This window comes from Xylophilus sp. GW821-FHT01B05 (assembly GCA_038961845.1).
Classification (GTDB): domain Bacteria; phylum Pseudomonadota; class Gammaproteobacteria; order Burkholderiales; family Burkholderiaceae_C; genus Xylophilus.
Genome location: CP152408.1, coordinates 3757404 through 3980700, shown reverse-complemented (window position 1 = coordinate 3980700; position 223297 = coordinate 3757404). Strand labels below are relative to the sequence as shown.

The 223297-nt window shown below is 66.7% G+C and carries 211 protein-coding genes, 4 tRNA genes, 1 pseudogene and 1 riboswitch (2 of these 217 only partly in view); of the genes and pseudogenes, 71 read left to right on the top strand and 145 right to left on the bottom strand.

What is annotated here, in order from left to right:
- Both AAFF27_18525 and AAFF27_18520 read right to left on the bottom strand, forming a co-directional pair.
- Positions 1 to 1375: the 5' portion of a GMC family oxidoreductase N-terminal domain-containing protein gene (locus AAFF27_18525; protein XAH22003.1), read on the bottom strand. 296 nt of this gene lie to the left of the window's left edge; only the first 1375 of its 1671 coding nucleotides appear in the window; it begins with the start codon at positions 1373 to 1375; the stop codon falls past the left edge of the window.
- Between the two features lie 4 nt (positions 1376 to 1379).
- Positions 1380 to 2867 carry an aldehyde dehydrogenase family protein gene (locus AAFF27_18520; GenBank protein XAH22002.1) on the bottom strand — a complete coding sequence of 496 codons (1488 nt, stop codon included), beginning with the start codon at positions 2865 to 2867 and terminating at the stop codon, positions 1380 to 1382.
- 257 nt (positions 2868 to 3124) lie between these two features.
- Here AAFF27_18520 and AAFF27_18515 point away from each other — a divergent pair, with 257 nt between their 5' ends.
- Positions 3125 to 4108 (top strand): tripartite tricarboxylate transporter substrate binding protein, encoded by a 984-nt coding sequence (locus AAFF27_18515; protein XAH22001.1) that lies wholly within the window; start codon positions 3125 to 3127, stop codon positions 4106 to 4108.
- Here AAFF27_18515 and AAFF27_18510 read toward each other — a convergent pair.
- Positions 4095 to 5048 carry a LysR substrate-binding domain-containing protein gene (locus tag AAFF27_18510; GenBank protein ID XAH22000.1) on the bottom strand — a complete coding sequence of 318 codons (954 nt, stop codon included), beginning with the start codon at positions 5046 to 5048 and terminating at the stop codon, positions 4095 to 4097. The genes AAFF27_18515 and AAFF27_18510 overlap by 14 nt on opposite strands.
- Before the next feature lie 307 nt (positions 5049 to 5355).
- Here AAFF27_18510 and AAFF27_18505 point away from each other — a divergent pair, with 307 nt between their 5' ends.
- Genes AAFF27_18505 through AAFF27_18490 form a run of 4 tightly spaced genes read left to right on the top strand, consistent with a single transcriptional unit; the run spans position 5356 to position 9154 of the window.
- The gene (locus tag AAFF27_18505) at positions 5356 to 6342 is read left to right on the top strand and encodes a tripartite tricarboxylate transporter substrate binding protein (GenBank protein ID XAH21999.1); all 987 of its coding nucleotides are present in this window, start codon (positions 5356 to 5358) and stop codon (positions 6340 to 6342) included.
- A 48-nt stretch (positions 6343 to 6390) separates the two neighbouring features.
- Positions 6391 to 7545: a CoA transferase gene (locus AAFF27_18500; protein XAH21998.1), complete on the top strand. Its 1155-nt coding sequence runs from the start codon at positions 6391 to 6393 to the stop codon at positions 7543 to 7545.
- Positions 7546 to 7589: 44 nt separating this feature from the next.
- Positions 7590 to 8180: a DUF2889 domain-containing protein gene (locus AAFF27_18495; protein XAH21997.1), complete on the top strand. Its 591-nt coding sequence runs from the start codon at positions 7590 to 7592 to the stop codon at positions 8178 to 8180.
- Positions 8177 to 9154: a tripartite tricarboxylate transporter substrate binding protein gene (locus AAFF27_18490; GenBank protein ID XAH21996.1), complete on the top strand. Its 978-nt coding sequence runs from the start codon at positions 8177 to 8179 to the stop codon at positions 9152 to 9154. Before AAFF27_18495 ends, AAFF27_18490 begins: the two co-directional genes overlap by 4 nt.
- A gap of 77 nt (positions 9155 to 9231) precedes the next feature.
- Here the strand turns inward: AAFF27_18490 and AAFF27_18485 are convergent, their stop codons facing one another.
- From AAFF27_18485 to AAFF27_18405, 17 genes are all read right to left on the bottom strand, one after another.
- Positions 9232 to 9567: a GFA family protein gene (locus AAFF27_18485; protein XAH21995.1), complete on the bottom strand. Its 336-nt coding sequence runs from the start codon at positions 9565 to 9567 to the stop codon at positions 9232 to 9234.
- Between the two features lie 124 nt (positions 9568 to 9691).
- Positions 9692 to 11203: an aldehyde dehydrogenase family protein gene (locus AAFF27_18480; protein XAH21994.1), complete on the bottom strand. Its 1512-nt coding sequence runs from the start codon at positions 11201 to 11203 to the stop codon at positions 9692 to 9694.
- Positions 11204 to 11556: 353 nt separating this feature from the next.
- Complete coding sequence (locus tag AAFF27_18475; protein ID XAH21993.1) at positions 11557 to 12531, bottom strand: tripartite tricarboxylate transporter substrate binding protein; 975 nt, start codon at positions 12529 to 12531, stop codon at positions 11557 to 11559.
- A 45-nt stretch (positions 12532 to 12576) separates the two neighbouring features.
- Positions 12577 to 12987 carry a PaaI family thioesterase gene (locus AAFF27_18470; protein ID XAH21992.1) on the bottom strand — a complete coding sequence of 137 codons (411 nt, stop codon included), beginning with the start codon at positions 12985 to 12987 and terminating at the stop codon, positions 12577 to 12579.
- Between the two features lie 39 nt (positions 12988 to 13026).
- Positions 13027 to 14004 carry a tripartite tricarboxylate transporter substrate binding protein gene (locus AAFF27_18465; GenBank protein XAH21991.1) on the bottom strand — a complete coding sequence of 326 codons (978 nt, stop codon included), beginning with the start codon at positions 14002 to 14004 and terminating at the stop codon, positions 13027 to 13029.
- Positions 14005 to 14329: 325 nt separating this feature from the next.
- A complete protein-coding gene (locus AAFF27_18460) occupies positions 14330 to 14731 on the bottom strand; it encodes a hypothetical protein (GenBank protein ID XAH21990.1) in 402 nt (133 codons plus the stop codon).
- Positions 14732 to 15466: 735 nt separating this feature from the next.
- Positions 15467 to 16429: a tripartite tricarboxylate transporter substrate binding protein gene (locus tag AAFF27_18455; GenBank protein ID XAH21989.1), complete on the bottom strand. Its 963-nt coding sequence runs from the start codon at positions 16427 to 16429 to the stop codon at positions 15467 to 15469.
- Positions 16430 to 16506: 77 nt separating this feature from the next.
- Positions 16507 to 17952, bottom strand: a complete 1446-nt coding sequence (locus AAFF27_18450; protein XAH21988.1) for an MmgE/PrpD family protein — start codon at positions 17950 to 17952, stop codon at positions 16507 to 16509.
- Between the two features lie 26 nt (positions 17953 to 17978).
- Positions 17979 to 18779, bottom strand: a complete 801-nt coding sequence (locus tag AAFF27_18445; protein XAH21987.1) for an SDR family NAD(P)-dependent oxidoreductase — start codon at positions 18777 to 18779, stop codon at positions 17979 to 17981.
- 36 nt (positions 18780 to 18815) lie between these two features.
- Positions 18816 to 19973 (bottom strand): ABC transporter substrate-binding protein, encoded by a 1158-nt coding sequence (locus AAFF27_18440; GenBank protein ID XAH21986.1) that lies wholly within the window; start codon positions 19971 to 19973, stop codon positions 18816 to 18818.
- Positions 19974 to 20034: 61 nt separating this feature from the next.
- The gene (locus AAFF27_18435; GenBank protein XAH21985.1) at positions 20035 to 20748 is read right to left on the bottom strand and encodes an ABC transporter ATP-binding protein; all 714 of its coding nucleotides are present in this window, start codon (positions 20746 to 20748) and stop codon (positions 20035 to 20037) included.
- Complete coding sequence (locus tag AAFF27_18430) at positions 20748 to 21563, bottom strand: ABC transporter ATP-binding protein (protein ID XAH21984.1); 816 nt, start codon at positions 21561 to 21563, stop codon at positions 20748 to 20750. Before AAFF27_18430 ends, AAFF27_18435 begins: the two co-directional genes overlap by 1 nt.
- Entirely contained in the window at positions 21560 to 22504 is a 945-nt protein-coding gene (locus tag AAFF27_18425; protein XAH21983.1) for a branched-chain amino acid ABC transporter permease, read from the bottom strand. The genes AAFF27_18430 and AAFF27_18425 overlap by 4 nt, the downstream gene beginning before the upstream one ends.
- A gap of 4 nt (positions 22505 to 22508) precedes the next feature.
- Positions 22509 to 23378, bottom strand: a complete 870-nt coding sequence (locus AAFF27_18420) for a branched-chain amino acid ABC transporter permease (protein XAH21982.1) — start codon at positions 23376 to 23378, stop codon at positions 22509 to 22511.
- An 85-nt stretch (positions 23379 to 23463) separates the two neighbouring features.
- The gene (locus AAFF27_18415; protein ID XAH21981.1) at positions 23464 to 24921 is read right to left on the bottom strand and encodes an MmgE/PrpD family protein; all 1458 of its coding nucleotides are present in this window, start codon (positions 24919 to 24921) and stop codon (positions 23464 to 23466) included.
- A 181-nt stretch (positions 24922 to 25102) separates the two neighbouring features.
- Complete coding sequence (locus AAFF27_18410) at positions 25103 to 26080, bottom strand: tripartite tricarboxylate transporter substrate-binding protein (GenBank protein XAH21980.1); 978 nt, start codon at positions 26078 to 26080, stop codon at positions 25103 to 25105.
- A gap of 116 nt (positions 26081 to 26196) precedes the next feature.
- Entirely contained in the window at positions 26197 to 27201 is a 1005-nt protein-coding gene (locus AAFF27_18405; GenBank protein XAH21979.1) for a LysR substrate-binding domain-containing protein, read from the bottom strand.
- 75 nt (positions 27202 to 27276) lie between these two features.
- On the opposite strand from AAFF27_18405, the gene AAFF27_18400 reads away from it, so the two are divergent.
- The 5 genes from AAFF27_18400 (at position 27277) to AAFF27_18380 (ending at position 32258) form a co-directional block, all read left to right on the top strand.
- Positions 27277 to 28425, top strand: a complete 1149-nt coding sequence (locus AAFF27_18400) for a tripartite tricarboxylate transporter substrate binding protein (protein XAH21978.1) — start codon at positions 27277 to 27279, stop codon at positions 28423 to 28425.
- 109 nt (positions 28426 to 28534) lie between these two features.
- Positions 28535 to 28876, top strand: a complete 342-nt coding sequence (locus AAFF27_18395) for a carboxymuconolactone decarboxylase family protein (GenBank protein ID XAH21977.1) — start codon at positions 28535 to 28537, stop codon at positions 28874 to 28876.
- Positions 28877 to 28946: 70 nt separating this feature from the next.
- Positions 28947 to 30023 (top strand): amidohydrolase family protein, encoded by a 1077-nt coding sequence (locus AAFF27_18390; protein XAH21976.1) that lies wholly within the window; start codon positions 28947 to 28949, stop codon positions 30021 to 30023.
- Between the two features lie 37 nt (positions 30024 to 30060).
- On the top strand, positions 30061 to 30954 hold the full coding sequence (locus AAFF27_18385) for an SDR family oxidoreductase (GenBank protein ID XAH21975.1): 894 nt from the start codon (positions 30061 to 30063) through the stop codon (positions 30952 to 30954).
- Positions 30951 to 32258, top strand: a complete 1308-nt coding sequence (locus AAFF27_18380) for an NAD(P)-binding domain-containing protein (protein XAH21974.1) — start codon at positions 30951 to 30953, stop codon at positions 32256 to 32258. The genes AAFF27_18385 and AAFF27_18380 overlap by 4 nt, the downstream gene beginning before the upstream one ends.
- 114 nt (positions 32259 to 32372) lie before the next feature.
- Here the strand turns inward: AAFF27_18380 and AAFF27_18375 are convergent, their stop codons facing one another.
- The 12 genes from AAFF27_18375 to AAFF27_18320 all read right to left on the bottom strand — a co-directional run bounded on the left by AAFF27_18375 (position 32373) and on the right by AAFF27_18320 (position 45329).
- Complete coding sequence (locus AAFF27_18375; protein XAH21973.1) at positions 32373 to 32699, bottom strand: NIPSNAP family protein; 327 nt, start codon at positions 32697 to 32699, stop codon at positions 32373 to 32375.
- Between the two features lie 20 nt (positions 32700 to 32719).
- Positions 32720 to 34033: an NAD(P)-binding domain-containing protein gene (locus AAFF27_18370; GenBank protein ID XAH21972.1), complete on the bottom strand. Its 1314-nt coding sequence runs from the start codon at positions 34031 to 34033 to the stop codon at positions 32720 to 32722.
- 4 nt (positions 34034 to 34037) lie between these two features.
- Entirely contained in the window at positions 34038 to 35105 is a 1068-nt protein-coding gene (locus tag AAFF27_18365) for an amidohydrolase family protein (protein XAH21971.1), read from the bottom strand.
- An 82-nt stretch (positions 35106 to 35187) separates the two neighbouring features.
- Complete coding sequence (locus tag AAFF27_18360) at positions 35188 to 36186, bottom strand: TRAP transporter substrate-binding protein (GenBank protein XAH21970.1); 999 nt, start codon at positions 36184 to 36186, stop codon at positions 35188 to 35190.
- 73 nt (positions 36187 to 36259) lie between these two features.
- Positions 36260 to 37246 (bottom strand): tripartite tricarboxylate transporter substrate-binding protein, encoded by a 987-nt coding sequence (locus AAFF27_18355; GenBank protein ID XAH21969.1) that lies wholly within the window; start codon positions 37244 to 37246, stop codon positions 36260 to 36262.
- A gap of 47 nt (positions 37247 to 37293) precedes the next feature.
- A complete protein-coding gene (locus AAFF27_18350; protein ID XAH21968.1) occupies positions 37294 to 38106 on the bottom strand; it encodes an alpha/beta hydrolase in 813 nt (270 codons plus the stop codon).
- Positions 38107 to 38199: 93 nt separating this feature from the next.
- Positions 38200 to 39486, bottom strand: coding sequence for a TRAP transporter large permease subunit (locus tag AAFF27_18345; GenBank protein ID XAH21967.1), 1287 nt, complete (start codon positions 39484 to 39486; stop codon positions 38200 to 38202).
- Positions 39483 to 40058, bottom strand: a complete 576-nt coding sequence (locus AAFF27_18340) for a TRAP transporter small permease (GenBank protein XAH21966.1) — start codon at positions 40056 to 40058, stop codon at positions 39483 to 39485. The genes AAFF27_18345 and AAFF27_18340 overlap by 4 nt, the downstream gene beginning before the upstream one ends.
- A gap of 71 nt (positions 40059 to 40129) precedes the next feature.
- Positions 40130 to 41605: an aldehyde dehydrogenase gene (locus tag AAFF27_18335; protein XAH21965.1), complete on the bottom strand. Its 1476-nt coding sequence runs from the start codon at positions 41603 to 41605 to the stop codon at positions 40130 to 40132.
- Positions 41606 to 41685: 80 nt separating this feature from the next.
- Positions 41686 to 42522, bottom strand: coding sequence for an SDR family oxidoreductase (locus AAFF27_18330; GenBank protein ID XAH21964.1), 837 nt, complete (start codon positions 42520 to 42522; stop codon positions 41686 to 41688).
- A complete protein-coding gene (locus tag AAFF27_18325) occupies positions 42519 to 43514 on the bottom strand; it encodes a tripartite tricarboxylate transporter substrate binding protein (protein ID XAH21963.1) in 996 nt (331 codons plus the stop codon). The genes AAFF27_18330 and AAFF27_18325 overlap by 4 nt, the downstream gene beginning before the upstream one ends.
- 144 nt (positions 43515 to 43658) lie before the next feature.
- Positions 43659 to 45329: a GMC family oxidoreductase N-terminal domain-containing protein gene (locus tag AAFF27_18320; GenBank protein ID XAH21962.1), complete on the bottom strand. Its 1671-nt coding sequence runs from the start codon at positions 45327 to 45329 to the stop codon at positions 43659 to 43661.
- 270 nt (positions 45330 to 45599) lie between these two features.
- Between AAFF27_18320 and AAFF27_18315 the strand changes: the two genes are divergently transcribed.
- Positions 45600 to 46373, top strand: a complete 774-nt coding sequence (locus AAFF27_18315) for an IclR family transcriptional regulator (GenBank protein ID XAH21961.1) — start codon at positions 45600 to 45602, stop codon at positions 46371 to 46373.
- Between the two features lie 205 nt (positions 46374 to 46578).
- Here the strand turns inward: AAFF27_18315 and mobH are convergent, their stop codons facing one another.
- The gene (gene mobH, locus AAFF27_18310) at positions 46579 to 48549 is read right to left on the bottom strand and encodes a MobH family relaxase (GenBank protein ID XAH21960.1); all 1971 of its coding nucleotides are present in this window, start codon (positions 48547 to 48549) and stop codon (positions 46579 to 46581) included.
- 316 nt (positions 48550 to 48865) lie between these two features.
- On the opposite strand from mobH, the gene AAFF27_18305 reads away from it, so the two are divergent.
- The 3 genes from AAFF27_18305 (at position 48866) to AAFF27_18295 (ending at position 50581) form a co-directional block, all read left to right on the top strand.
- Entirely contained in the window at positions 48866 to 49492 is a 627-nt protein-coding gene (locus AAFF27_18305; protein ID XAH21959.1) for an integrase, read from the top strand.
- 12 nt (positions 49493 to 49504) lie between these two features.
- Positions 49505 to 50137 carry an RES family NAD+ phosphorylase gene (locus AAFF27_18300; protein XAH21958.1) on the top strand — a complete coding sequence of 211 codons (633 nt, stop codon included), beginning with the start codon at positions 49505 to 49507 and terminating at the stop codon, positions 50135 to 50137.
- An 84-nt stretch (positions 50138 to 50221) separates the two neighbouring features.
- Entirely contained in the window at positions 50222 to 50581 is a 360-nt protein-coding gene (locus AAFF27_18295; GenBank protein ID XAH21957.1) for a DUF3742 family protein, read from the top strand.
- Here AAFF27_18295 and AAFF27_18290 read toward each other — a convergent pair.
- The 56 genes and pseudogenes from AAFF27_18290 to AAFF27_18015 all read right to left on the bottom strand — a co-directional run bounded on the left by AAFF27_18290 (position 50578) and on the right by AAFF27_18015 (position 102403).
- Positions 50578 to 52083 carry a conjugal transfer protein TraG N-terminal domain-containing protein gene (locus AAFF27_18290; GenBank protein ID XAH21956.1) on the bottom strand — a complete coding sequence of 502 codons (1506 nt, stop codon included), beginning with the start codon at positions 52081 to 52083 and terminating at the stop codon, positions 50578 to 50580. The two genes, AAFF27_18295 and AAFF27_18290, sit on opposite strands and share 4 nt — an antisense overlap.
- Before the next feature lie 15 nt (positions 52084 to 52098).
- A complete protein-coding gene (locus tag AAFF27_18285) occupies positions 52099 to 52458 on the bottom strand; it encodes a hypothetical protein (GenBank protein ID XAH21955.1) in 360 nt (119 codons plus the stop codon).
- On the bottom strand, positions 52455 to 53849 hold the full coding sequence (locus AAFF27_18280; GenBank protein XAH21954.1) for an integrating conjugative element protein: 1395 nt from the start codon (positions 53847 to 53849) through the stop codon (positions 52455 to 52457). Before AAFF27_18280 ends, AAFF27_18285 begins: the two co-directional genes overlap by 4 nt.
- A gap of 9 nt (positions 53850 to 53858) precedes the next feature.
- On the bottom strand, positions 53859 to 54806 hold the full coding sequence (locus tag AAFF27_18275) for a TIGR03756 family integrating conjugative element protein (GenBank protein XAH21953.1): 948 nt from the start codon (positions 54804 to 54806) through the stop codon (positions 53859 to 53861).
- On the bottom strand, positions 54803 to 55249 hold the full coding sequence (locus AAFF27_18270) for a TIGR03757 family integrating conjugative element protein (protein XAH21952.1): 447 nt from the start codon (positions 55247 to 55249) through the stop codon (positions 54803 to 54805). Before AAFF27_18270 ends, AAFF27_18275 begins: the two co-directional genes overlap by 4 nt.
- Positions 55250 to 55408: 159 nt before the next feature.
- The gene (gene radC / locus AAFF27_18265) at positions 55409 to 55903 is read right to left on the bottom strand and encodes a DNA repair protein RadC (GenBank protein ID XAH21951.1); all 495 of its coding nucleotides are present in this window, start codon (positions 55901 to 55903) and stop codon (positions 55409 to 55411) included.
- A 186-nt stretch (positions 55904 to 56089) separates the two neighbouring features.
- Positions 56090 to 56872, bottom strand: coding sequence for a thioredoxin domain-containing protein (locus AAFF27_18260; GenBank protein XAH21950.1), 783 nt, complete (start codon positions 56870 to 56872; stop codon positions 56090 to 56092).
- 13 nt (positions 56873 to 56885) lie between these two features.
- The gene (locus tag AAFF27_18255; GenBank protein XAH26263.1) at positions 56886 to 59768 is read right to left on the bottom strand and encodes a conjugative transfer ATPase; all 2883 of its coding nucleotides are present in this window, start codon (positions 59766 to 59768) and stop codon (positions 56886 to 56888) included.
- Positions 59765 to 60214, bottom strand: coding sequence for a TIGR03751 family conjugal transfer lipoprotein (locus AAFF27_18250; protein XAH21949.1), 450 nt, complete (start codon positions 60212 to 60214; stop codon positions 59765 to 59767). Before AAFF27_18250 ends, AAFF27_18255 begins: the two co-directional genes overlap by 4 nt.
- Entirely contained in the window at positions 60195 to 61625 is a 1431-nt protein-coding gene (locus AAFF27_18245; protein XAH21948.1) for a TIGR03752 family integrating conjugative element protein, read from the bottom strand. The genes AAFF27_18250 and AAFF27_18245 overlap by 20 nt, the downstream gene beginning before the upstream one ends.
- Complete coding sequence (locus AAFF27_18240; GenBank protein ID XAH21947.1) at positions 61615 to 62529, bottom strand: TIGR03749 family integrating conjugative element protein; 915 nt, start codon at positions 62527 to 62529, stop codon at positions 61615 to 61617. Before AAFF27_18240 ends, AAFF27_18245 begins: the two co-directional genes overlap by 11 nt.
- Positions 62526 to 63218, bottom strand: a complete 693-nt coding sequence (locus AAFF27_18235) for a PFL_4703 family integrating conjugative element protein (protein XAH21946.1) — start codon at positions 63216 to 63218, stop codon at positions 62526 to 62528. The genes AAFF27_18240 and AAFF27_18235 overlap by 4 nt, the downstream gene beginning before the upstream one ends.
- Positions 63215 to 63625 carry a TIGR03750 family conjugal transfer protein gene (locus tag AAFF27_18230; GenBank protein ID XAH21945.1) on the bottom strand — a complete coding sequence of 137 codons (411 nt, stop codon included), beginning with the start codon at positions 63623 to 63625 and terminating at the stop codon, positions 63215 to 63217. Before AAFF27_18230 ends, AAFF27_18235 begins: the two co-directional genes overlap by 4 nt.
- A gap of 12 nt (positions 63626 to 63637) precedes the next feature.
- A complete protein-coding gene (locus AAFF27_18225) occupies positions 63638 to 63997 on the bottom strand; it encodes a TIGR03745 family integrating conjugative element membrane protein (protein ID XAH21944.1) in 360 nt (119 codons plus the stop codon).
- 16 nt (positions 63998 to 64013) lie between these two features.
- Positions 64014 to 64247: a TIGR03758 family integrating conjugative element protein gene (locus AAFF27_18220; GenBank protein ID XAH21943.1), complete on the bottom strand. Its 234-nt coding sequence runs from the start codon at positions 64245 to 64247 to the stop codon at positions 64014 to 64016.
- Entirely contained in the window at positions 64244 to 64627 is a 384-nt protein-coding gene (locus tag AAFF27_18215; GenBank protein XAH21942.1) for an RAQPRD family integrative conjugative element protein, read from the bottom strand. Before AAFF27_18215 ends, AAFF27_18220 begins: the two co-directional genes overlap by 4 nt.
- A 98-nt stretch (positions 64628 to 64725) precedes the next feature.
- Positions 64726 to 65475 carry a TIGR03747 family integrating conjugative element membrane protein gene (locus AAFF27_18210; GenBank protein XAH21941.1) on the bottom strand — a complete coding sequence of 250 codons (750 nt, stop codon included), beginning with the start codon at positions 65473 to 65475 and terminating at the stop codon, positions 64726 to 64728.
- Positions 65472 to 67658: a type IV conjugative transfer system coupling protein TraD gene (gene traD, locus AAFF27_18205; GenBank protein ID XAH21940.1), complete on the bottom strand. Its 2187-nt coding sequence runs from the start codon at positions 67656 to 67658 to the stop codon at positions 65472 to 65474. Before traD ends, AAFF27_18210 begins: the two co-directional genes overlap by 4 nt.
- A 4-nt stretch (positions 67659 to 67662) precedes the next feature.
- Positions 67663 to 68211, bottom strand: coding sequence for an integrating conjugative element protein (locus AAFF27_18200; GenBank protein ID XAH21939.1), 549 nt, complete (start codon positions 68209 to 68211; stop codon positions 67663 to 67665).
- Entirely contained in the window at positions 68208 to 68798 is a 591-nt protein-coding gene (locus AAFF27_18195; GenBank protein ID XAH21938.1) for a transglycosylase SLT domain-containing protein, read from the bottom strand. Before AAFF27_18195 ends, AAFF27_18200 begins: the two co-directional genes overlap by 4 nt.
- A complete protein-coding gene (locus tag AAFF27_18190) occupies positions 68780 to 69505 on the bottom strand; it encodes a TIGR03759 family integrating conjugative element protein (protein XAH21937.1) in 726 nt (241 codons plus the stop codon). The genes AAFF27_18195 and AAFF27_18190 overlap by 19 nt, the downstream gene beginning before the upstream one ends.
- A 14-nt stretch (positions 69506 to 69519) precedes the next feature.
- On the bottom strand, positions 69520 to 70161 hold the full coding sequence (locus AAFF27_18185) for a hypothetical protein (protein ID XAH21936.1): 642 nt from the start codon (positions 70159 to 70161) through the stop codon (positions 69520 to 69522).
- Entirely contained in the window at positions 70158 to 70757 is a 600-nt protein-coding gene (locus AAFF27_18180; protein XAH21935.1) for a PilL N-terminal domain-containing protein, read from the bottom strand. Before AAFF27_18180 ends, AAFF27_18185 begins: the two co-directional genes overlap by 4 nt.
- A gap of 191 nt (positions 70758 to 70948) precedes the next feature.
- A complete protein-coding gene (locus AAFF27_18175; protein XAH21934.1) occupies positions 70949 to 73228 on the bottom strand; it encodes a helicase-related protein in 2280 nt (759 codons plus the stop codon).
- Between the two features lie 135 nt (positions 73229 to 73363).
- Positions 73364 to 73669 (bottom strand): hypothetical protein, encoded by a 306-nt coding sequence (locus AAFF27_18170; GenBank protein ID XAH21933.1) that lies wholly within the window; start codon positions 73667 to 73669, stop codon positions 73364 to 73366.
- An 88-nt stretch (positions 73670 to 73757) separates the two neighbouring features.
- Complete coding sequence (locus tag AAFF27_18165; GenBank protein XAH21932.1) at positions 73758 to 74078, bottom strand: methyltransferase; 321 nt, start codon at positions 74076 to 74078, stop codon at positions 73758 to 73760.
- Positions 74079 to 74129: 51 nt separating this feature from the next.
- Positions 74130 to 75263 carry a DUF6094 domain-containing protein gene (locus tag AAFF27_18160; GenBank protein XAH26262.1) on the bottom strand — a complete coding sequence of 378 codons (1134 nt, stop codon included), beginning with the start codon at positions 75261 to 75263 and terminating at the stop codon, positions 74130 to 74132.
- A gap of 40 nt (positions 75264 to 75303) precedes the next feature.
- Complete coding sequence (locus AAFF27_18155) at positions 75304 to 75954, bottom strand: hypothetical protein (protein XAH21931.1); 651 nt, start codon at positions 75952 to 75954, stop codon at positions 75304 to 75306.
- 76 nt (positions 75955 to 76030) lie between these two features.
- Complete coding sequence (locus AAFF27_18150; protein XAH21930.1) at positions 76031 to 76291, bottom strand: hypothetical protein; 261 nt, start codon at positions 76289 to 76291, stop codon at positions 76031 to 76033.
- 16 nt (positions 76292 to 76307) lie between these two features.
- Positions 76308 to 76715 carry a hypothetical protein gene (locus AAFF27_18145; protein ID XAH21929.1) on the bottom strand — a complete coding sequence of 136 codons (408 nt, stop codon included), beginning with the start codon at positions 76713 to 76715 and terminating at the stop codon, positions 76308 to 76310.
- Positions 76716 to 76817: 102 nt separating this feature from the next.
- Positions 76818 to 77159, bottom strand: coding sequence for a hypothetical protein (locus tag AAFF27_18140; protein XAH21928.1), 342 nt, complete (start codon positions 77157 to 77159; stop codon positions 76818 to 76820).
- Positions 77160 to 77253: 94 nt separating this feature from the next.
- Positions 77254 to 77946 carry a DUF3275 family protein gene (locus AAFF27_18135; GenBank protein XAH21927.1) on the bottom strand — a complete coding sequence of 231 codons (693 nt, stop codon included), beginning with the start codon at positions 77944 to 77946 and terminating at the stop codon, positions 77254 to 77256.
- A 57-nt stretch (positions 77947 to 78003) separates the two neighbouring features.
- On the bottom strand, positions 78004 to 78921 hold the full coding sequence (locus AAFF27_18130; GenBank protein ID XAH21926.1) for a DUF3577 domain-containing protein: 918 nt from the start codon (positions 78919 to 78921) through the stop codon (positions 78004 to 78006).
- Positions 78922 to 79184: 263 nt separating this feature from the next.
- Positions 79185 to 79654, bottom strand: a pseudogene (locus AAFF27_18125) (XF1762 family protein).
- A gap of 5 nt (positions 79655 to 79659) precedes the next feature.
- On the bottom strand, positions 79660 to 80502 hold the full coding sequence (locus tag AAFF27_18120) for a phosphoadenosine phosphosulfate reductase family protein (GenBank protein XAH21925.1): 843 nt from the start codon (positions 80500 to 80502) through the stop codon (positions 79660 to 79662).
- A 148-nt stretch (positions 80503 to 80650) separates the two neighbouring features.
- Positions 80651 to 81004: a DUF3085 domain-containing protein gene (locus AAFF27_18115; protein ID XAH21924.1), complete on the bottom strand. Its 354-nt coding sequence runs from the start codon at positions 81002 to 81004 to the stop codon at positions 80651 to 80653.
- A 77-nt stretch (positions 81005 to 81081) separates the two neighbouring features.
- The gene (locus AAFF27_18110) at positions 81082 to 81885 is read right to left on the bottom strand and encodes a GTPase (protein ID XAH21923.1); all 804 of its coding nucleotides are present in this window, start codon (positions 81883 to 81885) and stop codon (positions 81082 to 81084) included.
- 282 nt (positions 81886 to 82167) lie between these two features.
- The gene (locus AAFF27_18105; protein XAH21922.1) at positions 82168 to 82446 is read right to left on the bottom strand and encodes a uridylate kinase; all 279 of its coding nucleotides are present in this window, start codon (positions 82444 to 82446) and stop codon (positions 82168 to 82170) included.
- A gap of 93 nt (positions 82447 to 82539) precedes the next feature.
- Complete coding sequence (locus tag AAFF27_18100; GenBank protein ID XAH21921.1) at positions 82540 to 83277, bottom strand: ABC transporter substrate-binding protein; 738 nt, start codon at positions 83275 to 83277, stop codon at positions 82540 to 82542.
- Between the two features lie 209 nt (positions 83278 to 83486).
- Positions 83487 to 83879: a hypothetical protein gene (locus AAFF27_18095; protein XAH21920.1), complete on the bottom strand. Its 393-nt coding sequence runs from the start codon at positions 83877 to 83879 to the stop codon at positions 83487 to 83489.
- A gap of 21 nt (positions 83880 to 83900) precedes the next feature.
- On the bottom strand, positions 83901 to 84113 hold the full coding sequence (locus AAFF27_18090) for a hypothetical protein (protein XAH21919.1): 213 nt from the start codon (positions 84111 to 84113) through the stop codon (positions 83901 to 83903).
- A 332-nt stretch (positions 84114 to 84445) separates the two neighbouring features.
- Entirely contained in the window at positions 84446 to 85003 is a 558-nt protein-coding gene (locus tag AAFF27_18085) for a hypothetical protein (GenBank protein XAH21918.1), read from the bottom strand.
- Between the two features lie 245 nt (positions 85004 to 85248).
- Positions 85249 to 86859: a DNA cytosine methyltransferase gene (locus AAFF27_18080; protein ID XAH21917.1), complete on the bottom strand. Its 1611-nt coding sequence runs from the start codon at positions 86857 to 86859 to the stop codon at positions 85249 to 85251.
- A 537-nt stretch (positions 86860 to 87396) separates the two neighbouring features.
- Positions 87397 to 89409, bottom strand: coding sequence for a DNA topoisomerase III (locus AAFF27_18075; protein ID XAH21916.1), 2013 nt, complete (start codon positions 89407 to 89409; stop codon positions 87397 to 87399).
- A gap of 273 nt (positions 89410 to 89682) precedes the next feature.
- On the bottom strand, positions 89683 to 90135 hold the full coding sequence (locus AAFF27_18070) for a single-stranded DNA-binding protein (protein ID XAH21915.1): 453 nt from the start codon (positions 90133 to 90135) through the stop codon (positions 89683 to 89685).
- Positions 90136 to 90208: 73 nt separating this feature from the next.
- The gene (locus tag AAFF27_18065) at positions 90209 to 90736 is read right to left on the bottom strand and encodes a DUF3158 family protein (protein ID XAH21914.1); all 528 of its coding nucleotides are present in this window, start codon (positions 90734 to 90736) and stop codon (positions 90209 to 90211) included.
- Positions 90733 to 91515: a PFL_4669 family integrating conjugative element protein gene (locus AAFF27_18060; protein ID XAH21913.1), complete on the bottom strand. Its 783-nt coding sequence runs from the start codon at positions 91513 to 91515 to the stop codon at positions 90733 to 90735. The genes AAFF27_18065 and AAFF27_18060 overlap by 4 nt, the downstream gene beginning before the upstream one ends.
- A gap of 712 nt (positions 91516 to 92227) precedes the next feature.
- Positions 92228 to 93490: an STY4528 family pathogenicity island replication protein gene (locus tag AAFF27_18055; GenBank protein ID XAH21912.1), complete on the bottom strand. Its 1263-nt coding sequence runs from the start codon at positions 93488 to 93490 to the stop codon at positions 92228 to 92230.
- A gap of 3 nt (positions 93491 to 93493) precedes the next feature.
- Positions 93494 to 94054: a DUF2857 domain-containing protein gene (locus AAFF27_18050; GenBank protein XAH21911.1), complete on the bottom strand. Its 561-nt coding sequence runs from the start codon at positions 94052 to 94054 to the stop codon at positions 93494 to 93496.
- 15 nt (positions 94055 to 94069) lie between these two features.
- Complete coding sequence (locus AAFF27_18045) at positions 94070 to 95704, bottom strand: ParB family protein (GenBank protein ID XAH21910.1); 1635 nt, start codon at positions 95702 to 95704, stop codon at positions 94070 to 94072.
- A complete protein-coding gene (locus AAFF27_18040) occupies positions 95697 to 95948 on the bottom strand; it encodes a type II toxin-antitoxin system HicA family toxin (protein XAH21909.1) in 252 nt (83 codons plus the stop codon). The genes AAFF27_18045 and AAFF27_18040 overlap by 8 nt, the downstream gene beginning before the upstream one ends.
- Positions 95932 to 96822: a ParA family protein gene (locus AAFF27_18035; protein XAH21908.1), complete on the bottom strand. Its 891-nt coding sequence runs from the start codon at positions 96820 to 96822 to the stop codon at positions 95932 to 95934. The genes AAFF27_18040 and AAFF27_18035 overlap by 17 nt, the downstream gene beginning before the upstream one ends.
- A gap of 43 nt (positions 96823 to 96865) precedes the next feature.
- The gene (locus AAFF27_18030; protein ID XAH21907.1) at positions 96866 to 97078 is read right to left on the bottom strand and encodes an AlpA family transcriptional regulator; all 213 of its coding nucleotides are present in this window, start codon (positions 97076 to 97078) and stop codon (positions 96866 to 96868) included.
- A 118-nt stretch (positions 97079 to 97196) separates the two neighbouring features.
- On the bottom strand, positions 97197 to 97943 hold the full coding sequence (locus AAFF27_18025; protein XAH21906.1) for a hypothetical protein: 747 nt from the start codon (positions 97941 to 97943) through the stop codon (positions 97197 to 97199).
- Positions 97944 to 98604: 661 nt separating this feature from the next.
- The gene (locus AAFF27_18020; protein ID XAH21905.1) at positions 98605 to 100344 is read right to left on the bottom strand and encodes a UvrD-helicase domain-containing protein; all 1740 of its coding nucleotides are present in this window, start codon (positions 100342 to 100344) and stop codon (positions 98605 to 98607) included.
- The gene (locus AAFF27_18015; protein XAH21904.1) at positions 100337 to 102403 is read right to left on the bottom strand and encodes an ATP-dependent endonuclease; all 2067 of its coding nucleotides are present in this window, start codon (positions 102401 to 102403) and stop codon (positions 100337 to 100339) included. The genes AAFF27_18020 and AAFF27_18015 overlap by 8 nt, the downstream gene beginning before the upstream one ends.
- A gap of 1026 nt (positions 102404 to 103429) precedes the next feature.
- Between AAFF27_18015 and AAFF27_18010 the strand changes: the two genes are divergently transcribed.
- The 5 genes from AAFF27_18010 (at position 103430) to AAFF27_17990 (ending at position 106094) form a co-directional block, all read left to right on the top strand.
- Positions 103430 to 103503, top strand: a tRNA-Cys gene (locus AAFF27_18010).
- Between the two features lie 98 nt (positions 103504 to 103601).
- A tRNA-Gly gene (locus tag AAFF27_18005) sits at positions 103602 to 103677 on the top strand.
- Positions 103678 to 103922: 245 nt separating this feature from the next.
- Positions 103923 to 104147, top strand: a complete 225-nt coding sequence (locus AAFF27_18000; GenBank protein XAH21903.1) for a hypothetical protein — start codon at positions 103923 to 103925, stop codon at positions 104145 to 104147.
- 770 nt (positions 104148 to 104917) lie between these two features.
- Positions 104918 to 105550: a DUF6806 family protein gene (locus tag AAFF27_17995; protein XAH21902.1), complete on the top strand. Its 633-nt coding sequence runs from the start codon at positions 104918 to 104920 to the stop codon at positions 105548 to 105550.
- 10 nt (positions 105551 to 105560) lie between these two features.
- Positions 105561 to 106094, top strand: coding sequence for a YgjP-like metallopeptidase domain-containing protein (locus AAFF27_17990; protein XAH21901.1), 534 nt, complete (start codon positions 105561 to 105563; stop codon positions 106092 to 106094).
- Here AAFF27_17990 and murI read toward each other — a convergent pair.
- From murI to AAFF27_17975, 3 genes are all read right to left on the bottom strand, one after another.
- Positions 106056 to 106898, bottom strand: coding sequence for a glutamate racemase (gene murI / locus AAFF27_17985; GenBank protein XAH21900.1), 843 nt, complete (start codon positions 106896 to 106898; stop codon positions 106056 to 106058). The two genes, AAFF27_17990 and murI, sit on opposite strands and share 39 nt — an antisense overlap.
- 70 nt (positions 106899 to 106968) lie before the next feature.
- Positions 106969 to 108522, bottom strand: coding sequence for a fumarate hydratase (locus tag AAFF27_17980; protein ID XAH21899.1), 1554 nt, complete (start codon positions 108520 to 108522; stop codon positions 106969 to 106971).
- 90 nt (positions 108523 to 108612) lie between these two features.
- On the bottom strand, positions 108613 to 110778 hold the full coding sequence (locus AAFF27_17975; protein ID XAH21898.1) for an EAL domain-containing protein: 2166 nt from the start codon (positions 110776 to 110778) through the stop codon (positions 108613 to 108615).
- 224 nt (positions 110779 to 111002) lie between these two features.
- Here AAFF27_17975 and fumC point away from each other — a divergent pair, with 224 nt between their 5' ends.
- Positions 111003 to 112388 (top strand): class II fumarate hydratase, encoded by a 1386-nt coding sequence (gene fumC / locus AAFF27_17970; protein ID XAH21897.1) that lies wholly within the window; start codon positions 111003 to 111005, stop codon positions 112386 to 112388.
- Positions 112389 to 112500: 112 nt separating this feature from the next.
- Here the strand turns inward: fumC and proX are convergent, their stop codons facing one another.
- The 4 genes from proX to AAFF27_17950 all read right to left on the bottom strand — a co-directional run bounded on the left by proX (position 112501) and on the right by AAFF27_17950 (position 117027).
- Entirely contained in the window at positions 112501 to 113577 is a 1077-nt protein-coding gene (gene proX / locus AAFF27_17965; GenBank protein XAH21896.1) for a glycine betaine/L-proline ABC transporter substrate-binding protein ProX, read from the bottom strand.
- Between the two features lie 14 nt (positions 113578 to 113591).
- Positions 113592 to 114725, bottom strand: a complete 1134-nt coding sequence (gene proW, locus AAFF27_17960) for a glycine betaine/L-proline ABC transporter permease ProW (protein XAH21895.1) — start codon at positions 114723 to 114725, stop codon at positions 113592 to 113594.
- 117 nt (positions 114726 to 114842) lie between these two features.
- Positions 114843 to 116045 (bottom strand): glycine betaine/L-proline ABC transporter ATP-binding protein ProV, encoded by a 1203-nt coding sequence (gene proV, locus AAFF27_17955; GenBank protein XAH21894.1) that lies wholly within the window; start codon positions 116043 to 116045, stop codon positions 114843 to 114845.
- A gap of 382 nt (positions 116046 to 116427) precedes the next feature.
- Positions 116428 to 117027, bottom strand: a complete 600-nt coding sequence (locus tag AAFF27_17950) for a YqhA family protein (protein XAH21893.1) — start codon at positions 117025 to 117027, stop codon at positions 116428 to 116430.
- Between the two features lie 139 nt (positions 117028 to 117166).
- Here AAFF27_17950 and acs point away from each other — a divergent pair, with 139 nt between their 5' ends.
- Entirely contained in the window at positions 117167 to 119164 is a 1998-nt protein-coding gene (gene acs, locus AAFF27_17945; GenBank protein ID XAH21892.1) for an acetate--CoA ligase, read from the top strand.
- A gap of 336 nt (positions 119165 to 119500) precedes the next feature.
- Positions 119501 to 120004: a LapA family protein gene (locus tag AAFF27_17940; protein ID XAH21891.1), complete on the top strand. Its 504-nt coding sequence runs from the start codon at positions 119501 to 119503 to the stop codon at positions 120002 to 120004.
- A 6-nt stretch (positions 120005 to 120010) separates the two neighbouring features.
- Here the strand turns inward: AAFF27_17940 and AAFF27_17935 are convergent, their stop codons facing one another.
- Positions 120011 to 120325 (bottom strand): c-type cytochrome, encoded by a 315-nt coding sequence (locus AAFF27_17935; GenBank protein ID XAH21890.1) that lies wholly within the window; start codon positions 120323 to 120325, stop codon positions 120011 to 120013.
- Between the two features lie 75 nt (positions 120326 to 120400).
- Here AAFF27_17935 and AAFF27_17930 point away from each other — a divergent pair, with 75 nt between their 5' ends.
- Positions 120401 to 120637 carry a TIGR04438 family Trp-rich protein gene (locus AAFF27_17930; GenBank protein XAH21889.1) on the top strand — a complete coding sequence of 79 codons (237 nt, stop codon included), beginning with the start codon at positions 120401 to 120403 and terminating at the stop codon, positions 120635 to 120637.
- Between the two features lie 4 nt (positions 120638 to 120641).
- Here the strand turns inward: AAFF27_17930 and AAFF27_17925 are convergent, their stop codons facing one another.
- From AAFF27_17925 to ilvD, 6 genes are all read right to left on the bottom strand, one after another.
- On the bottom strand, positions 120642 to 122027 hold the full coding sequence (locus AAFF27_17925) for an efflux transporter outer membrane subunit (protein XAH21888.1): 1386 nt from the start codon (positions 122025 to 122027) through the stop codon (positions 120642 to 120644).
- A gap of 22 nt (positions 122028 to 122049) precedes the next feature.
- Positions 122050 to 125235 carry a CusA/CzcA family heavy metal efflux RND transporter gene (locus tag AAFF27_17920; GenBank protein ID XAH21887.1) on the bottom strand — a complete coding sequence of 1062 codons (3186 nt, stop codon included), beginning with the start codon at positions 125233 to 125235 and terminating at the stop codon, positions 122050 to 122052.
- Between the two features lie 15 nt (positions 125236 to 125250).
- The gene (locus AAFF27_17915) at positions 125251 to 126471 is read right to left on the bottom strand and encodes an efflux RND transporter periplasmic adaptor subunit (GenBank protein XAH21886.1); all 1221 of its coding nucleotides are present in this window, start codon (positions 126469 to 126471) and stop codon (positions 125251 to 125253) included.
- 243 nt (positions 126472 to 126714) lie between these two features.
- Positions 126715 to 128118: a sensor histidine kinase gene (locus tag AAFF27_17910; protein XAH21885.1), complete on the bottom strand. Its 1404-nt coding sequence runs from the start codon at positions 128116 to 128118 to the stop codon at positions 126715 to 126717.
- Positions 128115 to 128780 carry a response regulator transcription factor gene (locus AAFF27_17905; GenBank protein ID XAH21884.1) on the bottom strand — a complete coding sequence of 222 codons (666 nt, stop codon included), beginning with the start codon at positions 128778 to 128780 and terminating at the stop codon, positions 128115 to 128117. Before AAFF27_17905 ends, AAFF27_17910 begins: the two co-directional genes overlap by 4 nt.
- Before the next feature lie 9 nt (positions 128781 to 128789).
- Positions 128790 to 130484 carry a dihydroxy-acid dehydratase gene (gene ilvD / locus AAFF27_17900; protein XAH21883.1) on the bottom strand — a complete coding sequence of 565 codons (1695 nt, stop codon included), beginning with the start codon at positions 130482 to 130484 and terminating at the stop codon, positions 128790 to 128792.
- A gap of 99 nt (positions 130485 to 130583) precedes the next feature.
- Here ilvD and AAFF27_17895 point away from each other — a divergent pair, with 99 nt between their 5' ends.
- The 5 genes from AAFF27_17895 to AAFF27_17875 all read left to right on the top strand — a co-directional run bounded on the left by AAFF27_17895 (position 130584) and on the right by AAFF27_17875 (position 137941).
- On the top strand, positions 130584 to 131510 hold the full coding sequence (locus AAFF27_17895; protein ID XAH21882.1) for a LysR family transcriptional regulator: 927 nt from the start codon (positions 130584 to 130586) through the stop codon (positions 131508 to 131510).
- 87 nt (positions 131511 to 131597) lie between these two features.
- The gene (lgt, locus tag AAFF27_17890; GenBank protein XAH26261.1) at positions 131598 to 132410 is read left to right on the top strand and encodes a prolipoprotein diacylglyceryl transferase; all 813 of its coding nucleotides are present in this window, start codon (positions 131598 to 131600) and stop codon (positions 132408 to 132410) included.
- A gap of 129 nt (positions 132411 to 132539) precedes the next feature.
- The gene (locus tag AAFF27_17885) at positions 132540 to 134066 is read left to right on the top strand and encodes a malonyl-CoA synthase (GenBank protein XAH21881.1); all 1527 of its coding nucleotides are present in this window, start codon (positions 132540 to 132542) and stop codon (positions 134064 to 134066) included.
- 165 nt (positions 134067 to 134231) lie between these two features.
- Positions 134232 to 135524, top strand: a complete 1293-nt coding sequence (locus AAFF27_17880) for an HD domain-containing phosphohydrolase (protein ID XAH21880.1) — start codon at positions 134232 to 134234, stop codon at positions 135522 to 135524.
- Positions 135521 to 137941 carry an EAL domain-containing protein gene (locus tag AAFF27_17875; GenBank protein XAH21879.1) on the top strand — a complete coding sequence of 807 codons (2421 nt, stop codon included), beginning with the start codon at positions 135521 to 135523 and terminating at the stop codon, positions 137939 to 137941. Before AAFF27_17880 ends, AAFF27_17875 begins: the two co-directional genes overlap by 4 nt.
- A gap of 25 nt (positions 137942 to 137966) precedes the next feature.
- On the opposite strand, the gene AAFF27_17870 is transcribed toward AAFF27_17875, so the two are convergent.
- From AAFF27_17870 to AAFF27_17855, 4 genes are all read right to left on the bottom strand, one after another.
- Positions 137967 to 138338, bottom strand: a complete 372-nt coding sequence (locus tag AAFF27_17870; GenBank protein XAH21878.1) for a transcriptional regulator — start codon at positions 138336 to 138338, stop codon at positions 137967 to 137969.
- A 17-nt stretch (positions 138339 to 138355) separates the two neighbouring features.
- A complete protein-coding gene (locus AAFF27_17865) occupies positions 138356 to 138658 on the bottom strand; it encodes a type II toxin-antitoxin system HigB family toxin (GenBank protein ID XAH21877.1) in 303 nt (100 codons plus the stop codon).
- Positions 138659 to 139134: 476 nt separating this feature from the next.
- Complete coding sequence (locus AAFF27_17860) at positions 139135 to 139455, bottom strand: cell division protein ZapA (protein XAH21876.1); 321 nt, start codon at positions 139453 to 139455, stop codon at positions 139135 to 139137.
- Entirely contained in the window at positions 139452 to 139688 is a 237-nt protein-coding gene (locus AAFF27_17855; protein ID XAH21875.1) for a DUF904 domain-containing protein, read from the bottom strand. The genes AAFF27_17860 and AAFF27_17855 overlap by 4 nt, the downstream gene beginning before the upstream one ends.
- Positions 139689 to 139798: 110 nt before the next feature.
- Positions 139799 to 140037, top strand: a riboswitch (cobalamin riboswitch).
- Positions 140038 to 140128: 91 nt separating this feature from the next.
- Between AAFF27_17855 and AAFF27_17850 the strand changes: the two genes are divergently transcribed.
- The 15 genes from AAFF27_17850 to AAFF27_17780 are packed head-to-tail and all read left to right on the top strand — an operon-like array spanning position 140129 to position 157500.
- On the top strand, positions 140129 to 141952 hold the full coding sequence (locus AAFF27_17850; GenBank protein XAH21874.1) for a TonB-dependent receptor: 1824 nt from the start codon (positions 140129 to 140131) through the stop codon (positions 141950 to 141952).
- 8 nt (positions 141953 to 141960) lie between these two features.
- Entirely contained in the window at positions 141961 to 143274 is a 1314-nt protein-coding gene (locus AAFF27_17845; protein ID XAH26260.1) for a cobyrinate a,c-diamide synthase, read from the top strand.
- Positions 143271 to 143852, top strand: coding sequence for a bifunctional adenosylcobinamide kinase/adenosylcobinamide-phosphate guanylyltransferase (gene cobU / locus AAFF27_17840; GenBank protein ID XAH21873.1), 582 nt, complete (start codon positions 143271 to 143273; stop codon positions 143850 to 143852). The genes AAFF27_17845 and cobU overlap by 4 nt, the downstream gene beginning before the upstream one ends.
- Positions 143849 to 144727 (top strand): helical backbone metal receptor, encoded by an 879-nt coding sequence (locus AAFF27_17835; protein XAH21872.1) that lies wholly within the window; start codon positions 143849 to 143851, stop codon positions 144725 to 144727. The genes cobU and AAFF27_17835 overlap by 4 nt, the downstream gene beginning before the upstream one ends.
- Positions 144700 to 145731, top strand: a complete 1032-nt coding sequence (locus AAFF27_17830; protein XAH21871.1) for an iron ABC transporter permease — start codon at positions 144700 to 144702, stop codon at positions 145729 to 145731. Before AAFF27_17835 ends, AAFF27_17830 begins: the two co-directional genes overlap by 28 nt.
- On the top strand, positions 145728 to 146498 hold the full coding sequence (locus AAFF27_17825) for an ABC transporter ATP-binding protein (protein ID XAH21870.1): 771 nt from the start codon (positions 145728 to 145730) through the stop codon (positions 146496 to 146498). Before AAFF27_17830 ends, AAFF27_17825 begins: the two co-directional genes overlap by 4 nt.
- Before the next feature lie 18 nt (positions 146499 to 146516).
- Complete coding sequence (locus tag AAFF27_17820) at positions 146517 to 146981, top strand: hypothetical protein (protein XAH21869.1); 465 nt, start codon at positions 146517 to 146519, stop codon at positions 146979 to 146981.
- Positions 146978 to 147316, top strand: a complete 339-nt coding sequence (locus tag AAFF27_17815) for a DUF2149 domain-containing protein (GenBank protein ID XAH21868.1) — start codon at positions 146978 to 146980, stop codon at positions 147314 to 147316. The genes AAFF27_17820 and AAFF27_17815 overlap by 4 nt, the downstream gene beginning before the upstream one ends.
- Complete coding sequence (gene cobN / locus AAFF27_17810) at positions 147313 to 151350, top strand: cobaltochelatase subunit CobN (protein XAH21867.1); 4038 nt, start codon at positions 147313 to 147315, stop codon at positions 151348 to 151350. The genes AAFF27_17815 and cobN overlap by 4 nt, the downstream gene beginning before the upstream one ends.
- Positions 151351 to 151366: 16 nt before the next feature.
- Positions 151367 to 151936 (top strand): cob(I)yrinic acid a,c-diamide adenosyltransferase, encoded by a 570-nt coding sequence (gene cobO, locus AAFF27_17805; GenBank protein ID XAH21866.1) that lies wholly within the window; start codon positions 151367 to 151369, stop codon positions 151934 to 151936.
- 31 nt (positions 151937 to 151967) lie between these two features.
- A complete protein-coding gene (locus tag AAFF27_17800; GenBank protein ID XAH21865.1) occupies positions 151968 to 153449 on the top strand; it encodes a hypothetical protein in 1482 nt (493 codons plus the stop codon).
- On the top strand, positions 153446 to 154390 hold the full coding sequence (gene cbiB / locus AAFF27_17795) for an adenosylcobinamide-phosphate synthase CbiB (protein XAH21864.1): 945 nt from the start codon (positions 153446 to 153448) through the stop codon (positions 154388 to 154390). The genes AAFF27_17800 and cbiB overlap by 4 nt, the downstream gene beginning before the upstream one ends.
- Before the next feature lie 14 nt (positions 154391 to 154404).
- On the top strand, positions 154405 to 155376 hold the full coding sequence (locus AAFF27_17790; GenBank protein XAH21863.1) for an aminotransferase class I/II-fold pyridoxal phosphate-dependent enzyme: 972 nt from the start codon (positions 154405 to 154407) through the stop codon (positions 155374 to 155376).
- Positions 155377 to 155398: 22 nt separating this feature from the next.
- Positions 155399 to 155986, top strand: a complete 588-nt coding sequence (locus AAFF27_17785; GenBank protein XAH21862.1) for an NYN domain-containing protein — start codon at positions 155399 to 155401, stop codon at positions 155984 to 155986.
- Positions 155983 to 157500, top strand: a complete 1518-nt coding sequence (locus AAFF27_17780; protein XAH21861.1) for a cobyric acid synthase — start codon at positions 155983 to 155985, stop codon at positions 157498 to 157500. The genes AAFF27_17785 and AAFF27_17780 overlap by 4 nt, the downstream gene beginning before the upstream one ends.
- On the opposite strand, the gene AAFF27_17775 is transcribed toward AAFF27_17780, so the two are convergent.
- Complete coding sequence (locus AAFF27_17775) at positions 157436 to 158716, bottom strand: TRAP transporter large permease subunit (protein ID XAH21860.1); 1281 nt, start codon at positions 158714 to 158716, stop codon at positions 157436 to 157438. The genes AAFF27_17780 and AAFF27_17775 overlap by 65 nt on opposite strands.
- Positions 158713 to 159285, bottom strand: coding sequence for a TRAP transporter small permease (locus AAFF27_17770; GenBank protein XAH21859.1), 573 nt, complete (start codon positions 159283 to 159285; stop codon positions 158713 to 158715). Before AAFF27_17770 ends, AAFF27_17775 begins: the two co-directional genes overlap by 4 nt.
- A gap of 52 nt (positions 159286 to 159337) precedes the next feature.
- Between AAFF27_17770 and AAFF27_17765 the strand changes: the two genes are divergently transcribed.
- Positions 159338 to 159469: a hypothetical protein gene (locus tag AAFF27_17765; protein XAH21858.1), complete on the top strand. Its 132-nt coding sequence runs from the start codon at positions 159338 to 159340 to the stop codon at positions 159467 to 159469.
- On the opposite strand, the gene AAFF27_17760 is transcribed toward AAFF27_17765, so the two are convergent.
- On the bottom strand, positions 159460 to 159918 hold the full coding sequence (locus AAFF27_17760; protein XAH21857.1) for a type II 3-dehydroquinate dehydratase: 459 nt from the start codon (positions 159916 to 159918) through the stop codon (positions 159460 to 159462). The genes AAFF27_17765 and AAFF27_17760 overlap by 10 nt on opposite strands.
- 16 nt (positions 159919 to 159934) lie before the next feature.
- The gene (locus AAFF27_17755; protein XAH21856.1) at positions 159935 to 160939 is read right to left on the bottom strand and encodes a TRAP transporter substrate-binding protein; all 1005 of its coding nucleotides are present in this window, start codon (positions 160937 to 160939) and stop codon (positions 159935 to 159937) included.
- Between the two features lie 171 nt (positions 160940 to 161110).
- On the opposite strand from AAFF27_17755, the gene AAFF27_17750 reads away from it, so the two are divergent.
- Complete coding sequence (locus AAFF27_17750; protein XAH21855.1) at positions 161111 to 161893, top strand: IclR family transcriptional regulator; 783 nt, start codon at positions 161111 to 161113, stop codon at positions 161891 to 161893.
- Between the two features lie 18 nt (positions 161894 to 161911).
- Here the strand turns inward: AAFF27_17750 and AAFF27_17745 are convergent, their stop codons facing one another.
- The gene (locus tag AAFF27_17745) at positions 161912 to 162694 is read right to left on the bottom strand and encodes a GntR family transcriptional regulator (protein ID XAH21854.1); all 783 of its coding nucleotides are present in this window, start codon (positions 162692 to 162694) and stop codon (positions 161912 to 161914) included.
- Positions 162695 to 162926: 232 nt separating this feature from the next.
- Here AAFF27_17745 and AAFF27_17740 point away from each other — a divergent pair, with 232 nt between their 5' ends.
- From AAFF27_17740 to AAFF27_17730, 3 genes are read left to right on the top strand one after another with little or no spacing between them, the layout of a single operon-like run.
- A complete protein-coding gene (locus AAFF27_17740) occupies positions 162927 to 163697 on the top strand; it encodes an SDR family oxidoreductase (protein XAH21853.1) in 771 nt (256 codons plus the stop codon).
- A gap of 29 nt (positions 163698 to 163726) precedes the next feature.
- Positions 163727 to 164692, top strand: a complete 966-nt coding sequence (locus AAFF27_17735) for a tripartite tricarboxylate transporter substrate binding protein (protein ID XAH21852.1) — start codon at positions 163727 to 163729, stop codon at positions 164690 to 164692.
- 28 nt (positions 164693 to 164720) lie between these two features.
- On the top strand, positions 164721 to 165968 hold the full coding sequence (locus AAFF27_17730; protein ID XAH21851.1) for an enolase C-terminal domain-like protein: 1248 nt from the start codon (positions 164721 to 164723) through the stop codon (positions 165966 to 165968).
- A 112-nt stretch (positions 165969 to 166080) separates the two neighbouring features.
- Here the strand turns inward: AAFF27_17730 and AAFF27_17725 are convergent, their stop codons facing one another.
- The 16 genes from AAFF27_17725 to AAFF27_17650 form a co-directional block, all read right to left on the bottom strand.
- Positions 166081 to 167463, bottom strand: coding sequence for a diguanylate cyclase (locus tag AAFF27_17725; GenBank protein XAH21850.1), 1383 nt, complete (start codon positions 167461 to 167463; stop codon positions 166081 to 166083).
- A 67-nt stretch (positions 167464 to 167530) separates the two neighbouring features.
- A complete protein-coding gene (locus AAFF27_17720; protein XAH21849.1) occupies positions 167531 to 169693 on the bottom strand; it encodes a TonB-dependent siderophore receptor in 2163 nt (720 codons plus the stop codon).
- Positions 169694 to 169827: 134 nt separating this feature from the next.
- Positions 169828 to 170190, bottom strand: coding sequence for a hypothetical protein (locus AAFF27_17715; GenBank protein ID XAH21848.1), 363 nt, complete (start codon positions 170188 to 170190; stop codon positions 169828 to 169830).
- A 42-nt stretch (positions 170191 to 170232) separates the two neighbouring features.
- Positions 170233 to 171432, bottom strand: coding sequence for a PepSY-associated TM helix domain-containing protein (locus tag AAFF27_17710; protein ID XAH21847.1), 1200 nt, complete (start codon positions 171430 to 171432; stop codon positions 170233 to 170235).
- A gap of 38 nt (positions 171433 to 171470) precedes the next feature.
- On the bottom strand, positions 171471 to 173942 hold the full coding sequence (locus AAFF27_17705) for a TonB-dependent siderophore receptor (GenBank protein XAH21846.1): 2472 nt from the start codon (positions 173940 to 173942) through the stop codon (positions 171471 to 171473).
- Between the two features lie 94 nt (positions 173943 to 174036).
- Positions 174037 to 174999, bottom strand: coding sequence for a FecR domain-containing protein (locus tag AAFF27_17700; GenBank protein ID XAH21845.1), 963 nt, complete (start codon positions 174997 to 174999; stop codon positions 174037 to 174039).
- Positions 174996 to 175505: a sigma-70 family RNA polymerase sigma factor gene (locus AAFF27_17695; protein ID XAH21844.1), complete on the bottom strand. Its 510-nt coding sequence runs from the start codon at positions 175503 to 175505 to the stop codon at positions 174996 to 174998. The genes AAFF27_17700 and AAFF27_17695 overlap by 4 nt, the downstream gene beginning before the upstream one ends.
- Positions 175506 to 175595: 90 nt before the next feature.
- Entirely contained in the window at positions 175596 to 176516 is a 921-nt protein-coding gene (locus AAFF27_17690) for an SMP-30/gluconolactonase/LRE family protein (protein XAH21843.1), read from the bottom strand.
- 3 nt (positions 176517 to 176519) lie between these two features.
- A complete protein-coding gene (locus AAFF27_17685; protein XAH26259.1) occupies positions 176520 to 177464 on the bottom strand; it encodes a tripartite tricarboxylate transporter substrate binding protein in 945 nt (314 codons plus the stop codon).
- A gap of 80 nt (positions 177465 to 177544) precedes the next feature.
- Positions 177545 to 178474: a tripartite tricarboxylate transporter substrate binding protein gene (locus AAFF27_17680; GenBank protein ID XAH21842.1), complete on the bottom strand. Its 930-nt coding sequence runs from the start codon at positions 178472 to 178474 to the stop codon at positions 177545 to 177547.
- Between the two features lie 93 nt (positions 178475 to 178567).
- Positions 178568 to 179641: a cyclase family protein gene (locus AAFF27_17675; protein XAH21841.1), complete on the bottom strand. Its 1074-nt coding sequence runs from the start codon at positions 179639 to 179641 to the stop codon at positions 178568 to 178570.
- A gap of 16 nt (positions 179642 to 179657) precedes the next feature.
- A complete protein-coding gene (locus AAFF27_17670; GenBank protein XAH21840.1) occupies positions 179658 to 180590 on the bottom strand; it encodes an NAD(P)-dependent oxidoreductase in 933 nt (310 codons plus the stop codon).
- The gene (locus AAFF27_17665; protein XAH21839.1) at positions 180587 to 181273 is read right to left on the bottom strand and encodes an RraA family protein; all 687 of its coding nucleotides are present in this window, start codon (positions 181271 to 181273) and stop codon (positions 180587 to 180589) included. Before AAFF27_17665 ends, AAFF27_17670 begins: the two co-directional genes overlap by 4 nt.
- A gap of 44 nt (positions 181274 to 181317) precedes the next feature.
- Complete coding sequence (locus AAFF27_17660; protein ID XAH21838.1) at positions 181318 to 182307, bottom strand: tripartite tricarboxylate transporter substrate binding protein; 990 nt, start codon at positions 182305 to 182307, stop codon at positions 181318 to 181320.
- Complete coding sequence (locus AAFF27_17655; GenBank protein XAH21837.1) at positions 182304 to 183227, bottom strand: amidohydrolase family protein; 924 nt, start codon at positions 183225 to 183227, stop codon at positions 182304 to 182306. Before AAFF27_17655 ends, AAFF27_17660 begins: the two co-directional genes overlap by 4 nt.
- Positions 183228 to 183338: 111 nt before the next feature.
- Positions 183339 to 184346 carry a tripartite tricarboxylate transporter substrate binding protein gene (locus AAFF27_17650; protein ID XAH21836.1) on the bottom strand — a complete coding sequence of 336 codons (1008 nt, stop codon included), beginning with the start codon at positions 184344 to 184346 and terminating at the stop codon, positions 183339 to 183341.
- Between the two features lie 109 nt (positions 184347 to 184455).
- Here AAFF27_17650 and AAFF27_17645 point away from each other — a divergent pair, with 109 nt between their 5' ends.
- Both AAFF27_17645 and AAFF27_17640 read left to right on the top strand, forming a co-directional pair.
- The gene (locus tag AAFF27_17645; protein XAH21835.1) at positions 184456 to 185235 is read left to right on the top strand and encodes an IclR family transcriptional regulator; all 780 of its coding nucleotides are present in this window, start codon (positions 184456 to 184458) and stop codon (positions 185233 to 185235) included.
- Positions 185236 to 185449: 214 nt separating this feature from the next.
- Positions 185450 to 185920 carry a CHRD domain-containing protein gene (locus AAFF27_17640; GenBank protein ID XAH21834.1) on the top strand — a complete coding sequence of 157 codons (471 nt, stop codon included), beginning with the start codon at positions 185450 to 185452 and terminating at the stop codon, positions 185918 to 185920.
- A gap of 30 nt (positions 185921 to 185950) precedes the next feature.
- On the opposite strand, the gene nth is transcribed toward AAFF27_17640, so the two are convergent.
- Positions 185951 to 186592, bottom strand: a complete 642-nt coding sequence (gene nth / locus AAFF27_17635; GenBank protein ID XAH21833.1) for an endonuclease III — start codon at positions 186590 to 186592, stop codon at positions 185951 to 185953.
- Complete coding sequence (locus AAFF27_17630) at positions 186589 to 187536, bottom strand: LysR substrate-binding domain-containing protein (protein XAH21832.1); 948 nt, start codon at positions 187534 to 187536, stop codon at positions 186589 to 186591. The genes nth and AAFF27_17630 overlap by 4 nt, the downstream gene beginning before the upstream one ends.
- A 77-nt stretch (positions 187537 to 187613) precedes the next feature.
- Here AAFF27_17630 and AAFF27_17625 point away from each other — a divergent pair, with 77 nt between their 5' ends.
- The 4 genes from AAFF27_17625 to AAFF27_17610 are packed head-to-tail and all read left to right on the top strand — an operon-like array spanning position 187614 to position 190785.
- Positions 187614 to 188552, top strand: a complete 939-nt coding sequence (locus tag AAFF27_17625) for a prephenate dehydrogenase (protein ID XAH21831.1) — start codon at positions 187614 to 187616, stop codon at positions 188550 to 188552.
- Positions 188549 to 189376, top strand: a complete 828-nt coding sequence (locus AAFF27_17620) for an ABC transporter substrate-binding protein (protein ID XAH21830.1) — start codon at positions 188549 to 188551, stop codon at positions 189374 to 189376. Before AAFF27_17625 ends, AAFF27_17620 begins: the two co-directional genes overlap by 4 nt.
- Positions 189377 to 189400: 24 nt before the next feature.
- Entirely contained in the window at positions 189401 to 190093 is a 693-nt protein-coding gene (locus AAFF27_17615) for an amino acid ABC transporter permease (protein XAH21829.1), read from the top strand.
- On the top strand, positions 190090 to 190785 hold the full coding sequence (locus AAFF27_17610) for an amino acid ABC transporter permease (protein ID XAH21828.1): 696 nt from the start codon (positions 190090 to 190092) through the stop codon (positions 190783 to 190785). The genes AAFF27_17615 and AAFF27_17610 overlap by 4 nt, the downstream gene beginning before the upstream one ends.
- 77 nt (positions 190786 to 190862) lie before the next feature.
- On the opposite strand, the gene AAFF27_17605 is transcribed toward AAFF27_17610, so the two are convergent.
- The gene (locus AAFF27_17605) at positions 190863 to 192104 is read right to left on the bottom strand and encodes a sensor domain-containing diguanylate cyclase (GenBank protein ID XAH21827.1); all 1242 of its coding nucleotides are present in this window, start codon (positions 192102 to 192104) and stop codon (positions 190863 to 190865) included.
- Between the two features lie 148 nt (positions 192105 to 192252).
- Between AAFF27_17605 and AAFF27_17600 the strand changes: the two genes are divergently transcribed.
- Complete coding sequence (locus AAFF27_17600; protein XAH21826.1) at positions 192253 to 193440, top strand: PLP-dependent aminotransferase family protein; 1188 nt, start codon at positions 192253 to 192255, stop codon at positions 193438 to 193440.
- Here AAFF27_17600 and bla read toward each other — a convergent pair whose 3' ends face one another.
- Positions 193441 to 194325, bottom strand: a complete 885-nt coding sequence (bla, locus tag AAFF27_17595; GenBank protein ID XAH21825.1) for a class A beta-lactamase — start codon at positions 194323 to 194325, stop codon at positions 193441 to 193443.
- A 334-nt stretch (positions 194326 to 194659) separates the two neighbouring features.
- On the opposite strand from bla, the gene AAFF27_17590 reads away from it, so the two are divergent.
- Together AAFF27_17590 and AAFF27_17585 are read left to right on the top strand one after the other, a co-directional pair.
- Entirely contained in the window at positions 194660 to 196855 is a 2196-nt protein-coding gene (locus AAFF27_17590) for a transglycosylase domain-containing protein (GenBank protein ID XAH26258.1), read from the top strand.
- A 30-nt stretch (positions 196856 to 196885) separates the two neighbouring features.
- Entirely contained in the window at positions 196886 to 197203 is a 318-nt protein-coding gene (locus tag AAFF27_17585) for a DUF6172 family protein (GenBank protein XAH21824.1), read from the top strand.
- On the opposite strand, the gene AAFF27_17580 is transcribed toward AAFF27_17585, so the two are convergent.
- From AAFF27_17580 to AAFF27_17570, 3 genes are all read right to left on the bottom strand, one after another.
- Positions 197200 to 198453, bottom strand: a complete 1254-nt coding sequence (locus tag AAFF27_17580; protein XAH21823.1) for a DEAD/DEAH box helicase — start codon at positions 198451 to 198453, stop codon at positions 197200 to 197202. The two genes, AAFF27_17585 and AAFF27_17580, sit on opposite strands and share 4 nt — an antisense overlap.
- A 27-nt stretch (positions 198454 to 198480) precedes the next feature.
- Complete coding sequence (locus AAFF27_17575; protein ID XAH21822.1) at positions 198481 to 198708, bottom strand: hypothetical protein; 228 nt, start codon at positions 198706 to 198708, stop codon at positions 198481 to 198483.
- 206 nt (positions 198709 to 198914) lie between these two features.
- The gene (locus AAFF27_17570) at positions 198915 to 199517 is read right to left on the bottom strand and encodes a hypothetical protein (GenBank protein ID XAH21821.1); all 603 of its coding nucleotides are present in this window, start codon (positions 199515 to 199517) and stop codon (positions 198915 to 198917) included.
- A 116-nt stretch (positions 199518 to 199633) separates the two neighbouring features.
- Here AAFF27_17570 and AAFF27_17565 point away from each other — a divergent pair, with 116 nt between their 5' ends.
- Positions 199634 to 199969 (top strand): hypothetical protein, encoded by a 336-nt coding sequence (locus AAFF27_17565; protein XAH21820.1) that lies wholly within the window; start codon positions 199634 to 199636, stop codon positions 199967 to 199969.
- 74 nt (positions 199970 to 200043) lie between these two features.
- On the opposite strand, the gene serB is transcribed toward AAFF27_17565, so the two are convergent.
- From serB to mfd, 4 genes are read right to left on the bottom strand one after another with little or no spacing between them, the layout of a single operon-like run.
- Positions 200044 to 200757: a phosphoserine phosphatase SerB gene (serB, locus tag AAFF27_17560; protein ID XAH21819.1), complete on the bottom strand. Its 714-nt coding sequence runs from the start codon at positions 200755 to 200757 to the stop codon at positions 200044 to 200046.
- 39 nt (positions 200758 to 200796) lie between these two features.
- Positions 200797 to 201198, bottom strand: coding sequence for a PIN domain-containing protein (locus AAFF27_17555; protein ID XAH21818.1), 402 nt, complete (start codon positions 201196 to 201198; stop codon positions 200797 to 200799).
- The gene (locus AAFF27_17550; GenBank protein XAH21817.1) at positions 201198 to 201464 is read right to left on the bottom strand and encodes a hypothetical protein; all 267 of its coding nucleotides are present in this window, start codon (positions 201462 to 201464) and stop codon (positions 201198 to 201200) included. Before AAFF27_17550 ends, AAFF27_17555 begins: the two co-directional genes overlap by 1 nt.
- A 39-nt stretch (positions 201465 to 201503) precedes the next feature.
- On the bottom strand, positions 201504 to 204983 hold the full coding sequence (mfd, locus tag AAFF27_17545; protein XAH21816.1) for a transcription-repair coupling factor: 3480 nt from the start codon (positions 204981 to 204983) through the stop codon (positions 201504 to 201506).
- A 125-nt stretch (positions 204984 to 205108) separates the two neighbouring features.
- On the opposite strand from mfd, the gene ispD reads away from it, so the two are divergent.
- Together ispD and ispF are read left to right on the top strand one after the other, a co-directional pair.
- The gene (gene ispD, locus AAFF27_17540) at positions 205109 to 205900 is read left to right on the top strand and encodes a 2-C-methyl-D-erythritol 4-phosphate cytidylyltransferase (GenBank protein XAH21815.1); all 792 of its coding nucleotides are present in this window, start codon (positions 205109 to 205111) and stop codon (positions 205898 to 205900) included.
- A 10-nt stretch (positions 205901 to 205910) separates the two neighbouring features.
- The gene (gene ispF, locus AAFF27_17535) at positions 205911 to 206387 is read left to right on the top strand and encodes a 2-C-methyl-D-erythritol 2,4-cyclodiphosphate synthase (GenBank protein ID XAH21814.1); all 477 of its coding nucleotides are present in this window, start codon (positions 205911 to 205913) and stop codon (positions 206385 to 206387) included.
- On the opposite strand, the gene AAFF27_17530 is transcribed toward ispF, so the two are convergent.
- Positions 206373 to 207863, bottom strand: a complete 1491-nt coding sequence (locus AAFF27_17530) for an ATP-binding protein (GenBank protein XAH21813.1) — start codon at positions 207861 to 207863, stop codon at positions 206373 to 206375. The two genes, ispF and AAFF27_17530, sit on opposite strands and share 15 nt — an antisense overlap.
- An 81-nt stretch (positions 207864 to 207944) precedes the next feature.
- Positions 207945 to 208676: a two-component system response regulator OmpR gene (gene ompR / locus AAFF27_17525; GenBank protein ID XAH21812.1), complete on the bottom strand. Its 732-nt coding sequence runs from the start codon at positions 208674 to 208676 to the stop codon at positions 207945 to 207947.
- A gap of 178 nt (positions 208677 to 208854) precedes the next feature.
- Here ompR and AAFF27_17520 point away from each other — a divergent pair, with 178 nt between their 5' ends.
- The 8 genes from AAFF27_17520 to rimO all read left to right on the top strand — a co-directional run bounded on the left by AAFF27_17520 (position 208855) and on the right by rimO (position 215788).
- Positions 208855 to 209559, top strand: coding sequence for an SIMPL domain-containing protein (locus AAFF27_17520; GenBank protein ID XAH21811.1), 705 nt, complete (start codon positions 208855 to 208857; stop codon positions 209557 to 209559).
- Between the two features lie 168 nt (positions 209560 to 209727).
- On the top strand, positions 209728 to 210681 hold the full coding sequence (locus AAFF27_17515) for an alpha/beta hydrolase (GenBank protein ID XAH21810.1): 954 nt from the start codon (positions 209728 to 209730) through the stop codon (positions 210679 to 210681).
- Positions 210678 to 212894, top strand: coding sequence for a bifunctional (p)ppGpp synthetase/guanosine-3',5'-bis(diphosphate) 3'-pyrophosphohydrolase (locus tag AAFF27_17510; protein ID XAH21809.1), 2217 nt, complete (start codon positions 210678 to 210680; stop codon positions 212892 to 212894). Before AAFF27_17515 ends, AAFF27_17510 begins: the two co-directional genes overlap by 4 nt.
- A gap of 75 nt (positions 212895 to 212969) precedes the next feature.
- Positions 212970 to 213046 (top strand) — tRNA-Val (locus AAFF27_17505).
- 85 nt (positions 213047 to 213131) lie between these two features.
- Positions 213132 to 213413 carry a hypothetical protein gene (locus AAFF27_17500; GenBank protein XAH21808.1) on the top strand — a complete coding sequence of 94 codons (282 nt, stop codon included), beginning with the start codon at positions 213132 to 213134 and terminating at the stop codon, positions 213411 to 213413.
- A gap of 82 nt (positions 213414 to 213495) precedes the next feature.
- Complete coding sequence (locus AAFF27_17495) at positions 213496 to 213666, top strand: hypothetical protein (GenBank protein XAH21807.1); 171 nt, start codon at positions 213496 to 213498, stop codon at positions 213664 to 213666.
- 132 nt (positions 213667 to 213798) lie between these two features.
- The gene (gene phaR, locus AAFF27_17490; protein XAH21806.1) at positions 213799 to 214332 is read left to right on the top strand and encodes a polyhydroxyalkanoate synthesis repressor PhaR; all 534 of its coding nucleotides are present in this window, start codon (positions 213799 to 213801) and stop codon (positions 214330 to 214332) included.
- 49 nt (positions 214333 to 214381) lie between these two features.
- The gene (rimO, locus tag AAFF27_17485; protein ID XAH21805.1) at positions 214382 to 215788 is read left to right on the top strand and encodes a 30S ribosomal protein S12 methylthiotransferase RimO; all 1407 of its coding nucleotides are present in this window, start codon (positions 214382 to 214384) and stop codon (positions 215786 to 215788) included.
- A 323-nt stretch (positions 215789 to 216111) separates the two neighbouring features.
- On the opposite strand, the gene AAFF27_17480 is transcribed toward rimO, so the two are convergent.
- On the bottom strand, positions 216112 to 216294 hold the full coding sequence (locus AAFF27_17480; protein ID XAH21804.1) for a hypothetical protein: 183 nt from the start codon (positions 216292 to 216294) through the stop codon (positions 216112 to 216114).
- 528 nt (positions 216295 to 216822) lie between these two features.
- Positions 216823 to 216907 (bottom strand) — tRNA-Leu (locus AAFF27_17475).
- 32 nt (positions 216908 to 216939) lie between these two features.
- On the opposite strand from AAFF27_17475, the gene rnr reads away from it, so the two are divergent.
- Positions 216940 to 219210 (top strand): ribonuclease R, encoded by a 2271-nt coding sequence (rnr, locus tag AAFF27_17470; GenBank protein XAH21803.1) that lies wholly within the window; start codon positions 216940 to 216942, stop codon positions 219208 to 219210.
- 79 nt (positions 219211 to 219289) lie between these two features.
- Complete coding sequence (locus tag AAFF27_17465) at positions 219290 to 220054, top strand: SDR family oxidoreductase (GenBank protein ID XAH21802.1); 765 nt, start codon at positions 219290 to 219292, stop codon at positions 220052 to 220054.
- A gap of 2 nt (positions 220055 to 220056) precedes the next feature.
- Here AAFF27_17465 and AAFF27_17460 read toward each other — a convergent pair whose 3' ends face one another.
- Entirely contained in the window at positions 220057 to 221565 is a 1509-nt protein-coding gene (locus tag AAFF27_17460) for an NAD(P)H-hydrate dehydratase (protein XAH21801.1), read from the bottom strand.
- A 30-nt stretch (positions 221566 to 221595) separates the two neighbouring features.
- Positions 221596 to 222804: an FAD-dependent oxidoreductase gene (locus tag AAFF27_17455; protein ID XAH21800.1), complete on the bottom strand. Its 1209-nt coding sequence runs from the start codon at positions 222802 to 222804 to the stop codon at positions 221596 to 221598.
- 299 nt (positions 222805 to 223103) lie between these two features.
- On the opposite strand from AAFF27_17455, the gene rpsB reads away from it, so the two are divergent.
- Positions 223104 to 223297, top strand: partial view of a 30S ribosomal protein S2 gene (gene rpsB, locus AAFF27_17450; GenBank protein ID XAH21799.1) — the start only. It continues 562 nt past the right edge of the window; only the first 194 of its 756 coding nucleotides appear in the window; it begins with the start codon at positions 223104 to 223106; its stop codon lies beyond the right edge, outside the window.

The window sequence follows — 223297 nt, the reverse complement described above, 5'->3', positions numbered from 1 at the left end:
CGTCCGATTCGATCTGGCGGCCTGGCATGCGCTCTTCCGCGATGAGGTCGCGCAGCGGTGCCGAGGCCGCGATGTCACGCGCACGGCGCACGGCGGCGATGGCCGTCCGCCGGTCCTGCTCGGTGGCGAGGAAGCGGTAGCGGATGCGTGGCGGCGCAGTGGCGTCGGTCGATCGGATGTGGATGCTGCCCGTGCTCTCGGTCCGCTGCACGTGGGTGTACATGAAGAAGCCTTCGACCTCGGACATGCGCCGGCCCTTGCCGGCCTTCAGCTCGACGATGTAGGGGCTGACCACCATCATCACGTCGGGTTCCTGCCCGGCTTCTGTCGAGCGTGCGAACACGCGGATCGCGCCATGGCCCTGCGCGATCATTCCGCTGCGCAGCGCGACCCAGCGCAGTATCTCCACGGCCAGGCGCCAGCCGCGGCCCCTGGGCGCGAGCGAGATGCCGGGGCGGTTGAAGCGCCAGCTCATCACCGCTGCGTAGTGGTCACGCAGGTTCTCGCCTACACCTTCGAGTGCGTGCCGCAATGCGATGCCATGTTCCGCGAGCACGGCCGGATTGCCGATGCCCGACAGTTCCAGCAGCTTGGGGCTGTTGGCGGTGCCTGCGCAGACGATCACCTCGCGCAGCGCGCGGACGTTGTGGGTGCTGCCATCGCGCCGCAGGCGCACGCCCGTGCAGTGCTTGCCCTCGAACAGCAGCGTGGTGACTTCGGCGCCAGTTCGCACCGTGAGGTTGGGGCGCCCGCGCGAGGGGTGCAGATAGGACGTCGCGGTGCTTTGCCGTTCGCCGCGGTGTGCGGTGAGCTGCGCCATGGCAACCCCTTCCTGGCTGGCGCCGCTGTAATCGGCGTTGTAGGGAATACCGGCCGCGCCTGCGGACGCGATGAACAGGTCGAAGAACGGCGACAGCTTCTTGGTCTGCGTGACCTTGATCGGACCGCTGCGGCCGCGGAACTCGTCCGTGCCGAGATCGGTGCTTTCGAGCTTCTTGAGGTAGGGCAGCACCTCGCGGTAGCTCCAGCCCTTGCAGCCCAGCGCGCTCCAGGTGTCGTAGTCCAGCTTTTGGCCTCGGTTGTAGACGATGGCGTTGATGGAGCTGCTGCCACCCAGCATCTTGCCGCGCGGCGCTGCAAGCCGGCGGTCACCGTGGCTGGGGTCGGGCTCCGACTCGTAGCGCCAATCCACCAGGGGGTTGTCGACCAGGAATTGCAGGCCCAGCGGCGGCTTGGTCCAGATGTAGCCAGGCCCCTTGGTCCCGGCTTCGAGGCACAGGACGCGGTAGCGGCCATCCTCGCTGAGGCGGCTGGCCACCACACCGCCGGCCGAGCCGGAGCCGACCACGATGAAGTCGTAGGGTTCCGATGACATGGTGTCAAGCGCCATTGATGTAGACGCTCTTCTCGTACAGGAAGCCGTCGAGATGCTGGGCGCCGCCCTTCATGCCATAGCCGCTCTGTTTGCAGCCGCTGAAGCCGACGGCGGGGTCGGCAAGACCATAGCAGTTGATCCAGATCTTGCCGGCGCGGATGCCGTGCATCGCCTTCATCATGGTTCTGACATCGCTGGTCCAGACCGCGCCCCCCAGGCCGTACTCGGTCGCGTTCCCCAGGGCGAGCGCCTCGTCCACGGTGTCGAATGGGATGACCGACGCCACGGGCCCGAAGATCTCTTCGCGCGCGATGCGCATCCCGTTGTCCACCTCGCTGAACACCGTGGGAGCGACGAAGTAGCCTGCCGCGAGTGGGCCTCCAAGCCTTGCGCCGCCGGTGACCAGCCGCGCGCCTTCCTCGCGACCGATGTCCACGTAATCGAGCACGCGCTCCAACTGGCGGCTCGACACCAGCGGCCCCAGTTGCGCCTGCGGATCCATGGGGTCGCCGACCCGGATGCCGCGCGTGTATTCGGTGATCCGTGCGACGAACTCCTCGTGGATGCTTCGCTGCACGAAGATCCGCGTGCCGGCCGAGCAGATCTGGCCAGAGTTGTTGAAGACCCCCATGGCGGCGCCGGGCACCGCCTTGTCCAGGTCGGCGTCGGCAAAGACGATGTCCGGTGACTTTCCGCCCAACTCGAGCTGCACGCGCTTCATGTTGCCGGCTGAAGCCTTGATGACCTCGCGCCCGGTGACCGTCGATCCGGTGAAAGCGATGCGGTCCACGTCCATGTGCGCGGCCAAGGCGGCACCTGCCTCGGAGCCCAGACCCGTCACGACGTTGACAACGCCGGCCGGCACACCGGCTTCCATGAGGAGCTCGGCGGTCCGCAGCGTGGTGAGCGATGCGTCTTCTGCGGCCTTGATGACGCAGGTGCAGCCGGTTGCCAGAACCCCGCCGATGATCCACCACATGCTGATCAACGGCGCGTTCCAGGGAATGATCCCGCCGACCACGCCGACCGGTGCCTTGAGCGTCAAGGTGGTGTAGTTCCCCGCGAGCGAGTTCGGGATCGTCGTGCCGCTCCAGTTCATGGCCTGGCTTGCGAAGTACATGACGGTCTGGATCAGACCCTTCTTCATGGCGCGCGTGCGGGCCAGCGGCGCCCCCATGTCCAGGGACTCCAATGTGCAGAGTTCTTCGTAGTGCTGTTCCAGCACATCACACACGCGCAGCATCAGGCTGTAGCGTGCGTGGGGCGTGAGGCCGCTCCATGGGCTGTCGAAGGCACGGCGCGCCGCTGCGACGGCGGCATCGACGTCTGTCTGCCGTCCGCGTGCCAGTGCGGCCAGGATGCGCCCGGTCGCGGGGTTGAAGGTCGGGATGCTCTGGCCGTCGGCTGCGGGCAGCCATCTGCCGTCGATGAAGTGCTGCTTGTCCGGCCTTGCAAGGAACGGGTGAGCGGGCGGCTGGCTTGTCTCGGTCATGTTCGGGTCTCCAGGCATTGCGGTTTGCGGTGCGGTCAGCAGATGCCGGCGGCAGTTTAGGAACCGGGTGCCGCTTGAGAAAAATAGTCTTTTGCGTGCGCACCCATCACCGCAACTGATGCCCCGGGGAAAACCGAAATCGATCACCTGGCGCTATGGCCCCTGTCGGAATTGACTACTGCGCAGTTGTCGGCATCGCTGGCACAGTGCCTGCTGATGGGCGTGTGAGGCGCACCCACAACACAGGAGACGAGAAGATGATTCGACGACGGGGTTTCATGCAGGCCGGCCTGCTCGCGGTGCCTGGCGCGGGACTGGGAACGAGGGCTATCGCGCAGGAGCGGTTTCCTTCCAGGCCGCTGCGCATCATCGTGACCTTCGGCGCGGGGGGATCCGGCGATCTCGTGGCGCGCACACTAGCCCAGCAACTCGGCGAGATCCTGGGCCAGAGCGTGATCGTGGAGAACCGGGCCGGCGGTGCGGCCATGCCCGGTACCGAGCACGCGGCCAAGGCTGCTGCTGACGGCTACACCATCCTGCAGTACACCAACACGCTGGCGGTCAACATGGTGCTGCAGCCCAGCGTTCCCTACGATCTGTTCCGCGACTTCACGCCGCTCTCATACGCCTTCGAGGCACCGCTGGTGTTGCTCACGTCTGGCAGTTCACCGAACACCAGGTTGGCCGAGCTGCTCGCCTTCGCCAAGAAGCGGGCCAATGGCGTTTCGTTCGGCCACGGCGGTGCCGGTTCCATGAGCCATCTGTCAGGCGAGATGTTCCGACGGGCGACAGGCATCGATGCCGTGGCGGTGGCCTACAAGGGCAATGCACCCGCCATGGCCGATCTCATCAGCGACCGGCTGGACTACTACTTCGCCACCGTCAACGATGTCCTGCCCAACATCAAGGCCGGACGGTTGCGGGCGCTGGCGGTCACGTCGGCGCAGCGCGACCCCCTGCTGCCGCAGGTGCCGACGATGGTCGAGCTGGGCTTCAAGGACTTCACGCCAGTGGTCAGCTGGGGCTACCTCGTTCCCAGGCAGACCCCGGCGCCCATCGTGCGCCAGTTGCAGGATGCGCTGTCCAAGGCGATGGCGACGCCGGCAATGCAGGAACGGCTGTTGGGCGTCGGCGCCAGTTCCGCCCACGCCGGCGGTCCCGAGCTGATGACAGCCAGGATGCGCGCGGAGATCGCGCGTTGGGAACCGGTCATCCGGGATGGCAACATCAAGCCGGACTGAGCGCCCCATGCGTGAGCTGGACGCCTTGCCAGGACCCATCCTCGACCATCGAGCGTACGATGTGCCGCAGTTCGGCACGCACCACGGATGCGGCTGGGGACAGGCGCTGCACCGGCAACGCGTAGAGGTAGCTCGGCCGATGGATCGGCACGTCCGAGATGGGCAGGCAGCGCCAGTCTGCGGGTGTGCCCACGGTGCACGTACCGGCGATCGACTGGATGGTGGCGCCCCCGCCCTGCGCCACATAGCGCATGACCAGTTGCAGCGAGTCGATCTCGGCGACGAGCTCGGGCTGAAGCTGTACGCGCTCGAACTCGAACATCAAACGGCGGCGCAGATTCTGCTGGGGGCTGGAGAGCACCAGAGGCAGGCGCGCCACCTCGGCGAGGGTCAGCGAGGTCCGCTCGGGCGGCACGATCGGGCTGACGGCGGGCAACACCACGAACACCTCTTCGTCGAGCAATGGCTCGAAGGTGAGGTCGTTGGCGGCCGTTGTGCTGAAGAGGATCGCGACATCGAGCTGGCCTTGGCGCGCCATCTCTTCCAGTTGCGAGGGCAGCGCCACTGCCACGTTGAGCAGCAGCCGCGGATATTTTTCCTTCAACTGACGCAGCAGTGCCAACCCCACCATTGCCGATGTGGAGGGGGCCAGGCCGAGCGTCACGCGGCCTTGCACGCTGGCGTATTCCTGGCGTGCGACGTGTACCGCGGCATCGAGTTGACGCAGCACGAATTTGGCATGGTGGTAGAGCGCCTCCCCGTTGTCGGTGGGCTTCACCCCGCGCACCGAGCGGATCAGCAGCGGCTTGCCGACCTCGTCTTCCAGCCGGGCGATCTGCTGACTCAAGGCCGGCTGCACGATGAAGAGCTGGCGCGATGCCTTGGACAGGCTGCCGCTCTCGACGATCTGGACGAAGTATTTGAGTTGGCGGGTGTCCATGGGGTGTCTCCGGCGTCGCCGCTCCTGTTGTGCGTGGGTCCGTGCTCGGCGGCGTCGCCGGCCCGGCACCATAGCCGTTCCAAGAATCGTGCCGTCCCAAGGCCTGCTGCCTTGCATGGTCGCGGCACGCACATGTGTCCGCGACAACGACGCTGCGTGCCCGCTCGACAGGCACCTCGGCGCGCTCTGGCAACGCCGCTCGGGCCGGCCTGTCGATGCCTCGCTGGCACCGCGTTTGCAAACTTCACCACCACCGCGGCGACGTGAGACACCGGCGCCTCAACCACCACAACGGAGACGAGATTCCATGAAGCATCCATTTTCCAGGCGCCTGGCCTTGCGAGGCCTGGCCACGGCCGGTCTCGCACTGCTAGCGTCGGCGGCCACGGCGCAGCCGGCATTCCCGACCCGGCCCATCCGCATCGTGGTCAACACGGCGCCCGGAGGCCTAGTGGACATCGTGACACGGCTGGTGGCCCAGAAGATGGGCGAGACCCTGGGGCAGTCGGTGGTCATCGACAACCGCGCGGGCGGCGACGGCCTGCTGGGCATCCGTTACGTGAAGAGCCAGCCGGCGGACGGCTACACCTTGCTGTCCACGGCCGGGACCATCGCCATCCAGCCGGCCGTGAAGCAGGATGCAGGGTACGACCCCATCAAGGACTTCACGGCCATCGGTCCCGTGGTGCGCACGCCGGTGATGATGGTGGTCGGCGCCGACCAGCCAGACCGCTCGGCGAAGGACTTTCTCGCCCGTGCAAAGGCGCAGCCCAATGCGTTGAGCTATGCGTCCGCAGGCGTCGGAACGACGACCCACATCGGCGCGGCCATGTACTTGCAACAGGCAGGCGTTCAACTGCTGCACGTTCCCTACAAGGGCAATGGTGCGGCCATGCCGGATGTGATGGCCGGGCGCGTGGCGATGATCTTCGAGGCCTACGGCAGCGGCGCCGCCAAGGTCAGGGAGGGGCGTTTGAGGGCCTTGGGCGTGACGTCCAACCAGCGGATTCCCGGGCTTCCCGATGTCCCGACCCTGGCGGAGCAGGGTGTACCGGGCTTCAGCTACTACCTGTGGATCGGCATGTTCGCGCCGGCCGGTGTTCCGAAGGAGGCCGCGCAGCGCCTGTCCGACGCCCTGCGCGCCGCTGTCGCGAGCAAGGATCTGGCCGCGCGCATCGCATCCGACGGTGCCGAGGCGATGGCCATGACCTCGGACGAGTTCTCCAGCTTCGTGCGCGACGAGGTCCAGCTGATGAACCGCTTCGTGACCGATCTGGGAATGCCCAAGCAGTAGCGCGGCCATGGCCGCTTGCCAGTGGCATGCGGCTTGCACTGAGAAGACATGGAAACACGTGATGTCGCGGCCGCGCCTGCCGCACGGAGTGCACCGCTCGCCGGCGTGCGGGTCGTTGATTTCAGCACCTTGCTGCCGGGGCCGATGTGCAGCTTGCTGATGGCACAGGCCGGTGCCGAGGTGATCAAGATCGAGCGGCCCGGGCGTGGCGACGAGATGCGCTCGTACGTACCCCGGTTCGGGCCGGACAGCGTGAACTTTGCGTTGCTCAACCGGGGCAAGCGGTCGGTGGCGCTCGACCTTAAGCAGGCGGCCGACTGTGCGCAGGCGATTGCCCTGATCCGCAGCGCGGACGTGCTGATCGAGCAGTTCCGCCCGGGCGTCATGGACCGCCTGGGCCTGGGCTTCGAAGCCATGCATGCCATCCACCCTGGCCTGGTGTATTGCTCCATCACGGGCTGGGGGCAGGACGGGCCGCTGGCGGAGATGGCTGCGCACGACCTCAACTACCAGGCCGAGGCAGGTCTTGTCGGACTGACGGCCGGCGCGGACGGCACGCCAGGCCTGCCCAGCACCCTCGTGGCAGACCTGGCGGGCGGGGCCTACCCTGCGATGATGAATGTCCTGTTGGCGCTGCGCTCGCGTGATGTCGATGGGCGGGGATGCCACCTGGACATCGCCATGGCGGACAACTTGTTCGCGTTCACGTACTGGGGCCTGGGCAACGGGTTTGCTGCCGGCCAATGGCCAACCCCCGGCGGCGATCTCGTGACGGGCGGCACCCCGCGCTACCAGGTCTACCGAACGCTGGACGGGCGACATCTAGCAGTCGCACCGCTGGAGCAGAAGTTCTGGGAGAACTTTCTGCAGGTGCTCGGCGCGCCGGAACTGCTGGACGACGCGGTCGATCCGCCTGGCACGCGCTCGGCAGTGGCTGCCATCTTGCTCACGCGCACGGCGGAGGACTGGCTGCGGCGCTTCGAAGGCGTCGACGCCTGCGTGTCGCTCGTCAAGTCCTTGCAGGAGGCGGTGGCGACGCCGCACTTCGACGCCCGTGGTGTATTCCGAGCGCGCCTGTCGAGCGGCGACGGCGCGGAAATCCCCGCGCTGCCGCTGCCGATCGCGCCCGCATTCCGTGCGGACACTGGTGTCGGTGCGCCGGTGCTGGGCGAGTCCGCAGCGGATGGCTTCTTGCCATCCTGACTCCGTTCGCAGGTCCTGCGCCTTTTTGCATCTCCAAGGCCTCCATGCCACTCCCCACACCCGCCGCGCGCCGGGGCATCCACCGGCGCACCATCGACATGCAGGCCTATGTGCGGGACGATGGGCTGTACGACGTGGAAGCCCACCTGGTCGACATCAAGCCCTTCCTGTTCGAGAGCCTGGGCCGGCCGGCGCCGGTACCGCCAGGCCAGCCGCTGCACGACCTGTGGGTGCGGCTGACGGTGGACGGCAACTACGCCGTGCGTGACATCCGCGCGGCATCCGACGTGACACCTTATGCCGTCTGCAAGGAGGCAGAAACCACCTTGCAGGTGCTGGTCGGAGAGCGTCTGGTGCGAGGTTGGTCGGCAACGGTCAAGCAGCATCTGCGCGGGGCTGCGAGCTGCACGCATCTGATGGAGGTGCTGATCCCGCTGGCGACGACGGCCTTGCAGGGCATTCGGGGCCTGCGACCGGCAAGCGAGCGTAAGCGCAGTGGCGGCGGCGCGCCGGCGCAGCTCGACAGCTGCTATGCCTACAGCCGCGAGCGCGAGATCGTGCTGCGCTTCTGGCCGGAGCACTACCGTGCGCCGGGCGTACCGGGCGTGTCGGGCAGTGGCGGGGAGGCTGCATGAAGCGGCGCCTCCTGTTGGCTACACCGGCATGCGCTTGGGTGTCGCACGGCGCGGCGCGCGCCCAGTCCGCCTGGCCCGCCAAGCCGATCCGGATCATCGTGCCGTTTCCAGCGGGCGGCCAGACCGACGTCGCAGCGCGGCTGATCGGTCAGGCGCTCGGCGAAGCGCTGAAGACGCCGGTGTTCGTGGAAAACAAGGCCGGCGCCCACGGCTTCATCGGCGGTGCAGAAGCGGCGCGCGCGCCTGCGGACGGGTACACGCTGCTCGTGGCCAGCACCGGCGCCGCGGTCATCAATCCGCTGCTGCACAAGAGCATTCCCTACGATCCGCTACGGGACTTCCGCCCGGTGTCGCTGTTGATCAGCGTGCCGATCGTGGTCATGGTGAACACGCTGGCGCAATCGCCCCAGACCCTGCAGGCGCTGGTGGCCAAGGCGAAGGAGCAGCCGGGGCGCGTTAACTACGCATCGGCTGGCAATGGCGGTTCGTCGCATCTCGTCGCGGAATACTTCAAGTACCGCACCCGCACGGCCATGACACACATCCCCTACCGAGGCGAGGCGCCGGCAGCGGCGGATGTCGCGGCGGGCCAGGTGGACCTGATGTTCAACACGCTCGTGAGCACCCTGCCGCACGTGCGCAGCGGCAAGGTGCGCATGCTGGCCACTACGGGACGTGAGCGCCTGCCCGACTACCCCGACATGCCGACCGTGGCCGAGGCGTTGCGGCTCATGGACTTCGAGGCTTCCTCGTGGGCGGCGCTGTACGCGCCGGCCGGAACACCTGCAGACATTGCCGCGCGGCTGTCGGCCGAGGTTGACGCAGTGCTCAAGGGCCCAGGCGTGGCTCAGCGGCTGAGGGAGCTCGGGGCGGTGCCGATGGGTGGCGCGCCCGAGCGCCTGGCTGCCTTGCAGCGAGCCGAACTGGACAAGTGGCGTGGTGTGATCCAGGCCGCGGGAATCAAGCCGGACTGAACCGATTCAGCTCTGACCGGCGCATCCCGGAACCTGCGGCAGGTCTGGCGGCCAGCTGAACCGGCCGCGGTCCAGATCTACCGGCCAGGCGGGCCGAGCGCGTGGCCTTGCTGGAGGGCACCGACGCGCAGGGAGTAGCTGGCAGGGCTTCCCTCTGCGCAGGCATAGACCGGACCGCCGCAGTTTTCGCAGAAGGCGTGCACGCGCAGTGTCCCTCTGTCCGCGGTCTTGACGTAGCGACGCGGTGTCCCGCGCAGCAGGCGGAACCGGTCGGCGGCGGCCGGGACATTCGTCCGAAACGCCGAGCCCGATTGCATCTGGCAGTCTCTGCAGTGGCAGACCATGACCGTGCCGACCTCCACGTCGGGCTCGTATGCAATGGCGCCGCAGTGGCATTGGCCTTCGACCTTCATAGGGTCTCGTGTGTTGGTTCACTGGCGCACCGGCTTGGCCAGATGCGTCGCACCCTGGCACGAACCCTCGCGGTCGCGATGAAGGTCGTTCCCGCCGCGGCGCAGGCCGCGGCGGTGTCCGTCCTCACAGCCGCAGCAGCACCGACTTGGTCTGCGTGAACGCTTCCATCGATTCGGCGCCGAGTTCGCGGCCGTAGCCCGATTGCTTGTAGCCGCCGAAGGACATCACCGGATCGCCTTCGGCGTAGGTGTTGATCCAAACGCGTCCAGCCTTGAGCGCGCGTGCCACGCGGTGCGCGCGGCCGACATCCTTGGTCCAGACCGCTGCGGCCAGCCCGTACTCGTTGTCGTTGCCCTGGAAGATGGCGTCTTCCTCGTCCTTGAACGGGATCACGGACAGCACCGGGCCAAAGATTTCCTCGCGTGCGATCTTCATGGCGTTGGAGACGCTGCTGAAGACGGTCGGCTCGATGAAGAAGCCGACGTTGCCGCGGCGCGATCCGCCGAGCGACAGCGCGGCGCCGGAGCCGCGGCCCGCTTCGATGTAGCCGAGCACGCTGTCCATCTGGCGCTTGGAGATCAGCGGGCCGAGCTTGGTGTCCGCGTCGAACGGAGAGCCAACCTTGTACGTCGCAGCGAGGCGTGTCACGCGCTCCGTCACTTCGTCGTGCAGGCTCTCGTGGACGAAGAGCCGCGTGCCGGCCGAGCAGATCTGGCCCGAATTGCGGCAGAAGGTGTCAACTGCGCTCTGGACGGCCTTGTCGAGGTCCGCGTCGGGGAAGATGATGTTCGGCGACTTGCCGCCCAGCTCCAGCGTCACGCGCTTCATGTTGCCTGTCGACGCGGTCAGCACCTGGCGGCCGACCGCCGTCGAGCCGGTGAACGCGATCTTGTCGACGTCCATGTGCGCGGCCATGGCTGCGCCGGCGGTGGCACCGTAGCCCGGCACGATGTTTAGCACACCCGGCGGAATGCCGACCTCGTGGATGATCTCGGCCAGGCGCATCGTCGTTAGTGGGGCCTGCTCGCCAGGCTTGAGGATGGCCGTGTTACCGAAGGCCAGGGCGGGCGCGATCTTATTCGCCGCCATGACCATCGGCATGTTCCAGGCATTGATCAGCGCGCAGACCCCCATCGGTTCGCGCAGCATGTATTGGAAGCGGTCTGCATCCATGGGGTTGGTGGAGCCATGGACCTTGGTGGGCCAGCCTGCGTAATAGCGGAAGATCTCAGCCGTCTGCGTTGCGCGGGGCACGCAGGCGGACAGGGGGGCGCCCATGTCGAGCGCTTCGAGGACGGCAAGCTCCTGCGCGTTGGCCTCCACCGCATCCGCAATCTTCAGCAGCAGCCGGGTGCGTTGGTGCGGCGAGATACCGGTCCACGTGCGCGCCTCGAACGCGCGGCGTGCGGCGATGACTGCCAGGTCGATGTCCGCGCTGTCGGCTTCGGCGATGCGGGTGAGGACCTTCTCCGTCGACGGATTGACGACATCGAAGGTCTTGCCGGATTGCGCATCGACCCATTGGCCGCCGATCAACAGCCGCTTGGGACCGGATTCGAGCCAGGCCAGCGCCTTCTGGTACTCGGGGCTTTGCGTTGCGGGGGAGGGCGATACAGTGTTGGTCGATTGGGTCATGGGCTTACCAGGCAAGAGGTGAATTGGGCACAGGCGCGAGCGGGAGAGCAGACGGACCGGTGCAAGGTGCTTGCGTGTGCGTTGCATCCTGCCCAGCGCGGTCCGGCGGCGTTCGCTGACTGCCGTCACCGGTGTCTCCGGACGATGCGGCAGTCCTAGGGTCTTGTGCAAACGCTGTGCCAGCCGCTGCAGCCCCTGGGCGGGTGGCGCAGGGCCGGCAGCGCAGTGGATCTGTACGCCGAGCGCACAACCGTGCGTGCGCAGGAGACAGTGGCCAAAACGTCGCTGCCGATGTCCGGTATCGCGCAAACGGGAACAGGCAAATCGGGGGCATGGCTATGGTGCGGAAGCGCTCAGTCGGCCTTGGCGCCGGTCTCCCTGATGACCTGCGCCATCCGCGGAATCTCGGAACGGATGTACTGGCCCAGTTGCTCCGCGTTCATGGGGGCCGGCAGGCCACCAAGCGTGGACAAGCGCTCGATCATCTGCGGCGATTCGGCCACCTGCAGGCTTGCGACGCTGAGGCGGGTCACGATCTCCTGTGGCGTGCGCGCGGGCGCGACAAGGGCATACCAGGCCGAGAAATCGAAGCCCTTCAGCCCGGCCGCTTCGGCGACCGTCGGGACGTCGCGCAGGGTCGGCATGCGCTGGGCCGAGGTCACTGCCAGCGCGCGCAGCTTGCCGGTCTGCACGTAGGGTGCCGTGGCGGCCACGCTGGCGATGATGACCGGGATCTGGCCGCCGATGGCGTCGCTGAGTCCCGGGCCGTCGCCCTTGTAAGGCACATGCGTCATGCGCGTGCCGGTCTTCACCTTCAGGTATTCGCCGGCAAGGTGCGACGTGGTGCCGTTGCCTCCCGAGCCGAAGCTGTAGCGGTCGGGCTCGGCCTTGAGCAGCGCCAACAGCTCGGCCAAGGTCTTGGCTGGAACCGAGGGGTGGACAGCGATGACGTTCGGGACGAAGGCCACGCGCGCGATGGGCGCGAGGTCGCGGACCGGGTCGTAGGTCATGCTCTTGAAGAGCGCCAGATTGCCGGCGAGCGGGCCGTTGGTGCCCAGGCCGATCGTGTAGCCGTCGGGTGCGGCCCTGGCCACCATGTCGATGCCGATGTTGCCGCCGGCGCCGCCCTTGTTGTCGACGATGACCTGCTGCTTGAGCACTTCGGACAACAGCAGCGCGAAACCGCGGCCGAGTGCGTCGGTCGGACCGCCGGCTGCGAATGGCACGATCAGCCGGATCGGCTTCACCGGAAAGTCCTGACCGAACGCAAGGTGGGGCAGCACCAATGGTGCGGAAGAAATGGCGGCAAGAACGTGACGGCGTTTCATGAGGATCTCAGGTCTGGACACGGTGGTGGCGGGGCGTGGGGCGGTTCAGGTGCGTTCGGAGGCCGGTGCGGCGTACACGCCTTGTGCGGTGGCGACGAGCGCGTCGCCCGCAAGGACCGAGACCGTGGCGAAGTACATCGAGCGGCCTTTGCGGCCGACCTCGCCGCGGGCCTTGAGCGTGCGTGTGTCTGCGATGCGCACGGCCCGCAGGAAGCTGCAGCTGAGCGAAACGGTGGGGCAGACGGGGGCCTTGCCGCCATCCGTGCACGCCCACATGCCAGCGGTGTCCAGCAGCGTCATGATGACGCCGCCATGCACCGTGCCCAGCCGGTTGCAGTGGAACTGCGCGAGCGGCAGCTCGAGTTCGGCCACGCCCGAGGCGGGCAGCCGGATCTCGACGCCGAGCAATGCACCGAAGTCGGGGTAGTCCTTGCGTGCGTCGTGTGGCTCGGTCATGTTGTCTCCTGTGCTGTGGTCGTGATGGACGGCGGCGGCTCAATCGACGGTGATGCCGGTCTTCTTGATGATGGCGCTCCAGCGCGCCGTCTCTTCGCGGATGGTCCTGGCGGCCTCTTCGGGCGTACTGCCGACGGCTTCGATGCCGCGTGCCATGGTCGATTTCTGGAATGCCGGGTCCTTGCCGATGGCCATGAGTTCTTTGCTCAGGCGTGCGACGACATCTGCGGGCACGTTGGCCGGTGCGAGCACGGCATACCAGCCGAACACTTCGAAGTCCTTGACGCCCACCTCGCGCAGGGTGGGGACATCGGGCAGCTGGGAGTTGCGCGTCTTGTCCGCCACGGCGATGGCCCGCAGCTTGCCGCCCTCGATCAAGGGCAGCGCGCCGCCCACGGTGGCAAAGATGCTGTCGATGCGGCCGCCGACGAGCTCGGTGAAGGCGGGCGATTCGCCCTTGAACGGCACGTGCAGCATCTTCGTGCCGGTGACGTCGTTCAGCATGGCCATCGTCAGGTGCGCCGTCGACGCATTGCCGGCGGAACCGTAGGTCAGGGCGCCAGGCGTCTTGCGCGCCTGCTCGATCATCTGGGCAGCCGACTCGGGCTGGCGCGCCGGGTTGCTGACCAGCACCATCGAGAACTTGGCGACCAGGGAGATGGGCGTGAAGTCGCGCTGCGTGTTGTAGGGGAGGTTCGGATAGAGCGAGGTGTTCACGCTCGCCAGGCCCTGGCTCAGGATGGCCAGGGTGTAGCCGTCCGGTGCGGCCTTGGCGACGAAGTCCGCGCCGATGATGCCACCGGCTCCCGCGCGGTTTTCGACGATGACAGGCTGGCCGATGCGGTTGGACAGTTCCTGCGCCAGCGAACGCGCCAGGATGTCGGTCAGGCCGCCGGCCGCGTAGGGTGCGATCAGCCGGATCGGCTTGTCCGGGTAGGCTGCGTGGGCCGGCGCGAGGGCGGCAAGGCAAAGCGGGACGGCGGCAAGGGCGACACGCAGGCAACCGAAAAGGGGCATGGTCAATCTTCTGGACAGGGGTTAGACGGACAAGGCCCTGTCGCGCCCCAGGCGGTGTCCATCGACGCCGCCAAGCCGGGTTGCACGACAGGCAGACAGAAAATGCCTGTGCTGCTGGTGGGGCAAATGACATGCCACCCGACTTTGTCGTTCAAATTGGCGAATGGCGACGTTTCGCGGCCGTGGGGCCGGTTGTGCGTGTGCGCGCGACGGACACCCACGGCACGTGTCCCGGCGCAATGTGCTCGCCAACGACATCCGCCGGGCGCGCTGCCGGCCGCCCGCCGTCGATCAACCTTCTTTCCGAGAAGCCAGCTCGGGGCCGTCAGTTGGGCAGCGCGTAGGCCACCACGTAGTCGCCCTTGGCTGTGGTCGAGGCGTTCCCTCCAGCGCTGATCACCACGAACTGCCGCCCGCTGCGTGGCGCCGCGTAGGTCATGGGTGTGGCCTCCGCGCCGACAGGGAGCCGATGCCGCCAGAGCTCGCGGCCGGTGCGCACGTCGATCGCGCGGAAGTAGAGATCCTGCGCTCCGGCCATGAACACCAGGCCGGAGGAGGTCGTGATCGGCCCCCCACGCGTGGGCATGCCGATCGGCATGGGCAGCCGCGTGGCGATGCCCAGCGGCCCGGTCTCCTCGGTGGTGCCGTACGGCATGGACCAGACGATCTGGCGCGTGGCCAGGTCGATGGCGTTGAGCGTGCCGTAGGGCGGTTCCTTGCAGGGCATGCCCAGGGGCGACAGGAAGCGCTTCTGCTCGATGCCCCAAGGCGTGCCGCGCTGCGGTGCACCGCCGGTGTGGCTGCATCGGCGCTGGCGTTGGCATCGTATTGCGCGCGCGGCACCAGGCGGTTGACCACCGCGATGCGGGTGTCATTGACGACCAGGTAGCCCAGGTTCTCGGCGATGGAGGCCGAACCCCAGGTCGTGCCGCCCATCCAACCTGGGTACTGGATCGTCCAGCGGTCGCTGGGCGGCGTGAACTCGCCCTCGTAGCGGGCCTGGCGGAAGTCGATGCGGCACATCAACTGGTCCAGCGGCGTCAGGCCCCACATGCGGCGTTCGCTGAGTGGCTCCGTGCCGAGGGCCGGCATGCCCACGGAATAGGGTTGCGTGGGCGCGAGTCGGTGCCATCGCGGCCCGGGCATCCGGAAGGCGTGCGTCGGCAGGCCACGCTTGGAGAGCCGTGGCGAAGCGCGGCGGACGACGCTGCGAGACGGGACCCGATCAGACTCGGCGCGTCGTTAGATCGCGTGCTGTTGAATGTAGGCTGCGCAAGCGCGATGCACTGGATGGTCAAAAGCGTATGGACTTATACCCACAGCGCATAAGTCGGCGGCGCGGTGTTCCTGTCTCCGCTGCGGCCGACAGGGGGACTAGGGCTGGCTGGAAGGTCTTGCTGCTGCACCCTGGCGGCCTTGCGCGGCATGGAGGCAAAACCGGGACGGTCCCGCCGCCGGGACTTCACTGGATGCTAATCTTCTCGGCCTGGACGATGGCCTTCCAGCGCCGGTTCTCATCCAGCACCTGCTTCCTGAAGTCTTCCCCGACCAATGGCGAGGGGTCGGGGACCTCCTTGGACGAGTTGCGGTAGCGCGCGATGGCATCCGGATCCTTGAACACCGCGTTCAGTTCCTCGATCAGCCGCGCGGAGATGTTCTTTGGCACGTTCGGCGGGGCCAAGAAGCCGAACCAGGCGTCGTAGCTGGCATCCTTGAAGCCCAGCTCGCCGAGCGTCGGCAGATCGGGGTAGTAGGGGTGGCGGCGGGTGCCAGCCGGGCCCAGTACCTTGATGCCATCCGGCAAGGGTGCTGCGGCGCCCGTGGCGAAGTCGATGTCGCTGGCCAGCAGGGCAGTGTAGATCGCGGAGTTGCCGGCGTAGGGAACGTGCAGGCCCTTCACGCCGGCAGCGCTTTCGAACATGGCTGTGCCCAGGTGGTTCAGCGACGCCATGCCCGTCGTGCCGTAGCTGAGCTTGCCCGGGTTCGCCTTCATGTAGGCGATGAGTTCGTTCGGGGTGGTGAACTTGGACTTCGGACCGACCGCGATCAGCGTCACAGTGGTCCAGAACCTGGAGAGGTAGCTGAAGTTCTCGATCTTGTAGGACAGGTTGCTGCGCACCGCGGGCAGCACCGCCAGGTCGGCTGCGGCCAGGTACAGCGTGTAGCCGTCGGCTGGCGCCTTGGCCACATAGTCTGCCGCGATGGCGCCAGCGGCGCCGGGCTTGTTCTCCACGACGACCGGCTGGCCGAGGCGGCGCGACAGGAAGTCGGCCGTGATGCGGGCCAGCACGTCGGTCAGGCCGCCGGCGTTGAACGCCACCACGATCTTGATGGGCCGGGTTGGGAACTCCCGCGCAGCTGCAGGCTGCGTGGCCAGCGTGGCGCCAACGGCCAGTGCAAGGCCCAGGGTCTGTCTTCTCAACATATCGTCTCCGTTCGCTCAGGTCGGTAAGGGTGGGGCGGCCTGCTGCCTACGCAGCGGTGCTGGGGCGGTGGTCGGCCTCAGGGCGGTGTGAGCGCAGGCGTGCCAGCGGTGCCGGTCAAGCGCATGAGCGTCCCGACATCCGACAGGGCCTGCAGGTCCATCACGCACCCGACGATGGCGTCGATCACCGCTGGCGCGATGACGCCTTGCGCGTTGCATCTGAACTTGTCGGCCAGCTCAGCATCGGTCATGAGGGTCGCCGGGTCGGGCGAAGGGCTGCCCTTGGGGTACCGCTTCTCGGCGACGAAGCTCTGGCCGCGGGCGCGCAGCTCCACCCAGGCCGGCCGGCTGGCGCCGTGTGCGGTGAGCAGCTTCACGTAGTCGGGGTGCACCTCTGTCGTGACCTTGTCCATCAGCCCGAGGACCGAGCTGCCGAAGACCAGCGCCGGGTTCATCCAGGCACGCCCGTCGGCCGGCCGGTGCGCGGCCATCGCGATGCCGTGAGCCATGCTGAACTGGGCGTCGTAGACATGTGCGATGCTGCGGTTGAGCCAGATCGGCTGCTCGGCGAAGCCTTCGACGTAGACCTTGATTCCTTCGATCTCGTCGGGCCGGATGGCGTGCTCTTCGACCAGCTGCACCACGCAGTCGATCGAGGCATGCATGATCCGGCAGTGCGCGTGCGGCTTGTACGAGGTCAGCGCCGGGAACAGCCATTCGGCGCCCAGGTCCTTGGTGATGTGCTGCGGCTCCCACTTGGTGGTGCCGATGAAGCGCGGATAGCCCCATTCCCGGTCGTCCAGAATCTGCACGTCGCCCTTGTGGCCGAACTCGGCCAGATGTGCAGCCGTCATGGCCTGCTGCGACATCACGCCAGCGACCAGGTACTTGATGGTCGAACTCGGCAGGTGCTGGAACCACGCGCCCTGGGGATTGACTGGCGAGATGCAGCCCGCGATGCCCAGCCCGTGCGCCAGGCGGTTGGAACCCTGGCGCTTGAGCTTGCCGATGGCGGCCGTGCCGCCGAAGATCGCGCTGGCGTACCCGAACACCTGCGGGATCTCGCTCTTGCCGTCCCGCGTGTCGCGCAGGTTGTCCATGGCCTTGCCGATGCGCAGGCTCATCTCATGGGCAACGGCTACGGCCTCGATGAGCGACCTGCCGTCGGCTGCGGTGGCTTCGCCGACAGCCAATGCGCCGGGCAGGACATAGGGCGTGACATGGCCTGGCGGCACCACGCAGTCCATGTCCAGCGTGTTGATGAGTTCACCGTTGGCGAACGCAGCGCCGACGATGGACGCGCGCTCGGCCGTGCCGATGATGGTGGCGTTGCCGCCCGCGCCGCCGATCAGCCGGCCGTAGTCGATGCCGATGCGGCCCTTGGCCTGGCCGGTGCCGGCCAGCGCGCAGCCGATAGAGTCGAGCACGATGCGCTTGCTCTCGTGCACCACGCTGTCCGGCAGTTCGCTGAAGCGGGTGTGGGCGGTGAAATCGGCAAGTTGCTCGATGATGGTGCTTGGCATGCTGGCGTCCCTCCTCTCAAAGCGGGTCAGATGGCGAGCAGGCCGCCGTCGACGTTGATCACCGTGCCGGTGACATAGCGGGACTGGTCGGACGCGAGGAACAGCACGACGTCGGCGAGCTCCGCGGTGTCGCCGACCCTGCCAAGCGCGATCTGGCGCATCACGTAGGCGCGGTCGGTGTCTTCCCAGATCTTGTCGAAGCGGGGGCCACTGCGGATGAAGCCGGGGGCCACGGCGTTCACGCGCACGCCGTCCGGCCCGAGGTGCTTGGCCAGGTTGCGCGTGATGCCGATGATGGCGGCCTTGGCGGCGCTGTACTGCGGGCTGAAATGGCTCCAGCCGAACTGGCCTGCGGTCGACGCCATGTTGATGACGGCGCCGCGCGACGCCCTGAGCGCCCCGGCGGCGGCCTTGATGCACAGGAAGGTGCCGCGCATGTTCCAGTCCATCACCTTGTCGTAGTCGGCCTCCGTCACCTCGTCGAGCGTGGGCGGCGTGCCGGCACCCCCGCCTGCGTTGTTGAACAGGATGTCCAGGCGCCCGAAGTTGCCGGTGGCCTCGGCCACCATGCGCGCGACATCGGCCGAGATCGCCACGCTGCCGGTGACGGTGTGGACGCGGTGGCCCTGTGCCGAGAGCTCGGAGCGGGCGGCATCGAGCGCTGCCGTGTCTAGGTCGCACAGCACGACGCTGGCGCCCTCGCTGGCGAGCCGCTGGCCGATGGCCAGGCCGATGCCGCGCGCGCCGCCGGTGACCATGGCCACGCGGCCGTCCAACCGATATGGAGCGGCCGTTGCCGTGCGCGTTTCTTGGTGGGACGGATCCATGAGAGCCTTCCTTGGTGATGTCGTTGCCGGCCGCGGCTATTTGTCTTGCCAGCCTTTGAGCACGACGAGCTTGCCGTCCTGCCACTGGGCGTAGCCGAAGGTGCCGGGGCCCGCGTGCTTGCCGGGCTGGTAGGAGACGGGAGGGATCAGGCCGCTGGCGTGCGTGCCCATGCGTTCGAGCGACGCGATCAGCGACTCGCGCGTCAGGTCCTTGCCGGCCCCCTTGGCGGCCTCGACGAACAGCTTGGCGCCCGACATGCCGATGAACGACCAGTAGCCCGGTGCCGTCCCCGGCGCGTACTTGGCCAGGACGGTCTTGGCCTGCTGGATCTCCGGCGTCGTCATCGTCTCCACTCCGGCGTACAAGTTCGTGTAGAGCCTGTTCACGGCGTCGCCGCCGAGCTGAAGCGTGACGGGGTCGCCCATCACCTGCAGCGCGAGGAAGTTGCTCTTCCAGCCGAGCTTCTGCGCCGCAACCAGGAACAGCGTGCCTTGCTTGGGAATCACCGCCATGACCACCGCATCCGGGTTGGACTGGCGCAGGGCCAGGGCCTGCGCGCTCACGTCGACGTCGCTGGGCACGTAAGAGGCCTCGCCGACGATCTCCAGCTTGTGCGCCGCGGCGTACTGCTTTACGCCGGACAGCAGCTCCTTGCCCATCTGGTCGTCCTGGTAGAACACTGCGATGCGCTTGGCGTGCAGCGATTCGTGCGCGTACTGGACCAGCGAGGTGCCCTGCTGCGGGCCGGTGGGCGAGATCGGAAAGATGTTGCGATCGGTCGGCTCGTTGATGAGCGGGTGGCTGCCCAGCGGGCCGAGCAGGGGCACACCGCGCTGTTTCAGGAACGGCAGCATGGCCAGCGTGTTGGCCGTTCCAAGAGTGCCGACGATGGCGAAGACGCCGTCGCGGTCGACCAGCTTCTTGACGGCCGCGACCGACTGCTGCGGGTTGTAGGAGTCGTTCTCGGCGTTCCACGCGATCTTGCGGCCGTGGATGCCGCCCTGCTCGTTGGTCCATTTGAAGTACGCGTCCACACCATCGCGAAACTGCGTGGCACCGGCTGCGAAGCCGCCTTGCAGCGGCAGCACGGCGCCGAGCTTGATCTCCTTGTCCGAGATGCCGGGATCGGCGGCCATGGTCGCGGCACTGCACAGGGCCGCAGCGGTGGCGAACAGGCGGAATACGTTCTTCATGGATGTCTCCTTCGGTCGATGGGGGGTAGGGGAAGGGCGCGAGCGGGTCGCGGCATCGTGTTCAGTCGTCACCGGCCAGGTAGGCAGAAAGCACGCTGGGGTCGTTGGCCAGCCTGCGGGCGTCGCCCTGCATCTGCACCCGGCCCTTTTCCAGCACGTAGGCGCGCGACGAGATGCGCAGCGCCTGCCGAGCGTTCTGCTCGACCAGCAGCACCGTGACGCCATCCCAGTTGATGCGCTGGATCAGCCGCATGATGTCCTGCGTGATTCGCGGCGACAGGCCGAGCGAGGGCTCGTCGAGCAGCAGCAGGCGCGGCCGGGACATCAGGCCGCGGGCAATGGCCACCATCTGCTGCTCGCCGCCCGACAAGGTGCCGGCCAGCTGTGCGCGCCGCTCGCGCACTCGCGGAAACAGTTCGTACATGCGCTCCAGGTCGCTCTGCACGCCGGCCGCATCGCGCCGCAGGTAAGCGCCCATGCGCAAGTTTTCCTGCACGGACAGTTCCAGGAACAGCTGCCGGCCTTCGGGACACAGCGCGATGCCGCGCGACACGATGCGCTCGGTCGATTCGCGCGAAATGTCTTCGCCTTCGAAGTGGATCGAACCGGTGGCATGGCCGGAGCAGACACCCATGATGCTGGCGAGCAGCGTAGACTTGCCGGCGCCGTTTGCCCCGAGCAGCGAGACGATGCCACCGCGTTGGGCAGAGACATCGACTCCCATCAGGGCCTTGATGCCGCCGAAGTGGACCTGGAGATTTCGGATCTCGAGCATCACGCGGCCTCCACCAGTTCATCGCGCGTGGCCGGCGCGTCTTCGTCTTGCTCGTCTTCGCCCAGGTAGACCTCGATCACGCGCGGGTCCGTGCGGATCTGCGACGGGACGCCCTCGCACAGCTTGCGGCCCTGGACCAGCACCACAATGCTGTCGCATACCCCCATCACCAGGCGCATGTCGTGCTCCACCATCAGCACGGTGATGCCCCGGTCCTGCCGCAGCTTCAGGATCGTCTTGCCCAGTTGGCGGGATTCCTCGGGGTTCATGCCCGCAGCCGGTTCGTCCAGCAGCAGCAGGCGCGGCTCGCCAGCCAGCGCGCGAGCCAGCTCGACGGTCTTCTGCACGCCGTAGGCCAGGCCCGACACCGGGGCGTCGGCAAAGGGTGCGAGGCCGAGTTCATCCACCAGGGCCTGCGCCTGCGCGATGGCGGCCTGGCGGCTGCGGCGGGCATGCGGCAGGCGCAGCAGGTCGGCGAAGACGGTGCTGCGGTGCTTGTGGATGGCGCCGGCCAGCACGTTCTCCATGACCGTGGCCTGGGCGAACAGCTCCAGGTTCTGGAAGGTGCGCGCGATGCCCAGCGGCGCCAGCGCATGGATCGGCCTGGACAACAGGTTGACGCCCTCGAACGCGACAGCGCCGGAGGAGGGCGCGTAGATGCGGCTGAGACAGTTGAGCAGCGAACTCTTGCCGGCGCCGTTGGGGCCGATCAGGCCGACGATCTGGCCGGCCAACACATCGAAGCTCACATCCGCCACGGCCTTCAGGCCGCGGAAGGACAGGCTCAGGTTGCGGACCTGCAACAGCGGCTTCATGCGCGACTCCGGGATGAGAATGCCCGCACGCTGGCACCGATGCCCGCCAGCCCGCGCGGTAGGAAATGCATGAACAGCACCAGCAGCACGCCGTAGACCAGCATTTGCGCATCCTTGAGTTCGCGCAGGAGCTCCGGCGCCAGCGCGAAGAACAGGCCGCCCAACACAGCCCCGGCAATGGAGTTCATGCCGCCGATCACGGCCATGGTCAGGAAGCCCATCGACGTGGTGATCGTGAACGAGTCGGTGCTGAGCTGACCGATGACATGGGCGTACAGGCCGCCCGACACACCGGCCAGGAAGGCACTTAGCGCGAAGGCCGAGACCAGGTGGCGGGCGCGTCCGATGCCGCAGGTCTGCGCGGCCAGCGGACTCATCCGCAGCGAGGCCAGACCCAGCCCGTTCAGCGACGACTTGAAGTTGGCCGTGAGCCAGGCCGCCACCAGCGCGAAGGCCAGGATTACGTAGTAGAACGCGAAGTCGGTCTCGACCATGATGCCCACCAGCACCGGGCGCTCGACCAGGATGCCCTGGCGGCCACCGGTTACCGAGTCCCACTCGTACAGGATCTGCTGGATCACGACGGAGAAGCCCAGCGTGGCGATGGCCAGGTAGTGGCCCTGCACGCGCAGCGCGGGCATGGCCACCAGCACGCCGAACAGCGACGCCACGGCACCGCCCAGCAGCACGCCGGGCACGAGCGGCATGCCCATCCGGCCCACGAAGATAGCGGCTGCATAGGCGCCGATCGCCCAGAAGGCCGCCTGGCCGATGGAGATCTGGCCGCCGATGCCGAGCACGATGTTCAGGCTCAGGCCCACGATGGCGTAGATCAGCACCATGCACAGGATGTAGTGGCCGTAGGGGCCGAATGCGAAGGGCGCGCAGAGCGCAACCGCCAGCACCGCGCCGGCCACCAATGGTTTGGGTTGGGAATCCATGGCGTCAGACTTTCTTGATGGCGGCCCGGCCGAACAGGCCTGCGGGCCGAACCATGAGCACCAGGATGATGAGGATGAAGGCGAGGGCGTCCTTAAACGCGTGGGAGACGTAGGCGCCTGCCAGCGTCTCGACCAGGCCCAGGACCAGACCGCCCGCCGCCGCGCCCGGCAGGCTGGCAAAGCCGCCCAGGATGGCGCCGGCGAATGCCTTCAGGATGACCGACACCATCATCTGCTGGTCCAGGAAGGTCACCGGCGCGATCAGCATGGCCGAGATCATTCCGAGCGAACCCGCCATGCCCCAGGAGATCAGGCTGACGCGGGACACGCGGATGCCCATGAGCCGGGCCGACCGGGTGTTCATGCTGGCGGCCCGCATGGCCGTGCCTTCGCTGGTGTGCTCGAAGAACAGGTACAGCAGGCCCATGACCAACACCGCCACGGCAATGATGGCCAGGCTGTTGGGCGCCACCGCGGCGCCCAGGAACTGCACCGGGTTGGAACTCAGCAGCGACGGGAACCGGTACGGGTCGTAGCCCCAGATCAGCCCGGCCAGCGTGTTAAAGATGAACCACAGGCCGATCGTGACGATGAGCAGGCTCAGGTGGGAACCACCCTTCAGCGGACGGATGCAGACACGCTCGACGATGGCGCCGAGTACGAAGCCGCAAGGCAGCGCCAGCAGGAACACCAAGGGCAGCGCGAGCTGGAAGCGCGTGGAGATCGACAGCGCGACGAACGCCATCAGCATCGCCATCTCGCCCTGCGCGAAGTTGATGACGTCGGTGGCTTTGTTCACCAGGACCAGCGAGAGGCCCAGCAGCGCGTAGATGCTGCCCACGGCGATGCCGGTGATGAGCAGCGCGGTCAGCATGGCGCTGGCCTGCGGGTTCGCAGACGATGTGAAGGCAAGCGGCGCATGAGAGTCTCCTCCTTGTCGTTGTGTGGTGCCGCTGCGCTCAGGCGACTTGCGCCGGAGTGCGTTGCTTCGCGGTGGAGGCGCTGCCGGTCAGCCGCATCAGCGCACCGACATCCTTGAGGCGTTCCAGACCCATCACGGCGTCGACGATGGCCTGTGTATTCGCGGCGCTGATGACGCCGTCAGCGTTCTGCTGAAACTTGTTGATCAACTCCTCGTTGGTCATGTAGGTGCTGGGATCGGGCGATGGGCTGCCCTTGGGGTAGCGCTTCTCCGCAACGAAGCGCTGGCCGCGTGCGCGCAGCTCGACCCAGGCCGGCCTGCTGGCGCTGTGCGAGGTCAGCAGCTTCACGTAGTCCGGGTGCACCTCGGTCGTAACCTTGTCCATCAGGGCGAGCACAGAGCTGCCGAACACGAGTTCGGGGTTCATCCAGCCGCGTCCGTGGCCTGGGCGGTGGGCGGCCATGGCGATGCCGTGGGCCATGCTGAACTGGGCGTCGTTCACATGGCCGATCGTGCGGTTCAACCAGATCGGCTGCTCTGCGAAGCCCTCGACGTAGACCTTGATGCCGTCGATCTCGTCAGGCCGGATGTTGTGCTCTTCGACCAGTTGGATCACGCAGTCGATCGAGGCATGCATGATGCGGCAGTGCGCGTGCGGCTTGTAGGAGGTCAGCGCCGGGAACAGCCACTCTGCGCCCAGCCCGTTGGTGATGTGCTGCGGCTCCCACTTGGTCGTGCCGATGAAGCGCGGGTAGCCCCATTCGCGATCGTCCAGGATGTGCACGTCGCCGGTGTGGCCGAACTCGGCCATGTGCGCCGCCGTCATGGCCTGCTGGGCCAGGACGCCGCCCACCAGGTATTTGATGGTGGAGAAGGGCGGATGCTGGTACCAGGACATCTGGAAGTTGACGGGCGAGATGCAGCCCGAGATGCTCAGCGCATGTGCCAGGCGCGCATCGTCCTGGCCCTTGAGCCTGCCGATCGCTGCCGTGGCGCCAAAGATCGAGCTGGCATAGCCAAAGACCTTGGGGGGCGCGCTCTTGCCATCCTTGGTGTCGCGCAGGTTGTCCATGGCCTTGCCCAGGCGATGGCTCATCTCGTGTGCTACGGCGACCGCCGCGATCAGTGACCTGCCATCGGCGGCGATGGCCTCGCCCACGGCCAGCGCACCGGGCAGCACGTAGGGCGATACATGGCCGGGGGGCACCACGCAGTCCATGTCCAGCGCGTTGATCAGTTCGCCGTTGGCGAACGCGGCGCCCACCATGGAGACGCGCTCGCCGGACCCCATGATGGTGGCGTCGCCACCCGTGCCCCCTAGCACACGGCCGTACTCGATGCCGATGCGGCCCTTGGTCTGTTCGGTCGCCGCGATGGCGCAGCCGATCGAGTCGAGCACGATGCGCTTGCTCTCCTGAACCACGCTCTCGGGCAGGGATTCGAAATGGCTGTTGGCCGTAAAGCTGGCCAGTTGCTCGATGATGGTCTTGGTCATGCTCGCAAGTTCCGATTGATGAAAGAGATCCATGGAGTGCGTGCGCAGGGCGCGCGCAGCCGCTCGCCGCAGGCGCCCAGTCAGGGGGGCGCTTGCGTCGGCTGTTTTATGGGGGGTGCCGGAAGCGGCGGGTCAGCTACGGCTACGGTGATCAGCCGTCGCGCTGTGGCCTGTCCTGGTTTCAGTTGGCCTCGGCGCTCACCTTGACGATGGAGGAGCGCCATCGTTCGATCTCGGAGGCGACCAGCGCCTGCGTGGTGGCGGGCGTCGTCCTGGCTTCGGGCTCGATTCCCAGACCTGCAAGCTTGCTCTTCACCTTTTCGTCGGCGAGCATCGCGTTGATCGCGCTGTTCAGGCGGTCGACTACGGCCGGCGGAGTGCCCCGGGGAGCCGCCAGGAAAGCCCACCAGTTCATCTCGGCCTTGGGAAAGCCGGCCTCGGCGACCGTCGGCACATGGGGTGCGTGCGGGTGGCGCTTTGCGCTAGTCACGGCCAGCGGCACCAGCGTGCCGTCGTTCATGCGCTGGCCGCAGACGGTGAAGGTGCACAGGAACAGGTTCACCTGACCGCCGAGCAGGTCGGTGAGGGCCTGAGTCTCGCCCTTGTAGGGCACGTGCAGCGCCTGGATCCTTGCCTCACGCATGAAGGCGTCCGTCCACAGGTGGCCTTGGGCATTGAGGCCGGACGACGCGTACTGCAAGCGGCGCGGGTCGGCCTGGCCGAGTGCGATCAGGCTCCTCAGATCGCTGACCTGGAGCTTGGGGCTGGCCATCACCACAAAGCCGATCTGGCCGATCTTGCCTACGAACTCGAAGTCCTTCACCGAGTCGAAGCCGAGGTTCGTGCTTGCAGCCGCATTGATGGAATGCGTCGGGGTGCTCAGCAGAAGGGTGTAGCCGTCGGGCCTGGACTTGGCCACGTAGGCCGCGGCAACGCCGGTGCTCGCGCCGGGCCGGTTTTCGGTGATGACGGGCTGCCCCAGCCGCATGGCGAGTTCATCTCCGACAAGGCGCGCCAGCACGTCCGTGGCGCCACCCGGTCCGAACGGGACCTGCAGCTTGATCGGGCGGCTCGGGTAGTCTTGTGCCGCAGCCGGCAATCCTAGAAATGCCGCCGCGCATCCCAGTGACAGGGCGAGTTGATTGAATATTCGATGCATGTCACGTCTCCGCTATGTGTTCTCGAACTGGGGGTGGTTCGATCTGCGCGGGAGTGTAGGAAGCGCGACGATCCGGGTCTAATACCCGTTACGGATCGGTTGATCTGCTGCGACGATCATTGGCGGCCTGCTCGGCGTGATGTCCCAGTCCGACGATTGTCGTCTGCGTTCCCTGGAGGCCGGTGGGCCTGAGCCAGCCGCACTTCGCTCCAGGCCCCGCTCTCCACCAAGCCCCGAACGATGCTCCGCAGTCCTGCGCACACCAGGGCACCGCTCTTAGAGAGTTTGCCCGCAGGAAGCGCGTAGAGGTAGTTTGGCCTCTCCAACAGTACGTCGGCGATCGGAACACAGCGCCAGCCGCGGCGCGGCGTCAGGATGTGGGTGGCCGCCATGGTCTGCAGCGTGGCCCCCCCGCCTTCCGCCACGAAGCGCATGGTCAGGGGGAGGGAATCGACCTCCGCTGCAAGGTTAAGGGTGAGCTTGGCGCGCTCGAGTTCCGCCATGAACCGGCGCCGCAGGTGATTGTGCGGAGAGGACAGGACCATGGGCAGTGCCGCCACCTCGGCGAGCGTGAGGGAGGCTCTGCCACGCGGCACCAGTGGGGAGCCGCGTGGCACGATCACGAACACGCGTTCGTCGAGCAGCGGCTCGGATGTCATTTCGGTGGAGACCATCTGGGACGAAAGGATCGCCACATCCAGCTCGCTGCGCCGAACCATGTCTTCCAGTTGCAGAAGGCGTGCCGAGATCACGTTCAGGACCAGCCGGGGATATTTCTCCTTGAATTCCTGCAACAGCGGCAGCGCGACCATGTACTCGGTCGATGGCACCATGCCGACGACGACACGTCCCTGGATGTCCGTGCTTTCCTGCCGGGCAATGATCACGGCTTCGTCCAGTTGGCGCAGCATGAGCTTGGCGTGGTGGTACAGGGCCTCGCCGTTGGCGGTGGGAAGCACGCCGCGCGTTGAGCGCACCAACAGGGGCTTGCCTACCTCCTCTTCGAGCCTCGCCATCTGCTGGCTGAGCGATGGCTGTGCGATGAACAACTGCCGGGATGCCTTCGACAGGCTTCCGCTTTCGACAATCCGCGCAAAGTACTTAAGTTGCCGCATGTCCATGGGGTCGACTCCGTCTCGTGGGGCATAGGTGCATCCTATAGCGCGTATCGGAAAGCTGTATTTTGGAGAAGCCGGATGCTTGCCCAGAATGCGCGGCAGCAGGAGAGCAGCAACGCATGTCTCTCCGTTCTGAAGGAGACAGATGTGCTTGCAGTCAACGCGACAAAGATCGAAAACGTCCCTGGTGCGCCGCTTCATGACGGTGGTGTTTGGCTGTCCCGCACGGGCGGTGCTTGCAACCCAGGCATCCTCCGTCGTGGCCGGGGGAGACTTCTGCGGGCCCTGTCCCTGTCCCTGCTCACGGGGGCGGGCCTGGCGGGGGCGCAGACCTATCCGATCAAGCCGGTCACACTGATCATTCCCTTCGCGGCTGGCAGCACCAGCGACGTGATCGCCCGCCTTTTCGCGCCGCCGATGCAGGAACTGCTGGGCCAGCCGCTCATCATTGACAATCGTCCCGGCGCTGCTGGCACCATCGGCACTGCCGCGGTGGCGCGCGCACCGGCCGACGGCTACACGCTGATGCTCACCAGCCCGGGGCATGCCGCTGCCAAGAGCCTCTACCGCGGCATCACCTGGGATCCGGTAAAGAGTTTCGCGCCGGTCATCCTGGCCGGCGCCATTCCTAACGTGATCGCGGTGAAGAGCTCGTCGCCCTTCAAGACGATAGGCGAGTTCGTCTCCTACGTCAAAGCTCATCCCGGCAAGGAAAACTACGCCCATACCGGCATCGGCACGTCGCCGCACCTGATGACGGAACTGTTCAAGCAGCAGACCGGCATGGATCTGCAGCAGATTCCCTACAAAGGCAGCGGCGAGGTCGTCAACGCGTTGATCGCTGGCGACGTCGCGATGGCGCCGTTGGGCCTGCTGATCGCAGCGCCCCAGGTCGAGGCCGGCGTCCTGCGGGTGCTCGCGGTCTCCGCGCAGACCCGCTCCACCGTGATGCCCACCGTACCCACGCTCAAGGAAAGCGGGTTCCCCGACGTCGACGCCCGGCCGTGGCAGGGCATCTTCGCGCCTGCCGGCACGCCGCGTCCCATCGTGGAGAAGCTCAACGCTGCGTTCGCCAAGGCCATGAACTACCCCGACGTGAAGAGCCGCCTGGTCATGCTCGGCATGCAGCTGGACCTGGGCTCTCCCGAGGAGATGGGCAGGTTCATACAGGAGGACGTGGAGCGTTGGACCAGAGTCATCCGGCAAGGCGGCATCCGGGTGGAGTGAGGATGTCCTTGCTGTCCAGCTCTCGCCGCTTGCCGCAGACTTGTCACCATATCGCACAGGCGCCTGTTGGCGCCCGCAACTCAGTTCTCAACAGCATCAGGTGAACATCTTGGCCCTACCTAACGCATCGACCGATTCCGCCCGCGTGTACGAACACGTGCCCGAACTGGCCCGCATCCGCAAGGACGTGCTGCTGGGTGACGTCTGGAAGCAACCCGAGCTGGCGTACCGCGATCGCATCCTGGTCACCCTCGGCGTGCTTGCCGCAGGCGGCAAGATCGACGAGATGAAGGCTTGGATGGCCCGTGGCGTCGAGGCCGGCATCACGCTCGACGAATTGCGCGGCTTGGTGGTACAGGTCACCTTCTACGCCGGCTGGCCCGCCGGGCTGGCGGCTGGCAAGGCGGCACTGGGCCTGTTCGACGCCGGCAGGGACAAGGGAGCGGCATGATGACGGTCCGCAACGTGGGCATGGCTTGTGCGAAGCCATGGCCGGTGTCACTCTCGCCGGGGCCTGGGGTATGACCCTGAAGACGACCCCTGCCGGCTCGCCGGACGGAACGCCGTCGCCGTTCACCGCCACGCGGGCGCCCCGGCCGGAGTGGCTGGCACGCGCGACCGAGGAACCCGTGCTGGAGCCGGGCTTGCCCATCGTCGATCCGCACATCCACTTCTGGGACCACAAGTCCGGCTACAGCTACTTCCTGCCGGACTTCGCGCGCGACGTCGCCGATTCGGGTCACAGAATCGAAGCCTCGGTTTACATCGAATGCCACTCCATGTACCGCGCCACGGGACCGGCACACTTGAAGTGGGTCGGCGAGACCGAGTTCGCCGCGGGCATGGCCGCGATGGCGGACAGCGGCAAGTACACCTCCTGCCAGGCCGCGGCCGGTATCGTCGGATTCGCCGACCTGACGCTGGGCGAGGCTCTGCGCGAGACGCTGGAGGCGCACGTCGCGGCGGGCAACGGGCGTTTCCGCGGCGTGCGCCAGCGCGGCAAGTGGGACGCGGATCCGGCGGTCAACGGACCGGTCGGCGCACAGGGTCCCGCCCTTTACTTGGCCGAGGCGTTCGGCCGTGGGATCGACCAGCTCGGCGCGATGGGGCTGTCGTTCGATGCCAGCATCTTCCACACGCAGCTGCCGCAGGTCACGGAGCTGGCGCGGGCGCATCCGGGCACCAGCATCGTGCTGGTGCACACTGGCAGCCCCGTCGGGCATTCGTCGTACGCCGGCAGGCAAGACGAGGTACACCGCCATTGGCTCGCTGGCATGCGTGAACTCGCCACCTGCCCAAACGTATCGGTCAAGATGGGCGGGCTATTGATGTGCCTGGGCAATTTCGACTTCAGCCAGGCCGAAAGGCCGCCGACCTCGGAACGGATGGCAGACCTGTGGCGCCCCTACATCGAGCCATGCATCGAGATCTTCGGCGCCGGGCGGTGCATGGCGTCCTCAAATTTCCCGGTGGAGAAGGCGGGCATGGCCTACGGCACTTTGTGGAACACCTTTAAACGCCTCACCGCCGGCTGTTCCGACGACGAAAAGCAACTGATCTTCAGCGGCACGGCCCGGCGCATCTACCGCCTGCCGTGACTACCCACCACGACCAATTGACCCAAGAGAACACGAGATGACCGACCTGACGATAAAGAACCACGCCCCCGAAGACCGCAGGCCGCTGGATTGGATGAAGCGGTCCACCATCGATGGCTTCGCGGCCCTGGTCGTCGGCGGCGGCAGCGGCATGGGCGCTGCCTGCGCGCGCACGTGGGCCGCCAACGACGGGTTGGTGGTGGTGGCCGACCTGCGTCTGGAAAGCGCCGAGAAGGTGGCGGCCGAGATCGTCGCTTGGGGGGGGAAGGCGATCGCAGTGGCCATGGACGTTTCGAAGGAGGCCGACATCGCGGCCGCAGTGCAAAAGACCGTGGACACCTACGGCCGTCTGGATGCGCTGATCAACTCCGCGACCTGGAGCGCCAATGCGTTGCTCGAAGACGTGGACATGAACGACTGGGGCAATGCGTTCCAGACCAATGTGCACGGTCCCCTGCAGCTGGCGCGCGCCTGCCTGCCCTACCTGCGCAAGAGTCCCGCGCCCGCCATCGTGCACGTGGCGTCGCTGGCGGGCGTGGTGGGTTACGCCCGCAAGTCGGCATACGGCCCGACCAAGGCGGCCCTCATCGCGATGAGTCGTCAAATGGCCCTGGAATGGGCGGTCGACAACATCCGTGTCAACGTCGTGATCCCGGGCACGATCGACACCCCGTTGGCCCGCAAGATGATCAAGCCCGAAGTGCTGGCGGACCGCGAGCGCACCATTCCCTTGGGGCGGCTGGGTTTGCCCAGCGAAATGGGCGACCTGGCGGTGTTCCTGGCATCCCCGGCCGCCTCGTTCATCACCGGCCAAGCCATCACCTGCTGCGGTGGCTTCTCGATCAACGCCTTCGTTGTGCCGGCCGGCATGACGGAGACGCTGCGCGAGGCGAGGCAGCGGGAAGCTTTCGAGCGCAAGGAAACCCCGTGAGGATCGGATATGTCGGACTCGGCGCTATGGGGGGGGCCTTGGCGCGCAGGCTGCTCAAATCGCAGCCGCTGGTGGTGTGGGATCTGCAGCCGGATGCCGTCGGCCGGATGGCGAAGTTGGGTGCCACACCCGCCGCGACGCCAGCCGACCTGGCGCGCGGGTGCGATCTCATCTTCACCTGCCTGCCGCGTTCGGCCAACGTCCAGGAACTGCTGTTCGGCACCGGCGGGCTGGCAGCGGCCCTCACGGCCGGGACCATTGTGGTCGACCAGACCAGCGGCAATCCGCACGACACGGCCCGCATGGCACGTGAACTGACATCGCGCGGCGGCATCTTGCTGGATGCCCCGGTTTCGGGCGGACAGAGCGGCGCCGAGGCCGGGACCATCGCCATCATGGTGGCCGGCCCGCAGGACAGCTATGCACAGGTGCTGCCCGTGCTGCGGTCCGTCAGCCCCAACGTCGAATACTGTGGACCCCGCGTCGGCGACGCCCACGCGTTGAAGGTCGTCAACAACACGATGAGCGGCTCGACACGGTTGGCCACGGTCGAGCTTGCGGCTTTGGGCTGCAAGCTGGGGCTGCCACTGTCCGAGATCGCATCGGCGATGGACCAGGGCGACGGCCGCAACAGGACCACCGGCTTCAGCTTCCCGTCCTTGGGCAAGGGACAGCCGCCAGTCAATGCTTTCGCGCTCGCGCTGCTGCTCAAGGACTTGGACCTGGGTACCAGCCTCGGCATGGGCAGCGGCGTCCCCCTGCCGATCGCAAACCTGGTGCGCAGCCACCACGCGATGGCCCTGGGCGTGCTGGGACCGGACGCGCAGTTGCAGGAACTGTTCGGCCTGGTCGCGCGGATGGCGGGAACCGACCTGCTGCACGTGCCGGCATCACCGCCTGCCGCCCCGGATCACGCCGTTCCCGGCCTGCTTGCCACGGGGGTGGCCGTCTCCAACTTGCTGATGACATATGAATGCGCTGCGCTGGGCGTGAAATACGGGCTGTCGCTGGAACTGATGGCGAAGGTCATCCTCAAGGGTGGAGCATGGACCGGTGCAGCAGAGCGTGTGCTGCCCGTACTGTCGGCGGACCAGCCGGCCAGTGGCCGCAAGCTCACCCAGGCGCTGGCCGACCTGCGGCTCGTGGCCGACCTGGCCAAGCGATCTGGGACACCGCTGCTTGTCTGCGATCTCGCGCGAGGCCTGCTGGAGGCGGCCCTCAACAGGTTCGGAGACCAGGCCGATCTCGATGTGCTGGCGAAGCTGTACGAGGAATTGGCGGGCACGCGCTTCCTGGGTGCTTGAGCTCACGCGTCTCCGGCTTCGCGATGCCCTGGACCTGCCGCAGCCGCACGCTGGCGTTCCAGGGGCCTCGTATCCTGAGCGAGGGCGCGCCAGCCTGCGCCGTGCAGGCGCACCCTACTGCATGGCAGAGAAGCGCGTCGGTGCGAGGATGGAGTTGGTCACGGATTCCACCAGAACGCCGTTTTTCTCGGTCTCGGCCATCTTCGCCTTGAACTCCGGGTCGGTCGAGAACGCGGTGAACTTGCTCTCGCGCTCGGCCAGCGATTCCCAGACCAGGATCTGGTGCAGGTCGCGGTGACATTCGCCGATCACGGTGGTCCAGAAGCCAGCCGCGCGAATGCCGTACTTCTCCCACTGTGGAAAGACGACCTTCTCGAAGCGATCAAGCACGTCGGCCATTCGTCCGGGCATGACGCGGTACACCCGCAGTTCGTAGATCATCTGAAGTCCTCTTCAAGAAGTCATGGCTTGGCGTCAGCGAGGCCACTGGTCGTCGCATACCAACTGGAAAGGGCGCTCACGCCAGAGGCGCTGGGGTAAGAGCGGCATGCGATGTCGAGCATGCAGGCGAGACTGCTCGTGAGCAGCATGGGAACGCCATGCGCGATGGACAGGCCAACCAGCTCGCGAAGATCAAATTGCGTCGAGGGCAGAGGCAGTTCCGCACAGGTCTTGCCCTGCGACAGTGCTGGCAGGATCAGGTCGGCTGCAGCACTCCATCCGGAGCCCATGTGAACCATCTGTGCAACCGCAGCGAGATCCAGCTTCAGGCTGACCGCCAACGTTGCTGCCTCGCAGCTCAATGCAGCATTGAAGACTGCCAACGCGTTGTTCAGCAGGCGCGCTTTCTGGATCTGCCCGGCGCCATCGGGCGCTTCGTTGATCTCGGAGGCGGCGAAGCTCGTCCCGGCCAGGCTGGCCATGACGGCGGGGAGCTGCTCCACTTGCGTGGCCGGCCCGAGCATGTTGGCGGCCATCTGCAGCAGCCCGCGCGCGATGCCGGCCAGCGGGGTCGGGACGCCAGTGTCTGCGGCGAGCTGGATCGCTTGGTCGGTGTCCTTCAGAAGGAGGGATATGGCGGCACGGAACGGCAGGCGATCGCCTGACAACAGGAACGGAAGGACGCGAGCCGAGGTGCTGTTGCAGGCAAGCCCCTGCTGCAACGTCTCCACCACCATGGCAAGGGGAAGGCCCATCTTCCGTCCCAGGGCCGCGATCTCGAGCGTTGCGAGACGGTAGCCCGCATTGAGAAGGTTGTTGACGAGCTTGGTGGCCTGCGCGTCGCCGACCCGCTCGCCACAGGCCAGGATGTTGGGGCTGATGCATGACAGCAGTGGAAGCGCGGCGCGCTGATCGTCTACAGAGCCACAGATGACGATGGCGATCGTGCCTGCGTCTGCGGCGGGAACCCCTCCGGAGACCGGAGCCTCCAGAAACCGCAGGCCCCTGGCGGCCAGCTTGAGGGCGACCTCGCGTGTTTCTCCGGGCAGACCCGTGGTTTGGTCGATGACGAGCGTGCCGGGCGCCAGCACCTCGGCGAGCTTCGCCGTTCCGAACAGGAGATCATGCACGTCGGAAGTCCGCGGTAGGCACAGCATCACGACATCGCATTCGCGGCCCAGCGCCTGCGCGGACGGCGCGATCGCTGCGCCATGAGCCTCCAGGGCGGCAACCGCGCCGGCATTGATGTCCCATACCACCAGTGGGTGGGCGCGCAGGACCCTGCGCGCCAGCGCGCCGCCCATGGCGCCAAGGCCGACATAGCCTATCCGCATATGCTCAAGTCCTGCCAGCTTGTCCGAGTTCGGCCGGGAGCCTGTACGCTCGGATGGCTGTGCCGGCGAAGAGGTCGGACTGTTCGCTTTCCGAGTAGCTTTCGACGACCCGCTTGAACGCGTTCCAAAGGGTCCGCGCCGAAACGCCGCACTTGTCCGGAGGGAAATTGCTTTCGAACATGCAGCGTGCCGGACCGAATGCTTCGATGCAGGCCTCGATGGCAGGCGCCCATGCGGGCGCCAGTTCCTCGGAACTCGGGGGCATGTCGCGGTCGATGAAATCGAAACCGAAAACGCGCATGTTGAGGCCACCGAGCTTGACGAACACATTCGGCCGGAGCGCCAAGTCCCGCATGTGCGTCTGCCATTGCTGGAAGGCCTCGGTCCTGTGCTCGGCGTAGGGTCCTTTCCCTACGAGCCCGCCCATGTGGTCGATGATCACCGTGGTATCCGGGCTGGCGTCAACGAGCGCGAGAAGCTCGGGCAACTGCGGGTGGTAGCACCAGGCATCGAACGACAGCCCCAGTCTGCCGAGTTCGGCGAAGCCTGCGCGGAATCGGGGATCCCGCATGATCGCCGGCGCGGGCGGCTTGCGCAGCAAGTTCACCTCAGAGCTTGCATCCCAGGCCGTCATGTGGCGGATGCCACGAAATCGATCAGGGGCATGGGCGACGCAAGCCTCCAGTACCGGGCGGACTTCGGGCCCCAGCATGAGGTCGGCATGCCCGACGATGCCTGCCACGGCGCGGGTCGGGCCGTAGGCGCCGCTGGCGAAGCTGGCTGCCACGCCGTTGGCGTACTCGATCTCGCCGATGCTTGCAAACCGCGGATCGCCATCGGCGCGGTACATGAATGAGCATTCGACGTACACCGTGCCGCGGATCTGGTGACCGCAGCGCAAGTCTTGCAGGAGATCCGGAACCAGGTAGGCGTGATGACCTTCCCAGATGTGGTGATGTGCGTCGACGATGGGACGACCAGGGTCGATGACATCTTCGGTGCGCAGCGCCAGCCACTCGTGGTCGACGAAATGAAGAGGAGTGACGCCACGAGGGGGCTTGGTTGGATGCATGGACGTGACTTCTGTCTTGGTTGATTCCGTGGGACAGCCGGTGTGCGGGCGAGAAAGTGCTCTGGTTCGGGCGGCCAGAGGTTCAGTGCTGGAGGGTGCGCACGCGCTCGATCTCGGACCGGTAGATCTGGACGATGCTCTTGTCGTGGGAATCGACGAACTTGTCCGCAACATGCCGCGTCGTCTCGCGCATCTTGGCCAGCACCTCTGGCGGCACATCGTTCACCTGCATCTTCGATTCCAGGGCTTTTCGGTCGGCCGCAGCGTTCTCGCGGCTGTACTTGCGCTGAAAAGCCGAAGCCTCGGCTGCGGCATCCTGGACCAGCTTGCGATCCGCGCCGGAAAGCCTGTCCCAGCTCTTTTTGCCGATCAACACGACATTCGCCGTGTAGATGTGGCTGGTTACGCTGAGGTACTTCTGGACCTCGTAGAACCGGCCGGCGAGGATGGCGCTGTAGGGGTTTTCCTGGGCATCCATGGCACGCGATTCGAGCGCCGCGTACAGCTCGGTGAAGGCCATCGGCACCGGGTTGGTCTTGAGTGTCGAAAAGGTTTCGATGAACAGCGGGCTGGGCATGACGCGCAGCTTCAGGCCCCTGAGGTCGTCGACGGTGGCAATGGGCCGACGGCTGTTGGTGACGTTGCGAAACCCTGTTTCCATGATGCCGAGGCCGATCAGGTTCTTGGGCTGGAGCTTGGCCATCAGTTGCTCGCCGAATGGGCCAGCCATGAGTGCGTCGACCTGCTCGGCCTTGGTGAAGGTGAACGGAATGTCGAGCAGGGAGAAGTCCTTGACCACGGCCGAGAGCGTCGGTGTCGCCGTCACGGTCACGTCGATGAAGCCACCCTGCACCGCGCTCAGGATCTGGGCTTCGCTGCCCAGCGTGCCGCCACCCAACTCCTGCACGCGGATGCGACCCTCGCTCGACTTGGCCAGCAGTTCTGCGAACTTCTGTGCGCCTACCGTGAGCGGATGGGTGGGCTGCGAGACGTGGGCAAACTTGAGCGTGATGGGTTGCGCCCACGCACACGCACAAGCGGCTGTCAGGATGGCCGATGCAACCAGGCTGCGAATCTTCATGATGGTCTCCGTCTGAAATTCCCGCACAGGGCGGGCTTGGCGAAAGCTGCGGTACGGCGCGAGGCCTCGGATCTCAATTGGCGTTGACCAGATTGCGGTCACGTACCAGCTTGCCCCACCTCGCGTAGTCGTCGGCAACGAACTTCTGGAAGGCCTCGGGCGAGGCGGCGGTTGTGGGAATGACGGCCCCCTTGCGGATCTGGTCGCGGACATCTTCGCGTGACAGCACGGTGCCCAGGGCCGCATTGAGCTTGTCGATGATGGGGTGCGGCGTTCTGGCCGGCGCGAAAATGCCGTACCAGCTTTGCGCCACGAACCCGGGAACATCCTCATTGGCGGCCGGTACGTCAGGCAGGAACTCGGCGCGCGCCTCGCTGGTGACGGCAAGGGGGACCAGGCGCTGGTCCTTGAACATCGGAAGCAGGGGAGGGAAATCGGCGACCACGCCTTGCACGTGGCCTGCCACCGCATCGACGATGGCGGGCGCGCCGCCCTTGTACGCCACGTGCACGATATTGCCGTTGGAGGCTTGGTTCAGCATCTCGATCACGAAGTGCGTCATTCCACCCGCGCCCGCAGATGCGAACGAGATAGAGCGGGTCTGAGAGAGCTTGATCAGCTCCTTGAGACTGCGAACGCCGAGGCTCGGATGCACGGCGATCAGGAGTGGCGATTGGCCGACCAGATTGACCGGCGCGAAGTCGGTCAGTGTGTTGTAGGGGGGCTTGGCCGTGGCCTGAGGGGTTGTGACCATCGCGCTGGCCGGCGCGAAGACCAAGGTGTAGCCGTCGGGCGCGGACTTGGCAACGTGATCGCTGCCTATCACGCCACTGGCACCGGCCCGGTTGTCGATGACCACGGGTACGTACAGCGCGTCAGCCAGACGTGGCGCGATGACACGGGCGGTGTAGTCCACGCCGCCGCCGCTCGCGTAGCCAACGATCAGGCGAATTGGCTTCGCTGGATAGTCCTGGGCGAATGACGGCAGCGCCCACAGGCTGGTGAGTCCCGCCGCGACCACTGCGCGACGAGACAAGGTGAGAGGTACGACGTGTCGCATAGGAATCCTTCCGTCAGCATCGGTTGGGTGGACAAGGGGCGTGCGGCTCATGCGGGCGCTCCAAAATGCCAGCGCAGAAAGGCGAGGACGTCGGCCACGCAGCGCTCCGGAACGGCGTCCGTCAGATGGTGTGGGAGCCCTTCATAGGTCACCATCTGTACATTCGGGATGCGCTCGCCCATCAAGTCATACTCGTTCTCGTTGCCAATGCCGGCAGCGCCCGGCTTGGCGACCAGAGTGGGGCAGCGGACCTCGCCCAGCCGGTCGCTCCAGTCCAGGCTGCTCATGAGCGTGACCAAGCGACCGCCAAACGCCATGTCCAGCTTGTCCGCTTCGTCGAGAAACCACTCGATATGCTTGGGATCGAGCTGCTCCACGGGAAGCCGCCCCTTGAGGTTTTCCGCCAGGAACTGGCGCAGGCCGATCTCGGCAACGCGCGGCAGCCAGGAGGGCCACATGCTCTGGCGCAGACCCGGCGTCGAACTGAAGAGGAGCAGGCTCCTGACCCGCTCCGGGTGCTCCAGGGCAAGGTTCTGTGCGATGTAGCCGCCCGCCGATGTCCCGGCCATGTGGGCGCTGTCGCAGCCGATGTGGTCGAGCAACTCGATCACGTCCTGCATGAGCCGCTGCATCGACAGTTCGCGCTCCGGGCCTGGCACATCGGAGGCGCCATGGCCGCGCATGTCCATGCGCAGAACCCTGTAGTGCCCACACAGGGGGGGGATCCATGCGAAGTAGCGCTTTGCGCTTCCCATCGCTGGGTGCAGCAGCAGGAGTGTGTCGGGTTGGATCCAGGGCTTGGTGGCATCGTCGATGTAGTACGCGATGCGGGTCTTGTCGCTGGCAATGAAGTGTGGCACTTGTGTTGTCTCCAGGTGGTGAGGTTTGTCGTAGTCGCGGCTGGCAGTGCAACCATCTCTTCGCTCTCGCGCGTCCATTCCGATGCCGTGGGTCTAGCCGCCCCCGCCAAGCCAACGCGCCGGCACCGTCACCAGCTGAGGGAACAGCACCATGAGGAACATGATTGCGAACTCCGCCGCCATGAAGGGCAGCACGCCGCGTGTGACGTCGTCCATGCGCATGCGCCCGACACCGGCCACTACGTTGAGCACGACGCCCACCGGCGGCGTGATCAGGCCGATCGAGTTGTTGATGATGAACATCACGCCAAAGTAGACGGGGTCGATGCCGGCCGCCACCACCACCGGCATCAGAACCGGCGTGAGAATCAGGATGGTCGGCGTCATGTCCATGGCGGTGCCCACGGCCATCACCAGCAGCATGATCGCGATCATCAGCAGCACCTTGTTGCCCATGAAGGGTTCGAGCAGCGCCACCACCTTCGCGGGCAGGTCGGCCACCGTGATCAGCCAGGCACTGACCATCGCCGCCGCGATCAGGAACATCACGACCGCGCTGGTCTTGGCGGCGCTTACGAAGACCCTTTGGAGGTCGGCGAAGCGCAGTTCGCGGTAGATCACGGTTGCCACGAAGAGCGCGTAGACCGCCGCCACCACTGCCGCCTCGGTGGGCGTGAACACCCCCATGCGCAGGCCCACGAGAATGATCACCGGAAGAAGCAGCGCCCAGCTCGCTTCGCGGGCTGCTGCCGCAATCTCACGACCGGACTTTCGCGGCGGCGGCTTGATCTTCTCGTTCCGCACCAACCAGTCCCAGGTCACCCACAGTGCACCGCCGATCAGTAGGCCGGGCACGATCGCTGCGAGGAAGAGCTTGGGGATCGACACGTTGGCCGCCACTCCGAAGATCACCAGTCCGATGCTCGGAGGGATCACCGGGCCGATGATCCCGGTGGCCGCGATGAGGCCGCCGGAGCGTGCCTTCTCGTGGCCGGCCGCCACCATCATTGGCAACAGCAGTGCGGTCAGCGCCGCGGCATCGGCCACGGCCGAGCCCGAAAGCGCCGACAGGAGGCAGCCGGCCATGATCGTCACGTAGCCCAGGCCACCACGCACATGGCCCACCAGCGTGAGCGCGAGGTCAACGATTCGCCGGGACAGGCCACCCGCGTTCATGATCTCGCCCGCGAGCATGAAGAAGGGCACCGCCAGCAGCGGGAAGCTGTCGGCGCCGCCGATCAGGTTCTGCGCCAGGATTTGCGCATCGAACACGTCGAGCTGCCACATCAGCGCCACGCCGCTGACCAAGAGCGCGAAGGCAATGGGCATGCCAATGGCCATCGCCAGCAGCAGTGAACCGAGGAAGACGGCGATCGTCATGTCCGGCTGCCCTGTCCTTCCTCGCGTGGCTCAGCGCCTTCGCCAAGCACCTGCGCGAGTGCTGCCGCCTCTTCAGATTCCTGGATCGTCACCAATTGGTCGTCGGCGATGCGGCCGTTGATCAGGCACAGAAGTTCGAGACCGAGCAGCATTGCTGCCAGCACCGAGAACACCAGGCCCGAGGCATAGACCACCGCCATCGACGCCCCGGTGACGGGTGCCTGGACGTCCCAGTTGATGCGTGTTTGCTCCAGGCTGCCCCAGAACAGCAGCCACAGCACGTACAGCATCAGAAGGTGGCTTGCCCCCAGGCACAGCTTGCGGCCGAGTGGAGGCAGCCTCGCGACAACCATGTCCACGCCGAGGTGCGCGTGTTCGCGCAGCGCCACCAGTGCGCCCAGAAATGTGATCCAGATGAACAACCAGCGCGACACTTCTTCGGACACCGTGATGCCCGAGTTGAGGGCATAGCGCAGCACCACGTTGCTGAACACCAGCACCACCATGACCGCGAGGAAGGCGGCGATCAACGCCTCCACAGCCCGGCAGGCCGGGTCGATGATTCGATTCATGTCTTCGTCTCAGTCTCTTCTTGTGACACGCGGACCCTGGGAGTTCCGGATGGCGGCGAAGGCGTTCCGCCTCAAAGCTTCATGGCAAAAGGATCGCGCTCCTCGTCCGAATAGCTGACCATGACGTTCTTCGTAACGGTGTACGGGTCCAGCGCCTCTTCGCCGCGCTCGCGTCCGGAGCCGCTGTCCTTGACGCCACCGAACGGCGCCTGCACAGCCGCCGCGCGGTAGGTGTTGACCCAGACCATGCCTGCATGAATCTCGCGCGAGACGCGCAGGGCCCGGGCGACATTGGTGGTCCAGATGCCGGCGGCGAGGCCGTATTTCGTGTCGTTGCCGATGGCGATCGCCTCCTCCTCCGTGTCGAACGGAATGATGGAGAGCACGGGGCCGAAGATCTCTTCCTGGGCGACGTGCATATCGTTGCGGACGTCACCGAATATGGTGGGCTCGATAAAGAAGCCGCGGCCGAGGTCAGGACCTTCCGCCGCCTTGCCGCCGGTCAGCAGCTTTGCCCCTGCATGGATCGCGCCTTCGATCGAACTCATGATCCGCTCGAATTGCGGCTGATTCGCCGCGGTGCCCATCTCGGTTGCCGGATCGATGGGGTTGCCCATCTTGATCAGGCGTGCGCGCGCGACCAGCGTTTCGGACACCTCGCGGTAAACCTTGCGCTGTACCAGCAGACGAGAACCCGCGATGCACGACTGGCCCGTTCCGCCGAAGATGCCCGCGAGCGCACCGATCGTGGCCTTCCGGATGTCAGCGTCGTCGAAGATGATGTTGGGCGATTTGCCACCCAGCTCCATGGTGACCGGCACCAGCAACCGGCCCGCCGCTGCGGAGATCTCCCGGCCGACGCCTGGACTGCCTGTGAAGCTCACATGATCGACCCGCCCGCTGCTTAGCAGCGCCTTGCCGACAGGCGCGTCGCCCGTGACCACGTTGATGACACCCGGAGGAAAGCCGGCCCGTTCGCACAGCTTGGCGAACTCCAGCGTCGTGACCGAGGCATGCTCCGACGGCTTGATCACGATGCAGTTGCCTGCAGCGATGGCAGGTGCGAGCTTGTTGGACAGCAGGTGCATCGGCGAATTCCAAGCGGTGATCGCCACGACCACGCCGACGGGCTCGCGTCGCGTGAAGTCGAGCACATCGCGGTCGTCGAGCGGAATGCTCTTGCCCCACAGCTTGTCGGCAAAGCCCGCAAAGAAGCGGTAGGCGCGCGCTGCGAACAACTGTTGCGACCGCGTTTCGCGGATGACCTTGCCGTTGTCGGTGCTCTCCAGCGTGCCCATTCGGTCGGCGTCCGCCTCCAGCAGATCGGCCAACCGCTGCAGCAGCCGTGCACGCTCCAGGCCCGATGTCTTGCGCCAATGGCTATCGAAGCTGCGCCGTGCTGCGGCAATGGCCTGTGCCACCTGCGCGTCCGAGGCTTGGGGAACCATGGCCCAGGGCTCGCGGGTGTATGGATTGATAGCCGGAAAGTACTCCTGGCCGGGCTCGGCGACCCATTGGCCATCGATAAAGAGTTCGTACTTGGTCATGGTGGTTCGTGAGTGGTTTGAAACTGGTGTGGCGGCCTACACCGCATGCCCGCGGTTGCGCGCTTCCTGCAGGGTTTCGGTCATTCCGCTCGGAACGACGAAGGTGTTGATAGGAAAGCCGCCGCAACAGTGGATGACCTGGCCGGTGATGAAGGACGCCGCTGGCGATGCCAGAACAGGGCCAGGTCGGCCATCTCGCTGGCATGGCCGAGGCGGCCCAGCGGGATCTGCCGGAAGCGCTCGGCGCGCACGGCAGCCGGCTGCATCTTCTGCGCCAGCGGTGAATCGATCGTTCCAGGGATGACGACGTTCACACGGATTCCATCCACGGCCCATTCGAAGGCCATTTGTCGACTCATCGTGATCAGCGCTCCCTTGGTCGTGCCATAGGCCGAGTGCCGCGCGAAGCCATTTACGCCGGCCAGGGAGCCCACATGCACGATCGATGGGGATGGGCTGTTCCGCAAATGGGGAAGACAGGCGCGGGCCAGTTCGAGTGGCCCGTGCACGTTGGTCTGAAAGGCTTCGCGCCATTCGTCCATCTGCACGGACTCGAGCATGCCGTTCTTGCTCCACGTCGCGGTGTTGATCAGCGCATCGAGGCAACCATAGGTCGAGACGACTTGCGCCACGGCCTCGTGGCAGTCTTGATCGCTCGCAACGTCCATCTTGATGGCAAACGCGTCGCCGCCATCGGCGACGATCTCAGTCGCGACGGACTGGGCGTGATCGAGATTGAGGTCTGCTAGCGCGACACGGCCGCCGTTGGCCTCGATGGCTCTCGCACAGGCAGCGCCCATGCCGCTCCCCGCGCCAACCACGAGCATGGCGAAGCCCTCGATCGTGGATCTGCGCATCCAGTCGCGCGGACGCGTATCAGCCGGCATGGTGTACATGGCGGTGGCGTCGGGCTTCATTCCTTGATCACCACGCCGCGGTCGCGGATCAGTGCGCCGTAGCGTTGGTGCTCGGCGACGACGAACTTGCGAAAGGCATCCGCATTGGGCATGGACGCCATGCTGTAGCCGGACTTGGCGAACTGCTCGCGGACGTCGTTCCTCCCCACCACCTTCAGCAAGGCGGCGTCGAGCTTGTCGACCAGGTCTTTGGGCGTCTTTCCCGAGGTGAACACCCCCAGCCAGTTCGCCATGACCAGGCCGGGCACGTCCTCATGGATGGCCGGGACATCCGACAGTGTCTCCATGCGCTGCTGGGACGTGACGCCGAGGATCTTGAGCTTTCCCTCCTTGTGAAAGGGAATCACATTGCCGACATCGGAGACGATGGCATCGATATGGCCGGCGATGCAGTCGGTGATCGTAGGTCCCGTGCCTTTGTATGGGACCACGAGGACATTGGCACCGGTTGACTGGATCAAGGCCTCGATGACGAGGTGCAACGAACCGCCCAATCCGGAGGTGCCGATCGTCACCTGCCGCGTGCGCGAAAGCGCGACCAGGTCCTTGATGCGTTCGAGGCGCAGGCGCGGTCCGGCCGAGATCGCCATCGGCGTAGTCGACACCATGTTGATCGGTGCGAGCTGCGTGAGCGGATCGAAGCGCTGTGTTCCCATCGCCTGCGGCGCGACGATGACGGGCGTTGGCGTGGCGACCAGCAGGGTGTAGCCGTCCCCGGGTTGCTTGCTGACGTAGTCCGTGGCCAGGACGCCGGTGGCACCTGGCTTGTTCTCGACCACGACCGGAACGCTCAGGACATCTGACAATGCGGCGGCGATGACGCGCGCGCCGAAATCGGTCGACCCGCCGGGCACGAAGCCGACGATCGCGCGGATCGGCTTGGAGGGATAGGTGGCGGCCAAGGACAGCGCAGGGGCGAGACAGGCAGCGACGCCGACCTCGACCATGCGGCGTCGGGAGATGGTTGTTGGTCTTGCGGAGGAATGGTTCATCGTTGCTCCTGGGGCCGGGCCCAAGCCGGCAGTACCTCATGTCGTGCGCATGCGCGCGGGTGGTTTGCAGCCTGGTCGCGGCGCCCGCGGGCGCGCCAAGGTAGGCTGGTGTCCGTGTTGGCCGCCTTCCGAGTGCACATGGGGTCAAGCGGTAGCTGGATAAGCTTCGCGAGCAGGGCTCTGCGCCACTGGACGAGAGGCTTGGGCTGCATCGGCGAGCACCATGTCGGCGCACTTCTCGCCGATCATCATGCAGGGGATGCTGGTGTTGCCCGAGATGATGGTGGGCATGATCGACGCATCGGCGATGCGCAAGCCGCTCATTCCATGCACGCGCAGACGTGCATCTACCACCGCCATTGCGTCATCGCCCATCTTGCAGGTCCCCACCATGTGCTGGGTGATCGTTCCTGTGGTGCGGAGGTACTCCAGGATCTGCTCATCGCTCTGCACGTGGCGCCCGGGCTCCAACTCTTCCGCGATGAGGTCCTTGATCGGCGAGGCAGCAGCGATCTCGCGTGCGCGGCGCACCGCCGCGATGGCCTTCTCCCGATCGGTCGGCGTGGCCAGGAAGCGGTAGTTGATCGAAGGTGGTGCCAAAGGGTCTGCGGAGCGGATGTGGATGAAACCCGTGCTCTCTGTGCGCTGGAAGTGGGTGTACATGGAGTAGCCCTCGGTCGCGGCCATGCGCCGGCTCTTGCCGGCCTTGAACTCGATGATGTAGGGGCTGACCACCATCATCAGGTCCGGCTCTTGGAGTTCAGGGCGCGAGCGGGCGAACACGCGCATCGTGCCGTGACCCTGCGCAATGAAGCCCTTGCGCAAGAGGCCGTAGCGCAGGATCTCCAGCCACAGCCGCCAGCCGCGCCCCCGCTTGGCCAGGGAGATGCCGGGGCTGTTGAAGCGCCAACTCATCAACGCGGCGTAGTGGTCGCGCAGGTTCTCGCCGACGCCTCGAAGTTCGTGGACCACCTCAATGCCATGCGGCCGGATGTAGTCGGGATTGCCGATGCCCGAGAGTTCCAGCAGCTTCGGGGTGTTCGCGGTGCCGCAGGACACGATGACCTCGCGTCTGGCGCGTACTTCGTGTTCCACGCCATCGCGCTGGAACCGTACGCCGACGCAGCGTTTGCCTTCGAGGATCAGGGCAGTCGCTTCGGCGCCTTGCAGGATGGTCAGATTGCGACGCCCGCGGGCCGGGTGGAGGTACTGCGTGGCGGTGCTGTGGCGCAGGCCGCGGTGCGATGTCTGCTGCGCCATCGCCACGCCTTCCTGTGTCGCTCCGGCGTAGTCAGCGTTGTACGGAATGTCGAGCGTCTGAGCGGACTGGATGAAGATGTCGTAGAAGGGGCACACCTTGGTGGCCTGAACGACCCGAACGGGCCCGTGCCGTCCGCGGTATTCGTCCGATCCGATCTCGGTGCTTTCGATCTTCTTGAAGTACGGAAGCACGTCCCGGTAGCTCCAGCCCGAGCAGCCCTGCGCGGCCCAGGTGTCGTAGTCGATGAGTTGCCCGCGGTTGTAGACGATGGCATTGATCGCACTGCTGCCGCCGAGCAGCTTTCCGCGTGGCGCGTAGATGGGCCTGTCGCCGTGGCTCTCGTGCGGCTCGGACTGGTAGCGCCAGTTCACGGCTGGGTTGTCGATCATGTAGACGACCCCAAGCGGTGCGCGGGTCCAGATGTAGTGCGCACCCTTGCGGCCCGCTTCAAGGCACAGGACTTTGTATTGACCGTTCTCGCTCAGGCGGTTCGCCAGAACGCCGCCAGCGGAACCGGAGCCGATGACGATGAAGTCGTAGGTGTCGATGGACATGGATGTGGTTTGTGCTCAGAGGCGCGACGCTGGCCATCAGTGGCGAATGAGTGGATTGGAAGACAGGGAGATCCGTGGGTATTCCGTTAAACGGATATTGATGGAAATTTTCTTGATCACTCAGGGAAAACACTGAGGATCGATCGTGTAGAAGAGAAGAGTGAGAAAGGCAGCTTTTCCGTTGCGACCTCTCTGCCTCGCACTGCATTCATAGATGTTCCGTTAAACAGAAATATCGTTTACGCTTGCGCAAACTTCGAACCACTAGCGATGTACCAAGCTTCCGAGACCAACGCGCCGCAGAAGGTGTGCCGAATCCTGAGGGTCCTGTCCCACCCGGGCGCCTTGAGGCTGTCCGACATCACGGCCGGCGCTGGTTTGAGCGCACCAACGGCGCTACGTATTCTTGAAACCTTGATCGAAGAAGGGTTCGTACGACGCGACGATGTCAACCCGAAGCGCTACACGTTGGGCGATCAGGCGTTGCTGCTTGGGATTGCGATGCAGGGCCGAGAACATATTCGCGACCGCGCCAAGGCCTCCCTGATGCGACTCGCTGACCTTAGCGGCGATACCGCGTTGCTCTCGGTTCGACAGGGTACCGAGGCTGTGTGCGTCGATCGCGAGTTCGGCAGCTATCCGATCCGGTCCATGCATCTGGATGTAGGCAGCCGAAGGCCACTGGGTGTGGGCTCCGTCGGATTGGCGCTGCTCACATGGCTTCCGTCGGTCGAACGGGATCTGGCCATCGAGTTGGTGACACCTGTATTGAAGACGCGGTTTCCGCGATTGACGAGCGCGAGGCTGCGCGAAGAGGTTCAACGTTCACAGAGCAATGGGTACACGGTGCTGCTGGACGTTGTGGTGGAGCGGATTGGTGGCATCGCCGCCCCGGTATTTGGGGCAGATGGTCGACCGGTCGCCGCGATCGGCATCGCAGCCTTGAGTGACCGGATCACTTCGCGCATACCGATGCTCGCGAAGGCGTTGCAGCGGGAAGCTGCTTCACTCTCCGAGATGGAGGGATGGAGCGGGAATGCGTGAGTTCGCTGGCGAGTTGAAGGCGCGTGCGCTGACCAAGCGTCGGGTGCCTGGGTTCGGTAAATCCGATACGCCAGTGGTATCGAAAGCCGCGGACTGGATCCCGTTGCCTCGTGCACGATCCAGTGCTTGTGGGAGATGATCTATCTAGATTGACGTTGCAGAAGGAGGTTCCCTGAACATTGGTCCTTGAGCATGCCCGGTTGACCTATTGCATCATTGGGCGAGCAGGAACAGGTGTCGTTGCTTTGCCCGTCTCCTGAGGCAGTAAGAGGTAGGGATTGTTGGGTGGGGGCTCTGCGAACAGAACATGGACATCGTCCAGAAGGTAGCCGTGGAGGCGGCGGGACCTCCTGGGGCCGCTGACATCGCAAGTCCAGATGTTCCGTCCATTGGGATGCTTGCGATGAAGTTGTAGCCGCTCGAAGCGCTTCTGCACCCACTGCCAGTCCTGCAGGTCGTCCTGTCTGGCCAGGGAGCTAACCTGGGGATGCTCTTGCGCATAGCGTTGAAATATGCCTGGGCTGACCAGATAGGCCGTCTCACTCACCGTATGCACAAGTGCTTTCGCATCGTTGATGATGAGTCTTCGTGATGCGATTCCTCGCTTCAGCCATGTCATGAAATGCTCCCCGGATGGCTTCGCTGTCGCTGAATCCGATGCGGGCGCGGGCGCGGGCGCGGGCGCGGGCGCGGGCGCGGGCGCGGGCGCGGGCGCGGGCGCGGGTGCAGGTGCAGGTGCAGGTGCAGGTGACGGGGGTGTTGCTGAAGGCGTGGCCGGCTTGGGAGCGTCGATCACTTGCCCCGAGATTCCCTCCGCAGTCAGTTCCGCCCCAGTCGATTCGCCTAAGCCCACCACCGCCAGCATGTCCTCCACAACGTCATGCGAGTCCTGAACTGCGAGCGAGTGAACTGGAGCTGCAGTCCCGCCGCCTTCCTCCCATGGCGGGGATTTCCGATCTTCGGTGGCGGCCTTTGCCGAGATCAGTGGCGTGGTGACCGACGCGTCGGCGTCCTTGTCGGTAGGCGCGGCTTCGATCGCCACGGTGCCAGCAAACGACGCCGGCCGATCGCCTGGCTCCCAGATCAGCGCGGGTGACAGCCGCAGCAGAGTGAACGAATGGGACCAGCCGGTGGAACTGGTCACGGTCGCGCGCCAGACTGCCTTCCCGTCGGACGTGGGCTGCAACATGCCATGGTCCTGCAGCACGTTAAATACCGCGGTGTTGTTCGCAGGGATACCGTCGATACCTTGTGACAGCAGGTGCGCGCGTAGCTTGTCAGAGACCGTCTTGCTCACCAGCCATAGTGCGTCCTCGGTGAGCCAGCCATCGGAGGCTTCGGGCTGGTTCAGCTTCAACTCTTCCTTGAGCAGGTACCGCAGCCCGTCCAGCAGTTTGCGTTGCAGCGCGTGCTTGGGGGCAGCCATAGCGCGTGCTGGATCGCCGCCCAGCTCCTGGGCGACGGAAGCGCGATCAGCTTGTACCACCAGTTCGCCCAGCACCCCGGCGTGCTCGTACTGTCCGGCCAGGACATACAGTAGCGGCGCCCACAGAGAGGGATAGCCGCTGAGCCAGTCCAGGAGATCACGATCAAGCAGTTGCCGATAGAGCAAGCCTGTCGCGGCGCTGTGGAGCCGGTATTCGCGATCGTCGCGGTAGCGGAAACGGTACGGCTGATGCAGCGGGCCGTGCCACGGGTGCCAGGTGCTGCCATCGACCAGTTCGACGTGCAGATCGACAGCGATCTTGCCGATGTCGTGCAGCAGCGCGGCGTATGCGACGGCGGCGGTCCAGGCCTCGGACTGCGCCGCCTGGTCCTCGGGGCTGGCACCGATGGGCAGCAGATGGGACTGCCGCAGCTTCAGGCTGTAGGCGACGATTTCCAGGCCGTGGTCCAGCATGCCGCCCGGGTAAGCGTGGTGGTGGCTTTCGGAAGCGGGAAACTGCTGGACCAGCTCGGCGTAGCGTTCCAGCGGCGTGCGGTACAGGGTGGCGAACTGCTTGCGCGAGAGTGAGGTGCGCTGCCAGATATGTTCCAGCAGCTTCTGCCGGCGCGGCGTGGCCAGCAGCGATGCGGCCGCCTCGGGCCGCATCAACCCTTTCGGGAGGTCGGTGGCGGGTGCTGGCGACGGCGCGGCAGCGACCGGGGGCCGTTTTCGCTGGAACAGGGAGAGCATGCGGGTGTCCTGGTGGCGGGCCGACCGGGAGGCCTTTTGGCCATTTCGAGGTAGGGCCTTTCCCCTTGCACCCCATTCCCTTGCCATTTCGACCCTTTGGCCTTTAACCGTTTCGGTATAGCGGGGCCTGGGTTGCGGCTCCAGCGTCAATGGGGAACCCGTGCGAATGGATTGGATGGCGACTAGGCCCTGGCCGCGGCCTATGCTGCCGGGACGCCACCCTCGCCAGGTAGGCTCTCACTCATGCGACTAAGTTGACAAATGCGACAAAGGCGACTAGAGTGAACCCTGTCTCAAACCTACCTGGGAGATGACCATGCCCACCGCCATTGAATTCATTGCCGACCGTCTGCCCCGCGTCACGGTGGAGGATGTGCGACGCTTCGCCGATACCGTCGAAATCCGGGATGCCCCGGCTTTCGCAGCCGAGTTGCAGGCGTTTATCCACGAGCGCGTGGAGGCGGTGAAGCTGCCCGCCGGCCTGGAAGGTGAAACGGTGGCGCAGGCCTTGGAGCGAAAGGCGGCCGCGCTGCGCGCCGACACGCGCTGGGCACCGACTGAAACCGACGTCCAGCGAGGCCGCGCCGTGCTGCTGGAAACCTTCAACCAGCCGCACAACCTGACGCCACCCGAGTTCGCAAAGCTGGCGGACAAGTCGCGCCAGCAGATTTACAAGGACATCCTCGCCCGCCGGCTGCTGGCGCTGAACGTGGGGCCGCGCGGCCAGAAGCTGCCCGACTGGCAGCTCGATCCGGTGAAGCAGCAGTTGACCCAAACCGTGCTTCAGGAGGTCGAGGGCATCGACCACTGGACGATTTACCGTGCGCTGTCCGAACCGCTCGAAGGCTTGGGCGGTCGCTCGCCGGTGGATGCGGTGACGCATGGCACGATCGACGACGTTGCCGAGGCCGTGTTCAACGTGCTGGGCGTTCAGGTGCATTGAAGCGAGACCGCTATGAGCCGGGAGCTGCCTACGTTCTTGATCGATGCCGGTGAACTGCTCCAGCACGTGAGCCGCGTCGTCTATCGGGGCAGCTCGCTGTACTATGGCCGCAGCGGCACGAATCGCTACGATGACCCGGCGCGGGACTATGGCGTGCTCTACCTGGGGCGCGACCTGCCCACGGCGCTGATGGAGTCGGTGTTTCACAGGCACCAGTGGCTTGAAGAAACGAAGCGCTCCATCGCCCTGAAGGAGGTCAGCGCCCGGATGGTCCGTGCAGTAGGCGTGATGGACGACGTGTTCCTGGCCGATCTCACTGCACCGGGCGTCATGGCGGGCTACTTCGGCCTGAATCTGGAGCAGTTGGCCAGCCGCGACTACACGAACACGCAGCAGGTGTCCGCCCAGGTGCATGCGATGCGCAGAAATGACGGCCAGCCGCTGTTCGATGGGGTGCTCTACCCGTCGCGCAACAACTATCCCGCCAAGAGCATCGCCCTGTTCGAGCGTGCGGGAGCCAAGATCAGCGTTGTCGAGGACATCGACCTGGTTGACCATGTGGACTGGCCGCAGTTCGTTGCCACCTACCGCATCGGCGTGGAACCCGATCCCGGCCCGGTGGAGCCGGAGGACGAAGCGTCCTGAAGCAGCAAGAAAGCGCATTGAAGCCTCAAACCGAATGAATTGGAGCAAACTGGAATAGGCATTCCTCAACAGCAGGAGACGACCATGAACACGACGACCCGCACCAGCACCACAGAACGCCTCGGCCGCGCCTTTGGCCGTGGATGGCGCGCCTATGTGCGCGGCGAACGGCGGGCATCGAACTGGTTGGTTGCCAAGGGTGTGCCGCGGGCTGGTGCCACAGCACTCATATGGGTGGTCAAGCTGGCGGTACTGGGGGTGCTGCTCTATTCCGCATTCTGGCTGGCGCTGCTGCTTGTGTTCATGGCGATGGTTGCTCGAGCTGCCAGTAAATCGTCTATCGAAGAGGATGACGAGAAAGCGGAATGGCGTATGGGTTGGTCAGGCTATGGTCTATATCGGGGTGAAACTCGCGTTGATCCTGGTCAAGAGGACCATGACTAGACCACTTTGTTGACGGCTTTGCTTCCTGCGGCTTTGGCGCCATCGGTGGATGTCGCCATCATCTGTGCAATGTTGCCTGCCCGAACGCCAGCCCAAGCGAGCGTCCCAACCCAGAATGCGGGCAACACAATGAACATCGCTCCCATCACGAAGTTCAGCAGCATGTCACCGAAGGCGTTGTTCAGCCCCACCAGCGGATCGAAGTTGGTGTGCGGGCGGTTCCAGCCGAAGCCCCAGCCGTAGAGCGCGTCCAGGATCGTCGAATCGATCCAGCGTGCGAGCTGGAACCAGAAGTCCGTGAAGAACAGCGCGAACTGCACTACGCTGACGGTAACGACCGTCTTCAGGTCATAGGTGCCCACGACCAGCACGAGCGGGATGCAGATGACGAGCGCCATCTTGAGCAAGGCGAGGACCATGGGCAGCGCCTGCCGCACCACGTCCATGGCGGGAAAAGCGGCAATCGCGCCGACTGCCATGCCGACGTCGCCCGTGGCGCGCGTCACGATGTTCGGCAGGGTCTTGTCGATCTGACCGCCGTAGTCCGTATAGACGCTGCCCTGATTCAATTTCTGCTGCCGCGGTGACGCAATGGTGCGGATCACCGAGTCGTCCACCTCGGCCCGGGTCAAGAATCCGGCCCAGCCCGCCAGGCGATTCAACAAGCTGGGGTCCACCTGGCCCAGCAGCCGCGCGCGCAGTCCGTTGCTGCCATCGGCCCACCACTGCCTGCAGGTCGGATAGCCGCCGCCGCTGGCTACCTGAGCCAGCCCGGCATCGCGGTTGCTGTCGTAGGGCCAGTCGTCGCGCGGCGTGCTGGAGCGGTATGTGTCGTAGTAGCCGCCCGTGTCCGTGAAAAACCTCGATCCGATCCAGGTCACGTCGTGCATCTGCTGCTCATCGAGCTGAGGGCGCTGCATGAACAGTTTGGCCCGCGCAGGCCCATAGCAATCCCGCGAGAAATCCGCTACCTCCTGAGCCAGTACCGGGTCGTCGATGCGGGTCGCGTCGATCTCCATGCGCATTTGCCGAAGGTCCGTGCCGCACGGGATCGCCGCCACCGAGGCGCTTGTGACGGCGCGCGCGAGCGCGTGCATGAAGGCCCACCAGACCGGCACCTTCGCCGACTGGTTGTTGATGGTGCTGAAGGACTGCGACCAGCCGGTTTCCGTGGGCTGCGGAACGCTGACTTGGCACTGCGCCGAGCGCGAGCTGTCGTACTGGATGGTGCTAAGGTCCACGTCGATGAACGGGATGCCGGCGAACATCACCACCACGATGGCGACGAAGACCCGGTTCTCGATGCGCGCAGCCGAGAGCACCCCCTTGTTGCCTTCGTCGGCGCCTTCTGCACGGGCCTTCAGCCACTCCTGCACGACGATGGCGACGAAAGGCAGCGCGAATACCCCGCTGGACACCAGCACCGCCCAGATGCCGTTGTGGACGATCCAGGAGACCAGCGTCAGGTAATACTCCAGGTAGTCGGTCGTGAAAAGCGTCATGGCCGGAACCTCCCCTCAGCCCTGCATCAACAGGCTGGCTTCCAGCGCCACGATGGCGACGACACCAGCGACCTCGCTGCGCACCAGACGGCGCCGTGCCTGCGCGTCGTCGGCCTCGCGCGCCAGGAGCCGGCGGCGCATCCACATCCATCCGTATGCTGTCGCGCCGTACAAGCACAGCCGCCAGATGAAGAAATACCCTGCGGACGCCGCCAGCCAACGTTCCCAGGCCGCAACACTGCCGACCAGGTAGATGCCGGCGACGTTGACCCCTACGGCGACGGCCACGACCAGTACAAGCCACAGCAAGGTCTTCGCCGCGCGCCGGCTGAACAGCCAGCGCGCACGCAGCCAACTGGCGTGCATCGGGCTCATGGGTTGCCTCCCGGATTGCCCTTCTGCAACTGGTCGAGGCGGTCGGGCACCGGATCGCCTTCGTAGATGCCGCGCGAGCCGGCCGCGCGTGTGCCGTGGCGCTGGATGATGGCCATGGGCGAGTTGTTGGCCAGCTCGCGCCGCAGCTCCAGTTCGGTCTTGAGGTTGCGGATCTCCTGGTCGAGCGTGTCGCTCTCATGATTCACGGCCTCGACCGCCAACTGGTTCGCCGCCACATTGGGTTCCTTCTTGCCGGTCAGCAGGGTCCGCTGAAGCAGCAATGCCTTCTCCAGCACCGACGACAGCGCGACCTCCGAGGCCAGGCGGCGTGCCAGCAGGTCCTGGTCCGGCTCGTCGCGCAGCGCCTCGATGACGCCGCGCGTGATGGGCAGCGACGTGCTGCCAGCCTCGCGCAGGTTCTCGAACGTCGTGTTGCGCACTCCGGAAATCAGCTCCTGCAGGGCCTCCAGTTTCGTCTCGTATTCCTCCTGGATCAGCGGCGTCAGCCCGACGCCGGGCACGGTCTCGGTCTTGGTGCAAGAGTCGCACGTGCGCTGCACCTGCTCCCCGAGCACCCGCGTCGCCCATTCGGTCGCCTGCTGCGGCGACGTCCAGGCCTGGCAGGACAGGCTCGCGCAACTGGCGGGTGAGATGGAGGACGTGTCGGTCACGCCGCGGCCGTTGACCAGGTTGTAGCCCGCGCGGGTGACGTCGCCGACCACCCGGATGGCGGACTGGCCCGCGCCACCGGCATTGCTGCCGCCCACCCAAGGCACGCCGTCGTTGCCCCGACGTGTCTCGGCCTGTTCGATTGCCGACACGGCGTCGGTGCTCGACACCGCATCGCGCAGTGCCATGCCTTCGGCCATCTGGCTCCATCCGAGCTGGCCGCCTGCCGTCTCGGCCATCTTCTCGGCCATGGCGCGGCAGGTCAGCTTGGAGCGGTCGAAGTCCAGGCGCGCCTGCAACACGCCGTTGGTCAGCAGGTTGTACAGGCCCGGATCGGCGCGCTGGATGATCAGCGCCGGCAGGGACGCCACCGCGCTGGTCGCGCTCTGGATCACATTGCTCATGATCTGCTGGAAGCCGTTCGTGATGCCGTTGAGCTGGTTGCGCAGTGTGGTCTGGAGGCTCATGTCGCCGCAGATGAGGTTGCTGTTCCAACCCACGCCGACACCAATCGAGCGCATGCTGGCCGCACGGCCCATGGACACCGCGCTGCCACCGCCGATCGAATACATCACCTCGTCGCCTAGGATGGGACCGCTGGTCTGGTATCCGGTCTGCGCCCACGCGAAGCCGCAGCCCAGGGCGAGGGCGCCGGCCAGCATCGTCGGGCGCAGCCGGCGATATGCCCTGGTGGAGAGATAGGTTGGTTCAGGATGCTTCATCGGGGCACCTCAGAGGAAATCGACGCTGCCCAGGAACACCTGCCCGCGGCGTTCGCAGCAGGCATATGGCCGCCACAGCGCCCAGGCGTAATCGCCTTGCTGGGCCTGGGTCAGCGTGCCGCTGTGAGGAAAGACCACGCAGGTGCTCGACAGCCGAGGCGTCAGCTCCTGCCACTTCCCGGTGGAGGCATCGCCTTCGACCAGCGCGCCGGCCGGCCAGTAGCCGTCGCGGGAGTTGGCGAGCAGCGGCTGATAGACGTGGATCTGCCCGCGGCGCGTGACGACATCGCCCGCACGCTGGGCCACCACTGCGCCGGCCTTGTGGTCGTCGGTCTGGTGCAGGAAGCCGCCACGCGGATACACGTTGCCCCAGAGGTTCATCGTGGTGCGAGCGCCGACCTCGCGCCGGCCCGGAATCAGCGCTTCCGGGTAGGCCATCTCGGGCACGTTGTAGCGCCAGGCCAGCGTGTCCAAGGTGCTGAGCAAGTACGGCATGAACGCCGTGCCCGCGCCTTGGCAGAAATAGCCCGAGGACGAAGCGAATTGGTTGAACACCTCGCCGCCGGGATGGCCGATGACATCGCTGTTCTTGAATTTGGCGAGGTTGTTTTCGTGGTCTTCGTTGGTGGTGCCGTCCCCGCCAGCCTGGGCGGATGGGTTGGGCGTGCTCATTGCCCGGACTTCGACCCAGGGGTTTTCGCCGGTATTGCTGTAGCTGGAGACCACCGCATCGGGGATGTAGTGGCGCACCTTGGTGGACGTGCGCACCGTGCAGCCGGTCCAGGTGCAGTAGAGCCAGTAGCAGATGCCGACGACGCGGTATTCGAGGCAGTCGGGCGACGCCACCGAGCCGACGATGGTGGCGGTGTTGAGAGCGTAGCTGCCGGTGGCACTGAGCAGTAGCACGGACGCCACGCCAGCGCGCAGGCGGCGCAGCAGGTCGAACGGGCGGCTCATGGCTGTGTCCCCCGGTGCTGCTCGATTCGGGCCACGGCACGCGCCACGTCCGGCTCGCCATAGACGACGTAGCGCTGGTCCACCACGACGGCCGGGATACTGGTGATGCCCAGGCTCCATGCGTCGGTAACGCCCTGGTATGCGGAAGCGATGCGGCGCTGGAGGTCGGGGCCGCCGCCGGAGAGCCGGCGCTTGACGATGGTCGTCGCCTGTTCGGGATCGGTGGGCAGTTCCGCTGAAAGCTCCGCTTCAATCCGATGGGCTTCGTCCAGATCGATCAGCCGCTCGCCACCCATGGTCTTGACCGGGTGGCGGCTGTCGGTGACGACCACCACGTCGGCGGCGAAGGTGGCTGGGCTGAAAACGGCCAGGGCTGCCGGCAGCGCTACGGCCAAGCCGAGGGTTCGCCAGCCCGGCGCGAACCTGGAAAGAGGTGCTGGCATGTCGCGTGCCCCTGGAAGTTGATCAGGGCCATAGTCAAACGCCGAACCCGATGCGGCCCCCACAAACAATGCGCATCGCGGGCACCCCGCATACCTGCTTGTCTCGCCGCAAAGAAAAGCGGAGGCCGAAGCCCCCGCAGTGATCAATGAAGCGATGTGCTACAGCAGGCCGTGCTCTGCGAAGGAGTACGGATTTCCTAGGCCGACGATGATGTGATCCAGTACCCGAACATCGATGAGCGCGAGCGCCGCCTGGAGTTGCTGGGTCAGCGCGCGATCCGCGCTCGATGGCTCAGTGATACCCGAGGGGTGCTGGTGCGCGAAGACCACAGCGGCGGCTTTCAGCTCCAATACACGCTGCACGACGACACGCGGATAGACCGCAGTCGAATTGATCGTGCCCCTGAACAGCGGTTCGTAGGCCAACACCTGGTGCATGCTGTCCAGGAACACGACTGCGAATACCTCGTTGGGCTCAGCGACCAGTTTCAGACGCAGGTAGTCCCGCACGGCAGCCGGGCGGCTGAGGCACGGTCCGACTTTGAAGATCCGTCGCTCCAGCAGCGCGATGGCCTGCTGGATGATCCAGTCCTCATGCTGGGCTGCGACGGCGGAAAGCGACTCCACACAGGAGTCATTGGCAACGAAAGACATGGTGAACCTCCGGAGGGTGAGATCGGAGGGCGCACGCCCTGGGAGGGCAAGCCCTCCTGGGGATGGAAAAAAGCGGAACAAGGTGCATCCACCACCGCTCAGCGGTGATTGTTCGCAGCCAGGATGCGAAAGCGAACGGGTAGCGGTCAGCGCGGCAAACCGCGCCGTAGCCTCCAAGACCGAGGGCTACCTGGGCATGTCGCCGACAACGTCGGCAGGCATTTCGGATGTGGGGGTGGCGGGCGAAGCCGCCGCGTCGCTGGCTGTGTCCTCGGACGCCAGCATGTCCATGGCCGACAGCAGCGCATCGCCCTCGATCGGCCCCTGCAGCAGAATGGCTTGGCCCGTCTGGCGATCGAGCAGGCGCAGCGATGGCGTGGCGGTCACGCCGCTCTTGGTGGCCTCCGTGGCCTGGGCGCGGATGACGGCATCGGCCTGTTCGCTCGCCATGCACTGCTCGACGGCCGGCGTCGATTCGGGGTAGCGCAGGCCCTCGGGCAATCCCTGGCCGTCGCTGCGCGTGTGGGCATAGACCCATTCGACCGCATGCCAGAACGCGCCATGCCCGCCCGCTTCGGCGGCGCACTCGACAAGGCGCGCCTCGGCCGACGCGGCCGGCTCGTGCGCGGCCAGCGGCTGGTGGTGCCATTGCAGGGTGACATCGGCGTTGCTGCCGACCCAGCGCTTGAGCTGCGGGAAGTACTCCCGGCAGAACGGGCACTCCAGGTCGGCATAGAGCGTCAGCGTGAAACGGCCCTCCGGGTTGCCCGTCTGCCAGGGCGGCCCGGCCACCTGCGCCACGTTCACCGGCGTGGACGACTGCGGTGAGGACTCGCCGGGCGTCCGGGACACCAGCCAGATCAGCAGCAGCGCGACCAGCGCAGCAGCCAAAGCCCAGCGCCAGTGGTGCTGCCGGCGACGACGAAACGCCTGAACCTGCATCGGAATGGAAGGACGTTTCTGTTCCATGGCGTTCTCCGGCTTACGACAGTTCCAGGGCTGGCGACTCGATGCCGCGTGCCTGGTCGATCTTCTCGGCCACCTTGAAGGCCGCTTCCAGTTCGGTGCAGCCGTATTGCTGCATGAGCTGGTAGCGCTCGGCCTTCTCTTCGGGTTCGGTCTGCGCAAGCGCGAGGTATAGGCTCGGCGGCACGGCGCGGAACAGCACTTCCATGCTCTTGGAGAGGATGACGCCCTCGGTGAACTTGCCCGCTTCTTTGCGCGCCGACAGCATCAGCGCTTTCTGCGCGGGTGAGAGTTCGCGGAACCTGGCGATCTTCTCCACCTCGTCCGGCGGCATCGACAGGCAGATCCACCACTCGATCATGTTGAGCATCGGCTCCGCGGCGCGTGGCAGGTCGTCAATGTTCTGCGTCGCGAGCCAGAACCAGGCGCCCAACTTGCGCCACATCTTCGTGATCTTGACCACGTATGGCGCGAGCAGCGGGTTCTTCGTGATGATGTGCCCCTCATCCGTGACGTTGATGATCGGGCGGCCAAGGTACTGGTCGCGCTCGGCGATGTTGTTCACCGTGCTGATCAGGCTGATGTAGGCGATCGAGAGCTGGGCGTTGTAGCCCTCGCGGGCGTAGGTCGCCAGATCGACCAGGGTGATGTCGGCTTCGGGCCAGGGCGTGCCGTCGCGGTCGAACATCTCGCCGTCCGTGCCTTGGCAGAACATGTCCATCGCGTCGGCCATCTCCAGCAGCCGCACGCGGCGCATCTCGGGCAGCGTCGGGTCCTGGCCACGGGTGCGCAGTGCGTTGCGCACGTCGCGCGTGAGCACCGTGCGCTTCTCGGCCACGCAGTGCTCGGCGGCGTCGAGGATGCACTGGCGGATCAGCGAGCGATCGGCCCGCGTCATCCGAGCCTCTTCCTTGTCTTCGCCGCCGGTGATCATCAGCCGCGCCGTGATCTCCAGTTCGCCCAGCACGTCGCGCTGCTCGTCCGCCTCCATGGCCGAGGCATCCGGGGGCAGATCTTCGTCCAGCGCGTCGGCATCGAGGGTCTGCACGTCGCTCGGTGTTTCGATCAACCGGCGTGCATCGGCGAATGGCGCGAGGCTGATGCCCGAGCCAGGGGCCAGCTTGACCCGGTTCACGGTCAGGCCCAGGCGCCGGGCGAAGTCTGCGAACAGGCCGAAGGAATTCCCCGCTTCCACGATGAACAGCCGCGGCCGGTAGATGGCCGTGACCTGGTTCAAAAGGTTATTGAGGGTCGCTGACTTACCCGAGCCGGTGGGGCCGAACAGAAACAGGTGGGCATTCATTTGCCGGTCCAACCTGTTCAAGGGGTCAAACGTAATCGGGCCGCCACCGCGATTGAACATCGTGATGCCGGGGTGCCCCGTACCCTGGGCGCGGCCCCACACTGGCGACAGATTCGCCGCGTGCTGGGCGAACATCAGTTGCGTGTACCACTTGCGCCGGTCCTGGCCGGGGTTGTAGCAGCATGGTAGCCAGCGCAGGTAGCTGTTCAGCGGCGCCACCTCGTCGTCCTCGCGCACCGGCTGCAAGCCGGCATTGAGCATCACGTTCGCCAGATCCAGGCCGCGCCGGTCCAGTTCGGCTTCATCCCGGCCGCGCAAATAGAACGCCAGCGTTCCCCGGTAGAGCTTGTGCGCGCTGCCGATCAGGGAACGGGCTTCCTGCACGTCCTTGAGCGTCTGCTCCGACGCCAGCGTCTCGCCCACGGCCTTCTTCGCCAGATGGTTGAGATCCGCTTCCAGGACATCCTGCGGCGTCGCGATCATCGTGAGGCAAAGCAAGGTGTCTTCCGGCATCTGGTCGAACAGCGTGTTGATGGCATCCCCTTTGCGGGTCTCGCCGGTCAGGTGTCCGGTGCCGGGCGGCATGCGCAGCCGGTCGGTGATCAGCACACGGTGCGGCATGCCGTCGAAGTACCAGGTGCCGTGCGCCACGTCGGAGCGCGGCTGGCCGAAGAACAGCCGCTGGCTGAAATCTCGTCCGCTCGCCAATTCGATCTCGCCAGCCTCGGTCTCGTCGGGGTAGCGCGCCAGTGCGTAGAAGCGTTCCCGGTCCTCGGCCCCAGGCCCGAGCAGCGTGGGCCGCGGGTTGAACCACCGCAGCAGCCAGTCGTGGATGTCGGCCGCCGCCATGCGCCGCGCCTGGATGCCAGCGTTCGCGAGTCCGCCGCACAGGCGGTCGCAGACGATGTTCAGCATCTGCTCGGGCGTCTGGCCACGGCGGCTCGCCTGCCCGGTGGCACGGCGATAGACGACCATGCGCACGCGCCGCGTCTGCCCGCGCCAGCGCAGCCGCGTGACCACCGTGTCCTCGAAAAGACCTCCGGGCTTGGCCACCGCGCGCAGGTGGTGGCTGAAGAAGCGCAAGTAGAACTCGGTGAACGCCGTGCCGCAGGCGCGCGGCTGCACGTAGTCGCGCAGCGTCTGCATGTACTGGTCGAAGCTGGGCTCGTCCTGGGCGTAGAGCTGGAGTACCCACGGGTTCTCGTCCAGTTCATCGAAACTGTCTTGCAGGGCGTTTTCGAGCGCATCGCGGGCATGCGCCAGCCAGCCGGGTTCCCGGCCCTCGGTGCCCAACGGAACCAGCTCGTAGAAGGCCGCGACCGATTGCCCGTCCTCCAGCAACATGGACTTCGATTGGGGCAGAAACTCCACCCAAGGCAGCAGTTCCGTGAAGGACGGCGCGACGTCGTACAGCGCCTGCTCGTCGGCCACGGTCGCCGGCCTGCGGTCCTGGACCGCCGCGCCGGGTTCAGGGATGCCGGCCTGTCGCAAGGTCTCGACGTGGCGCTGCCAGCCGTCCGGCTGTTCGTCACCGCCAGCGCCGGATGCCGCCAGCTTCGGCGCGGCCGGCTTAGGCCAAGGGAGCTTCCACATCAGTAGTCCTCCACGCGCTCGCCCGGCATGGCGTACTGCACGCGCTGGTACAAGGGGAAGACCGTCGTGTAGCCCGGCACGGGCACGGGGTCGGTGCCCGCCAGGTGCGGGTACACGTACATCACCAGGTCGGGATTGGGCAGACGCTGGAACTGGCGATAGACCTCGCTCTGCGCGGTGCGCGTGTAGCGCATCTGCTCGGCGGGCGCGGCCTGCACGTCGGCGTCGGTCATCGGCCGGCGCAGGCTCTGGCGGGCATCGAGCAACTGCCGGCGTGCGACCTGGCCGGTGCCCCCGCCGCCGTCCCCGGCGTTCTGCTGCCAGACGTCCATCATCGTGTTGTCGCCGTGGGGCAGCAGCTCTTCCTTGCTGGTGGCGCAGCCGGCGAGCACCGCGACAGTGAGGGCCAGCGCCAGGCCACGGGCCAGGTCATTCAAGTTCGAGGGCATGGCTTTCTCCTGCGCGGTGATCGACCTTGCGGCCTTCGGGATCGAAGTCGATGGCGAGCGGTTTTTCGAGGTGGACGGCGACCTTGGCACCGGGCTGCACATAGACGGCGGCGAAGGCCTGGCCATAGAGCTTGTTGACCCAGGCCGACATGTCCCGGACGCCGCCCGCGAGAATCTGGCCGACCGCTTCCTGGCCGGTGATGCCCACGGTGCCGATGGAGCCGTCCGAGCCGACATAAGACATGCGGCCGCTGTCGCTTTCGATGAGCGAGGCCACGCCGGCACCGGCCGCCGTGATCAGGGCCTGCGAGCCGAGGTATTGCTGGGCGTTGCTGCGCCGCTCACCGCTGACGCACGGAATGCCGTAGGGGTCGCTGATCCAGCCCAGGCCCCCACTTTGAGAGTTCTGCTGCTGGTTGTTCTGCTGGTTGCCCTCGCGGTCCTCGGGGATGGTGCGAACCGTGCCATCGTGGAAGACGAAGGTGATGCTGCGCACCTGACCGCGCACGCACGAGAGTGTCCAGTCGCCCGAGGCAGTGCCGGAAAACACGGCGCCGGCCACGTCGGGAATGTCAATGCCGTTTGCCGTGAGGTTGTCGGGACCGACCAGCACCTTGAAGGGGTACGGATCGTTGACCGTCCCGTCGATCGGAACGCGCCCAATCAGCGCCGTCATCGCCACAGAGCCCATGAGCGTCGAATTGGTCGGCACCGTATAGACAGGCTTCGCGGTCTTGACCCCCGCAGCGCGGGCGCCGGCGTTCGCCACGTTTTCCGCGGTCGTTTCCAGCGTGCTTTGCGCTGGGCCGAAGCTCGTCGGGAAGCTCATGCCACTGCCCGTGCCACGACTGCCGTTGCGTGCCTCGGCCTTCTTCGCGTCGTCCGGCTCGACCCAGCGCATGCCGCCTTCCATGCCGGCCTCGTCGCCATCGCGCAGGCCCAGGCCCACGGGCAGATCGGCATGGCCGCCGCCGCGCCCACCGATGCTATCCAGACGCCGCTGCAGGTCGGCGAGCAGCCCTTCGGTCTGCTGGCGCGCACTGGCAGCTTGTTCCTGGTCGCGGCGCAGGTTGGAGCGCTCGGATTCGAGGGCTGAGTTGATGCGTTGATCGATGGAGTTTTCGCGCTGGCGCAGCCGCTGGTTCTCTTCGCGCTGCGACTTGTTGTCGGTCAGCGCGGTCTGAAGCTCGGTGCGCAACTGCTTCACCTGCGCTACCAAGGTTGCAACGGTGTCGCGCGGGGTATCGCCTTCGATGCCCAGCGCCTTCATTTCTTCGGGCGTGAGCTTGGAGCTGGACTCTGCGGTCGGCGGTGCCGACGTGCTTCCACCCGAAAACAACCGGATGGCGACGAACAGCACCAGCAAGGCGACTGGGATCATCAGCCACTTGAGCAAGCCGTTACTGCGCATGGCGGGCCTCCTTGCCGTCGCCGGCTTCAGCTTCCGGCTGTGGCAGGTGCGCAGCCGGGTCGAAGCGGTGGATCGCCGGCAGCAGCGATTGCGCGAGGCCGTGCCCCCGCGTCACCAGGTACAGGACGGTCGTGTCCTCTGGCGTCCCGCGCGGGCCGAGTGCTTCGTGCTGGAAGGTGGCGGTGAGGAAGTCGCCTTGCAGCCCGCGCGGGTCGAGCGTGATCCAGCCCGCGCCGGTGTTGGTCAAGCGCACGGCAGTGACCCACTGGTCTTCCAGACGCCACGACGCGAGCGCGACCGCGCGCACCGGCAGCGTCGGCATCAGCGTGCCGAGGTCGAGGTCACGGCGCAGGTTGACCCGCATGACACCCGGCAGCGGCTCCACGGTGCGCAGCGGCGCATAGAGGTTCTGCGCGGCGAAGCGCGTCAGGACGACCGGCACGGGGGTTTCGCGCCGGGTTGCCCGCGTACTTGCTTGGTCCTGCGCGCGCGCGGGGGCCTCATCGGCACCGCCTGCCTGATCGCCGTAGCGCGCCGGGGTGCTGCTGCCCTCGACGATGCGCACCGACTCCAGCTCGGCTTCGCCGTCCTTGGGCGGTTCGGCCGCGATGTCCAGCAGGATCAGCGCGCCCGTGTCGGCGTCCTGCAATTGCAACCGCGTCGGCTCGATCGGCTCGCTGGCGCGCAGGTACACCGCACCGCCCGCGCTTTGGACACGCAGGCGTTCACCCACGCCTGCGGGCACGCCCACGCGGACGTTCCGGTCGATGAACACGATGCGCTCCTGGCCGACCTTCAGCGGCACCGCCAGCGGCATGCGTTCCCAGCGCAGGATTTCCACCGCCTGAGCGGGGGCCACGGCGACGGCCAGCAGCCCCAGCAGTGTGAGTACAGGGTGCTTCATGGGGTGTTTCCTCCTTGGGGCGCTTGGGGAGACAGGCCGCCAGGCGCCGGGCGCGTCGGCTCCGGGGTGCTGATGCGCTGGGGGGCACCGTCATAGCAGTCAAGCGCCAGACCGAACGGGTTGCGTGCGGGATCGACGTCCACCCGCGTGACTTTCACGGGGTAGCGCACCAAGGCCCGCTTGACCTGCTCGGCGCCGTAGTACTCGTCGGCGGTGATGTCCAGCGTCACCACCCAGTCGCGGTCGGAAACCACGCGCACGCGCGCCGTGGGGTCGTCGCCATAGCCGCGGCCGGGGATTTCGTAGATGCCGCGCACGCGTTGGCGCAGCTCGCCCGTGGAGCGGCGATAGTCGTAGTCCGCGCGCAGGAAGGCTTGGCACGACGGGGTGAGGTAAGGCGAGAGCGTGTGGAGGTTGCGCGCGTAGTCCTCTTCGCCATTTGTCGGCCAGCGGTTCAACGTCTGAAAGACGTAGAAGGTGAACGCATAGACCGATTCGGGTGGCACGTCCCACCAGGGGCGAGTGCTGCCGGAGCGAAGGTCGGGCGGGACGTGGATGGTCAGGTCGCGCGGCGCGCTCCACCAGCCGCCGCCCATGACCAAGGCGACGATGACCAGCGCGCCAGCACCCAGGCGAAGCGTCTTGATGTGCGCCTGCAGATGGGTGATCTCGTTCTTGAAGCGGCTCATTGTGCCCCCCTTGCGGCAGACCGTCGGGTGGTCCAGAAGCCGGAACGTGAAATCAGCACGTGGCCGCCCACCCAGCCTGCCACCAGCGGGTAGCGCGTGGCGATGCGCCACTGGAGTTGCCGGTACAGCCAGGTGTCGGGACGCCCACGCTTGAGCCGACGCAGGATGCCGCCCCCGATGAACACGCCGAAGGCCACGCCCAGCACGACGAACGTGGGCGCCAGCGCGATCGTGCGGAACACCCAGGACAGCGGCGCACCGACCAGCAGGCCGGCGGCGCCGGACAGGCCGCAGCAGATCCACAGCTCGTCGGCGGTGAGGCCGCGCACGACTACGGGATGGCGGTTGAGCCGGTGCGGAAGGAACGTGACCGTCCCGTCCGCACGGACGTGCTGCTGCTCGGACATACCGGCCTCGCCTTACAGGATGCCGGTGGCTTCGGTGAGCAGCCAGATGCCGATCACGAGCAGCACCGCGCCGATGGCGACCGTGAGGCCGAACTGGCCCCACGTTTTGCGGCCGGTGTGGATTTCCGCGTAGGTGCCGTAGGCGTGGTAGCAGACGCCGATAAACATCGACGCCACGACCAGCAGGGCCACGAGCATGATGATGTCGTAGCCGTAGTTGCGGATCGTTTCCATGATGCCGTTGCCGGTGCCGCGGGTCGGGTTCTCCAGTTGCGGCAGCCCCTGCGCGAACGACAGCGCGGGCAGCGCGGCGGCGCCCAGGGCCACGGCGGCACGCTGGGAAAAACGGGACGTGAGGATGCGGTTTTGCATGGTCAGGCCTTTCAGGTCAGGAGAGGAGGAAGAAACTCAGGACGAGGTACATCGCGACGAAGCGGATGCAGACGCCGAGGAACTGGCGCTGGTTGAGGCGGCTCTCGGACCACCCTACGTAGGCCGTTCGGATGGCCCAGACGCCCCAAACGAGCAGGACCGCGAACACGACGCCGACCAGGACGGTCGCCATCGCCGAAGGCGCGATGCCGCTGTTGGCTTGAAATGCCGAGACCTGGGCGCCGTTCATGGCTTGCCCTCCGCAGTCGTCGTCGGCGATGGCGAGGCGGGCCGCTCGGTGCGGTAGTCGCCGGCCAGTTCGGCGGGGTCGCGCGGCTGGGCACGCGACGGTGTGAGGTGGGCCTGGATGCCGGCGCGCACGCGCGCCAGGTCAGCCAGCAGCCGCGGGTAATCGAAGTGGTAGCGCTCGCCCGGCTGGATGGGGGCATGCGCGGCGCTGTCGGTGACGGTGCGCTCCAGCGCGTCGAGTTGACGCAGCGCGGCGACCAGCTCCTGGCGCTGTGCGGAGGACTCGGCCAACGCCATCGGGGACTGGCCCAGCAGGAGGGCCGTCACGAGAAAAATGGGCACGCCGCGATGCGCGGCGCGCTGCCAGATCGGAGCCAACATCGCGCCATTCCTGTGTGATCAGCAATGGGTTGATCGTGGAGATCAGGGCTGTTTCAGGCCGCAAACAATAGGAACCCGCGGATGACCGGATTGATGGCCTAGAGGTACTTCTTGAAGCTGCCCGCCGTCAGGCTCACGGCCAGTCCCAGCAAGGCGGCGCTCGGCAGCAAAATCAGCAGTGGATGCACCGAGATCGGCAAGGCCAGGTACGTGACCCACGGCAACACGGCCAGCGGCATCAGGCTCGCCTTCGCGCGGTGGTAGATGAAACCGGACTCCCGGCCCGCCCCGAACCGGCGCACGTCACGCCGTACCAGGCCGTCGATCAGGCCGACGAATGCCGCGGTGAAGATCAGCGGCAGCGTGAGCACCAGGACCAGCAGGCGCACGAGGAAAGTGAGCGTCGTGAAGGCCGCGGCGATCAGGTAGCTCTCGGTCCAGACATAGACCTGGCTGATGTAGTAGCGGAAGTTGTGGGTCTGTTCGTGGCTGGGCACGCGGGCACGCTCGGCGGTCTGGCTCATGCGTTCCAGCAGTCCTGAGCGCACGAATACCCATTCGTAACCGGTATCCACCAGCTCATGCGCCGTGCGCCCTGGCTCCTGCACGACCACGCTGCGCGTGAAGTGGTTGGACAGGTGCCCCAGCTCGTACTGCAACATCTGCTGGGAGTGACGCCAGCCCTGGTCCTTCCAGAACAGGTGCATTCCGACGCATTCCACGACGATGGAGAACAGCAGCGAGCCGATCAGCACTCCGAGCAGCCGGAACGGCAAGGTGATGGGGCCGACGATCAGGCCTTGGCGCTGGTTCTGCTCCCGCTGCGCGGTCGAGGCGGCATCCTTCATTGCGAGGCCTCATTGCCGGCGCTGTCGTCGGTGGCCACCGGGCCAGGTTCGGCCGCAGCGGCATCATCCAGCAGGTCGTCGGGCAAGGCCCCGTCCTGTAACGCCGGGGAACTGGTGAACTCCCACCACTGCGTGGCCTCGCTGTAGCTCTGGCGCATGTAGCCCGCCAGTTGTTGCAGATCCTGCGGCATGACCTCATCGGGGTCCGTTGCCGGCAGCGGCATGCGAACCTTCCAGAGCTGGCCGCCCTGCAACAGTGCGAAACACTGCCCTTTGGGTAAGGCGACGACGTGCGACGGCTCGATCATCGGCACGCTGGACATGCTGATGCGGTCCTGCGTGTTGCTGGTGAAATCCGTCGCCCCGCGGATGTCCGAGCTGTCGGTCGCGCCGGAGACGATGGTGGTGGTATAGACCTCGACTTTCGGCAGTTGCCGGGTCAGCAGTTCGGCGGTGGCCGTCTCGCGCACGCGCAGCATGAAGAGGTTGTTGAAGTTGCCGATCACCTGACCGGCCTTCGCGCGATTGCCGATACGGGCCTCGATGTCCGAGAGGGTCTGCGTGTACGCGGTGACTTGCAGCCCGGCGCCACCACCTTTGTTGATCAGCGGAATGAACTCGTCGCCCATCAATTCGTTGAACTCGTCGGCGTGGACATTGATCGGCACGCGCGCACCGGCTGAAGCGCCCGGCAAGCCATCGTCAATCCCGTGCTTGTAGATGTGGCCTGCGACCGAAACCAGGTCAGAGAACATGGAATTGCCGACCGCTGCGGCGACCTCGGCGTCGGACAGCGCGTCCAGGCCCACATAGACGACGGCGCGCTTTCGGATGACCTGCATCCAATCGAAGATCGGGCGCGGGTCGGCCAGGTCGGAATAGTTCGGGGCCAGAAGCTGGGAAATCTTCCCGCTGGTGAGCTTCTCCAGCAGCGGCAGCAGGCTGGCGACGATCTTGTCGAAGTACGTCTTGTCGTAGCGGACGGCAGAGCGCAGGCCGTCCAGCACCGGGTCGTAGTTGCGGGCCTGGGAGAGGTACTGCTCCAGCGCGACGACGCGCTTCTCTCGCCCGATCATGTTGCGCGGAATGTTCTTCTCGTTGAGCTTGGCCTCGATCTGAACGATCACCTCCCAGGCCTTGGGCTCGGTCTTGGCGAAGTAGTGCTGGGCGTACTCGATGAACAGCGCGTCGATGTTGATGACGTGCCGCTGGATCAGCATGTAGTCCGGGCGCTGACCCAGTTCCACCAGGGCGCGGGCGATGATGTTGACGAAACGCCACGCGAACTCCCTGAAGGCTGCGCTGTTGCCTTCGCCGGAGAGCTGGCCCGCGATGCGGGTGGCGACTTCCGAGATGCGACCGAAGCGGCCTACGGCGTTGTAGCGCGCGGAAATGTCCGGCCAGCCCAAATGGAAGACATAGAACTCGCCTTCGCGGCCCGCCCGCTTGGCCTCGACATACATCCGCTTCAGGAGATCGGCATCTCCTTTAGGGTCGATGACGATCACGACCTCATGCTCGCCTGCGGCGTTCTTGCGCCGGATGTCCTGCGTCACGAACAACTCAGCCAACCGGGTCTTGCCCACGCGCGTGGTGCCCAGTACCAGCGAGTGCCCGACACGCTCGCCCAGCGGCAGGCTGACGTCCACCTCCTCGGGTTCGATGCCGTGCAGGCGCGGCAGGCCGCCCACGGGCGGCAGCGGCCGCACCGGGTTGCAAGGCACGTCCCAGCCGGTGAGTTTCGACAGCCGGGACAGCGGGAACGGCGCGAACTCCAGCCGTTCCTCCAGACGCCGGGCCAGCCGATAGGCCGGCGTCGGCTCGACGTAGCGCCGAAACTCCGGCCGGTACGTCTGCATGAGCCTATGGGTGTGCTTCTGTTCCCACAGGAACCCGCGCCCCACGAACAGCCGCTGCTGGCTGACCGGCACGTCCTTGCTGGTCATCACGTACCGAGGCAACCTGCGGATGTTGAGCCGGTAGCGCAGGATGACGCGGGCATCACGGTAGCGGATCACACCGTAGCCACCGAAGGCCAGCGCGCTGCCGACGCCCATGGCGGGGCTCAGCGCGAGCGACCACGGGGCCACCAGGGACAGAAACGCGGCGCCTGCACACGCCGCGACGGTATATAGCTCCACCGCTGGGCGAAGCAGAACCTCGACCGGCTGTTTCCCCGACATGGGTTCATTGCTCGATGCCGGTGGCCGTGATCAGCGCCGGGTAGTGCCGCAGGCCCAGACGCTCAGCCAGGTCGTCGCCGGACACGGGCGCGAGGGGCACGCCAGGCACCAGGGCGCGCAGCCGCTCCAGGCCCTGCACGGTCTCGACGTTGACCACCAAGCCGACCGCGCCGCGCTCGCGCAGCGCTGCCGCCTGGCGGCGCAGCCAGGCCCGGGAAGTTTCGTCGTCGCCGACGACCACGAAAGGTCGCAGACCCGGAGCCTCGATGACCCGCCGCGCGACGGCGCCGGGCGTGAGCTTGGCGCTGCGTACCGGCAGCATCGCGGCCTCGTCTGCCGGCGTGGCGGGAACCTGGGGCGTCGGGATCGGCGGCCGGGCCGGCGCGTTGGCGCGCGGCTGGAGGTTCAGGGCTTCGTAGTACGGCAGCGCCGACGCGCCGCCGCGGTCTTCGACCACGATCAGCGGCTCGCCGGCATGCGAGGCCAGCGGCAGACCCGCCAGCAGCACGAGCAGGCCCTTCACCGAGAAATGGGCCAGATGGGATTTCGTCATGGGGATGTCTCCTGGCGCGCGGCGAGGACCGCGACGGTTGGGCGCGCGCCCTGCACGCGGGCAAGGTGGCGCGACACGCTGCGGCGATAGCGGGCGGCGGGCTCGCCCCCCGCAGGACGGTGGTAGCGGCCGATTGCCAGCAACCAGTCCTCGCCGGGGGTGTGCTGCTCGCGCAGGATCTCGGCGGCGATGGCGAGGTTGCGGTACGGGTCCAGCAGGTCGCACGCGCTGGCGTAGCGCTGTTGGTGGTAGCCGAGGTTGATCTGGCCCAGGCCCGCGTCGATGCGCGTGTGCGGCGTGGAGCGCATCACCTGCTGCAAGCCCGCGCAGGCATCGGCGCGGGTCGCATAGCGGCGCGACTGGCCGGCGACATTGAGCGACCACGGCCACGGGACGATGCGCCCGTTGCGGCGGATGCCGCTTTCCTGCAAGGCCACGGCGTAGAGCACGGTCGAGGGGATGCCTGCGCGCTGCGCGGCGAGCTGATAGGCCGGTGGCGGAACCTCCTGGGCCTGGGCGACGCAGGCGCACAGGCCAGCGGTGAGCACCAGTGCGCGCAGGGGTGCGGCTATGGCTGGCGCTGCCATTGGCCGTTCATCTCGCGCACGACCGCGGGCAAGTCGCCGGGCAGGCCCAGCGACAGCCAGCGGCCGCCGTCGTGGTTGAGCGTGATGGTGCCGCGGCGCACGCGCGCCGGATCGACGTTCGCGCGCTTGGCCCAGTCGCGGATGCGCGCGTCGTCCTGGCGGCTGCCGACCATGTACAGGTCGAACTCGGCCCCCGAGGATTGCAGGCGCTGCACGAGCTGGCCGCAGGCCACGCAGCCGTCCTTGACGAACACTGCCGTGCGGCCGGAGCCGCGCGTGGCGCCGGCGACCGGCTTGTCGTCCGGCAGGTTCACCCGCTGCATGCCGGGGTTCAGGCGCTGCCAGGCCTCGTCGTAGGCGCGCTGATAGGCAAGCAGCTTCTCGACGCGGCGCGCCTCGACCTGCACCTGCAGTTCTGCGTAGCGGCGCCGTTCCTCGTCGGTGCGGGCCTCGATGCCCAGGGCCGACAGCGGGTCCAGGTTGGGCGAGTAGATGCCCAGCGGCCCGTCCATCAGTTCGCGGTAGCGCGCCCATTCCTGCGGTTGCAGGCCCCAGTCGCTCGCCACCCGGTCGTCCAGGATGCGGGCGGCCAGCGGGCGCTCCTGGCTTTGCGCATTGCGGGCGGGAGCCGTGGCGGGCTGCTGCGCCCAGGCGGGCCACTGGGTGAACGCCAGCAGGAGAACGGAAAAGATGATCGATGGCTTCATGCGATCTGCTCCGGTCAGGGAATCGCCACGCGGCGGGTCTGGTCGCCGGCCTGGAACACCGCGGTGTTGCCCTCGACGGCTTGCAAGCGCCACGGGCCGACCGCATCGCCGGGTAGCAGCACCTGAAGCTGGTCGGGCGTGAAGTCGCCATTGCTCGGCGCGACGGACACGCTGCGCTCGCCGGCACGCAGTTCGGCACCGACGATGCGGAACGAGAGCGGCGGCGGTTCGGGCTTGGCGGTGGGCTTGTTCCTGGTGCGCGGCTGGGCGGGTGCAGCGGCGCGCGCAGCGGTCTGCCGCGCCTTGACCTGCTCGACTTCGGCGCGCAGTGCCTGAAGGTCGTCGGCAGCGGCATAGGCGCTCAGCGATTTCTCGACCTGGGCCGCGCGTGCTTCCAGGATTTGGCGGGTGTCCTTGAGGTCCGCCGCCGTGGCGACGGCCGGCCGCTGCTGGATGGCCTCGATGGTCTCGGCCTGGCCTGTCACCTGCGCTTCGAGGCGTTGCAGCCGGGTATCGAGTCGTTCCTGGTCGGCCTGGTCGTTCATGGCCTGGTAGCCCAGGGCCACGAGAACACTGAGGCCAAGCAGCCAGAACCACATCAGGCTCTGAACCACCTCGGCGGCGGTTGAACGCTGGGCGGGTTGCGGAGCGTTCATGGCTGGCCTCCTGAAACCGCGGGTGCCAGCGGGAGCGTCTGCACCGCCTCGGTGGCGGGCGGCGCGGGTGCGTTGTCGGCGGTCATGCTGTCGCCGGGTCGCTCGAAGCAGATTTGCCGTGCGCGGTCATCCGCGTGCAGCTCCCATGCCGGGCCAGCCAGAGTGAGCAGTGCATCGCGCAAGGTCATGGGGCCGAGGTGCAGGTGCGCTGCCGGCAGCGGCAGTGCGTACAGCTCGATCACCGCGTGCGCCGTCTGGCACAAGCCGTAACCGCTGCGCTTGAGCACATGCCGTAGCCCGTCGCCGACCGTGGCGCGGGCCTCCTCGGGGACCGACACGTCGATGGTCTGCAACAGCAGGTCGCGCTGCGCTGCTGTCGGTGCCAGTACCACAAGCGTGTAGCGGCCATAGCGCACGACGGGGATGTACTCGGGCGCCTCGGGTACGGGCGCGGCCGAGACTTCCTCGATGGTGTCGGGCGCGACCGGCGCGCTCGTCGTCGCGCAGCCGCCAGCCAGCGCCGACCAAAGCAGGCCGAAAAAACCCGCCAGCAGGCGGCGCTCGGGATGGTGAAACCAGGGTGGAGAGGGGCACATGGCGCGTCGTCCTGAAACATCGAGCCCTCACCATCGCCGCTCGGGCCACGAGCGGCAGCAAACAATGCGAACCAGGCAGCGCCCGATTTGCCGACATGAAAAAAACAGCCACGTCCACGGATACCGTGGGCGTGGCTGCGAGGTGGGAACAAGGAAGAGCCGGCGGCGCTAGGCCGGCGTTGGCATGGAGATCAGGCGACGACCAGTTGCCGGGCCAGCGCCACTTCGACGGAATCACCGTCCTGGTTAAGCACATCCAGCCCGGATTCGGGTACATCGCCCGAGGTGGACTGCGAGACCATGATCTTCTTGGCCATCAGCTCCAGGCAGGTCATCTGCGAGGTGGCCGCGTAGCCGAGGTAGATCACGCGCACGGACAGCTTTTGCCCGATGCGCCAGGAGCGGCGTGCCGCCTGCTGGAGCGAGTACACGTTGTAGCCCGACTGCATGAACACGATCGTCGGAAACTCCAACAGGTCCAGTCCCGTCTTCACAAGCTCGGGGTTGGTGATGAGCACGTCGATGCCACGGTCCAACTGCTCGGCGATCCAGTCCTCGCGGCGGCTGGCGTCCACGCTCGCGCGTAGCACCGCGACCTTGAAGCCTTCCTGCTCCAGCAACACCTTCAGACGTGACGTGGTGTCGCGCGTGCCGGTATAGACCGCGTAGGCGAGGACCTTGCGGCCCTGCGCCTTCTCCTCTTTGCAGATGTCGATCAGCTCGCGCTCTTTCGGCGTCACCTCGAACTCGTTGAACTGAGCCGGGACGAATGCCAAGGTGTTGCGCGTGCGCGGATGCACCACGGTTTCCGACCGGAAGCAGCAGTCCGGCCATGCCAGCAGCACGTTGAGCACCACACCCAGCAGCGTCGTATCGCGTCGCGCCAGAGCCTGTTTCAGCTCCGCGGTCAGCCGACCCGCCAGATCGCGGTAGGCCGCGGCTTGCGCCGTTTCCATTGCGACTTCACGGAACTCCTCGTCATACGGCGGCAGGACGTTGCCGCCGATGTCTTTGAGCTTGAGGAAGATCGTGAACGGCAGGATGCAGCGCAGCACGCCCTTGGGGCCGAAGCCCGGGGCCTTGACCGTGCGCACCGATACCTTGGTGCCCTTGGCCGTCTTGTGCGCCGTGCCGGTACTCTCGGAATAGATGTCCTTCAGGACGCCGTGATCGCGCATGAACGCCATCTCGGCCGAGATCATGCTGCCGCTCGTGGTCGGGCGGTAGCCGTCTTCGATCATTCGCCCAGGCAGGGCTCGAAACAGTAGATGAAAGAGATCATCACCGTATCCCCCCATGAGGGTTCCGGTCAGCAGCAAGGTCTTGCGAGCCTTTGCCGCCAGCACGCCCATCGCCTGACCCTGGGCACTGCCACCGTTCTTGTACTCGTGCGCCTCGTCGGCGATGAGCAAGTAGAACGTGCCCTGTGGAAGATAGCGCTTCACAAACTCTGAGGGTTGGTATCCCCCTTCGCCGAAGCCAAACTCCATGTTCGCCATCGCACGTTCCATGCGCGTGGCCTGACGGTCGGAAAACACCAGTTCGCCGTTGCCGTCCATGAGGTTGATGAACTCATGGATGTTGTCGCCCAGCATCGACGCCAGGAACCCGTCGCCGAACTTCTGCATCAGCTTCTGCGCGGTGACTTCTCCGATCGTCGGGATGCGCTTCAAGGCTTTCAGCACGGACGAGGACTGGTCGCTGCCGGACAGGCTGCGCGGGCGGATCAGCGTCCATAGGGGCGCGGCGCAGTGGCTGCACTTCCTGCGGTACTCCTCGGCTTCGAGCGCGACCGGGTTGACCGGCTCGCCGTCGAGGTCGGTGATGACCGTGCCGCAATCGGGGCAGGCCGCCACGTTGCCGTGACGGGTACGCCGCTGGGTGAAGACGGGCTTCCAGTGGAAGCCCATCCGCATCCGCACGCGGCCCAGGACAAAGAACTCCTGGCCCGTGGGCTGGACGTTCAACTGCTCGCGCAGCTTGATGAGCTTGACGAGCGTGTCCGGTCCGTTGAGCACCCACACCTTGGCGCCCGCCACGGTCTCCTGGATCTCGCGCCGCCACTTGTAAACGAGGTGCGGTGGCGAAAGAACCAGGGTGCGGCGGTAACCTTCGGCGTTGAGCACGGCGGCCGTGGCAATACCCACGGTCGTCTTGCCGCAGCCCATCTCGCCATTGACGATCGCGGCGCGTTCGCCACGGTCGATCAGCAACTCGGCGGCGGCGTGGACGACTTCGGCCTGGGCCGGGAACAGCTTGCGCTTGAGGCTGGCGACGACGAGTTGTCGGTGCGCCTGCGGCTGGCCGCTATAGACCGGCGGGTTGGCGCTGTTGAGGGCGTCGAGCAGTTCGTCGCCGAACTCGCCGACGAAATCCTGAAGGCTCAGGGTCAGAGGGGAAGATTCCGCATCGAGCAGTTCGCCCTGTACGGGCGCGGCTTCAGCGGCAGTGGTTTCGAGATCGAGGGACATGGTGATGCTCCAATGAGAAATGGGGCATGCACCACCCCCAGCGGGGCAATGGCATGCCCTGCAGTGGGAAGGAAATCGGCGCTTGGCCGAGGTGGTCGAAGTTGCCGGCCGTGGCGGCCTGCTGGTGAATCGTGCTCAGCCTTCGGACGGCAGTACGATGACGGTGGCGCTGCGCTGCGCATCGGTGACGATGCGGATGGCCAGCCCCGGATGGATCACGTAGCGGGATTCCAGCGATGCACCCGATTGCAGTGCAGTGCTGTTGGCCTGCCATTGCTGGATGTTGACGTCGCCCCAGTCGCCACGGGTGTGGCGCCTGAAGTACGGGATCGGGTCGAGACGATCCGTGCGGACCAGGCGGTCGATGCCTCTGCTGAAGATGAGTGCACCGATGGGGAACGCCAGCCTGTGGCAGTAGGTTTCAATGCGATGTGATGCCATGGGTTCCTCCTTGATGAGTCATTGAGCCACGACACCCCTGGCGGAGTGAAGTGGCTCCGGCAGGTGGATGAAGACGACGATGGTGCTGTCAGATCATGTCCCGTTCTTCGGGAAGCTGGATCACCGTGGTCCGGTGGTCTTCGCTGGTCTTGACGATCAACACCAGTTCGGGCGTGATCCTGAAGTGGGAGATCACCGGATCGTCCCCGCGGATTGCGACATCGTTGGCTTGTCGGGTGGCCTCGTCGGTCTCGCCCCAGTCACCGCGCACATGGCGCTGGACATAGGCCAAGGGATCGACCAGGCCTTTGCGGGCCAGCCAATGCACCTTCTCGCTCAACTGCAACGTACCTGGTGCGAACAACGGGTGCTTCTGCGGCGCGGGCCGCTTGAACAGGCTTGAGAACATGGGTGTTTCTCCTTCGATGTGGTACAGCAGGACGGCAGCGCGCCCGGTGGATTAACGGATGGTCAGGACCTCGCCCCGTGTAGCGGAGCCGGGCGTCATGTCCCACGCGCGTATGACAGGCACGAACTTGTCGGTGAGGATGCGGGTCTCGGCGATGGAGCCGTCTTCGCGTTCGGTGAATTCCCGCTGGAGCGTCTTGTCCTTGTGGGTGTCACCTTTGACGACGAGCACGCGCCCGGTCTTGGAGCGCACAACCCCTGAGATCGCACCCGCGGCCAGAGCCAGGGCGAGATGCCAGTGGGACAAGGCACGCGCGGGCGGACGCAGCGACTGCTGCGCGGCTCCCAGGTGCGTGTCCTGCGACGGCCAGAGGCCTTGGAGCCGACCAACCTCATCGGCGAACTGCTCCGGCTCCATCGTCACGCGGAAGAAATGCTCCGGCTCGGCCGGACTGGCGGGGACGATGTAGGGCAGGAACGGCCATTCGCTCGGCAGCTCCTCGGCTTCGACTTCGCCAAGCCCGACCTGCAGCAGCAGATTGCGCACGGCTTTGACGCCATCGGGTCCCAGCTCGCGCTGGCGCACCCGGCGGCCGAAGATCACCACCTGTCGGAACTGCTTGTCGACCGCTCGGTAGATGCGCAGATCGGCATAGTGGCGCGTCAGCCAGCCGACCAGCTCCGCGTCGAGCACGTAGCTGGGGACGATGAAGACCAGGATGCCGCCGTACTGCAACAGCGACAGGGTGCGCTGGTAAAAGAGCTTTTCGAGGCGAGCGCGGCCCTGGCCCTGGTAGCCGATGTTGCCGTTGACGTCCTTGGACAGGTCGCCATACGGTGGGTTGAGCCAGAGCAGCCCGAACGACTGCTTGGAGATCATCGTGTCCATCAGGTCCGCGTGCAGGCAGTGATCGACCAGACCGCGGGCATGGCGTGCCCGCTCTGCGTCGAACTCGACGGCGAACGCCTTGGCCTGCTCGCGCCCGAGGGCATGGGCGGCTTCGGCGATCGCCACGCCTTCACCGGCGCAGGGATCGAGGATGCACATCGGCCCATCGCTGGGCATCAGTGCGTTGAGGGCTCTTTCGAGCGTGGGTTCGTCGGTCGGGTAATACCCGTTCTTGGCGAAATTGCGGGCGAGCCGCGGGAACATGAGGGCCATGGAAGTCTCCTGGTTGGCGGGGATGAAGGGCGAAAGCACGCCTTGGCGTGCTCTCGCGGGTGGGTCAAGCCGCTACCGCTTCCGGCGTCCAAATCTTGGCCGAATAGGGATAGGCGGTGAGCACGTCACTGCGGATCAGGGAGCCCAGCGCCAGGGTCAGCGCCGGCACGTCGATGGCGAGCCGATGGCCTTCCAGTGGCCCGAGGGCGAACGGAAGGCGGGCCAGCATCTCGCGGGTTTGCAGCAGTTCCAGCACGGTCTCGCGCCAGTGGTCGAGCAGCGGCAGTGGGCAGGTGTCCCGTACCAGCATCCACAGGCGGTCAAGCCGGTGGGCGCTGCCCTTGGGCAGCAATGCCAGTGCGCTGGCGTTGGCCTTGTCGGGCCTGACGCAGCGGCGGTCGAACAGCCACACGTTGGACAGCGAACCGAACAGCGTTCGCCGGTAGGCGCGCGTCATGCGCTTTTCCAGGCGATCGACGTTGCCGATGAAGACCGGGACGCTGCCGCCCTGGTCGGTGATGACGTGGAACTGGTCCAGTCCCTGCTCGTCGCGCCCGAGGGTCAGGCGAGCGAGGAACTGCTGGACGGCGGTGTCCCGCGCCCAGATCGACAGGAAGATCAGGTTGCCCTGGTCATCGCCGACGCAAGCGTCGGCCATCACGTCCATGCATTCGTCGATGCGGTACAGCGTGGTGGAAGAAGTGTTTGCGGGCATGGTGGTGTCCTCGGATGAACGGTAACAGCACCGCCCGCTGGGGCAAGTACTGCCCCAGGGGGTGAAAGAAAAGCGCTCAGTCCGGCTCGAACTGCCGGGTGTGCGGGTTGAAGTGAAGTGCCTCGTCCACTGCGGCAATCGGCGTGAAGCCGTCCAGGTAGATGTTGTTGAAGTACTGGTCGCGGTAGGTCAGTGCCTGCCGCGCCTGTTCCTCGGTGAGGCCGTTGCTGATGAAGTACTCCTGCATTTCCTCGTCGGAAGACACTTCGTCGTTGGACAAACTCCCTTCAACGAGCTTCAACAGCGCGGGCGGGAGCGCAGCCAGGATCGGGTCCATGTCGGTTCCTCCTGGCTCAGGCCGATAGTGCCGCGGCGGGTGCCGCAGATGCCGTGGGGGTACGCCGCCGTGCGTGGTAGGCGCGAACGCCTGCACGCCAGTCGGCGGACTGCTCCGGTGCGAGGTCCAGATAGGACAGCGGGCATGAGTAGTAGTACGGCTGCATGGATTCGTCCAGTGGCTTGTAGCCCCACTGGTTGCCGCTGCGTTCGAGCAGATCGCAGCGGATGTAGCGCAGCGATTGGCCCGGTGCCAGATCACGATGCACGCCTTCGGCCTTGGCCGTCACTTCCGCGACGGACCAGAGGACGTTGCCGCGCAGCGCGTGTGCGATGACCTTCACGCTGGCGCGCTCGGTCTCTTGCGGTGCGATCAGTTCTGCGATCAGTTCAGACCGCGATTGGGGGGAGAAATGCCAGCCCATGAGAGGCCTCCTGAAGAATGGAGCCGGAGGCCTCCCGTGGGGGAGAACCCCCAGCGGGTGATGGAATGCCGCGTGTGCGGCGAAGGAACCTATGCTTTGCCCTTAGTCCCAGTCGTCATCGTCGCGATCACAACCCGCCGGGCAATATCCGAACTCGATCCCGTGCGAGCAATAGCCATGCTCCGCATTCCAGTCCTGGGTTTCCTGCCGTTCGGCAGGTGTTGCGTAGTCCCATTCCTGGGTGGCGATTTCCAGCGCTTGAGTGCGCTGGTCATGCGGCAACCGACTGGCTTGCGCGTCGATCTCCGAACTGAAAAGCGTGACCCAGTGATCCCAGGACAGACCGCAACCACGCTGGGCGTGCTCGGCGGCCGTCTTGCAGACAGCGCGCCACGCGGTTTCGTCCAGCGCGGAACGGGGTGTATCGCAAGCGATGGTGGACATGATGGAGACCTCCAGAAGAAAGCCGAGGCCTCCCCCGCATGGGGAAGGAACCCCGGCGGGTGGATGAAGAACACCGCGGATGCGGCGTCTGCGATCACGCAGGTTGCAGTTCGGCCTGGCGGCTCCACTCCTGCGTCTTGAAGTCCAGCGCGTAGCCCATTTCGCCCAGACGGGCGATCTGCGCGCGCAGGGTGCGGCGGTCGATGGTGGAATCCAACTTCACGGACTCGCCCAGCGGCCACAGCAGGCCGAACAGATCGGCGTCGCCATCCTCGGTGCTGCCAGGGGCAGTCGCCGCAGTGGGCGTCGGCGCATCCATGCCGAAAGGCGTGGTATCGACCAGTGGGTCCGCGGACGCCTGCACGGGTGCGAGCTTGGCGGGTCTGGATGCCTTGGGGGGCTTGGCCGACGTTGCCGCAGGCTGCGCCCCTTGCTCTTCATCAAGCGGATCGACTTCCTGGGTGCCGAAGCTGCGTGCCTCGTCACGGCTCAGTTTGTCGATCCCGAGAAGCGTCATGCCATCCAGGTTGGCGCGCATCTCGGAACGCATGCTGCCGTCGCTGATCGGATAGCTTTTGAGGAAGATGTAGCGGAGGACGAATTCCCCTTGGTACTTGCCCTCGGGGTACTGCTCTAATTCAGCGTCCTTGATCGTGAACTTGCCGAGTTGGCAGTCGAGCTTGCCGACGTTGAACTTTCCGTTGCGGCCATGAATGGTGCGCAGCGTGAGTTGGCCTGGAACGATGATGGGCGGTCCCGATTGCTCGGGCGCCGATGTGGCTGCCATGATGGTTCTCCTTGAAGAAGAGGAAAAAGGCAAGGCCCCGTGAGGGGCCGTGCCGGATCAGAACGAAGCAGCCAATGCCGGTTCCTGCTCCTCGACTTCACCTGCGGGCTCGCGCTCGGCGGGCTCGACAGGCTGGTCGGCAACGGTGTCGGCAGCAACCTCGGCTTCGGGCGCGGATGCTTCCTCGGCCTGCGGCGCCTCGGCTTGCGCCTGGCTCGTCGGATAGACCTGGGTGCCGTCGATCTTGATGAGACCGATGTGGACCAGCGTCGATTCCAGGTTCGCTCCCGGTTCCCCGGCGCGCTCGCCCTTGGTGCGGATGTACGGATCGACCTTCATGTCGTTCAGACGGAAGGCGATCAGCACCTTGCAGTCCCCTTCGATGGCCTGCACGCATCGGCGAACCAGATGCTCGGCTTCAGGGGGGGCGACGATGGTGTCGAAGTACCGATATTCCGGCTCATCGACAGGTCCGCACAGCGCGGCAATGGTGCACGACAGGAAGGGATCGCCATCTTTGGGGGTGACGTCCTTCACACGGCTGAGGTAGCCGATGCCGCGGGTGATCAGTTCGTACTGCTTGATCGAAGCCAGTTCGTCCCGGTCCATCAGTTCGGACTTGAGCAGACGTGCCTTGAGGGACGCGCCGGCCTGACCCTTCTTTTCACCTTTGTCGCGGATGTAGGGATCAGCCCGCAGATCGCCGGTGCGAAAGCGCACCAGCGGGCGCTGCTTGGGATCGTCAACGCCGATGTAGCGCTCGACCAGTTTCTTGGCCTCGGCACCCGAGACCTTGACGTCGAAATAGCGGGAGCTAGGGTCCTTTGCGGGACCGACCAGCGCGGCGATGGTGCACGCCAGGAAGGGTTGCGCACGGCGGCCGCCCCGGATCGGTACTTCACGGACACGCTGGATGTAGCCGATGCCCGAGGTGTGGAGGTCGAAATACGATTTCTCGTTGGATGTGGTGCTCATGGTGAATCTCCATAGGGATGAAGCGGAGACACACCGGCCCCACGATGCGGGGAAAGGTGCGTAACCCCGCGGTGGGTTGATAAGGCGAAAGCATCCGCCACCAGAGACTGGTGGCCGCTCGCGGACGGATGCGGTGCGAGCTGGCTCGGTCACGTAGTAGGAACTACGCCGCAACCTCGAAGACCGATGGTTGCCTGGCATGTCGCTGACAACGTCAGCAGGCATGGGGTCAGCATGGCCGGGCCTCGTGCGCGCGACAGCAATCAATCGGCATCCGGGCCTTTCCCTTTGTCCGCGCCTGGTGCCTGCCACAGGCACTTGGGGCCGCGCAGGTGCTCGGGGGTGTCGGCGCGGGGACGGCTGGGGCGGTCCCAGGCACCGCCGCCGCGCGCGCCGACCAGCCGCCAGCCAGCGGCGCGCAGGCTGGCGCCGCCTTCCTCGGGCAAGGTGTACGTGATCAGCCGCGTGTAGCCCAGGGCCTTGGCCGCCTTCCATGCGGCGCCATAGAGCTTGCTGCAGGTGTTCGGTGCGCCGTTGGTGCAGAGCCGGGTGACTTCGAGCGTCCGATGGCCACGCCGCAGATGCTATCGGTGGCGGACAGCGCGACCGCCAGGGCGAACTTCGCTCCCTGAACCGGACGGTGGTGGCGGTGGTGTTCCTGCACGAAGGCATTGGCGCAGCGCAGGGACACCGGCAGCAGGTGCAGCGATGGCGAGGTCGATGGCCTGTCCATGGCCGTCAATCACCGCAGAAGCAGGCGATCGACTCCTCGGCGGCGTCGAACAGGTCGCCTTGGTCGGCGGCGAAGCGCGCCAGGTCGGCGTAGCTGGGGCCATCGGCGCGGAACCGGGCGCCGCTGGGCTTGCTCGCAAGATTCAGCGATTCCATGCGAATCCACCACACGGCGGTCTCTGGTCGGGCCTTGATGAGGGCCAAGCGCTGCCCGCGTGGTTTCAGGAAACACAGGTCGCAGTTGCCTTCGAGCGTGCGCCCGTTCACCGTCAGCAGGTCGAGGTCGAACGCTTGCGCCTGCCAGAACGCGCCCACGTCGCGCACGGTGACGCCGGCATCCGCCAGCGGCATGCACATGGTCTCGTGGGTCGATTCGGTGGAATGGCCGCGCGCGCGAATCTTGGCGACGCGGCGCTGCTCGTCGGCGCGGATGCCGATCATCTGGTCCCAGTCTGTCCACCCCAGATGCCGCAGGTAGCGGTGCATCGGGCGGATCTTCAGGCTGGTCGTGCAGCCGCGCGCGACGGGATTGGGCAGGTACTGGCGCTTGCGTATCAGCGCCTCGAACGGTTCGCCCTGACGGCTGGCCCGGTCGAAATCGACCAGCATGAAGCCCGGCTCCATGGGCAGGTATTCCAGCCAGCGTATCGGCACCTGCCAGTGCTGGGCGCAGTCGCGCACAAACCGCAGGGTCGCTTCCACCTCCTTGCCGGTGTTGGCGAAGCAGACCACGGTGTCGGCAGGCAGGCCGCCATTGGCCTGCAACACGCGCCAGAGCATGTAGGCGCTGGTACGCCCGCCCGAGAAGCTGATGCAGGTCGGTTGGGTGATCTTGAACGGGTCGTGCATGCGGTCGTCTCCGTGGGTAGGTCGGCGGGCGGGCCGACGCGGCGGGCCATGGCGGCCGGAGACGAGCACGCACGCGGCGAAGGCCGCAGTGCGGAAAAAAGAAAGCCCCCAAGAAGGGGGCAGTGAGGGGATGGTGGTAGTCGTTGCGCTACACCGATGGCACCACCTCCAGCGACAGGTGCGTCGGGGTGGCGGACAGCATCAGATCGTCCGTGCCGTGCAGGATGCGTGCAAAGACGCCTTCCTTCGGGTCGAAGAACTCGCCGAAGTCGTCGCCACCCAGCTCGGCGCGCGCCAGTTCCCACCAGTCGTCAAACGGGTCGGTATCCGGGTTGCAGCCGACGGCATAGGCCAGCAGCTTCACGCGGCCATCGGGACGGCGCTCTCCGTGCTCGGCGAGGAAGTACACGCCCTGATCCTTGGCGAGGACGACGCGGCATTGGTTGGCAACGGCCTCGGCCAGCACGGGGCGCAGGTCGGAGCCTTTGAATCGCAGTGACATGCTTGATCTCCTGAAGAAAAAGGCCCTCCACCCGAATGGATGGAAGGCCTATTGGGCAAGTCGCCGATAGGCTGCGATCAGCCGTAGCGCCGCTTGGTTGCCTTGGCGTCGATCACGCTCACGTCGATCAGGCGCCAGCGCCCGTCGTCGATGAGCCGCTCCAGCACTTCACCGAGCATGTCGAAATACACCTCGTCGTGCCGATCGACCATCTCGCCGTCGCGGCGCAGCTCCACCACGTAGGTGTCGCCGCCGCGGTCGTAGAGGATCGTCACCTGGCCCTCGAACTTCGCGGTCGAAACCGTGAAGCTGATCGCCGGGGGTGTCTCGATGATTTTGGACGGCTTCGGATCGACCCAGGTGAAGTCGCGGGCGCCCGCATCGACCAGCATGTGGGTGATGCGCCGGAACCCGTCGGGAGCCGGCATTTCCTCCAACTGCTGGATGAGCTGCCCCAGTTCCATGCACTGCGGCTCGGGGATGGGCAGCTTGGCAGGCGCGGAGCCGAGGATGTGCCTGGTGATGGTGTAGGGAACACCGTCCGCGGTCTTCTCGGTGATCACTTCCGGGGTGTCCGCGCGCAGGCCGTCGAAGCGGCGGCGGGCATACGGTTGGACATGCACCTTGGCGCCTTCGCTGGGAACGGTGGTCACCAGGTTGGGATCGAGCACCGCGAATTCGCTGGGCTTGAGCTTGACGATGATGGCCTCGTCGTTGGCCGCGACCACCTTGCCGTCGAAGGGCTTGGGGTCGATAGCGAAGCCCAGGGTCGAGGACTGCGGCTGATCATCGAACACGCGGTACTTGAACGACCGCACGTTGCGGGGCACATGGCCTGCGACAAGCGAAGGCATCATGGATTTGATGAGGGAACGATCCATGGGAATCTCCTTGAAGAAGAACAAGGGATTCCTCGCCCGCAAGGGAGAGGTCCCTTGTGGGTGGATGGACGCGGTGCGTCCGTAGGAAGAAACGACCAGCAAGGCTTCCAGTGCTTGCAGCCTCGAAGGTCTCGGCTGCCTGGGCATGTGCCGGCAACGCCGACGAACATGGGGCAAGGATGGCCCTGGGCGGGGCTACCCGCCCGCATGAAACGGCACTTCGCCGCACCCGGTTTCCTGCGCTGGGCGCAAGAAAAAGCCCCTCGAAAGGGGCTGGATAGGTCAGGCTGCGTACACGAAGTAGTGCTCGCGCTGACGCGGGAAGAAGACATGCTTCCAGGTGTCGCCGCTGGTGTTGCCGCCGTCGAACACGACCATTTCGTAGTCTTCAATGTCGGTGTCCACCAGGTCGGCGCTGGCGATGTGGCGCATGTGCAGCGTGCCGCGCGTGCGCTCGAATACCAGGATCTGGCCGATGGCGTCGTCCTGGCTCATGGCGTTGACGCAGGCTCCGAGCTGGTGCTCGAAGTCCGGTGTGCGCGAAATGAGGTCGGGGAACATGAGGTTGCTCCTATGAAAATGGACCAGCCCGGCTCCTGGGGAGACGGGCTGGCATGGGGGGACAAAGAGGAAGGACGGCGTGTCGCGCGGCTGCTAGGACTCGGCCAGTGGCAGGCCCAGCAGCGCGGGTGCGTCGGCATCGAGGATCAGAATGCGCACATCGGCCTGGCCGGCCAGTTCAAGGATGTTCGCCAGGTCGTCCGGCATGCCCTTGCTGCGGTGCTCCTGCCGAAGCTGCTCGGCGGTGATGCCCTCGGCGTGCTCCAGGTTCTGGTCCGTCCAGGGCGTGGAGATCAGCTTGACGCCGATCGCCGGGCTGTACGGCACCCGGAAGGCGATGAACAGCATGGCCTCCGGCGTGGCGAGGTCCGCCAGGTTGGCGAGGTAGTGCCAGGTATCGACCGTGATGTGCTCACGGCTGATCTCCCAGCACCGGCTGTAATAGCCGGTCTCGAAACTCAGGCGCTGCACGACTTCCCGCGCAGCCTCGGCCGAATAGGCGTCACCGACGTGGACTGGGCGGCCGTCGAGGTCGTCACCATGGATGGCATAGACCACGGCCCCGATCACGCCTTCGCCGCTGCCACCTTCACCGGCATCGCATTCGGCCAGTACCCCGGCGCTCACGGGCTCAGGGCCGTTCGTGACCACCGCGAAATCGCTGGTGACAATGCAGGACGATGAAACCAGTTCCTCGTCGGAGAGGTGCTCTTGGCTCGGGTGGATGTTTCGCCAGACATGCGGACTTCCATCGTCGTAGCTGATGCACAGCGTGCGGACGATTTTCAGATTCCAGTAGCCGCGGAGAAAGGAATTAGGTTTCTGGGACATGGGAACACTCCAGATTGAATAGTGGAGCCAATTCCCGCCACCGGGAATTGGACCCGGTGGGTTGAAAGTAGAAAATGCGTCAGACAACGCTGACCACGACGGTGTCAGCACTGCGCTGGACGGCGGGAAATAAATGAGAGACATGGCCTTGTGGGCGCATGTCCCTCATCGGGAGTGAACGAAGACACGGTGGTGTGCCGGGGACCGGCTCACCAACCGTTGTAGTTCACGAGCAGGTCGGCGATGACCTTGCGGCGTTGCAGATCGAGACCGTCGAAGTCGGACAGTCCGTAGAAATGGCAGCGCTTGAGCATGGCACCGCCCTCGCGCGCGTTGTAGAAGCTGACCATGGCGGACAGGAACATGCGTTCCCCGCTGCTCAGGACGCCGAGGGCATCGTTGAGCAGCAGCATGTTGGGACGCAGATCCCACTTGCTCTTGGCCTGGTTCAGACCTTCACGGGTGCCATCGCCGAACCATTCGGGGCCAGCGATCTCGACGCCGCGCTTCCATGCCTCGAAAAAGGCTTGGGGCGCGGCAGCGAAATGCTGCTCTTCCCGCATGATCTGATCGACGACTTCCCGGGGCAGTAGCTGGTTCATGACGTGATTCCTCCAGTTGGATCAGGGAATGGCGAGCTGGGACCAGCCGCCTCTTTCGAGGGCACGTTGAGCCGCGGCATAGCTGCGGAAGTACTCGCGGGATTCCCGCGAAACGGGGCCTTCGGTATCGCGCGTGCCGATGTAGTGACCGGCGGCGCTTTGCAGGACTTCGAGCGGCAGGAACTTGCCGCAGTAGGTCGAGGCCAATTGGCCAAAAGAGGCTTGCTGGGACATGGACGGGCTCCTTGGAAAAGCGGGGCCTTGTCCCTCACGGGATGGCAGCTCCCGCATGCGGTGGACAAAAAAGCATCAGCGTCACAAGGACGCGCGTCCGCGCAATGGATGCGATGCGGACTGGTGGGTGACGCGGGAGAGACCCGCGGCAGCCTGGAAACCCTGGCTGCTGGCATGTGCTGACGAATCAGCGAACATGCGGGCAGCTTCGTGTGCGGGGCTCGCTGCGTCAGTTGGAAAATGGCATCCGGCCCAGCCCCGATTGATGCGCACAGAGAAAATGAAGCCCCGCATCGAGTGCGAGGCTGTCAGGAGGGTGCGTCGGCGCTTGGTCAGTCGGGCTTGTCGCCCAGGACATGCTGCTTCCACAGGTCGAATGCCTGCTCGGGCGGAAGCTCGGCGAGGATGACGATGGGCTGGGCCTGCCGGGCGCGCAGCGAAGCGAAGTACGCCTTGCGGTCGGCGATGGCCTTGAGCTTGATGCCTTTGATGAACAGCAGCTTGCCGTCCTTGATGAACAGCACCTTGTTGCAGATGTCGCGGTTGAACGCGGCTCGCACCTTGCGTTCTGCGTGCATGGCATCGGCCAGTTCATCGACCAGGAAGTCGAGCGTCATGTCGATGTAGTGAGGGTCTTCACCCTCCTGGCCGAGGTCGAGCGGCGCAGGCGGCAGTCCCTTGGCGAAGGTTTCGGCCTGAGCCAGCAGCGCCGCCTTGCCATTGAGCGCGCGCAGGAACGTCGAGCCGCCGTGGCCGTCGTTGCGGGCCTCGGCGATGGGAGTACCGTCGATCACGACGGTGGCGCTGAAGCACATCGTTTCCTCGCTGGCAAAGTCGGCCACCTTGAGGTTCTTCAGCGTGATGCGGTCTTGCTTGGTGATGTTGTCCATGGGAAGTCCTGAAATCGACCGGGTGGCGACATGCCCCTGACGGGACGTGGCGGCCATCCCGTGGGTTGGAGAAAAAAGAGGCATCAATGCCCCGGTGGGCAGCGTTCGCCGGTGAGATGCCGAGGCGAACTGGCGGGTGGCGCGGGTGGAACCCGCGGCAGCCTTGACACCCTGGCTGCGGGCGGCTGCCGGTACATCGGCAGTGCAGGAGGAAGAATGGCGCGGGCCGCAGGCTGCGTCGCCGATCAATCCGAAGCGGTCGAGCCCGTCTTGTGCAGGCACTGCACCAGCCGCTGGCCCAGCCATGCCATGCACGGGACGGCCATGGAGTTGCCGATCGCCTTGTAGCGCGGCGCGTCTGCGGCGGGCTTGCCGCGGTACGGGATCAGCGTGTAGTCGTTGGGCATGCCTTGCAGCCGCTCGCACTCCACGGGCATCAGCCGCCGCACGCGCCAATGCGACCAGTCGCCGGGGCCGGGGTCGTTCCAGTCGTAGCGGAAATGCGCCTCGAAGTCGGGGGCCAGCACATGGGCCTTGTCCGCGCCGCCGCCGCTGGTGCGTAGCGCGGCCGCTACGTTGCCGCCCAGCTCGAAGGCCAGGCCTTCGGCGCGACCACGCAGCGCGACGCTGAACACCATCGGCCGGCCCTGGCCCGGCTTGCCGCCGCCGGTGGAAAGCGTCCCGGCAAGCTGGCCGTGACCGGATTCGAGCCGCAGTTCGCCACGGGAGTTCTGCGCGAAGGCGACGGCCGGCACCACGCCTGCGTTCGCGTGGCTATTGCGATGCCCGCCTGCGCGCAGTGTCGGCGTCCGGTCCATCACCGCATCAGCGCCGCAGCCCTGGGCGGTGAAGGCGATGATCGGAGCACCCTTGCCGGTGCCGTCTTCGCTGCTGCCCTTGCCGCCATTGGCGGTGCTGAGCGTGTGGGTGATGTGGCCCGCGACGGACTGCGCGAGGAAGGTTTCGACCTCGAAGTCGTTCTTCGGGCCGGGCGCGGCGGTCAGGCAGGCGGCCACGTCGATGGGCCCCGCGGTATTACCACCACCGAACCCGAACGTCATGGTGACCTTGCCATAGGGCTGCTTCAGTCCTGCGAAGCCGCCTGCTGCCGCAGCGCCATGTCCAGCAGCGCGGGAAGCGTCTTGCCACGGCGCGAAGCCCGGCGAAGAATCCCCGCGCAGGCCGTCGCGCTCAAAAAGTACCTCGGCGGGATCGAGGTCATCTCCACCACTTGCCACAAGAAACACGCGCTTGCGGCGTTGGGCGACACCGAAATATTGAGCGTCGAGCACGCGCCAGGCGATGCGGCGGCGGGGTCCAAACACACAACCAGCGTGCGCCCATTTTTCCCCTGGCGGCTGGAGCGCACGGCCTTCTCCGGCCAGTGCGCCCAGGAAATGCCCGAAGGCATTGCTGCGGTCGTTGAGGACGCCCGGGACGTTTTCCCAGACGAGCGTTGCCGCCGGGCGGCGGTCTTGGTGGCGAGTTTGGTCGATGGCATTGGCAAGCTCCACATAGGCAAGGGTCAAGGCACCGCGCGGGTCATCCAGCCCGCGCCGCGCACCGGCAACACTGAACGACTGGCACGGCGTGCCGCCGACCAGGATGTCGGGCGCCGGCACGGTGCCGGCACGCACCTGGCGGGCGATCGCGGTCATGTCGCCCAAATTGGGCACGCGGGGGTAACGGTGCGCGAGCACGGCGCTCGGGAACGGCTCGATCTCGGCAAACCATGCGGCTTCGAGGCCGAGGGGTTGCCAGGCGAGGCTCACGGCCTCGATGCCGCTGCACACGCTGCCGTACAGCAGTGGCGCGGGCTGGGGCGCACCGCGTGGGGTGCGAGGTTGCGGGTTCATGGCGTGTCTCCTGTTCGTGTGGCCCTGGACCGTTTGGCCGGGCCGGGACGTTGATCGGCAGGAGAAAGGCGCCGAAGGCCGAACGGCCTTCGGCTCGGGAGGACAGAACCACCCGTGGGCTGATTGGCAGGCCTGGTCGTCGCTAGAACCGTCTGCTGTCAGCAATCGCACCCGGCGCATGTCGTGGTTCGCGCCGGCATCTTCTGGCGCACATCCGCGCACAAAAGGAGCCCAGTTTTTCGCCGTTGGGCACGGCATCGAATACCGCTGACCGTGAAGGGTCTCCGGGTGGCTCGCAGCCTGGCAAGCCATCGGGGGACCCTTCGCAGGGGCGGAAAAATGCAGATCAACAGAATGCGCCGGGAGACCCCGGACATGGTTCGCGGAGAAGCTACCTTCAGGTCCCGCAGCCGGGTACGGCTGGGCGGGACGCGCACACGGACATGAGAAGGCGTTGCGCGCTGGGCATCCCGCAGGGCGTGCGGGACATGGGCCACGCCGCCGATGGCGGGCACGGCTCTCGGGGAACGGGGTCGGTCAAGAGCCTTTGCGGCCGCTACTGCGCGGGCGCGAGGCACCGCGCTTGGACGCGCCGGTTTCGACCGGCAGCGTGCCTTTGCAGTCGGGATAGCGACTGCATGACCAGAAGGGGCCGGTCTTGCCGGTGCGCTGGCGCGTCGGTGCGCCGCACTGCGGGCAAGCGGGTCCCTGGGGAACCTTGATGGACAGCGAGGTGCTGCCGTACTGCGCGATCAGTTGCGAAATCCAGGCGGCCTGCTTGCCGATGAAGACTTGAAGGGTGAGCTGTCCGGCCTCGATCATGTCGAGCGCCTGCTCCCACACGGCGGTGGTTCCGGGGTCGGCAATCGCCGCAGGCACGGCGTCGATCAACGTGAATGCCGCATCCGATGCGCGAATGGAGCGTCCTTTCTTCACGAGATAGCCCCGCGTCAGCAGGCCGGTGATGATGTTGGCGCGCGTGGCTTCGGTGCCGATGCCCGTCGTTTCCTTCAACTTCTGTTTCAGGCGCGGGTCGGTCACGAAGCGCGCCACGCCTTTCATCGACTTGACCAGTTCGCCCTGCGTATAGGGCTTGGGTGGCATCGTCTTGAGCGCCTTGACCTCTGCCTCGGCTACTTGGCACGCCATGCCCTCGCGCAGGGCGGGCAGCACCTGGCTGCGCGCCGTGGCTTCACCGTCCTCGTCCGATTGGGGCTCGGCCAGCACCAGACGCCAGCCATTGACGACCACCTGCTTTCCGGTGGCCACCAGCTTCTGCTGGCCGCAGGAAAGCTCGGCGACGGTGCGGTCGAACTCGTGGTGAGGGAGGAATTGCGCCAGGTAATGCGCCCGGATGAGGCGGTACACGGCCAGTTCCCGCTCGCTCATCGCAGCGAGGTTCGCGGGTTCGAGCGTCGGGATGATGCCGTGGTGCGCCGTGACCTTGCCGTCGTTCCAGGCACGCGAGCGCTGCGAGCGATCGAGCTGGTCCATGATCTGGCGCAGTGACGGATCTGTCTTGAGCAGACTGTCCAGGACCGTGGGCACCTCGGCGAACATGCTTTCGGGCAGATAGCCCGAATCGGAACGCGGGTACGTCGTGGCCTTGTGGGTCTCGTACAGGGCCTGGGCGATTTCAAGGGTCTCTTGAACGTCCAGCCCGAACTGCTTGGAACAGACTTCCTGGAGCGTCCCCAGGTCGAACAGCAGCGGCGGGCCTTCGCGCACGCGCTCGGTCTCGACCGATACCACCTGGGTGTTGCCCGCAGCGCGGATCTGCTGCGCGGCCTGCTGGGCGATGGGCTGCTGCAAGCAGCGCCCGCCGTCGTCGGTGCAGCCAACGGGCGGAACCCACTGCGCGCCGAAAGCCTGACCGCCTGCGGACAGGGACACGTCGATGGCCCAGAACGGCACCGACTTGAAAGCCGCGATCTCGCGGTCGCGATCCACGACGAGCTTGAGCGTCGGCGTCTGGACGCGCCCGACCGACAGCACGCCGTCGTAGCCGGCCTGTCGGCCCAGCACCGTGAACAGCCGGCTGAGGTTCATGCCCACGAGCCAGTCGGCGCGCGAGCGCGCCAGTGCCGAGTAGTACATCGGCAGCGTGTCGGACGACGGCCGCAGCTTGCCGAGCGCGGTGCGGATCGACGCATCGTTGAGCGCCGACAGCCATAGCCGCTCGATGGGGCCGCGGTAGCCGCACAGGTCGATGATTTCGCGGGCGATCAGCTCGCCCTCGCGGTCGGCATCGGTGGCGATGACCAGATGGGTCGCCTTCGCCAGAAGCGCCTTGACGACCTTGAATTGCGTGGCGGTCTTGGGTTTGACCTCGACCCGCCACTGCTGGGGAATGATGGGCAACTGCTCCAGCGACCAGCGCTTGAGCGCCGGGTCATAGACCTCGGGCGCTGCCGCTTCGACGAGGTGGCCGATGCACCAGGTGACGGTGACGCCGGAGCCGATGAGGCAGCCTTCACCGCGCTGCGTGGCGCCGAGAATCCGGCCAATGTCTTTGCCCTGGGAGGGCTTCTCGCACAAGAACAGCCGCATGTCCGTCCATCCGATTTCCGTGGTTCATGGAGTCGCTGGAAACGAGGATGCCGAGCACCACCAGGGGCAGCAGCAAACAAGCTGCATGCGGTGGCGACCACTTTCACGGGATGGAATGGCTGGGACGGGAGTGGCATGCGGCCGCCGGTGTGCGCGCCGGGAGCCGCGATTTTCGGGAGCGAGTGGAAGCCGGTGGATGTTGATGGAGCTATCCCCTGGGGATAGCTCGCGAGGGCATGGGGCGACCGACGACTGCCACCGCCCCATGCCGGGTCACTTCCTGCGCTTCGGCTCCTTCAGTGCGGTCGGTTCCTGGGCGGGCTGGGGTTTCGGCTGCGCGTCCTGCGCGGTCTCCTGTTGCCTGGGGCTGAGGGTCACGGACTCGATGCGGAACGGCAGGATGCCGACGCTGCGCGCGTTGATCTGCCAGGTCTCGCGCGGCTGATCCTCGTTGTCCGTCCAGGGGTCACGCTCCATGCGGCCGATGACCAGCACGCGCATGCCTTTCTGGTACAGGTCCTTCCAGTGCGCGGCGTCGCGGTGCCAGATTTCCACCGGAGCCCAGAAGCCGCCGCGGTCCTCGAAGCTGCCATCCTTCTTGGGGATGGGGTTGTCGAAATAGACGTTCAGGCGCAGAAGGCGGCTGGGTTCATCGTTGCCGTTGGGGAACTCCCGGTACTCAGGGGGCGAACCGATGTTGCCCTCGCCAGAAAAATGCGTGCTCATGTTGCAATCTCCGTGGTGGTTGAAATATCCGCACCTGGTTGGCGGCGGGCGCGTGCTGGGGTGCCTTGCGCGATTACCGATCGCGCAGGGTGGGCGGTGTGGACTTGAGTCGGCGCAGGTAGGCGTCTTCCGCCTCGGCGGCCTTGCTGGCGCACTCCTGGGCCTGCCTGCCCAAGGTGTGCAACAGGCTGATCTGCATGTTCTGCGTGATGCGCTGAAGCTCGATCGCGTGCAGGTCGGCCAGCAGGTTGACCGGCGTGCTGGTGCTCGCCATCAGTTCACGCCACAAGGCGACGCCCATGGCCGAGCGGTCGTGCTTGCGCCAGCGAAGAAACGCCGTGCCTGCGCCAGTGGTCTGCTGGGCCAGCTCGATGGGGAGCAGGTGGAAGGGATGCCCGACGGCCTGTGGCAGCACCTGTCGCTGCGCCAAGCCAATCAACTCGTCGCGCGTGGCGAAGCACTGGCTGGCCCAGGCCTCCAAGTCCCCTTTACCTTTAAAGGGCTTTAAAAGGCCTTTTAGAGAGGCGGCGTGTTCCAGCCGCATGAAGGCGGTCTGTTGCAGCGGACGGAAGTAGCGGGTGTCGCAGTTCGGGTCGCTCATACCTGCGCGTCCTCGCCCGCAGCGGTCTCGGGTGCCTCGGTGGTGGTGGCCTCGTCGGTGGGGGCATCGGCTGCGGCAGGAGCCTCACCGCGCTGTTGCAGGCCACGGCGCACGATGGGGGGCTCGAACTTCGAGCGGCGCGTGCCTTCCAGCACGTCCTGCGGCAGCTCCCCGAACTTCTCCAGCGCCGCGCGTGCTGCGGCGTTTTTCGCCGCGAAGTCGTCGCGGGTGCAGCCCGAATAGCGGTACTGCTGGGCCAACGAGAACAGGCTGCGCAGCGCATGCGCGCCCTCGTTGAGCCAGCGTTCGAGCGTCGAGCGATCGATCAGCGCGGTGTGGTGCGCGAGGATCAGCTTGCGGGCGATGTCGTCGTAGTCAGCCAGCAGATACACCGCAGCAAAGCCCAACTGCGCATTGACGAACAGCGGCAGCTTGACGGGCTGCACGTTGAGGTTCTCGCCCAGGGTGAGTGCCGGCGGCACGCTCGCCAGGGCCTGGTCCACCTGCTCGCGCAGCGATTGCAGCGTGGCCTTCGTCTGTTCGAGCTTGTCCTCGATGCGCAGCATCCAGAAGTCGCTGTACGGGTCGTCCTGCTCCGAGCCGCGCCGCATCTTGTTCATCTGGGCGATGTAGCCGTTCAAGCCGACGATGCCCGGGCGCCCCTCGGCGGCAGCGCGGCCGTGCCAGATGCGAGAGGCGTGGTGCGTGTGCAGCGTCAGCGACATCGCGCTGCGCAAGGGGCCGAGATTAAGTTGCAGAGGTTCGTTGGTCGTTGCCATGGTGTCCGCTCGTTGTTGGAAAAGAGCGGCCAGCTTCGGCAGGAAGCGGAAGGCAGTCAGTCAACAAACCGAAACCCACCCATCCCCGGTTCAGGGCGCGGCGGGTGCATGCGTCGCGAGCTATCCCCTGGGGATAGCGCCATGGAGCGCCAAGGAACGCTGCACGCCTGGATCAGCGTGGACAGGGCCGATCCCGCGGCAGGCGATCGAGGCCTGGCGTACAGCGGTTCGACGTCGTAGCTGTCAGTGGAACTATCCCCAGGGGATAGTTCCATGGAGCGCCAAGGAACGCTGCACGCCTGGATCAGCGTGGACAGGGCCGATCCCGCGGCAGGCGATCGAGGCCTGGCGTACAGCGGTTCGACGTCGTAGCTGTCAGTGGAACTATCCCCAGGGGATAGTTCCATGGAGCGCCAAGGAACGCTGCACGCCTGGATCAGCGTGGACAGGGCCGATCCCGCGGCAGGCGATCGAGGCCTGGCGTACAGCGGTTCGACGTCGTAGCTGTCAGTGGAACTATCCCCAGGGGATAGTTCCATGGAGCGCCAAGGAACGCTGCGCGCCCGGATCAAGCGCGGACAAGGCCGATCCCGCCGCTGGCGATCGGGGCTTGGCGTGCAGCGGTTCGACGTGTAGCCGTCAGTGGTACTATCCCCTGGGGATAGCTCTACTGGAAGCCACTGGCATCCACTTCACCGCCTTGCAGGCCCGCTCACTTGCTGGCGAGCAGGTTGTGCAGCCGCTCGATGTGCTGCCTGGCGACTTCTGGTGGCACTGGCTTGCCCCGCGGCTGGGATGGTGGCGGTGCTGGTGGTGGCCGCTCATTCGGCGGAGCGTGTGCCGATGGCGCGTCTTTCTTAGCCCAGGCGTTGAACTCGCCATGGATGGCTCGCTGGATGATGCCGAACAGATACCCCGCAGGATTGCGGATGCCGGGGCTGCTGCATCGTGCGGCCCATTCGTCCAGCACGGCCTGCCTCAGCGCGGCATCGACCTGCTGCAATGCCACCCGCGCACCTGTCTGCTGCTCTGCCTTCAGTTCCGCGAAGCGTTTGGGCCATTGCAGGTCGCCCAGCGCGCGCGCCTGCGCCTGCGCGGTAGTACGTAATTCATTAATACGACTACTACGTACTGTACGGGCCTGCTTCGGATTCCGAAGAGAGGCGTCTGGCGCGGGTTTCGACCCTGCTTCGGATTCCGAAGTGGGGTCGTCAGGATTCCGAAGAAGGCTCGTCGCCCCTTCTTCAGATTCGTGCGTGGCGTCCTCCTGTGGATAACTTTCGTGCGCCCCGACGCCCTGGCTGGCGAGGCGTTCGGCCAGGACTTGCAGCCTCGACGGCAGGGTGCGCCCGGCCAGCATCGGGTCTTCGCCGATTTCCTTGAGGGTGTGCAGGCCCACGATCTGCACGGTTTTGGCCGAATGGCCGAGCGCCTGGCTGACGAGTTGCAGGTAGTCCGGGTCGAGCTGCATCGCTTCAAAGGGGGTCAGCGGCTCGTCGTGCAGGACATAGAGGTTGCCGAGGATGCGGCCGGTCTTGGGGTCGCGCCGTCGCCGCACCAGGCTCAGCCATCGGGTCAGCCGCAGCAGCGTCAGGGCTCGCGCCACGGTTTCGTGCGAGGCCTGCCCGGCGCAGGGCATCGAGGCCAGCCAGGGCCGCAACTGCTCATAGGTGGGGAATGCGGTCACGCCGTCGTCGTTGAGCATCAGCCGGAACACCTGCCAGGCGTTGCGCTCCAGCGGCGTCAGGCGGCGGTCGAGGAACAGCCGCCGCGGTACGGTTTCATGCCGGTTGCCGCTGAAGAGGAACGCATCGCCGGACGCAGCCGGTGTCGCAGGTGACGGCGCAGGTATAGGCATGCGCGTGGGGGTGGGCGTGGGCGGGCTGGGCCTGGGCGCAAGGTGTTTCAGCGCGGTGTCGAACAGGTCAGCGAGTGCGACGGGGCCATGGCGTGGTGCGGTGTCGTCCACGGCCATGGATTAACCCAATCCCTGATCGACCCACGACTTGATCGCGGCCCAGACCACCGACAGCGGCAAATCCATGCCTTCGGCAAGGTCCATGGCCGCGTCGAGAATCGAGGTCTCGTCCTTCAGGTCCACATTCCTGCTGCTGGTGATGGCTTTCCAGCGCCGCCACAGTTCGACGTCCTGCTTCTCGTCCAGGACAGGGTGACGCCCCTTGCGCTTGGGCAGGCCCAGCACCTCACGGCGCAGGGCGACTTCCTGATGAGTCAAGCCGTAGAAGCGACTGACCATCTCCGTGCTGGCCCCCAGGCGCAACATGTGATCGACGGTCGCTATTTCCTTCTCCACGTCCTGCGCCTGCGAAAGCAGACGCCGGAGCACCTCACGGTTCACGGACACGGAACACCACGAGACATTGGCGTTGGCCAGCACGCTCACCATGGCGGGATGCTTGAGCGCATCCAGCTCGGCCTCGCTGAAGCCCATCGCCTTGCAGCGGCGCAGTTGGCCGTTGCGCAGGTCGTAGAGCGCCTGGGCGATGACGGCCTGATTGAGCGGGTGCGGGGCGGACATGCGGGTCTCCTTCCTTCATGCCCCAGGACCTGCTGCACTGGATTCCAGGTCCAGCAGGCGCCGGGCCAGGCGCAGCAATCGGAACAGCTTGACAAGCGCGGTGTCGCTCAATCGCCGGTTCGCATCGCCTTGGCCGTGCAGCAGCGCCGGCAACTCGGCGGCAAGCTGCCCGCCGTCCAGATCGGCATCGGCGAAGCCCTGGCCTGCCAGGCTCGCCAGCAATGCCAGCAGGGCGCGGCCCTGCTGTGATGGGGGCTGCGCGCTGGCATGACATGCGAAGCCCACACCGTCCGCGCGGTCCTCGATGCACTGATCAAGGCCTGCCTCGCCCGCGATCTCGCGTGCGAACTGCGCGATGTGGATGCGCAGGCGATCGGGCGTGTCCAGGCCCGCGTCGATGTGCCAGACGTCGGAAATCGGGTAGAGACCGCCCGCTTGGACTGGAATGGACTGCAGGACATTGGCCGAGAAATCGGGCAGCGCATCCCCCAGCTCGTCGGCGACCATTCGCTGAATGGATTGCAGCCGCTCCGTCGTCGGTGCAGGCGAAACGATGTGCCCCTGCAGAAGATCACCAGGAGCTGCCACGGGGCTTCCTGCGGGCGAGCCGTTCGTCCCTGAGTCGCCCTCGCGCTCGCGCGACCCAGGTGTGGCCGCCGGCGTCGGGGCCGATGGGGCCGGCGCGGCGGGCGGGCGTGCCACGGTGCCAGGCTCAGGCAGCGCGGGCGGTGCCGATGGCGGGGTCGGATCGCTGACCAGGGCGCGATGGCGGCTTTCGGATTCGGTGAGGTCGAGCGCCAGCACGTCGTAGTCGATGCCGAGCAGTTCGGACATCTGGCCGATCAGTTCGTCCTGCACGCGTTGGGGGGCGAACTCGTCGGCCTGCACATCGAATTGTGACAAGACTTCCTGGAAGAACTCGTCGAAGTCCTGGACCAGTGGGCGGCCCTTGGCGTAGCGCTCCCACGCGAGCATGCAGGCTTTGCGCATGACCGACAGGCGTTCGACCTGGTGGCGGCCGAGGCCGCCATAGAGCACGGCCGGGATCGCTGGCAGGAGGTAGCGCACCGCGTCGTTCATGCGGCTGATGTGCGACTGCTGGACCGGGAAGCCATCGGCGGCCAGGCGGCGGGCCAGTTCGGACTGGCTCAGGGTGGCGCCGCTTTCCTGCTCGTAGAACTCGCGTGCTTTCTCGACGCCGAGGGCGCGCTCGATGAACGTGAGACCGCCGCGCAGTTCGTTCTCGGCCAGGTGGCCGGTCAGCATGACCACTTCGCCGCGGCTGGGCCACGGCCGGAACAGGCACGCTATGCGGAAGAACTGCTCGTCCTTAGCCTCCGACCACAGTTCGCGCAGGATCGCCAGCCGCGTGTTGCCGCCGTTGCGGATGATGTAGTGGTCCTCGCCGGGACGGCGGGTGATGGCCGGTGCCGCGTCCAGGCCGCGCTCACGGATGGATGCCTTGATCTCGTCGTAAGCCGGGTTGCGCTTCTTGCGCGGGTCGTGGTCGTAGGGGCGCAGTTGGTCCAGCGTCACGACCATCGGTGTGTCGGCGATCGGGTCGCTCAGGGCCGTGGCGGGTGGGCCGCTGCGCTCGAACCCCGCAGCGAGCAGTTTGCCGGCCATGTCCTGGGAGGTCATGTCAGCCATGGCGGCCTCCGCAGGCGTTGGATGTCATGGCTTCGCGCTCTGCACGGCGGATCTGCGCGCGGGCGTTCAGCGCCGCCCGATGGTCGCTTGCCGTTGAACTGGTGTAGATCGCAGCGCAACCCGCCTTGGTGAATTTGAGGTGTCCGCCCGGCGTGCGCTTGACGTGCCAGCCTTCGCCCACGGCGAACTCGATCAGGGCGCGCAGCCGCTTGTGGCCCCGGGCCAGTTCATGTGCGTTCGCCATGGGGCCTTGCTGTATCAAGAGGGAGTGGCCCAATCGGGTGGGGCGGACGGCCGGACACCGCGGCCAGTCGGTGCTGCCACTGTGGAAGCAACTCGCCGGCGAGGCCGCGCATGGTGTCGAGCGCGGCGGGGGCGACTCTGCCCGGCGGCTGGCGGTATTCGACCCGATGCACCGGCAGGCCGCGCGTCGCAGCGCGCGGATAGGCTTCGATGGCCGGCACGTCGGTGGCCAGCACGCGGATGCCGGCGTGGTCCTGGAACAGATCTCGCAAGGCCTGCTGGATCAGCCGGGCGTTCGCCGACACCGGGTGGACGCGGTTGATGAGCAGGTGCAGCGGCGGCGGCTCGATACCCAGGTGCCGGTATGGCGCGATGTCTTCGAGCAACTGCACGGTGCCGCGCCGCAGCTCGCGCGCTGCCAGGATCTCCGGGGTCACGGGCGACAGCGCCAGGCCGGAGGCCAGCACCGCCATTTCCAGCAGCACCGAGCGTGCGCCCTGGGTGTCAATCAGCACCAGGTCATAGTGAGGGCCCAGCACCGGCAGCAGGTGCCGTAACCGAAGACGCCCATCGGGAGCATGCAACAGCAATGTGTTCAGCTCGCCCCGGTGGTCGTTGGACAGCACCAGATCCAGGCCTGCGATGATCGTGCGGCACACGAGCTGGCCGAGGTCGCGCTCGTTGAACGCCAGCAACTCGTAAATGCCGCCGGGCGCGCGGTGGGCCAGCTCGTAGTACGAGGACAGAGTGGGCTGCACGTCGAGATCGAGCAGCAGAACGCGCAACCCCGCGTCCGCGGCGAGCCCGCCCAGGTTCGCGGCCGTCGTGGTCTTGCCGACGCCGCCCTTCGTTGAAATGATGGATACGACCTGCATGGCGCTCTCCGTGTGAGGATGGGAAGTCCGCGGGAGAGGCGGATCAGGTCCGGCTGCTGACGCGCTCGGCGATCCACTGGTCGATCTCGATGGAGTCCCAGCCCACGGCGCGCACGCCCAGGCGCAGTGCCTGTGGGAACTGGCGCTTCTTCATCAGGTTGTAGATGTGGGCGCGCTTGAAGCCGGACTTCGCTTCGACTTCATCGAGCCGCAGGATGCGGCGCTCGTTCGGTGGCAGTACAGTTGGCTGCGACATGGCGTTCACTCCTGAACGCTCAGTGGCGTTTGTTGGCGTGACCTCTATTCAATAGACATGGATGCCAAAAGACATTGCATATGCAATCTCCGGGATTGCAGATACAAGCTGGAAGATTTCACTCGGATGCGCTACGGACGTTCTTCCTGGCGTTGGCGAACTTGCCATTCAAGGTTCGCTCCGTGATGCCCACGGCGCCACCGCAGTTGGCAAGCATTGCGGAGACGATGGCCTCCTGTGTTCTGAATCTGGAGTAGGGCACGCCCCCAGGGGACTGGCCGAGCATCAGTGCCAGCATTGCGCCAATGATGTTCAAGTATGTGGTCTCCGCCCGGTTGCTGATCGCACATGTATTGGACGCCACCAGCACGGTTGATTGCTTCAGCAGGGCTTCGTGCTGCTCTCGCAGTTCCTGCATCTGATGCCGGGTATGGTCCAGCTCTGCTTTTAGCGCCGTTCGCTCCAACAGGAGCGCTTCTCCTGTTTGTATGGTGATGAACGGGTGCGCCATGCGTTCGCCGCGGCTGAACAGGAAGCCTGGCCGATGCTCGGGATAGTGGGTACGCATCCAGCGCTTGAGATCGACATGGCGGATGGTCAGGTCCGGCGAACTCACCAGCGCCGGGTCATTGAGCGTGATCCCGTTCTTGCCGAAAGGAAGCTCAGCGTGGAGGATGCCGTCGTAGATGCGTTCCGAGTACAGCCGGCATTCGTTCCATCGCGGGCAGTCCAGTGTCTGCGGCAGGCGCTGCGGTGATGTGATCGATGCGAGGATCATCGCCTTGAACCGCAACAGCCCAGCCCATCGTATGGCAGCTTCAATGGGGCGATAGAACACCTTTGATAGTGGGGGTTCCTTGTGCATGGTCTCGTCTCCTTTCGGAAGCGCTACATCACCGGCTCCTTTTCTGCCCCATCGCGGGCTGTTGTATTGATTGGCCTGTGGCGCATGCCTGGGACGACTCTCAAGAACATGGGGAGGCGATCATGGCGTTCGCCACAGGTGGTCCTCTCTTGTCTGTTGTGCAAGAATTGACCGGCTGCCGGCGCATCGAGCCACGAAGAAGAAGCCCGCTCGATTGGCGCTCACGGTGCCAGCGTCACGGGGACGGGCAAGCCCGTCAAGACTGATTCGATATGGTCTGATATCCGTATGGTTTCAGAAGACGCATGGGCCAGCTTTTTACGGCTCAACGTCCTTCTGAACGGAGAAGAAGCGGCACACGTCATGCGTGTTTCGGCATCCTGATATACCGATGAAGCATCCACGGGTGATGCATTGGGGCTTGCTTTGAGTGGTCGCGAGCAGCTCGTCTACTTCCCCTCGACAGGCCGAAGCCGCATGCGTCCCATCTCAACTTGGTAACTGCTCGACCTTCGTCATTCGCGGACATAAGCAAGCCTGAGAAGGAAGGACAGATGAGTTCAACCAAATTCCTGACAAGCTCTGTGGAGGCAACTTAGGCCGCCTCAAGGGTCAGACCGGTAAGCATTAACTCGGCAGCAGCATCGGGTGCTGCGATGCGTCACGCGGTACGCGCTGAGCTGATCGACTTAGCGCCAAACCAGGCTTCAAGAGTGGCCAACGCCTGTGGCGACAGCTGCTGGGTGAACAGCAGTGCGAGCCGAGTCTTGGGCCTGGAACAGGCCACATAGAACAGATTTCGATTGCGTTCGTACCCGACTTCTTTCGCCGCAGGCACAGCCTGTGCACTAGCAAGCTCCAGCATGTCCCCGAAGTTGTATTGATTCCAACCGCGACCGATCACGACAAGCACATTCTCAAACTGAGCGCCTTTGACGCCATGCTTCGTCTCGAAGGGCGAATGACCATCGAGGTACTTGCGGAGCGCCTTAATCTCTGCATACGGGACCTCGCGAAGCTTCTCCAGTTCTTCCAATGCCGGAGGCATCTCCTCACCCGCTGACTTGTCGAAGACACGAAGTTCCCGTTCTCGCTTCTCGACAGCGTCCGGAAGCTTTGGCCGCTTCTGCGCAAAAAGGTGGTCGATGATCTGGCCGACGGTGCCGTTTTCGCGCAGCGCGAGCAGTTGCGTCATGGCGGCACTCCACGAAGCTTTGTCCGCATGGCTGCGTATCAGCGGCGTTCTACCACCGAGCGCTTCGAACATGGTGCCAAACTTGCGCGCCGTGAATGCATCGCATGCCGGTTCGAGCTCGTCCACAAAAAATGCGATGTGTGGATGCTCCTTCTTTGTGAAGGCTTCGTTGTAGCGAAAGATGGCAGGCAGGCTGGAATAGCCCTGTTCGCTGGCAAGCAGGCGGTGCGTCAGCATCAAGATTTTCGTGGAACCAACAGACAGATCCCACCCGTCTTGCTCCAGGGCGGCTTGGACGCGAACAAGGGTCTCGTGACCCACATCGGAAGGCAGATCACCGCCCCAATGCCCGCCTTTTTGGCGTTGACCCTGCCAGTCGTTCGTGTGAAACACCCGTACCTGACCAGGCGCCTTGGGATCCTCAACGAACTGCTTCAACTCGGGGCGCATGCGGTTGAGGCAATCGACCACGGTCTTGACCGATCGGAAGTTGGCCTCTTTCCCTATCTCGATCACTGCCGGATGCTCAAGCTTGCCGCAGCCGCCGCCATAGATCTTCTGCCAGTGATCACCAAAGAATCCGAACAATGGGGCCTCGGGTTGTCCAAGGAAGTGGCTCTTGATCGCCTCGACCCAATCTTTGTCTGTGTCCTGGTACTCGTCGACCAGGATGATTGGGAATCGATCTGTGATCATGCGACGGAACTTCTGATGCTCCATCAACGAGATGGTCAGAGGTAGCACGTCGTCGTGATGCAAGGACACGCGGCCATCACGGATGGATCGATGTCCAAGGCTGTATTCGATGGCGCGCGTACCCAAACCGCCACCTGCTTCCTCAATGCGGTCCTTCCACGCGGGAAGAGCTTCGACCAGAGATCGAAGCGGTTTCTGGAAGCCGCTGATCAGCGACCAGCAGAAGGCATGATTCGTCTCGCAAAAGATCAGCGGACTTCGATCCGTGCGCGTGGCGATCTCATCCTTTGCGACGTTCGTGAACGTGATGCACGCGATCTGCTGGCTGTGTTTTGGCAGTGCCTGTCCATCGCGTGCGATCAAGAACTGCAGCGCCTTGATCAAGGAGTAGGTCTTGCCAGCGCCTGCGCCCGCTTCCAGGCGAAAACTTTTGCCTTCGTCGAGGCAGGCGTACATGGCCTCAAGTGCGCGCCGGCTCGCGGCCGCTGCTGGCGACTCGACATTAGGCATCGGGCGCTTCCTTGGCGGCGGCTACCGCGGCTTCTGCGGCCAATGCCAGCACGGGATCGGACACAGGCGTCTCGCCGCGGGCCAGCCAGCGAATGCCGTCGAGGATGTAAGTCGGGGCAGTCCATCCGGTCTCCGCTATCGCATGCTTCAAAGCGAACTCTGACTTCTTCAGTTCATCGGCCTTGGTTCTGGCCTGCAGCTCCAGCTCCTGCGATGTCTTACCGGTCAGTCCGAACATGGCGGCGTTGGCGAGGATGAATGCATCTTCGAACGTTCTTCCGCAGGGTCCATCTTTCGCTTCAGCGCATTGGTAGGCAATGCGGTTCCGCCCGTTCACTTTGTCCTTGTCGGGTTTCGCGAGGAGCCCGGCCAGCGTGAAAGGGTCGTCTTTGGAGAACCACGATTTCAAGCATGCGTTGCTTGAGTACGTGCCCTGATGGACTGCACATGCCTTGCCCCCGGCCTTCTCGACGGCATCAAGATCGGTGACGATCAGGCTTCGAAGTTCGAGGAACTGGAGCAAGTCGAAGAAGAGATGCGCATAGGCGCCCCCGACCTCCATCACCGTCATGTACTGACTAGACAACTTCGGACTGTCAGGCTCGACGGTCTCCAGCTTGGCAATGATGACGGGAAGCAAGAGCCTTTCACTCAGCCCTTCGACAAGCACTGCCTTGTCGGCGAAAAACAGGTCGCAACGTGTCAGCGTCATGTATTGGTGCAGGAATTTCTTCTCAGGCTCGGATGTTCCTTTCAGGCCCTTGCGTAGATCCTTGATCTTGGTGTGGCGAACACCTGCCGGCGCCCCAGGAGCGCTCGTTCCAAGAAAGTACCGAATGCTTTCGAAGCCCGCTTCGTTGGCTACGTGTGACGAGTGGGTTGAAACCACGAACTGCACCGGCCAAGGCGTCTTATCATCGGTGCTGGCGACCAACTGCTGTGCAATCTTGGCCAACTGCCGGATAAAGACCTCCTGCATCTGCGGATGCAAGTGAGCCTCTGGCTCTTCGACAAAGATCAGATGCACACCCGGCTCGGTCGCCTCGGCCCGGAAGGCCTTGTAGAAACTGGCGAGCTGCAGCAGTATGAAGATCAGGTTGCGCGCTCCGAGCCCGTTGTAGGACTCAGGCAGTGTTATGCCGCTGTAGCCGGCATATCGGACCTTCGTGAAATTGGAGAGAAGCTTCCGCACATCGAGGATGGTTTCGGTGTGCAGTTCCTGCCCGCCGAGCCCCGGATAGCCGAAGCTTTGCAAGGCAGGTACCAAGCCCTTGAGCTGGCCGCTGAAGTTCGCATCGATCTGCGTTTGAATATCCTGGACCGCCCCCTTCAATGCCTCCGCGACTTGCTTGTCAGAGGCATCGGCGGCCGGTGAGGAGGCTGTCGCGAACAGGCTTTCGACTGTTTTGGCAAGCACATCCGACTCGCGCGACGTCACGTCGTCCAAGCCTCGCTGCGCATTGATGAAACCGGTCTTCACCAATCCTCGCAGAGAGCCCGGTTGGAGCTGCCGGCGATTGTCGGGATCGTTGGGGTCTTCAGCCCAAATCTTGACGCCGAAGTCGCGGGGAATTCGCTCGCGCAGCGCGCGAAAAAAGGCGATTCGAGTTTCGTCGGTCCACGGCGTAGTGGGTTGATCCTCGAAGAAACGCTCGAGCTGACCGTCCTTCAGTTCGTAGCGCACGACAACCAGAGCTTCCGAACACGCGGGGTCAAGATCGATGACGAATGGGCTCAGAGGACCAAGCTGCGGTCGAGCGGGGTCGTAGCGGAACTTGAGGCGCAGTTCTATGGCAGGGATCAGGGCACGAACGGCTCGGTCTTCTGCACCGTTGTTCCTAGCTTCGAGGGCTGCGCAGAAGCAGTCATAGCACGTGCTCGAAAAGTCTTCGAGCTGAAAGGCGCCGGCGCCATCCGCTACCAGACGACGCATCACTTCGGACAGAGAAGTCTTGCCGCTGTTGTTTCGTCCGACAATGACTGTTGTCTGGTCCTCGAGGGCCAGCTCAACGTCGGCCAAGAGGCGGAAGTTCTTGATCTCTACGTGATGAATACGCATGTGTCTCCGTGTTCCAACATCGGGTTGAAATAGTGCCCCTTGCTTGCGCTTGCATATTTTTACATTTTGTGGCTGATGGGACTGCGCCTGGAGCGCGCACGGGGTTACGAGAGGTTGGCCTCACGACTCGGTTGGTTCACCCCAGGGAAGTTTGAACGTGGCAGATGATCGACTCCGTAGGAACCCGCTGGATGCAGTGGCGCCAGCCCTGTCTCACCAGAATCTCCAAAGGAGCTTCGACGTTTCTCTTTGCCGGATCGCCTGCGGTCGCGTATCAAGCGCGCGTGGAGCCTCGCGATCGGCCTGCCGTGGCGTGCGGTTGCGCATTTCACGTTCCAGCTCGTGGGCGATACCCCGAGCGTCTTTGTCGCCACGCAAAGCGCGACGTCTCCACTCGCGGGCCTGATTTACCAGTTCATCGTCTTGCAGTTCTCTGATCCCCATTGCAGGAGCGATTGTGCCTAGGCGCATTTGGCCGACACGCTTAGCTAGGCAAAGGCGCCGCGACTTAGCGTAGAAGGCGGGGCTGGGCGCGTTTGCCGCCGCTGGCAAGTTTGGGCTGGCGTCAATCCGCTGGCGGGGCCCGGAATCGGCCGCGGCGCCGCAACGACTTAGCGGCCGCGCACGAGCACAAGGACGCCTTTCATCAGGACGGCTCCATGGAACCCCGCCATCCCGGCCCGCTGACACCGCTGGCGTCGCCACGCCAATCGCTGTTCGGCCCGGTGATCGCCGGGGCGCTGGGCATAGACATCAAGTAGCCTTGACGGCTGACGGGATCGCTGGAGGGCGAATCCGCTGATAGTGGCCAGCGGAAGTTCATGGATGCCTATGGACATCAATGGTGGGTGTTGACCATCGAGGGCGAAAAATGAGGCTATAATCAAGTCCTTCGCTGATCACCACGGCGGAGAATGTAGTTGGGAAACAATGACTTAGCGCCCTAGTGCATGTCCCTTTTCCCGCTCCAAATTTCCAAAAAAGGGAAGCCTAGGCTTCCCTTTTTCGTCGGAAGTTGGAGTTTGCGGCGCGGTAGCAAAGCGGTTATGCCCCGGATTGCAAATCCGGTTAGCCCGGTTCGACTCCGGGCCGCGCCTCCATAGCTCTGATCGGGTAGATACTTTGTAGAGCAGAAAATTCTGCTATAATCAAAGGCTCTTGAGAATTCACTGTAAAAGCAGTGCGATTGACAAGATTTGCGGGAATAGCTCAGTTGGTAGAGCGCAACCTTGCCAAGGTTGAGGTCGAGAGTTCGAGACTCTTTTCCCGCTCCAAATTTCTAAAAAAGGGAAGCTTAGGCTTCCCTTTTTTGTTGCTGACCACGCTGCATGGCCAGGGCTCGCTTTGATGCTGAGTTCGCGCGCTTTGGTAGCTGCTCCATCCTCCATTCATAAGCAGAAAGTAGCTTTGTACGTGGGGTTTCCTGCGTGCGCAGTGTTGTGTCTGCGTCCTCGTGAGCGGCGTTCTTTGGCGGATCGCTCGGATGCGGTCATACTGTGATTTTTGCCGAGAGGTGGTAATGCCTGCGACCTTGACGACGTTCCACCATGGCCACTACCTATTGGCCTGTAGCGCGAGGGTGCTGGCCAACGGGCGCTTCGTACCTGAGCTGGTGATCACGAAGGACGTCTGGCCGACCCGTCCGCGCTCCATCGCGATCGAGAAGGCCGAGTTCGAGATCGAAGAGGAGGCAATTGCTGCCGCCAGATCACGGGGCCTGGAGTGGATCACCAACTACGGTTGAGCCGCGAGCGGTCTTGATCGGGCCGTGAGCCTGTCACAATGCGTCCCTTGCGTTTTTATGCATGCAAATTGCAATGCAATGACCAAGCTGTGGCGTAGCTGCCGCAGCTCTCATGCCCGAGTGGTGAAACTGGTAGACACAAGGGACTTGAAGCAAATTTGAGCCCTTCGGGGGAAACCCCGAAGGTGACGCCCGTCAAATTCGGCGAACGCCCTGGATGCCTTGCGCATCCGAGCCAACGCCGAGCCAAGCCCTGACTCGCAAGAGCCTGGGAAGGTGTAGAGAGCAGACGGCGGGCACCTACGGCCGCAGGGCCATGGTGAAGGCGTGCTCCAGACCACGAACGCGGCATCCTCGATGCGACGGCGGCGAAAGCCGAAGTGGTAAGAAAATCCCTCGGCTTCACGGTCGTGCCGGTTCGATTCCGGCCTCGGGCACCAATCGATAGAGCCGCACCTGGCCCAAGCCAGGTGCGGCTTTCTTCTTGATGGCGGTCATGTACTTGTCCCCGGCAGCACTGGACAATCCTGGGGATAACCCGTGTTCGGGGGTGAAAAGAGTGTCGTAAGTGCTTGTTTCATAAGGACATGCCTTGCGCTGCTTTTTCCGTAGGCAGGGGGCATGTCCTGTCAGTCGAACGTGAGAAAATGCGCTCTTCGCTGGCTGGATGCAACCGTGATTGCGGCTTTCCCGCTCCCCGTCCTCTTTTTTAATTCTGAGGGTGTCGCTGTCGGGCCTGGGGCCTGATGTCGACACCACAGAGATGCACGATGTCTAGCTATAACACCCCATTCGAAATCCACGTCCATGGCGACGTGGTGCTGCGCCCGGACGCCACGTTCGAGCAGTTGCAGGACGCGCTGCGCCCGCTCTGGAAGTACGCCGGTGCCCGCTCGCTCGCCGATGGTGCGACCAGCGTCTACGAGGAAGAGCCCGGCATCGAGTTTGACGCCAAGGAGCATGTGCTGCACATCTGCTGGACGGTCAATGGCAATGAGGACTTCCGGCACAACCTGGACGAGATGTGCATGAGCCTCAATGAACTGGCCGAGCAGGGCGCGGCGATCGAGGTGACCTTCTACGACACCGACTTCGATGAAGACGAGGAACCGTCCGACGTCGAGGCGCGCGATGACTTTGTGATGCTGTTCGTCGGCCCCACGCCTGCGGCCATCATGCAGGTGCAGCGCGACCTGCTGGTGCAGGACGTGGTGGGCATGATGGAGCGCCATTTCGATGGCGCCGAGCTGGGCGGTGTGGTGGCCGAGATCGACAAGCTGTTTGGCGAGCGCTTTGATGCGCTGGTCAACTCGCTGGAGCTGGGCAAGCCGCCGCGTGGCAGCGGTGGTGCCGGCCCGGGTGGCGGGCATGGCGGCGGCCGCCGTCCACGCCATTTGCACTAGGGCAGGTGTTGTGCGCTACCTGGGCGGCTACCCAGAGGCCGTGCTGGAGCAGGTGCGCACGCTGCACGCGCAAGGCGGCCTGGGCCGCTTGCTGCGCTCGCGCTATGCGGCGCCGCACGGCTTGCGTACCGACCGGGCGCTGCATGGCTTTGTCACGGAGCTGAAGGCCGAGCACATGCGCCGGGCGCCGCCGCTGGACAAGGTGCTCTACGACAGCAAGCTGCAGGTGGTGCAGCATGCGCTGGGCCTGCACACGCAGGTGGCGCGGGTGCAGGGCTCACGGCTGAAGGCCAGCCGCGAGATCCGTATTGCGTCGGTCTTCAAGGATGCGCCGCTGGACTTCTTGCGCATGATTGCCGTGCACGAGTTGGCGCATTTGAAGGAGCGCGAGCATGACCGCGCCTTCTACCAGTTGTGCGAAAGCATGGAGCCGCGCTACCACCAACTGGAGTTTGATGTGCGCCTGTACCTGACGCACCTGGAGGCCACGGGCGAGCGGCTTTGGTCAGGCGAGAACGGGTTGCTCCAGTCCCAGCCAGGTTAGCGCCGCGCGCTGCAGCAGGGCCAGGTCGCCGGTGCTGGTGAGCTGCACGTTGCCCAGTACGCTGTCTAGAGGGCTGCCAGGCTCGCGCAGCAGCCCATGCTGGGCCAGCAGGCGTTGCGTCTGGCGCGCTACCGGCGCGCCGGTGTCGATCAATTGCACACCGGGGCCGACCAATGCGCGCAGCACGGGCGCTGCGAACACGTAGTGGGTGCAGCCGATCACCAAGGTGTCGATCTGGCCTTTTTCAGTGCCAAATATGCCTAAATCCCTTGTGTAGCCTTGGCATAGTGCTATTACTTTTGATTCTTCCTCGTGGCTTGGCAGCAGTTCGGCTTCAATGGCCTGTGCCAGGCCGTCGCAGGGCTGGATGTGGAATTCCGCCTGGGTTTGCAGCGATGCCAGCAGGGTGCGGAACTTGGCGCTGCTGAGGGTGCCGCGGGTACCGATGACGCCGATGCAGCCGGTGCGGCTGGCGGCCAGGGCAGGTTTGACGGCGGGCTCTACGCCGATCAGGGGCAGGTCTGGATGGGCTTGGCGCAGCAGGTGGATGGCGGCGGTGGTGGCGGTGTTGCAGGCCACCACCAAGGCCTTGATCTGGTGCTGCTCGCGCAGGCGGCGGGCGACCTCCAGCGTGCGTTGTGCCACGTAGGCGTCGCCGCGCTCGCCATAGGGCGCGTGGCCGCTGTCGGCGAGGTAGACGTAGTCTTCAGCCGGCAGCTCAGCCCGCAGGGACTGCAATACGCTCAGGCCGCCAAGGCCGCTGTCGAAGACGCCAATGGGTTGGTGGGGCAGGGCTGCAGGCATCACGGATTACAGGCGAAAGGATGGCCGGTATTGTCCGTGATGCTGCGGGATTGCGCTGGCGCGCCGGGTGTCAGGCGGTGGCGAGCTCGATGCCGCGGAACTCGCCGCTGATGATGCGCTTTTGCCATTCGGCCGGGCCGGTGATGTGCACGCTGGTGCCGCCGGCGTCGACCGCCACGGTGACCGGCATGTCGACCACGTCGAACTCGTAGATGGCTTCCATGCCCAGGTCGGCAAAGCCGACGACCTTGGCGTCCTTGATGGCCTTGCTGACCAGGTAGGCGGCGCCGCCGACGGCCATCAGGTAGGCGCTCTTGTGGTTCTTGATGGACTCGATGGCGACCGGGCCGCGCTCGGCCTTGCCGATCATGGCGATGAGGCCGGTTTGCTCCAGCATCATGTCGGTGAACTTGTCCATGCGCGTGGCGGTGGTGGGTCCGGCGGGGCCGACGGCTTCGCCATTGACCGGGTCAACCGGGCCGACGTAGTAGATGACGCGGTTGGTGAAGTCCACCGGCAGCTTCTCGCCCTTGGCCAGCATGTCCTGGATGCGCTTGTGCGCGGCATCGCGGCCGGTGAGCATCTTGCCGTTGAGCAGCAGGGTGTCGCCCGGCTTCCAGCTGGCGACTTCTTCCTTGGTCAGCGCATTGAGGTCAACGCGCTTGCTCTTGTTGTAGTCGGGCGCCCAGTCGATCTTGGGCCACAGGTCGAGCGACGGGGCTTCCAGGTAGACCGGGCCCGAGCCGTCCATCACGAAGTGCGCGTGGCGCGTGGCGGCGCAGTTGGGGATCATGGCGACCGGCTTGCTGGCGGCGTGCGTGGGGTACATCTTGATCTTGATGTCGAGCACGGTGGTGAGGCCGCCCAGGCCCTGCGCGCCGATGCCCAGTGCATTGACCTTCTCGAACAGCTCCAGGCGCATTTCTTCGAGCTTGTCGAGCTTTTCACCGCGGGAGGACTTGGCCTGCAGCTCGTACATGTCGAGGTCGTCCATCAGGCTCTCTTTGGCCATCAGCACGGCCTTTTCTGCCGTGCCGCCGATGCCGATGCCCAGCATGCCGGGCGGGCACCAGCCGGCGCCCATGGTGGGCACGGTCTTGAGCACCCAGTCGACCACCGAGTCGCTGGGGTTGAGCATGATCATCTTGCTCTTGTTCTCGCTGCCGCCGCCCTTGGCCGCGACGGTGATGTCGAGCTTATTGCCGGGCACGATCTCGGTGAAGATCACGGCGGGCGTGTTGTCCTTGGTGTTCTTGCGGTCGAACTGCGGGTCGGCCACGACCGAGGCGCGCAAGGTGTTGTCCGGGTGGTTGTAGCCGCGGCGCACGCCTTCGTTGATGGCGTCTTCCAGGCCGGCGGGGAAGCCTTCAAAGCGCAGGTCCATGCCGACCTTGAGGAACACGTTGACGATGCCGGTGTCCTGGCAGATCGGGCGCTGGCCGGTGGCGCTCATCTTGCTGTTGGTCAGGATCTGCGCGATGGCGTCCTTGGCCGCCGGGCTCTGCTCGCGGGCGTAGGCGCGCGACAGGTGGGCGATGTAGTCAGCGGGGTGGTAGTAGGAGATGTACTGCAGCGCGGCAGCAACGGACTCCACGAGGTCGTGGTACTGGATACGGGTCGTCATGGTGGGGATCGTGTCGTTGTAAGGGGGACCAGCCCGCAATTATCCCCGTTGCGCACCGCCCGTGCAGGCGGCGCCAAGGTGGCGGCAGGCTCAGCTGTCGATCATGGTGGAGGGCGCGAAGTCGACCGTGTCTGCGGGCTTGTGGCCTCTGGACCATTCCAGCAGCACATGCGCGGGCATGGGCCGCGCAAAGAAAAAGCCCTGCAGCTCGTCGCAGCCCATCTGCAGCAGGATGTCGCGCTGGCCACTGGTTTCGACGCCTTCGGCCACCACGCGCAGACCCAGCGCATGCGCCAGGCGGATCACCGCCTCGACCACGGCGCGGGCGTCTTCCTTGACTTCCAGGTCGTTGACGAAGCTGCGGTCGATCTTCAGTTGCTGCGCCGGCAAGGTGCGCAGGTAGCTGAGGCTGGAATAGCCGGTGCCAAAGTCATCAATCGCCAGGTAGACGCCGATGCGCGCCAGCCCGCTGAAGGTGCGCTGGGTGGCCTTGATGTCTTCCATGGCCACGGATTCGGTGATTTCGCAGAGCAATTGGGAGGCGTCCACGCCATGCCGGCGCAGCGCTTGCTCAACCCGTTCGGCCAGGCCGCTCTCACGCAACTGGTGGACCGACAGGTTGATGGCCACGCGCATGCGCAGGCCTTGCACGCTCCAGGCCGCGATCTGGCGGCAGGCCTCGTCTATCACCCAGTTGCCCAGGCGGCCGATCAGGCCAAAGCGCTCGGCCAGGCCGATGAAGACCGCCGGGCTGACCATGCCGTGCTGCGGATGGTGCCAGCGCAGCAGCGCCTCCACGCCATTGATGCGGCCGCGACGGCCATCGACCTTGGGTTGGTAGTACAGCTCGAACTGCTGGCTGTCGAGCGCCTGGCGCAGGTCGCTCTGCAGCTCAAGCTGCTCGACCGCGTCTGCGCCCATGTGCGATTCAAACAGCGCGTAGCTGCCGCCGCCGGCGCGCTTGGCGACGTACATGGCGGCATCGGCATTGGCCACCAGCTTGTCGCGGTCGCCCTGGTCGGGGTAGACCACGATGCCGATGGAGCAGGCGATCTGCACCTGCTTGTCGGACACCTCGAAGGGCTGGGCCAGTACTTGCAGGATGCGCTCGGCCAGTTGCACGCAATCGGTAGCGTCGCTCACATCTTCGAGCAGCAGCAGGAATTCGTCGCCACCCACGCGGGCCACGGTATCGCTCTGCCGGGCTTCGCGACACAGCCGCTCGGCCGCCTTGCACAGGATCTGGTCGCCCGCCGCATGGCCGAACGAGTCGTTGATGGGCTTGAAGCCATCCAGGTCGACAAACAGTACCGCAACGCGCTCCTGCACGCGCAGGTGGTTGGCGCGGTCCAGCCGCACCAGGGCATGGTGCAGGCGGTCTTCGAACAGCAGGCGGTTGGGCAGGCCGGTCAGCGGGTCGGCAAAGGCGCGCTGCTGCAGCTCGGCGTTGGCGGATTGCAACTGGGCATTGGCTTCTTGCAGCGAGTCGGCCAGGCGTCGGGCCGTGCCTTGCAGGCGCGCATCCAGGATGGAGGTGAACAAGGTGCCCAGCAGCAGCATGCCGGCGGCCACTACCACCACGGAAATCAGGCCGTTGCCGCCCAGCGCCCCCGCGCTGAGGCAGACGGCGCCGTCCGGGAACTGCGCCGCGGCCATGCCGGTGTAGTGCATGCCGCAGATGGCCGCTCCCATCACGCAGGCGGCGGCCAACTGGGCCGGCAGGCGGCGCGTGTTCTGGACCCGCAGCAGCAACTGGAAAATCAACAGGGCGGCAGCGGAGGCCGCCACGGCGATCACGACAGACAGCGCCACGGTCAGCGGATTCCAGACGATGCCCGGCGCCATGTCCAATGCAGCCATGCCTATGTAATGCATGGCGCAGATGCCCGCGCCCATGGGCAGCGCGCCAAACAGCACCCAGCGCAGGCCGCCCGCCGCGCGGCTGGCAATCCCCAGCGCAATGCCCGAGGAAAGCACTGCCGCAATCCACGACAGCAAGGTCAACATGCCGGTAAAGCCCAGCGCGATGGGCAAGGTAAAGGCCAGCATGCCGATGAAATGCATGGCCCAGATGCCGGTGCCCATGACAACCGAGCCCGACGCCCACCACACCAGGCGCAGGCCGCCGCGCGAGGACTGGATCCGGCGCGCCAGATCCAGCGTGACATAGGACGCAAGGGTGGCGATCAGCACCGATGCTGCGACGCCCCACAGGTTGTAGTGCGAGTCGAGGAAGGTGGTCGGGGGTGGTGTCACTGCGAGTGGGGCGGCGGTAATGGGGATTCACGCCGTCGGATGCGCGGGGGGAGGCACCGCGCTACCCTGTCGGGATACGCAGTCGCAAAGCGGGCTGCAGTTTAACCACCCCGGCCATATGTGAATGAGAAACGTTTTCGTTTGACGTATGCTGGCAGGTGATCGTCATCGCCGCAGTGTTCCTTGGAGCTGCGGCAATTCCTTAGTTTGCCACCGACCCGACCATGAGCACACGTACAGAACGCGATACCTTCGGCCCCATCGAAGTGCCAGCCGAGCACCTGTGGGGCGCACAGACGCAGCGCTCGCTGCAGAACTTCGACATCTCTGGCGAGCAGCAGCCGCGCGAGATCATCAAGGCGCTGGCCCAGGTCAAGCGCGCGTCGGCCGTGGTCAACCACGCGCTGGGCCTGCAGGACGAGAAGAAGACCAAGGCCATCGCGGCGGCGGCCGACGAAGTCATTGCCGGCAAGCATGCGGGCGAGTTCCCGCTGGTGGTGTGGCAGACCGGCTCTGGCACGCAGACCAACATGAATGTCAACGAGGTGCTGGCCAACCGCGCCAGCGAAATCCTTGGCGGCGAGCGCGGGGAAGGGCGCCTGGTGCACCCGAACGATGACGTCAACCGCAGCCAGTCGAGCAACGACGTGTTCCCGACCGCCATGCACGTGGCGGCGGTGGAGGCCATCACGCACAAGCTGCTGCCGGCCATTGCCAAGCTGCGCGCCACGCTGGGGCAGAAAGCCCAGGATTTCGACGGCATCGTGAAGATCGGCCGTACCCACTTGCAGGACGCCACGCCGCTCACCCTGGGCCAGGAGTTCTCGGGCTATGTGGCGCAACTGGCCCATGGCGACAAGCACGTGCGCGCCGCGCTGCCGCATCTGTATGAGCTGGCGCTGGGCGGCACGGCCGTGGGCACCGGGCTGAACGCACCCAAGGGCTACGCCGAGCAGGTCGCGGCCGAGCTGGCCAAGATCACCGGCCTGCCTTTTGTCACCGCGCCCAACAAGTTCGAGGCGCTGGCCTCGGTCGACGGCCTGGTCCACGCGCACGGCGCGCTCAAGACCCTGGCGGCCAGCATGATGAAGATCGCCAACGACGTGCGCTGGCTGGCCAGCGGCCCGCGCAGCGGCATCGGTGAACTGAGCATCCCCGAGAACGAACCGGGTTCATCGATCATGCCGGGCAAGGTCAACCCGACGCAGAGCGAGGCCGTCACCATGCTGGCCGCGCAGGTCTTTGGCAACGACGTGGCCATCAACTTTGGCGGCGCCTCGGGCAACTTCGAGCTGAACGTGTTCCGCCCGATGGTGGCGCACAATTTTTTGCAGAGCGTGCGCCTGCTGGCCGACGGCATGGTGAGCTTCAACGACCATTGCGCCGTGGGCATCGAGCCCAACCGCGAGCGCATCACCGAACTGGTTGAGCGCTCACTGATGCTGGTGACGGCACTCAACACCCACATCGGCTACGACAAGGCCGCCTACATCGCCAAGAAGGCGCACAAGGAAGGCACCAGCCTGCGCGAGGCGGCCGTGGCCTCTGGGCACGTCACCGGCGAGCAGTTCGACCAATGGGTGGTGCCGGGCAACATGGTGGGGCGCTGAGCCCTCAGCGCGAGCGCTGGATGTTGCTATTTAATATATAGCTACTAGCCCAGGATGTGCCTGGGCTAGAGGCATATTTCATCAATATTTTGTATCACGCAGCCCCTGCGCCTCAGGAGCCTGCTGCGGCGCGCGCCTGTTGCAGCCAGTTGTCAAACAGCGCCCGGTGCGTGGCAATCCAGCCGTCGGCGTGCCGCTCTATATCCACGGTCTTGTTCTCGCCTTCGCGCATGCGCAGGTTCTGGGCGTTGATGTCGGCCACCGGCACTTCCATCACCTCGAATAGTTTTGCGGCGGCCGGGTTGGCTTCTGCGAACTTGCGGTTGGCGAGGATGTGCTGGGTGTTGGCGACAAAGCCGTAGTCCTTGCCGTCGGGCAGGCGGGTGGCCTGGCGGTCGCCGGGTTTGCCGGGCGTGGCAGAGAAGGGCACTTCGAGCCAGACCACGTCTTCGCCGGGCTTGAGCACGCTGCTGACCCAGTAGGGCATCCAGGTGTAGTAGAGGACCGGCTGGCCGTGCTTGTAGCGCTCTATGGTGTCGGCCATCAGGGCCGGGTAGCTGCCCTGGTCGTGGCTGACGGTGGCGCGCAGGCCGTAGGCGCTCAGTTGGGTTTCGATCACGCCTTCGCAGCCCCAGCCGGGGTTGCAGCCGGTGAGGTTGGCGCGGCCGTCGCCGTCAGAGTCAAACAGCTTGGCGATCTGCGGATCGCGCAGTTGCGCCAGGTTGGTGATGCCGTAGGCGTCGGCGGTTTTCTTGTCGATCAGGTAGCCCTGTACGGCGCCGCTGGAATAGGTGCCCTGGCTGTAGAAGCTGGCCTCGCCGCCGGCGTTCTTGTAGAAATCCTGGTGCAGCGGCACCCAGTAGTCGGCCAGGAAGGTGGCGTCGCCGTTGGCGATGGCGACCAGGCCGGTGGCGTATTCGATCTCCTTGATCGGCTGGACCTTGTAGCCAAGCTGCTGCAGCGCCTTGGTGACCAGATAGGTCTGAAAGCTTTCTTCAGGCAGCGAGCTTTGCAGCGGCTGCACGCTGATGCCTTCTCCCGGCATGTCGGGCGTGGCGGCAATAGCCGGCGTACCGGCCAGGCCGAAGGCGAGGGCGCTGCACAGGATCACGGCGCGCGCCACGCGCGGGATGGCGGGCACGGGGCGTGCCGGCGGTGCGGGCAAACGAATGTGGGTGGATGGGAACATGGGTCTCCTTTCTTTCAGGCGGCAGAGGCGCTGGGCGCGGTCTGCAGGCTGCGTTGGGCAGAGGGCTGGGTGCCGAGCAAGCGGCGCAGCAGGCCGACCGGGCCGCGCTGGTGCCAGCGCAGGCCGCCGCGGCGCACCTGGCCGAGCGATTGGGTGAAGCGGTCGAGCGTGATCGCCAGCAGCACGATGCCCAGGCCGCCGAGCGTGGCCAGGCCCATGTCGAGCCGGCCGATGCCGCGCAGCACCATCTGCCCCAGGCCGCCCACGGCGATCATCGAGGCGATCACCACCATCGACAGCGACAGCATCAGCGACTGGTTGACGCCGGCCATGATGGAGGGCAGCGCCAGCGGCAGCTGCACCTTGGTCAGCAATTGCCAGGGCGAGGCGCCGTAGGCGCGCGAGGCCTCGACCAGGTCCGACCGCACCTGGCGTATGCCCAGGTTGGTCAGGCGCACCAGCGGCGGCAGCGCGAAGACGATGGTGACCACCACGCCCGGCACGTTGCCAATGCCAAACAGCATCACCACCGGCACCAGGTAGACGAAGGCGGGCGTGGTCTGCATGGCATCCAGCACCGGGCGCACCAGGCGCTGGGCGCGGTCGCTGCGCGCCAGCAGCACGCCCAGCGGCAGGCCGATCAGCAGGCAGAAGCCGAGGGATGTCAGCACCAGCGACAGCGTGGTCATGGCCTCGGGCCAGACGCCGAGCAGGGCCACCAGCAACAGCGCCGCCACCGCACCCAGGGCCAGGCCCGGCCCGGCAAACTGCCAGACCAGCAGGCCCATCAGCGCCACCATGACGGGCGCGGGCGGGGCCGACAGCACGCCCTCCACGCTGCTGAGCAGCGCATCGATAGGCCCGCGCACGGCCTGGAAGAAGGGACGGAAGTGCTGCACCACCCAGGCCAGCCCGTGGTTGACCCAGGCCTCTACCGGCAGCGTGCCATCGAACAGGCCGGCGGCGTGCGCGGGCTGTGCATGGGCGTCCAGCGGCGGGCCGTCGAGCCAGGCGGTGCTGGCCGCGCCGCTGTCGGCGGGCGGCAGCGTGCTCTGGACCCAGGGGTTGACGTAGTGCGGTGCCTGGGCCAGCGCGGGCTCTGCGGCATCGGCGGCAGCGTCCAGCGAGAGGTTGTTGAAGTCAGACATGGTCGGGGCCTTTCAGGGCTGGGCGAACAAAAGCGGCAATGCAGCGGCGGTGCCTGGGGCACGCCTGCGGCTTTTGTTGGCGGTGAAGAGGGATGGGACGGCGACGGTTGACGGGTGTCAGTCGGTCGTGCGGTCCAGAAATCGCAGCAGCGTGTTCTTGCTGATGGCGCCGGCGTAGCGGCCGTTGGCGTCCACCACCGGCACCGGGTAGGGCACCTGGGCCACCTGGCCGATCAGGTCGCTCACCGGGTGGTTGGCGGCAATGGTCGGCACATCCGGCAAGAAAGCCTGGGCCAGGCCCAGCGGGCCTGCATGGCCGTGCAGCGCGGCGCGCAGCGAGTCGGCAGATACCAGGCCCAGAAAGCGGCGCTGCGGGCTCACGATGGTGGCGTAGTCGCGGTCCTGCTCTTCCAGCAGTTGCAGCGCGGCGCGCGAGCCGCGGCCGGCGTGCTCGGACACGATCACCACCTGCGTCTTGCGCGCGATGTCGCCAGCCTTGAACACAGCAGCCGCATCCACGCCGCGGATGAAGCTGCGCACATAGTCGTCGGCCGGGTTGCGCAGGATCTCTTCTGGCGTACCGACCTGCACCACGTGGCCGTCGCGCATGATGGCGATGCGGCTGCCGATGCGCATGGCCTCGTCCAGGTCATGCGAGATAAAGACGATGGTGCGGCGGCGCTCTTCCTGCAGGCGCAGCAGCTCGCTTTGCATCTCGGTGCGGATGATCGGGTCCAGCGCCGAGAACGCCTCGTCCATCAACAGGATGGACGGGTCGCTGGCCAGCGCACGCGCCAGGCCCACGCGCTGCTGCATGCCGCCAGAGAGTTCATCCGGGTAGCTCGCGCCCCAGCCGGCCAGGCCGACCTGCTCCAGCGCCTGCTCGGCCAGCGTCAGGCGCTCGGCCTGGCTCACGCCCGACAGTTCCAGGCCAAAGGCGGTGTTCTCCAGCACCGTCATGTGCGGCATCAGCGCGAAGGACTGGAACACCATGCTGATGTCCTTGCGGCGCAGCGCGCGCAGCTCGGCTTCTGAATGCTCGAAGATGTTGCGGCCGTCGATCACGATGCGGCCGGCGCTGGGCTCGATCAGCCGGTTCAGCAGGCGCACCAGCGTCGACTTGCCCGAACCCGACAAGCCCATGATGACGAAGATCTCGCCCGCCTCGATGGTGAAGCTCGCGTCGAACACGCCAATGGACTGACCGGTGCGCGCGAGGATCTCCTGCTTGGAGTGGCCCTCCCGCACCAGATCCAGTGCGGCATCCGGGTCATCCCCGAACACCTTGAAGACATGGTCGATCACGATTTCTTTTGCCATGCGGCAGACCCTTCCTCAGCAGCTTGCTGTTGATGCACCTCCACGCTGAACCAGCCAGCGAAAAGGCGCCGCCGCAGCCGAACCCCGAAGCCCCGGCAGTGATGGCGCATGCGCGCCGCCAATAGGGCTATGCCGGTGCCAGAGGGGCGCCGGGTTGGACGGGGTACCGGGACTGCCGGCGGGATTGACGAAATGCAGGACCGATGTGGCCCCGGCGGTTTCCTGTCGGCCCGCTCACGTGGGAGCTGGGCCGCTGCACCACCGACTGGAGGCCGAAAGCATCGGCGAGACGGGATTGGTGCAAGCAGGAAAGCGCCGAATTATAACTTTTGAGTCTGAGCGCGTCAAGGGCGCGCTGTAACCGGATATAAGCTGGCGAAGCTCAGTGCTCTTTCGCCGGTGCCGACATCAGCCGGTCGGTCAACGCAATCGCCAAGGCCGACAGCAGGAAGGTGATGTGGATCACGGTCTGGGCGATCAGCACGCGGTTGGTGTAGTTGTCGGCGTTGATGAAGGTCTTGAGCAGGTGGATAGAGCTGATGCCGATGATGGCCGTGGCCAGTTTCACCTTGAGTACAGAGGCGTTCACGTGGCTCAGCCATTCGGGCTGGTCGCGGTGGCCTTCCAGGTTCATGCGGCTGACGAAGGTCTCGTAGCCGCCGACGATCACCATGATCAGCAGGTTGGAGATCATCACCACGTCGATCAGCGCCAGTACCACCAGCATGATCACCGTCTCGTTCAGGCTCGTGATCGGCACCGTGGTCTTGTAGCCGATGCTGTTGACCAGCGCCTGCAGCGCCGTGGTGCTGCCAAACGCCGCCTCCACCAGGTGCAGCAGCTCCACCAGAAAGTGCACCACGTACACGCCCTGGGCCACGATCAGGCCCAGGTACAAGGGCAGTTGCAGCCAGCGGCTGGCAAAAATCAGGTTGGGCAGCGGACGCAACGGTGAGGCCTTGCGCGCGTGAGGGTCGGACATGGTGGGGCCAGAGAGCAAAAGGGCGCATTGTAGAGTCGGGTCCTGCGCCAGAATCGAGTAGGCCCGTCAGTGGTCTGTAAGTGCCGGCCACCACATTAGCCCCCGTTTTGCCACGACTTATTCCCCAGGAGACATCCCCATGAGCGCCGCCGCGTCCTCCATTGAATCCGTGCTGGTCGAGAACCGCGTGTTCCCGCCCTCCGACGCCGCCATGCGCGGGGCGCGCATCTCCGGCATGCCCGCCTACGAGGCGCTGTGCGCCGAGGCCGAGCGTGACTTTGAGGGCTTCTGGGCCCGCCTGGCGCGCGAGAACCTGGTCTGGAACAAGCCCTTCACCCGCGTGCTGGACGAAAGCACGCCGCCGTTCTTCAAGTGGTTTGACGACGGCGAACTCAACGCCTCGGCCAACTGCCTGGACCGCCACATGGGCACGCCGGTAGAGCACAAGACCGCCATCGTGTTCGAGGCCGACGACGGCGCCGTCACCCGCGTCAGCTACCGCGAACTGCTGGAGCGCGTGTCGCGCTTTGCCAATGCGCTGAAGGCGCGCGGCATTGGCAAGGGCGACCGGGTCATCATCTACATGCCCATGACCATCGAAGGCGTGGTGGCGATGCAGGCCTGCGCCCGCATTGGCGCCACGCACAGCGTGGTGTTTGGCGGCTTCTCGGCCAAGGCGGTGAATGAGCGCATCATCGACGCCGGCGCGGTGGCGGTCATCACCGCCAACTACCAGATGCGCGGCGGCAAGGCGCTGCCGCTGAAGTCCATCGTCGACGATGCCATTGCCATCGGCGGCTGTGAATCGGTCAAGACCGTGCTGGTCTATGAGCGCACCCAGGGCGAGTGGGCCCGCGTGGCTGGCCGCGACATCAGCTTTGCCGAAGCCCTGGCCGGCCAGAGCGCCGATTGCGCGCCCGAGCCGGTCGGCGCCGAGCACCCGCTGTTCGTCCTCTACACCTCGGGCTCCACCGGCAAGCCCAAGGGCGTGCAGCACAGCACAGGCGGCTACCTGCTGTGGGCCAAGCTCACCATGGACTGGACCTTCGACCTGCGGCCCACAGATGTGTTCTGGTGCACGGCCGACATCGGCTGGATCACCGGCCACACCTACGTCACCTACGGCCCGCTGGCCGCCGGCGCCACGCAGGTCGTGTTCGAAGGTGTGCCGACCTACCCGGACGCCGGCCGCTTCTGGCAGATGATCGAGCGCCACAAGGTCAGCATCTTCTACACCGCGCCCACCGCCATCCGCTCGCTCATCAAGGCTGCGGAAGCCGACGAGAAGGTGCACCCCAAGCGTTCGGATCTGTCGTCCCTGCGCATCCTGGGCAGCGTCGGCGAGCCGATCAACCCAGAAGCCTGGATGTGGTACCACCGCAATATCGGCGGCGAGCGCTGCCCCATCGTCGACACCTTCTGGCAGACCGAAACCGGTGGCCACGTCATCACGCCGCTGCCGGGCGCCACGCCGCTGGTGCCGGGCTCTTGCACCTTGCCGCTGCCGGGCATCATGGCCGCCATCGTCGACGAGACCGGCAAGGACATCGAGAACGGCACCGGCGGCATCCTGGTCATCAAGCGGCCCTGGCCGTCCATGGTGCGCACCATCTGGAACGACCCGGAGCGCTTCAAGAAGAGCTACTTCCCAGAGGAGATGGGTGGCAGCATCTACCTGGCTGGCGACGGCGCGGTGCGCAGCATTGACCGCGGCTACTTCCGCATCACCGGCCGTATTGACGATGTGCTGAACGTGTCCGGCCACCGCATGGGTACGATGGAGATCGAATCCGCGCTGGTGTCCAAGACCGACCTGGTGGCAGAGGCTGCGGTGGTCGGCCGCCCCGACGACCTGACCGGCGAGGCGATCTGCGCCTTCGTCGTGCTGAAGCGCTCGCGCCCCACGGGTGAAGAAGCCAAGGCCATCGCCAAGGAACTGCGCGACTGGGTCGCCAAAGAGATCGGCCCCATCGCCAAGCCCAAGGACATCCGCTTCGGCGACAACCTGCCCAAGACCCGCAGCGGCAAGATCATGCGCCGCCTGCTGCGCAGTATTGCCAAGGGTGAAGCGATTACGCAGGACACGTCTACGTTGGAAAATCCAGCCATCTTGGATCAGTTGGCGCAGACCAACTGATCCAAGACAGCCGCAGGCTGGCGGCGCGCAGCGACGTGGCGGGATTGGGGGCCACTCATATTGCGAAGCAATGTGACGTGGCCACAGAACCCGGCGATCCTGGAGCAATTGGCGCAGACCAACTGATCCAGGGGATTTTAAAAATGATAGCTACTAGCCCAGGGTGGATAAGGGCTAGAGGCACTTTTCTTTCAAATACCCGTCACGCCGCCCGCGTTGTAGGACGGCGCCGGAATCTGGCAGCCAGCCACCGATAACGGCGGCCCGCTACGGTAAAAGACAGCGTTGCCGCGGCCGCATGGCCGTGTTCCTGACGTCTTACCGAGAGTACCGCCCATGATCCGTACCATCCTGCTGCTTGTCATAGCACTTGTCATCGCCGCGCTGGCGGCCCTCAACTGGGGCACGTTGGCGGCACCGACGGCGGTGTCCTTTGGCGTCGCCGTCGTGCAGGCGCCGCTGGGCCTGCTGATGCTGGGGCTGACCGTGCTGCTGGCCGTGTTCTTTGTGGCCTATGTGGTCTACCTGCAGGGCTCGGTGCTGGTGGAGACGCGCCGCCACAGCAAGGAGCTGCAGGCCCAGCGCGAACTGGCCGACAAGGCCGAGGCATCGCGCTTTACCGAGCTGCGCAGTTTTCTCGACGCCAAGCTGCAGCAGTCCGAGCTGGATGCGCGCCTGGCGCGCGATGCCTTCCATGAGCGCATCGCCGCGCTGGAGGTATCGCTTACGGCGCGCGCCGAGCAGTCCGACAACAGCACGGCCGCCCATATGGGCCAGTTGCAGGACCGGCTGGAGCGCAAGGCCACGCCAAGCTTTGGGGTCGATCCGCAGGTGCGCTGAGCGCCTTTAGCGCAAGCCCAGTATCCAGCCCGCGAGCTGCTTGGCATCCGCCTCGCTGACCTGCGGATTGGCCGGCATGGGCACCGGCCCCCAGACGCCGGCGCCACCCTTCTGGATTTTTTGCGCGAGCTGGTCGGCGGCGTTCTGGCCAGCGTACTTTTGCGCCACCGACTTGAAGCTGGGCCCCACCACCTTGCGCTCGACCGTATGGCAGGCCATGCAGTTGCGTGCCTTGGCCAGGGCCTCGTCGGCCTGGGCCGGCAGGGCGCAGGCCAGCAGGGCGCAGGCGGCAAGGGCGGGAAGTGTCAGCAGGCGGGGCATGGTGTGGGGTGACGTGCGGCGTGGGGGCCGCGGCGCTCTGGAGTACAGTCTCGCCCGATTGTAGTGAGGGGCCCCATGTACTTTCTCGGACTCGGAATCATCCTGCTGTTGCTGAAATGGCTGGAATACGGCCCCGTCGCCCAATGGGCCTGGTGGATCGTGCTTGCGCCTTTTGCACTGGCTGCCGCCTGGTGGGCCTGGGCCGACGGCTCGGGCCTGACCAAGCGGCGCGAAATGGACAAGATGGCGCGCCGCAAGCAGGACCGCATCGACAAGAGCCGCGCGGCCATGGGGCGCGGCCCCAAGCGCTAGCAAGCTAGCTGGCCAGCACTCCGCCACCCAGCGCCTGGTACAGCGCCACGGCATCGCCCAGCAGCGTGCCGTAGGCGGCCACCCGCGCCGCCCGTGCCTGCAGCCAGGCCTGTTGCGCCGCCAGCACCGAGGGCTGCGAGCTATAGCCCTGGCGCAGTTGCGACTGGGTCAGCTCAAAGCTGGTGCGGGTGGCGGCCTCGCTGGCCTCGGCTACATGCAGGGCGCGCGTGTCGATGTCCAGCGCATACAAGGTATCCGCCACGTTCTGGAAGGCGCTCAGCACCGTGCCGCGGTACTGGGCTGCGGCGGTCTTCAGCTCGGCTTCTGCGGCGCGCTGGCGGGCTGTCAAGGTGCCGCCCGAGAAGATGGGCTGCAGCAAGCCCAGGCCCAGCGCCCAGGTGCTGTTGCCAGCGGCGAACATCTGCGAGAAGCTGGTGGCGCCACCGCCCAGCGCTGCCGTGATCGACAGCTGCGGCAGCCGCGCCGCCTTGGCTACGCCGATGGCCGCGCTGGCGGTTTGCACCTGGGTCTCAGCCGCGCGCACGTCGGGCCGCTGCGCCACCAGATCAGAGGCCACCGCCGCCGGCAACTGCGGCAGGCGGATGGCGGCCAGGTCAATGGCAGGCAGCGCCGTGTCGGGCGTCTGGCCGCCCAGCACGGCGATCAGGTTGCGCGTTTGCTCCAGCTGCTTTTGCAGTGGCGGCAGTGCCTGCTGGATCTGGGTCAGCAGGTTCTCTTGTGTAGCCACATCCAGGCCGCTGGCATAGCCGTTGCGCTGCAGCTTGCGCATGTAGCGCAACTGCTCTTGCATGGCGGCAACGGCCTGCTCGGTCAGCGTGCTTTGCTCGGCCAGCATGGCGGCCTGCAGCACGGCACCCACCAGGTTGCTGGCCAGGGTCAGGCGCGCGGCTTCGAGCTGCAGGCGCTGGCCTTCTTCGGTGGCCTGCAGGCCCTCGACCTGGCGCTGGTTGGCGCCAAACACATCGGGCGTGTAGCTGATGTTGAGCTGGGCCGTGTGGTAGTTGTAGAGCGTGCTGCCCGACTCCAGCGGCGAGGACTGCGACTGCCCGACGTTCTGCCGGCTGCCGTTGTAGCTCGCCGCCACGCTAGGGAAGAAGAAGCCGCGCTGGGCGATCACGTTCTGGTGCGCGGCCTGCAAGGTGGCCTGCGCGGCCTCGATGCTGGGGTTGCGCGCCAGCGCCTGGGCGACCATGTCGTCCAGTGCGGGCGAGCCGAAGGCCTTCCACCAGTCGCGTGCCACCGGGCCGCCAGTGCCGGCGGTGGCCAGCGGCTGGCGCGTGAGCGCGGCCGGGGTGGCGACCACTGGTTTCACATAGTCGGGGCCGACCGCGCAGCCGGCCACCGCCAGCGCCGTCAACCCGATGAACAAACGCCTGTCCGGCCGATGTTGATTAAGCACGCTTGCCTCCCAAACCGATGCGCCGCTTGGCGAACTTGACCCGGCGCAGCACCGCCAGCCGCAGCGCAGGCAGCACCAGCAGCAGGAACAGCGGGCCGATCAGCATGCCGCCGACCACCACGGTGGCCAGCGGGCGCTGCACCTCGCTGCCTATGCTGTGCGACAGGGCCGCCGGGAACAGGCCGATGCAGGCCGACAGCGCCGTCATCAGCAGTGGCCGCATGCGGTGCTCGTAGGCTTCGGTGACGGCTTCCAGATCAGTGCGGCCCTTGAGCTTGAGCTCCTTGAAGTAGCTCAGGATCAGGATGCCGTCCATCACCGACACACCCAGCAGCGAGATAAAACCGATGATGGCCGACACGCTCAGCACCTGGCCCGTGATCGACAGCGCCAGGATGCCGCCCAGCACCGTGAAGGGCACGGCCGCCAGCGTCAGCAGGCTGTAGGTGAAGTTGCTGAACAGCGCATACAGCAGCACCACGATCAGCGCCACCGCCAGCGGAATCGCCACCATCATGCGGCCCTTGGCCTTTTGCAGCGCCTCGAACTCACCCGCGTAGAGGATGCGGTAGCCCTGCGGCAGCTTGACCTCGGCCGCGATCTTGCGCTGGATCTCCGACACCGTGCCGCCCAGGTCGCGGCCCCGCGCGCTGAACTTGATCGGGATGAAGCGCTCGTTGCTTTCGCGGTAGATGTAGGTGGCGCCGGTGTCCAGCGACACCGTGGCCACATCGGTCAGCGGGATGAAAGAGGTGCTGCCATCGGTCGTGGTGTAGCCCACGCGCAGCGCCTTTACCGCATCCAGCGTGGCGCGCTGCTCGGGCGCAAAGCGCACGGTCAGCCCAAATTGCCGGTCGCCGTCCAGCACCGAGGTGGCCGTGCTGCCGCCCATGGCGGTCTGGATGGCAGAGGTGACATCGCCCGTATTGAGCCCGTAGCGGGCCGCGCGGGCGCGGTCCACCTTGATGTTCATGTTGGGCTGGCCCAGCGTGTGGAAGGTGCCGAGGTCGGCCACGCCGTCGATCTTGCCCATCACCGTCATCACCTCATCGGCCAGGCGCTCCAGCTCGACCAAATCGGGGCCGATGATCTTCACCGAGTTGGCACCCTTCACGCCCGACAAACCTTCTTGCACGTTGTCCTGGATGTACTGCGAGAAGTTAAAGCCGACGCCAGGGAACTCGGCCTCGAACTTGTCCTGCAGCTCGTTCACCAGCCGCGCCTTGGTCATGCCCGGGCGCCATTCGTCAAAGGGCTTGAGCGGCGCAAACAGCTCCACGTTGTTGAAGCCGGATGCATCGCTGCCATCGTCCGGGCGGCCGTGTTGCGACACCACGGTCAGCACCTCGGGGTACTCCTTGATCAACTGCCGCATGCGGTTGACCTTTTCGCTGCCCGCCTCCAACGAGATGGTGGGCGGCATCGAGGCGCGAATCCACAGGTTGCCTTCTTCCAGCGCAGGCAAAAATTCACTGCCCAGGCGGCTGGCCAGAATGCCGCCACCCAGCAGCGCCACACAGCCGATCACGATAACCGTGCGCGTGTGCGCCAGCACCCAGTGCAGGGCCGGCTTGTAGACGCGGTGGATGGCGCGCACGAAGATGGTTTCTTTCTCTTCGATCTTGCGCGGCAGCAGGTAGCTGGCCAGCACCGGCGTGATGGTGAAGGTGGCCAGCAGCGCGCCGGCCAGCGCGTAGCCGTAGGTGCGTGCCATGGGCCCGAAGATCTGGCCTTCCACGCCCTGCATGGTGAACAGCGGCGTGAACGCGGCGATGGTGATCACGGTAGAGAACAGCACCGAGCTGTCGACCTGGATCGCGCTCAGGTAGATCATGCGCAGCCGCGCGGTCCAGCCCATGGCCGGGTCGGTGCGCAGGCCGTCTGCGCCGTGCGACATGGCGCGCAGTGCCATCGCCCGCTCGGCCGATGTGCGCTGGAAGTTGCGGAAGATGTTCTCGACCAGGATCACCGCCGAGTCCACGATGATCCCGAAATCCACCGCCCCCAGCGACAGCAGGTTGGCCGACTCATTGGTGAGCACCAAAATCATGATGCTGAAGAACAGCGCAAACGGAATGTTCACGCTCACGATCACCGCGCTGCGCAGGTCGCCCAGAAAGATCCACTGGATGAAGAACACCAGCAGGCAACCAAAGATCAGGTTGTGGATCACGGTGTGCGTGGTCACGCCCACCAGCACCGCGCGGTCGTAGTAGGGCTCGAGCTTCACGCCGGGCGGCAGGCTGCCGTCGGCGTTGAGCTTTTCCACCGCTGTCTTCACGCGGCTGATGACATCGCTGGTGTGCAGCGTGCGGTTCATGATGACGACGCCGGTCACCACGTCGTGCTCGGCATCGCGGCCGGCTTCGCCCAGGCGCGGCACCGTGCCTTCGACGATGCGCGCCACGTCTTTCACCTGGGTTGGCAGGCCGTTCTGTTGGCCGACCACGATGTTGCCAATGTCGTCCAGGTTCTCCACCAGGCCCAGGCCGCGGATGTTGACCGACTGATCGCCCACGCTGATGGCGCGGCCACCCACGTTGAGGTTGGCATTGCCAATGGCGGTGATCAGCTGCTGCAGCGTGACCTTGTGTGATTCCAGCAGCTTGGGGTCTGCCTCAACGTGGTATTCCTTGGTCGTGCCACCCCAGGTGACGACCTGCACCACGCCGGGCACGGTCAGCAGGCGGCGCTCTATTACCCAGTCTTGCAGGGTGCGCAGCTCGGTCAGGCTGGTGCTGGCCGGGCCCTTGACCTGGTAGCGCAGGATTTCACCCACCAGGCTCGACGCCTGGATCTGCGGCTGCACGCCATTGGGCAGGCTGACATTGGCCTGCAGGTTGTTGGCGACCTGGGTCAGTGCAAAGTAGTAGTCCGTGTCGTACTTGAAGGTAACGCGCACAAAAGACAGGCCGTAGAAGGATGTCGAGCGGATGTTGTCCACGCCCGGCGTAGTGGCCAGCCCAACCTCCATTGGCCGGGTGTAGTAGCGCTCCATTTCCTCGGCCGACATGCCGGGGGCCTGGGCGGTGATTTCAAGAATCACCGGGGCCGGGTTTGGGTAGGCCTCGACATTGAGCTTGAGGAAGGCAAACACGCCGGCCGCAAGAAAGGCCAGCAGGCCGAGCAGAACGATGGGCCGCCGCGAAAGGACGAAGGCCAGCAGAGGACGAAACACTGGGTGGCTCCTTGCTTAATCCGCGTTGGTTTCGTACAGGTTGCTCAGGAACAGGGCGTTCCTGCGCGCAATGCGCTCGCCGGCCTTCAGGCCGCTGGCGATCTGCACCTGGCCGTCGGTGGTGAGGCCGGTCACCACCGTGCGCCGCACAAAGCGCGGCCCTTCGGCGTCGTCCGATGTGGCAACCCAGACCGCATTGCTGCCATTGGTCTCGCGCACCACGGCCGTCGCCGGCACGGCCACCGAGGTTTCTGGTGCGGCAATGGCGATGCTGAAGTCGGCCAGCATCTGCGGCCGCAGCGCGCGCGCCGGGTCGTTCACGTCGGCGCGCACCACCAGCCGGCGGCTGTTGGCGTCCACGCTGTCGCCCACATACGAGACGCGGCCCGAAAACACCTTGCCCGGCCAGGCCTGCACCCGCACATCGACCGGCTGGCCGATGTGGTACAGCGCAAACTCAGACTCCGGCACGCTGGCCACCATCCACAGCGTGCGCATGTCGGCCACCGTCACCGGCGCCGGGGCGGTGCCGGGCTGCACCAGCAGGCCGACCTGCGCGGTGCGCGCGGTCACGCGGCCGGCGATGGGGCTCTTGACTGGCATCTCGATGCCCACGTTGCGGTCGCGCTCCAGGCGGGCAATGTCGGCATCAGACAAGTCGAACAGGCGCAGGCTCTTGCGCGCCGCGTTGTAGGCGGCCTCGGCCGTTTGCTGGTCCGACTGGTTCTGCTGCAGTTCCTTCTGCGGAATGCTGTCGTCCTTGGCCAGCACCTGTGCGCGGCGCAGGGTTTCGTTGGCGGCGTGCAGCGCGCCGGCGGTGGAAATGAGCGTGGACGCCGCCTGCGCGATGTCCGGCACGGCGACGGTGTAGAGCGTCTGCCCGGCCTTGACGTCGTCGCCGGCCTTGACCAGCACCTGCGCGATGCGGCCCTGGTAGGGCGTGTAGACGGGCGTGGTGCGGTCCTGGTTGAAATCGATGTTGCCAATGGTCTGGCGGCGATGGTCAAACTGGCGCTCGCCCACGGCACCCACATCCAGCGCGGCAGCCTGGTCGGCGGCGATGCGCACGGTCTCCGGGCCGACCTTGCCGGCCTTGGACGCGAGCGGTGCTTGCGCCTGGGGCTCAGGTTCTGACGGGCTGCGCAGCAGCCATGCGCCGGCCCCCGCAAGCACCAGCACCACGAGCACAGCCGCACCCCATTGCAGGCGCGATACCGAAGAAGATTTGCGAGCCATCCGTCCAGTCCCCAAGGTTGCGCCGCGGGGCGCAGACCTTCTCGGACAAGGACATGCACAGGGCGCGGAGCACCGGCGCTGCACAGGCGTGGCAGCGCGGTGCAGGGCAGTCTAGGCAGGCAAGCTTTACGTTTGCTTTATGCCGTGGCGGCGCGCCCAGTCTGAACGGGTTTTGAATGAAATATGCCTTTAGCCCAGGTGCCGCCTGGGCTATTAGCTATCTATTTGATAGTTATGCGGCGCTCAGCCCACGCGCGGCAGGCGGATCTCGATGCAGGTGCCGCCCGCTTCGCTGGCCTGGCGCGCGGCCAGCGTGCCGCCCATGCGCAGCACCACGCGCTGGGCAATCGACAGGCCCAGGCCTGAGCCCTCGGGCTGGCCGTGCGCGCCGCGCCAGAAGGGCAGGAGCATCTGCGCATGCGTGTCGGCATCCAGCGCAGGGCCGTCGTCGCAGACCGCCAGCAGCACCTCATCCGGCTGCACCTGCAGCAGCACCTCGATCTGCGTGCCGCCGTAGCGCAGGGCGTTGTCGACCAGGTTGGACACCACTTCGCCCAGCAGCGTGGGGGAGCCGCGCACCGTGGCGGGCAGGGCGCTGGGCTGCGGTAACTGCAACTGCTTGCCGGCCGCCAACACCGGCGCCTGCCAGCGCCGGCCGGCCTCGGCCACCACGGCGGCGCAGTCGAACAGCTCGTCTTCCACCACCGTGTCGTCTTCGGCGCGGGCAAAGGCCAGCAGCTGGCGCACCAGGCGCGCCGTGCGCACCGCGACTTCGTCGAGCTGGGCCAGCACCTCGCCGTCGGCCGGCTGCAATGGGTCGGCGCGCTGGATGCGGCGCATGTCGCCCACCAGCAGGCGAATGCCGGCGACCGGGGTTTGCAACTGGTGCGCCGCGTCGGCGATGAAGCGGCGCTGCTCGTCGATGGAGGCCTTGAGCCGGAACAGCAGCTCGTTGGTGTGCAGCACCAGGGCGCGCAGCTCTTCGGGCACGTGTTCGGTGGGCAGGGGCGATAGGTCGTGCACGCCGTGCAGGGCAACTTCCGCGCTGATGCGGCGGGTGGGCGCCAGGCCGCGGCGGATGCCCAGGAAGACCAGCGGAATGATCACAAAGCCCGCCAGCGCCGCCGGCATGAAGATGGCCAGCGCGATCTCTTGCGACACGTGCTGGCGCGCGGCCTTGGATTCGGCCACCAGCACCCAGACCGGCTCGTCGCCCGGCGTGGGCGCCAGTCGCAGCGTGACCGCGCGCAGCGCGCTGCCGGCGCTTTCCAGGTCGAACACTCTGGGTTCATGGGTGGCGCCGTCTTGCGGTGGCAGCGGCAGATCGATGCTCAGGTCGCCTACCAAGGTGCGCCCGCTCTCGGTGCGTATCAGGTAGTGGGTGCGCGCCAGCGAGTCAAACACCAGCGAGTCGGCGGTTTCCTTGTTGGCGACGAAGGCGGCGCGCCCGCCGCTCCAGCGCAGTTGGGACGCCAGCGCGCGCGCATCGTCCGCCAGGATGCGGTCAAACGACAGGTTGGTGGAGCGCCCCGCCAGCCAGTAGGCCGCGCCCGTGGCCAGCAGGGCAGACGCCACCCACAGCGCCAGCAGCGGCGTGGCCAGTTGCTGCCACAGGCTGCGGGCGGAGCCGCGCACGTCTGTGTTCACACCAGCTCCAGCGCATAGCCCACGCCACGCACCGTCACGATGTTGACGCCGGCCACGGCCAGCTTGCGCCGCAGCTTCAGGATGTAGATCTCCACCGCATTGGCGCTGAAGTTGGATTCCCAGCTCGACATGGCCGAGATGATGCGGCTCTTGGATACGGCGGTGCCGGGCGATGCCATCAGCAGCTCGACCAGCGCTGCCTCGCGCGGGCTGAGCGGCAGGCGCTCGTCACGGCAGCGCAGCTCGCGGCTGTCGGTGTTGAAGCTGAGCGCGCCCACCGTCAGCAGGTTGCTGCTGCTGCCGCGCCGGCGCCGCGTAACGGCACGCAGCCGGGCCACCAGCTCTTCGGGCTCGAAGGGCTTGGGCAGGTAGTCGTCGGCGCCCTCATTCAGGCCGCGCAACCGGTTGGGCAGGCCGTCGTTGGCGGTCAGGATCAGCACCGCCAGGTCGTGGCCGTGTGTGCGCCAGTGGCGCAGCACGTCAAAGCCGTCGCGCCGCGGCAGGCCCAGGTCCAGCACCGCGGCGTCGTACTGCTCGGTGGCGGTGGCGGCCAGCGCGTATTCGCCGTCGGTCACCGCATCGACCTGCCAGCCCTCGGCCTGCAGGGTGCGCGTGACGCCCAGCCGCAGTGCCGGGTCGTCCTCGACCAGCAGGACGCGCATGGGCTGCGCTTAGAAGTCGTCCAGCACCGCGCCCTTGCTGGCGCTGGCGGCGTTGAAGGCGAACTTGGCCTGCACGCCACGGGTGTAGCGCGGCGCCGGCGGCGTCCAGCCTTCGCGGCGCTTGGCCAGCTCGGCTTCGGGCACGTTCAGTTCCAGCACCAGCTGGTGCGCGTCGATGGTGATCGAGTCACCCTCGTGGATGAAGGCAATGTTGCCGCCTGCTGCCGCTTCCGGCGCCACGTGGCCCACCACCATGCCCCAGGTGCCGCCAGAGAAGCGGCCGTCGGTGATCAGGCCCACGCTTTCGCCCAGGCCGGCGCCGATCAGCGCGCCCGTGGGGGCCAGCATCTCGGGCATGCCCGGGCCGCCCTTGGGGCCCAGGTAGCGCAGCACCATCACGTCGCCGGCCACGATCTTGCCGGCCAGGATGGCGGCCAGCGCCGATTGCTCGTCGTCGAAAACGCGCGCCGGGCCGGTGATGACCGGGTTCTTCAGGCCGGTGATCTTGGCCACCGCGCCTTCGGGGCTCAGGTTGCCCTTCAGGATGGCCAGGTGGCCTTCTTCGTACATGGGCTTGTCGATCGGGCGGATCACGTCCTGGTCGGCGCGTGGCACGTCGGGCACGTCTTTCAGCACCTCGGCAATGGTCTGGCCGCTGATGGTGATGCAGTCGCCATGCAGCAGGCCGGCGTTCAGCAACACCTTCATCACTTGCGGAATGCCGCCGGCCTGGTGCAGGTCCACCGCCAGGTACTTGCCGCTGGGCTTGAGGTCGCACAGCACCGGCGTCTTCTTGCGGATGCGCTCGAAGTCGTCGATAGACCACTCCACGCCCGCCGTGTGCGCAATCGCCAAGAAGTGCAGCACCGCGTTGGTCGAGCCGCCGGTGGCCATGATCACGGCCACGGCGTTCTCGATCGCCTTCTTGGTGACGATGTCGCGTGGCTTCAGATCTTTCTTGATCGCCTCGATCAGCACCTTGGCCGATTCCTTGGCCGAGTTTTCTTTCTCGTCATGCGGGTTGGCCATGGTCGACGAGTAGGGCAGGCTGATGCCCAGGGCTTCGAAGGCGCTGGACATGGTGTTGGCCGTGTACATGCCGCCGCAAGAGCCGGTGCCGGGGATGGCGCGCATTTCGATCTCGCGCAGGTCTTCGTCGCTCAGGTTGCCGGCGGCGTTCTGGCCCACGGCTTCGAACACGCTGACGATGTTCAGGTCCTGGCCCTTGTAGCGGCCCGGCAGGATGGTGCCGCCGTAGACATAGATGGCCGGCACATTGGCGCGCAGCATGCCCATCAGGCCACCGGGCATGTTCTTGTCGCAGCCGCCGACCACCAGCACGCCGTCCATCCACTGGCCTTGCACGCTGGTTTCCACGCAGTCGCTGATGACTTCGCGGCTCACCAGGCTGTACTTCATGCCTTCGGTGCCCATGGCCATGCCGTCGCTGATGGTGGGCGTGCCAAACACCTGGGCGTTGCCGCCGGCTTCTTCGATGCCTGCGATGGCTGCGTCAGCCAGCTTCTGCAGGCCCGAGTTGCAGGGCGTGATGGTGCTGTGGCCGTTGGCCACGCCCACCATGGGCTTCTTGAAGTCGCCTTCCTCGTAGCCCATGGCGTAGTACATGGAGCGATTGGGGGCGCGCGACTTGCCTTCAGTGATGTTGGCGCTGCGGCGGTTGATCTGGATGACCTTGGTGTCCATCAGAAGTCTCTCTCGTGGGGTTTTTGTACGGCGGAAGTATGCGCCGGGTGATTGATAGATTCCAATCCATTCTCAAGGCGGTATTGATATGCTGTGCATATGAATGACGCCCCCATAGAACTCCGCGTCTGGCGCCAGTTCCTGGCCGTGGCTGAAGAGCTGCACTTCGGCCGCGCCGCGCTGCGCCTGCATATGACCCAGCCGCCGCTGACCCAGGCCATCGCCTTGCTGGAGAAGACGCTGGGCACGCCGCTGTTCGACCGCACCAGCCGGCGCGTGCAGCTCACCGCCGCCGGCGAAGCCCTGCTGCCCGATGTGCGTGACCTGCTGGAGCGGGCCCGCGCGCTGCCGGCGCGGGCGCGCGCGGCGGCCGGGGGCGAAGTCGGGCGGCTGCGGCTGGGTTTTGTCTCCACCATCGGTTTTGAGCGCCTGCCGGGCTGGGTGCGGGCCTTTCGCGCGGCCTGCCCGCAGGTGGCGCTGGAACTGGTCGAGGCCACGGGCGACGTGCAACTGCAAGCGTTTGCACGCGGCGAGCTGGATGCCGGCCTGATGCTGCATTCCCCCGGTTTTGCGCCGCCCGGCTTGCAGGCCTTCCGTGTGTTGGCCGAGCCATTGCTGCTGGCCCTGCCCGAGCACCATCCGCTGGCCGCGCTGCAGGCGCCGCCGCTGGACGCGGTGCTGGCCGAGCCGCTGGTGATCTTCCCGCGCCGCATCGCGCCTTCGCTGTACGACGCGGTGTTTGCGCTCTACCACGCGGCCGGCCGCTCGCCCGAGGTGGTGCAGGAGGCGATCCAGATGCAGACCATCGTCAACCTGGTGTCGGCCGGCATCGGCGTGGCCTGGGTGCCGGCCAGCGTGACCCAGTTCCGCCGCGCCGGCGTGGTCTACCGCACGCCGGCCCGGCGCCGCCGCGCACCGGCGCTGCCGGCCTGCGAAACCAGCCTGGTCTGGCCGGCAGATGCCGCCAACCCGGCGCTGGCGCGCTTCGTGGATTTCGTGCGCCAGCAGGTGCTTCTTAATTCATAGCTATAAGCCCAGGTGGGTACTGGGCTAGAGGCCTATTTGGTTCATATTCCTGGCGTGACGCACGCCACGGGCACAATAGCCGCCATCATGCTGATGTACCCCCATATCGACCCGGTTGCCCTGCAGATTGGCCCGCTTGCCGTGCACTGGTACGGCCTGACCTATCTCGCAGCCTTTGCCTTGTTTTTGTTCCTGGGCAACCTGCGGCTGCGGCACCAGCCCTATGCCGCCATCACCGGCGACGGCGCCTGGACGCGCAAGGATGTGGAAGACATCCTGTTCCTGGGCGTGGCCGGCGTGGTGCTGGGCGGGCGGCTGGGCTACTGCCTGTTCTACAAGCCCGGCTACTACGCCACCCATCCGCTGGAGATCTTCTATATCTGGCAGGGCGGCATGAGCTTTCATGGCGGCCTGCTGGGCGTGATCGGCTCGATGCTGTGGTTTGCGCGTTCGCGCCGCCGGCCCTGGCTGCAGGTGGCCGATTTTGTCGCGCCCTGCGTGCCCACCGGTCTGGCGGCCGGGCGCATTGGCAACTTCATCAATGGCGAGCTGTGGGGCCGCTTCAGCGATCCATCGCTGCCCTGGGGCATGGTGTTTCCGCAGAGCGGATCGATGCTGCCGCGCCATCCGTCGCAGATCTACCAGTTCCTGCTGGAAGGCCTGCTGCTCTTCGTGCTGCTGTGGCTGTATGCGCGCAAGCCGCGCCGCCAGGGCCAGGTGGCTGCGGCCTTCCTGATCGGCTACGGCAGCCTGCGCTTCATCGCCGAATTCTTCCGTGAGCCCGACAGCTTCCTGGGCCTGCTGCCGCTGGGCATGAGCATGGGCCAGTGGCTGTGCCTGCCGATGATCGCCTTCGGCCTGTGGCTGGCCTGGCGCAGCCGCCAGGGCCAGGTGGGCTAAAGGTTTTTAGACGAAATATGCCTCTAGCCCTTGTACAGCCTGGGCTGATAGCTATCTATTTGGTAGCTATTGAGCCGTGCTGATGCCGCTCTTTTCTTCTTGCCGTACCTACCCGCTATTCGTGATCCCATGAGGAACCAGAATCTCTTCGCCGCCCTGCGCGCCGCCTTCCCCGCCGACCTGGATGCCACCGCCATCGAGACCGACAGCGGCCTGTTCTACAGCTGGCGCGACCTGGACCGCGCCAGCGCGCGCATCGCCAACCTGCTGCAGTCGCTCAAGCTGGCCAAGGGTGCACGCGTGGCGGTGCAGGTAGAGAAATCGGTCGAAGCCGCGCTGCTCTACCTGGCCACGCTGCGCGCGGGCTATGTGTTTTTGCCGCTCAACACCGCCTACCAGCGCTCGGAGATCGAATACTTCATCGGCAATGCCGAGCCCGAGGTGGTGGTCTGCGCCTCGCGCAACCAAGCCTGGATGCGCGAAGTGGCGCAGGCTGCCGGCACGCGCCATGTGTTCACCCTGGACGACGACCGCAGCGGCACGCTGCTGGATGCCGCCACGCCCATGCCCGACACGCATGCCGTGGCGCCGCGCCGCGCAGACGACCTGGCCGCCATCCTCTACACCAGCGGCACGACAGGGCGCAGCAAGGGAGCCATGCTCAGCCACGGCAACCTGCTGAGCAATGCGCAGGTACTGAAAGAGTACTGGGGCTGGCGCACGGGCGACGTGCTGATCCACGCGCTGCCGATCTTCCACGTGCACGGACTTTTCGTCGCCCTGCATGGCGCGCTGCTCAACGGCAGCAAGATGATCTGGCTGGCTAAATTTGACCCGGCCCTGGTGCTGCGCCGCCTGCCCGACGCCACCGTGTTCATGGGCGTGCCCACCTTGTATGTGCGCCTGCTGCAGGAGCCGGGCCTGGACCGCGCGGCAGTGCGCAATATGCGGCTCTTTATTGCCGGCTCGGCGCCGCTGCTGATCGAGACCTTCCGCGCCTGGGAAGAGCGCACCGGCCACGTCATTCTGGAGCGCTACGGCATGAGCGAAACCGCCATGCTGACCTCCAACCCCTACGACGCAGCCCAGGGCGCGCGCCGTGGCGGCACCGTGGGCTTCCCCTTGCCAGGCGTGCAACTGCGCGTGGCCGGCGACGACGGCCAGCCGCTGGCTACCGGCGAGACCGGCGGCATCCAGGTCAAAGGCCCGAACGTGTTCCAGGGCTACTGGCGCATGCCCGAGAAAACCCGCGAGGAATTCACCGCCGACGGTTTCTTCCGCACCGGCGACGTGGGCCGCGTGGATACCGATGGCTACGTCACCATCGTCGGGCGCAGCAAGGACCTGATCATCAGCGGCGGCTACAACGTCTACCCGGCCGAGATCGAGGGGCGCATCAACGACATGCCGGGCGTGGCCGAAAGCGCCGTGGTCGGCGTGCCGCACCCGGATTTTGGCGAGGTCGGGGTGGCCATCGTCATCCCGCGCGTCGGCGCCAAGCCAGACGCGGCGGCCATCCTGGCGCAGCTGCGCGTGCAGCTGGCCAACTTCAAGATTCCCAAGCATTGCGCCGTGGTGCCGGAGCTGCCGCGCAACACCATGGGCAAGGTGCAAAAGAACCTGCTGCGCGAGGAATTCAAGGCCTTGTTTGTGTAGCCCATGCAGAAATTCGAGGGCAACCCCAAAAATGTTGCATGCGCAGAACACCCATCGGTGATGACATTCGTTTCACTGTGCCTTGTTGTGTAACATGCACGTTCTTAAGGGTCGTTGGTGCGTTACATATAACAAGGCCATGGGGGTCAACCCCGTGAGTCGTTCATGGAAGAGGGTCAGTCGAAACTTGTCGACGTAAGTCAGTTGCGCATCGGGATGTTCATTCAACTCGACTTGGGCTGGATGGACCATCCATTTCCCCTGAACAACTTCAAGATTTCCACCGAGGCGCAGATCCACACCATAGCGACGCTGGGTGTGCGGCGGGTGCGCTACTTCCCGCATCGCAGCGATGCGGCGGTGGTGGAGCAGGGGCCGCATGCTGCGCTGCTGACGGAGGCCCCGGCCGAGGACGCCGGCGATGCGCGGCAAGGGTGGGGCCAGGGGCTGCGCCGCCAGCGCCTGAAGCAGCTTGAGCTGCAGCAGCGGCAACTGACGGCCTGCGAACAGCGCTTTGCCGACGCGGCACGCCGCTACCGGCGCATGGCCGAGATCGTGCACCAGAGCCCGGGCCAGGCACGCCAGAGCAGCGAAGAGCTGGTGGGCGGCTGCGTCGACGAGCTGCTGGCCAACGGCGAGTCGGTGATCCGGCTGCTCTCGGAAGGCGTGGGTGAACGCAGCGCCCAGCATCCCGTCAATGTCATGGTGTTGTCGTTGCTGCTCGGGCAGGCGCTGGGGCTGGAGCGCATGCACCTGGTCGAGCTGGGCCTGGCCGGCCTGCTGCACGACATCGGCAAGCAAGAGCTGCCAGACCGCCTCCGGCAGACCGAAGACTATTTCTCTGCCGCCGAATACCGCGTCTACCAGCAGCACGTGGCGCACGGCGTGGCGGCAGCCGAGGCCATGGGCCTGCCCGCGGCCGTTGTCGCCGGCATTGCGCAGCACCACGAGATGGTCGATGGCACGGGCTTTCCTGACCGCCTGAAGGGGCCCGAGATGCAGCTCTGCGGCAAGGTGCTGGCCCTGGTCAATCGCTATGACAACTTCTGCAACCCCGGCCGCCACAGCAGCGTATTGACGCCGCACGAGGCGCTGTCGGTGATCTTCACGCAGATGAAGGCGCGCTTCGACTCGCTCGTGCTTGGCGCCTTCATCCGCATGATGGGCGTCTATCCGCCGGGCTCCGTGGTGCAGCTTGGCAATGACCGCTTTGCCTTGGTCACCTCGGTCAACTCCTTGCGGCCGCTGCGGCCCAAGGTCATCGTGCACGACCCCTCCATACCGCGTGAAGAGGCAGTGGTGCTTGACCTGGAGACCGCGCCCGAGCTCAGCATCCGCCGCAGCCTGAAGCCGCAGCAACTGCCGCGCGCGGCCATGGACTACCTGTCGCCACGCCAGCGCATCTGCTACTTCTTCGAGCGCGCCGCTGCACTTGATGCGCCGGAGGGTCTCGCATGACGCCGTCCGGCACGCCGGATGCATTGATGGAAGGGCTGCTGGAGGCGGTCTGGCTGGTGGACCCGCACAGCCTCCAGATCGTCGAGGCCAACCGCGCAGCATCCGACCTGCTGGGCATGTCGCGCCAGGAGCAACTGGCCCGCCCGGTGCTGCAGTTCTTCAGCAGCCCGGAAGACCAGGTGTTCTGGGACGAGGCCGGCGGCAACATGGCGGCGGTGCTGCGCTCCAACACTCGCATGGTGCATGCCGACGGCCGTGTCCTGCATGTCGAGCGCCGCATCGGCTGGCTGAACCGGGAGGGCGGTGGCCACTGGCTGGTGGGTGCGGTGGACCGCACGTCGCAGCGCGCCACTGAAGACGCGCTGGAGCTGCTGGTCGCCGATCTGCGTGCCACGCTCGAATCAACCGCCGACGGTCTTCTGGTCTGCGGCCTGGACGGCAGCATCCGGGCGTTCAACCGGCGCTTTGCCCAGATATGGGGCGTGCCCAAAGAGCTGCTGCTGCAGCGCGACGATGCCGCCGTGCACGCCATGCTGGCGGCCAGCATCGAGCACCCGGCTCCGTACGAAGAGCGCCTGGCGGAGCTGGCGCAGTCGATGGACACCGAGGCCACCGACGTCCTGCGCTTGCGCTCTGGCCGCGTATTGCAGCGCACGGTGCTGCCGCAGCACAGCCGGGACCGGGTCATCGGTCGCGTGTTCTCTTTTGTGGACATCACGGAACGCGTGGCGGCCGAGGATGGCTTGCGCCTGGCGGCCAAGGTGTTCGAGACCTGCCCGGACGCGGTCTTCATCACCGACGCCGCGCACCAGGTGGTGTCGGTCAACCCCGCATTTCGCACGCTCACACGCCAAGGCAGCCATTTGCCGCAGGGCATGAACGCGTTCGACCTGTTTGAAGAACGTGAGACCGGCCGTTTGCTGGCCGATGTCGGCAAGTCCTGGCAGTTCACCGGCTTCTGGGAGGGCGAGGTCTGGCACCGGCGCGCCGACGGCAGCACCTGCCCGGTGCGCCTGTCCTGGGTCGTACTGCGCGATGACGCCGGCGACGTGCTGCAGACCATCGGCTTTTTTCGTGACCTGACGGCCCAGCGCGCCGCGCAGCAGCGCATCGAAGACCTGGCCTACAGCGACGTGCTCACCGGCTTGCCCAACCGACTGCTGTTGTCCTGCCGCATAGACAGGGCGCTGCAACTGCGCGGCGCAGAGAAGGTGCCGTTCGCGGTCATGTTCCTCGACCTCGATCGCTTCAAGAACATCAACGACTCGCTCGGCCACCAGTTTGGCGACCGCGTGCTGGTGAAGGTGGCCGAACGCATCAAGGGCTGCCTGCGCCTGGCCGATACCTTGTGCCGGCTTGGGGGCGATGAGTTCGTGATCCACCTCGACCATGCGGACGAGGCCTCGGCCGAGGTCGTGGCGCGCCGCATTCTGGACTGCATGGTGCAGCCGTTTGCGCTGGACGACATGCGCTTTTCGGTGAACTGCAGCATCGGCATAGCGCTGTACCCGCAAGACGGCACGACGCTGGACGACCTGGTGCGGCATGCCGACACGGCCATGTTCCGGGTCAAGGAGCACGGTCGCGGCAACTTCCGCTTCTACCAGCCGCAGATGAATTCCAACCTGCTGGCACGCATGAAGCTCGACCATGCCATGCGCCAGGCCATGGAAGAGCGCCGCTTCTCGCTGCACTACCAGCCGCAGATCCATATGGGCAGCGGCGCGTTGGTGGGCGTGGAGGCATTGCTGCGCTGGACTGATCCCGAGCTGGGCCCGGTGTCGCCGGGCGTGTTCATCCCGCTGGCCGAAGAGTCGGGCTTTATCGTCACCATCGGCGCCTGGGTGCTTGAAGAGGCCGTGCGCCAGGCGGCGGTGTGGCAGCGGGAGGGCATGGCGGTGCCGGTGTCGGTCAATGTCTCGGCGCTGCAGTTTCGCCAGGCGGATTTCGTGCAGCGCGTGGCCGCCGCCATCCATGCCTCGGGCCTGCCGCCCGAGCTGCTGGAGCTGGAGCTCACCGAATCGATCCTGGTGCAGGGCGCAGACGAGGCGCTGGAGCGCCTGCACGCCCTGGCCGCGCTCGGGGTGCGGCTGGCCATCGACGACTTTGGCACCGGCTATTCCAGCCTGGCCTACCTCAAGCGCTTCCCGATCCACCGGCTGAAGATCGACCAGTCTTTTGTGCGCGGCCTGCCCAGCGACGAAAGCGACCGCGCCATCGTCGGCGCCATGACCAGCCTTGGCGCCGCGCTGCGCTTCGAGATGGTCGCCGAAGGTGTGGAAACACAAGCCCAGTTCGATTGTTTGCAGTCCCTGGGGTGCGAGCTGTTCCAGGGCTTTCTGTGCGCCCCTGGGTTGCCGGCCGAGGAGCTGTTGCCACGCATGCAGGCGCAGCCGTTTATGCCGCGGCCGAGTTGACGCCCGGTCGCCGAGCTGCCTCAACTCAGACCGTGTCGGGCTGGTTGATCAGCACGTCTGCCGGGATGCCCAGTCCGCTATGCAGTCGCCTGATCATGGATAGCGTCAGTGGTCGCGTGCGGTTGAGCACCTCATAGATGCGGTTCGGACGCCCGATCATGGGTTCCAGGTCTTTGATCGTCAGCCCGCCTTGCTCCATCCGGAATTTGATGGCCTCTATGGGGTCGGGCGGCTCGATGGGGTGGTGCTTGGCCTCGTAGGCCTGCACCAGCGTGGCGAGGATGTCCAGCCGATCGGCCTCGGGGGTTCCCAGCTCGGGGTCCAGTTCCATGAGGCGCGACACCTGCTTGAGTGTCGCCTTGTAGTCTGCTTCGGTGCGAATGGCATTGATGTTCATGGTGGGCTCCACGGCCTTCAGGCCATCTCTATGGTTTCTGCGTCGATCTTGTCGTACTCGGCATGTGTGCCGATGAACTTCACGAACGCGATCTGCTGCTTGTAGGACAGCGCCACTACCAGCCGATAGTCGTTGCCCTTGAGGTTGAAGATCACCCGGCGATTCTTCAGGATGCTCGCGCTGCGGAACTGGGCCTTGATGTCCGCCGGTTGAGCCCACGCGGCTTCCGTCGCTTCCTTGAACCAAGCCTTCAGGGGCTGCTCTGCATCTGGGTGCTTTTCCCAGAAGTTCCGGAGCGTCGAGGTGGCAATGATCCGCATGAGTGAATTTTAGTCCCGAATTGGGACTGGCATGGGGATGCCATCCCTACGGACGGCCAAGCGACGTTCCAGCGCTTCGGAGTCGCCATCAAGCCCATCGTAGATGGGCGACGTGGGAGGCTTTGCCGCGCGAATGTTGTCTGGGATGAAACACCGGCGCGACTACAAGAACTAGGTCGAGGCGGGAGTCGGCGGCTGTTTGAGTTCGTGCGCAAAAAAGCGTTTGATGCGCCGAGTAACGCTGACCGCTCAGCTGCGCGTTACCGAAATGAGGTGTCTGCAAATGTCACCGAACCGGCATCCTGAACCGGGGTTCAGGTGGGCGAGGGCAGCCAGGCATTGGGTTCGTCTGACGCGAGACGATCACGCTTGCCGGGAAATTTACCAAGCCCGTGCTCGGGGAGCATTGGTTCAAGGAAATATAAAGTCCGGCGACACTGCAGACGGCTCTATTGTAGAGCGCTCCAGCCTACGATTCACAGGAGTCGGCCGTCGCCCAGCACATCGTCGAGCCGGCGCAACAGTTGGGTCCAGCGGGCGCTGTCTTCGTCGTCGCCGGGGGCGGCGGCGGCGGGGGTGATGGCGGGGGGCGACGCGGCGCGGTCGGTGACGTCGAAGGCCAGGTTGAGGGCTGCCAGCACCGCGATGCGGTCGCGTGCGCGCACCTTGCCGGCGTCGCGGATGCGCTGCATGGTGGTGTCCACCCGTTCCACCGCGGCACGCAGCCTGGCTTCGCCGCCCTCGGGGCAGCCGAGCAGGTAGCTTTGTCCCATGATCTGCACTTCGAGCTGCTTCATGCGTCGCTTCCAGGGCCAGTGGTGGGATCGGTGAGGTCGGTGGGCAGCCGCTCCAGCAGGGCGTCGACGCGGGAGCGCGCGGCGCGCAGGCGGGACTTGAGCGAGTCTCGTTCCTGGGTCAAGGCCTGTACCTGCTGCGCCAGCAACTGGTTGGTGCGTTGCAACTCCGCATGGCGCAGCAAAAGGCGCTCGACGCGTTCAGCAACCTGGTCAATGGATGCGGGGCTGGGCATAGGCCCGCAGATTGTAGGTGGCAGGTTTCGGTTTGGCGTACCGTCTGTAGGCTCGCCGCCACTCGGGTGTGCAATGCTTCTCGGAACTGGCGGCCATTTGCGTCCGGGGCCCTAGAATCTCGCCCGTTGGTGCTCGCGGCCTGGTTCACAGGGCGCAGTTCAACGGGAAGCAGGAGGGCGCGCCACGCATGGGCCGCCCGACCTGCGCTGCCCCCGCAACGGTCAGCGGACGAATCGCAAGATTCCGCATCCCCCTACATAGCCACTGGGCGCACTGAACACGTGCCTGGGAAGGCGGGGGCTGTAGCTTCCGCCAGCCCGGATACCGGCCAACAAGGTGGATGCGCACGCCCAAGCCCTGGCGACGTTGCGCGCATCCGTGACGCCCAGAGACCGGCGGGGAGGCCGGTCAGGGTATGCCCCAGCTCTGTTTCTGTTCGATGAAAACCCGTTCTTACTGCCTGCGCGCCGCCGCGCTGCCCCTGGCCTTGGCCGCCGCCTTCCCATTGCACGCGCAGACCGCCGCGCCGGCGCTGGCCGAGACCGTGGTCACCGCCACGCGCGTGGCCCAGCCCCTGTCTGATCTGGTGGGCGATGTGTCCATCGTCGACCGCGACACCATCGAGCGCAGCGGCGCCGTGGGGATTTCCGATGTGCTGGCGCGCCTGCCGGGCGTGGAGGTCTCGCGCAACGGTGGCCTGGGCACCAATACCAGCGTGTTCCTGCGCGGTGCCGAGTCGCGCTTCACGGCCGTCTACATCGATGGCGTGCGCGTCGATTCGCAGTCCACCGGCGGCGCCAGCTGGGAGCAGATCCCGCTGTCGCAGATCGACCGCATCGAAGTGCTGCGCGGCCCGGCGGCCGCGGTGTATGGCTCTGACGCCATTGGCGGCGTGATCCAGCTCTTCACCAAAAAGGGCGAGGGCAAGCCCACGCCCTTCGTGGGCATTGGCATTGGCAACCATGGCACCTCGCGCGCCGAGGCCGGCATCAGCGGCGCGGCGGGCGTGGATGGCGCCTTTGATTACTCGCTGGGCATGGCACATGAGGAAAGCAGCGGCTTCAACGCCCGCCCGATCGCCGGCCAGAACCCGGACAAGGACGGCTACCGCAGCAACTCCTTCAACACCAAGCTGGGCCTGCGCATCAACGCACGCCAGCGCCTGGACGCTACCTTCCTGGCCAGCAACCTCAACTCGCAGTACGACACCAGCCCGGCGGCCGACGACCGCAGCCTGAACCGCCTGCGCACCGCCGGCCTGAGCTGGACCTCGCAGTGGAACGACATCTGGAAGACGCGCGTGCAGGTCACCGACTCCAGCAGCCGCTACGAGACCACGCCCTCGCCCTACCTGAGCATCACCGACCTGCGCGGCTACCTGTTCCAGAACGAGTTCCGCTTTGGCCCGCACCTGGTGACGGCCGCGCTGGAGCGCCGCGAAGACCACCTGAAGAACGCGCCCATCGACCAGGGCCGCCACCAGGATGGCCTGGCGCTGGGCTATGGCTACACGCAGGGCGCGCACACGGTGCAGCTCAATGTGCGGCATGACAAGGACAGCGAATTCGGCGGCAAAAGCACCGGCAGCGCGGCCTACGGCTTTGCCTTTGCGCCCAACTGGCGCGCTACGGCCTCGGCCGGCACGGCCTTCCGCGCGCCGACGCTGTACCAGCGCTTCAGCATGTACGGCATCCCGACGCTGCAGCCGGAAAGCAGCCGCAACGTGGAAGCCGGACTGCGCTGGAGCCAGGGCGGCAGCAGCGCTGGTGTGGTGGCCTACCGCAACCGCCTGACCAATCTCATCACCTTTGCCGGCCCGGGTGCCTGCGAGTCCAGCTTCGGCTGCTACGCCAACGTGGCGCGGGCTGAATACAAGGGCCTGACCTTCTCCGGCGAGCAGCGCATTGGCGACATCGCGCTGCATGGTTCGCTCGACTTCCAGGACCCGCGCGACCTGGCCTCCGACAAGCTGGTGGCACGCCGCTCGCGCCGGCACGGCACGCTGGGCGCAGACACCCGCATCGCCGGCTGGACGGTGGGTGCCGAGGCGCAGTTCTCTGCCAGCCGCTTCAACGACGCGGCCAACACGCAGCGGCTGGGCGGCTATGGCTTGCTGAGCCTCTACGCCAGCACCCGACTGTCGCGCGACTTCACGCTGCAGGCGCGCATCGACAACCTGGCCGACAAGGACTACCAACTGGCCCGCACCTACGCTACCGGCGGCCGCACGGCCTTCATCAGCGTGAAGTGGATGCCGCAGTAAGCATGGGCATGGCCTCTTGCCCGGCGCTGCTGGTGGCGGCCCCGGCCTCGGGCCAGGGCAAGACCACGGTGGTGGCTGCGCTGGCGCGGCTGCACAGCCGGGCGGGGCGGCGCGTGCGGGTGTTCAAGTGCGGGCCGGATTTTCTGGACCCGTACTGGCTGGCCTTGGCCAGCGGCGCGCCGGTGCATGCGCTGGACCTGTGGATGAACGGCGAGGCCGATTGCGCCGCGCGCCTGCACGCCGCCGCGCAAGAGGCCGACCTGCTGCTGGTCGAAGGGGCCATGGGCCTGTTCGATGGCACGCCGAGCGCGGCCGACCTGGCGCGGCACTTTGGCTTGCCGGTGCTGGCGGTGGTCGATGCCGGCGCCATGGCCGGCACCTTTGGCGCGCTGGCCTTTGGCCTGCAGCACTACCGGCCCGGCCTGCGCTGGGCTGGCGTGCTGGCCAACCGCGTGGCCAGCCCACGGCATGCGCAGATGCTGCAAGACGGCCTGCGCGAGCCGGCCGATTGGTTGGGCGCGCTGCCGCGTGGCACGGCCTGGGCCTTGCCTGAGCGCCATCTGGGCCTGGTGGCCGATCTGCCGAAGGCTGATGCCTTGGCGCGGCTGGATGCTGCCGCCGATGCCCTGGTGCAAACGCCGCTTGGCCGCATGGACGGCGCGGCGCTGGCCGCCTGGGCCACCGATTTTCCCGCTGTGCCGCAGCCCGCGCCCGCGCCGCTGCTGCGCGGACGGCGCATCGCCATTGCGCGCGATGCCGCCTTTGCCTTTATCTACCCGGCCAACCTCGACTGCCTGCGCGCGTTGGGGGCTGAGCTGGCCTTCTTCTCGCCGCTGGCCGGTGAGGCCTTGCCGCGCTGCGATGCGGTCTGGTTGCCGGGCGGCTATCCCGAGCTGCATTTGCCGGCGTTGGCCGGCGCAGATGCCACGCGCGAAAGCTTGCGCGCGCATATCGACGCCGGCCGACCGCTGTGGGCTGAATGCGGCGGCATGATGGCGCTCATGAACACCATCGTTGATGCCGAAGGCCAGGCCCATCCGGCCTGGGGCCTGCTGCCGGGCACGGTCACCATGGGCCGGCGCCTGGCCGCGCTGGGGCCGCAGCAACTGGCGCTGCCTGCCGGCACGCTGCGCGGCCATACCTTTCACTATTCGACGCTGGCCACGCCGCTGCCTGTGGCAGGCCACACGCAGCGGCCCGGCAAGGCGGAGCAGGGCGAGGCGCTGTATGCCCAGGGCGCAGTGCGGGCGAGTTATTTCCATGCCTGGTTTGCCTCTGATCCGGTGGCGGCTGCGTCGCTGTTTGGGGCCGGTGCCGCATGAAGCCCGTGAGCGAACTGGTGCTGGGCGGCCAGAAAAGCGGCAAGTCGCGCCGTGCCGAGCAACTGGCCGAGGCCTGGCTGGCCGCATCGCCCGCGCACCAGGCGGTGTTCGTGGCCACGGCGCAGCCCTGGGACGAGGAGATGCGCCAGCGCATCGCACGCCACCGCCAGGACCGCGCTGAGCGCTTGCCGCGCATGACGACGATTGAGGAGCCGCTGCGCGTGGCCGAGGTGATTGGCGCGCACAGCAACGCGCACACGCTGGTGGTGGTGGACTGCCTCACGCTGTGGCTCACCAACCTGCTGATGCCGGCAGATGATGAATTTAAAGAAAAAGTGCCTGAAGCCCAGGTGTGGCCTGGGCTAGTAGCTCTACTTTCTGTAGCAATAGAGCAGGCGCCGGGCCCGGTGGTGCTGGTCTCCAACGAGATCGGCCTGGGCGTGGTGCCCATGGGGCGCGAGGTGCGCGCCTTTGTCGATGCGCTGGGCCAGACCAACCAGCGCGTGGCGGCGGCCTGCCGGCGCGTGACGCTGATGGCGGCCGGGCTGCCGCTGACATTGAAGGACGAGCGCGCATGAGATTTCTTTCCGCCGCTCTGCGCTGCCTGCTGCTGGCATTGGCCCTGGGCGCGGCCGCTGCCCAGGCGCTGGAGATCACCGATGCGCGTGGCCGCACGCTGCAGTTCGAGCACACGCCGCAGCGCATCGTCAGCCTGCTGCCATCGCTGACCGAGAGCGTCTGCGCGCTGGAGCAATGCCAGCGGCTGGTGGGCGTAGACCGCTATTCCAATTGGCCCGACAGCGTGCGCCGGCTGCCGGTGGTGGGCGGCGGCATTGATCCCAACATCGAGGCCATCGTCGCGCTCAAGCCCGATGTGGTGCTGCTGGCCACGTCTTCGCGCGCCAGCGACCGGCTGGAGGCGCTGGGCATCAAGGTGGTGGCGCTGGAGCCCAAGACCCATGCCGACGTGCGCCGCGTGCTGCAACAACTGGCGCGCCTGCTGCAGGTGCCTGATGAAAGCGCCGCGCGCCTGTGGCGCGTGATCGACGCCAGCGTGCAGGCCGCCGCGCAGTCGCTGCCGGCACGCACGCCGCCGCTGCGCGTGTACTTCGAGGTGAGCCGTGGGCCGTATGCGGCGGGCGAATCCTCCTTCATTGGCGAGACGCTGACGCGCCTGGGCGTGCGCAATGTGGTGCCGGCATCGCTCGGGCCGTTTCCGCGGCTCAACCCCGAGTTCGTGGTGCGCGCCAACCCGGACGTCATCATGATCGGCAGCCGCAGCATGCAGGCGGCGGTGCCTTACCCAGGCTGGGGCAGCATGCGCGCGATACGCGAGCAGCGCATCTGCGTGTTCGGCCCGGACGACGCCGACGTGCTGGTGCGCCCCGGCCCGCGCATGGCCGAGGCGGCACGCATCATGGCGCAATGCCTGTTGAAGGTGGCGCCTTGGTAAATCGACGCGCCGTGCTTCTGGGAAGTGGTTTGGTGCTGCTGGCGGCACTGCTGCTGGCGCTGGGCGCGGCGGTGGGCAGTACCGGTTTTGACAGCCTGCGCGCCATGCAGGAAGACCCGATCGCCTGGCAGATCGTGCGCGACATCCGCCTGCCACGCACCGTGGGCGCCTGGATTACCGGCGCGCTGCTGGGGCTGGCGGGCGCGGTGGCGCAGGGCTTGTTTCGTAATCCGCTGGCCGATCCGTATTTGCTGGGCAGCGGCTCGGGCGCCTCGTTGGGGGCGGCGCTGGCGCTGCTGGCGGCCGGGTTGTCGCCGGCTGCGGCCATGGCCGGTGGCTGGTGGCTGCAGTTGGGCATCACCAGCGCGGCTTTCATGGGTGCAGTGCTGGCCGTGATGCTCACGCTGACCCTGGCGCGCGGCGCGCAGCACACGCTGCGGCTGCTGCTGGGCGGCGTGATCGTCGGCGTGGTGCTGGGCGCGGCCAAGGACCTGGTCACGCTGTCGGCGCCGGACATCCTGCAGTCCATGCAGGGCTTTACCTTGGGCAGCACCAGCTTTCTGGGCTGGCAATCGGTGGCGCTGATGGGCGCGGCGCTGGCCTTGTGCCTGCTGGTGTCCTGGGCACTGGCGCCGGTGCTCGATGGCCTGACGCTGGGCGAGGCCACGGCCGCCAGCCTGGGCCTGTCGCTGCCGCGCCTGCGTGCCGCGCTGGTGGCGGTGCTGGCGCTGGCCACCGGCACGGCGGTGGCGCATGCGGGGCTGATTGCTTTTGTCGGCCTGGCCGCGCCGCACCTGGTGCGGCCGCTGCTGCGCTCTACCCATGGCGCGCTGCTGCTGCTGTCGGCCTGCATGGGCGGCGCGCTGCTGATGGCGGCCGACCTGCTTGCGCGCTGGCTGCTGGCGCCGCAGGAGCTGCCGGTGGGCGTGCTGACCGCGCTGCTGGGCGGCGGCTATCTGCTGTGGCTGATGCACCGGCGCAGCATGGCGGGGGTGGGGAGATGAGCGCGGTTGTGCTTGAAGCCCGGGGCGTGCACGCGCGGCTCGGTCATGCGGAGGTGCTGCATGGCATTGATTTGGCCTTGCCCAAGGGCCGTTGGACCAGCATCGTTGGCCCCAATGGCGCGGGCAAATCGACCTTGCTCAAGCTGCTGGCCGGCCTGCTGCCTTGCCGTGGCGGCGATGTGCTGTTGCAGGGCCGACCACTGGCGCAATGGCCGGGCCGGGCGCGTGCACGCGAGGTGGCCTGGCTGGGCCAGGGCGAAGGCGGCGCGGACGACCTCACGGCCTACGACGTGGCCATGCTGGGCCGCCTGCCGCACCGGGCCTGGCTGGCACCGCCCGCAGCGGCCGACCACGCGGCAGTAGAGCGCGCCTTGCGCGCCACCCATGCCTGGGCCTGGCGCGATCGCGCATTGGGCGAGCTGTCGGGCGGCGAGCGCCAGCGTGTGCTGCTGGCGCGCGCGCTGGCGGTAGAGGCCCCGGTGCTGCTGATGGACGAACCATTGGCTAATCTTGACCCGCCGCACCAGGCCGACTGGCTGGCCGCCGTACGCAGCCGCGTGGCCGCTGGCGGCACGGTGGTCAGCGTGCTGCACGAAATCGGCTTTGCGCTGCAGGCCGACGACGTGGTGGTGCTGCAGGCCGGCCGCATCGTGCACGCGGGCGCCACGGCTGATGCCGCCACGCACCGTGCGCTGGAGAGCGTCTTTGAGCACCGCATCAGCATCCAGCCCATGTTGGGCCAATGGGTGGCGCTGCCGAAGCCCTAAGAAACAAGGAGAGAGCAGATGTTGGAAGCCGGATTCGCCCAGGTGGCGCAGGCGTTGCTGTGGCCGGTGCTGTTGCTGGTGGCGCTGGCCTTTGTCTATGCGCTGTGGATTGGCGGCGCCGCGCTGATGGAGGCCTGGCAGCGCTGGCGCAATCCGGCCCACCGCGCGCTGCGCGCCAGCGCCGACGCGACCATGGAAGAGCTGGAGATGCTCGTGCTGCGCCAGATCGAGCCGGTGCGCCTGCTGAGCCGCCTGGCGCCCATGCTGGGCCTGATCGCCACCATGGTGCCGCTCGGGCCGGCGCTGCAAAGCGTGGCCGCGGGCGAAGGCCAGCAGGCGCTGTCGGTATTTAGTGGCGCCTTTGCCGGCGTGGTGCTGGCGCTGGCGGCGGCATCGATCGGGCTGGTGGTGTATTCGGTGCGCAGGCGTTGGCTGCTGGCCGAGCTGATCGCGCTGCGCAAGCAGCGGGGGCTGGCGCCATGAAGCGCGGCGCGCTCTCCATCCTGAACGAGGACGACGACGACCCGATGCTGTCGGCCGTCAACCTGGTGGATGTATTTTTGGTGCTGGTCGTGGCCTTGCTCACGGCGGTGGCAGCCCAGCACCAGACGCAGCGGCCCGAGGGTGCGACGGTGGTGCACAAGCCGGGCGAGCCCGACATGGAAATCGTCGTGCGCGAGAACGGCCGCGACGTGCGCTTCAAGGGCGCGGGCAGCGCCAGCGCGGGGCAGGGCGTGCGCGCCGGCGTGGCCTACAAGCTGGAAGACGGCAGCATGGTCTACGTGCCTGAAGCAGCCGCGCAGACCCCCGCTCGATGAAGCGTTCTGCCGTGCTGCGCTGGCTGCTTGTGCTGGCCATGGCGCTGGCCGGGCAGGGCGCGCGGGCGGCGGGCACGCTGCTGTGGATCACCGCCGATGTCACGCCCGCCGCCCGCACCGCCATGGTCGAGCGCCTGGGCGCGCAGGCCGGTTTTGTGGTGCGGCATCTGGATTACCCGATCGTGGGCAGCGCCGCGCTGTCCGCAGCCGATGCCACGGCCCTTGGCGATGCGCTGGCCAGCGCCGCCATGGTCTGGATCGACGCTCGCCACCCCAGCATCGAGGCGCGGCTGCGCGGCCTGCTGCAGGCCCCGTTGGCAGCGGCGCCGCCACGGCCCGTGGTCTGGGTCACTGCCGCAGCGCAGGCGGGCGAATCGCCCATGGCCGGCTATTTGCGTGCCGGCAGCGAGCGCAACCTGGCGCCGGCCGTCGCGCTGGCCCGCGCCGTGGTCGATGGCGCAGCGCCGCCCACGCTGCCACCGCCCGCGCCCTGGCCGGCGCAGGGCCTGTACCACCCCGATGCGCCCGCGCTGTTTGCCAACGCCGCAGCACTCGCGGCCTGGCAGCAAAGCCAGCCGGCGCTGCGTGATCTGCCACCGGTAGCCGTGCTGGTGCACCGCTACCACTTCGTCGATGGCGGCACCGACTGGCTCGACGCCTGGCTGCGCAGCTTCCAGGCGCAGGGGCTGATGGCCTATGCGGTGTTTTCTGCGTCCAGCGACGCGGCGGGTTTGCAGGCCTTGCTGGAGCTGCCCGGCAGCGGCCAGCCGCATGCGCGGGTGCTGGTGCTGCACCAGTTGCTGCCGCGCGGCGCCGAGCTGCAGGCCTTGCTGCAACGCTGGGGCACGCCGCTGCTGGCGACCCAGCCTTATCGCCATGGCGACGCGCAGCAATGGCAGGCCGACGCCACCGGCCTGACCACCGGCGACGTGCCCTTCTACCTGGCCCAGCCCGAAGGCGCGGGCGCGATCGACCCAATACTGGTCGCTGCCCAGGCCGACGACGGCCGGCGCACCGAGCTGATCCCGCGCCAGGCCGAGGCGGTGGCCGCCAAGGCGCGCCGGCTGGTGGCCCTGCAGACCAAGCCCGAGGCCCGCAAGCAACTGGTCGCCATGGTCTACAACTACCCGCCGGGCGCCAGCAACTTTGGCGCCTCTTTCCTGAACGTGCCGCGCAGCCTGGAGCGCGTGTCGCAAGGCCTGGCCGATGCCGGCTACGACACGCACCGCGTGCCAGAGGCCGACTGGATCGCTGGCCTGCAGCCGTTGCTGGGCGCTTACTACGCCGGCTCTGACCTGCGCGCGCTGCTGGCCAGCGGCCAGGCTGCGGCGCTGCCGCTGGCGCGCTACCGCGCCTGGTTCGCCACGCTGCCGCAGCCGGTGCAAGAGCGCATCACCGCGCAATGGGGCCGGCCCGAGCGCAGCCGCTATGTGCTGGACTGGCAGGGCGCGCCGGTCTTTGTCATCCCGCGCCTGCAGGTGGGCAAGCTCACAGTGCTGCCGCAGCCCCCGCGCGAGGAAACCCTGCGCAGCGGGCAAAACCCTTTCACGCACCGCAGCAAGATTGCGCTCTCGCACCACTACCTCGCCACCTATCTGTGGGCCGGCCAGGCCGACGCGCTGATCCACTTCGGCACCCACGGCACGCAGGAGTGGGCGCCGGGCAAGGCGCGCGGCCTGGACGTGTGGGACGACGCGCTGCTGCCTTTGTCCAGCGCGGCCGACCATGTGCCCGTGGTCTATCCCTACATCGTCGACAACCTGGGCGAGGCACTCACCGCCAAGCGCCGTGGCCGCGCGCTGCTGGTGAGCCACAAGACGCCTGTGCTCTCGCCCGCCGGCTTCAATGCCCGCATGGCGCACATGCACGAGCTGATGCACGAGTGGGAAACGGTGGATGCCGGCCCGACCCGCGCGGCGCTGGAGCGCTCGCTGACGGCGCAGTTTGTCGAGCACCAACTGCACCGCGACCTGGGCTGGAGCGCTGAGCGCATCGCCGCGCACTTCGAAGAGTTTCTGGAGATCCTGCACCCCTACCTGGACCAGCTCGCGCAAAGCTCGCAGCCCAAGGGGCTGGCGGTGTTTGGCGTGGTGCCTGACGCCGCGCTGCGCCGTCAGACCATCCTGCAGGCGTTGCGCAAGCCGCTGATAGAGGCCCTGGGCGAGGACATAGACGAGGCCTTTTTGATCGACTACAGCGGCATCGCCACGGCCCGCCCCGCGCGCTGGCTGGAGCTGGCGCTGCAAGACCCACAGGCCGCCAGCGTGCTGGACCTGCGCCCGGCCTTGGCACAAGGCGATGGCCCTGTGCCCAACCGCGCCGCGCGCAAACCCATAGACAGCGCCGCGCTGCTGCAACTGGCGCAGCGCGCGCAGCAGCTCGACAAGCTCTTGGCCACCGAGGGCGAGATGCCCGGCTTGCTGGCCGCGCTTGATGGCCGCTTTGTGCCCGCGGCCTATGGCGGCGACCCGATCCGCAACCCCGACAGCCTGCCCACCGGCCGCAACCTCACCGGCCTGGACCCAGCGCGCCTGCCCACGCAGCAGGCCTATGCGGTGGCGCAAACCCTGTTCGCCGGTTGGCTCAAGGACTGGCGCGGCGCGCACGGCGGGCGCATGCCCGAGCGCCTGGCGCTGTCGCTCTGGGCCGGCGAAACCCTGCGCCAACAAGGCGTGCTGGAGGCCCAGGCTTTTGTTGCACTGGGCGTGCGGCCGATGTGGGATGCATCGGGCCGCCCGCTCAGCGTGCAGGTGATTCCGGCGGCCGAGCTGCAGCGCCCGCGCGTCGATGTGCTGCTGAGCGTCACCGGCTCTTACCGCGACCAGTTCCCGGCGCTGATGGCCTTGCTGGACCAGGCCGTGGCGGCAGCCGCGCAGGCGTCGGGTGAGCCGGGCGAGCCGGCCGGCAACGTCATCGCGCGCAACACGCAGCAGGTGGCCGACGAGCTGCGCCGCCGTGGCGTGCCGGCCGAGCAGGCCGCGCTGCTGGCGCGCGCCCGCAGCTTTGGCAATGCCGCAGGCGACTACGGCACCGGCATTGCCGAGGCGGTGCAGGACGAGCGCCTGCAGCGCGAAGACCCGCGCCTGGGCCAGCTCTTTTTGCAGCGCATGAGCCAGCCCTATGTGGACGGCCGCCCGGTCGAAGGCCTTGCCGCTGGCGCAGCCGCCGAGGCGCTGGGCGCGCACCTGCGCCGTACCGATGCGGCCGTGATGTCGCGCAGCTCCAACCTCTATGCCATGGCCAGCTCGGACGACCCGTTCCAGTACCTGGGCGGCCTGGCCGCTGCCGCGCGCAGTGCCGGCCGCACCGAGCCGCTGGGCCTGTACGTGAACCAGGTGCAGGACAGCGGCGAGCCGGTCACTGAAACCGCCCAGCGCGCCATCGCGCTGGAGATGCAATCGCGCTACCTGCACCCCGGCTGGCTGCAGGCGCAGCAGGCCGAGGGCTACGCCGGCACGCTGCAGGTGCTGAAAGCCGTGCAGTTCGCCTGGGGCTGGCAGGCAGTGGACAAGACCGCGATCCGCTCCGACCACTGGCAAAGCTTCTACGAGGTGCTGGTGCAGGACAAGCACCACCTGGGCCTGCCCGCCTGGCTGCGCAGCCACCCGCAAGCTTTTGCCCAGACGCTGGAGCGCCTGGTGCAGGCCCAGCGCCAGGGTTATTGGCAGGCCGACAAGGCCACGCAGCAGGACCTGGCCCGGCTCTACCGCGAGCTGACCCGCGCCGCGCCACTGGCTGTCGAGCTGCCCTCTGTGCGCCAGTGGGCCGACCGCATGGCGGCCAGCCCGCCGCCGCCTGCCGCCCGTGTTGCCACCGGCCTGGCCGTAGCCCGGGCCGACGCGCCGGCCCTACCGCTGCCGGTCGAGCCCGCGCCGGTGCAGGCGCTGCGGCTCGAGCGCCTGCCCGATCCCGAACCCGCCCTGACGCCGGTGCTTGCGCGCCTGCTGCAGCTCTTTGCCTGGGCGCTGATGCTGGCCGTGGCCGCTGCCGGCGCCGCTTGGCAAACCCGGCAGGCGCGCCGCGTTACCCTCTGACCCTCGAAGGACCTCCATGCAAATCGAAACCCCTCCGTCCAGCAAACCCTACGAAAAGCCTGAAGGCGAGCGCCGCGGCCTGGTCCTGGTCAACACCGGCAACGGCAAGGGCAAGAGCACGGCCGCCTTCGGCCTGGCGCTGCGCGCGCATGGCCGCGGCAAGGCCGTGAAGATCTATCAGTTCATGAAGGTGCCCAGCGCGCGCTTTGGCGAGCACCGCATGTTCGAGCAGATCGGTATCCCCATCGAAGGCCTGGGCGACGGCTTCAGCTGGAAGAGCCAGGACCTGGAGCACAGCGCCCAACTGGCGCGCGACGGCTGGGAGAAGGCGCGCGCCGCCATCCTGTCGGGCGAATACTTTTTGGTGGTGCTGGACGAGATCACCTACCCGCTGATCTACGGCTGGCTGCCGCTGCAGGGCGTGCTGGAAACCCTGCGCGCCCGCCCCAAGGATGTCCACGTCATGCTCACCGGCCGCCGCTGCCCGCCCGAGATCATCGAGCTGGCCGACACCGTGACCGAGATGCAGATGGTCAAGCACGCCTTCAAGGCCGGCATCCCCGCGCAGCGGGGCATCGAGGACTGAGCTGGCCCCCGCATTGCTTGGCGGCACGTACATGAAAAAGCTGATCGTCTTTCTGCACCAAGGCCTGGGCGTGGCGCTGGCGCTGCTGCTGCTGGCCTGGTTTGCGAGCGGTCTGGTGTTGCACTTCGTGCCCTTTCCCACGCTCACGTCGGCCGCGCGACTGGCTGCGTTGCCGCCGCTGCAGGTGCTGCCCGGCTGCTGCCTGACCGCGCAGCAGGCCGCGCAGCGCGCCGACCTGCTGGCGATAGACGCCCGGCTGGGCCTGTACGGCGGCGTGCCGGTGTGGCGCCTGCTGGCGCGTGACGCCGGCGGCGACGGCACAGAGGCGCCGCACTGGGAGGTGCTGGACGCACGCAGCGCCGCCGTGCTGCCGCCGCTGTCAGAGTCCCAGGCCGGCACCGTGGCCGAGGCCTTCAGCGGCCGGCGCATGCTGCAGACCGAGTGGCTGCAGCGCGACGCCTGGACCTTGTCGCCCGCGCTCGATCCCTATCGCCCGCTGGTCAAGGTAACGCTCGAAGGCGATGACGGGCTGGAGCTGTATGTCTCTGCCGGTGCCGCCGAGGTGGTGCGCGACACGCGCCTGGCGCAGCGCTTCTGGAGCCAGATTGGCAGCGTTCCGCACTGGCTGGACCCGACACCCAGCCGCTCGCCCGCGCGCCACTGGCACCAGGTGACGGTCGGGCTGCTGCTGGCTGCGGGCGCGCTGGCGCTGGGCCTGGGCCAGTGGTGGCTGCACCGGCGGCAATGGCTGCGGGCGCGCCCCAGCGGCATGCGCTGGTACCAGTTGCCGGGCCTGGTGGTGGTGGTCTGCATGCTCAGCTGGATCTTCTCGGGCCCGCTGGGCCTGGGTCCGTCCGACGCGGCCGCGCACGGCAGCACGCCGGTCGAGGCCAGCCTGGACCCCAACGTGGCACTGGCGCAGGCCGAGCTGCGCGGCCTGGCGGTGCGCGAGCTGGGCGTGCTGCAAGTGGCCGGCGAGTCCTGGTACCGGCTGCGTGAAGCCGGCCGGCAGATGCTGCTGCGCGCGGACGACGGCGCGGCCCTGCAACCCTTGCCGGCACTGCCCGAAGCCACCGTGGCCGCCGCCCTGGCCGCCCTGCGGCCAGATACCGCCGCGCCGCTGCTGCGCCGCCTGGACGCCTACGACGACCTGTACTACGTCTGCGATACCGCATGGGCCACGCAGGGCGCCCGGCCCCTGCCGGTGTGGCGCGCCGAGTGGGCCGATGGCGCCCGCGCCTATGCCGACCCCAGATCGGCCCGCGTGCTGCTGCGCAGCGACGCCACGGCCGGCTGGCAGAGTTGGCAGCGCTGGCGCTACCAGGGCGTGCACAGCCTGGAATCCCTGCCGCAGTGGGCCCGGCCCTGGCTGTGCCGTGGGCTGGTGCTGGGGCTGTCGCTGCTGGGCATGGCGCTGTGCATGGGCATCTGCGTCGGGGCCTGGCGGGCGCTGCGCGCGGCATGGCCGTGGCCGTCGCGGCAGGCACTCGGTGCCGAGGTGCCGGTACGGTGAGCCTGCTGCAGGCCCACTGGTGGCTGGCCCTGGTGCCGCCGCTGGCGCTGCTGGTGGACCGCCTGCTGGGCGAGCCGCGCGCCGCCTGGCACCCGGTGGTGTGGATGGGCCACTACCTGGGCTGGGCCGGGCGCCGCATTGCACCGGCGGCGGGCAGCCTGCCGCTGGCGCGGGATTTCAGGCGTTTTACGCTTGGAGCCCTTGCCTGGTATGGGGGGGGAGCTATTGTTTTGATAGTTTCATGGTGGCTGCAGTGGGGACTGCTGCAATTGCCCGCCTGGCTTGCCGTGCCGCTGCTGGCGCTGCTGCTGAAGCCGCTTCTTGCCTGGCGCATGCTGCGTGACGAGGTGGCTGCGGTCGAGGTGGCGCTGGCGCAGTCGCTCGACGCCGGGCGCACCCAGCTCGCACGTCTGGTGAGCCGCGACGTCAGCGCGTTGTCGGCCGCAGAGGTACGCGAAAGCGCCATCGAAACCCTGGCCGAGAACCTCAACGACTCGGTCGTCGCCCCGCTGTTCTGGTTTGCGCTGCTGGGCCTGCCCGGCGCTGCCATCTACCGCTTTGCCAACACCGCCGACGCCATGTGGGGCTACCGTGGCCGCTGGGAATGGGCCGGCAAATGGGCGGCCTGGGCGGACGACGTGCTGTCCTGGCTGCCGGCGCGCATCACCGCCGTGTTGCTGCTGGTGGGCGCGCCCATGGCCGCCTGGCGCGCACTGCCGGCCGAGGCGAGCCGCACCGCCTCGCCCAACGGCGGCTGGCCCATGGGCGCGATGGCGCTGCGCCTGGGCGTGCGCCTGGGCAAGCCGGGCGTCTATGTGCTGCACCCGGGCGGGCGCGAGCCCGCAGCGGCCGATACCGCCCGCGCTACAAAATATGCATCAAAAGTGATTCTAGCCCTTGTCCTGCCTGGGCTTATAGCTATGGTTTTTGTATTTTTATGAACCGAACCGCACCTATGCGCCGCACACACGGCGGCCCCGATGCCGGCGGCGCCGCCGCGTTCGACTTCTCTACCAACGCCAATGCCTGCGGCCCGTGCCCGCAGGCATTGGCCGCAGTGCAGGCGGCAGACGCCACGCGCTACCCCGACCCGACCTACCAGGCGCTGCGCGAGCGCCTGGCCGCGCGCCACGGCGTGGCGCCGGCGCGCATCGTGGTGGCGGCCAGCGCCAGCGAGGCGATCTTTCGCCTCACCGCCCGCGCCGCGCAGCGCGGCCTGCGCCGGGTGGCGCTGCCGGCGCATGCCTATGGCGACTACGCGCAGGCGGCGCAGGCCTGGGGCCTGGCGCCTGATGACGGCAAAGGGGAGGGCGCGCTATTGCGCTGGCAGTGCGACCCTTCCAGCCCGCTGGGCCAGGCCGACCCACCCGGGCCGGCCGGCCTGCGCGTGCTCGACCGCGCCTATGCGCCCCTGCGCCTGGACGGCGCAGACCCCTGGGACGGCACCGCGCTGGAAGGCGTCTGGCAGCTCTGGAGCCCGAACAAGGCGCTGGGCCTGACGGGCGTGCGCGCGGCCTACCTGGTTGCGCCCGACGGCGCCCAGGACGAGGCCGCCACGCTGGAGCGGCTCGCGCCCTCCTGGCCGCTGGGCGCGCACGGCGTGGCCCTGCTGCAAGCCTGGTGCGAGCCCGGCGTGGCGCAATGGCTGGCGCAAAGCCTGCCCACGCTGCGCGCCTGGAAGGCGCTGCAACGGGATTTGTGCGCCAGCTTTGGCTGGACCTGCCTGCCCAGCCAGGCCAACTTCTTCTGCGCCCAGGTGCCCGGCGATGGCCTGGCGGCGCTACTGCGGCGCCTGCGCCTGGCTGGCATCAAGCTGCGCGACGCGGCCTCTTTTGGCCTGCCCGGCCATGTGCGCCTGGGCGTGCTGCCGCCGCAAAGCCAGGTGGCGCTGGCGGCCGCGATGCGCGCCGGCGGTACGATGGATTGATTGCAACGCATGGGAGAAAAACTTGGCAAAGGCTGACAGCGACCACAACGGCTCCGTAGCCCTGTACTGGGACTTCGAGAACCTGCACGCCAGCCTGTTCGAAGACCGCTACGGCGAGGGCGCCTATGGCAAGCCAGACGGCCGCTTTCGCCTGCAGGAGCCGCTGGTGGACGTGCAGGCCGTGGTCGATCGCGCGGCCAGCTTTGGCCCCATCGCCATCCACCGCGCCTACTGCAACTGGCAGTTCTTTGGCCGCTACCGCGACGCGCTGCTGCAGGCCTCGATGGAGCTGGTGCAGCTGTTCCCGCTGGGCGCCTCGGCCAAGAACGGCGCAGACATCCAGCTGTGCCTGGACGCGGTGGACGACGTGCAGCGCCACGCGCACATCGGTACCGTCGTCGTGGTGGGGGGCGACAGCGACTTCATGCCGGTATCGCACCGCATCAAGGCCGCTGGCCGCAGCCTGGTGGGCATAGGCACGCGCAAGTCCACCAACCGGCACTGGGCCAAGAGCTGCCACAACTTTCTGTACTACGACGACTGGGCGGCGTCGCCTCCCGATGCGGCGGCCCTCGGTGGGTCCTCGCCCGAATCACCGCGCCTGCGATGACGGCCCGCTGCGTCATGGTGCTGGGCACCACCAGCGGTGCCGGAAAAAGCTGGCTGGCCACCGCGCTGTGCCGCTGGTATGCCGACCAGGGCTACAAGGTTGCGCCCTTCAAGGCGCAGAACATGAGCAACAACGCGCGCGTGGTCGCCGGCCCCGGTGGCGTCCATGGCGAGATCGGCAGCGCGCAGTACTTCCAGGCGCTGGCCGCGCGCGCCGTGCCGGATGTGCGCATGAACCCGCTGCTGCTCAAGCCCGAGGCCGACACCCGCAGCCAGGTCGTGCTGCTGGGCCAGGTCAGCGATGAGCTGTCGCGCCTGCCCTGGCGCGGCCGCAGCGAGCGTGTCTGGCCCGTGATCGCCCAGGCGCTGGACGAGCTGCGCGCAGAAAACGACATCGTCGTCATCGAAGGCGCGGGCTCTCCGGCCGAGATCAACCTGCACGCCAGCGACATCGTCAACATGCGCGTGGCGCGCCACGCCGGCGCCGATTGCCTGCTGGTGACCGACATCGATCGCGGCGGCGCCTTTGCCCACCTGTACGGCACCTGGGCGCTGCTGCCCGAAGACGAGCGTGCCCACCTGAAGGGCTTTGTGCTCAACAAGTTCCGTGGCGACGCGGCGCTGCTGGCGCCCGGCCCCGAGATGCTGCAGCAGCTCACCGGTGTGCCCACCGTGGCCGTCATCCCCATGCAATGGCAGCACGGCCTGCCTGAAGAAGACGGTGTGTTCGACGACCGCAGCACGGGCAGCGGCGTGGTCCACACCCGCATTGCCGTCGTCGCCTACCCGCGCATCAGCAACCTGGATGAGTTCCAGCCGCTCAAGAACATGCCCGGCGTGCGCCTGCAGTGGGCGCGCAGCCCGGCCGACGTGCACGGCGCCGACTGGATCGTGCTGCCCGGCTCCAAAGCCACGGCGGCCGACCTGGCCTGGCTGCGCGCGCAAGGCCTGGACCAGGCCATCAATGCCCACGCCGCCGCTGGTGGCCGCGTGCTGGGCGTATGCGGCGGCCTGCAGATGCTGGGCGAGGCGCTGGTCGACCCGCACGGCATAGACGGCAATGCGCCCGGCCTGGGCCTGCTGCCGCTGGTGACGCTGTTCGAGCCCGCCAAGACCGTGCGCCATACGCAGGCCGTGTTTGGCAATGTCACCGGCGCCTGGAGCGCGCTGTCAGGTGTGGCCGTGCAGGGCTACGAGATCCACCACGGCCAGACCGTGCAGCACCCGGCCATGGCCGCCGCAGGCGACCTGGCGCAGGCCGTGATGCCGCAAGGCCTGGCCTGGCAGAACGCGCGCGGCAATGTGCTGGGCGTGTACCTGCACGGCCTGTTCGAAGACGGCGCCGTGCTGCAGGCGCTGTTCGGCGCCGGCGTGCCGACGCTGGAGCATGTGCTGGATGGCCTGGCGCGCGGGGTCGGGCAGTGGTTCGACGCCGGGCTGCTGCAGGCCTTCACCCGTACAGAAACTTGGCCGGCCAGGTCACGGTCTGCGGGAACAGCACCATCACGAACATGATGGCGAACTCCGCCAGCATGAAGGGCACCACGCCGCGCGTGACGTCGTCCATCTTCATGCGCCCGACGCCGGCCACCACATTCAGCACCGTGCCCACCGGCGGCGTCACCAGGCCGATGGAGTTGTTGATGATGAACAGCACGCCGAAGTAGACCGGGTCTATGCCGGCGGCCCGCACCACGGGCATCAGCACCGGCGTGAGGATCAGGATGGTCGGCGTCATGTCCATGGCCGTGCCCACCACCATCACCAGCACCATGATGGCGAACATCAGCAGGATCTTGTTGTCCATGAAGGGCTGCAGCAGGTCCACCACCTTGGAGGGCAGGTCTGCCACCGTGATGAGCCAGGCGCTGACCATGGCGCAGGCGATCAGGAACATCACGACGGCGCTGGTCTTGGCCGCGGTGATGAAGATGGCGCGCAACTGCGACAGGTTCAGTTCCCGGTACACCAGCGTGGACACCGCCAGCGCATAGCCGGCGGCCACCACCGCCGCCTCGGTGGGCGTGAACACGCCCATGCGCAGGCCGACCAGGATGATGATGGGCAGCACCAGCGCCCAGATGGCCTCCCGCGCGGCCTTGGCGATCTCGGGGCCCGACTTGCGCGGCTGCGGCACGATCTTCTCGCGGCGCACCAGCCAGGCCCAGGTGAGCCACAGCGCCGCGCCGATCATCAGGCCGGGCACGATGGCCGCCATGAAGAGCTTGGAGATCGACACATTGGCCGCCACGCCGAAGATCACCAGCCCGATGCTGGGCGGGATCACCGGGCCGATCACGCCCGTGGCCGCGATCAGGCCGCCGGCGCGCGCCTTGTCGTGGCCCGCGCGCACCATCATCGGCAGCAGCAGGGCGGTGAGGGCGGCGGCGTCGGCCACGGCCGAGCCCGACAAGGCCGACAGCAGGCAGCCGGCCATGATGGTCACGTAGCCCAGGCCGCCCTTGATGTGCCCGACCAGCGCCAGCGCCAGGTTGACGATGCGGCGCGACAGGCCGCCCACGTTCATGATCTCGCCGGCCAGCATGAAGAAGGGCACGGCCAGCAGCGGAAAGCTGTCGGCGCCGCCGATGATGTTCTGCGCCAGGATCTGCGCGTCGAACAGGTTCAGGTGCCACATCAGCGCCACGCCGCTGGCCAGCAGCGAGAAGGCGATGGGCACGCCAATGGCCATGGCCAGCAGCAGCGAGCCGACGAAGACGGCGATGGTCATGGCGCGCCCTTCGCCGCACCCGGCGCACTGCCGGTTGCGCCCAGGATCTGCTGCAACTGCACCGACTCTTCCGACTCCTGCACCAGCACCAGCGCGTCGTCCGTCAACTGGCCCGTGACCAGCTTGTAGAGGTCGCCAAGCAGGATGGCCGCCGCCAGCACGGAGAACACCAGGCCCGACGCATACACCGTGGCCATCGAGGCCCCGGTCACCGGCGCCGACACGTCCCAGTTGATGCGCGCCTGCTCCAGGCTGCCCTTGAACATCAGCCCGACGATGCCCAGCATCAGCAGGTGGCCCAGCGCCAGGCAGGCGCGCTTGGCCGCAGCGGGCAGCCGCTGCACCAGCATGTCCACGCCCAGGTGGCCGTGCTCATGCAATGCCACCACCGCACCCAGGAAGGTCATCCAGATGAAGAGCCAGCGCGACACCTCCTCCGACAGGGTGATGCCGGAATTGAATCCGTAGCGCAGCACCACGTTGCCCAGCACCAGCACCACCATCACGGCCAGGCACAGGGCGATCAGCTGTTCCAGGGCCCAGCACACCCCGCTCATTAACTTGTCCATGGGTTTGTCTCTTGTTGTGGTCGTGGCGGTCTAGTGTCGCGTCAAGCGTGAGGTGACGGATGGGTGCGAAGGCATCGGCGTGCAGCGCAAGGCGCAGGCCGCAGGCCAGGCTTTACGCCTGGGCAAGGGCTGCAACGCAGCGATGCGCGGCGAGGGCAAGCGCACACCGGCAGATCATGCTTGACGCGACACTAGCCTAGCGTCGCGCAGCAGCTCGGTGAGCGCGCGCAGCGCTGCGGTATAGGAGTGCGCCCCCAATCCCTGGATGGTTCCCTTGACCGCCGGGGAAATGATGGAGTGCGCACGCCAGGCCTCGCGCGCGGCGATGTTGGACATGTGCACTTCCAGCGTGGGAAAGGGCATGGCCTTGATGGCGTCGTGCAGCGGCACGCCGTGCTGGGTCAGCCCGGCGGGGTTGACCAGTGCGCCGTCCGCCTCGTCGATGAAGCGGTGCAGGAAGTCCACCAGCGCCCCCTCGTGGTTGGACTGCATGACTTCCAGCTGCACCTCCAGCGTGGCGGCCAGTGCCTGCAGCCGGTCGTTGATCTGCGCCAGCGTGGTCGTGCCGTAGATGTGCGGCTCGCGGCGCCCGAACAGGTTGAGGTTCGGGCCGTGGAGAACAAGAATCTTCATGGGGCGCTGCGGCGGTTTACGGGCGGATGCGGGCCAGCTCTTCGTTGTAGAGCTTGACGATGGCCGGGTCATAGGAGGCGGCGAAGCGGTCTACCGTTGGCTTGGCCACCTGGCGCATGCGGGCCTGCTCGGCCGGGCTCACTTCGTTGAACTGCACGCCCTTGGCCTGCAGGTCGGCCACGGCGCTCTGGGCGGCGGCGCGGCTGACCTGGCGCTGGTAGCCGCGGGCCTCGTTGGCCGCGTCGTTCATGATCTTTTGCTCGGCCGGCGACAGCTGGTCCCAGAACTTCTTGGACACCAGCACGATGTTGGCGGCGTACACGTGGTTGGTGGCGCTCAGGTACTTCTGCACCTCGAAGAACTTGTTGGACAGGATCACCGAGAACGGGTTTTCCTGGCCATCGACCGCCTTGGACTCGAGCGCGCCATACAGCTCGGCAAAGGGCATGGGTACCGGGTTGGCCTTGAAAGCCTTGAAGGTGTCGAGGAACACCGGGTTGGGGATCACGCGGATCTTCAGGCCTTCGAGATCTTCCGGCCGGGTGATCGGCCGCTTGCTGTTGGTGACGTTGCGAAAGCCCAGGTCCCAGTAGCCCAGGGCGACCAGGCCCTTTTCCGGGAGCTTGGCGATCAGCGTCTGGCCCAGCGGGCCGTCGAGCAGGGCGTCGGCCTGCGCGAAGCTGCCCACGGCAAAGGGAAAGTCCAGCAGGCCGAACTCCTTGACGATGCCTGCCAGCGAGGTCGTGGCCGGCGCCGACATCTGCTGCACGCCGCCCTGCAGGGCCGACTGCTGCTGCATCTCGTTGCCGAGCTGCGAGGCCGGGAACTCCAGCACCTTCATCTTGCCGCCGCTCTTGGCGGCCACCAGCTCGCCAAAGCGCTTGACGCCAAAGCTCACCGGGTGGTCGGCGTTGTTGAGGTGGCCGAAGCGGATGGTGTGCTCCTGCACCTGCGCGAAGGCCGGGGCCTGGAATGCGAGCGACAGGCCGAGGGCGGCCGCGCAGATCAGTCGAATGCTCATGTGTTGTCTCCATGAAAGGGCGAGCTGCGGCGCCTTGGGCCGCACCGTGTGCCCTGGCTTCGTGGCCGGGGCTGGCGCATCATAGCAACATGTGGAAAGATTTTCCATATAGAATTGATATTTACAATAGACCGCCCGTCGACCGGGCACACGACACACGGGAGACGTTCGATGAGTTCCATCCTTGAGAGAAGCTTCAAGGTCCTAGAAAGCCTGTCCCGCGAGCCGGACGGCTGCAGCCTGTCGGCCCTGGCCACCGAGCTGGACATGCCGCTCAGCGCCACGCACCGGCTGCTGACCGAACTCTGCCGCTGCGGCTATGTGCGGCAGGAGCGGCAGCAGGGCGAATACACCTTGACCATCAAGCTGGTATCCCTGGGCCTGAGCTTTCTCAGCAACAGCGGCATCGTCGATGTGGCGCAGCCGCTGCTGGACCGGCTGGCAGTGGCGTCGGGCGAGCTGGTGCGGCTGGCGGTGATCGACGGCGACGAGCTGACCTTCGTCGCTAAGGCGCAGGGCGCGACCCGTGGCCTGCGCTACGACCCGGACATGGGCCTGTCGGTCAACCTCTCTTGCAGCGCGGCCGGCCATGCCTGGCTGTCCACCATGAGCGACGAGCAGGCGCTGGAGCTGGTGGCGCGCCAGGGCTTTGGCCGGGTGGAGGACTACGGCCCGCGCGCCCCGACCACGGTGAAGGCGCTGCTGGCCTACCTCAAGGCCTGCCGCAAGCGCGGCTACAGCATGATCAGCGAGGTATTCGCCCCAGCCATGACCGCCATGGCCGCGCCGGTGTGGGGGCCGCAGAAATCCGTCATCGGCGTCGTCACCATCGCCGGCCCGCTGGTGCGCCTGACGGAAGAGCGCATGCTGGAACTGGGCCCGGTGCTGCTGGAGACGGCGGGCGAGATCGCGGCCTCCAGCAGCGCCTCTGCGCACTTCAAGAAGCGCGCCTGAGCGAGGCGCGCGCAGCGCCTACGGCGCCCGCAGGAAGCTGCCGTCCAGCTCCGTAAGGCTGCAGTCGAGCAGGGCCGGGTCTACCTCGCGCTCGAGCACGTCGAACATGCCCTCGACGAAGTCCATCAGCCGGTCCGAGGCGGCAATGGCCGCGTCGGCCTTGCCGCTGGCGACGGCGTCGATCACGGCGATGTGGCCGTCCACCGTGTCGTGCAGGTCCACGCCCTGCTTGGTCTGCATGTGATAGATCCAGCCGATGCGCCGGAAGATGGTGTGCAGCGGCCGGAGCGTGTTCTCGACAAAAGGCTCGCCCGCTGCGGCCAATAGCAGTTGGTCGATGCGCCGGTCCACCAGGTTGAACTGCTCCAGGCTGATGTTGGCGCGGTGCTCGCTCAACTGGCGCTTGAGGTGCAGCATCTGGTTGCGCTCGGAGGCACCGGAGCGCTCGGTTGCCAGGCGGATGACGAAGCGCTCCATGTCGCGCCGCAGGCGCAGCAGCACCCGGTCGCGGGTGAGGTTCACCGGCACGATCTGCAGGCCGTGCCGTGGTGTCACGGCCACCAGCGTGTCGGCCGCCAGGCGGTTGACGGCCTGCAGCACGGGCGTGCGGCCACAGCCCACCATGGCCTGCAGCTCATGCGTGGCCAGGAAGCGGCCGGGCTTGAGCGCGCAACTGACCAGCAACTCTTCCAGGCGTTCATAGGCCAGGTCAGACAGGTTGACCGTGCTGCGGCGGCGCGGCGCATCCGGCGCCGGGGCGGCCTTGGTCTTCAGGGGGGCGGGGCGGGTGGACGAAGCCATCTCTGTGCTGCTGCTCCAGGCTATCAATGCCCGCCGGGCGGCTGGCGGGTGGCGCCGAGCATAGGCTGATATGCCACCAAAAACCTGGATTTCCGTTGCCGACTGCAGGGGATGCCAGGCCATGTCTCTCGCCAGCACCGACAGGGTTAATACCGAGAAGTATTGTGAAATATCACAGTATTCTTTCGCAGACACAAGCCTTCAACCTCTCATCCAGGCCGCCGCACCCACCATGTCCCATCCTCTCTTTGATCTTTCCGGGCGCACCGCGCTGGTGACGGGTTCTTCGCGCGGCCTGGGGCATGCGATGGCCGAGGCGCTGGCGCAGGCCGGTGCCCGCGTGGTGCTCAACGGCGTCGATCCCGAGCGCCTGGCCCGCTCGGTCGAGGCCTTGCGCGCCAAGGGCCATGCGGCCGAAGCCGCCGCCTTCGACGTGGCGGACGAGGCCGCGGTGTGCCAGGGCTTTGCCGGCCTGGACGCGGCCGGTATCGAGGTGGACATCCTGGTCAACAACGCCGGCATCCAGTTGCGCAAGCCGTTGGTCGAGCTGGCGTTGGCGGAGTGGGAGCAGGTGCTGCGCACCAATCTCACCAGCGCCTTTTTGGTCGGGCGCGAGGCGGCGCGCCGCATGATCGCGCGCGGGCGCGGCGGCAAGATCATCAACATCGGCTCGCTCACCAGCGAGGCCGCGCGCGCCACCGTGGCGCCCTATACCGCGGCCAAGGGCGGCATCAAGATGCTGACCCGCGCCATGACCGCCGAATGGGCCGAGCACGGCATCCAGGCCAACGCGATAGGGCCGGGCTACATGGCCACCGAGATGAACACGGCGCTGATCCAGAACCCGGCATTTGACGGCTGGGTCAAGGCGCGCACGCCGGCACGCCGCTGGGGCCAGCCGCAGGAGCTGGCCGGGGCGGCGATCTTCCTGGCATCGGCCGCGTCGGACTACGTCAACGGGCAGATCCTCTACGTCGACGGCGGCATGTTGGCGGTGCTCTAAACGCCCATCAGAAAAAAACGGAGACAACCATGAAACTGCTACGCATTGCCTTGCCCGCGCTTCTGGGCGCCATGGCGGCGCTGTCTGCCACGGTGGCGGCCGCTGCCGACTACCCGAGCCGGCCGATCGAGATGATCGTGCCCTCATCCGCCGGTGGCGGCACCGACGTGATGGCGCGGCTGTTTGCCGACACGGCCAAGAAGTACCTGCCGCAGCCCATCGTGGTGAGCAACAAGCCGGGCGCGAGCGGCGGCATCGCCATGACCGAGGTGCAGCGCGCCGTGCCCGATGGCTACAAGATCGGCGTGCTGATCTCAGAGCTGGCGATCATCCCGCACCTGAACATGACCAAGGTCACGACGGCGGACTTCATTCCGCTGGCGCGGCTCAACGGCGACCCGGGCCTGATCGCGGTGCGCGCGGATGCGCCCTGGCAGTCGATAGACGATCTGCTGGCCCGCGCGCGCCAGCAGCCGGGCAGCGTGACCATGGGCAACGCCGGCACCGGCTCCATCTGGCACCTGGCGGCCGCTGCGGTCGAGGAGAAGACCGGCGTCAAGTTCAACCACGTGCCCTACCAGGGCGCGGCGCCCAGCGTCATGGCGCTGGTGGGCGGCCATGTGGATGCGATCACGGTGAGCCCGGCCGAGATCGGCTCTTTTGTCGCGGCTGGCAAGGTGCGCGTGCTGGTGTCCATGGCCGAGCGCCGCCTGGGCGCGCCCTATGACAAGGTGCCGACCTTCAAGGAGAAGGGCACCGACCTCGTGCTGGGCACCTGGCGCGGCCTGGGCGTGCCGCTGGGCACGCCGCCCGAGGTGGTGCAGGTGCTGCGCGAGGCCACGCGCAAGACCGCCGAGGACCCTGCCTTTCGCGACGCGCTGTTGCGCGCCAACCTGCTGCCTGCCTACCTGGACGGCGTGCAGTTCCAGGCCTTCATGAACAGCCAGTCCGACTACTTCAAGACCCTGCTCGGCAGCCTGCACATCCAGAAGTAAGCCGGCCCCGCAGCGAACCCCATCTTCCATGGCAACCCTTATCTCCGACGTCAAGGTCATCCTGACCGCGCCCGAAGGCATCAACCTCATCGTCGTCAAGGTCGAGACCAACCAGCCCGGGCTGTTCGGCCTGGGCTGCGCGACCTTCTCTTACCGGCACCTGGCGGTGCAATGCCTGGTCGAGCAGTACCTGCGGCCGCTGCTGGTCGGCCGTGACGCCACGGCCATCGAGGAGCTGTGGCAGTTGATGCACCAGAACGCCTACTGGCGCAACGGGCCGGTGGAGAACAACGCCATCTCGGGCGTGGACATGGCGCTGTGGGACATCAAGGGCAAGATGGCCGGCATGCCGCTGTACCAGTTGTTTGGCGGCAAGTGCCGCGAGGGCGTGCCGATCTACCGCCACGCCGACGGCCGCAGCCTGGACGAGCTGTGCGACAACATCCAGCGCTACCGCGAGCAGGGCATTACCCACGTGCGCTGCCAGAGCGGCGGCTATGGCGGTGGCGGCTTCGGGCCGGCGCCGGCCAGCGCGCCGCGCGGCGCGGCCGATGGCATCTACCTGGACGGCAAGCAGTACATGCGCGAGACGGTCGCGCTGTTCGATGGCATACGCAGCCGGCTCGGCTTTGGCGTGGAGCTGTGCCACGACGTGCATGAGCGGCTCAAGCCGGTGGATGCGATCCGCCTGGCCTGCGAGCTGGAGCCCTTCGATTTGTTCTTTTTAGAAGACGCGATCCCGCTCGAAGAAGGCAACTGGCTGCGCCAACTGCGCCAGAAGACCCGCATTCCGCTGGCGCAGGGCGAGCTGTTCAACAACCCGGCGGAGTGGAAGTTTCTGATCACCGAGCAGTTGATCGACTACATCCGCGTGCACCTGAGCCAGATCGGCGGCATCACGCCCGGGCGCAAGCTGCAGATCTTTGCCGAGCAGTTCGGCGTGAAGACGGCCTGGCACGGCCCGGGCGACATGTCGCCGGTGGGGCATGCGGCCAACATCCACATCGACCTGGCTGCGCGCAACTTTGGCGTGCAGGAGTGGTCTGGCATCGAGCCACCCAACTTCGTGATCCAGGAACTGAAGGGCCCGCGCGGCGCCTTGCTCGACGTGTTTCCGGGCCTGCCGGAGTGCCGCGATGGCCATGTCTACGCCAACGACAAACCCGGCCTGGGCGTGGAACTGAACGAGGCCGAGGCCCGCAAGTACCCCTGCGAGAACGTGGTGACGACCTGGACGCAGACCCGCTTGGCCGACGGCACGCTGCAGACGCCGTAGGCGGTGCAGCCGTTATGTGAGAAAAATTGACTCTATCTTCCTGGGCTGAGAGGTATAGCCCGCACGGAACCTGGGCAGTTGGAAATCACCCGACCCCAGTGTGTGAGTTTATTTAACCAATAGCGCCGTTGCGCGTGGCGCCGGCCGCCAACTGCACCCGGTTGCCGCCGTCCCGCTTGGCCCGGTACATGGCCTGGTCGGCCTGCAGCATCAGCTGGTGGTCGTCCGCGCCGTGGTCGGGGTAGAGCGCGATGCCTATGCTGGGCGATATCAGCACCGGCTCGCCGGCCAGGTCGAAGGGCTCGCTCAGCGCTGCGCGGATCTTCTCGGCCACCAGGGCGGCATGGTCTGGCTGGTGCAGGCGGGCCAGCAGCACCAGGAATTCATCGCCGCCGATGCGGCCGACCGTGTCGGACTCGCGCAGGCAGCGCTGCAGGCGGCGCGCGGCCTCTTGCAGCAGCAGGTCGCCGGCGGCGTGGCCCAGGCGGTCATTGACGGGCTTGAACTTGTCCAGGTCGAGGTAGAGCAGGGACAGCCGCGAGCCGTCCTGCCGCGCCCGCGCCAGCGCGGTCTGCAGGCGCTCGTGCAGCAGGCCGCGGTTGGGCAGGTTGGTCAGGGAGTCGTGCCGGGCGGCGTGCTGCAGCCGCGCCTCCCACTGCTTGCGCTCGATGGCGGCAGCCACCTGGGTCGAGACGAACTGCAGCAGCTCCACGTCCTTGTCGGTGTAGCGCGCCGTGCCCGAATAGCCTTGCACCACCAGCGCGCCGATGGTGCGCTGCTGCCCCTTGAGCGGCACGCCCAGCCAGTCGGGCAGGTCGTCGTCGGCCTCGGCTTGCATCTGCTGCGCCGGCGCGGTGATGCCGCCGGGCGTCAGCAGCAGCGCCTGCCCGCTGCGGATCACCTGCGCGCTCAGCGTGTCGGCCTGCAGCTTCTGCGGGGTGGGCTGCGTGTCGCCGCAATGGGCGCGGTAGGGCACGGTCAGCTCGTCCGTGTGCGGGTCATGCAGGGCGATGAAGAAGTTGGCCGTGGGCAGCAGGCGGCCGATGATGTGGTGGATGCGCTCGAACAGCGCCAGCAGGTCTTCGGCGGAGTGGGCCGCCTCGGATATGGCGTACAGCGCGGTCTGCATGGATTCGTCGCGCTTGCGCTGGGTGACGTCGCGCCCCACGGCCACGCGCAGCTGCCTGGCCTCCGACCAGTGCGCCGACCACATGATGTGGGCGATGCGGCCGTCCTTGCGCAGGTAGCGGTTCTCGAAATGGGGCTTGTGCGTGTCGGCCAGGATCTCGTCGACGGCCTGCAGCGTGCGGGCGCGGTCTTCTATGAACACGTAGTTGAGCATGGGCTGGCCCACCATTTCTTCCGGTGGGTAGCCAAAGATGCGCTCGCCCGCCGCGCTGACGTAGACGAAGCAGCCTTGCGCATCCACCACGCAGATGGCGTCAAGCAGCAGGTCCAGGACGGTGGACAGAAGGGCGTCGCTGATTCTTTTCATGCGGGTGTGATGGTAGTGGGAGCCGTGCCGGCCGCTGTCGCGCAGAGCCGACAGCGGCCCCCTCGGGTCAGAAACGTGCCTGCAGCCCCAGCGTTACCGTGCGCGCGGTGCCGGGCGCCACCCACAGGCGGCTGTAGGAACTGGTGTAGTAGGTGGTGTCGAACAGGTTGTCCACGTCCAGCGTAAGGCGCAGGCGCGCGTCCAGGCGCCAGTAGGCCACCAGCTTGGCCGTGGTGTAGGCGGGCAGGTCGAAGGCCGGCGTGCCGGCATTGGCCTGGGCCTGGGTGCGGGCTTCGCCCAGGCGCTTGCCCACGTGGGTGACGCCGCCGCCCATGCCGTAGCGCTGGCCGTTGGCGAAGGCGTCCTCGTACACCGCCAGCACGCTGCCGTTGAGCCGGGGCACGTTGAGCAGGCGCCCGCCAACCTCCAGGCTGTTGTCGCGCGTGATCTCGACATCGTTGAGCACCAGGCTGGCATTGACGCGCCACTGCCGGCTCACCTGGCCCGCCAGGTCAAACTCCAGGCCGCGGCTGCGTACCTCGCCCGCCGCCACCGAATAGCCGCTGTTGACCGGGTCGGCGGTGAGCGCATTGCGCTTGCGGATGTCGAACAGGGCGGCGGTGGCGCCCAGGCGCCGGTCCTGGCTCTCCCACTTGGTGCCCAGCTCCATGGAGCGCCCGCTCTCGGGTGCGAAGGCCTGGGCCTGGGCGTCCGCGCCAGCGTTGGGCCGGAACGAGCGGCCGGCGTTGGCATAGACCGTCCACTGCGCGCTGGGCAGCCAGCTCAGGCCCAGGCGCGGCGATGTCGCCGAAGGCGTCTGGCGGGTGGTGCTGCCGGTAAGGCGGTTCTGCAGCGACTGCCGGTAGTCGTCCACCCGCACGCCGGCCACCAGCCGCCAGTCGGGCGCGAGCCTGATCGCGTCCTGGAAGTAGAAGGCGGTGTTGCGCTGCTGCTCGTAGGTGTTGGTATTGGGCTGTGGCGTGGGCTGGGCCTGGCCGTAGACCGGGTTGTAGATATCTATCGCATACGGCGCCGCTGCGCTCGGGTTGGCGCGCAGCATCAGCGAATCCATGTGGAAGCGAAAGCTCTCGATGCCCAGCAGCAGCTCGTGCTCCATGCCGCCGGCCTGCAAGGTGCCCTGCAGCTCGGCCTGCAGCGCCAGGTCGTCTGACTGGAAGTCGCGCCAGCGGCGCTGGCGCCGCAGCGTGCTGTTGTCGGCGCCCAGGGCGCTGGCCTCGGTAGAGAAGCCCTGCAGGCTGGTCTCGCGGTAGGACAGGCCCAGGCGGCTGCGCCAGGTGGGGTTCCATTCGTGCGACAGCACCAACTGGTGGGTCTGGTTCTCTACCGTCATGTTGCCGTCGGCCGGCTCACCCAGGAAGCGGCTGCGGGGAATGGCCCCGAGCTGGTTGTTGATGGCAAGCACGCCGCGGTCCAGCGGCGTGGAGTGGCGCAGGAACTCGCCGCTGTAGTCCAGCACCGTGTCGCGCCCGAGCTTCCAGGTGAAGGCCGGGGCCACCACGCGGCGCTGGGCGCTGACATGGTCGCGGAAGCTGTCGCGGTCTTCGGCGGCCACGTTCAGGCGGTAGGCAAAGTTGGGCCCGATCGGGCCGGTGCTGTCGAAGGCCGCGCGTTTCATGCCGTAGCTGCCGCCATAGGCCTCGGCCGAATGGGCGGCATTCCAGAGCGGTTTCTTGGTCACGATGTTGAGCGTGCCGCCGGGCTCGCTGCTGCCGTAGAGCGCGGCCGCCGGGCCCTTGAGGAACTCGATGCGCTCCACGCCGGCCAGGTCGCGCGGCGCGTTGAAGCCGCGGTTGGACGAGAAGCCATTGAGCAGCGTTGCCATGCCGGTGTTCTCGTTGCCGGGCAGGCCGCGGATGGCAACGTTGTCCCACAGGCCGCCGAAATTGTTCTGGCGCGAGACGCCGCCCACGTAGTCGAGCACGTCGTCGAGCCTGGTCGCGCCCAGGTCGTCAATGGCCTGGCGCGTCACGCTGCGTACCGACTGCGGCAGCTCGCGCAGCGGCAAGTCAGTCTTGGCGCCGGCGGCTTCGTCGGCATGGTAGGTGCCCGAGGCGCTGCGGCCGACCACGTCGATGGTGGCGAGCGAAGCGGCCTCGGCCGCCGGTGCGTCGTCTGCGGCCAGCACCAGGGCCGGAGAGCTGAAGAAGGCCGCCACGGCCAGGGCCAGCGGGGCGCGCACGGGCGCGCGGGAAAAGAGAGAGGGTTTCATGGATCAGGCAGTCGAAGGCAGGCCCGGCGCCGCCTGCTCTGCGGGCAGAGGCAAGGCGGCGTCGGACGCGGGTTTTCACCGCGCCGGCGCATGCCGGCGTGGCGAAAGAGAGCGCGCCAGAGAAGGCGCGGGGCTCAGCCGGAGACTGCGGGGGGATCGCGCGCGGCAAACCGCCAGCGGTCGGGCGCGGGGACGAAGCCAGTGGCCCCAGGCGACGGCGGGGCCGCAGCCATGGCCGGCAGCGCCGCCGGCATGGCGCCGGGCGCGGCCAGGGCCGGGTCCAGCGCATGGCTCAGGCACCAGGCGCACAGGTCGCCCGCCTCGCCCTTGCTATCGGCCGGCGCGGGGTCTTCGCTGCGGCCGTCGTCCGCCGCCACCTGCACCAGGCGCGCCAGGTCTTGCTGCAGGTGGCGCGCCTCGTGCAGGGGCACGCCAGCGATTGCGTTGAACAACGCAATCAGCAGCAGCAAGACGTTCAGGGGCCGGCGCAGGGACATGGGACGCGCATCATACGCAGCGCGGGTGACACCCCCCGGCCTTCACGCTCCGCCTGCGGGCCGGCGCGGCGCCGCTGCAGCAGCAGCGCGTCGGCGCATGGCCCACAGCAGCACACCGGTGGTGCTCAGCGCCGCCACCGCCAGGCCCAGCAGCGTGACCAGGATGCGCCCGGGCACGCCGGCGATGCGGCCGGAATGCAGAGGGAACTGCAGGCGCATGAAGTAGTCGCCCGCGCTGCCTTGGCCGGGAACACGGTCGCCCACCAAGGCGCCGGTGGCGCTGTCAAAGTACAGGCGCGGCGGGCCCAGGCCGGGGCGGGCGCTGCCGGGCACGTAGAAGTCCACCGCGTACAGGCCGAACGCGGCACGGTGCGAGAGCATGCCGGGCGGGTCCGCGAAGCCGCGCCGCAGGCCTTCGGCATGGGCCAGGCTGGTGACGGCATCGACGCTTACCGCCGGCGGCCTGCGCTCGGCCGGTGCGCGGCGCGGGCGCTGGTCGAAAGGGCTGGGGCTGGTGGGCGAGAACACCGACACCACGGGCTCCATCACCTCGTCGTACAGGTTCATGGCAACCGAGGTGACGGCCAGCACCAGCAGGGCCGCCCAGGTCCAGACACCGCCGGAGCGGTGCAGGTCGAAGTTGAGCACCTGGCCACCGCGCGAGAAGCGGAACGCGAGCGACTTGCGCCAGTTGCGCCAGCGTGGAAACGAAAGCCACAGTGCAATGAGGCAGTCCAGCGTCCAGACCATGGCGACAAGGCCCATGAACCACACCGCCCAGTCCACGCCCGCAAGATGCGGCAAGCAGAGCGTGTGGTGCAGCCGGTACAGGAAAGGCACGAGATTCTCAGGCGCCAGAGAAGGCGTGCCCCAGGTGCGCGTGCCCTGCACCTGCGCCGTGGCGGGGTCCACCATCATCTGGTCGAAGCCCAGCGCGTGCGCGCGTCCGGTGGCTGGGTCCAGGCGTGGCTCCACGCCCAGCAATAGCGTTTCGCCCGGTGGCGCGGCCAGTGGCAGCAGGCTGACTTGCAGGCGCGGGTTGGCCGCCTCCAGGCGGCGCGCGATCTCCGCCGCAGGCAGCGCAGGCAGGCCTTGCGACTGCGGTGTGAACAGCTGCGGGTTGAGCCAGCGGTCCAGCTCGTGCTCCCAGGCGATGGCCGCGCCGGTGAGGCCAGCGATGGCCAGGAACACGGCCATGAACAGGCCGGCCCAGCGGTGCAGCAGCAGAAAGGTCTTGCGCATGGCTGGCGCGGCGCCAGCGCGCCGGCTGAAGAGCAACTTCAGAAGCGGTAAGTGGCAGCCATGCGCACGTCGCGCCCGTAGCCGAGCGCGCAGAACTGTGCGCCGCCGCGGAAGGTGTTGCACTGGGTGCGGTACTGCTTGTTGCCGAGGTTGCTGACATTGAGCGACAGGCGCCACGCGCCCAGTTCATATGCGGCCATGGCGTCGAGCAGGGTGTAGCCGTCGTTCATGGGCAGCGCGCCGGAAGCCCAGCGCAACTCGCCGTTGGTGGCGCTGATGTGGCGCACGCCCAGCCCCAACTGCAGGGGACCGCGCTGGTACTTGCCCCAGGCTGAGGCCACGTGCTCGGGCATGTTGCCCGGCCGCTCGCCCACCTCCAGCGCGGTGTTGCTGCGCATCACCTTGGCGTCGAGGTAGGTGTAGGCGCCGATGACGGAGAAGCCGTGCCCGACGTCGCCCGAGGCCTGCAGCTCCAGCCCGCGGCTGCGTACCTCGCCGGTCTGCACGTCAAAGCGTGGGTCTATGGTGGAGGGCGTGCGCACATTGCGCTTGCGCAGATCGAACACGGCGGCGCTCAGCAGGTAGCCGGCCTGCGGCGGCGCATAGCGCACGCCGGCCTCTACCTGGCGGGCCGTCTCGGGCTCGTAGGGGTGGCCGTTGGCATCGGTCGCGGTCACCGTGGTCAGCGGCGGCTGGAAGGCCGTGTTCACGCTCACATAGGGTGCCCAGCCGCTTGGCGCGAGATAGATCAGGCCGGCGCGGCCGGTGGTGGCGTTGTCGCGCCGGTCCACCCGGGTGGTGGTGAAGGGCGCGGTGGCGCTGGCGCGCGCGTCGTAGCCGGTGTCGATGTGCGCGCTGTCGTGGCGTGCGCCCAGGCTCAGTACCCAGCGTTCACCGAACTTGATCTGGTCCTGTAGGTACAGGCCTATCTGCGTGTTGCGCGCCTGTGCGTGGTCACTCAGGAAGTTGTCGTTCCAGTCGGGTTGCACGTAGACCGGGTTCACGATGTCCAGCGGCGCGACCGCGCCGTTGAGCGAGAGGATGCGCCAGTCCAGCGTGGAGCGGTAGTAGTCCAGCCCGACCAGCATCTGGTGCGACACGGCGCCGGTGGTGAAGCGGTTCTCCAGGTGGGTGTCGATCACCCAGGTCTTCTCGGCGTCGGGCCGCACCATGGCCAGGCGCGCCATGCTGCGCTGGTCGGCCAACAGGCCGCGGTTGCGCATCTCCAGCCGGTGGTTGCTGCCGTCCAGGTAGCGCAGGTTGTGGCGCAGGGTCAACTGGTCGTTGAAATGGTGCTCCAGCAGGTAGCCCAGCGAGTGGCTGCGCTTGTGGTGGCCAGAGCCGGGGCCGTTGACATTGATGTCGTCCCGCGCCGTGCCAAAGGGCGTGTCGCGGTAGTAGGGGATGACGAAGCCGGTCTTGTCCTCCTGGAATTGCGCCAGCAGCGTGAGCGTGGTGCGGTCGCCCTGCAGCGTCAGGGCCGGGGCGACGTAGGTGCGGTCGGCGCGCAGCTCATGCCACTGCGTGCCGGCCTCGCGCTTGAGCACGGTGAGCCGGCCCAGCAGCGTGCCCGACTCGTTGAGCTGGCCGCCGAGATCGGCGGTGAGCTGGCGGCGGTTGTGGCTGCCCAGCTCCACGCCTACCTCGTTCTTCATGCCCAGGCGCGGGCGCTTGGTCACGGCGTTGAGCAGCCCGCCGGGGGCGGACTGGCCGTACAGCACCGAAGCCGGGCCGTGCACCACCTCCAGCCGCTCCAGGCCGTAGGGTTCGAGGTTGGTCATGAAGCCGTTATGGATGAGGCGCATGCCGTCGCGGTAGAGACCGGTGCCGGTGAGATAGAAGCCGCGCACGGAGACGTCGTCGTCGGTCACGCCGTAATCGAGCGGGCGCACGCCGGCGGTGTAGCGCACCGCCTCGGCCACGCTGGAGATAGCCTGGTCGCGGATCTGCTGCTCGCCGATGGTGGAGACCTGCTGCGGAGTCTCCAGCACCGGGATGTCCATCTTGCTGGCGCTGGCGCTGCGCATGGCGCGGTAGCCATCAGGCGCGCTCCAGGCGGTCTCGCGCTCGGCTGTCACGTGCACGGTGGCCAGCTGCGTGGTGCTAGCCGCCGCGGCATCCGTAGCGGGCGTGCTTGCGCGGCGCAGCGTATAGCCGCCGCCGCTACGCGGCACGGCTTCCAGGCCGCTGCCGGCCAGCAGGCGGGCAAAGCCTTCGGCCAGCGTTGCGCTGCCCTGCAGGCCGGGGCTGCGCAAGCCCTCCGCCAGGGCCGGCGTGAACGACAAGGTCACGCCCGCTGTGCCCGCAAAGCTGGACAGCACGGGCCCCAGCGGGCCGGCCGGAATGTCGTAGCTGCGGCGTTCCTGGGCGGTGGGCGCCTGTGCATGCGCGGGCAGCGCGGCCAGGCCGGCGGTGGCGAGCAGCAGGCCCGCGCACAGCGCCCGCGTGGCCTGCGCCAGCGGGGCGGGTTGAAGAAGGGGCAGCAGCCTGCTGCGCGATGCGTGCGCCATGCGCGTTCTCCTCGGGTCGGGTGTCGGGTTGGACGGTGCTTTCCAACCCTTGCCGGACGGCGATGCGAAAAGGGACAGGCGATCCCTGTTTTTTTTAGGCGGGCACGACGGTCACCCACCAGCGGGTGCGCAGCAGCAGCTCCACCGGCAGGGTCTCGCGCAGCATGGCCAGCACGTATTCCGTGTCCTGCAACTGGAACGCGCCGGAGATGCGCAGCCCGGCCACCGCCGGGTCGCAGCGCAGGATGCCGGGGCGGTAGCGCGACAGTTCCGCCAGGAAGTCATCCAGCCGCATGCCGTCGGCATAGAGCACGCCCTGCGTCCAGGCCAGTGCGTGGCTGGCGAGCGCGGCGGGTGGTTCGGCACGCGCGGTGGTCAGCCGCGTCTGCTCGCCGGCGCGCAGCACCTGGGCGGCGCCGTGCCGCGGCACTACCTCCACCGCGCCTTCGATCACAGCCACACGGGTTTCGTCACCCATCAGCCGCACGCAGAAGCGGGTGCCCAGCGCGCGCAGCCGCCCCTGCGGTGTTTCCACCAGGAAGCTGCGCGCCGCGTCGGGCGCGGTGCTGACGAGGATCTCGCCAGCGCGTAGCCGCAGCAGGCGCTGCCGTGCGTCGAAGGCCAGGTCGAATGCGCTCGCAGTGTTGAGCAGTACGCGGCTGCCGTCGGCCAGCAGCACGTCGCGCCGCTCGCCGGTGGCTGTATGGTGCGCGGCCGCCAGCAGTTGCAGCGTGGGGGATTGCCAGGCCAGCCAGGCCACCGCCGGGGCGGCTGCGAACAGCCCCAGCACGCGCAGCGCCGCGCGGTGGTTGAGGCGCCGCCGGTGCGCCAGCACCGGTAGGCCGACATGCGCGGGCACTGCGCCAAAGGTCTGCGCCATGCGCTCGGCCCGCTGCCAGGCGGCTTCGTGCGCCGTGTCTTGCGCGCGCCAGCGCTCCAGTGCCTGCCAGTCGGCCGGCTGCGCCGTGCCTGAATGCAGGCGCACCAGCCAGCGGGCGGCCTCGCGCAGCACCTCGGGCGCGGGCGGCGGTGCGACGGGCTTGGTCTGTGCCGTCACGCCATTGCCATCAGGCAGGCCTCGAAGCCCTGGGCCATGTAGCGCTTCACGGTGCGCTCGCTCACAACCAGACGTTCCGCAATCTCGGCATAGGTCAGCCCCTCAAGCTGCGATAGCAAGAAGGCCTCGCGCGCCTTGTGTGCCAGCCCGTCGAGCATGGTGTCGATGGCGTGCAGCGCCTCCAGCAGGGCCAGCCGCTCCTCGGGCGATGGCGCCAGCGGCTCGGGCAGGTTGGCCAGCGTCTCCAGGTAGGCGCGCTCCAGCGCCTGGCGGCGCCAGTGGTCGGTCACCAGCCCTTTGGCAATGGTGGTGAGGTAGGCGCGGGGCTCGCGCAAGCCCGTGAGCGCCTGGGGCCGCAACAGCACCCGCAGGAAGGTGTCCTGCGCCAGGTCCGCCGCCTGGTGTGAACACCCCAGCCGCCGCTGCAGCCAGGCGCGCAGCCAGCCGTGGTGGTGGCTGTACAGCGTCTGCGGATCGGAAACCAGGCTGGTGGATGCGGTGGTCATGGTGGCGTGGAAGAAAAACGCCGACCATTCTAAATAGGAATTATTATCAAAACCAGCAGGCGGCCCATGCCGCAGGGATATCAGCCCGCTTCAGCCCGTTGCGCGCGCCAGTTCCAGCCCAGGCACCTCCAGCGTGGCGCGCAGCACCTGGCCGTGGGTGGAGTCGGTCACGTAGAGCGTGCGGCGATCGGGCCCGCCGAAGGCGAGGTTGGTGGTGGATGCGCCAGCGGCGCCGCGCAGCACCAGCACCGGCTCGGCCCGGGCGTTGAGCAGCCAGACATAGCCCAGCCCCGGGTTGGCGACCAGCAACTGGCCTTGTGCATCCACCGCCAGGCCGTCCGGCCCGCTCGGGCCGTAGGAGGTGAAGAACTGCCCGACCTTGGCCACGCTGCCATCGGGCAGCAGCGGCACGCGCCAGACGCAGTTGCCGCGCGTGACCGCCAGGTACAGCACCCGGCCGTCGGGCGACAGCGCCACGCCATTGGGGCTGGGCACGTTGGCCAGCAGCAGGTCCAGCTGGCCATTGGGGCGCAGGCGGTAGAGGCGGCCGCTGGGGTCGTGCAGGCCGGTCTGGCCCTGGTCGGTGAAGTACAGGTTGCCGGCGGCGTCGAACACCAGGTCGTTCACGCCCTTGAAGCGCTCGCTGTTGCGGCGCTCCAGGTAGGGCGTGGTTGTGCCGCTGGCTATGTCCAGCCGCAGCAGGCCGTGCTTGTAGTCGGTGATGAGCAGCGTGCCGGCGTCCAGCAGCTTCATGCCGTTGGGCTCGCCGTCGTACTCGGCCACCAGCGACCAGTCACCGGCCGGGTTGATGCGGAAGACGCGGCCCCAGGGGATGTCGGTGACGTAGAGGTTGCCGGCGTCATCGAACACCGGGCCTTCGAGGAAGGAATCGGTCACCACGCCGCCGCGGTTGGCGTCGGCCCAGGCGCTGCGTTGTTTGCGCCGGAAGTGCTCGGGCATGGTGGTGAAAAGGTCCAGCTCGCGGACCTGGGGGGCTTGCAGCAGGAACATGGTCTATTGCTTGTCGAACGATGTCCTGGCCGCGATCTTGCCCCACATGGTGTTGCTCTCTTGCAGCTGCTGGGCAAAGCCTGTGGCATCGACATGGCGCGGGTCGGCGCCCATGCCTTCGGCAAAGCTCTTCATGTCGGGCGCGGCCATGGCGGTGGCGATTTCTTTCTGCAGTCGCTCCAGCACGGCCGGCGGCGTGCCTTGGGGCGCCCACAGGCCGGTCCAGTTGACCACGCCGAAGTTCTGCACGCCGGCCTGGGCAAAGGTGGGCACATCGGGCAGCACGGCCAGGCGCTTGTCGCCGCTGATGGCCAGCAGGCGCAGCTTGCCGCCCTTGACGTTGCCCATCACGCCGGTGGTGGAGGCGAACTGCATGTCGATGGTGTTGGTGAGGATGGCCTGCGTGGCCTCGCCCGCGCCCTTGAAGGGCACGTGCATGAACTTCACCCCGGTGGCCACGCCCAGCGCCTCGGCCGCGAAGTGCGGTGTGGTGCCGGCGCCGCCGGTGCCGTAGGTGATCTTGCCGGGGTGCGCCTTGGCATCAGCCAATAGATCGGCCAGCGTCTTGTAGGGGCCGCCAGCGTTCACCACCAGCGCCATCGGGGCGAACACATAGGCGGCCACCGGCACCAGGTCATGGGCGTAGTCGAAGGGCAGCTTCTTGAAGATGTAGGGCAGCAGCGAATAGGTGGTGTCGTTGGCCACCAGGGTGTAGCCGTCTGGCTCGGCGCGCGCGACCTGGGCCACGCCTATGGTGCCGGTGGCGCCGGGCTTGTTGTCGATGATGAAGCTCTGGCCGGTTTGCTCGGTGAGCTTCTGCGCCATCTTGCGCGTGACCACGTCCACCGCGCCGCCGGGGGCGTAGGGCACGACGATCTTTACTGGCTTGGTCGGCCACGCGGCTTGCGCCAGGGCCGTGCCACCGCAGGCGGCCAGCAGCAGGGCCATGGTGCTGCTTGCAAGGGCGGTGCGGCGGAAGGAGGGAGCAAGTGCAGTCATATGTGTCTCTGTTCTTTGAAATGCCGAGCCTATTCGGCCTTGAGGTCCAAGGTACGCGCCATCTGCGTATAGCTGCGTATTTCGCTGTCGAGCTGCGTGCCAAAGGCGCTGCCGCAAACGTGTTGCGCCTCCATGCCCAGGCCGCGCAGCTTCTCCACGGTGGCGGGGGCGCGGGCGAAATCGGTGGCGACCCGGGTCAGCGTGGCGACGATGGCGGGCGGCGTGCCGGCCGGGGCCAGCAGGCCGTACCAGGCATCGGCGGCATAGCCTTGCACGCCGGCCTCGGCGAAGGTGGGCACCTCGGGCAGCAGGGCCGAGCGCTGCGGCGCTGCCACGGCCAGGGCCGTGAGCTTGCCGGACCGCACCTGCGGCAGCACCGAGCCCAGCGTGGCAAAAGAGCTATCGACCTGGCCGCCCATCAGGTCCGTCACCGCTTGCGCCGCGCCCTTGTAGGGGATGTGGTTCATGGCCGTGCCGGTGAGGCGGGTGAACTGCTCGCTGGCGAAGTGCCCGGAGCTGCCGGTGCCCGGCGTGGCATAGGTGCGCTTGCCCGGCTGGGCCCGCACCTGCTGGAGGAAATCCGCCAGCGTGCGGGCGGGCATGGATGGCCCGACCACCAGTACCGTGGGGCTGACCGCCAGCGTGCACACCGGCGCGAAGGAGCGCAGCGCATCGAAGCGCACCCGTGCGCTGTAGAGCGCCGGGATCATGGTGTGGTTGGTGGCGCCCAGCAGCAGCGTGTAGCCGTCGGCCGGCGCGCCGGCCACTGCCTCGGCGGCCAGGATGGTGTTGGCGCCGGGCTTGTTGTCGACGATGAAGGACTGGCCGAGCGCGCGGGTGGCGTAGTCGGCAAAGGCGCGCGCCACCACGTCGGTGGGGCCACCGGCGGAAAAGCCCACCACCAGGCGCACCGGTTTGGTGGGGTAGGGCGCCTGGGCGAAGGCATTGCTTGCTACCAAAAAAAATAGCTATTAGCCCAGGTGCAGCAAGGGATAGGTGGTGATTTGTCTTGAATTTCTCAATCATGTTTGTCTCTCGTTTTTTGGGGCGCTCTAGACCGTGGCGATGGGCGTGGCGGGTGAGCCTGCAGCCCCCGGCAATCGCAGCGGCGGCGCCGTCAGCAGGAAGCGGCTGCGGCCATGGGTGCGCAGCCAGCGCGCCAGCGGCGTGAGCCACCACAGCTCGCCCAGGTGGATGCCGTTCTTGAACAGGCAGTGCTCATGCAGCGGCAGGCGCGGGCCGCGGATGGGCGTGCCGCCCTGGCCGAGCCTGGGCGGCTGCACCAGTTCGACGGCGGGGTTGTCCGAGATCAGGCAGGCCAGCCGCACATCGACGATCCAGTCCAGCAGCTTCTGGTCATTGCCGTCCAGGCCGCTGCCCGAGGCGTGCAGCAGCTGCACGTCGGGCTGGCGGTTCATGGCCATCAGCATGTCGCCAAAGCCGGTGTGCAGGCAGACCATGTCGCCGGCCTCGATCTGCACGCGGTCGGCCTCCAGGATGCGCATCAGGCGCTCGTAGCCAATGGCCTCGCGTTGGCGGCCGACGTGCTGCTCTAGATCAATCAGCACGCCGCGGCCTTGGGCGCCGTGTTCGGCCAAATGCTCGATGCCCAGCGCGCCCGCATTGGGGCCGGGGAAGCGCGCCCAGTCGGCCACCGCTTGCGGGTCTTCGGTGGCGCCGTGGATTTCTTCGCCGGCGCGAAAGCCGTTGTAGAACACCGCCTCGGCCACGCCGTCGCCATCGGCGTCGAAGCGGCTGCCCATGTGGGCAAAGCTGTCCCACTGGGTCGAGTACTGGGTGTTCATCAGCAGCACGTCGTCGCAGACCACGTCGGTGCGTGCCTCGTCCTCGCTGGCATAGGACCAGCAGAAGCCCTGCTGGCCGGCGCTTTTGCCGTCGCGCAGGGTAGAGAAGCGCTGCGGCGGCAGCCGGCGCGGATTGAGCGCCATGCCGCCGGGCACGTCCAGCGGCAGCGAGAGGCAGAAGGTGAGCCCCTCGCGCACCTCGGCCACGCCCTGCAGTACCTTGGCGCGGTCCACCAGGTTCATGCGGCCGCGCTGGTCGTCGGGGCCGAACTCGCCCCAGTGGCTACCAGCGGGCGCGTGCTTCCAGCGTTGCGTTGTCATGGCTCCTGTGCTGCGTTCAGGCGCTGGCGGTGGCCGGCTGGCGTGCCAGCACGGCCAGCAGGTTCTTCGCGGAGCCCACGCCCATGTTCACGTAGGCATCGCTGGTAACGCCGCCGATGTGCGGGCTCAGCACAAAGTTCGGCTCGCCCTGGAACGGGTGGCCGGCCGCCATCGGCTCCACCGCGAAGCTGTCCAGGCCCGCAGCCATGACTTGGCCCGAGCGCACGGCGGCCAGCAGCGCCGCCTCGTCGACCAGGCCGCCGCGCGCGGTGTTGACCACGACCACGCCGCGCTTGCACTGCGCCAGCGTCTGCGCGCCCAGCATGCCGCGGTTGTCGTCGGTCAGCGGGCAGTGCAGCGAGATGGCGTCGGACTCGCGCCAGATCGTCTCCAGGCTCACGCTCTTGATATAGGCGGGCAGGTCTTTTGCGAAGGGGTCGAAGCCGATCACGTGCATGCCCAGCGCATCCGCCATGCGCGCAAAGCGCTGGCCGATGGCGCCCAGGCCCACCAGGCCGATGGTGCGGCCGCCCAGCTCCAGGCTCTTGTGCGTGGCCTTGTCCCAGTGGCCGGCGTGCATGCGCGCATCCAGCGGCACCACCGATTTGGCGCAGGCCAGCAGCAGCGCCATCGCCTGCTCGGCCACGGCCGCGGCATTGGCGCCGACGGCGGCCACCACCTCGATGCCGCGCGCCTGGGCCGCGGCCTTGTCGATGGTGTCGGTGCCGCTGCCGTGCTTGGAGATCACGCGCAGCGAGGGCGCGGCGTCCATCACCGTGCCGCCCACCTTGCCGTAGCGCACGATGATGGCCACCGGGTCATGTGCGCTGCACAGTGCCACCAGATCGGCTTCTGTCGGCGTCTTGCCGGCGTAGACGATTTCGTAGTCCTGCAGCAGGTCCAGCGCCGGCTGCGCCAGGTCGGCGCCCGTGACGATGATGCAGCTCATAGCGTCTCGCCTTCCTTCAGCACGCCGGCGGCGCGCAGGGCGGCGGGCAGCCACTTGGAGGCGGTGTCGCCGCGTGCAATGGCGTCCAGGCGGGCGGCTTCGTCGGCCACCTTCTTGTCGGCCAGCGCCAGCATGGCGGGGGCCTTCTCGCGCTCGATCACCACCACGCCGTCGGCGTCGGCCACGATCAGGTCGCCGGGGTTCACCACGGTGCCGCCGGCAGAGATCGGGTGGTTGATGCGGCCGGGCACGAACTTGGTCGGGCCGGCCGGGTTGAAGCCGGCGCTGAACACCGGCAGGCCCAGCTCCAGCAGCTCGATGCGGTCGCGGATGGCAGCATCGACCACCACGCCGGCAATGCCCAGCTTCTTGCAGGCGCTGAGCATCAGTGTGCCCATCAGCGCAGCGGTCTGGTCGCCCTTGCCGTCAATCACCAGCACGTCGCCGGGCTGGGCCAGCGCGATGGCGGCGTGGATCATCAGGTTGTCGCCGGGGCGCACTTCCACGGTGAAGGCCGGGCCCGCCAGCTGCATGCTGTGGTGTACCGGCGCCACGCGGGCGTGCATGGTGCCGCGGCGGCCGGCCACGTCGGCCAGGATGGCGGCCTGGAAGGTGCCGGCCTTGGCAACGACGTCGGCGGAGACGCGTTCGATGTCACGGATGATGTCGGGAAGAGTGCTCATGGTGTCTGTGGTGAGTGGGTAGTTGCAGGGAAGGGAGGGCGGAATCACTCGGCCTTGATGTTTCCGTCGCGGATGACCTGGGCCCACTTGACCGAGTCGGCCTTTTGCAGGTCGCCCAACTGGCGCGGCGTGCCGCCGACCAGGGTCACGCCGAGCTTGTCGGCCAGGGCCACGATGGCGGGGTCTTTCAGCGACTTGGCGATTTCCGCGTTCAGCCGCTGCACGATGGGAGCGGGCGTCTTGGCGGGCGCGAACACGGCCTGCCATTGCTCGACCACGAAGTCCTTCATGCCGGCCTCGCCCATGGTGGGCACGTCGGGCAGCGCCTTCAGGCGCGCGGCCGAGGTCACGGCCAGCGCACGCAGCTTGCCGGCCTGCACATGCGGCAGCGCCGCAGCGGCGGGCGCGAACATGAAGTTGACCTGCTCGGCCAGCGTGTCTTGCAGCGCCGGCGTGTCGCCCTTGTAGGGCACGTGGATGAACTGGGTGCCGGTCTGCTGCTTGAGCAGCTCGCCCTGCATCTGCAGGATGGTGCCGTTGCCGCCCGAGGCAAAAGCCAGCGTGCCGGGCGCGGCCTGGGCGGCGGCGATCAGGTCGGCCACCGTGCGGTAGGGCTGCCTGGCGCCCACCACCAGGATGTGCGGAATGGTGCCGATGGTGATCACCGGCTCGAAGCCCGCGATCGGGTCATACGGCAGCTTGCCCATCAGGTGCGGCGCAATGGCCTGCGGACCGATGGAGGTGCCCAGCAGCGTGAAGCCGTCCGATGCGGATTTGGCGACGTAGGCCGCGCCTATGGTGCCAGTGGCGCCGGCCCGGTTGTCGACGATGACATTGGTGCCCAGCGCCATGCCAATGCGCTGCGCCACGTTACGGCCCAGCACGTCGGTGCTGCCGCCCGGCGGGTAGGGCACGACCCAGGTGATGACGCGGCCGTCGGGCCAGTCGCTCTGCGCCAGCGCGGAGCCAGTGGCCAGCAGGCCGCAGGCGCCCGCCAGCAGGCGGCGGCGCAGCGGGGAGGGAGGTGTGCTCATGGTGATGTCTCTGATGAAGGGGAGGACGCGGCGGAAGGGAAGCCGTAGAGCGCCTGCGGGTTGTCCACCAGCACGCGTTGCAGCACGGCACTGCTGCCGGCCCACTGCGCGAGCCGGTCGATCTGCCGCGCGTCGTCAGGCAGGGGCTGCACGCCGGCAGAGGCCGTGGCGTGGGGCCAGTCGCTGCCCCACAGCACGCGCTCGGGGGCCACGTTCAGATAGCTGCGGGCCAGGGCATCCAGGGCAGGGTCTTCGACCGAATGCGTGCTGCTCACGATGTAGCCGCCAGACAGCTTGACCCAGGCGCGGCCCTGCCCCAGCAGATCCAGCAGCAGCGCGTGGGCCGGGTGGCGCCCGGCCTGTGATGGCGCGATGCGGCCCAGGTGGTCGAACACCAACGGCACCGGCAGGCGCCGCAGCGTGGCGCCCAGGCTGGCCAGCAGCTCGGGCGCCATCAGCAGTTGCAGATGCCAGCCCAGCTCGGCAATGCGCTGCGCCAGCGGCAGCAGCATGTCGACCGTATTCGCCACGCCCAGCGACAGGTTGCAGCGAATGCCGCGCACGCCCAACGCATCGAGCCGGCGCAGCTCCGCATTGCTCTCGCGGCCGTCAATCACCGCCACACCACGCGCCTGCATGCCTAGTGCCGCGAGCCCATCCAACATGCAGCGGTTGTCACTGCCGTAGGTGGAAGGCGTGACCAGCACCGTGCGCGAAGTGCCAATGCGCCGCTGCAGCAACCGGTAGTCAGCCGCCGAAGCATCCGGCGGCAGCAACATGGCGCCCGCTGCCGTCGGATAGCGACTGTCATAGACATGCATATGGCAGTCGCAAGCATCAATCGGCAGCGCCGTCAGCGGCCGCTCAGTGCCGGCCGAGAATGGCACAGCGGACGACGTGTTGGGTTGATTCAACAACATAGGACAGCTCTGCTCCCCATCCCAAAAGCACCGCGGAACCGGCTTTGCCGGGCCGCTGGTGCTGCCCCCTGCAAGGGGGTTGGCGAAGACACGAAGTGCGTAGCCTGGGGGTTAGTCAATGCGCGCGCCAGAATCCCGCACGATCTGCCCCCAACGCACGATGTCGGTCTTGAGCAAGGCGCCGAACTGCTCGGCGCTGCCGCCCAGCACGTCGCCGCCTTCGGATTTGAGCTTGGCGGCCACGTCGGGCTGCTTCAGCACCTTGTTGATCTCGGTGTTGAGCGTCTTCACGATGGCCGCGGGCGTGCCGGCCGGTGCCAGGATGCCGAACCAGGTCGAGGCATCAAAGCCCGGGTAGCCAGACTCCGCCAGCGTTGGCGTCTGCGGCAGCTCGCTGGAGCGTGTGGCCGAGGTCACGGCAATCGCGCGTAGCTTGCCGTTGTTGACGTGGCCCAGCAGCGTGGGCACGGAAGACATGTAGATGTCGACCTGGCCGCTCATCACGTCGGTCATGGCCTGGGCCGCGCCCTTGTAGGGCACGTTCTGCATCCGGATGCCGGCGGCTTTCTTCACCTGCTCGCCCGACAGATGGGCCACCGTGCCATTGCCCGAGAAGCCCAGCGTCAGCGCATCCGGCGTGGCCTTGGCGGCGGCCACGATGTCGGCAAAGCTCTTGTAGCGAGACTGCGGCGTCACCACGATGGCGATCGGCGAAGACGCCACCAGCACCACCGGCACCAGGTCCTTCAGCGGGTCATAGGGCAGCTTGGGATAGAGCGTGGGGTTGACCGCGAGGTTGCTGGTCTGGCCCATCACCAGGGTGTAGCCGTCGGGTGCGGCCTTGGCCGTGGCGTCGACGCCGATATTGCCGCCGGCGCCGGGGCGGTTGTCGATGATGACCGTCCACTTCAGCGTGTCCGACAGCTTCTGCGCCACGGTGCGCGCCAGCAGGTCGGTGCCGCCGCCGGGCGGGAAGGGCACGATCAGCTTGATCGGCTTGTTGGGGTAGGGCGCCTGGGCCCAGGCGAGGTTGCCGGCGGTGGTGCCGGCGAGTGCTAGGCCCACGATGGCGCTTGCTGCTACGGCCATGCGGCGGCTGATTCCGGATCGGATCTGCATGTCTTTGTCTCCTTGGGGCGCGCAGCCGGGTGCTGTGCGTCGGGGTTGGACTTTAGAGAGGGGGTTCGATAGATACAATGTCATTTCGACTGTCGAAATAAAGGCCGGTATGCGAAACGCCTCCACTTCTGCGTCCCGCGCACGGGCCGGCGCTGCGGACGAGCCCAGCACCGGCAGCGTGGTGGCCGTGACCCGGGCGATGCAACTGCTGGGTGCGTTCGCGCTGGGCGAATCGCAGTTGCCGCTGGCCGAACTGAGCCGCCGCTGCACCATGCACAAGACCACGGTGCTGCGCATTGCGCGCACGCTGGCCATGGCTGGCTACCTGGTCCAGCGCGATGACGGCGAGTGGCGCCTGGGCCCGGCGGCGGGCTGGCTGGGCGCGCGCTACCAGTCAGGCTTTGACGTGCAGAACGTGGTCGAGCCCATGCTGCGCGAGCTATCCAAAGCCACGGGTGAAAGCGCTGCCTTCTACGTGCGCGAGGGCGATTTCCGCACCTGCTTGGTCCGCGTGGAAGGCCCGCAGCCGCTGCGCCACCACGCCCGCATGGGCGAGGCGCTGCCGCTGGACAGGGGCTCGCCGGGCCGCGTGATCCTGGCCTTCTCCGGCGAACCCGGCGCGGTGTATGAGGCGATCCGCCAGCGTGGCTACCACCTGTCCATTGGCGAGCGCGAGAAGGACGTGGCGACCGTCTCAGCGCCGGTGTTCGGGCTGCATTGGCGCTTGCTGGGCTCGGTATGCATCTCGGGGCCGGCCTCGCGCCTGCCGGAAGACAAGCTCAATGCCCTGGCGCAGACCGTGATCGCCGCAGCCAACCGCCTGTCCTACAGCCTGGCAGGCGACCGCTCGACGCAGACGCCGAAGGTGGTCTCTACCTGGCATCCGTGACTTTGGAACACCCCCAGGCTACGCACTTCGTGTCTTCGCCTTCCCCCTCAAGGGGGCACATCCTGCGGCCTGGCAAAGCCAGTTCCGCGGATGTTTTGGCTTGGCCTGCTCCGCGGCCTTTTGACTTTGTTGGCCGCGTGCGATGCGGAGTGTCGTGGCTGATGACATTCAGCCACTCATGGAAGAATGGCCCACCGTCCAAGGAGTTCTCCGCATGAAAGTTTTTCCCGCTTCTCCCCGCCGCCTGCTGTTGTCGGCGGGCATTGCCGCTGTGGCGGCGCTGGCTGGCTGTTCGGTGTTGCAGCCGCCAGACCCCAACGCCCACCTGGCCACTTTCACCACGCGGCTGGCGGGCACCAACGAGGTGCCGCCCAACGGCAGCACGGGCACGGGCACGGTCGATGCCGTGCTGGACAAGAACACGCTGCTGCTCCGCTGGAAGATGTCGTACAGCAACCTGAGCGGCCCGCCCACCATGGCGCATTTCCATGGCCCGGCGGCCATTGGCGCCAACGCTGGACCGGTGATCACCTTCCGGGTGCCGATCACCGCCGCCTACGACGGCCGCGCCACGCTCACGCCGGCGCAGGCGGCCGATCTGCTGGCAGGCAAGTGGTACGCCAACGTGCACACCGCCAACTTCCCCGGTGGCGAGCTGCGCGGGCAGATGATCGAGCGCAAGTAGCTCGCGCGCCGCCCCCGGCGCCAAGGCCGTTCAGTTCGGCGCCGCCGTCTTCGGCTTGAAGCTGCAATACGGCGCCACGCTGCAATGCCAGCACTGCGGCTTGCGCGCCACGCACACATAGCGGCCGTGCAGGATCAGCCAGTGGTGGGCGTGCAGCATGAACTGCGGCGGTATGCGCTTGAGCAGTTTTTGCTCCACTTCCAGCGGCGTCTTGCCCGGCGCCAGGCCGGTGCGGTTGCCCAGGCGGAAGATGTGCGTGTCCACCGCCATGGTGGGCTCGCCAAAGGCCACGTTGAGCACCACGTTGGCGGTCTTGCGGCCAACGCCGGGCAGCGCTTCCAGCGCCTCGCGCGTGCGCGGCACTTCGCCGCCGTGTTGGTCTACCAATATGCGGCAGGTGGCCAGCAGGTTCTTGGCCTTGGTGCGGTACAGGCCAATGGTCTTGATGTAGCCCTCCAGCCCTTCCAGGCCCAGGTCCAGCAAGGCCTGCGGCGTGTTGGCCACCGGGTAGAGCCGGCGCGTGGCTTTGTTCACGCCCACATCGGTGGCCTGGGCGCTCAGCAGCACAGAGGCCAGCAGCTCGAAGGGTGTGGTGTATTCCAGCTCGGTTTCCGGCTCGGGGTTGGCGGCTTGCAGGGTGGCAAAGAACGGGGTGATGTCGGCTTTTTTCATGGGGCTGTTTTGCTTGTCTTGCGAACACGGGCGCTGCGTGGTGCGGGCTTGCCGCGCCGTGCCGCGTCCCAGTGCAGCGCCAGCAGCCGCACCATCTCGCGGCCGGCGCTGGAGAGCGGGCGTTCTGCGCTGCTCATGGCATAGGCACTGTAGCGCCGGGGCGGGGCTAAGGGACGCAGCACCAGGCCGGCGTTCTCGCGGTGGCGCGCGGTCATGTCGTCCACCACGGCCACGCCCCAGCCGCTGGCAGCGATGCTGCAGGCGACATAGGCGTAGCGCACGTCTACCGTGGGCGTGACCGGCTCGTCGCGTGCGCCGACCAGTTCGCCCACCAGCCGGCCGTGCGGTGTCTCGTGGCCAAAAGACACCACGTCGGGCCGCCGCAGCATCTCTGGCGTGATGCGCGCATGCGCGGCCAGCGGGTGGCCGGGCGCCATGGCGCACAGCACATCGCCTTCGCCTATCGGGTGCAGGTTGATGGCCGGGTGGTGCGTTTGCACGAAGGACACCACGCCGATGTCGCATTCGCCGCCCAGCAACTGGTCGGTGATCTGTGCATGGGTGGCGATCTCTACCGTCAGGTGCAGGCGCGGCATGGCGGTCTTGAGCGCGGCGATGGCGCGCGGCACCAGCTCCAGCCCGGTGCTGAGGTTGGAGCTGATGCGCAGCGTATCGGCCACGCCGTGGCGCAATTGCTCGGCGTAGCTGCGCACGCGGTCGATGCTGCGGTAGGCGCTGTCGACCTCGCGCTTGAGCGCGTGCGCCTCGGGCGTGGGATGCAGGCGGCTGCCGGTGCGTTCGAACAGCGCCACGCCCAGCTTCACCTCCAGGTAGCGCACCAGCCGGCTGACGGCAGGCTGCGACACATGCAGGGCGGCCGCCGCACCAGAGATCGAGCCGGCCTGCATGACGGCGCGAAACACTTCGATCTGGCGCAGGTTCATGGGCTTAACACGGTGTTATGGAGTTGGCCTATTTTGGCATTTGCCGTGCGGGGCGTTAGCGCCCGACACTGCGCGCCATGGCATTTCCCTCTATCCCCGATGCGCTGAAGAACGGCCGCATTGCCGTCTGCGGCCTGGGCCTGATCGGTGGCTCGGTCGTGCGGGCGCTGCGTGCGCGCGGCTTCCAGGGCCACATCACCGGCCACGACGTGGATGCGGCGCTGCTGCGGCAACTGCTGCTCGAAGGCTGGATAAATGCCATCGCCGAGCCGCCCGCCACGCTCTTTGCCGAGCACGACCTGGTGCTGCTGTGCCAACCGGTGGGCGTGCTGTGCGCCTTCATCGAGCAGCACGCGGCCGACATCGGCCGTGGCCGTGCCGTGGGCATAGACGTGGCAAGCGTCAAGGCGCCGGTGCTGGCTGCCCTGCGCGCCGGCGGCGAAGCGGCGGTGGCGCGCTTTGTGCCCAGCCACCCCATCGCCGGCAAGGCGCGGCACGGCTGGGCCGCGGGCGATGCCGATCTGTTTGCCGGCAAGCGCTGCGTGCTCACGCCCGATGCCCGCACCGCCGCGCCAGCGCTGGCCTGCGCAGAGGCCTTCTGGGCGCTGCTGGGCGCGCAGGTCACCCAGATGCCGGCCGCGCAGCACGACCAGGTCTACGCCGCGCTGAGCCATCTGCCGCAACTGCTGAGCTATGCCTATCTGCACAGCCTGGCGCAGCGCGAAGGCACGCGCGACTGGCTGGCCTACCAGGGCAGCGGCTTCCAGGGCTTCACGCGCCTGGGCGGCTCGGATGCGGCGCTGTGGGCCGATATCGCCATCCACAACACGCAGCCGCTGATCGCGGAGATCGACCGCCTGGGCGATGCGCTGGGCCTGATCCGCCAGCACCTGGCGCAGGGCGATGCGCCCGCGCTGGCCGCGGCCTTTGCCCAGGCCCGCGACTTCCATGGCATGAGCGTTGCGGCGCCCACTGCCGCACCGGTTTCCCTTCCCCCTCAACAGGAGCCACGATGAACCTGCCTGCCACCACCCGCCGTGTCGCGTTCGCCGCGCTCGCGCTGTTTGCCACGATGGCTGCCCACGCCGACCAGCTCGCCGACATCAAGGCGCGCGGCACCCTGGTCTGCGGCACGCTCACCAGCACCGAGCCGCTGGGTTTCCAAGACCCCAAGACGCGCCAGATCGTCGGCTTTGATGTCGACATGTGCGCGGCCATTGCCAAGCGCATGGGCCTGAAGCTGGAGCACCGTGGCCTGTCGATCGAGCAGCGCATTCCAGAGCTGTCCACCGGCCGGGTCGACCTGGTGTCGGCCGCGCTCGGCTACACCAAGGAGCGCGCGCAGCAGGTGGCCTTTACGGCGGCGCACTACCAGGTGCCGATCCGCGTCATGGTCAAGAAAGACGCCGGCGTCACCAGCTTTGCGCAACTGGCCGACAAGCGCGTGAGCGCGGTCAAGAGCGCCACCACCGAGATCTTCGCGCGCCGTGGCCTGCCCAAGACCGCCATCATCAGCTACCAGGACGGCCCCTCGGCCTTCCTGGCGCTGATGCAGGACAAGGTCGATGGCTTCTCTACCTCGCACACCGCCGGCCTGCGCTACCTGGCCGAATCCAAGGGCGAGGCGGTCTTCATCGACGACAGCCTGGCCTGGGAGCCAACCGCACTCGGCGTGAAGAAGGATGAGCCGGCGCTGCTGGCAGCCGTCAACAAGGTGTTGGAAGACATGGAGAAGGCCGGCGAGATCGACTCCATCTGGAACCGCTGGTACGGCCCCGACACGCGCTTTGCCTTCAAGCGCGAGAAGAAGCTCACGCCCATCTCGGCCTTCGAGCAGTAAGCCACGGGCAGCGCCAGCGTACCCATGAAGGATTTCCTGCTGTCCAACCCGGACAACGTCGCGCTGTTGCTGCACGGCCTGCTCGTCACCGCGCAGTTGTTCGCGCTGAGCTGGGTGCTGGCCATGCTGCTGGCGTCTGTCTTGATGGCCGCGCGCAGCACGCAGTCGCGCGGGCTGCAGGGTGTGGTCAAGTGGTTTGTTGAATACCACCGCAACGTGCCCGGCCTGGTGCAGATCTTTGTCTGGTACTTCGGCGTGCCGCAGTTGCTGCCCAGCGGCATGCAGCGCTGGATCAACCACCACGATGGCGAGTTCATGCTGTCGTGCATCGCGCTCACCCTGTACGCTGCGGCCTACATGAGCGAAGACCTGCGCAGCGGCCTGCGCTCATTGCCGCGCGGGCAAGCCGAGGCGGCGCGCTCGCTGGGCATGAACTACTTCCAGACACTGCGCCACATCCTGCTGCCGCAGGCGCTGCGCGCCGCGTTGCCGCCGCTGGTAAACCAGACGCTGGCGCTGTTCAAGGCCACCAGCCTGGCCATGACGGTGGGCGTGGCCGATTTGATGCACGCCGCGCGCCAGATCGAGAACGAAACCTACCGCACCTTCGAGGTGTTCATGATCGCCTCGGCCTGCTACCTGGTCGGCTCCTGGTTCATCATGGGCGTGGGCGCCTTGGCACAGCAACGCGCGGCGGCGGCCAGGGGCGGGCGATGATCGACATCCTGCGTGATTACGGCCTGATCCTGCTCATCGGCCAGTACCCGCAAGGCCCGCTGGGCGGGCTGGCGATGACGCTGATCCTGGCGCTGCTGGCGCTGCTCATCTCCTTCCCGCTGGCGGTGCTGGTGGGCGTGGCCCGCACCTCGCCGGTCAAGCCGCTGGCCTGGGCCACGGCGCTCTATGCCAACTCGATCCGTGGCCTGCCGCTGCTGCTGGTGGTGTTCTGGTCTTACTTTGCCGTGCCCTACCTGACCGGTGGCCAGGTCAGCGCCACGTTGATGATGCTGATGGCCTTGGTGATTTATGAGAGCGCCTACCTGGGCGAGATCGTGCGCGCCGGCATCAGCGCGCTGCCAAGCGGCCAGTACCAGGCCGCCCGCGCGCTGGGCATGGGCCACCTCACCGCGCTGCGCACGGTGATCCTGCCGCAGGCGCTCTACAACATGATCCCGAGCATGCTCAACCAGTTCGTGGTGGTGGTGAAGAACACCTCGCTGGCCTATGTGATCGGCGTGGACGAGCTCACCAACGCCGCCTACCAGATCAACAGCCAGTTGCTGACCAAGCCGTTCCAGGTCTATGCGCTGCTGGCCGTGACCTACTTTGTGCTGTGCTTCTCGTTGGGCCGCGCGGTCGAGGGCGTAGAGCGCCGCATCACGCGCCGGCGCAACAGCCGCCCGGCCTGATTTTGAAGAAAAGTGGCTGAAGCCCAGGTGCAGCCTGGGCTTCTAGCTATGGTTTTTGAAATTCTGCGGGCGGGCGCTCAATCCGCGCAAACCAACTGGTTGCGCCCGCTGCGCTTGGCCTGGTAGAGCGCGCGGTCGGCTCGCTCCAGCAGATCGCTTAGCTGCGCATCGGTGGCGCGCACGCCGGTCATGCCGATGCTGGCCGTCAGCGTGCGGGCCTCGCCATCGTGCGGCGGCAACTGCAGTTGGGCAACGCGGCGCACCAGTTGCTCGGCCACTTCGGTTGCCGCCTCGGCCGTGGGGCGCGCCAGCAGCAGGCCAAATTCTTCACCGCCCAGGCGCCCGAGCAGGTCGCCAGCGCCGATATGGGCCTCCACCGTTTCGGTAAAGCGCACCAGCGCCCGGTCGCCCTCCTGGTGGCCGTAGCGGTCGTTGATGGCCTTGAAGTGGTCCAGGTCCAGCACCAGCAGCGCAAACCAGCCGCCGCCCTGCCGGAAGCGCAGCAGCCGCGCCTCGGCCTGTTCCAGGAAGGAGCGCCGGTTGGCAATGCCGGTGAGCATGTCGGTGCGCGCCATGTGCTGCAGCTCGCGCTCCAGGTTCTTGCGCTGCGTAACGTCGCGCCACAGCCCTTCCACGCCGGCGAAGGCGCCAGCGGCATCGCGCAGCGCGCGGCTGCTGATGGAGATGTCGATGACGCGGCCGTCCTTGCGCACCATCTGCCCGGGGAAGTCGGTCACCTCGCCATAGACCTGGATGGCGTGCGTGAAGGCGTCGCGGTCGGCCGTGTTCGGGTACCAGGCCTCGGCCTTGCGGCCAATGATCTCCTGCGGGTCGTGGCCCAGCACGCGCCGCACGGCCGGGCCGACGTTGGTCACCACGCCCTCGGCATCGGTGCGGTAGTAGACGTCCTGCATGTTCTCGAACATCTCGCGGTAGCTGCGCTCGCTGGCGCGCAACTGCTGCTCGGTCTGGCTGTGGCCGGTCATGTCCAGGCCATTGACCACGATGGTGTCCTTGCCGGCATGGCGGGCGGCGGCGCTGGTCAGCAGCAGCACGCGCGATGCGCCACGGCAGGTCTGGATGCGCAGGTGGGCCGGTGCATTGGGTGTGGCATCGGAGCCCAGCCGGCTCAGCCGCAGCGCCGCGCGGGCCTGGTCCAGGGGATGGATGAATGCCTCTGGCGGGCGGCCCAGCAGGGACTCGGGGCCGTCGGCCTCCAGCACGGCGACGCAGGCGGCATTCACGTAGACGATGAGGCCTTCGGATATCACCATCACCGCGCTGGGCAACGCATGGAGCAGGTCTGGCGGGGAGAGCATACGGATTGCGGAGCGCCGGAAGCGAAAACGTAGCGGCCATGGTAGCGGTGAATTGCTGCGGGCCACGCGCGCCCGACGGGTGGTTGCGCCAGCGCCGCGCGACAATACGCCGCAGCGCTTCCCTTCATCGCAACAGAGACCCCATTCCATGCAATTCGCCGACCGTCTCCAGAAAGTAGAAACCTCCGCCATCCGCGAACTCTTCAAGCTGCTGGGCAAGCCCGGCATCATCAGCTTTGCCGGGGGCTTTCCGGACAGTGCGATGTTCGATGTGCAGGGCATCACCGAGGCCGCCAACAAGGCCCTGGCCGAAGAGCCCGGCGCGCTGCAGTACGGCGCCACCGAAGGCTACAACCCGCTGCGCGAGCAACTGGCCGCCTTCATGCAGAGCAAGGGCGTGCAAGGCGCCACGCCCGAAGGCCTGATCGTCACCACCGGCAGCCAGCAGGCGCTGGACCTGCTTGGCAAGACCCTGATCAACCCGGGCGACAAGGTGATCGTCGAGGGCCCGACCTTCCTCGCCACCATCCAGTGCTTTCGCCTGTACGGCGCCGAGGTGATCAGCGCGCCCATCGACGCCCACGGCGTGCAGACCGACAAGCTCGAAGCCTTGATTGCCGAGCACAAGCCCAAGTTCGTCTACCTGATCCCCACCTTTGGCAACCCCAGTGGCGCGCTGCTGCCGCTGGAGCGCCGCAAGAAGGTGCTGGAGCTGGCCGTGAAGTACCAGACGCTGGTGGTGGAAGACGACCCGTATGGCGACCTGTACTTCAACGACGCACCGCCGCCCAGCATCCTGGCCCTGAGCGCCAGCGTGCCCGGCAGCCGTGACTGGATCGCCCACTGCGGCAGCCTGAGCAAGGTGCTGAGCCCTGGCCTGCGCGTGGGCTGGCTCATCGCCCCGCCGGCCTTGCTGGCCAACGCCACCATGTGCAAGCAGTTCAGCGACGCCCACACCAGCACCTTCGCCCAGGCCACCGCCGCCAATTACCTGAAGGCCGGCCGCATGCCCGGCACGCTGGCCCATGTGCGCAAGGTCTACGGTGAGCGCGCAGCCGCCATGGGCGCAGCGCTCAAGCGCGAACTGGGCGACGCCATCGCCTTCACCCAACCCGAAGGCGGCCTGTTCTTCTGGGCTCGCCTCACCGGTGCCGGCGGCAAGGTGAAGGACGCAGGCGAATTCGCCAAGCGCGCCATCGAGCAAGGCGTGGCATTCGTGCCGGGCGCGCCTTTCTTTGCTGCAGCGCCCGACACGTCGGCGCTGCGCCTGAGCTTTGCCACGGCTGACGTGGCCAAGATCGAAGAGGGCATTCAGCGCTTGAAGAAGGCGCTGTAGTCAGACCAGCGATGCTGCGAGGCTGCCCACCCGCGCCAGCGCGCGGTCCCGTGCCGCCGCGTCGGCCGTGCTGCTGGTGAGGTAGCCACACACCAGCAGCGGTGCGCGCCCGCCCGGTGGCCAGAGCACGCCGATGTCATTGCGGGTTCCGTGGTCGCCGGAACCGGTCTTGTCGCCCACGCGCCAGCCTGTGGGCAGTTGGGCGCGCAGGCACTTGTCGCCGGTCTTGTTGGCCAGCAGCCATTGGTTCATCTGCTCTTTCGAGCGGGGGGAGAGGGCATCGCCCAGCACGATCTTGCGCAGCGTGCCCGCCATGGCCGCAGGCGTGGTGGTGTCGCGCGGGTCGCCCGGCGTGGCCTCATTCAGGTGTGGCTCGATGCGGTCGAGCCGGGTTTTGTCGTCCCCCAGTGTGCGCACATAGGCGGTCAGGCCCTCGGGGCCGCCAAAGCTGGCCAGCATCAGGTTGGCGGCCGTGTTGTCGCTGAGCGTGACGGCGGCCTCGCACAGCTCCGCCATCGACATGGGGGCGCCACCCACCCGTGCTTGCGTTACGGGCGCGTACTCAAGAATGTCTTCTGCCCGCACGCTCACGCGCCGGTCCAGCCGCTCGCGGCCCTGGTCGACCCGCGCCAGCACCAGCGCCGCCGCCAGCAGCTTGAAGGTGCTGCACATGGGAAAGCGCTCATCGCCGCGGTAGCTGTGCAGGGCGCCGGTATGGCTATCGAGCACCGCCACGCCCAGCCGGCCGCCGCTGTCGGCTTCGATCTGGCGGGCCTTTTGCTGGAAGTGGTCTTGGGGCGTGACCAGCCATTTCTGGGTGCATGCGCTGCTGGCGGATGCGGCTGTAAACAGGCCCAGGGCGTGGGTGAATTGGCGTCTCTTCATGGAGTCTCGGCGGCCGTTGCTTGGATGGTGGGGAATGATGCACGGCCACACCGGTGTTGTTCGCCATGGCGAAGGCGGTTGCGGCTTGATACGCCCAAAGCTGGTTCTGTTACATCTGCCGCGGCGCCCCTTCGGGCACGGCTGTTGCAAGTGCTTGCTTGATGTTTTTCAGCCCACCCGCCCTACCACAGCGCACTTGTCCCAGTTTTACAAACCTGTTGCATACGCCCCCTAAGATGCGCCCGTGATTGCTTCCGTCCTGGCCCGTGCCCCCACTTTTCTAGCCCAACAAACCCGCCGTACCTGGGGCGCTGCGCGCGCGCATCCCTGGCGGGTGCTTGCAGCGCTGCCGGCTTTGGTACTGCTGTATGTGCTGCTGCTGATTCCCTTCACGCCCGGCGTTGGCGACATCCGCCATGCCAGTGACGAGCGGCCCGCCGTGGTGCTGTCGGCCGACGGCAAGGTGCTGGCGGAATTCCGGCGCACCAACCGCCAGTGGGTCAAGCTGGCCGATATCTCGCCGCATGTCATCACCGCCTTGCTGTCGACCGAGGACCGGCGCTTCTACAAGCACCACGGCATCGACTTCAAGCGCACGCTGGCGGCGGTGCTCAATACGGTGCGTGGTGACCGCCAGGGCGGCTCCACCATCACGCAGCAGCTCGCGCGCAACCTGTACCCGGAGCAGATCGGCCGCTCGGTCAGCGTCACGCGCAAGGCCAAGGAGGCCATCACTGCCCTGAAGCTGGAGGCGGCCTATTCCAAGGACGAGATCCTGGAGACCTACCTCAACACCGTGCCCTTCCTCTACAACGCCTATGGCATCGAGATGGCGGCGCGCACCTATTTCGACACCTCGGCCGACAAGCTCGACGTGCTGCAAAGCGCCACCCTGATCGGCATGTTGAAGGGCACCAGCTACTACAACCCGGTAAACAACCCCGAGCGCGCACAAGAGCGCCGCAACACCGTGCTGGCGCAGATGGCCCTGCGCGACGGCCTGCCCGCCGGGCAACTGGCCGCGTTGCAGAAAAAGCCGCTGAAGGTGGACTTCGAGCGCCAGGACGACGCCGTGGGCCCCGCGCCGCACGTGGCGCGCCAGCTGCGCCGCTGGCTGATCGACTGGGCCGACCGCAACGGCTACGACATCTACTCCGACGGCCTGCGCGTGCAAACCACCATCGACTCGCGCCTGCAAGACCTGGCCAACCGTGCCGTGCAGCGGCAGGCCGACCAGTTGCAGAAGGCCGCCAGCGCCCAGTGGGGCCCGCGCGCCTGGACGGCGCAGCGGCCCGTGGTGCAGGCGCTGCTGCGCGAAACCGCGGCCTACAAGACCGCGCGTGACGCCGGCCTGGACGACGCCAAGGCGATCAAGCAGGTGCTGGCCGACGCCGACGCCATGCAGGCGCTGCGCGACGACAAAACCCGCCTGCAGGCCGGCTTCCTGGCGGTTGACCCGCGCAACGGCCAGGTCCGCGCCTGGGTCGGCAGCCGCGGCTTTGCCGAAGACCAGTTCGACCACGTGCAGCAGGCGCGCCGGCAACCGGGCTCCACCTTCAAGCCCTTTGTGTACGGTGCCGCATTTGCGCAGGGCATAGACCCGAACGAGACCTTTGTCGACGGGCCGGTCGCTATCGCGCTGGGCAACGGTCAGGTCTGGCGGCCCACCGACGGCAATGAATCCAGCTTCCAACCCATGACGCTGCGCGACGGCCTGGCGTTCTCGCGCAACACCATCACTGCCCAGCTGATGCAGCAGGTCGGCCCGGCCAAGGTGGCCGGGCTAGCCCGCGCCATGGGCGTGCGCCAGAGCAAGCTGGACGAGGTGCCCTCGCTGGCCCTGGGCACCAGCCCGGTCACGCTGAAGGAAATGGTCACGGCCTACAGCAGCATTGCCAACGGCGGCAACTACATCGCGCCGGTGCTGGTCACCCGCATCGAGAACCGCAAGGGCGAGGTGCTGGAGCAGTTCCAGGTAGCCGCACCCGAGCCGGCACTGGACCACGCGGCCGCGCAGACGCTGCTCGACGCCATGCGCGGCGTGGTCGACAAGGGCACGGGCGCCGGCATTCGCGCGCGCTTTGGCATCCAGGGCGATGTGGCGGGCAAGACCGGCACCACCCAGGACAACACCGACGGCTGGTTCATCCTGATGCACCCGCAACTGGTGGCGGGTGCCTGGGTGGGCTTTAACGACAGCCGCGTGACCATGGGCGATAGCTGGGGGCAGGGCGCCCGCAGTGCGCTGCCCATCGTCGGTGACTTCATGCAGGCGTCCTTGCGCGCCAAGGTGCTGGACGCCAGCGCCGCGTTTGATGCGCCGCGCCTGCCGCCGCCTCCGCCACCACCAGAGCCCGTCGCCTTGCCTGAGTTTCAGGCGGCCGTGCCGCCGGACGCGCAGACGGCTACGCCGGTCGATGTGGGCACGATCGGGCCGGCACCCGTGGCCGAGCCGGCCGTCGTGGTGTCGCCGGTGCGCTCCCCATCGCTGGAGTCGATCTCTGGGGCTCCGCAGCGCGTGCCGCAATAGAGGGCACCCGCCGGCACGGTACGATCACCCATGAAGAAAACTTTTCAGCTCAATATCGAAGGCAAGAACCGCGACCGGGTTCTGGAAGCCGTAAAGCACGAAATCCGCAAGTACATCAAGCGCGAACGCCGTCGTGAACTCCCGCCAGGCGTGGACTACTGGGACTTCAATTGCAAGTTCGGCCTGACGGAGCAGGCGGCCGAACATGTGCATCTGGCCAATCTCACGGAGTCGATCGACGCCGCCGCCGCTGAAGCGGCCGGCCAGTTCTATGTGGAGATCCTGGCTGCGCACGGCGTGCGCAAGGCCCGGCCGGCACCGGAGGCCGAGGCCTCCGACCTCGACTAATCGCCGCGTGCTGCCGCTGCGGCGGCGCGCAACTTGTCTTTCTTGCTAGGGCGCTTGCCCTTGATGCCGCCGGTGCCTGGTGCCTCGGCGGCTTTTTCTTTTGATTCCACCTCAACCGGCTCGAAGCCCGCGATCTGCTCGCGCGGCAGGCTCAGGTTCTGGCGTTTTTCGATCAGGCGGAAATGCGCCTCCGTGTCGGCGCTGGTGAAGCTCACCGCCAGGCCGCTTTCGCCCGCGCGGCCGGTGCGGCCAATGCGGTGCACATAGTCCACGGCCGAGCGCGGCAGGTCGTAGTTCACCACCACTGGCAACTGCGAAATATCAATGCCGCGCGAGGCCAGATCGGTCGTCACCAGCACATCCCAACGGCCGGCCTTGAACTCTTCCAGTACCTGCTTGCGCGCGCCCTGGCTCAGCCCGCCGTGGAAGGGCGTGGCGAAGATGCCGTTCTTGTAGAGCTTCCAGGCCACGTGCTCGGTGGCGTACTGGGTGGCCACAAACACCAGCGCCCGGCCCCAACCGCTTTCCTCCAGCAGGTGGCGCAACAGCTCGGTGCGCCGGCTGGCATCGACCTGGATCACGCGTTGCAGGATGGCGGGCTCATTCCCCGGCGTGGCCACGACCTCTACACGCACTGGCTGGCGCAGCAGGCCGGCAGCCAGTGCCTCGACCGCAGGCGGGAAGGTGGCAGAGAAGAACAGGTTCTGGCGCTGCTGCGGCAGCAAGGCCAGCACGCGGTTCAGTTCCTCGGAAAAGCCCAGGTCCAGCAGGCGGTCGGCCTCGTCCAGCACCAGCAGGCCCACGGACGAGAGCCTGAGCGCGTTGTGCTCCACCAGATCGAGCAGGCGGCCGGGCGTGGCCACCACCACATCGGCGCCGCCGCGCAGGCCCATCATCTGCGGATTGATCGAGACACCGCCAAACACCACCGCCACCTTGGGCGGCTGCGGCAGGTCCTGGGCCAGGCTGCGCAGCACTTCGCCGACCTGTGCCGCCAGCTCGCGCGTGGGCACCAGGATCAGCGCGCGTACCCGCCGTGGCGTGTGCTGGGGGCCTTCCTGCAGCCGTTGCAGCAGCGGCAGGGCAAAGGCTGCCGTCTTGCCGGAGCCGGTCTGTGCCGAGCCAAGCACGTCGGCGCCTTGCAACACGGCGGGAATCGCAGCGGCCTGGATCGGCGTGGGCGTGAGAAAGCCGAGCTTGCCGGCAGCGTGGACCAGCGCGGGAGAAAGGCCGAGTGAGAGAAAGGGCATGAGGGGCTAATCGGCCAGAGAAGAGAGTTAGGGCGAGCGATGCAGCCGCGGTGCGGCCAGGGCGTCGATGTTGTCGCTGACAGCCACATCCACGTCGCGCCAGCGCCCGGCGGGTTGCAGGGCGGCCAGGGCGGTCTGCAGGGCGCGCAGGTCTTTCACGCTGGGTGCGACTTTGATCTGCGCAATGGCTGCAGCTGAGTTGCCACCTTTGACCAATGCCAGCACCTTGCCGGCCCATTCATTGGCTCGCGCCATGGATTCCCCTGTTGTGTATCGAGCCCCCGATTGTCCCTGACCCGTCAAGCCCGTGGCGTAAACGCGGTGGCTGGACTGAATACTGGCACCGAGGGCCGCGGAGCAGGCCAAGCGCAGACATCCGCGGAACCGGCTCCGCCGGGCCGCAGGATGTGCCCCCTGGAGGGGGTTGGCGAAGACACGAAGTGCGTAGCCTGGGGGTGATCTCAATACGGCAAGGCAAAGCCATCGCGACCGGCGTTGACGCGGGTCGCCGTGGCTTGCCCGGCAATCTCCTGCGCCGTGATCGACACACTGGCGCCGGGCACCAGCAGGCTGCGGTCGCCGGGGCGGAAGGTGACGATGGGCGTGCCGGGCGGGATGACCAGGGTTTGCTCGCCGCCCTTGTACTTCAGCTGCAGCTTGCGGCCGGACGGGGCAGCGGCCACGTCGGCGACGGTGGCGTTGGTCATGGTGCTTTCGGGCTGCAGGTCGAAGGGGTGAAAGCCTTCGCCGGTGCCGCGCGCGGATTCGGGGAATACGGTGACGGCGATGGCGCGCTGGGTGCCGTCGGGCTGTGGCAGGGCGGCGGTGCCGATGAAGCTGCCGGCCTGGATATCGGCCAGGTTGATGGGGAAGACCTCTTGCACCGCCAGGGTGCCGGGCAGCGCCAGTGCCACGGTGTCGCCGTTGCGCGCCTTGACGGTCAGGGTGGTGGGCGTCACGGCCTGCACCGTACCGCGCAGCCGCACAGTGGGCGTGCCTGCGGGCTGCGCCACGGCCCAACTGGTGGCCAGGCAAAGGGCAAGGGCGGAAAGAGTGGATTTCATGGCGGGTTCTTGGGGCGGACGGGATGGAGGGCGGATCGTGCCACGGCGGCCGGATTCATGTGCGGCACCCTCGCAGGCCCTCTTGCAAGCGCTGCCGCCACCCCCAGCTTTCGGGCATGAATACCACCCATGCTCTTTCCCAAAACGCCCTGGTGCTGGCCGGGTTGCTGCAGCGGCTGGAAAGCCGTGGCGGCGCCGACGCCGGGCAGTACCGCGACGTGGTGGCCCGGCTCACCAGCGAACTGACCGACGTGGCGCCTGGCGCCGCGCTGGACGAGCTGCTGGCGGCTGCGCCCGTGGCCGCCGAGATCTACGAGAACCTGAACTACCAGCACGCGGGCCTGTGCCGCTCCCCGCTGGATGCGTCGCTGGCCGCAGAACTGAGCGCCCGCGAACTGATTGCGCAGGCCATGCGCCCAGCGGAACACGGGACGCCACGCCGCAGCGCTTGAATACGGTTTTTTGGTAAAAAGTGCCTCTAGCCCTTGTGTGGCCTGGGCTAGTAGCTATAAAAATAGTAGTAGGGCTACTGCAGCACTTCCAGCAGGCGATCCAGCCCGCCGTCATTGATGGCCACCATGGCTTGCTCGCGCACCTTGGGCTTGGCATGAAAGGCCACTGACAGGCCGGCCGCGCCCATCATCGGCAGGTCGTTGGCGCCGTCGCCCACGGCAATCGCCTGGGCCGGCGCAATGCCCAGCAGCGAGGCCACTTCCAGCAGCGTGCGGCGCTTCTCGGCGCCATCGCAGACGTCGCCCCAGCTTTGCTCCGTGATGCGGCCGGTGAGCACGCCGCCGGCTTCCTCCAGCAGGTTGGAGCGCGCAAAGTCGATGCCCAACTGCGCCTTCACCCGGTCGGCAAAGAAGGTAAAGCCACCGCTCACCAGCAGCACCTTCAGGCCCGCCGCCTTGCAGGCGCTCACCAATTCGGCCGCGCCAGGCGAGAAGCGCAGGCGCTCGTCATAGACCTGCTGCAGCGAGGCGGTCGGCACGCCTTCCAGCAGCGCCACGCGGCGGCGCAGGCTCTCTTTGAAGTCGGCGATCTCGCCGCGCATGGTGGCCTCGGTGATGGCGGCGACTTCGGCCTTCTTGCCAACGGCGTCGGCGATCTCGTCGATGCATTCGATGGTGATCAGCGTCGAATCCATGTCGAAGGCGATCAGCTTGAAGTCGGCCAGGCGCAGCGGGGATTGCAGGCCTTGCACGACGAGGCCGGGGGAGGTTTCGGTGGGCGAGGACATGGATGCGGTGGAAAAAGGAAAAAGAAGTGAAAGCCGCGCTCAGGCGTACCAGTCCTCGACCCGCAGGCCGGGGACGCGGGCGAACTCGCGGGTGTTGTGGGTGACAACGGTGAGGTCGTGGGCGAGGGCAATCGCGGCGATCTGCAGGTCATTGCCGCCGATCGGCGTGCCCTGGCGTTGCAGCGCGGCTTGCAGTTCGCCGGCCCGCTGCGCGCTTGTGGCGCCATAGTCCATCAGCGCATAGCGTTGCCGCAGGGAGTCGATGTACGCCAGCATGCCGCCCGGAGCCGTGGACTTGGCCGCGCCCAGGTGCAGTTCCTGCAGCGAGATCACGCTCCAGGCCAGCGTCTCGGCCGCATGGCTGTCGAGGCGCGCCAGGCACAGGCCCTGGCGCTTGCGTGCATAGATCAGCGTGTTGGTATCGAGCAGGTAGCGCGGCATCACTCGAACGGCTCGCGCGGTGCGTCTTCGCCCAGGCCGGCGTAGCGCGTCTTCGGGTCGAGCAGGAAGTCCAGTTCGTCGCCCGGCGGGCCGTACTGGCGATCGATGTCTGCCAGCGCTTCGGCCAGGCTTCCGGGCCGGGCCTTGGCCTTCTCCGCCTCCGCAAACTGCGCGAACCACTTGCTCACCGACATTTGCGCGCGCGCCGCCGCAGCCTTGGCGGCGGCGAGGGTGTCTTCTTCGAGATAGATGGTGACTTGCGACATGGCGGTAGCCTCCTGTGGCGGTGGCAATTACATGCGCAATTATACGGAGGCCGCCACCTCTGCCACAGGCTGCCCCAGCGCCCGCAAGATATCCCGCACCATCTGCGCCCGCTCCTTGGGCTCGGGCAGGTCGCGCTCTATGCGCAGCTTCTCGTTGCCGGCGAGCTTGATGTGCTTGTTCTTCTGGATCAGCGCAATGATGCGCATCGGGTCTATCGGCGGGTTGGGCTTGAAGGTGATGTGGGTCACGCCCGGCGCGGCATCGACCTTGACCACGCCGTAGGGCTTGGCCAGCACGCGCAGGCGGTGCACGTCGATGAGGGTCTGCGCCTGGGCGGGCAGCTTGCCAAAGCGGTCGACGATTTCTTCCAGTAGCCCGTCGATCTGATCCGTGGTTTTGGCCGTGGCCAGCTTTTTGTAGAAGGACAGGCGCAGGTGCACGTCGCCGCAGTAGTCGTCGGGCAGCAGGGCGGGCGCGTGCAGGTTGATCTCGGTCGTGACCGACAGCGGCGCCAGCAGATCGGGCTCGCGGCCGGCCTTGAGGGCCTTTACCGCTTCGCCCAGCATCTCGTTGTAGAGCTGGAAGCCGATCTCCATCATGTTGCCGCTCTGGTTCTCGCCCAGCACCTCGCCGGTGCCGCGGATCTCTAGGTCGTGCATGGCCAGGTAGAAGCCCGAGCCCAGCTCTTCCATCTGCTGGATGGCGTCCAGCCGCTGCTGCGCCTGCTTGGTCAGGCCCTCGGTGTCGGGCACCATCAGGTAGGCATAGGCTTGGTGGTGGCTGCGGCCGACGCGGCCGCGCAGTTGGTGCAATTGCGCCAGGCCAAACTTGTCGGCGCGGCTCATGACGATGGTGTTGGCGGTCGGCACGTCGATGCCGGTCTCGATGATGGTCGAGCACAGCAGCAGGTTGTAGCGCTGCGCCACGAAGTCGCGCATCACGCGCTCCAGCTCGCGCTCGGGCATCTGGCCGTGGGCCACGGCAATGCGGGCCTCGGGCAATATCTCTTCGAGCTTCTGGCGCCGGTTCTCGATGGTCTCGACCTCGTTGTGCAGGAAGTAGACCTGCCCGCCGCGTTTCAGCTCGCGCAGCACGGCCTCGCGGATCACGCCCGTGCCCTCGTTGCGCACAAAGGTCTTGATCGCCAGCCGGCGCTGCGGCGCGGTGGCGATCACGCTCAGGTCGCGCAGGCCTTCCAGCGCCATGCCCAGCGTGCGTGGGATGGGGGTGGCGGTGAGCGTCAGCACGTCGACTTCGGCGCGCATGGCCTTCATCTGCTCCTTGTGGCGCACACCGAAGCGGTGCTCCTCGTCAATGATGAGCAGGCCCAGGTCCTTGAACTTGACCGATTCGCTGAGCAGCTTGTGCGTGCCCACGACGATGTCCACGCTGCCATCGGCCAGGCCCTTGGCGGCGGCGTTGATCTCCTTGGTGGAGCGGAAGCGGCTCATCTCGGCCACCTTCACCGGCCATTTGCCAAAGCGGTCCACCAGCGTCTGGTAGTGCTGCTCGGCCAGCAGCGTGGTGGGCGCAAGAAAGGCCACCTGCTTGCCACCGGTGATGGCGATAAAGGCCGCGCGCAGCGCCACCTCGGTCTTGCCAAAGCCCACGTCGCCGCAGACCAGCCGGTCCATCGGCTGCGGGCTGATCATGTCCTGGATCACGGCGTGGATGGCGGCGCGCTGGTCAGCGGTTTCGTCAAAGCCGAAGTCGTTGGCAAAGATCTCGTAGTCGGCTGCGGCGTAACGGAAGGCATGGCCCTCGCGTGCCGCGCGGCGGGCGTAGATGTTGAGCAGCTCGGCCGCAGAGTCGCGCACCTGCTCGGCCGCCTTGCGCTTGGCCTTGTCCCACTGGCCGCTGCCCAGCTTGTGCAGCGGCGCCTCGTCGGCGCTCACGCCGGTGTAGCGGCTGATCTGGTGCAACTGGCTCACCGGCACGTAGAGCGTGGCCTTGTCGGCGTACTCCAGGTGCAAGAACTCCTGCATGGCCGGCGTGCCGTCGGCATTGGTGCCCTGGCCCAGGTCCATGTTGACCAGCCCGCGGTAGCGGCCAATGCCGTGCGCGGTGTGCACCACCGGGTCGCCCACGTTGAGCTCGGCCAGGTCCTTGATCAGCGCCTCGACATCACTGACCTGCTCTTGCCGGCGGCGCCGGCGCGTGGTCGGGCCGGCGGCGAACAGCTCGGTCTCGGTGACAAAGTCGATGCCGCCTTTTATCCAGGCAAAGCCGGTGACCAGCGCGGCGGTGGCGATGCCGAGCTTTTCTTCTCCCATCGCCTCGAACTCGGCCAGCGAGTCAAAGGCCGGCGGGCTGACATTGCTGGCACGCAGGAAGTCGAGCAGGCTTTCACGCCGGCCATCGCTCTCGGCCAGCAGCAGCACGCGCTGGGGCGTGTCGCGAATATGGGCCTTCAACCGCGCCAGCGGGTCTTCCGCACCGCGCAGCACAGACAGCTCGCCCAGCTTCTGGAAGTAGGGGTTGTCGCCCACGTCTTCCACGCCCGGGCGGATCGACAGCTGTGCGTGCGCGTTGGCGCGAACGTGGAACTGTTCGCTGGACAAGAACAGTGCCTCGGGCGGCAGCACTGGCCGTTCCGCATCGCCCTGCACCAGGCGGTAGCGGTCCTTGGTGTCCTGCCAGAAGCGGTGGAAGGCCGGCTCCAGGTCGCCATGCAGCACCACCGTGGCGCTGTCGCCCAGGTAGTCGAACACGGTGGCGGTGTCATCGAAGAACAGCGGCAGGTAGTACTCGATACCTGCCGTGGCCACGCCCGCGCCCATGTCCTTGTAGATGCGGCTCTTGGTCGGGTCGCCCTCCAGCAGCTCGCGCCAGCGGTGGCGGAACTTGGCACGCGCATCCTCGTCCATCGGGAACTCGCGGCCCGGCAGCAGGCGCACTTCCGGCACCGGGTACAGGCTGCGCTGGGTGTCGGGGTCGAAGGTGCGGATCGAGTCGATCTCGTCGTCGAACAAATCCACCCGGTAGGGCACCAGCGAGCCCATCGGGAACAGATCAATCAGCCCGCCGCGCACCGCGTATTCGCCCGGGCTCACCACCTGCGTCACATGGCTGTAGCCGGCCAGCGTGAGCTGGGCCTTGAGCCGTGCTTCATCCAGCCGCTGCTTGACCTTGAAGTGAAAGGTGTAGCCCGCCAGAAAGGCCGGCGGCGCCAATCGGTATAGCGCCGTGGTGGCCGGCACGATCACCAGATCGGCCTCGCCCTGGCTAATGCGCCAGAGCGTGGCCAGGCGCTCGCTGATCAGGTCCTGGTGCGGCGAGAAGGTGTCGTAGGGCAGCGTCTCCCAGTCAGGGAACAGCGCGCAGCGCAGCTCTGGCGCAAAAAAGGCCAGCTCATCAATCAGGCGCTGGGCATCCGTGGCATCCGCCGTGACGATGGCCGTGCGCTGGCCTGCGGCCTTCTCGCGCAGCCCCAACTGGGCCAGCAGCAGCGCATCGGCCGAGCCGGGCGGGCGCGGCACCGAGAAGCGTTTTCCGGGGGCGATGCGCGGGAGGTCCATGGGAAGGTGCCGGGAGGTAGGCAAGAGCGTCGTGCAAATAGGAACACCCCCCGGCGCGAGGACGGGGGGTAGAGGGTCGATTCTAGAATGTGCCCCTCATTCCTGCTGGCCTCCGCGCTTTATCCATGCCCTTGCCCGATTCCTTGGCGCACGCCGCTGCCCCCGTACGTTTCTGGGCGCTGATCCCCTGCGCCGGCGTTGGCGCGCGTGCGGGCGGCGAAGGCCCCAAGCAGTACCGGTCGCTGGCTGGTCAGCCCTTGGTACTGCATACGCTCGCGGCTTTTGCCGCCGTGCGCCGGTTGGCCGGCGGCGTGGTGGTGGTGGCCCCGGAAGATCATTTTTTTGATGCCCAGGCGCCGCTGAATAGTGGCTGGCAGGTGCAGCCGTGTGGTGGCGCGACGCGGGCCGCAAGCGTGGTCAACGGCCTGCAGGCTTTGGCAGGGCAGGGCGCCGCAGCGCATGACTGGGTGCTGGTGCATGACGCTGCGCGCTGCCTGGTGACGGCGCCGCTGATCGATGCACTGATCGACACCTGCGCCACCGACCCGGTGGGCGGCCTGCTGGCACAGCCGCTGGCCGACACCCTCAAGACCTCCAGCACCGATCGGGTCGAGGCCACGGTGGACCGCCGCGGCAAGTGGCTGGCGCAGACGCCGCAGATGTTCCGCATCGGCCTGCTGTCGCAGGCGCTGCAGCATGCAGGTGCCCAAGTTACCGACGAATCAAGCGCAGTCGAGGCCATGGGCCTGCAGCCGCGCCTGGTGCCGGGCAGCGCGCAGAACTTCAAGGTCACCTGGCCCGAGGATTTCGCCCTGGCCGAGGCCGTGCTGGCCAGCCGGCGGCATGCCGACACGGTGGCGCGCTTTGGCGGCCCGCGCGGCGAGGCATCTGCGTTGCCCGCCAAAACCCATTTCTGAAATGAACTCCATGAACATCCGCATTGGCGAAGGCTGGGACGTGCACGCCCTGGCCGCCGGCCGCAAACTCATACTCGGCGGCGTCGAGATCCCGCACAGCCTGGGCCTGCTCGGCCATTCAGACGCCGACGTGTTGTTGCACGCCATCACCGACGCGCTCTTGGGTGCGGCCGCGCTGGGCGACATCGGCACGCACTTCCCCGACACCGACGAGCGCTTTCGCGGTGCCGACTCCACCGTGTTATTGGCCGAGGCCGCGCGCCGCGTGGGTGCCGAGGGCTGGCAGATCGGCAACATCGACAGCACGGTGATCGCCCAGGCGCCCAAGCTGATGCCCCACATGCCGGCCATCCGCGCCCGCATTGCGCAGGTGCTGGCGCTGGAGGTTGGTCAGGTCAACGTCAAGGCCAAGACGGCCGAGAAGCTGGGCCCCGTGGGCGAGGGCCGCAGCATGGAAGCACGCGCAGTGGTGCTATTGTTTAGATAGCGGCTTGCGGGCTACGGACGGGCGCCACGAGCGCTTTTCCGTCGGATGAGGCTGGGCCGGCGTGCCATCTGCCGTGGCGCGTGTGAGGACGATGCGCGCATTGAGCCCGCCGGTGGGCGCATTGCTCAGTGTGAAGGCGCCGCCCATGCGCCGTACCGTCTTGTCGACGATAGACAGCCCCAGGCCAGCGCCGGTGGCCGAGGTGCGCGCGGTATCGCCTCGGAAGAAGGGCTTGGTCAGGCTCGAGAGGATTTCGGGCGGCACGCCATGGCCATGGTCGCGCACCGTCAGCACCACGGATTCCTCGCGGGCATGGGCCTCTATGTCGACCTCGGCCACGTCCAGGCCCGGAGATTTGCCGTAGCGGCGCGCATTCTCGATCAGGTTGGATACCACCCGGGCCAGCTCGGTGCCATCGGCCATCACCCGCAGGCTGTCGGGTACATCGACCCGGATCTGCAGCTCGTCGTGGTCTTCCACCGCGTAGACGCAAGAGGCCACCACATCGGCCAGCACGACTGGCCGCAGGTTGACATGGTCGGGGCGGGCGTAGTCCAGGAACTTGTCGATGATGGCGTCGAGCTGCGCCATGTCCGCGACCATGTGGTCACGCGCATCCTCGTCGGCCACGCTCAGCTCGGTCTCCAGCCGCAGCCGTGCCAGCGGTGTGCGCAGGTCGTGCGAAATGCCGGCCAGCATCACGGCACGATCCTGTTCCAGCTGCGCCAGCCGCCGCGCCATGCGGTTGAAGCCCAGGTTGACCTCGCGGATCTCGCTGGTCACGGCTTGCTCGTCCAGGTGGCTGCCAGCGAAGTCGCCTTCGCGCACACGGTTGGCCGCCAGCGACAGCTGTTTGAGAGGCCGGTTGATCAGCCGTGCAATGGCGGCAGCACCCGCCAGCGACAGCGCGGCAGCGGTCACCAGCCAGATCAGCCAGGTCTTGCCGCCTGCAGGGCTGAAGCGTGCGCGGTCCAGCAGCAACCAGTTGGAGTCGCCGTTGATGGCAAAGCCGACCCACAGGCCTTCCTCGCCGTTGACCGACTTGGCAATAACCGTGCCCCGGCCCAGGCGCTCCACCAGCTCGTCCGTCATGCGACGGCCAAGGGCGCTGTTCTCCAGTGGTTCGAAGGTGTCGCCAGGTTCGCGCGGCAGGATGCGCACGCCTTCCTGGTCGGCCATGGTCTTGATCAGCGATACGCGCGCGATGGCATCGGCGTGGATCAACGCGGCGCGGCTCAGGTTGACCAGGGATGCGATCTGCTGCGCCGTGTGCAGCGCACGCGGCTCGAACTCCAACGCGCGCAGGGTTTGCAGCCAAGCCAGGATGCTGCCGACAAGCAAGATGGCCAGCAGGAAGAAGGTGCGCCAGAACAGGTTCAGTCCCAGCCGCGGCGGCCGTGCCTCTTCCGGCGCGCCGTCCGCATCGCGCGGCAGGAGCTCCTTGGTCTGGGACAGATCGGTGGGGATCACTGCCATGGCGCAAATACCCTGCATCCTAAAGGCGGCAGGGAATGGCAGCAGCAGGGCGGCGCGGCGATCAAGGCCGCAGTTCCTCTATCAGCCCGCTCCGTCCGGTACGAAGACATAGCCCACGCCCCACACGGTCTGGATGTAGCGCGGCGCAGCGGCATCGATCTCCACGAGTTTGCGTAGGCGCGACACCTGCACGTCCAGGCTGCGGTCAAAGGGCTCGAACTCACGGCCACGCGCCAGCAGGGCCAGCTTCTCACGCGACAGTGGCTGGCGCGGATGGCGCACCAAGGCCTTGAGCATGGCGAACTCGCCAGTGGTCAGGGGCAGCTCTTCGCCACTCTTTTGCAGCGCGCGCGTGCCCAGGTCGAAGGTGAAGGGGCCGAAGTTCACCACCTCGTTGTCGCCCGAAGGGGCGCCTGGCGCCTCTTGCGGCGGACGGCGGCGCAGTACGGCGTGGATACGGGCCAGCAGTTCGCGCGGGTTGAAGGGCTTGCCGAGGTAGTCGTCGGCACCGACTTCCAGGCCGACGATGCGGTCCACGTCCTCGCCCTTGGCGGTGAGCATGATGATGGGCGTACGGTCGTTGGCCGCACGCAGCCGCCGGCAGATGGACAGGCCATCCTCACCGGGCATCATCAGATCGAGCACGATCAGGTCAACGGTGTCGCGCAGCAGGATGCGGTTGAGCGCCTTGCCATCTTCCGCGACCATGACTTCGAAGCCTTCTTGGGTGAGGTAGCGGCGCAGCAGGTCACGGATGCGCGCGTCGTCGTCGACCACCAGAATCTTGTCGGTACGGGCTGCAGCTTGGGTCATGGGCATTCCAGGAATTTGTAACAGCGGCCATTTTGTGGCCGTAAAACCGGACCAAGGGGCTTTTTTTGACCCAATGTTACAAGTCTTGCGGCGTGGCGCAAGAAGTTGCGGTGCGCCCGGCAATATCGTCCCAAAGACGGCCTTGACACGCTTTTTGTCCATCCAAACCGGAGTTTCAATGATCACTATCCGTCGATTGACTGCCCTGGCAGCCCTACTGGCTTGCTCTTCCTACGCGTTCTCCCAGACGCTGCCGCCGCCACAGAATGTTGTGCAACTGAGCGCCGACGCACAGGCCGAAGTGCAGCAGGACATGCTCAGCATGGTGCTTTCGACCACCAAGGAGGGGGCCAATCCTGCGGCCGTGCAGGCGCAGCTCAAGACCGCCCTGGATGCCGCGCTGGGGCTGGCACGCAGCGAGGCACGTCCGGGGCAGATGGATGTGCAGACCGGCAACTTCAGCCTGAGCCCGCGTTACGGCAAGGAGGGGCGCATTGCAAGCTGGCAGGGTACGGCTGAGCTGGTGCTGGAAGGGCGGGATTTCGACCGCATCACTTCAACCGCAGGGCGCATCAATACCCTGACGCTGGGCCGTGTCGGTTTTGGCCTGAGCCGCGAGCAGCGGGTGAAGGCCGAGTCCGAAGTGCAGATGCGTGCCATAGAGAACTTCAAGGCGAAGGCGACCACGTTGGCGCGGGGCTTCGGCTTTGGCAACTACACGCTGCGCGAAGTGTCGGTGAATTCAAGCGACTCTTCTCCGATGCCGCGCCCGCGCATGATGGCCATGGCCGCCAAGTCCATGGAGGCTGACTCGGCGGTGCCGGTCGAAGCAGGCAAGAGCACGGTGACCGTCAACGTCTCGGGTTCGATCCAACTGCAGTAGTCCCCGGCTGCCTGCCGTTGCAGCAGTCTGGCTCCGAGGCCGCGGGTCATAGGCATGACCCGCGGCTTTCTTTTGTGGGGCGTGGGTGTTTTGCTGGATGAATTAGGATGCCACGCAGGTCCTGCTCGCTGCGGCGTCGCAGCAGGGGCGGCCGTCTCTTGATCCGCGATGCATACCTTTGAACCTCAGCTGAAATTCGTCTCGTGCCCCAGTGCCGCAGGGGCGCCTCGTGGCGCCACGCCGCACGACGGCAGCCACCGCATGGCCTACTGGGAATGGAATGCGACTGGCAATCCCCGGCATCCACACGTCGTGGTGTGCGTACATGGGCTGTCGCGGCAAGGCCGGGATTTCGACGTGCTGGCACGCGCTTTGGCGCCGTACATGCGCGTGGTGTGTCCTGATGTGGTGGGCCGCGGGCGCAGCGATTGGCTGCAAGACCCTGAGGGTTACGCCGTGCCGCTGTATGCCGCCGACATGCTGGCGCTGCTCGCGCAGTTGCATGCGCAGTCGCCGGTCGAGACCTTGGATTGGGTGGGAACCAGCATGGGTGGTCTGATCGGCATGGCGTTGTGCGGGCAACCTGGCCTGCCGCTACCCTTGCCGGTGCGCAGGCTGGTACTCAATGACGTCGGTCCTGTGATCCAGTGGCAGGCTTTGCAGCGCATTGGCCAGTACCTGGGTCAGCCGGTTCGTTTTGGCACCCTGGAGCAGGCGGCTGAGGCGCTGCGCTTGCTGTCGCTGAGCTTTGGTCCGCACAGTACGGAAGAGTGGCTGGCGCTGTCGCGGCCCATGGTGGTGCCAGCGGACGCGGCAGATCCGTCTGCCGGGCTGATGCTGCACTACGACCCCGCCATTGCGGTGCCTTTTCGCGGCATGACGCAAGAAAGCGCCGTGCAGTCCGAAGCGGTGCTGTGGGCGCTCTATGACCATATCCGCGCCGAAACCTTGCTCTTGCGCGGCGCCGATTCGGACCTGCTCGCGGCGGCTACGGCGCAGGCCATGACCGGCCGGGGGCCGCAGGCGCGCCTGGTGGAGTTTGCAGGCGTCGGCCATGCCCCGACCCTGGTGGCGGCACCGCAGGTGCAGGCGGTCACAGACTTCCTGCTGCGCTCCGTATGAAGAGCCTGCTTGGCCCTCCGGCAGGCGCTGCTGCAGAGGCGGTGTCCGATCTCATTGTGGCAACGGCGAATGCATTGCCCGAGCAGAAGCAGGCCCTGGCGCGGGCGCGCGCCTTTGCCGAGCCTTTCCTGGCAAGCGAAACGCTGGATTCGGGCCAGAACACGCTGGCCCACGCTGACAACGTCTCCGACATCTTGCTGGGCATTGGCGGCTCCGAGGCGATGCGCGCCGCCAACTACCTGGTGCATGCCTGCGAGCACCTGGCGCGTCCGCAGGAAACCATCGCGCGTGCTTTCGGCGATGAGTACGCGGCATTGGCGATGGAGACCAACCGCCTGATCCATGTCCAGCGCCAGGCGCGCGGGGCGGCATCCTCCGCGCAATTGGTCGATGATCCGGCCCTGCAGACCGAGAACGTGCGCAAGATGCTGCTCGCCTTCTCGCGTGATCTGCGCGTGGTGCTGCTGCGTCTGGCATCGCGTCTGGAAACCCTGCGTTATTGCGCAGCGACCAGAGTGCCCATGCTGCCCAGCTTGGCGCGCGAGTCGCTGCATGTCTTTGCCCCGCTGGCCAATCGCCTGGGCATCTGGCAGATCAAGTGGGAAATGGAAGACCTCGCCTTTCGCTTCCTGGAGCCTGACACCTATCGCGAAGTCGCGCGCCTGCTGGACGAGAAGCGCGCGGAACGCGAGCTTTCCATGGAGCAACTGCGTGGTGGCCTGGAGGCCGAATTGCGCCAACGCAGCATTGGCGCCACCGTGCAGGGGCGGCCCAAACATATCTACAGCATCGTGCGCAAGATGCGGGGCAAGTCGCTCGGCTTCGACCAGGTGTTCGATATCCGCGCCCTGCGCGTCATCGTGCCTACGGTGAAGGACTGCTATGCGGCCTTGAGCTGGGTGCATGAGCGCTTCCAGCCCATCGTGGAGGAGTTCGATGACTACATAGCCAAGCCCAAGCCCAATGGCTATCAGTCGTTGCATACCGTGGTTCGTGATGACGCCGGGCGGCCGATCGAGATCCAGGTTCGCACCCAGGCCATGCACGACCATGCCGAGCATGGCGTGGCCGCGCACTGGGCCTACAAGGAAGCGGGCCAGAAGGGCTATGCAGGGGTTTCTGCCAGCAGCGACTACGACGCCAAGATCGCCGTGTTGCGGCAATTGCTGGCATGGGAGCGCGATCTGGCGGGCGGTCAGCAGGGCAAAGGTTTGTTCCAGGACTGCATTTATGTGCTGACACCCGATGCCGCTGTCGTGGAGCTGCCCCAGGGCGCGACGCCGATTGACTTTGCCTATACGGTGCACACCAGCGTTGGTCACCGCTGTCGCGGCGCGCGCCTGGATGGCGTCATGGTGCCGCTCAATACCGTGTTGCAGAACGGCCAGACGGTCGAGATCACCGTGGCCAAGGAGGGCGGCCCGTCGCGCGACTGGCTCAATGCTGGCCTGGGCTACCTGACCAGCCACCGTGCCAAGGCCAAAGTGCGGGCCTGGTTCAATGCGCAGATCGCCCACGAGAACGTCGCGCGTGGCCGCGAATCGGTCGAAAAGCTGCTGCAGCGCGAAGGCCGCACGGCCATGAAGCTGGACGACTTGGCCGAGCGGCTGGGCTTCAAGGCATCGGACGACCTCTTTGAGGCCGTCGGCAAGGATGAGTACTCGCTACGCAACATAGAGACCTTGTTGCGCCCGCCAGAGCCCGTGCTGGAGCCTGACGACTACCTGCTGTTGAAGAAATCCCGCAGCGGTGACAACACGCCCAAGGGCGGGGTGCTGGTGGTGGGGCTTGATTCGTTGCTGACCCAGTTGGCCAAGTGCTGCAAGCCTGCGCCGCCGGATGACATCCGCGGCTTTATTACGCGCGGCAAGGGCGTCAGCGTCCACCGCGCCGACTGCAGCAACTTCCGCGAGATGGCGGCGCGCGGCGCCGAGCGCGTGATTGAGGTCGAGTGGGGCCTGCCCAAGAAGGAGTCGGGGGAGGTCTATCCAGTTGATGTCACTGTTGAGGCCAGCGATCGCCAAGGCCTGTTGCGCGACATCTCGGACGTGTTTGCACGCGAGAAGACCAATGTAGTGGGAGTGCAGACCCAATCAATCAAGGGCACTGCGTGGATGACCTTCACGGTGGAGGTCGCGGACTCAGGCCGGCTGCAGAAGGTGCTGGCCATCGTGGCGGCGGTATCGGGGGTGCGATGGGCGCGGCGCAGGTGAAGATATTGCGCTCTTTCACTGCGTGAAGGCAGAAGCGCTTATTTCTCCTGCTATAATTTCATCTTTCGACGACTTAGGCGCGTAGCTCAGCTGGTTAGAGCACCACCTTGACATGGTGGGGGTCGTTGGTTCGAGTCCAATCGCGCCTACCAATACAGAAAGCCGCTTCAGGGAACCTCCGGGGAACTTGAAGCGGCTTTTGCGTTATCGGGCCCCGTCCATAGCCTGTCTGCCTGGATGAAATACACCAATATTCTCCTGACCGCGATCACCTGCCTGCTGGCACTGGTGGCCTACGAACTGCACCGCGTTCGTCCTGTGACGCTTGCTGAACTCAGCGGGCTTTCGGGCGAGGCGCAGGAAGCCCGCCGTGCGCAGATCCCATTGGTCCGCGTCGATGGGTTGGATGCCGATGATGAGAGTGACGGCGAAAGCGCTGACCAAGGGAGCGGTGCTGTGCGCATGCAACGTTCCGAGGCCAAGGTTCCGTCGCTCGCGCTGATGGTGTCTGGGCGCTGAGCATGCATCTGTGGGCGCCAAAGCAGCCTGCGATGTGTGGCCTAATCGAGAGTTCTGTTTTTCACTTGCAAGGAGCATCCATATGGGCAACAAGATCGTGACCGAAGCCGACCGCAAACGCGCACCAGCACCTGTGCCGCTCGCGGGCACCTCGCTGGCCCCTTCCGGCCGCGGCCAGCGCCGCAGCCTGGAGCGCGGCTCGGCCACGCGCAGTAAGAAGAACCCCGGCAAGCGCCCTCACAAGGGCGGTTGAGTCGGTGTGGGGCTCGGCATTTCCTGTGGGATGCCGGGCTCTCAGGGTTATCCTGCGGCAACCAGGGGACGCCCCTTCCTAGAATGTGTTGCGGTGCAAAAAGTCCAGAGGCGCCGGGCAGAGGAGTTTCCAGTGCAACACCCCAAGACCGTCGGCAGCGTCCCTGCGCAGCGCATCATCAAGAAGTACCCGAATCGGCGGCTCTACGATACGGCGACATCGGCCTACATCACGCTGACCGAGGTCCGGCAACTGGTCATGGCAAGCGAATCCTTTGTGGTGCGCGATGCCAAATCCAATGAGGACCTGACCCGCAGCATCCTGCTGCAGATCATCCTGGAAGAAGAGGCGGGCGGCGCACCTATGTTCAGCGAGGCGGTGCTGGCCAACATCATTCGCTTCTATGGCCACTCCATGCAGGGCTTCATGGGGGCCTATCTTGAAAAGAATGTGCAGGCCTTCACAGACATCCAGGCCAAGCTGGCAGAGCAGTCCAAGGGGCTGACCCCTGAGATGTGGGCCCAATTCATGAATATGCAGTCGCCGCTCGTGCAGGGCATGATGGGCAACTACGTGGAACAGTCCAAAAATACCTTTTTGCAGATGCAGGAGCAACTGCAGAAACAGACCGAACAGATGTTCGACGCCTTCGGCCTGAAGCGCTGAATTGGCCCTCGTTCTGCCGCAGGGCCTGCGGAACGGGGACAATACGGGGATGAGTGAAGTTCTCTCCCCCACAAAAAATACCGCCTCCACCGCGCCCCGCGTCGGTTTCGTCAGCCTTGGCTGCCCAAAGGCATTGACGGATTCTGAGTTGATCCTGACCCAGCTCAGCGCTGAGGGCTATCAGACCTCCAAGACCTTCGAGGGGGCTGATCTCGTCATCGTCAATACCTGCGGATTCATTGACGACGCGGTCAGGGAGAGTCTGGACACCATTGGCGAGGCGTTGGCGGAAAACGGCAAGGTCATCGTCACCGGCTGCCTGGGCGCACGCAGCGGGGAGGGCGGTGGCAATCTGGTGCGCCAGATGCATCCCAGCGTGCTGGCAGTCACCGGCCCGCATGCGACGCAAGAGGTCATGGATGCCGTGCACCTGAACCTGCCCAAGCCGCATGATCCCTTCCTGGATCTGGTGCCCAATGCCATGGGTGAGGCTGGCATCAAGCTCACGCCCAAGCACTACGCCTATCTCAAGATCAGTGAAGGCTGCAATCACCGCTGCACCTTCTGCATCATTCCGTCCATGCGCGGTGACCTGGTGTCGCGGCCGATCGGTGACGTGCTGAAAGAGGCGCGCGCGCTGTTCGAAGGCGGGGTCAAGGAGTTGCTGGTGATCAGCCAGGACACTTCGGCCTATGGCGTGGATGTGAAATACCGCACCGGCTTCTTCGACGGCCGCCCGGTGAAGACGCGCATGCTGGAGCTGGTACAGGCGCTTGGCGAAATGGCTGAGCCTTATGGCGCCTGGGTGCGGCTGCACTATGTGTATCCCTACCCGAGTGTGGACGAGGTGGTGCCGCTGATGGCGCAAGGCCTGGCCTTGCCCTACCTCGACGTGCCGTTCCAGCATAGCCACCCGGATGTGCTGCGGCGTATGAAGCGTCCGGCCAGCGGCGAGAAGAATCTGGAGCGCATCCTGCGCTGGCGCGAGGCCTGCCCGGAGATCGTGATCCGCAGCACCTTCATTGCGGGTTTCCCGGGTGAAACCGAAGAAGAGTTTCAGCACCTGCTCGATTTCGTGCGCGAGGCGCAGATCGATCGCGCGGGCTGCTTTGCCTATAGCGCGGTGGATGGCGCTGCGGCCAACGAAATTCCCGGCATGTTGCCGCTGGAAGAGCGCGAAGCGCGTCGTGCGCGGTTCATGGCTGTGGCGGAAGAGGTCTCTGCTGCCAAATTGCAAAAACGCGTTGGCGCAACGATGCAGGTGCTGGTGGACTCCGCGCCGGGGATGGGGCGCAAGGGCGGTATCGGCCGCAGCTACGCCGATGCACCGGAGATCGACGGCACCGTGAAGCTGCTGCCGCCCGAGAAGTTGAGCAAGACTTTGAAGGTGGGCGAATTCACGCGTGCGCGCATCGTCGGTACTGACGGTCACGACTTGGTGGCGCTGCCCATCTAAGTTCTTGGGGTCTGGCCGCAGCCTGCGCGTAGCTGCGGCGCCCTCTAAGAACGTGTTTACGATCTGTATGGGGATCGAGTTGGAGTGCAATCGGGATGAGTGGGTGGCCCGGATCCCGCCGCATGGGCTAATGCCCATGCAAGGGGCCGGGGCGCTCAATCGCCCGATTTCACTCCAACCCGAAGGGCAAGTGTCTTTGCGGGCGGTCTGCGGCGTTGCGGCGCTTGCCAATAGCGGTGCTATTGGCTGCGCACCGCGCCTGCATCCCATCCCGCAAAGACTCTTGCGCGACCCCATAGAGATCGTAAACACGTTCTTACGCATCACAGCAGGGTGAGTTCCGGCGGCCGGAGCAGCGATTGCTGCGGCTGACGCTGGATGCGGTTGGCGGGGTGGATCAGGTATTTGCAGCCCAGGGCGGCCGCGGCGACGCGGGAGCGCTCTTCGTTGCGGCGACGCAATTCCGATAGGGCGTTGTCGGAAATGGTGTAGGTCTGCTTGCTCATGGTCTGTTCCTTGGTCGATTGAAAAAGGCCCAGCTTGTTGGAGATTCGTCCTTGCCTGGGTAGTGCACTCCTCTGCTGCATGGTCCTGCCGGGTGTGCTCTGCAGGCGTAACGATCGGTTGCGCCGGAGCGCTGGCTGCATCTGAGGGGTGCGGCTGGCGTTGGTCGGACGAGCCCTGCGCCCAGGATGGCGGCGCTTATGGGCTTTCTTGGGTGTTCCTGCGTGTCTGCTGCCAATGGCATGCGTCACAATGGGGGCGAGGCGCCGGTGGGTGGCCTCGCTCTTCTGCCACTTCTGGAGACACAAGCTGTTCCACTTTTCCGAGTCGGTCTTTGACGCTGCGGCGTCCGGGTGCGCCTCGATGACAGTTCCCCGCTCTATCCCTCGATTGCGCAGTGATCGCGGGGTGGCGCAGTTCTCGGCGGCGCTGAATCCTGGCGATGCAGGATATGCAATCTGCCACATCGTGGCCAACAAAGAAAAAACCCCGCAAATCTTAGATTTGCGGGGTTTTAAAACCAAGAATCTTGGTGCCCAGGAGAGGACTCGAACCTCCACGATGTTACTCGCTAGTACCTGAAACTAGTGCGTCTACCAATTCCGCCACCTGGGCATTTCAGGGAAAACACGATTATATACACAGAAATGACGAAACACAGCAGCATGCTCGAAGAATTTGTTGGAACAGTGCAAGGCCACCGTGATGGCCATGGTTTTCTCCTCCGTGATGACGGCGAATCCGACGTCTATTTGCCCGCCAACGAGATGCGCGCGGTGCTGCACAAGGATCGTGTGAAAGCGCGCATCGTGCGCCACGATCGCAAGGGTCGACCTGAAGGGCGCGTGCTCGAAATCGTCGAGCGCCCGCCGCAGCCCATCATTGGCCGGCTGCTGCAGGAAAGCGGCGTCTGGCTGGTGGCCCCGGAAGACAAGCGCTATGGCCAGGACGTGCTGATCCCAAAGGGCGGCATCGGTGTGGCCAAGACGGGCCAGGTGGTAGTGGTGGAACTCACCGAACCTCCTGCGCTGTATGGGCAGCCGGTGGGCCGCGTCGTCGAGGTGCTTGGCGAAGTCGATGACCCGGGCATGGAGATCGAGATCGCGGTGCGCAAATATGGCGTGCCGCATGAGTTCTCTGACGAGTGCCTGTCGCTGGCCAAGGCGCTGCCCGACAAGGTGCGCCCGCAAGATCGCCGCGATCGTGTCGACCTGCGCGACATCCCGCTGGTCACTATCGACGGCGAAGACGCGCGCGACTTCGATGACGCGGTCTATTGCGAGCCGGCCAAGGTTGGCCGCACCAAGGGCTGGCGCCTGCTGGTGGCGATTGCCGACGTGAGCAACTACGTGCACACCGGCAATGCCATCGACATCGACGCCTACGACCGCGCCACCAGCGTGTACTTCCCGCGTCGGGTGATCCCGATGCTGCCGGAGAAGCTCTCCAACGGCCTGTGCTCGCTCAACCCCGAGGTTGAGCGTCTGTGCATGGTCTGCGACATGCTGGTCACCGCCAAGGGCGACGTCCATGCCTACCAGTTCTATCCGGCGGTGATGTTCAGCCACGCGCGCTTTACCTATACAGAGGTGGCGGCCATCCTCTCGAACACGCGCGGCCCGGAGGCGGCCAAGCGCAAGGAGCGCGTGCCGGACCTGCTGAACCTGCACGACGTCTACCGTGCCTTGCTGGCCGCGCGCAGCGTGCGCGGTGCGGTGGATTTCGAGACCACCGAGACACAGATCGTCTGCGATGAAAACGGCCGCATCGAGAAGATCGTGCCGCGTACCCGCACCGAGGCGCACCGCCTTATTGAAGAGGCGATGCTGGCAGCCAATGTCTGCAGTGCGGACTTCATCCTGCAAGGCGGCCAGCCCGGCCTCTATCGGGTGCACGAGGGCCCGACGCCGGAGAAGAAGGACATCCTGCGCAGCTACCTCAAGGCCATGGGCGTGGGCATGTCGATCAGTGACGATCCGGTGCCCGGCGAATTCCAGGCCATCGCGAAAGCCACCAAGGACCGCCCCGACGCGCAGCAGATCCACACCATGCTGCTGCGCTCCATGCAGCAGGCGATCTACACACCTATCAATAGCGGCCACTTTGGTCTGGCCTATGAGGCCTACACCCACTTCACCAGCCCGATCCGGCGCTATCCGGATCTGCTGGTGCACCGGGTCATCAAGGCCATCCTCAGCAAGACCAAGTACCAATTGCCCTCGCTGCCGACGCCGGGCGAGGCGCATGCCAAGCTGGCCAAGCGCCTGGCGCAGCGCGTCAAGCCGCCGACGCAGCAGGTGGTCAAGCTCGCGGCCAGTCCCAAGGAAATGCAGGCCTGGGAAGCCGCCGGCCTGCATTGCAGCGCCAACGAGCGCCGCGCCGACGAGGCCAGCCGCGATGTCGAGGCCTGGCTCAAGTGCAAGTACATGCGCGAGCACCTGGGTGAGGAATACGGCGGCGTGGTCACGGCCTGCACCACCTTCGGCATCTTCGTCACGCTCGATGCCATGTACGTCGAGGGGCTGGTGCACATCACCGAGTTGGGCGGCGAGTATTTCCGCTTCGACGAGGCGCGCCAGGAGCTGCGCGGAGAGCGCACCGGCATCCGCTATGCGGTGGGCTCGCGCCTGCGGGTACAGGTGAGCCGTGTCGATCTAGATGGCCGCAAGATCGATTTCCGGCTGGTGCGCGAGGGCGAAGACCTGGTGCCGCGTGCCATGCGCGACAAGGGCGTGCGCGAACCCGACGGCGCACCGGCGAGCGCCACTGAAAAGCGTGTGGCGCGGCAGCGCAAGGAGCAGGGCGCAGAGAGTGATGCCGGCGAGCAACGCCTGCCGCCGCGCTCGCCTCTGCAGGCGCTCAAGGCCTCGGTCAAGAAGGCCGTGGCCAAGAGCAAGTCGCGCAAATCCCGGCGCTGACATCTTTCATCGCACTGTCTGGCGGCCGCTGAGCGCCGCCGGGCGCAGCATTGACCCATAAAGAACGGAGAGACTATTCATGGCAGCAGATACACAACAGGCGCGGGGCGTGGCCATCGTCACCGGTGCGGGTTCGGGCATTGGCCGCGCCGCCGCGCTGGCCTTGCTTGAAGACGGCTGGCGCGTGGTGCTCGCAGGGCGCCGTGCGGCACCACTGGAAGAGGTCGCGGCGCAGGCGCCTGATGCAGCGCGCGTGCGCGCGGTGCCGACTGACGTGGCCAGCGAGGCCTCCGTCGCGGCGCTGTTCCAGGCGGCCGTGCAGGCATTCGGCCGGGTCGACCTGCTGTTCAACAACGCCGGCACCAGCGCCACCAGCCCGATCGACGAGCTGAGCCTGGAGCGCTGGCAGGCGGTGGTCGACGTCAACCTCACCGGCATGTTCCTGTGCCTGCGCGAGGCCTTCCGCGTGATGAAGGTGCAGACGCCGCGGGGCGGCCGCATCATCAACAACGGCTCGATCTCGGCGACCACGCCGCGGCCGCAGTCGATTGCCTATACCGCCACCAAGCACGGCGTGTCGGGCCTGACCAAGACCGCATCGCTGGACGGCCGCGCGTTCGACATCGCCGTGGGGCAGATCGATGTCGGCAACGCGCTGACCGGCATGGCCGAGCGCATGGCGCGCGGCGTGCTGCAGGCCAATGGCGAAACCGCGGCCGAGCCTTTGATGGATGTGCGCATCGTCGGCGAATCGGTGCGCTACATGGCCAATCTGCCGTTGGAGGCCAACGTCATGTTCCACACCGTGATGGCGACCAAGATGCCTTTCGCCGGGCGCGGCTGAGGCTAGCGGCGCGCCAGCGCGCCGGCGGTCAATGGCACATCGGCCGGCCAGTGGTCGGCCAATGCGCCGTGCCGGTAGCTGGCCGCCACGGCCGCCGCAAAGGCCTCGTCGCCCCGCGCCAGGCAGGCGCCGACCATGCCGGCCAACACATCGCCGGTGCCGGCGGTGGCCAGCCGTGCATTGCCGGTCGGGTTGATCGAGGGCAGTTGCTGCGGCGCGGCCACGATGCTGCCAGAGCCTTTCAGTAAGACGGTGCAGCCGCAGTCTTGCGCCAGCCGGCGCGCGGCGGCCAGGCGGTCGGCCTGTACCTCGGCCGTCGTCTGGCCCAGCAGGCGCGCGGCCTCGAGCGGGTGCGGCGTCAGCACCGTGGGCAGGCCTGCTGCGGCACGGCGGACGAGCTGCCGGCGCAGTTGTGCGTCGGCCGCGATGGCATTGAGCGCGTCGGCATCCAGCACCAGCCGGGCCGCCTCGGCCAGCACGCGCGGCAGCACGCTGCGTACCGCGTCGCCGCCACCGCAGCCGCAGACCACGGCGCCGTGGCGCAGGTCCAGTGCATCGGCGTGGCGCAGCATCAGTTCGGGCTGCGCAGTATCGATAGAGAAGCCGGCGTTGCCATTCAGCAGTGTCAGCATGACCCGGCCGGCGCCTGCATGCAGCGCGGCGGTGGCGGCCAGCAGCGCCGCGCCGCTCATGCCGCGCCCGGCCCGCGCCAGGCCTTCGCCGCCGATCACGGCCACGTCGCCGTAGCTGCCCTTGTGCGAAGCATGCAGGCGCTGTTCTGGCGTTGCCGGGCCTGCCAGCCAGGCCGTGGGCAGCTCGTGCTGTGCGCTGCTGCCCAGATCGTCGAACCAGACCGCGCCGGCCATATCGCGCCCCTGGGCTGTGAACAGGCCCGGTTTCAGGGTCAGCAGGCTGAGGGTGTTTTGTGCATGAAATATGCCTCTAGCCCATGTGTGGCCTGGGATATTCGCTATTAATTTTGAATTGAGCGTGCCAGCGTCGGCCTGCAGGCCGGACGGAATATCCAGGGCCAGTACTGGCGCGCCGCAAGCGGCCAGCGCAGCGAGCGACTGCTGCAGCCATGCATCGGCCCGATCGGGCGCGGCGCCTATGCCCAGCAGGGCGTCGATGGCCAGGTCTTGTGCTGTCAACGAGCCCGGGGCAGGTGGCGGCCCAAAGCGCACGCCTGCGTCGCGGGCGCGCTGCAGTGCGGCACGCGCGTCTTCGGGCAGGCGTACTGGGTCTGCATGGTGCGTGGCCCAGACCGGCCGGCCGGCCTGCTGCAGCAGCGCAGCGGCTTCCAGCCCGTCGCCGCCGTTGTTGCCCGGCCCGCAGGCAATCCAGATGGTGCGTGCATGCGGTGCCAGTGCCTGCGCCAGTCGCGCGCTGGCGCGGCCTGCGCGCTGCATCAGCGTGTGCGGCGGCAGGCTTTGTTGCAGGCGTTGCTCAATGCGCCGCGTGGTGGCGATGTCGTGCAGCGCGTGGGGGCGATCGGGGGTGATGCGTTTCATGGGCGCCGAGCATTGTGCGCCCGGACGCGCTCAGCGGAAGCGGTGTGCGCCGAAGGCTTCCAGCGGCACGGCGGACTCTTCTCCCGCAATGGCATCGGCCACCAGCCTTGCCGCGCCGCAGGCGTTGGTCCAGCCGTGGCCGCCGTGGGCCAGGTGGAGCCAGATGCCGGGCGTGCCCGAGGCCCCGAGTATCGGCCGGCCGTCTGGCAGGGCCAGGCGCTCGTCGTGCCACTCTTGCACCAGCCCGCCCACCAGGCGTGCCGCGCCCGGGAACCAGGTGTGCAGCGCTATATAGAGGGATTGCAGGGCCGCCTTGCGCTGGGCCTCGGAGGCGGCACCGAAATGCGCGGCACCGGCCACGCGTAGCCGATCGCCCAGGCGCACGATGGTGGCGCCGCTGCTGGCGTCGACCACGGCGCTGCCGGGGGCGTGCAGCGGTTCGCGGATCGGGGCGCTGACCGAGTAGCTGCGCAAGGTGGCGAAGGGCACATTCAGCCCAAGCGGCCGCAGCAGCGCCGGCGCACCGGTGCCGGCGCAGAGTACGACCGCGTCGCAAGACCAGGGCGCGGGCTGGCCCTGCAGGCGCAGGGTGGGTGTGGCACCGCCGTCCACGCGCTCGACCACGGTGCCGAAGTGAAACTCCACCCCGTGGCGCTCAGCTTCGGACTTGAGCAGCAGTGCGAACTGGCGGCAGTTGCCGACCTCGTCGCCGGGCAGGTGCATGGCGCCGGCCAGTGCCGTATCGGCGTTGAGCCCGGGCTCCAGCGTGCGGATGGCGGCCGGGCCGGCCTCGTTGGCCGCCAGGCCTGCTTCGCGCAGGGCATCCCAGAGCGGCGCGAGCCGGCGGCGCTCCTTGGCGCTGCGCATCAGCACCAGCACGCCGTCGGAGCGCTGGTAGTGCAGCTCAAGCGCGCCGGCCATCAGGCGCAGCCGTTCCTGGCTGAAGCGCGCCAGCGCCAGGCGGGCGTCAGTCTCGGCAGCCCTCGTCTGGCGTGCGGCGCGCTGCTGGCGGCTCCAGGCCCAGGCGCTGGGCGAGGCCTCCCAGCCGCGCTCGGGCAGGGCTTCGCTGCCCAGGTGGCCGAACATGCAGGCCGGGGCAACCAGGCCGGCATGGCCGAAACTGGCCTCTTCGGCGGCTGCGCCGCGGCGCTCGAAAACGGTGACGGCATGGCCGTCGGACGCCAGTTCACAGGCGGTGGCGATGCCGGCAATTCCGGCACCGACGATGGCTATCTTCATGGATGGTCTGTTTGCAAGTCAAAACCGCCCTGGCCCCTGGCGTAGTCATGACCTGTTGCTATGAATTCTGTATTGTCCGCTGGGTTTCGCACGCCCTTTGCGCGGCGTCGCTGGACGGGTGCTCGGGAAAACCCTGCATGCTATACTCTTTGGGTTTCGCCAGGCCGCATTGGGTGGCTTGGTGGAGCAAATCGCAAACCAGTCCACCTCAAGGTGTTGCGCATGGTGTTGTTCTGCTCAGGCAGGCGCACTGCGTGCAAATGAGGACTGGATTTCAGACCCAACCTTTGGAGCTCAATATGTCCGCCACTATGCGCGAAATGCTGGAAGCCGGTGTCCACTTCGGTCACCAAACCCGTTTCTGGAACCCCAAGATGGCCCCGTTCATCTTCGGTCACCGCAACAAGATCCACATCATCAACCTGGAAAAGTCGTTGCCGATGTTCCAGGACGCTGCCAAGTTCGCCAAGCAGCTCTCCGCCAATCGCGGCAC

What these genes read in the sequence shown, in the direction of transcription:
- AAFF27_18520 (XAH22002.1), bottom strand. Translation starts at nt 2,867, where the DNA reads ATGACCGAGACAAGCCAGCCGCCCGCTCACCCGTTCCTTGCAAGGCCG.
- AAFF27_18515 (XAH22001.1), top strand. Translation starts at nt 3,125, where the DNA reads ATGATTCGACGACGGGGTTTCATGCAGGCCGGCCTGCTCGCGGTGCCT.
- AAFF27_18510 (XAH22000.1), bottom strand. Translation starts at nt 5,048, where the DNA reads ATGGACACCCGCCAACTCAAATACTTCGTCCAGATCGTCGAGAGCGGC.
- AAFF27_18505 (XAH21999.1), top strand. Translation starts at nt 5,356, where the DNA reads ATGAAGCATCCATTTTCCAGGCGCCTGGCCTTGCGAGGCCTGGCCACG.
- AAFF27_18500 (XAH21998.1), top strand. Translation starts at nt 6,391, where the DNA reads ATGGAAACACGTGATGTCGCGGCCGCGCCTGCCGCACGGAGTGCACCG.
- AAFF27_18495 (XAH21997.1), top strand. Translation starts at nt 7,590, where the DNA reads ATGCCACTCCCCACACCCGCCGCGCGCCGGGGCATCCACCGGCGCACC.
- AAFF27_18490 (XAH21996.1), top strand. Translation starts at nt 8,177, where the DNA reads ATGAAGCGGCGCCTCCTGTTGGCTACACCGGCATGCGCTTGGGTGTCG.
- AAFF27_18485 (XAH21995.1), bottom strand. Translation starts at nt 9,567, where the DNA reads ATGAAGGTCGAAGGCCAATGCCACTGCGGCGCCATTGCATACGAGCCC.
- AAFF27_18480 (XAH21994.1), bottom strand. Translation starts at nt 11,203, where the DNA reads ATGACCCAATCGACCAACACTGTATCGCCCTCCCCCGCAACGCAAAGC.
- AAFF27_18475 (XAH21993.1), bottom strand. Translation starts at nt 12,531, where the DNA reads ATGAAACGCCGTCACGTTCTTGCCGCCATTTCTTCCGCACCATTGGTG.
- AAFF27_18470 (XAH21992.1), bottom strand. Translation starts at nt 12,987, where the DNA reads ATGACCGAGCCACACGACGCACGCAAGGACTACCCCGACTTCGGTGCA.
- AAFF27_18465 (XAH21991.1), bottom strand. Translation starts at nt 14,004, where the DNA reads ATGCCCCTTTTCGGTTGCCTGCGTGTCGCCCTTGCCGCCGTCCCGCTT.
- AAFF27_18460 (XAH21990.1), bottom strand. Translation starts at nt 14,731, where the DNA reads ATGCCCTGCAAGGAACCGCCCTACGGCACGCTCAACGCCATCGACCTG.
- AAFF27_18455 (XAH21989.1), bottom strand. Translation starts at nt 16,429, where the DNA reads ATGTTGAGAAGACAGACCCTGGGCCTTGCACTGGCCGTTGGCGCCACG.
- AAFF27_18450 (XAH21988.1), bottom strand. Translation starts at nt 17,952, where the DNA reads ATGCCAAGCACCATCATCGAGCAACTTGCCGATTTCACCGCCCACACC.
- AAFF27_18445 (XAH21987.1), bottom strand. Translation starts at nt 18,779, where the DNA reads ATGGATCCGTCCCACCAAGAAACGCGCACGGCAACGGCCGCTCCATAT.
- AAFF27_18440 (XAH21986.1), bottom strand. Translation starts at nt 19,973, where the DNA reads ATGAAGAACGTATTCCGCCTGTTCGCCACCGCTGCGGCCCTGTGCAGT.
- AAFF27_18435 (XAH21985.1), bottom strand. Translation starts at nt 20,748, where the DNA reads ATGCTCGAGATCCGAAATCTCCAGGTCCACTTCGGCGGCATCAAGGCC.
- AAFF27_18430 (XAH21984.1), bottom strand. Translation starts at nt 21,563, where the DNA reads ATGAAGCCGCTGTTGCAGGTCCGCAACCTGAGCCTGTCCTTCCGCGGC.
- AAFF27_18425 (XAH21983.1), bottom strand. Translation starts at nt 22,504, where the DNA reads ATGGATTCCCAACCCAAACCATTGGTGGCCGGCGCGGTGCTGGCGGTT.
- AAFF27_18420 (XAH21982.1), bottom strand. Translation starts at nt 23,378, where the DNA reads ATGCTGACCGCGCTGCTCATCACCGGCATCGCCGTGGGCAGCATCTAC.
- AAFF27_18415 (XAH21981.1), bottom strand. Translation starts at nt 24,921, where the DNA reads ATGACCAAGACCATCATCGAGCAACTGGCCAGCTTTACGGCCAACAGC.
- AAFF27_18410 (XAH21980.1), bottom strand. Translation starts at nt 26,080, where the DNA reads ATGCATCGAATATTCAATCAACTCGCCCTGTCACTGGGATGCGCGGCG.
- AAFF27_18405 (XAH21979.1), bottom strand. Translation starts at nt 27,201, where the DNA reads ATGGACATGCGGCAACTTAAGTACTTTGCGCGGATTGTCGAAAGCGGA.
- AAFF27_18400 (XAH21978.1), top strand. Translation starts at nt 27,277, where the DNA reads ATGCTTGCCCAGAATGCGCGGCAGCAGGAGAGCAGCAACGCATGTCTC.
- AAFF27_18390 (XAH21976.1), top strand. Translation starts at nt 28,947, where the DNA reads ATGACCCTGAAGACGACCCCTGCCGGCTCGCCGGACGGAACGCCGTCG.
- AAFF27_18385 (XAH21975.1), top strand. Translation starts at nt 30,061, where the DNA reads ATGACCGACCTGACGATAAAGAACCACGCCCCCGAAGACCGCAGGCCG.
- AAFF27_18375 (XAH21973.1), bottom strand. Translation starts at nt 32,699, where the DNA reads ATGATCTACGAACTGCGGGTGTACCGCGTCATGCCCGGACGAATGGCC.
- AAFF27_18370 (XAH21972.1), bottom strand. Translation starts at nt 34,033, where the DNA reads ATGCGGATAGGCTATGTCGGCCTTGGCGCCATGGGCGGCGCGCTGGCG.
- AAFF27_18365 (XAH21971.1), bottom strand. Translation starts at nt 35,105, where the DNA reads ATGCATCCAACCAAGCCCCCTCGTGGCGTCACTCCTCTTCATTTCGTC.
- AAFF27_18360 (XAH21970.1), bottom strand. Translation starts at nt 36,186, where the DNA reads ATGAAGATTCGCAGCCTGGTTGCATCGGCCATCCTGACAGCCGCTTGT.
- AAFF27_18355 (XAH21969.1), bottom strand. Translation starts at nt 37,246, where the DNA reads ATGCGACACGTCGTACCTCTCACCTTGTCTCGTCGCGCAGTGGTCGCG.
- AAFF27_18345 (XAH21967.1), bottom strand. Translation starts at nt 39,486, where the DNA reads ATGACGATCGCCGTCTTCCTCGGTTCACTGCTGCTGGCGATGGCCATT.
- AAFF27_18340 (XAH21966.1), bottom strand. Translation starts at nt 40,058, where the DNA reads ATGAATCGAATCATCGACCCGGCCTGCCGGGCTGTGGAGGCGTTGATC.
- AAFF27_18335 (XAH21965.1), bottom strand. Translation starts at nt 41,605, where the DNA reads ATGACCAAGTACGAACTCTTTATCGATGGCCAATGGGTCGCCGAGCCC.
- AAFF27_18330 (XAH21964.1), bottom strand. Translation starts at nt 42,522, where the DNA reads ATGAAGCCCGACGCCACCGCCATGTACACCATGCCGGCTGATACGCGT.
- AAFF27_18325 (XAH21963.1), bottom strand. Translation starts at nt 43,514, where the DNA reads ATGAACCATTCCTCCGCAAGACCAACAACCATCTCCCGACGCCGCATG.
- AAFF27_18320 (XAH21962.1), bottom strand. Translation starts at nt 45,329, where the DNA reads ATGTCCATCGACACCTACGACTTCATCGTCATCGGCTCCGGTTCCGCT.
- AAFF27_18315 (XAH21961.1), top strand. Translation starts at nt 45,600, where the DNA reads ATGTACCAAGCTTCCGAGACCAACGCGCCGCAGAAGGTGTGCCGAATC.
- mobH (XAH21960.1), bottom strand. Translation starts at nt 48,549, where the DNA reads ATGCTCTCCCTGTTCCAGCGAAAACGGCCCCCGGTCGCTGCCGCGCCG.
- AAFF27_18305 (XAH21959.1), top strand. Translation starts at nt 48,866, where the DNA reads ATGCCCACCGCCATTGAATTCATTGCCGACCGTCTGCCCCGCGTCACG.
- AAFF27_18300 (XAH21958.1), top strand. Translation starts at nt 49,505, where the DNA reads ATGAGCCGGGAGCTGCCTACGTTCTTGATCGATGCCGGTGAACTGCTC.
- AAFF27_18295 (XAH21957.1), top strand. Translation starts at nt 50,222, where the DNA reads ATGAACACGACGACCCGCACCAGCACCACAGAACGCCTCGGCCGCGCC.
- AAFF27_18290 (XAH21956.1), bottom strand. Translation starts at nt 52,083, where the DNA reads ATGACGCTTTTCACGACCGACTACCTGGAGTATTACCTGACGCTGGTC.
- AAFF27_18285 (XAH21955.1), bottom strand. Translation starts at nt 52,458, where the DNA reads ATGAGCCCGATGCACGCCAGTTGGCTGCGTGCGCGCTGGCTGTTCAGC.
- AAFF27_18280 (XAH21954.1), bottom strand. Translation starts at nt 53,849, where the DNA reads ATGAAGCATCCTGAACCAACCTATCTCTCCACCAGGGCATATCGCCGG.
- AAFF27_18275 (XAH21953.1), bottom strand. Translation starts at nt 54,806, where the DNA reads ATGAGCCGCCCGTTCGACCTGCTGCGCCGCCTGCGCGCTGGCGTGGCG.
- AAFF27_18270 (XAH21952.1), bottom strand. Translation starts at nt 55,249, where the DNA reads ATGCCAGCACCTCTTTCCAGGTTCGCGCCGGGCTGGCGAACCCTCGGC.
- radC (XAH21951.1), bottom strand. Translation starts at nt 55,903, where the DNA reads ATGTCTTTCGTTGCCAATGACTCCTGTGTGGAGTCGCTTTCCGCCGTC.
- AAFF27_18260 (XAH21950.1), bottom strand. Translation starts at nt 56,872, where the DNA reads ATGGAACAGAAACGTCCTTCCATTCCGATGCAGGTTCAGGCGTTTCGT.
- AAFF27_18250 (XAH21949.1), bottom strand. Translation starts at nt 60,214, where the DNA reads ATGCCCTCGAACTTGAATGACCTGGCCCGTGGCCTGGCGCTGGCCCTC.
- AAFF27_18245 (XAH21948.1), bottom strand. Translation starts at nt 61,625, where the DNA reads ATGCGCAGTAACGGCTTGCTCAAGTGGCTGATGATCCCAGTCGCCTTG.
- AAFF27_18240 (XAH21947.1), bottom strand. Translation starts at nt 62,529, where the DNA reads ATGAAGCACCCTGTACTCACACTGCTGGGGCTGCTGGCCGTCGCCGTG.
- AAFF27_18235 (XAH21946.1), bottom strand. Translation starts at nt 63,218, where the DNA reads ATGAGCCGCTTCAAGAACGAGATCACCCATCTGCAGGCGCACATCAAG.
- AAFF27_18230 (XAH21945.1), bottom strand. Translation starts at nt 63,625, where the DNA reads ATGTCCGAGCAGCAGCACGTCCGTGCGGACGGGACGGTCACGTTCCTT.
- AAFF27_18225 (XAH21944.1), bottom strand. Translation starts at nt 63,997, where the DNA reads ATGCAAAACCGCATCCTCACGTCCCGTTTTTCCCAGCGTGCCGCCGTG.
- AAFF27_18220 (XAH21943.1), bottom strand. Translation starts at nt 64,247, where the DNA reads ATGAACGGCGCCCAGGTCTCGGCATTTCAAGCCAACAGCGGCATCGCG.
- AAFF27_18215 (XAH21942.1), bottom strand. Translation starts at nt 64,627, where the DNA reads ATGTTGGCTCCGATCTGGCAGCGCGCCGCGCATCGCGGCGTGCCCATT.
- AAFF27_18210 (XAH21941.1), bottom strand. Translation starts at nt 65,475, where the DNA reads ATGAAGGATGCCGCCTCGACCGCGCAGCGGGAGCAGAACCAGCGCCAA.
- traD (XAH21940.1), bottom strand. Translation starts at nt 67,658, where the DNA reads ATGTCGGGGAAACAGCCGGTCGAGGTTCTGCTTCGCCCAGCGGTGGAG.
- AAFF27_18200 (XAH21939.1), bottom strand. Translation starts at nt 68,211, where the DNA reads ATGACGAAATCCCATCTGGCCCATTTCTCGGTGAAGGGCCTGCTCGTG.
- AAFF27_18195 (XAH21938.1), bottom strand. Translation starts at nt 68,798, where the DNA reads ATGGCAGCGCCAGCCATAGCCGCACCCCTGCGCGCACTGGTGCTCACC.
- AAFF27_18190 (XAH21937.1), bottom strand. Translation starts at nt 69,505, where the DNA reads ATGAAGCCATCGATCATCTTTTCCGTTCTCCTGCTGGCGTTCACCCAG.
- AAFF27_18185 (XAH21936.1), bottom strand. Translation starts at nt 70,161, where the DNA reads ATGAACGCTCCGCAACCCGCCCAGCGTTCAACCGCCGCCGAGGTGGTT.
- AAFF27_18180 (XAH21935.1), bottom strand. Translation starts at nt 70,757, where the DNA reads ATGTGCCCCTCTCCACCCTGGTTTCACCATCCCGAGCGCCGCCTGCTG.
- AAFF27_18175 (XAH21934.1), bottom strand. Translation starts at nt 73,228, where the DNA reads ATGTCCCTCGATCTCGAAACCACTGCCGCTGAAGCCGCGCCCGTACAG.
- AAFF27_18170 (XAH21933.1), bottom strand. Translation starts at nt 73,669, where the DNA reads ATGGCATCACATCGCATTGAAACCTACTGCCACAGGCTGGCGTTCCCC.
- AAFF27_18165 (XAH21932.1), bottom strand. Translation starts at nt 74,078, where the DNA reads ATGTTCTCAAGCCTGTTCAAGCGGCCCGCGCCGCAGAAGCACCCGTTG.
- AAFF27_18155 (XAH21931.1), bottom strand. Translation starts at nt 75,954, where the DNA reads ATGCCCGCAAACACTTCTTCCACCACGCTGTACCGCATCGACGAATGC.
- AAFF27_18150 (XAH21930.1), bottom strand. Translation starts at nt 76,291, where the DNA reads ATGGACCCGATCCTGGCTGCGCTCCCGCCCGCGCTGTTGAAGCTCGTT.
- AAFF27_18145 (XAH21929.1), bottom strand. Translation starts at nt 76,715, where the DNA reads ATGGGCTGGCATTTCTCCCCCCAATCGCGGTCTGAACTGATCGCAGAA.
- AAFF27_18140 (XAH21928.1), bottom strand. Translation starts at nt 77,159, where the DNA reads ATGTCCACCATCGCTTGCGATACACCCCGTTCCGCGCTGGACGAAACC.
- AAFF27_18135 (XAH21927.1), bottom strand. Translation starts at nt 77,946, where the DNA reads ATGGCAGCCACATCGGCGCCCGAGCAATCGGGACCGCCCATCATCGTT.
- AAFF27_18130 (XAH21926.1), bottom strand. Translation starts at nt 78,921, where the DNA reads ATGAGCACCACATCCAACGAGAAATCGTATTTCGACCTCCACACCTCG.
- AAFF27_18120 (XAH21925.1), bottom strand. Translation starts at nt 80,502, where the DNA reads ATGCACGACCCGTTCAAGATCACCCAACCGACCTGCATCAGCTTCTCG.
- AAFF27_18115 (XAH21924.1), bottom strand. Translation starts at nt 81,004, where the DNA reads ATGTCACTGCGATTCAAAGGCTCCGACCTGCGCCCCGTGCTGGCCGAG.
- AAFF27_18110 (XAH21923.1), bottom strand. Translation starts at nt 81,885, where the DNA reads ATGGATCGTTCCCTCATCAAATCCATGATGCCTTCGCTTGTCGCAGGC.
- AAFF27_18105 (XAH21922.1), bottom strand. Translation starts at nt 82,446, where the DNA reads ATGTTCCCCGACCTCATTTCGCGCACACCGGACTTCGAGCACCAGCTC.
- AAFF27_18100 (XAH21921.1), bottom strand. Translation starts at nt 83,277, where the DNA reads ATGTCCCAGAAACCTAATTCCTTTCTCCGCGGCTACTGGAATCTGAAA.
- AAFF27_18095 (XAH21920.1), bottom strand. Translation starts at nt 83,879, where the DNA reads ATGAACCAGCTACTGCCCCGGGAAGTCGTCGATCAGATCATGCGGGAA.
- AAFF27_18090 (XAH21919.1), bottom strand. Translation starts at nt 84,113, where the DNA reads ATGTCCCAGCAAGCCTCTTTTGGCCAATTGGCCTCGACCTACTGCGGC.
- AAFF27_18085 (XAH21918.1), bottom strand. Translation starts at nt 85,003, where the DNA reads ATGGACAACATCACCAAGCAAGACCGCATCACGCTGAAGAACCTCAAG.
- AAFF27_18080 (XAH21917.1), bottom strand. Translation starts at nt 86,859, where the DNA reads ATGAACCCGCAACCTCGCACCCCACGCGGTGCGCCCCAGCCCGCGCCA.
- AAFF27_18075 (XAH21916.1), bottom strand. Translation starts at nt 89,409, where the DNA reads ATGCGGCTGTTCTTGTGCGAGAAGCCCTCCCAGGGCAAAGACATTGGC.
- AAFF27_18070 (XAH21915.1), bottom strand. Translation starts at nt 90,135, where the DNA reads ATGAGCACGCATTTTTCTGGCGAGGGCAACATCGGTTCGCCCCCTGAG.
- AAFF27_18065 (XAH21914.1), bottom strand. Translation starts at nt 90,736, where the DNA reads ATGAGCGACCCGAACTGCGACACCCGCTACTTCCGTCCGCTGCAACAG.
- AAFF27_18060 (XAH21913.1), bottom strand. Translation starts at nt 91,515, where the DNA reads ATGGCAACGACCAACGAACCTCTGCAACTTAATCTCGGCCCCTTGCGC.
- AAFF27_18055 (XAH21912.1), bottom strand. Translation starts at nt 93,490, where the DNA reads ATGGCCGTGGACGACACCGCACCACGCCATGGCCCCGTCGCACTCGCT.
- AAFF27_18050 (XAH21911.1), bottom strand. Translation starts at nt 94,054, where the DNA reads ATGTCCGCCCCGCACCCGCTCAATCAGGCCGTCATCGCCCAGGCGCTC.
- AAFF27_18045 (XAH21910.1), bottom strand. Translation starts at nt 95,704, where the DNA reads ATGGCTGACATGACCTCCCAGGACATGGCCGGCAAACTGCTCGCTGCG.
- AAFF27_18040 (XAH21909.1), bottom strand. Translation starts at nt 95,948, where the DNA reads ATGGCGAACGCACATGAACTGGCCCGGGGCCACAAGCGGCTGCGCGCC.
- AAFF27_18035 (XAH21908.1), bottom strand. Translation starts at nt 96,822, where the DNA reads ATGCAGGTCGTATCCATCATTTCAACGAAGGGCGGCGTCGGCAAGACC.
- AAFF27_18030 (XAH21907.1), bottom strand. Translation starts at nt 97,078, where the DNA reads ATGTCGCAGCCAACTGTACTGCCACCGAACGAGCGCCGCATCCTGCGG.
- AAFF27_18025 (XAH21906.1), bottom strand. Translation starts at nt 97,943, where the DNA reads ATGCACAAGGAACCCCCACTATCAAAGGTGTTCTATCGCCCCATTGAA.
- AAFF27_18020 (XAH21905.1), bottom strand. Translation starts at nt 100,344, where the DNA reads ATGCCTAATGTCGAGTCGCCAGCAGCGGCCGCGAGCCGGCGCGCACTT.
- AAFF27_18015 (XAH21904.1), bottom strand. Translation starts at nt 102,403, where the DNA reads ATGCGTATTCATCACGTAGAGATCAAGAACTTCCGCCTCTTGGCCGAC.
- AAFF27_18000 (XAH21903.1), top strand. Translation starts at nt 103,923, where the DNA reads ATGCCTGCGACCTTGACGACGTTCCACCATGGCCACTACCTATTGGCC.
- AAFF27_17995 (XAH21902.1), top strand. Translation starts at nt 104,918, where the DNA reads ATGTCTAGCTATAACACCCCATTCGAAATCCACGTCCATGGCGACGTG.
- murI (XAH21900.1), bottom strand. Translation starts at nt 106,898, where the DNA reads ATGCCTGCAGCCCTGCCCCACCAACCCATTGGCGTCTTCGACAGCGGC.
- AAFF27_17980 (XAH21899.1), bottom strand. Translation starts at nt 108,522, where the DNA reads ATGACGACCCGTATCCAGTACCACGACCTCGTGGAGTCCGTTGCTGCC.
- fumC (XAH21897.1), top strand. Translation starts at nt 111,003, where the DNA reads ATGAGCACACGTACAGAACGCGATACCTTCGGCCCCATCGAAGTGCCA.
- proX (XAH21896.1), bottom strand. Translation starts at nt 113,577, where the DNA reads ATGTTCCCATCCACCCACATTCGTTTGCCCGCACCGCCGGCACGCCCC.
- proW (XAH21895.1), bottom strand. Translation starts at nt 114,725, where the DNA reads ATGTCTGACTTCAACAACCTCTCGCTGGACGCTGCCGCCGATGCCGCA.
- proV (XAH21894.1), bottom strand. Translation starts at nt 116,045, where the DNA reads ATGGCAAAAGAAATCGTGATCGACCATGTCTTCAAGGTGTTCGGGGAT.
- AAFF27_17950 (XAH21893.1), bottom strand. Translation starts at nt 117,027, where the DNA reads ATGTCCGACCCTCACGCGCGCAAGGCCTCACCGTTGCGTCCGCTGCCC.
- acs (XAH21892.1), top strand. Translation starts at nt 117,167, where the DNA reads ATGAGCGCCGCCGCGTCCTCCATTGAATCCGTGCTGGTCGAGAACCGC.
- AAFF27_17940 (XAH21891.1), top strand. Translation starts at nt 119,501, where the DNA reads ATGATCCGTACCATCCTGCTGCTTGTCATAGCACTTGTCATCGCCGCG.
- AAFF27_17935 (XAH21890.1), bottom strand. Translation starts at nt 120,325, where the DNA reads ATGCCCCGCCTGCTGACACTTCCCGCCCTTGCCGCCTGCGCCCTGCTG.
- AAFF27_17930 (XAH21889.1), top strand. Translation starts at nt 120,401, where the DNA reads ATGTACTTTCTCGGACTCGGAATCATCCTGCTGTTGCTGAAATGGCTG.
- AAFF27_17915 (XAH21886.1), bottom strand. Translation starts at nt 126,471, where the DNA reads ATGGCTCGCAAATCTTCTTCGGTATCGCGCCTGCAATGGGGTGCGGCT.
- AAFF27_17905 (XAH21884.1), bottom strand. Translation starts at nt 128,780, where the DNA reads ATGCGCGTCCTGCTGGTCGAGGACGACCCGGCACTGCGGCTGGGCGTC.
- ilvD (XAH21883.1), bottom strand. Translation starts at nt 130,484, where the DNA reads ATGGACACCAAGGTCATCCAGATCAACCGCCGCAGCGCCAACATCACT.
- AAFF27_17895 (XAH21882.1), top strand. Translation starts at nt 130,584, where the DNA reads ATGAATGACGCCCCCATAGAACTCCGCGTCTGGCGCCAGTTCCTGGCC.
- lgt (XAH26261.1), top strand. Translation starts at nt 131,598, where the DNA reads ATGCTGATGTACCCCCATATCGACCCGGTTGCCCTGCAGATTGGCCCG.
- AAFF27_17885 (XAH21881.1), top strand. Translation starts at nt 132,540, where the DNA reads ATGAGGAACCAGAATCTCTTCGCCGCCCTGCGCGCCGCCTTCCCCGCC.
- AAFF27_17880 (XAH21880.1), top strand. Translation starts at nt 134,232, where the DNA reads ATGGAAGAGGGTCAGTCGAAACTTGTCGACGTAAGTCAGTTGCGCATC.
- AAFF27_17875 (XAH21879.1), top strand. Translation starts at nt 135,521, where the DNA reads ATGACGCCGTCCGGCACGCCGGATGCATTGATGGAAGGGCTGCTGGAG.
- AAFF27_17870 (XAH21878.1), bottom strand. Translation starts at nt 138,338, where the DNA reads ATGAACATCAATGCCATTCGCACCGAAGCAGACTACAAGGCGACACTC.
- AAFF27_17865 (XAH21877.1), bottom strand. Translation starts at nt 138,658, where the DNA reads ATGCGGATCATTGCCACCTCGACGCTCCGGAACTTCTGGGAAAAGCAC.
- AAFF27_17860 (XAH21876.1), bottom strand. Translation starts at nt 139,455, where the DNA reads ATGAAGCAGCTCGAAGTGCAGATCATGGGACAAAGCTACCTGCTCGGC.
- AAFF27_17855 (XAH21875.1), bottom strand. Translation starts at nt 139,688, where the DNA reads ATGCCCAGCCCCGCATCCATTGACCAGGTTGCTGAACGCGTCGAGCGC.
- AAFF27_17850 (XAH21874.1), top strand. Translation starts at nt 140,129, where the DNA reads ATGAAAACCCGTTCTTACTGCCTGCGCGCCGCCGCGCTGCCCCTGGCC.
- AAFF27_17845 (XAH26260.1), top strand. Translation starts at nt 141,961, where the DNA reads ATGGCCTCTTGCCCGGCGCTGCTGGTGGCGGCCCCGGCCTCGGGCCAG.
- cobU (XAH21873.1), top strand. Translation starts at nt 143,271, where the DNA reads ATGAAGCCCGTGAGCGAACTGGTGCTGGGCGGCCAGAAAAGCGGCAAG.
- AAFF27_17835 (XAH21872.1), top strand. Translation starts at nt 143,849, where the DNA reads ATGAGATTTCTTTCCGCCGCTCTGCGCTGCCTGCTGCTGGCATTGGCC.
- AAFF27_17830 (XAH21871.1), top strand. Translation starts at nt 144,700, where the DNA reads ATGCCTGTTGAAGGTGGCGCCTTGGTAAATCGACGCGCCGTGCTTCTG.
- AAFF27_17825 (XAH21870.1), top strand. Translation starts at nt 145,728, where the DNA reads ATGAGCGCGGTTGTGCTTGAAGCCCGGGGCGTGCACGCGCGGCTCGGT.
- AAFF27_17820 (XAH21869.1), top strand. Translation starts at nt 146,517, where the DNA reads ATGTTGGAAGCCGGATTCGCCCAGGTGGCGCAGGCGTTGCTGTGGCCG.
- AAFF27_17815 (XAH21868.1), top strand. Translation starts at nt 146,978, where the DNA reads ATGAAGCGCGGCGCGCTCTCCATCCTGAACGAGGACGACGACGACCCG.
- cobN (XAH21867.1), top strand. Translation starts at nt 147,313, where the DNA reads ATGAAGCGTTCTGCCGTGCTGCGCTGGCTGCTTGTGCTGGCCATGGCG.
- cobO (XAH21866.1), top strand. Translation starts at nt 151,367, where the DNA reads ATGCAAATCGAAACCCCTCCGTCCAGCAAACCCTACGAAAAGCCTGAA.
- AAFF27_17800 (XAH21865.1), top strand. Translation starts at nt 151,968, where the DNA reads ATGAAAAAGCTGATCGTCTTTCTGCACCAAGGCCTGGGCGTGGCGCTG.
- AAFF27_17790 (XAH21863.1), top strand. Translation starts at nt 154,405, where the DNA reads ATGCGCCGCACACACGGCGGCCCCGATGCCGGCGGCGCCGCCGCGTTC.
- AAFF27_17780 (XAH21861.1), top strand. Translation starts at nt 155,983, where the DNA reads ATGACGGCCCGCTGCGTCATGGTGCTGGGCACCACCAGCGGTGCCGGA.
- AAFF27_17775 (XAH21860.1), bottom strand. Translation starts at nt 158,716, where the DNA reads ATGACCATCGCCGTCTTCGTCGGCTCGCTGCTGCTGGCCATGGCCATT.
- AAFF27_17770 (XAH21859.1), bottom strand. Translation starts at nt 159,285, where the DNA reads ATGGACAAGTTAATGAGCGGGGTGTGCTGGGCCCTGGAACAGCTGATC.
- AAFF27_17760 (XAH21857.1), bottom strand. Translation starts at nt 159,918, where the DNA reads ATGAAGATTCTTGTTCTCCACGGCCCGAACCTCAACCTGTTCGGGCGC.
- AAFF27_17755 (XAH21856.1), bottom strand. Translation starts at nt 160,939, where the DNA reads ATGAGCATTCGACTGATCTGCGCGGCCGCCCTCGGCCTGTCGCTCGCA.
- AAFF27_17750 (XAH21855.1), top strand. Translation starts at nt 161,111, where the DNA reads ATGAGTTCCATCCTTGAGAGAAGCTTCAAGGTCCTAGAAAGCCTGTCC.
- AAFF27_17745 (XAH21854.1), bottom strand. Translation starts at nt 162,694, where the DNA reads ATGGCTTCGTCCACCCGCCCCGCCCCCCTGAAGACCAAGGCCGCCCCG.
- AAFF27_17740 (XAH21853.1), top strand. Translation starts at nt 162,927, where the DNA reads ATGTCCCATCCTCTCTTTGATCTTTCCGGGCGCACCGCGCTGGTGACG.
- AAFF27_17735 (XAH21852.1), top strand. Translation starts at nt 163,727, where the DNA reads ATGAAACTGCTACGCATTGCCTTGCCCGCGCTTCTGGGCGCCATGGCG.
- AAFF27_17730 (XAH21851.1), top strand. Translation starts at nt 164,721, where the DNA reads ATGGCAACCCTTATCTCCGACGTCAAGGTCATCCTGACCGCGCCCGAA.
- AAFF27_17725 (XAH21850.1), bottom strand. Translation starts at nt 167,463, where the DNA reads ATGAAAAGAATCAGCGACGCCCTTCTGTCCACCGTCCTGGACCTGCTG.
- AAFF27_17720 (XAH21849.1), bottom strand. Translation starts at nt 169,693, where the DNA reads ATGAAACCCTCTCTCTTTTCCCGCGCGCCCGTGCGCGCCCCGCTGGCC.
- AAFF27_17715 (XAH21848.1), bottom strand. Translation starts at nt 170,190, where the DNA reads ATGTCCCTGCGCCGGCCCCTGAACGTCTTGCTGCTGCTGATTGCGTTG.
- AAFF27_17710 (XAH21847.1), bottom strand. Translation starts at nt 171,432, where the DNA reads ATGCGCAAGACCTTTCTGCTGCTGCACCGCTGGGCCGGCCTGTTCATG.
- AAFF27_17705 (XAH21846.1), bottom strand. Translation starts at nt 173,942, where the DNA reads ATGGCGCACGCATCGCGCAGCAGGCTGCTGCCCCTTCTTCAACCCGCC.
- AAFF27_17695 (XAH21844.1), bottom strand. Translation starts at nt 175,505, where the DNA reads ATGACCACCGCATCCACCAGCCTGGTTTCCGATCCGCAGACGCTGTAC.
- AAFF27_17690 (XAH21843.1), bottom strand. Translation starts at nt 176,516, where the DNA reads ATGTTCCTGCTGCAAGCCCCCCAGGTCCGCGAGCTGGACCTTTTCACC.
- AAFF27_17685 (XAH26259.1), bottom strand. Translation starts at nt 177,464, where the DNA reads ATGGCCCTGCTGCTGGCCGCCTGCGGTGGCACGGCCCTGGCGCAAGCC.
- AAFF27_17675 (XAH21841.1), bottom strand. Translation starts at nt 179,641, where the DNA reads ATGACAACGCAACGCTGGAAGCACGCGCCCGCTGGTAGCCACTGGGGC.
- AAFF27_17670 (XAH21840.1), bottom strand. Translation starts at nt 180,590, where the DNA reads ATGAGCTGCATCATCGTCACGGGCGCCGACCTGGCGCAGCCGGCGCTG.
- AAFF27_17665 (XAH21839.1), bottom strand. Translation starts at nt 181,273, where the DNA reads ATGAGCACTCTTCCCGACATCATCCGTGACATCGAACGCGTCTCCGCC.
- AAFF27_17660 (XAH21838.1), bottom strand. Translation starts at nt 182,307, where the DNA reads ATGAGCACACCTCCCTCCCCGCTGCGCCGCCGCCTGCTGGCGGGCGCC.
- AAFF27_17655 (XAH21837.1), bottom strand. Translation starts at nt 183,227, where the DNA reads ATGTTGTTGAATCAACCCAACACGTCGTCCGCTGTGCCATTCTCGGCC.
- AAFF27_17650 (XAH21836.1), bottom strand. Translation starts at nt 184,346, where the DNA reads ATGCAGATCCGATCCGGAATCAGCCGCCGCATGGCCGTAGCAGCAAGC.
- AAFF27_17645 (XAH21835.1), top strand. Translation starts at nt 184,456, where the DNA reads ATGCGAAACGCCTCCACTTCTGCGTCCCGCGCACGGGCCGGCGCTGCG.
- AAFF27_17640 (XAH21834.1), top strand. Translation starts at nt 185,450, where the DNA reads ATGAAAGTTTTTCCCGCTTCTCCCCGCCGCCTGCTGTTGTCGGCGGGC.
- nth (XAH21833.1), bottom strand. Translation starts at nt 186,592, where the DNA reads ATGAAAAAAGCCGACATCACCCCGTTCTTTGCCACCCTGCAAGCCGCC.
- AAFF27_17630 (XAH21832.1), bottom strand. Translation starts at nt 187,536, where the DNA reads ATGAACCTGCGCCAGATCGAAGTGTTTCGCGCCGTCATGCAGGCCGGC.
- AAFF27_17625 (XAH21831.1), top strand. Translation starts at nt 187,614, where the DNA reads ATGGCATTTCCCTCTATCCCCGATGCGCTGAAGAACGGCCGCATTGCC.
- AAFF27_17620 (XAH21830.1), top strand. Translation starts at nt 188,549, where the DNA reads ATGAACCTGCCTGCCACCACCCGCCGTGTCGCGTTCGCCGCGCTCGCG.
- AAFF27_17615 (XAH21829.1), top strand. Translation starts at nt 189,401, where the DNA reads ATGAAGGATTTCCTGCTGTCCAACCCGGACAACGTCGCGCTGTTGCTG.
- AAFF27_17610 (XAH21828.1), top strand. Translation starts at nt 190,090, where the DNA reads ATGATCGACATCCTGCGTGATTACGGCCTGATCCTGCTCATCGGCCAG.
- AAFF27_17605 (XAH21827.1), bottom strand. Translation starts at nt 192,104, where the DNA reads ATGCTCTCCCCGCCAGACCTGCTCCATGCGTTGCCCAGCGCGGTGATG.
- AAFF27_17600 (XAH21826.1), top strand. Translation starts at nt 192,253, where the DNA reads ATGCAATTCGCCGACCGTCTCCAGAAAGTAGAAACCTCCGCCATCCGC.
- bla (XAH21825.1), bottom strand. Translation starts at nt 194,325, where the DNA reads ATGAAGAGACGCCAATTCACCCACGCCCTGGGCCTGTTTACAGCCGCA.
- AAFF27_17585 (XAH21824.1), top strand. Translation starts at nt 196,886, where the DNA reads ATGAAGAAAACTTTTCAGCTCAATATCGAAGGCAAGAACCGCGACCGG.
- AAFF27_17580 (XAH21823.1), bottom strand. Translation starts at nt 198,453, where the DNA reads ATGCCCTTTCTCTCACTCGGCCTTTCTCCCGCGCTGGTCCACGCTGCC.
- AAFF27_17575 (XAH21822.1), bottom strand. Translation starts at nt 198,708, where the DNA reads ATGGCGCGAGCCAATGAATGGGCCGGCAAGGTGCTGGCATTGGTCAAA.
- AAFF27_17570 (XAH21821.1), bottom strand. Translation starts at nt 199,517, where the DNA reads ATGAAATCCACTCTTTCCGCCCTTGCCCTTTGCCTGGCCACCAGTTGG.
- AAFF27_17565 (XAH21820.1), top strand. Translation starts at nt 199,634, where the DNA reads ATGAATACCACCCATGCTCTTTCCCAAAACGCCCTGGTGCTGGCCGGG.
- serB (XAH21819.1), bottom strand. Translation starts at nt 200,757, where the DNA reads ATGTCCTCGCCCACCGAAACCTCCCCCGGCCTCGTCGTGCAAGGCCTG.
- AAFF27_17555 (XAH21818.1), bottom strand. Translation starts at nt 201,198, where the DNA reads ATGCCGCGCTACCTGCTCGATACCAACACGCTGATCTATGCACGCAAG.
- AAFF27_17550 (XAH21817.1), bottom strand. Translation starts at nt 201,464, where the DNA reads ATGTCGCAAGTCACCATCTATCTCGAAGAAGACACCCTCGCCGCCGCC.
- mfd (XAH21816.1), bottom strand. Translation starts at nt 204,983, where the DNA reads ATGGACCTCCCGCGCATCGCCCCCGGAAAACGCTTCTCGGTGCCGCGC.
- ispD (XAH21815.1), top strand. Translation starts at nt 205,109, where the DNA reads ATGCCCTTGCCCGATTCCTTGGCGCACGCCGCTGCCCCCGTACGTTTC.
- ispF (XAH21814.1), top strand. Translation starts at nt 205,911, where the DNA reads ATGAACATCCGCATTGGCGAAGGCTGGGACGTGCACGCCCTGGCCGCC.
- AAFF27_17530 (XAH21813.1), bottom strand. Translation starts at nt 207,863, where the DNA reads ATGGCAGTGATCCCCACCGATCTGTCCCAGACCAAGGAGCTCCTGCCG.
- ompR (XAH21812.1), bottom strand. Translation starts at nt 208,676, where the DNA reads ATGACCCAAGCTGCAGCCCGTACCGACAAGATTCTGGTGGTCGACGAC.
- AAFF27_17520 (XAH21811.1), top strand. Translation starts at nt 208,855, where the DNA reads ATGATCACTATCCGTCGATTGACTGCCCTGGCAGCCCTACTGGCTTGC.
- AAFF27_17515 (XAH21810.1), top strand. Translation starts at nt 209,728, where the DNA reads ATGCATACCTTTGAACCTCAGCTGAAATTCGTCTCGTGCCCCAGTGCC.
- AAFF27_17510 (XAH21809.1), top strand. Translation starts at nt 210,678, where the DNA reads ATGAAGAGCCTGCTTGGCCCTCCGGCAGGCGCTGCTGCAGAGGCGGTG.
- AAFF27_17500 (XAH21808.1), top strand. Translation starts at nt 213,132, where the DNA reads ATGAAATACACCAATATTCTCCTGACCGCGATCACCTGCCTGCTGGCA.
- AAFF27_17495 (XAH21807.1), top strand. Translation starts at nt 213,496, where the DNA reads ATGGGCAACAAGATCGTGACCGAAGCCGACCGCAAACGCGCACCAGCA.
- rimO (XAH21805.1), top strand. Translation starts at nt 214,382, where the DNA reads ATGAGTGAAGTTCTCTCCCCCACAAAAAATACCGCCTCCACCGCGCCC.
- AAFF27_17480 (XAH21804.1), bottom strand. Translation starts at nt 216,294, where the DNA reads ATGAGCAAGCAGACCTACACCATTTCCGACAACGCCCTATCGGAATTG.
- rnr (XAH21803.1), top strand. Translation starts at nt 216,940, where the DNA reads ATGACGAAACACAGCAGCATGCTCGAAGAATTTGTTGGAACAGTGCAA.
- AAFF27_17465 (XAH21802.1), top strand. Translation starts at nt 219,290, where the DNA reads ATGGCAGCAGATACACAACAGGCGCGGGGCGTGGCCATCGTCACCGGT.
- AAFF27_17460 (XAH21801.1), bottom strand. Translation starts at nt 221,565, where the DNA reads ATGAAACGCATCACCCCCGATCGCCCCCACGCGCTGCACGACATCGCC.
- AAFF27_17455 (XAH21800.1), bottom strand. Translation starts at nt 222,804, where the DNA reads ATGAAGATAGCCATCGTCGGTGCCGGAATTGCCGGCATCGCCACCGCC.